Below are 230,686 nucleotides of genomic sequence, written 5' to 3' on the forward strand. Positions count from 1 at the left end.
GTTACCTTTAACCAAGCGTTCAGCAAAGTACCTAAAGTTATATTAACGGCCGGTAACGAACAAACAACTGACCTCAAATTCTTTAGAAGTGCCCAAACAGGCAAGTTCTTAATTAACCTTAAAAATGCTCCACAAGCCGGCCAAACCTACACCTTCGACTACTTCGTCATCGAATAATCCACCCCCCACACCTCAAACCCTATAGCCACGCACCCCCTCAACCACCCAACCAACCCCTATAACCACGCGCCCCTTAAACCACACAGCCGAACACCCCGGAACCCAACCCACCCAACCCCTCGAAAAATATAAATAAATCACACACCTATTCAATTTATTTATATAAAGAAGCTGAATAAGTTACACATCAAAATCAATAACAGATGAGAAATACCATAAGTATTGTTAAATAAACTAAACAGGTGTTAAATTTATTTATGGCTAAAAATGAAACAACAAGTGCAATTGTAGACGGGGTAATGAAGGCGGTTGTAGTAACTGGATCTATTTCTATGGTGTTACTTGCGCCTAACATCTTAAAATTGATTGACCCGGCTACTCGTAAATTTCTTGATAGTCTTGACGATCGTGCACGAGAAAGAGAAATGAATAGATGTTTGCGGTATGCTCTCAGGGAAAAACTCATTACAGAGAACTACCAACACGGCATAACCATAAGCAAAAAAGGTAAAAAGAGACTGGTCCAGAGAGATTACGACACCCTAGTAATTGATAAACCAAAGACATGGGACGGTAAATGGAGATTAGTATTGTTTGACATTCCAGCTATTCACAATAAAAATCGTGCTCAATTCACCAAAAAACTGCGATTACTCGGGTTCCAACCACTGCAACAGAGCATTTGGATTATTCCTTATGCTTGTAAGACAGAAGTGCATTTTGTTGCAGATAGCCTCAATATTTCTAAGTATATTACATATATTAAGACCTCTCACATAGACCACGAAGAATCGCTGAAAGACAGATTTTCCATATAGTAATTCATAAATAAGATAAACACCTGTTGATTTTATTTAGGAGAACTTTTGTTCTGGGGTTGGGTATGTGAAGTGGGATTAGGTAGGTAATTAGAAGATGAAAAACCAAACCATCGGTCACACCATGCCACAGGATATAAAATATTAGCTGTGGAAAAGTCAGAAATTAGTAATTATATAATAGTAATAATTACTACAATAAAATGTAGTAAAAAGGTATACAGTATATAAAGCAACTGTGCTCTATATACAATAATTATCAGTAATTCATACTGTCTAATAACAGATAAAATAGCTACTTGATTGTCTAATTACGCGCATTTTAATTATTTTTATATGTTATAAAAAAAACTACGAATTTATAGTACTATTTTATACATTTACATGTATTTTGGGTGAACAAAAAATTAGGTGTAATGTGGGTTGTATTAGTTTCACGGATGCGGTAACCTGTACTCAGAGTTTGTCAAAAGAACAAAGCACTGTTTACAAAACAAAAGCTAAAAACAAAGTCCAAAAGAACTTAAAATAAAAGCTAAAACGTAAACAAATAGACAAGCCGACAAAAGCATTTGCCGCACAAATGCTAAAACAAATTTAAAAAACAAATCCGCAGTGAATAGACTAATCCGCACTAGTCGAATCTTTAACTGCACCCGTCGCCTCTTTGTATTGAGTGGTAAGGCCGCACCATACCACAAAACAAAAAAGAAGGCATTACACGTGGTGCTTGTTTTGCTATTTGTAGCTACCTCTGTTATTTCTAGTATTATATATCTATATACGCCTAGCAGCCGGGTACAGGCGGCTACAAACAGCACAATAAACTTTCAGGCTCGGATACTCACAAACACTGGTGCATTAGTGCCTGATGGGTACTACAACGTTGAGTTTAAACTGTACACTGCCAGCAGTGGTGGTTCTACTGTGTGGACAGAAACTTACTACGACAGCAATGGGCCAACTGCTGGTAACGATAACCGTATACAGGTTAAAAACGGTTACGTAACAGCCAACCTTGGCACGCTAAGTACATTTGCCAACACCATTGATTGGAGCCAAGAGCTATGGCTTAGCATGAATATTGGTGGTGTTGCCCATACGGCTACGCCAACGTGGGATGGCGAAATGGCACCGCGCATGAAGGTTACTGCTGTGCCGTATGCGTTCCGTGCAGCAGAAGCCACCCAGCTAAAAACAGTCAATGGTGCAAATGTGAGCACATTAAGTATTTTGGCACCGACTGGCGGAAACCAGGTGTTCCAGATCCAAGACCAAGGTGCTGGTGGAACGTATAACTTGTGTATTCAAAACAGCAGTGCCTGTGGTTTTGCGCTACTTGCAGGTGCAAACACGTTTACGGCGGCGAATACCTTTAGCGCAGCGGGTACCGCGCTAAGTGTCACCAATAATGCTACGATTGGTGGCACACTTGGTGTTACCGGCTTAACTACTGCTACAGGCGGGCTCACAGTTGGTACTGGCACTAACTTTATCAACCAAGGTAGCACTTTGTTCACCGCACAGACAATTAGTGACGTAGCTGGGGGTGGCAACATTGGAACGGCTGCTGTAACGGTAGATGCATACACTGTGTTTAACGTAGCGCAGACTACAGCTAGCCAAACCCTCACATTGCCCACACCTACTAACACGACCGCAGGACGCATGGCATTTGTTAATAACACTGGTACTGCTAGCTTTACTATGTACGGTAGTGTCATTGCGTCTGGTAAAAGCAATGCTTTTATCTGGAACGGTAGTGCTTGGGTTACAACAGTTAGCCTAAGTGGTAGTGTTGTGAATACAATTGGCACGTTAGATAGCCAAGCAAAGAGTGCAGATGGCGCATCTATAGCAGCTAATGCGATTTACTTACAAACGGCAGATGGCACCAACCCCGGTATCGTTAGCACGGTTGCTCAAATCTTTGCAGGCGCCAAGACCTTTAGCTCACTTATCACTGGGCAGGCCGGCTTGACTACATCTGGCGCAGCCATATCCTTAAACGACAACAGTAACTTTAATACGACCATTAACACTGGTACCAGCACTGGTACCGTTGCGATTGGTAGCGCAAATGCCGGAACTATTAATGTTCAAAGCGGTAGTACCATTGGTCTTACTGCAACGACCAGCGTTGACGTAACTGGTACTACAAACATCAATGCATCTGCCAATAATGCTACAAACATCAACACAGGCACTAGTACAGGTGCGGTAACAATTGGTAACGCTAGCGCTGGTGCTATTACCTTACAGAGCGGTGCAGCCATTAACTCTACCGCTGGTGCCGCTAGCACTATTAGTACCACTGCTGGTGCGCTCACTATTACTTCTGCAGCTGCTGCTACCTGGAGTACAACAGCTGGCAACTTAACCTTGCAAGCTGGCAGTGGCACAGTATCCTTAGGTACCTCAACCGCCCTTACTGCTAGTGGGGCACTTGGCATAACAAGTGGTGGTGCTAATGCCTTAACCCTAGACACAGGTGGAGCAGCAACCTTAAGCGTTGGTGCTACAAATGCCAACGCCCTTAGCATCTCTCGTGCTGGCATAACCACTACTGTCAATGGTGTACTTACCGTAGCAGAAAACGCTAACTTTAACGGCAACACTACCATAGGTAATGCTACCACCGACCGACTCACCGTCACCAGCCAACTACTCGGCCAAGACGCACTCGTCTTCCAAGGTGCCACAGACGATGGCTTCACTACAACCTTTAGGGTTACTGATCCTACGGCAAATAACATCATCACATTCCCTAATTCTAGTGGAACAGTACAACTAGCACCTACTGCCGGTTCATATATTAAGCAAGTACCAACAAGCACAGCAGAAAACACCATTACCCCAACCGCTAATAGCGTAGTTGGATTAACTGTTAACGGCACGAGCGGCACAGCTGCAACAGCCTTGGCTGTTTCTCAACCAGGTGCAGCTGAAGGCGTAACTATTGCTTCTGCTAACAATACCGCTACTAATGGTTTAAGCTTTAGCGGTACCTTTACCAACCTTATTAATAGCACCAACTTTACAGTCAGCAATTCCGGAGCTATTACAGCTGTTGGTGTAAACAGTGGCACTGGCTTATTGCAAGGTACTGGCGGTTTAACAGTAACTGGTGCTACCAGCATTAATGCGAGTGGTGCCAATACGACTAACATTGGCACAGGAACTAACACGGGCGTAATTAACATAGGTAATGCATCTGCTGGTGCATTAGCTTTGCAAAGTGGTGCAGGGGTAACAGTAACTGGTGGGGCCGCAAGTAGCTTTACGACAACGAGCGGTAACCTAACATTTGATTCAGCAGCTGTACTAAATCTAGGAAATACGAGCGCAACTAGCATTACGCTTGGCCGAACTGGTGTTACCACTACTAACGCAGGTGCACTTACCGTATCACAGCTATTAACTGGTAGCCTTGGTGCAACAATTTCTGGCGCCGCCATATCCTTAAACGACAACAGTAACTTTAATACGACCATTAACACTGGTACCAGCACTGGTACCGTTGCGATTGGTAGCGCAAATGCCGGCAATATATCACTACAAAGTGGCGGCACAATTAGCCTAATAGGCACAACCAACATTAATACTACTGGTACTGCCAATACCGCCATTGGTAACGCAACTGGCACATTTGCACTTACGAGTAACGGTGGTTTAAGTGTGTCTACTGGTGGTGCATTAACTGGCGTAAGTGGCATTACCACAACTGGTGCGTACACTCAGAGTGGTACAAGCGCTAATACATTAACAGGCGCAACAACCTTAAGTAATACATTAACGGTACAAACAACGACTGCTACTCAAGATCAGATTATTGTCCAGGCAGCTGCAGTGGGTGCTGCCCGATTTGCCGGTACAATTACAAATGCCGATCTTACAGCGGCAAGAACATACACTTTACCAAACGCTTCAGGCACATTTACTCTTAACCCAACAAGTGGATCTTACCTGCAAACCATACCGACCACTACAGCGGCAAACACGGTAGCACCAACAACCGCTAGCGTCGTTGGCTTGACGGTAAATGGTACAACTAATGCAACGGGTGCAACTGCGCTTATTGTTAACCAGAGCAATACAACCGCAACAGGCGCTGCATTCAACCTAACGAATGCAAGTGGAGTTCAAACGGATGGCGTGCTAATAAATCGCAGTACTGCTGGTGGCACAACGACTAATCTATTGAACCTAACCAACACAGCTGGTACAGCTACAAACGGGCTTACATTTAGCGGTACCTTTACCAACCTTATTAATAGCACCAACTTTACAGTCAGCAATGCCGGAGCTATTACAGCTGTTGGTGTAAACAGTGGCACTGGCTTATTGCAAGGTACTGGCGGTTTAACAGTTACTGGTGCCACAAGTATTAATGCTTCTGGCGCCACCGCCACTAGTATTGGCACCGGCACCAACACTGGCCTCGTAACCATTGGTAATGCCAGCAATGCTGCAAATACCGTAACACTTGTTGCTGGGTCTACCAACGGTATTAACCTAAATGCACCTAAAGTAGAGTCTAATGCCACTACTCTTGGCCTATTCACTACACCTACAACAGTCAATAGCTTTACAGCTGCTACCGCACTAAACATAGGTGCTGCCACTGGCATAGCTACCTTTGGTAACGGCGGAGCATACACATTGCGCTCAACTACTGGTCAATTAACAGTCCAGAGCGGTTCTGGTACATTAAGCTTTGGTTCTACCACCGCCCTTACTGCTAGTGGGGCACTTGGCATAACAAGTGGTGGTGCTAATGCCTTAACCCTAGACACAGGTGGAGCAGCAACCTTAAGCGTTGGTGCTACAAATGCCAATGCCCTTAGCATCTCTCGTGCTGGCATAACCACTACTGTCAATGGTGTACTTACCGTAGTAGAGAACGCTAACTTTAACGGCAATACAACAATAGGTGATGCCACTACCGACCGGCTAACTGTCACCAGCCAACTACTAGGTCAAGATGCACTCGTCTTCCAAGGTGCCACAGACGATGGCTTCACTACAACTCTAAGAGTAACGAACCCGACTGCCAACAACATACTAACCCTACCTAACGAAACAGGTACTATTTGTACAACTGGTAGTGTTTGCACAGGTTACGCACCAAGTGCTACGAATGGATATGTCCAGTTAGCACCAGCTTCAGCTCAGGCAGACGCTACTAATAACAGCTCTATCTTTATTAATAAGACAAGTGGTACAGGGAATATATTACAGCTACAAAGAGCTGGCAGCGATGCATTAGTAGTTGCCAATAATGGCTATGTTGGCTTAGGTGGTTCAGCTTCAAACAGACTAAGTGTTACAGATACTCAAGCAGCAAACAGTGGGTATGTCGCGGCCCAGAACATCAGCCAAACCTTTACTCCAACGACCGCTAATTATTCTACTTGGGCAATGGGAATGAATGTAACAACTAGCTTGGGTGCTAGTACTGCTGTTGATAGTTCGAATGTAAATGCCAATATTAGGGGTATTTATGCAGAGGCAGCAAACTTCTCTGGCCAATCTATATACGCTTCTTACGGCGTTACGGGTGCGAGCGGTATTGGCAGTGGCGCTGGTGGGGCTATTACAAATGCCTATGGTGCACAAGGCTATGTATACCAAAATGGGGCAGGCACTATAACAAATGCATTTCCAGTATTTTCTGAAGTTCGTAGCACTGGCGCTGGGCAAATTATTAATGCAACAGGTTTTTATGGAGATTTGTCTGTCACAGCTGGCACTGTGGGTGAGTATACTCTACTTAAAGCAGCCGACTATTCCAGTATTGTTGGCGCTAATCAGTTCGGCGTCATTACCTACGGTAAGTCTAGGTTTGGTGACAACACATTGCCAACAGAGGTTCTAGAAGTTGCCGGAAACATCAGTGTTACTGCTGCAAATTCATATAAAATTGGTGGCGTCATAGCTGTCGAAGCTTCTGGCGGCTACCTAAGGCTTAATCAAAATAATCAGTTCGCACAAGGTATTTACACTGGAACTTCTGGTGTAAGAGTAGGTGGAACGACCGGTATTTTGGTAGGTTCAATTGGTGCAGACGGCCAGATTGGACTTATACCAAACGGTGTAGACACAACCAGAAGAATTACATTAGATGGTGGAACTGGTGCTATTACTGCAATTGGCATCAATAGCGGCACTGGCTTAATACAAGGTACTGGTGGAGTAACGGTTACCGGCACTACTAACATTAATGCCACTGGTACTGCAGCTGCGACCATTGGGAATGGTACAGGCACATTGGCTCTGCTCGGTGGTAATAGCTCTAGCTGGATTGTTGGTACAGGTGGTAACACCACAACACTAAACTTCACAGCTCCGTCGGGCGCTAATACTATTACTTTCCCCGCAGCGAGTGGAATAGTACAGGTTAGCCCCTCAGGATCTGGCAATTCATTAGTGCAGGTCCCTACGAGCAACACAGCTGGAGTTAACGGAGCCAATGTTATTTCACCAACAGCAGACTGGATAAATGGCTTAACAATTAACGGAACAACTGCAGCTACCAACAAGGCAGACGCCTTGGTAGTTAATCAGTCTGGCACGGGAGTTAACGCAGCAACAATTCGCTTGCAAGCTGCTGGTGCACTCGCAGGTGCAGAAATTAAGCTAGAAAATGCAAGTGGCACTACCACTGCTGGTTTATTGGTTAATCGTAATACTGCCGGTGGTACAACAACTGCTGGTGTTAACATTACCAATGGTGCAGGCACAATGACAACTGGTCTGAACATCCAAAACTCAGGCACAATGACAAATGGTATTCAGCTCGCCGGTGCAGGGACTTTAACATCTGCTATAAACCTAAATAGCAATGCTACTAACGGTATAATCTTCAACGGCACAATTACTACAGATATCACAACAGCAACAGGTAGAAACCTTAATATTATTACTGCCACAACTGGTCAACTTAACTTAGACACAGGTACTACTGGTGCAATAAACATTGGTACAAATGCCAATGCAAAGACGGTTACTATTGGTAATACAACCGGTGCCAGCATTGTAAATATTCAAGGTGGTACCGGCACAGCAGCAGGTGACATCAATATAGGCGATACAACCGTAGCAGGTAAGATAATAGACATTGGTTCTGTCACCAATGCAGCTACTAGTACAATTCGTATAGCTACTGCAGCTGCAGTACAAACGGTTACAGTTGGCTCAACCAATTCTACAAGTACAACAACTATTCAGGCAGGTGCAAACGGTGCAAATACTACCTTAGCACTGCAGGCTGCAAGTGGCGGAGTAATTACTATGGGTAGCCAGACCGCAGCTAATACTATTAATGTTGGAACGGTAGGCTCAGCCGCCTTTAGCTCAACAGTCAATGTTGGCACAAGTACTGGTGCAGCTCAGACTGTAAATATAGGTTCAACAAACGGAGCAAGTAGCCTGAATCTCAATGCAGGTACAGGCAGAATTAATCTTAATGCATCTACTTTGCAATTTGTTGCAGGCGCTAACCGAACAATTAATGTAGCTAGCGCAGCAACACCTAACACACTTACTGTTGCTGCCGGTAGCGCAACTGGCGCCAACACTAACGGCGCGGCACTTTACTTACAAGGTGGTAGTGCTACTAGTGGTAATGCAAGCGGTGGCAATGTGTTTGTTCAGGGTGGTACGGGCATAGGTACAGGAGCTAAAGGCTTGGTGGTTCTAGATACTGCAACTTATCTAACTGCCGCAACACAGAGTTCGGCTGTAGATGTAAACATAACTCAGGCTAATATCGATAGCTATGGAGCTATAGTTCTTAACGCAACAGCGGCAGATGTTAACTTTACACTCTCTGCTCCAACACTTGGTGCAAGCGCAGCAGGCCGATTGGTGTATGTAACAGCTGCCAATGGGTCTAACGACTTTACCTTGCGTGCCAATGTAGGTGGAGGTGTGGGTGTAGAGCAAAACATCGCCATGCGCCAAAACACCACAGCTACCATGATATGGAACGGTAGCCAATGGACGGCAGCGGGCGCATCTAGCTCAACCACGTTACAGGCAGCTTATGACAATACGTTAAGTAGTGCGGGTGGTGCTGAAATTATTCTAAGTAACAGTGCAACCGCTAATGGATTAACCGTGCGCAACAATGCCAATAACCCAATTATTGGTGGCATCTTTGAAGCACAAACGTCCATTGGTAGTAATTTATTTAGTGTCAACAACAACGCAACAGAATATGCTACCAATGGTGGAGCAGAAACAATTGGCGCAACAGCCAGCACCTTCCCAGCGAACACATGGGATGCCACAACGGGTGGGATAGTAGATCGCTACACAACGGTAGGTGATAATATTGCAACTGGTGCAGCATCGGTTCGCGTACAGGCTTCTGGTTCTAACCACGGTGCCAGAAACCGAATTAGCGCACCACTTACTTCTGGGTTGACCTACTCTGTATCGTTTGCCGTGCGTGGTGCCACTAACTTTAACACGCTTGATATTCGCTACTCACCAGATGGTAGCACAAGTGGTACAACACAATGTTCAACAGCAGAAGTTGTTACAAGCGGCATATGGACACGTATTAACTGTACGTTTGTAGCATCTGGTGCAATAAATGCTAACAATTCAATACTTATACGACAAACTGACGCTACTGCCCGCACATTCTACATAGATAATCTTAGCGTTAATATCAATGCCAGTGCTACGTATGCAGCAGATGGTAGTGTAGATAATGCTGGCACATTTGCCACAAACTGGACTGCCTATGGGGTAGGCTCTACTGCTAACCGAGACACTTCTGTTATTTATGATTCAAGCGCCAGTGCACGTGGCGATACAATAAACGCCGCTGATCGTGGTATTCGTAACAATTTAGCAATTGTTCCGTCTGTAAACACGCAGTATTTGGTGAGTTTCTATGCACGCTCCGGAACGGGTAATATTAATGATTTAACAGTAAGGTATTCTCGTGACGGTGGTACAAACTTTGTTAGTTGTGTTGACTATTCTACGCAAGCTATTGACACAACTGGGTGGACAAAAATTACGTGTTTGTTTACAACGGACGGTACGGCAGCAAGTAACGCAGACCTTATTATTACGCAGGCGAGCGCACCTGGTGGAACACGCTCAATATATGTAGATGCGTTGTCTATGACACTTAACACCAACAATGCTAACAACGTACAAATTGGTGGCGCAAACAAAGGTGGCCCAACGACACTCTTTACGTTAGACCGTTCTGACAGCCCACCAATTGCCGCAAACAACGATGCCTACCTAGGGAGCATGTACTATGACACAACTACTGGGCGTATTCAGTGTTACGAAGCAGATGGTTGGGGTGCATGCGGTAGTGCACCAGACAATATCGTGAACCTTAACCCTGAATATTCTGGGGCTGTCTTAAACGGATCTGGTGTTGGTACCATGACAGCCGATTTGTGCGCAGACCAAGCTGGCGTCTTGCAAGTTAACCAAGCACTCTGTGATGGCACCGGTAACCCAGCAGTAAAAGCAACCAACTTTTATAAATGGACAAGTCCGCAGGCAACTCAACAAACCTATAGTATTTATGTTTCGTACCAGTTACCGACGACCTTTAAAGGCTTCGCCAGTGACGATACTGTCCAGCTGACTGCTCGTGTAGACAACACTACTAATGCCGCTGTTACCTATGAGATGTTCCGCAGTGAAGGTGGTACGTTGTATCGTTGTGGCACCGGTGAAACAGCCGTTACGACATCTGCCAACACGTGGCAGACAGTCGGTATTAATGGTAACGAGGCAACTGGTTGTGGCTTTACAAGTTCGTCTGGCGGGGCCTATGTAATCTTTAAGGTCAACGTAAAGGCCAACAGTAATGCCAATGCCTATGTATCAACATTAAGCTTTACGACAACGGGTAAATAATGATGAATATGCATAACACTCACATCACAAACCAAGCGCATCAAATTACATTTGATAGCTTTGGTTTATTGCTGGCTGATTTATGGCTTACCGTTTGCGGTGCGCGCTTGTTGTACCATCACGTACAGCTCGCTTACGCGTCTCGCGGATACACCAAAACTCAGCTTATCTGTGAGCGTTTTCAGGCGAGTGGTATCTGTAAATATCAATTCATTACCACCCACAATACAACAATTTTTTGAACACAAATATTATTCTTTTTAGTCACAGTTTCGGCGGTTTATCGCCGCCGAAAAACGCGTTAGGGTAACGAGAAATCGTGCGCGTTATATGAACTAATAACTGGTCTCGCGACAAGTTATTACGCCAAAGGGGTTTTAATTGTTCTTTTGCCCCATTCTTAAACATACCCTAAAAACAAAAAGTCTTGGGGATTAGCTCTCCTCAAAAAATTGGTCGCTGTTGTGCGGACTTCAAGCAGCCAAAAACAAACCCAGGACACAAAAATAAAAACTACAAATAGTGGTTAGGCTATAGTGGCTAGTGATTAGCCACAAGAACACTAAACACAGCAAACAGTAAGCAAAAATAGCTTACCAAAACTAACACCAACACAGGCGATGCCAAATAGATCGTCTACATCAAAACAAAAAAGCCTGGGCCAACCCCCAGGCTTTTTAGATATAACATTTCTATGTAAGAACTCTTTAGAATGCTAAAAAATAAAACTACTTGTGCGACACATTCCATTTGCAGTAATAATCGGTATTAAGAGTATCTGTTAGAGTCGTGTAAAAATGCTGATATTATTGTTTCAAAACACTAGCATTTTTGCTATACTTTATATACGTACTTTAAGGAGTAACAAAAAAGGAAAAATGGATGGTATAAAACCACCAATCAAAAAACGCACCTATTATCCTGCTAGTAATCAAAAAGAGCAGTTTATTAAGCCTGCATCAACCCAGCCACAAAGTAAAACTAAACGTTCTGTAAATATTAAACACTTTTTTAATAAGCGACCTAAGTCATCAAGACCTATATACAAAGCACCCGATAAGGTCAGCTTTAGTGTTAAGATTCCAAGATTTTTACAAAAGCTCATCAATGTTTATATGGGTTTACCATTTTTGTTGAGGATATTTGCTTTAATGATGGCTATAACAATGTTTGTGATTATAGTGCTAGACGTTTTCTATAACAAAAACCAAGTTGATGCGTACTCTTTAAACAAAACCGATGTGTTGCTTAAAGAAAGTTCACCCATTTATGGCACTAGTATCGTGAAGGATGCTACGGGTAAATACTACAAATATAACGAAGGATATAAACCTGGCGCTGAAGTGAGTGGACTTTCTGCTAGCCCCAAATTTAGTGCAGACTTTGCTGTAGATCCAAAAGAAGGTGTATCCGTAACTGATGTAAATAGTAACTTAACAGTAACCTTAAAGCCAAAATACGGTCTAAAAGAACCCCAGCAGTCGGAAAATCGTTTAATATATCCGCTTAATAATAATGCTAAAAAAGTATTTACGTTGGGCGCGGCGTCTATAAAAGAAGATATTTTATTAGAAAAATACATCAGAGACGATATGGTATTTGACTACACTTTGGAAATGCCCGATTACTTAGAAGCAAAACTAGAAACAGATGGTTCTATTAGTATATACGGACCTGCTAATTCTGCATTGATTGGTGATGTAAGCGCGAGTACAGAAAGTGATAGTCAGCTACTAGATAAAGCTCGCCAAAAATCATCTAAAAATCGTCTTATTTTTAAACTGCCTGCCCCGTATATATTAGAAGTCGGTAAGACGATGAGTAAAGCTACGGCTGAATTTGAGCTTAAAGACAATATTATTTCACTGAAAGCTAGCAATTTAAAAGCAGCAAATTACCCAATTACGATAGACCCTAGTATTTACGTTGAAACAGCAGCCAAACTCATGAAGGGCAATAATGAAACGAACGTAGATTTTGATGTTGATAATGAACTTATACAAAAAAGCCAGACTACTGGTGCTAGGATTGATTCGTGGCAATCAAATCTAGATATAAGCCAAGAAGTTTGGGGTCATAGTACGGCTGCAGCTGGCGGATATATTTATAGAGCGGGTGGTAAAACAGAAGATGGTAGTATTGTAACGCCACCCGTTGCTGCTAGCTCGGTAGATAGTTTACAGAGCTCCAACTCTACTTCTTTCACAATGTCTATGCCGGGTACGAGACCGGCTGGTGATTTATACGTAGCATTGATGTGTCATGATGGCACGGGTGCAGTTACTCCGCCTGCTGGTGGGGGCTGGACAGAGTTTGCCGACATAGGAGAATTTGCTGGTTACTATAAAGTAGGCACAAACGAAGGTGGAGGTGATGAAGCCGCTAGCTATACGTGGACCGGACCGAGCGAAAAGTGGGGTGGAGCTATTCTTAGGGTTACTAATTTTAACACGAGTAATCCTGTGTCGCCAACACCTACTACAGCTTCATCTGGCTCTAACACGACACCGAGCTTCCCAGCTATTACACCAAGCAATGATGACACGTTAATTATTAGAGCTATGGGTGCAGACAACGATGAAATAGATGATGCTGGCTGGGCTCCAAGTGGACACACCTCGATTGCGTATGGTGGTCCAACAGGAACCCAGGACTGTGCTTATGGTGTTGCATCTATGAACAATCCTCCAGCTGCTGGTGTGTCCACGGGCACAATTAGTATGGCTAGTGGTTACGTAACTGATACGTGGGGCTCAACTACTATTGCCATTAACCCTGCGCCGTCAAGTGGAAGTACACCTACTGTGGTAAATACCGTAGAATGGGCTAAATTTGACTCAAATAGTTTGGCAATAACAAGTCCTAACCCAGGTACTGGTGCTTGTAGTGGTTGGTGTAACGATCCTGTGTATAATTTGCCAGAAGGCCGAGTGAACCATAGTATGGTCAGTTACAATGGTTATTTGTATGTGATTGGAGGACAAGACCCATCGGGCAGTAGGGAATCTACGGTCTACATTGCTAAGCTTGGTGCAAATGGTGAACCACAGCTTTGGCATCCTACCGACGACAATAAAAATAATTGGGTGTATTGGTATCAAGACTCTGGCCTAAGTGGCGGTGTAGCCAAAAGTTACCTATCTGCAGTTGTTTACAACAATAGTATGTATATAGTTGGTGGCCAAACTAATGCGAGCCCGGGAGGCGTAAATACTGTTGAAAAAGCTGATATTTTGCCAAATGGTAAACTATCTAGCTGGACTACTACTGGCATGCAATCACTACCAGCTGGAGCCGGACGCCATATGGGTGACGTGGTAGTTTACAATGACACGCTTTATTCTATTGGTGGGTTCGAAGGCGCAAGTAACTCAAGCGCAAACCTAAGAGATACTGTATATTATTCTAAATTAAACCAAGACGGAACAATGAATGCCTGGCAAACGACTTCCAATATTACTACCGCAAGAGCAAATTTTGGAGGTAAATTTAGTTATATTTGGGGAGCCTACATTTACATGGGTGGTGGTTGTAGCGCTGTGAATGCGAGTGGCAACTGTACTACGTTTTCATCAGATATGCAGATCGCTAGCATAAATGCTGATGGCAGCCTGGGTACGTGGCGTTCAATTGGTAATTTAGATAATACGAGAGTAGGCTACACTTTTATAGGCTGGCAGGGTGGTTTATACAGATTAGGTGGATGCATATCAGTAAGCCCTACGTCTGGCCATTGTTTGGACGCTCTATCGGCCGTTGATTACGGCGTCATAAACCCAGCCGGTGAGGTTTCTACAGTCAGCATTACAGATGAAGTCGGCGAAGGCTTGTGTGTCGGTGGTACGCCAGAAAATTGTGATTTACCACCATTAGGTGACGCTGCCGGCGAAGGTGGCGGCATGTTATCTTCTACTGTTATACTAAATGGATATTTGTATGTTATTGGTGGTTGCACAAACTATGCATGCAGTACGTCTTCTGGAAATACATCTTACGTTGCAATTGGTCCGGACGGAGCATTACAAGCACCTGCCGTTTGTTCTGGTACGTCAGTAGGAGCATGGTGCGTTGACTCTACAAATAAAGTGAATGGTACAAGTGGCGTATCTGCAGCTGGGATCACCGTTTTCAATAATAGGATTTATTTAATTGGTGGAATAGACGAGACGGCTGACGGTTTAAGGGCTGTTACACATAACGCAGTGAATGACGATGGTAGCTTAGATGGCGCCTGGGAAACAAACTCATTTGGTGGCATTGGAGTTGCGGGCGAACTATCATACACATATGCTTACGCGAGAGCAAACCCTTCTGCTGCCAGCACTAGCCCAGGCAACCTGTATATTATTGGAGGATGCTCTGCGTTCAGCAATAGCGCGGGTTGTTCAAATTCATATAATACCCAAGTGTATAAATGTAATATATCTACTGTTGGAAATATATCTGGTTGTGATACATCTGGACAGCTGCAAATAGATGCCGAACTAGCTAGTGAAGCCAACCAAGGTTTAGGTTTACATTCTGGCACTGTTTACGCCAATTATATTTATTTAATTGGTGGGTACAGTGATAACGTGGGCGATAGAAACACAGTATTTTATGCAAAGTTTGATGATAATAATAATATCGTAGATGCCGAAAGCGGGACGGCTAACCCGGCAAGCAATGACGATGATTGGATAGAGTCTGAGAATAATCTTTCTATTGGCCGGCGTCGTGGTTTTGCTTTTGGGTACAATGGTCATATTTACGGAGTTGGTGGATATAATGCCGGTGGGGCAGGCATTATTCCCTTTATTGAATGGGCCAGAGAAGACGTATCTGATGGAAGCATTGACAATTTTGTGACTTCGTCTGTAACGATTAACCAGAGGTGGGGGCTGTCTATGGCAGTTTCTAATTCGTATGCTTATGTAGTTGGCGGTTGTGATGTAGGTGCCAGCCCGGGTGGATGTAGTAGCTTTGAACCTTCAGTTCAAACATTTCAGTTATATAACAATGATAGCGGTACACCTGCGAGCTATACTGCTGCGAGTAATCAGTTTGGAACTGACAGGTATGCAGCAAGCTCAATCATACATAACGGCTATATTTACATGGCAGGTGGATGTACCGACACGGTTGGTAACTGTAGTACAACGAGTAATAATGTTCAGTATGCTGCTCTTGATTCACAAGGAGATATCGGAGTTTGGAATTCCACGACGGGTGGTTTGCCAGCTGGGCGAGGATGGGGCAAACTGCGCGAGGCTGGTGGAACTTTATACTGGATGGGCGGACAGGATAATACTGGTGATGAAAAAAGCGAAGTATATTATGCGACTCCGAATGGTGTCACTGGCAATATAGCAAGTTGGGCAACAGCTACTAATGGTTTACCAGCTGATAGAACGCAGTTTGGGGCTACTAGCTGGAACGATAGGCTATATGTAGTGGGCGGTAATGATGATAGTGCTAACGTATCTAATACCGTATATATATCGCCCGATCTCAGTTCTGGTGGTAATATCACCTCTAGTTGGGCTACTGAAACTACCAATACTCCGGACGTACCTAGGTCTGGTAATGCAGTTGTTGCCTATGCAAATAACCTGTACACTTTTGGCGGTTTTGACGGAAGCAACTATTTGCTCGATTCTCAGTTTGCTAAAATTAACTCTGATGGCAGCTTAAGCGCATGGACCTTTACAACACCACTACCTAATGTTGTTAGGCAAGGTGAAGGTTTTGCTGCGAATGGCTACATGTATGTGGTTGGTGGACGGTCAGCCAATGATGTTTGTGATAGCAATACCTACGTTGCACCTATTAGTGCCAATACCACAATTGCCACCGGCAATAACCCAACCGGTGTAGGCGAATGGAATGAAACAAATGTTAGGTACGAAGGTGATCGGTTCGGCAACGCCGTTGCGTATAACCAAGGAAGATTATACTTACTTGGTGGTGGCTGTATAGCTCAAAATCAAACAGTCTATGACACACCTGGTAGTGGCACGTATGTAGTTCCAGCTGGTGTTACTTCTATTAACGTTAAAATGTGGGGTGCCGGTGGCGGTGGCGGTGCAGGTGGATCATCTGGCGCTGGCGGTCCTGGTGGTGGCGGAGGTTATGTGTCATCTACACTGACGGTCACACCGTCTGAATCATTAAACATCTACATAGGTTCTGGTGGGGCAGGTGGAACATATCCTGGGTCAAATTCTGGCGGTGGTGGCGGCGGCGGCGGTCACACTGAGATAAATAGAAGTGGCACTAATTTACTTATTGCAGCCGGTGGCGGTGGCGGTGGCGGTGGCGACAACTCGTCTGCTACTCCGGGAGGCGCCGGTGGTGGTGGCGGTGGAACAACTGGTGTCATAGGAGGCAGCTCTAGTAATGCAAATGGTGGAAACCCCGGTACGGGTGCAGCTGGTGGCACTGGTGGTACAGGCGGTTCTAATAATGGATCGTCTGGCGGTGCTGAAACAGCTGGCGACGGAGGCAATGGCGGTAGTGGTACTGGTGGAGAAAATAATGGTGGACAAGCTGATGATGGTGACGGCGGTAGTGGTGATACGGGCGGCTATGGCGGTGGCGGTGGCGGTGGTGGTGGTCGTTATGGTGGCGGTGGTGGTAGTAGTTCACAAGCAGGTGATGCCGGCGGTGGTGGCGGTGGTGGTGGCTCTAACTACTTGACTGGCACAAGCCAAACAAATAGTCAGGCCAGTGGACAAGCTCCTGGTAATAGTGTTGATTCAGACAGAGGAAGTGCAGGCACGGGCGGTGGTGGAGGTAGCACAACCAACCCTGGGTCAGAAGGAGCTGTTGGGCGTATAGTAATAACCTATGGTGCACCAACAATGAATCTTACGGGTGCTAACAGGGCGGTTCGAACTGCTTTGCTATCCCAGCCTCAACTAGCCAAATACTCACGTATGATTGACACCGATACAGACGTTTTTCCAAACTCATGGCTATTAAATGGTTTAGATAATTCTATTGGCGCGAGATGGCAAGTTCGTTACAGATCTATGAATGACACCGATGGGATTCCAACAGACTGCGGCACCGCAGACATGAGTACTTGGGGGAGAGTGACCAATTTTGGTGATACTAATTTAGGCCAAGTAAACACCTACACCCCATTAGATGGAAGTGGCACAAACATTAACTGTGCAAGGTATTTCTACTTTTTTGTAGAAATCGATGCTGAACAGACCTTTGGCTACCCAGAAGACGTTAATAGGGGTCCGACAATTGCTGACTTAAGCTTATTCTTCACTTCTGATCCAAGCAAGAGGCTACGACACGGCAAAACATTTACAGGAGGGGAGCAACAGCCTCTAGACACTCCTTGTAGGCAAAGTGGTGGCCAGATTAACTGTTCGTTACCATAAAATTACTGCTTATTATCAGAGACAAAACGATAGATTACATTAGATATATTTTTAAATTGATTATTCGTCGTTTCATTGTCTTCGCCCATTAGCATTACACACACTAAATAATTACCGTTGTCATAATATACAATGCCACAATCACTCTGGACTTGCGTATTGAATACCCCAATCTTATGGGCAACCGTTACTGAATCATCGGGTATGCCAGCTTGCAAGCGGTTATTGAATGTAGAATTACTTAAATAATTTAATATTTCTTGCGAATCTGCTTTGTTGTTATAGCAGGCAAAGTACAAACACTTAAAAAACGATGAATACGAACGAGTTCCTAGGTCAATGCTAGTATCTTTATTGAGCGTGAACTCTATATCTAACGAGCCTAGCGCCAAATCGGTTGTTTCGAGTTTTCCGTCGGTGGCGTCTAAGATTGCGCGCAGGGCGGTGTTATCGGACTCTTCTAGGAGTATCCTGGCTGCGTCACGCAGACTAAGCTGGTAACCTTCGCCTTTGCTATAGAGTGTGCCATAACCGTCATTGAGCCATTCTTTTTTAAGTGTAACAGTGCTGTCTAGATCTACCTTACCTAGCTCGCTGGCTTTATAAAGTTCCATGGCAACCGGTAACTTCATTAAAGAAGCAGCTCGGTAGCGTTCGTCGCCATTCACGCGGATAGAGGTGCCCGTAGGCAGATACTCAAAATACAAACTGCCTTTAAGATTGTTATCTGTAAAATACTGGTTTAGTTGTTTTCTCAGTGGGCTAAAATTAATGCGCGTATCATTTGGGTTATCTACGAACAAACGTTTCGCAAGCAAGGGGTAATCGGTATTTGATGCGGTGCTTTTTGTATCACCTACAAAGAATTTACCTACCACAACACCTACAATAACAAGGCAAATCCCAACAATAACCAGTACCACCGTATGTTTTTTATTCATCGCTACCATGTATTATCACACAAATATAGTTTGTTTAGAACAGACATCATTGTCGCTTGACGTCTGGTTACACTATGAAACCAGAGGTGGTATAATGATTTTAGATGCAAAAAGAGGTAAAAAAGCCAAAAGTTCGCTTAACACGTAAAGACGATGGTAGTATTGGTTTGCCTACCAGTTCACAGCAAGGCTCACCAGAACAACTGACACACATTTGGGGTGCGCAAAAAAAAGCACAAGCTACACGACGCGCGTCTGTAAAGCAAGAACTTTCCCAGTGGCGTAAAGCGCGCGTAGCAAAAAAACAACAACAAAAAAACCAAGCCACCAAATCGCGCACGAAAGATCACAAAAAAATCACTAATGACGCACAGCGTTCTGTTAGCGTGCGGTTGCCACACATCGCGATACCCAATAAACTCAAAAATCAGCCCAAGAAACGACTTATTTCTGTTGCTGGTATTGCCTTGGTCGTGATGGTCACGGGGGTAGTCATTGCCAATGTAAAAAAATCAGACGCAAATAATAGCGGGGAAGTGCAAGGTGCAGTCACCTCTAGCATTCAAACCAATGTCACCCCTGAATTCCCTATGCTTACCCCATTTGGCAAGGGTGTTGATGATTTAGGAGGTTTTGCCAAAATAAGCCCCAACGGAAGCCCACCAGTGTATGCTTTTGCAGATTCTATTGGTTCTGTAAAAATAAAAGTGAGCCAACAACAACTTCCGGATGCTTTGCGGACCGACCAAGCTGCCAAACTTAAAGAGTTAGCAAACAGTTTTAACGCCAACGATACCATAGAAATAGACGATAATACTGCGTACATTGGCGCTTCAGTGAATGGTGCACAGTCTGTTGTCTATATAAAAGGCGAAAACCTCGTGCTTATAGCGTCAGAAAGTACCATACCGAACGCCGATTGGGTCACATACATTGGCAACCTTAAGTTCTAATGGGTGATTATTACTGGTACTAATGTGGTAAAGAAGCCATTTCGTGGCTACGTCGTACAATGTTAAGAACACACACCATATACTAGCATAATATGGCTAGTATAAAACAGCTAGTATAGTAAAGCTTGTGGATATGTATATAAGGTTGTGTAGCAAAGTTCTTGTGTTAAATATCCATTAGGGGTACACTAGAGGTAACGTTAGCAAAACAAAAATGGCTGCGAAACCAAAAAAGCTGCGCTGACGAAACAAAAAAATCAAAATAAAAAGTACCCAACAATGCATAGAGTATATTTAGCGTGGACGCACGCTATACATCGTATAACAGAGTCAAAGGCCCTCCGCCGTAGTGCTCTGTTTTTTGTTATGCTAGTATCTGTTGCTGTATATATATCTATATACGCGGGTAATGCGGGCGCGGCTGCTAATAACACGATTAATTTCCAGGCAAGAGTTCTCAAAAACACTGGTGCGCTCGTGCCAGATGGTTTTTACACTATTCAGTTTAACGTTTACTCTTTAGCGAGTGGTGGCTCAACGCAGTGGACCGAAACACAAGTGGTGACGAGTAAAAACGGTTATATTACGGCGAGTTTGGGCAGCGTAACGCCGTTTGGGCCAGGCATTGATTGGAGCCAAGAACAGTGGCTAAGCATGAACATTAATGGCGACGGTGAAATGGCGCCCCGTATGAAGATTACTGCCGTACCGCTGGCGTTTCGGGCGGTCCAGGCAGATACGCTGACTACGTCTAGTGGAACGATAGCAGCAGATCAACTGACCCAGCTTACACCAGGCCTGGTACAATCCGTTAACTCTACTAACAGTGCACTCCGTATAAACCAAAATGGTAGCGGTGGCTTGCTGCAGCTTCAGGGTAACGGGGTAGATGTGTTCACGCTTAATAAAAGTGGTGGTCTAGCAATCGCTCAAGGTTTAACAGTGGGCAACAGTGGTCTGACGACGGCTGGTACAATACGCTGGAGCGGTACCGACTTTGAAGGATACGATGGCAGCGATTGGCGCTCATTTACTAGTGGCGGTAGTGGGGGTGGTAGCTCAGGAACACCTAACCTTAAGACGGTAGTCAAGACGACAAACGAAACGGTGAATAATTCTGCTACATTGCAAAACGATGACGAGCTGAAGTTTAGCATTGGTGCAGATGAAACGTGGACGTATCGTTTTGTGCTACAGGCTAACTCAGGTACGACACCAGATTTTCGGTTCGCCGTAACAGCCCCATCTGGAGCAACCTGTCGGGTTGCTTACATTGACCCAGAAGGTGCGACGTCAAATGGCCAGTATGGTTGTGGTGTATCAACTACCACTGTGTCGGGTAATGGGAGAGTCGATGTGTATGAAATAACTGGCGCGGTTACTAATGGTGCGAATGCGGGTGATGTAACGCTGCAATGGGCACAATTTACGGCTAATGCAAGTAATACCATTGTGTATGCTGGTAGCTACGTGGTAGCCACCGCTACAACAGATGTAGTCAGCCTAGATTTCACCCAAAACGGTAATAGCTTTTCACAAACAGCCGTGCTTGGTACCACTGATAATTTTGGGCTTAATGTCATAACCAATGGGCTAACAAGACTGTCTGTCAGTAACGCTGGGGCGGTATCGGTTGCAAAGGGACTTACAGTGGGCGAGGGTCTAATAGTTGGTAATGGCCTCACGGTGACGACTGGCGGGGTAAATATTACCGGCAGTTCAATATTTAGTGGTAGCTTGCAAGTATCTAGTGGAGGAGCATCAATAGACGGCGGTGTTAGTCTTACGGGCGGTGGTTTAGATGTAAATAGTAATGGGATTACCAACGCCGGTGACATTATAGGTGTGGGTAATAGCCTAACCGCAAGTGGTGGTCTCACCATTTCAACAGGTGCTGGTAATAGTTTACAGCTAGACTCAGGCAATGACATTTTAATCTTAAACGACGCTACTGTGCGCAGAACCGCAAGCGGTACAACTGCCATAGAGCTGAATGATACGGCAGATACACTACTAAGCATCACCAATAGTGATGGTACGGCCGTAGCAGGGCTTAGTGTAGAAGGGGCAATATCTGCCCAAAGCTTTAATGGTGATGGATCGGCGCTTACCAACTTAAGCGCTAGTAACATCAACAGCGGTACGCTTAGTGATACGTTGTTGTCTAGTAATGTGGCGCTACTCAATACTGCCCAAAGCTTTAGTGGCATACAGACGTTTGGTAATGGGCTTGTGGTAGGCAATACGGCAACTGCAGCAGCTGGTACAATCCGTTGGACTGGTACTGATTTTGAAGGTTATGACGGTAGCAGTTGGGTATCATTAACGGGCGGTGGTGGCGGCGGGCCAGCACCGCTGACTGTCGCTGCCATACAGGCATATGATAATACAGGTGGTACAGATCTTAACTCAGCTACACCTACAGCCGTGCCATGGGACGCTGAAACCAAGAAAGATACTGGCTTTACTCATAGTAATTCTACAAATAACACAAGAGTGTATCTTGATGAGCCCGGCTGGTATAAAATTAACTATAATATTAGTGGCCTCAACCAATCAGGCAATAGAAATACCGTATTCTGTCAGGTAAGGTTTAACGGCACAACCTATAACTCGCCGAGTGGCTCGTATTCCTATGCTAGAAATAACACTGATGCCGGAGGTACGAACAGCTCGTCTGTATATGCCCAGACTACAGCAGCGAATGAGTACTATGAGGTATTATGTTCGCAATCTGGTTCGTCTGGCCCGCAATATGCTGTAGCCGGCAGTTCATGGACGATAGCTGAAAAAACTGCCGCACCTGCAGGTAGCCCTGGCAGCGGCTTTTTACAGGGTGGTAATAGTTTTGGTGCAGCAGCCATACTTGGTACGTCAGATGTCAATGATTTAGAAATTGTTACTGGTGGTCTTACGCGTATAACAGTTTCAGCGAGCGGTGATACCACCATTGCAGGTCTCGCGACAATTAGCGGGAATTTAGTAGCCAACGCAAATACACTCTTGAACGGTGATGTAACTATAGGTGACGCTGCGACTGATGTTTTAACAATTAACTCAGACACCTTGCAGCTACCAAACGGCCTAGATATTGCTAATGGAACGCTTGTCTTTGACGCCGCAGGCAATAAAATTGGTATAAATGCTTCTGCTTCTAATACGCTAAGTGTCAATACTGCTGCCACAGCAGATTCCGCTGCAGAAGTCTTAATTTACACCAATGGTGTCAACCAAAAAGGTTTAGTACTACAATCTGTTTCTGGCCAGTTAGCCAACGTTTTTGAAGTCCAAACAGACGGCGGCGTGCCAGTAGTGGCCGCCAGTTCAGATGGTTTACTATCACTTGGTAGTGATATTTCTGGATCGTCTAATCAAGGTAGATTACTGTTACACGATGGCATTAATGCCAATGGCTTTACCAGCGTGCTGGGCGTTACGTCACTTACCGCATCAAGGAATATTGACCTACCAGATGCCAGCGGAACGGTCTGTATTAGCGGCAGCGACGCCTGTGGCTTTATATTAATTGCCCCGGGGAGTGCCCAACAAGACAACTCAACCAATAATAGCCTATACATAAATAAAACAGGTGCATCAGGCGACATCCTCAACTTACAAAAGAATGGAACGTCGGTGCTAAGAATGGTGAATAGCGGTGCTTTACAGCTATCACTTACCAGTAGCACGGCTTTCACTGTTAAAAATGGCAGTGGTGTAGACTACTTTAATGTCGATACCAACGGTGGGCTCATACGCATAGGTGGTGCAAGTGCAGATGCTAACGGTGTGCTACTAGTGCTTGATACTAAGAATACATCTGGCGATCCAACAGGTACGGATGGTGGTATGTATTATAACAGCGCTTCAGGTAAGTTTAGATGTTATGAAGGTGGCGAATGGATTGATTGTATTGGTACGCGTCAAGTCAGGAGCTTTATAGATACGACATCTGATTCTGCAGTAGACTCTAACACAACATCATACTGGGATACCAGCGGTGAGAATAATAATTCGGTTCCTAACTTTTCACCAAGCACCACGGCTAAGTCTATAACTGGTAGCATATCTATGGAAGTGTCTTCGGCCACCACTGCTGACCGTTCTATTGTTGCACGGGTAGAAAGAAGTATTGGATCGCCGGCGGCCTGTGGCAGTGGTACCCCTGTTGGAACCATCCTAAGTACTTTTACTACCAATAATGGTGAACAGGCTTCAAATACAATGATATTCCTAGATAGCCCAAATACAACCAGTGCCGTGTACTACACATTGTGTTCTGATACAGCCACCAGCAATGCAAGCAGCATGACCATAAATAGAATTCGTATCACCCTAGAAGAAGCTAACAACAGCAACTAAATACTTGCGCCACTACTAGCCGAGAACCCTAGAGGTGTGGTACGCTTATGGTAGAATAAGGTGACGTATAGAAAATGAAAACAATTGCTGTTGTAAACCAAAAAGGCGGGGTCGGTAAAACTACCACGGCTATTAATGTAGCAGTATATATAGCGCGTAGCGGAAAAAACGTCTTATTAGTAGACCTTGATCCACAGGGTAATGCCACCAGTGGCTTAGGTATAGATAAATACGAGTCAGACAAAAGCATATATGACGTACTGGTGAATGATACGAGCCCCGATATTGTGCGACATACTACTATTGAGAAAAACCTACATATTATTACGTCTAACCATAACCTTTCTGGGGCAGAAGTAGACCTTGTTTCAATAGCCAGACGAGAGTACCGTCTTAGCACAGCTTTGTCTGCTATCGAAAGCGAATATGACATATGTATTATCGATTGCCCACCATCACTAGGGCTTTTGAGTATAAATGGTTTGGTCGCTGCAGACTATGTATTGATACCAGTGCAAACTGAATACTACGCCATGGAAGGCATTGGCCAACTGGTGCAAACCATTCAGCGTATTCAACAAACGCTTAATCCTACGCTTAGTATTGTAGGAGTCGTCATGACGATGTACGATACCAGAACATCATTAAGTTCGCAGGTAAGGGCAGAAATAGAGCGAGTCTTTGGTGATTTAGTCTGTAAAACAGTTATTCCGCGTAATGTTCGTTTGGCAGAGGCACCCAGCCATGGTAAATCAATTGCTACGTATGATAAATGGTCAAAAGGAGCGCGGAGCTATAAATCGCTCGCAAAGGAGGTGATGCAACGTGTCTAAAAAAGGGTTAGGAAGAGGCTTTGATAGTTTAGTACCAGAAGGTACGAATATAGACGGTGTGACGATTCCAAAAAATGAAAAAATACATAAGCTTGCCATAGATATTGTTCAGCCAAAAAGCAATCAACCTCGGCAGCTGTTTGATGAACAACAATTGCAACAACTGGCTTTGAGTATTGAAGCACAAGGGATACTACAACCAATTATTGTTGCAGAAATTGAACATAATTTGTATTCAATTATTGCAGGTGAACGCAGATGGCGCGCCGCCCAACTTGCTGGGCTACGTCATGTCCCAGCTATCATAAAAGACGTTGACCCGCTGCAACACTTAGAGCTTTCACTGCTAGAAAATGTACAACGTGCAGATTTAAACGCCATAGAAACCGCCAAAACAATTCAACGGCTTCATGTTGAATACCAGCAAAGCTACGAAGACATCGCCCTACGGCTAGGTAAAGGCTACACAACCGTCGTTAATGCTGTACGGTTATTGCAATTACCAGAACCAATGCAACAAGCACTAATGAAGGGCGACATATCAGAAGGTCACGGCAGGGCCTTATTGTCTTTAGCAAAACATCCACATGCTCAAATGGTGTTATTTAAAGCGATTCAAACCAAAAAATTGTCTGTCCGCCAGACAGAAGCCTTAGCAGCGAATGCAAAGCTAGATGCCGAGCGTACCAAAACAAAAGACGATGCAAAAAAATCAGTAACAAGTACGCAACTATCTAAACAGCTCACCAAACACCTTGGCCTGGCGGTACGAGTGCCAAAGTCAAACAGTAAAGGGAAAATTACTATTAGCTATACTTCTCAAAAAGAGTTTGATCGTATAATACGGCATTTGCAAAAGTAGAAGAAAAAGTCTGGAACTCACTTAAGGGGAAGTAGCGCACCCATAATCTCCCTATTATGTTATCTATTGGTACCAAACCAAGCCCGCTATGGGAATCAAGTGAGCCACCGGGGCCTCGGTTATCACCAAGTACGAATAATTCACCTTGGCCAACGTCTTCGACGACTTTTTGGCCATCGCTATCTATTGGCTCTAGGGTGTTTTCGTGGTCGGTGCCTTTATCTGGGTTGAACCCACCAGGATTATCTATGTTATATATAGTGACGTTGCCGTTTTCTATCACAACTCTATCGCCTGGCAAGCCAATAACGCGCTTAATAAGTTGTGTGCCATCGTTGGTAGGTTTTTTAAATACAATTACTTCGTTTCTGGCAGGGGTATATTCTTTGTTTTGTAATTTTGCCATCGTTTTAGGGAGCTTTAATATAAAGACACGGTTCCCATTTTGAAGGGTAGGTTCCATGCTAGAGCCATCAACCACATAGCTCTGAAAGACAAATAATATCATTAACACCGCAAACAGGGGAGCAAGTATAAATAACAGTATGGTGTACAGCATATTTTGGCGCTCTTCACGCCTGCGTTGCTTAAGTTGAGCAGCTTGATCAGGTTGCTGGATATTTTGCGGCACTGGGTTATTGTTCACCATATGAGGCGCACTGTTAAACTGAGCAGGTTGCTCTTTTGTGATAGGATGCTCACTAGGCGGCTGTGGTAATGGCGGCGTAGATGGCTTAATATCAAAACTCTTCGGGTTATGTGGCTCGTTTGGTTGCATCGTCTACATTATTGTAAACCAAAAGCGTTACAATGTGCCAAAAAAAAGATTATTTGGTATAATGTATTGACGTACATATTATGGATAGATATAAGAAAATCAAGCCAAAAAATCAGTACTCAACAGATGGTTTTTTGGTTACCGGACCAAGAAAAGGCTTTCAGCCAAAGCGAACACCTGTAAATGCAACACCAAAGTCACCCCGCTTAAATCAGCTAGATAATTTTTCGGGACGTGATGGGTTTAGGGGGCAACGCACCCCCCAAATGCAAGAATCAGGTGATTTTGAGCATATAGAATTACCAGGTGATGATACACGTGCTACTTCTAGAAAAAGCTTTACATTAGATAGCTCTCAGTCATTGCACACACCACGCTACAAGCGATTATTTACAAAGAATAAATCAGGTAAGAAAAAACATAAAAGTAAGCGGCGGGCATATGCAAAAATGGCACTATTTTTTGTCATTGCAGGGGTAAGTATATTTGGTTTTATTTTTGGCAAAGCCTGGTGGGACGCTCATAAAGCCCTCGGTGGTGGTGGGTCGGCGCTCGCCATGTCTAAAGATATTGACCCAAACAGCTTAAACGGCGAAGGGGATGGCCGAATAAACGTGCTCTTGATGGGTAAGGGCGGGGATAAACACGAAGGTGGCCAGCTAACCGATACTATTATGATTGCCAGCATAGATCCTATAAATGATGGCGTGGTGATGCTGAGTATTCCACGCGATTTATGGGTAAAACCAGACGATTTGTGGCCCATGAAGATTAACGCCGTTTATAACAGTGCAAAAGAACAGGCACTCTATACGAACCCCAAAGATAAATCTGCTGCAGAAAAAACAGGTATTAACGCAACCAAAAAGGTTGTGCAAGATTATATGGGTGTCAATATTAATTACTACGCCATGGTAGACTTTACGGTATTTGAAGAATCGGTTAACACGCTTGGGGGCATTACGGTTAACTTGCCAGCTGCCTATAGCGACCCAACCATGAAGATAGGTAAGCAGTATCTTAACTTGCCAGCTGGCCCCAATGAGCTAGACGGTGGCCACGCCCTTGGGCTGGCGCGTTCACGATACGGTTCGTTTAAGGGGCAAGAAAGCAGAAACGACTTTGGCCGAGGCGAAAATCAACAACTTGTTTTAATTGCCATTAAAGACAAAGCCCTCAGCACCGGCACATTTGCCAACCCACTTAAAGTGTCGCAACTCGTTAGCGCGTTTGGTAACAGAGTCCAAACAAACTTTTCTACTGATGATTTAATGCGCTTGTATGAACTATCTAAAAAAATACCAAACGAAAACATTACCAATGTAGACCTCGCCATGAAAGACGAAGCAGTTGTTACAACGGGGTCTATTGGTGGCCAATCGGTTGTGTACCCAATTGCAGGTGTTGATGATTATTCAGAAGTAAAGAAATTTGTCCGCTTAAAACTTAAAGACGGTTTTATTATTAAAGAAAATCCTACTATTATTGTGCTGAATGCATCTGGTAAAGCGGGTGCTGCCACTAAGCGTGCCGATGAGCTAAAAAGCTACGGCTACAACGTAATACAGGTAGCAGATGCACCAGTCAGTAATGTACCTGTAACGCAACTGATAGACACCACAAAAGGTGCTAAAAAGTACACAAAACGTTACCTAGAACTTCGTTTTAATACACAAGCCGTTGGCAAGGCAGACGGTGTAGATATAAGCCCTTACATCGCTGATTACATTGTTATAATTGGCCAAAACGGGTAAGCTAAGTAGCGTCTATGGCCAAAAACTACTTACAATTCTTACGCCCAAAATCAGGTGTTTCTTCGTGGCTATATTTTGTATTAAACGCGGCGCTACCAATTTTAGTACTAGTTTTTGTCCGTTTAGACCTTGCAAGCATTGCATTTACATTAGTGCTGCTTTCTAAATGGCGCATATTTGCCATGCGTCCACGCTATTGGCTGCCAAACTTGCGTGCTAATTCGGTAGATATTTTTGTTGGACTATCTATTGTCGTTTTTATGTCTGGTACCAAAATTTTATTGGTTCAGCTACTATGGACGATATTCTTCTTGGTGTGGCTGTTGTGGCTTAAGCCAAAGTCTAGCCAAATATTTGTTATGATTCAGGCGCTGCTTGCTCAGATTATGGCACTGATTGCTTTTTATCAAGCATCACCAGACCACGCCATTGCCACAGGAGTGATAGCAGTATGGCTGATAAGCTATTTGTCGGCACGTCACTTTTTTGGAGCTTTTGAAGAACCATATACAATTCAGCTTAGCGCTATTTGGGGTTGGTTCGCTGCTACCCTTACGTGGGTGCTAGAACACTGGGTCATCATATATGTCACCGTTCCACAAGTTGCGCTCATTATTACGCTTGTCGGCTATATTTTAGCGTTGCTGTACTACTTGCACAGTAACGAAAAATTAAAAAATTCAGTAAAACATCAGCTTATTGGGTTTATAACTATATTATTGATAATTATCATTGCTTTTTCTGATTGGCAAGCAAAAACAATATAAATTGTAACAATTATAGAGAGGTATACCCGTCATGGCACCAGCACCGGTAAAACAAAGCGAACCAACCCCCAAGCGTCCTAAATCAACTACGTCAATACCAACCAGGGTAGCAGTTATTGTCGTTGCACTCGCCTTTATTAGCGGTATTGCTGGTGGCTTTTTAGGGAGTCGTTTAAACACCAGCCGAATTACATCCCTAGACAGTACAGCAACGCAACAAAAAATTGCCTCCAGTCAGAGTGAACTTATTAGCAATATCGCCAAAGATGTGAGCCCGAGTGTTGTTTCTATAAATGTAGAAAGTACGGTGGGCAATTCGTATTTTTACGGCGAACAAACCCAAAGTAGTGCCGGGACAGGTTTTATTATTTCTAGCGATGGTGTTATTGTGACCAATAAACACGTCATACCAGAAAACACGAGCAAAGTAGCCATTACGACCAGCGAAGGTACAGAGTACGATAATGTAGACGTGATAGCTCGTGACCCACGCTCTAATGTAGACTTGGCGTTTCTTAAAGTAAATGGCGCCAAAGATCTCAAGCCAGTTAAACTCGGCGATTCTAGCCAAATGGTTGTTGGCGATAGTGTTATCGCTATTGGCTATGCACTTGGTCAGTTCCAAAACACTGTAACCAGTGGCATCATTTCTGGGCTAGGTAGGCCAGTAACAGCCAGCGACGGCAGCGCAACAAGTGCCGAATCACTCACTAATTTGTTTCAAACCGATGCAGCAATAAACCCAGGCAACTCTGGTGGCCCACTGCTTAACATGAGTGGCGAAGTCATTGGCATAAACACAGCAGTAGCTGGCGATGCAGAAAACATTGGCTTTGCTATTCCTATAAACGACGTAAAGCCGCAAATAACCAGCATACTAGAAAAGGGTAAGCTCGAAGTACCATACTTGGGTGTGCGGTATGTCATGTTAACAGAAGCGCTGCAGCAACGTTTTGAATTAGCACGCAGTAGTGGTGCATGGCTGAAAGCTGGTAACGAAGCTCAAGCGGTGGTAAATGGAAGTCCAGCAGATAAAGCTGGCCTAAAAGAAGGTGACATTATATTCAAGGTAAATGGCGAAGAAGTAACTATAGAAAAACCACTTGCTTCTGTATTAAGCAAATATAATGTTGGCGATGAAATAGAACTTACCTACAACCGTGATGGTAAAGAGCAAACTGCCAAAGCAACCATAGAAGTCGCCCCATCCACAAATTAGTATTTTGTATTTAATATGTAGTAGTTTGTGGAGAACTTTAGCTCATTACAGACTTCTTAAAAACCTGGATGAACCCAGCATTATCTATAGCTGTAAGGCCGGCTTTTTGGTAGTGGTCGCAAATTTCTTCTTGTTGTTCAATAAGAGATTCAACAAAAATCAAGCCGTCTTTGGTAAGGCTTTTTTTGGCTTGGTCTGCAAGTCGAAAAATCAGCGCCAAGCCGTTTTTGTCCGCAAAAATAGCCCGTTGTGGTTCGCTAAGTACCTCGGCTGAAACGGAATAGTCTTTTGGTACATACGGCAAGTTTGCAAAAATATAGTCAAAACAACCCGGTACGGTATGTAGCAGGTTTGATTGAATACACTGTATGGTAACCGCATGGTTTTTTGCATTTGTAGCAGCTACGCGTAAAGCCGCCTTGGATACATCTGTTACATAGACAGACAAAGCAGGGAACTCTTTTTTTGCACTAATTGCTAAAATGCCGCTGCCTGTACCGATATCTATGAGTTTGTGGCCTTTTGTTGGCGGATAGTGTTTTAGAAGATTAATAAAATCTTCAGATTCTGGGCGTGGTATCAGCACGTTGGGAGTCACTAAAAAATTACGTCCATAGAACTCTTTTGTGCCCATAATATATGCTATCGGCTCGTGATTACAACGTCGTTTCAGGGCTGTAGCAAGGGTAGCTATATCGGCTGACGAAAGGGCAGTTTCGGGATGTGCAAGAATAGCGGCTTTGTCTTGTTTTGTTACATAACTCATTAGCACTAGGGCATCGAGCCGCGCAGTTGTTATAGCGCATTTCAGTAACGCTTTTGTTGCGTTGGCAATCCACTCACCTTGTGTCATATCGCCCATTCTAGCACACCACTTGACACCATATAATAAAAGTACTATAGTTTTCATATCAAATGAGTGAAAATACACAATCTTTGCCACTAGCAGAAAGACGTGCAGCAAAAGAAAAAAAACGACAACATGAAGAAATAACAAGAATGTTCATTGTTTTTTCCATTGGCGTAGCTGCTATATACGGCCTTATAACAAGTGGCTATATAGACAATCCACTTACTGAATTACACCAAGACACCTCAATCACCGTCGAAGACACCAGTGCTAATAAATAGTATATAGCACACACAAAAATTGACAAAATAGCTAAAAAATGCTACAATGTATATTGAATAAGGTATAGATTATGGCAGAGATACTACAGGGAAATATTCCTAAAAACGAAGCTGATGCCAACCCCGAATCCGCGCGTCGCGCGAAATTAAATCGTATTTTTGGAGTAATTGCAATATTTGGTTTTTTAGGAAATGCTGGTGTGGCTTATTTAGGTTACCAACAGCTCAATAATACAGAAAAGAGCAATGCAGAAAGCACTTCAATAGGGAGGCTGAAGCAAAACTTACCAAGATTGACAGAGTGTGATGGCACTACGCTTCACACTAGAGAAGAGCTTGATAGTGAAGATATAGCTAGTATGTGCGAAACACTTATTAAGGTAATGAGTACTTTGGGCATAGATGAAGATATTTATTACGATGATATACCCGAAGGCCATAATCGCTCTGCTTTTGTAGAAACAAGTAAAGGTGAGTTTATTGTATTAGAAGCAAGCCCGTATAATATTCCGGCAAACAAAACGCAGGATGTGTTACTGCACGAGGCTATCCACGCGGCATATGATGAGCTCGTTAATGAAGTGCTTGAAAATGAAGAAAATAATATCGAAGGTCGAGCTGACTTTGTGTTAAATAACCTAGTATCAGCATTTAGAAGCCTACAGAAAATCAACAATGACATATCCAGCAATGGCATCGAGAAGAACACAGATCAAAGAGAGGTGTGTACTACTGTATGGAGTACATTCACCGAAGGTTGTTTTGCTCGTGATTTTAGCGGAGATGATACAACCTATGGCCATCCGTTTGACGATATCACCGAGTTGACAGCATCAGGAACTAACCTGCTTGCTGGGCTTGATAAAGATGCCTCAAAGTGGTGGTTCAGAACAAGTCTAAAGAACGCAGACAAGGCAGAAAAAACCACAATCCGTCAAGCGATTATTGCTGTACTTGATTTTATCTTTTACGTAACAGAAGGTCAGCCAGAAAAGATAGTCAAGGACTACGATTCACTAATGACTAAGTATTCTTAAATTGGGAGTAGCACGCAATAACGTAATTAGTTCAACACCTTTGCAACACTCGCTGGTGTTCTACACTCTAAGCTCAAGTGTAGCCTTTCTTCGTTGTAGTAGGCAAGGTAGTTTGCTACCTTGCCATATAGTTCTTTAGAGAATGGATTTGTGGAACCAATACATTCTTCTTGTATTGTCCGGTTGAACCGCTCTATGTGAGCATTGTCATTCGGTCGTCGCACTCTACTGTGACGTACTGTCGTACCTTGCGCTTTAAGTAGCTCTTCAAAGTTCTTACTAAATTCGGGTCCATTGTCAGCCTGGACGGTTTTGAAACGGAACTGAGCATAGGCCTGGCCTCGCTGGATGACTGCAGCGGCTACACGCTGGCTGAGCACAGTACTGTATTCGGCATACGCCCAACGAGAGTAAACATCAACCAGTGTATACAAATAGCTCCGCTTTTTTGTTCGGTGATCATACAGGTGTACCGTGTCGGTTTGAATGAAGTCACCTGGACACTGTACATCTGGGCGCGGTAGTGGCGGACGCCACCGACGTTGCCACTTTTGTCGTACCACCAACCCGAGTCGGTACAATACCCGACGAACCGTACTGAGTGACACTTCGGTACCTTCTTGTTTGCAGTAGGCGTGAACAATTGTTGCGCAACGGTTGTACTTAGTGCGGTAATACCGAATGCGTTCAACAACCATATTGGGTACTGCCCGACCAAAGAAATGAGGTCGGCTACTGTTGGTAGGTATACGCCACGTACAAGCTGCGAGACGAAAGCTGCTGGGCACTTGGGAATCTGAGTTTCTTTTTGGTCGGTTGACATTGGTGAGCTGAACATTCTGGTTTAGTAGCTCCCATTTGCGTAGCCAACGCCATAAGGTTGTGCGGTGGACTCCACATCTTCTTGCAGCAATTGTCAAAGGCATACTTTGCTCAATGACGAGCCTAACGGCTTCTGCTCTCGCTTTAGGTAGTAATGGGTTGCTAGAATAGCTCATGTGGCTGTTCTCCTGTTTAGATTAGTACACTTACAGTGTAGAACAGCCACATGTTATGTGTTGCAAAGCTGTTGAGTCATTACGCAAAGCTTGACTAATTAGCACTAGCATGATACTATAGGTTTATAAAGTAACAATAAATAGATAAATAATGACATCACCAGAATCCATCTCACCAGAATTTGCCGCCAGATTGGCAGAAAAAGAACAAGCAAGAAAACGTACAGAATTAAAAAGAGCATTGGCGCTATTTGCGTTTGCGCTAGCAGCTGTCTTCTTTGCATCGCAAGAGGGACTTATTGATAACCCGTTTGCCACACACCCAGATTCTTCTGTATCTATAGAAGATGGTCCAGATACTTCACGCCACACCATACCTACTGGAACAGAACGTTAGTACACTGTAAAAATTTGACAAAACACTAGCATTATGCTACTATGTTCTATAACGACTGACAAACAAAAACTACTAAAAAATAAAAAAGGAATAAATTAATGAGCCACGAACAAGTACCAGTACGTGATCCAAAAGGAGAACACGAAGTAGATAGTAGCTGGGATTTAGACAAAGCAAGTAAATTAGCACCACTGCTATTACAAGATAAAGGATTTCGTAATAAAATGAATGATTTATCTAGAGATCCTGAGAATTTATCTTTAAAGCTAGAAACAGATGAGGCCGCGGAAGGCTTAATAAGATTTACAGAAATGCTGTATGATGAAATACCTGAGTTGTTTGAAAATATACCTGATGAGCAGAAAGATGACGTCGCACGAGAACTATACGGCCTTGCCAGAAAAGAGGCTGAAAAGACACAAGATGCAGAACGATACGAAGTGTGTGCTGCAGAAATACGTGAATGGCATAAAAAGAAGATGCCTATGGGCGTTGCTATGAGTTTGGGATATGGCGAATTTCTTAGTAGAAGGGAAATCGATTTTGCGCCAGATATTGCACTTCAAATGAAAAATATTCTTAACCACTACGAGATGTCAGATTCTGATAAGTCATTAGCAATGATTGCTTTGTTTGAAACTCTTCGTGACGAAGCAAATGTCGCATCACACGACGCAGGCTCTGCCTATGAAGAATTATTTGATAAATTCTTACCTACTACTGAAAAATAAGAAGAGTAAATAAGTTTGAAGAATTGTATAAGTCATTAGTCTTAGGTGAGATAACAGTAATATACTCTGAAAATTTGACAAAACACTAGCATTATGCTACTATTGATGCTAACGACTGACAAACAAAAACTAATAAAAAATAAAAAAGGAATAAAAAAATGAGCGAACAAATGCCCATGCAAAGTGAAGTAAATACACAATTAGATAAAAAACCTGATACTGTCGTAGATCCTCAAAAAGCTGAAATTATGGCATATGCAGAAAATCCTATCAGGTCATCTGCGATATTAAAAAGAGAGATAGTTGATACGCTTGAAGAAGCAGCTAAACTTAATCCAGCTAAGACTTTTAATTCTGTAAATAGCCTAGCTGATTACTTTGTAGAATTGGGTTCTCAGTCCGAAGACAATCCTTTTATAAATTGGAATACTGAATATGCCGATGCTGTGGCGAACAGAATAATCAAAGCTCAATATGGAGATAAGACTGAACTTACGGTTATTGATGTAATTAATTACTTTGAATCTGATGCAGAATACTTAGACATAGATGCTAATATGGAGGGTGAGCGTGCTTCCGATTCATTTGATGCGTTACAAAAACGAATGGGTGAAATAGCTGCTAGCAGAAAAGGAAAGTATACCAGGACTTCATTATAATAGTTTAGGGTACTAAGTTCTAACGCAATACATCATTATAACGGATGGGTGACCATCCGTTGTTAATTTATTCTTATAATTCAAATCCTAACCTCTAAAATCTAGTTATTTTCTTGGAGGGCGTGGCGTTCGGCGTTTGCGAGTTCATCTATAGGGTCTTGAATATCACCAGCCACAGTAAATGGTATTTCACAAAATATTAATTTCTAAGTAGTTATTAAGCAAACTGGTCATAGTGTTTGTGGTTGCGTCGCCTTAAGACAGTAGGATACTATTACCCTTATTAAATATGAGGTTAAGAGTGAAGGCCAATAAAAAAAATGAGTTAGTGCGAAATAAACAAAAAGCATGGTATATGGCTCATGCCGAAAAACCTTATCAGGAACGGATTATTGCAGCTGAACAAATAGAGAGCATGGCCATTGATTTACAAGAATTTCACCAAGAAGATATAGTAGTTTCAAAAAAGACAATGCAAAAAATGATGGGTGTAGGCAGGCTCGCTTTATTAAGATACTGGCTAAGAGGTGAGCCGTCGTACTATATTTCGCAGTGCGGAAAAACAGCAATCATAAGTACCATAGATTTTATCTATTACGGGCAAGCTAAAGAGCTGTCAGCTTCTGAAATAGAATATCAGGCAGAAGGTCTTGTAGGTCAGCTAGAAGTGTGGTCAACAACAAATGCTAAAACAGCTTGGCGAATGCACAAAATAACATCCAATATCTAGTATCCATAATCTAATATCTATAATCCAATACTAATAATCTATGCGCTGTCTTGTAAGGCGTGGCGTTCGGCGTTGGCGAGTTCGTCAATAAGGTCTTGAATATCACCAGCCAGCGCGGCAGGGATATTGCTGCGGCTGTAGCCTATGCGGTGGTCCGTAATACGGTCTTGCGGAAAGTTATAGGTGCGGATTTTTTCGCTGCGGTCGCCGCTGCCAATAAGTTTTTTGCGGGCATCGCTGAGCTGTTTTTGCTCATCGTCTATCTTCATTTGCATTAACCGTGCCCGTAGCACGCCCATTGCTTTATCTTTGTTTTTGATTTGGGACTTTTCGTCTTGGCAGGTAACAACAAGGCCAGTAGGTACGTGGGTAATACGCACAGCACTATCTGTTGTGTTTACACTTTGGCCGCCATGGCCGCTAGCTCTATATACATCTACCCGTAAGTCACTGGGGTTAAGCTCTATGTCTGTTTCTTCTGCTTCTGGTAACACAGCCACAGTTGCTGTGCTGGTGTGTATGCGGCCTTGGCTTTCTGTAACTGGTACGCGTTGCACGCGGTGTACGCCGGCTTCATACTTATATGTTTTGTAGGCATCGCTCCCACGAATGGCAAAAATAATTTCTTTAAAACCGCCAGATTCTGATGGGCTTTCGCTAATGAGCTCGATTTTAAAACTGTGGAGTTCGCCGTAGCGAACATACATACGATACAGATCTGCACTAAACAGTGAAGATTCATCGCCACCGGCACCTGCCCGAATTTCTATAATACAGTCGCGTTCGTCGTTTGGATCTTTTGGGGTGAGGGCAGCGTCTAGCGCTTCACTTAGGGTAGCAAGTTTGGTGGTGAGTTCGGTTACTTCTATTTCTGCAAGTTCGGCAAGGTCGCCACCACTGCTTAGCAGTTCTTTTGCTTCTGTAAGCTGTTCTTGGGCTGCGATGTAATCATCATATAAGGCGATGGTAGATTCTAAATAATTTTGGCGTTTGGCAAGTTTTGGGTATTCTGGGCTACTAAAAATAGCAGTGTCATTAAGGCGACCTTTTAGTTCGGCAAGTTCTGCACGGAGGGTATGAATTTTTTGTTCCATATTTATATAGTTTACAGCTAATCTGTAGGTATTATCAAAAACATATTAGTATTTTTCATTTTTGTGTGGTCAAAAACGAACCAAAAACCCACAGGGCGCCCAGCTCCCAATACTCATCTGCTAGTAACTTCTACATAGCACAAAAAGGACTCCTTGCAGTCGGTCTGGCACTTGTTATTTTAGGAAGTGCCAGACCACTCTTTTTGTATTGGCCATGCTAGAAGTTACATCAGCTGAATCAATAGTGAGCCGAGATGCCCAGACCCAGCAGTCCGCTAGCAGACTCAATGTTGCAAAGAAGGTATCCATAATGATGAGCTCATAACGGATTACGTTTTGCCGTAAGCTGTGTACGGACGGCTTCTATGCAGCTGTTTTTACAGGTTTTTCTGGTTCTGCTTTGGCTTCGTCTTTGCTTGGTTTTTTGGCGCGAGTTTTGCTGGCAGATTTAATGCGGTCTTGTTGCGCTTTTTTGGCAGCTTCTTGGCGGGCCTTAAAGCGATCTACACGACCTTCCATGTCTAGCATCTTTTCTGTACCAGTGTAAAATGGGTGGCTACTGCTACTAATGTGAACTTTTACTAGTGGGTACTCTGTGCCGTCTTCCCACTTGGCGGTTTCTTCTGAACGCACAGTGCTGCGAGTTAATATACGCGTGCCGTCGTTTAAATCTTCAAAAATTACCAGACGGTAATCTTTGGCATGAATATCTTTTTTCATAATATTGTACGTACCTCTGACCAATTAGTTGGCTGTTGGTTAGCAGCAGGTCAATCGCTGCAGGCAACAGGTGAATATATCTAGCATATAGTAACAGATAGGACGACTTCTTTCAATAGAAGAATAATGCATTACAACGACCAATGGTTTAGTACTCGCGGTACTACTGTTGAATTAGCGTGCTGCATCTGTTATACTAGGTGTACACATTAATTTAACGAAGCAATCTGCATATATATCCTCCCCACTCGGGGCGAATGTAGATGAAGGGAGAAGGATATCATGGCGACAAAACCTGATATTAAGGCCTTGCTAGAAGCGGGCGCACATTTTGGTCACAAGACCAGTCGGTGGCATCCAAAGATGGCACCATATATTCATAGTAAAAGAGGCGGTATACATATTATTGACCTCACAAAAACAGTCGAACAGCTAGAAAAAGCGATTGCTTTTGCAGAAAAGCAAACTGCTGCAGGCCACCAAATATTGTTTGTTGGTACAAAACGCCAAGCCAAAGACATTGTAAAGACAGCAGCCGTATACGCTGGCCAGCCATACGTTGTTGAACGATGGTTGGGCGGTATGCTTACCAATTCAACAACAACCAACGCACGCATCAAAAAGCTCAAAGACCTAGAAGGCAAAATGGAAAGTGGCGAGCTTGCCAGCAGGTATAACAAGCTAGAAGTTCAACGGTTCCAAGAGCAAATAGATGCCATGAACCATAACTATGGTGGCATAAAAGACATGAACGGTCGCCCGGGGGCTGTTTTTGTAACAGATATCCTAGAAGATCAAAACGCCGTGAATGAAGCTATTAAACTAAACATTCCGGTCATTGCAATTGTAGATACCAACACAGACCCAAGCAAAATAGAGTATCCTATTCCTGCTAATGATGATGCAGTAGGTACGTTGCAGTTGATTGTGAATTACATTGCAGATGCAGCACAAGAAGGTCGTGGTAAAAAAGTAGCAAAGGCAGCTGAATAAAAGGGGGTAAGTATGGCAATTGATATAGATACAATTAAGCGACTACGCGAACTAACAGGTGTTGGTATTACCGATGCCAAAAAAGCTCTGGTAGAAGCAGAGGGCGATTTTGATAAAGCCTTGGCTGCTATGCGTAAAAAAGGCATGACCAAAGCAGAAAAACGTGGTGAACGCGAAGCCCGCGCCGGGGTTATAGGAAGTTACCTACACGATGGCCGAATAGGCGTACTTGTAGAAGTAAACTGCGAAACAGACTTTGTGGCACGGAACGAAAACTTTACGACTATTGTAAAAGACGTGGCAATGCACATTGCAGCTAGCTCACCAGAATTTGTAAGCCCAGATAACATACCAGAACAAGCCAAAGCAGAAAAACGAGCCGAATTTACAGAAAAGGTAAAAGCAGAAGGCAAGCCAGATAAAATGGTGCCACAAATTGTAGACGGTATGCTGAATAAATATTTTGCAGAACGCTGCCTATTAGAACAACCGTTTATTAAAAACCCAGACATTACAGTAGACCAGTACGTTAAAGAGGGCATCGCAAAACTAGGTGAAAACATAGTAGTGCGTCGGTTTAGCCGTATGGCACTTGGCGAAGTTGTTTAAAAAAAGCTCGCTTAACAAATAATACCACTGCTGCACCAACGCTGTTTGGTATATACTAAGAATATAGTAATGGGGGAATCATGAGTCCAAACCAATTAGTAGAAGATGCAAAGACCAAACTAGCTACGGCCGTAAACCATTTTAATGACGAAATCAAAAAATTACGGACTGGTCGGGCGCACCCGAGCATGCTCGATGGCATTACGGTACTAGCATATGGTACTCCCATGCCGTTAAACCAAGTCAGCAACGTAACTGCACCAGAAGCGCAACAGCTACAAATCACTCCGTTTGACCCCAGTAACATCCAGGCGATTTCTGATGCGATACGCAATGATCAGTCACTAGGGCTTAACCCAGCAGATGATGGTCGGGTTGTGCGAATTTCTATTCCACCACTCACCACAGAACGTCGGCAGCAAATTGTAAAACAGCTTAACGAAAAGACAGAAGAAACGCATATTGCATGTAGAAATATTCGCCACGAAGCATTAGACTCTGCCAAGCAAGCTAAAGCAGATAAAGATATTAGTGAAGACGATTACACCAGAATAGAAAAGCAAGTAGAAGATTTAATGACCAAAACTAAACAAGACATAGAAACAGCCACCAAAGCCAAAGAACAAGAGATAATGACGGTATAATCACGCAATCTAATGGCTAAAACAAAACTATCAAGATGTGAGGATGAAATAACATATGGTTCATAACAATACACAACCACAGCATGTGGGTATAGTCCTTGACGGCAACCGCCGTTGGGCCAAGCAGCATGGTGTGTCTGCCCAAGAAGGCCACAAGCAAGGGTTCGAAACGTTTCGGCGAATTGCCGATGCTGGTCTTGCACGGGGCATACCTTACTTAAGTGTTTTTGCTTTTTCTACAGAAAACTGGAACCGCGCCAAAGACGAAGTATCTTTTTTAATGCGCTTTATACAGATTGTTATGAATAAATACATAAGCGAACTTACCAAAAAAGATATACGCTTTATTTGGCTAGGTAGCGAAGAAGGGCTGGACGCCAAAATTATTAAGCAATTACGCCGCGCCGAAGAATCATCTAAAAATAATACTACAGCAACATTTTGTTTGTGTTTTAACTATGGTGGCCAACAAGAAATAGCCGATGCAGCTGCCAAGCTCGCAGCAACGGGAACGCCAATTACGCAAGAGAGCATAGAAACTGCACTGTATGGCGGAAGTGCTGTGCCCCCTGTAGATTTACTTATACGGCCATCAGGCGAAATGCGCATTAGTAATTTTATGTTATGGCGGGCAGCTTATAGCGAGCTGTTTTTTACCGACAAGCTCTGGCCAGATTTTACACCAGAAGATTTAGACGAAGCCTTAGCTGCGTATGCTTCACGCCATAGGAGGTTTGGCGCGTAATGTGGTTAATTGTTTTAGGCTTATTTTTGTTTGTGCTACTTATAGTGCTGCACGAATACGGCCACTTTTTGGTAGCAAAACGTAACGGGGTAGATGTAGAAGAATTTGGTATAGGCTTTCCACCAAAACTATTTGGCAAAAAGTTGGGCAAGGGCATTTTTGAAGGCTATTACACAATTAACTTGTTACCACTTGGTGGTTTTGTGCGGCTAAAAGGCGAAGAAGACGCTGCTACAGAAAAAGGTTCGTTTGGCTCGGTGGGTTTATCGGCTAAATTGCGTATTATGTTGGCAGGTGTAGCGGTCAATTTACTTGCAGCGCTGGTGTTCTTTACTATTGTTGCGTGGGTGGGGATGCCACAAGTAATCCCTAATCAATTTAGTGTGCCATCAGATAGCACGGTGCTCCGTAACGATATATTTGCTGGCTATGTAGACGCAGACTCACCTGCAGCGCAAGCAGGTTTGCAGGTAGGCGACACCATCGTATCTCTTAACAACCAACCAATTACCAACGAAGCATCGGTACGCGAAGTAGCATCTGCAAATGCAGGGAACACGGTGCCTATTGTTTATGAACGTGATGGTCAAACTACCATGGCGACTACAACGCTGCTTAGTGAACAACAAGTAGCAGACAGTAAAAATACCGATACACCAAAGGGGTATTTGGGGGTTGTCCCAAGGAAATATACCCTTATACAATCTACGTGGTCGGCACCCATTGTAGCGGTTGGTGTATCTGCACAGCTGACTCATCTTACACTTAAAGCACTTGGCGAAGCACTTTATAATTTAGTTTCTGCATTTTTTAGTGCAATAACTGGTAACACCAAAGAAGCACGGCAAGAAGCCTCTAAAGCGGGCGAAAACGTGTCTGGACCAGTAGGTATATTTGCCATCTTGCAGCAAGGAACAGATTTAGGCTACCAATTTATACTATTTGTTGTTGCTGTTATTAGCCTTACTTTGGCTATTATGAACTTTTTGCCAATCCCAGCCTTAGACGGTGGTCGGGCATTTGTAATGCTCCTTTTTAAGGCGATGAAAAAACCACTTACTCCAGACTTAGAAGCACGTATACATGGCACCGGGTTTGCTGCGTTAATGATATTATTTGTTGTAATAACGGTGGTTGATATACGCCGCTTTTATTAGCGATTCATGCCTATGGACACGCTTATAAAAAACAAAAAACGAATCGTTGTACCATGGGATGCTCGGTATGCGTATAGCGTCACTATTTTGGCGTATGTTGTTTCGCAGCTTTTTACAACGCTGCCACTACTCGTAGCACTGTTTTTTACGAATTGGTCCACAATAGAAGATAGTTTATTAGATCAACCCTGGATGAGCCTGAGTCTAACAGGGGTAGGGGCGGTTGGTATTTTTGTTGTTTTGTATTACTTTTTGCATAAAAAAAAGTATGGTTTTTCGCAACTAAAGCTACAAAAGGGGTTGCCACTTAAATCGTTATTGCTTGTTGCAGGAACGTATATTGTGTACATCTTGCTTAGTGTTGCCGTGGCAGCTATTGTGCAGGCGCTGTTTCCATCTTTTAATGCAGATCAAGAACAGCTGGTTGGTTATAAAAATGCCGTTGGCTGGCAATTAATCTTAGCGTTTGTTGGCTTGGTGGTGGTGCCACCAATTGCAGAAGAGATGTTATTTAGAGGCTTTTTATACCAAGGGCTGCGTGACCACTGGAATAAACATGCCACGTTATGGTGGGGTTTTGGCGTAGCTATTGCCGTGGCACTACTAGCAGGTGCTGTCGCCGGCATTATTGTAGCGCTGCTCATAGTTGTATCTATAGTTATTGGTAAAAAGCATCCAGCACGTGCTGCGGCCATTGTTACCAGTGTGCTTTTTGGCTTGGTACATATGCAGTGGAACATTAGTATAGATACGTTTATATTTTCTTTTGCGCTAATATACGTGTTTGAGAAAACACAAAATTTGTGGGCGGCGATTGTGCTGCATGCGCTTAAGAATGGAATTGCGTTTGTAGGATTATTTATTTTATCTTAAGCAAATATTTTCATTTTTGTGTGGTCAAAAACGAACCAAAAACCCACTGGGCGCTCAGCTCCCAATACACATCTGCTTGTAACTTCTACATAGCACAAAAAGGACTCCTTACAGTCGGTCCGATTCTTGTTAATAAAGACGAATCAGACTATTCTTTTTGTCTTGGCCATGCTAGAAGTTACATCATCTGAATCAATAGGGCGCTGAGATGCCCAGACCCAAGCGCACATTACGACAGGTTCGTAATTAAAAACATAACGCTACAGATAGCGTAGGTACGCTATCTGTAGCGTAGTGCTAGCTTTTTTAAAAATATTACTTAAACTTCTTTTTCCTTGGATATGTCAAAAATACGACACGCAAATCAACTGTGCAGAACAAGGCTATATCCACATTGCATGCACAGAAGATTGAATTGACATCACATTAGTTATGGATTATTGAAGTTAACATAGTAGAATAGTATTAATGAGTAAAAAAATTCTTGAGGGTGTTGGAGTTTCTCCTGTATTTAAGGGTTCGAACTATGCACTGTACTTGCATGATTCTATTGAGCTTATAAAACAGCTACCAGAAAATAGTATAGATATGATTTTTGCGGATCCTCCATACAATTTATCTAATGGTGGCTTTACTGTACATGCAGGCAAAAGAGTCAGCGTTCATAAAGGCGACTGGGACAAAAGTAATGGTGTAGAAGACGATTATATTTTCCACCATAACTGGATAAAAGAGTGTTATAGAATTTTAAAGCCTGAAGGAACTATATGGATAAGTGGCACCTACCACTCCATATACCAGTGTGGCTATGCGTTACAACAAGTTGGTTATAAAATTTTAAACGATATAAGTTGGTTCAAGCCTAATGCATCACCCAACTTAAGTGGTAGATACTTTACTGCGAGCCATGAAACATTGATTTGGGCAAGGAAAGATCATAAATCAAAACATGTTTTTAATTACCAAGATATGAAAAATGGTGAGTGGCACGTGGTTGATTTAATAAAAAAAGAAGGCAAACAGATGAGAAGTGTTTGGGCTATTGGGACGCCCAAACAGGATGAAAAAAAATATGGTAAGCATCCTACGCAAAAACCATTAGCACTATTGGAAAGAATTATATTAGCCTCAACACACCCATCTCATGTAATACTTGATCCATTTACTGGAAGCTCAACTACAGGTGTGGCTGCTCTTAAGTTTGGAAGAAAATTTATTGGTATTGATCTTGAAAAAGAATATTTAAATGTGTCAAAAAGTCGTTTAGAGGACGTAACTATTTAAAGGAGAAATAATGATAGAAGGTGGTATCGGCGGTGCAAATACTAAAACTGGAATCATATTTGAAGGACGCGTAGATCTACTCACTAAATTCAAGACACTTGATAGATATTCTGTTAAAGAAAACATTATTTTGTACGATAAAAAAGAGGTTGCGCGTTACTACAAGAAACGATCACTTTATAAATTACTCGAAGAAAATAATATTAACTATAAAGATTATATCTCTAAGCGGCTAGAACCTGATAACGCCATTTATGTCATCAAAGACAATACACTAAATGTCATAGAAATGAAGTTTCAAAGAGTTGCGGGATCTGTAGACGAGAAGCTACAAACCTGCGATTTTAAGAAAAAACAGTATAAAAAATTATTCTCAGCACTGAATTATGAGGTTGAATACATCTATATATTAAGTGATTGGTTTAGAAAAGAAGAGTACAAGGATACTCGCGACTATATTATTTCTGTTGGTTGTAAGTTATATTTTGAATATTTACCTCTAAATGAAATTGGCTTACCTGTGCCAGATGAAAGTCAATAATTAATATAAAGCTGCAACAGGAAATTATAACAAGTGAATTTAAAAGATATTATAATACCGTCACAATTTAGCAAATCAGATATTATTGAAGCATATATTTTTGGAAGTACCGCTAAAAATATTGATGGTCACGATAGAGATATTGCTTTATTTATCAGAAGTAATCACCCATCTTTTATACAAATGGGTAATGAATATAATTTGTATAATAATAATCTTGAGTATCATGTACTGCCTTATAATGACCAAGGCAAATCAATCTTTTATGCGATGTTGGAAATGAAAGATTATAAATATGGCACAGGTAAAGGTGTAGCTATCTCGGTAGATATAGATGAGAATACTGATGCAATGTAGAGGGTACTTATCTTAAAAGTTGTATAATTAGTATATATGTCACAAGAAGTATTAAGGCAATCTGATGACGATTTGCCGATTAATGTAGATGAGCTTCTCATAGAAATACAACTAGCTGCGAAAGAGCTCGGCAATGGGCGTAAGCATATGGATGAACGCCGTAAAATAGCTTATAGGTATATTATTAAAGAAAATATAATTGCACTGGGGCTAGACCCCCAGAACTACTACGGCGATTACCGCGCATTGCTACAGGCTCGCCCTTCAAGTCAAATTGTTGACGAAAACTAATTTTAGTAACAAATATTTATCTGATTCATTATTAAGCTTTTATTGAACTCTGCTGATGCCCAGTGGGTTTTTGGTTCGTTTTTGACCACACAAAAATGAAAACCAGAATAAATAGAGGTTCTTAAAATCAATGATGTTTATTTAGTATCCTTCATTGAACGATTGGCTGGGTCTGGGCATCTCGGCTCACTATTGATTCAGCTGATGTAACTTCTAGCATGGCCAAGACAAAAAGAGTAGTCTGACACTTCCCAAAGTAACAAGTGTCAGACCGACTGTAAGGAGTCCTTTTTGTGCTATGTAGAAGTTACTAGCAGATGAGTATTGTGAGCTGAGCGCCCAGTGGGTTTTTGGTTCGTTTTTGACCACACAAAAATGAAAAGTAATATAAGTAATATAGGTACTAAAAAGTACCAGAAATAAGTTGTAGTGTATCTACAAATTATTAATTTATGAAAAGACTATAAAAAGAGTATTTATTTTCCGTATGTTTTAGGAGTACTATTAGCCATATGGACTATAAAACTATGCAACAACAGGCACTACAGATAAGTAACTTGTACGATATGTTAAATAAAAAACATGCACAAAAAATATGGAACGAACAAGATGTTATGGCAGGTTTTGTGGGTGACGTAGGAGATTTATCTAAATTAATATTGGCAAAGAATAATTTGCGTAGTAAAGACAACGTAGACGAAGCTTTAGCGCACGAACTGAGTGATTGTTTATGGTCTTTGCTTGTGCTGGCAGACAAGCTTGGTATAGATTTAGACCAGGCATTCATAAAAACAATGGATAGCCTAGAACAAAAGCTTACTCAAAAACTGTAGAGCAAGTAGTAGCAAAAATATTCGTTCATTATATGGAAGACTACAATTACGAAAGTGGCTCATTTATTCCTGCTATACCTGTTATTTATATAATGGTGCGCATACGGCAATACAGGGAAATGCTAGCAAAACATATGGCACTCGCAAGCGAAGAAGCAGAATGGCGCTACACTGCCACCATGAATTAACACATAAGAGTTAGATTTTATAGCTAGGAAGAATTAGTAGAATCATTTGGTTTGGCAATGCAAAAGCCTCGTATATACTTATGCTTATGGACGATACCATGCAAGAATTTGTTAGTTGGCTAAAAACTGATCTTACTCATTTTGCAGCACTGGTAGAAGAAGGTTCGGTAGCTACAGACGACCCCAAGCAAGACGGCTATAGCGATATGATTTGCAGATAGTTGTATATAAAGATATTACAAGCGAAATGTTGGCGGTACGAAACTGGCTACAGCAACATCCGCTTGGCGATAATTACTTGTTGAGTCCACGTGTATATGAAGAATTTATCGTAGGTGATACATTAAATGATTTATCACTAAAATTTAGATCTAGAACCATTGCTGGCAGGGACGTGGTCGCAGAAAAGCTGCCACCGAGTAGGGAAGCTGCCATAAAAATTGGGTACGATGGTTTACAATATTTGGTTAAACGATTAGAGCGCCGCTGGCTAAACTTAGCCCACTGGTCAAATGATTACTCACGCCATAAAAACTATGAAATATATAAAAACTTCTTTGTGTATTTTGCGGCTCTACACTATGGCAAAACGGGGCACTATCCTAATAGTAGAGCAGACGTAGCAGAAGTCATGCCAGATCAACAATTAGCCCATAATGTATTATTAGTAACCAACGATATCGCCAATGCCAGCAAAGACCAACAAAACCTCGCATTAGAATCTGCCATACAAATCATCCAAAAAATGTAGTCGTAAAAAAATTAACACAAAACATTTTTACATAAATATTTGTATTGTCTAATAGTATGCATAAACGAATATAGACAAAAAAACAATAGTATGATATACTAAATTTACTTAATACTAATAAAAAAATGACAGAAACATTAACTGCACCAGAAATACTTATAGACTCCCGAAAAGATGCGATCCCTGACTATGAAGAAATTGAGCAAGGCATCAAAAGACGTGTCCTTGACTATTTGCACAATCATAGAGAGGAAATATCTATCCAAACAGTAGAATATGGCGAAGATTATGACGTATTATTGCCTCTTATAGAACAAGATGCGCCATGGAGTGTTGAACAAATACTTGAGAAATACTCAAAAAGACTGGCAAAAACTAAATCACATACATGGTGGGCAAAGACTCTTAATATAATAAGAGACAAGCTTCCAGATCCTAGCGCAACCGATGCTCTGCAGATGACCGCTGTTCACCATTTAACTCTAGAAGAAGACAATCAAGTACAGGGCGACTTCGAGATATACGATATAGGAAACGAAGAAATAGACGAAGATACACTAAAGACTGTATATGCTACGTTACAACTTATAGATCAATTTGCAGGTGGCTTAATTTCTAAAGATCCTAGGTTCAAAAGGGTAATACTGGTAACTGGCCTAGACATAGGGTCGGGTCTAGGAAGAAGACACGACGAGAATTCTCAAATTCTGGGCTATTTTAACAGAACAGATGAAGTTGTTATCAATATTAGCGGCATTAAAGTAAAAGCCCTAAATGCCGCAGTGTCGTATAATGAAACACTTTCAGCTGTACTCGTGCATGAAGTACTAGGACACGCCTTAGAAAAACTGATATTCAATAATAATGAATCATTTAATGAGCACTTTGACTACTCTGAAGAACGTATTACGGGCGAGATATATACCTCAATACACCAAGACATAAGCCCTATAGAAGAAACGCTTACTGAAACTACACAACCGGTACGTGAATATGGTTGGATGAATCCCGCTGAAGACTTAGCTACTACCGTAGATGGATTAGTAACAAGAGTGATGGGCTGGGACTTAGAAAAAATTAAAAATTTTAAAAGTAATCCTGATAGATATAGAGAAGAGATAATCATGCGTATGATGGATATGGCTGCCGCTAAGGCAAGAGAAATGGGAGCCTCTGGGGTTGTGGGGAGCCGCATTACATTCATACTAGATGAGCATGGCAATACAAAAGTAAGACCTGCGCAACAACCACACGTTACAACCGTAACGGGCGAAGAATATATCAAAAAGACAATAGACGATGCATATAAAGAAATAATCGAAACTATTCCACGTACTATACGCGTATACTTAGCGCCTGAAATGGTTATGTAAAAACAAAAGAGTTTATTTAGATCTCTACATTTTTATATTATACACACCCATAACAACAGCCTATTGGTACAGTACTTCTGGTATAATTGCTAGACATGAGAGTAACAGAACTATTTACCAAGACAAGCAAAACAGTACCAGCGGACGAGACAGCGAGAAACGCACAACTTCTTATACAAGCCGGTTTTATTCATAAAGAAATGGCAGGAGCCTACGCCTATTTGCCACTTGGCTTGCGTGTGATAGAAAACATCAAAACCATTGTGCGTGAAGAAATGAACGCCACAGGGAGCCAAGAATTATTAATGACGGTTCTGCAACCCAAAGAAATTTGGGAAAAAACCAATCGCTGGGACGATGCAGTGGTAGATAACTGGTTTAAAACAACGTTACTTAACGGCACAGAGCTGGGGGTAGGCTTAACCCACGAAGAACCAATCGTAGATGCGGCCAAGGGTTCAATTTCTTCTTATAAAGATTTGCCTAAAAGTGTCTACCAAATAGGTACAAAGTTCCGTAATGAAAAACGAGCGAAATCGGGCCTATTAAGAGGCCGAGAATTTATTATGAAAGACGCCTATACATTTGCCAAAGATCAAACCCAGCATGAAGAAATCTATGAAAAAATTGCGGCTGCTTACCACAAAGTATATGAACGCTTAGGTCTAGGCGATAGCACATACCGCGTAAAGGCAGATGGTGGGATTTTTACAAAAAGATATAGCGACGAATTTCAGACGGCAAGCCCTTTGGGCGAAGATACGATATTTACAGTGCCAGACACTGATATATTTTTTAATGCAGAAATAGCGCCGTCTCAGGCACCACAAGGTGCGCAACCGACCGATACATTACCAATGGAGCATCTAAAAACTCCAGGTGTAACAGGCGTGCAGCAACTATCAGAAGTCTTAGGCGTACCCGTAGAGAGAACAGTCAAAACAATGCTCTATATTGTAGACGGGGTACTTACTGCCGTGGCAGTACGGGGAGATTACGATGTAAACGAAATCAAGCTAAGGACAGCGCTTGGTGCTACGAAGGTGGCTTTAGCAGATGAGGCAACGATTAAAGAAACCACTGGTGCAGCCGTAGGCTACGCCGGATTAATTGGTTTGCCAAACGATGTTCAGATTATCGTGGATGATTCGCTAAAAACACTCGTTAACTTTGAGCTTGGTGCAAATAAAACAGACTATCACTGCATTAACGTAAACTGGGGCAGAGATTTGCCACTGCCAGAAAAGCTGTACGACGTTAAAATGGCCAAAACTGGTGATATTCATCCAGAAACTGGCAAAGTATACACGACCTTTAAAGGTGTAGAAGTGGGCAATATATTCCCCTTAGAAACAAAATTTACAGATGCACTAGATTTATACTATTCAGACGAAAACGGTGAACGAAAACAGATTATTATGGGAAGTTATGGCATAGGGGTTAGCCGATTAATGGGGGTTATAGCAGAGCATTTTGCCGATGACAAAGGGTTAGTTTGGCCAGAAAACATCGCACCGTTTTTAGTGTATCTTGTACAAATAGGTACAGACGAAGCTGTAGCGCAAGCAGCTAAAAACTTATACACAGAACTGGCTGCCAAGGGTATAGAAGTCCTGTGGGACGATAGGGATGCTCGCCCAGGTGAAAAATTTGCCGATGCCGATTTATATGGCATACCGTACCGCATTGTGGTAAGTAATAAGACACTACAGAGCAACCAATACGAAGTAAAAAAACGTTCTGAAAAAGATTCAGAAATGATATCAAAAGAAAAACTTGTCAATATGTTTACAACCTAGTACCATATGCTATACTACTACGGCTGCAGACAGGTGTGAAAAAGGAGCAACGCAGCTCATTTAACGGAAAAATAAGAGGGTAGAATGAATAAAGCATTCAAATTAACGCAGTCAGGAATAGACGAACTACAGGCAGAACTAGATGATTTAATTGCCCAACGCCCAGAAATTACTGAACGCATAAAAACAGCGAGAGAAATGGGTGATTTAAGTGAAAATGCAGAATACGCCAGTGCCCGCAGTGAACAAGATCGTTGCGAGCTACGTATTAAAGAAATTGAACACATTATTAAAAATGCCGAAATTATTAAGCAGCCAAAATCTGCTAACAAAGTACACCTTGGCAGCAAAGTTGTCCTAAAAAGCGACGGTGGCAAAACGCAGCAGTATCAAATTGTGGGTACGGTAGAAGCTAACCCGCTAGAAGGTAAAATTAGTGATGAATCACCAATTGGGCTTGCCTTAATGAACAAGACTGTCGGTGATAGCGTAGAAATTGTAACTCCTGCCCAGACAACCCTTTATAAAGTAACTGACATTTCCTAAACACATAATGCAGAGAAAAACCTCCTTAAAACTGCTATTCATAGGGGTAGGGCTGGCAGTTTTAGGTGCATTCTTAGCGCTTGTTGCGTCGCTCACGCTTGTGGGCTTTATAACTACTGCTATAGGCGTAGCACTCATATCATTAGTCGCATTTCGTATAGTGTAGGTTAAGCTATTTTTCAATAGATGCACCTAAAAGGCAAAATGCTCATTTTGCTGTATACTAATTTACAATGGCTACACTAAAAGAACTGCGCGACGAACGCCTGCGCAAACTAGACGATTTACATACACTTGGCGTTAATCCATATCCAGCGTCTTCGTATCGTACCCACATTGCTACCGATGTGACCAATAGATACGAAGAAACAAAAGGTCAAACGGTAACCCTTGCAGGGCGAATTACAAGTATTAGAAAGTTTGGAAAGATTGCATTTATCGTCATCAAAGACAACTCTGGCGAGGCCCAGCTTTTCTTAAAAGCTGGTAGCGTGCAACCGCTTGACGCAGCCAATAGTTATTTGGGGCTCGATAATATTAGTCTGCTAGATAGTGGTGATTTTATAGAGGCTGCTGGTACTGTTATTAAGACACAAACAGGCGAGCCTTCAGTAGAGGTTGCAAAATTACGCTTGCTTACCAAGAGTTTACGGCCCATGCCAACCAAGCAAGACGGCTTTACCAATAAAGAAGAGCGCCTGCGCCGACGTTATATAGACATTAATGTGAATGACGCTGTAAAGGCGCGGTTTATTCGTCGTAGTACATTTTGGCAGGCAACCAGAGATTATTTGAATGAACACGGCTTTATAGAAATTAATACGCCAGTACTAGAACATACGACAGGTGGCGCTGATGCTACGCCTTTTGTGACACACATGAATGCGCTTGACCAAGATTTTTACTTGCGTATCAGCCATGAACTACCACTAAAGCGGCTCATTGGTGCTGGGTACGAAAAGGTATATGATATTGGCCCACGGTTTCGGAACGAAAATTACAGCGATGAGCATTTGCCAGAACATATCGCGATGGAATGGTATTGGGCGTACGCCGATTGGCGTGATGGTATGCAATTTATGACAGACATGTATCGGTATGTCGCTAAGCAAACATTTGGCCGACTGCAGTTTACCATAGGTTCTATGCAAGTAGACTTGGCACAAGAGTGGGAAGAGTGGGATTATGCTACGGTTATTCAAGAACACTATGACTTAAACGTGTTTGATTGCACCCTAGACCAAGTGAAGGCAGCGCTTTCAGCTCACAAACTAGAAGTAGAAAAGACCGAAAATATCGCCCGAGGCATAGATAAGCTATGGAAGAATATTCGCAAAGACGTAGTTGGGCCGGTGTGGCTCGTAAATACGCCAACGTTTATTAGTCCGCTTAGTAAGAGCAATCCAAATAACCCTAACACCGTACAGCGCTTTCAGCCTATTATCGCTGGTAGTGAACTTGGTAATGGGTTTAGTGAGCTCAATGACCCACAAGACCAGTTGCAGCGGTTTTTAGAACAGCAAAAAATGCGTGATGCAGGTGACGAAGAAGCGATGATGCTTGATATCGATTACATTGAAATGCTCGAATATGGCATGCCACCAGCATGTGGCTGGGGATGGGCAGAGCGTGTTTTTTGGGTTCTAGAAGGTGTAAGTGCGCGTGAAGGTGTGCCGTTTCCACATTTGCGCCACGAAATAGACGACGTTACAAAAACCATCTATCCTGACATTAATCTTACATAAAAAAGGAGCCGACCGTACGTGAAGCACAAGCAATGCATCGTCATAGGCGCTGGTGTGGCAGGGCTTAGCAGTGCGGCTTTGCTTGCCAGTAAAGGCTACGATGTTATGGTTATCGAGCAAAGTAGCACCTACGGTGGTAAAGTGGGCGAACGTATGGTAGGGCACGCCTATTTTGACAGTGGTCCAAGTGTTTGCACCGACACACGTGTCATAGATTTGGTATACACAAAGTGTGGTAAAAACCCTAGAGATTATTGGCAGTACCAAAAATTGTTAGAAAACACAGCTTATTTTTGGCCTTCAGACGACACGCGCTATACGATGCCCATAGGCACGGCACGTATAGAAAGGTCAATTGTGCACACTTTTCATGAGCGGCCCAAAAAAGTACGGGCCTATTCAAAGCGTACCCAAGCGTTATATGCACTAACGGCACGCTATTATATAGACAGAAGGATTGCGCTGAAAACATTATTTCATCCAAAGGCATTTGTTGGTGCTATGAAATTACTGCCACTGCTTTTCAGTACGGTTAATACTCGCAATAGCCGTTATTTTTCTAACCCCAAGACAGTACAACTCTTTAACCGCTACGCTACGTACAGTGGTAGTAACCCATATAAAGCCCCAGCTGTATTGCAATTTGCCGCCATACCAGAACTAACCCAGGGTGTTTATTTTCCTGATGGAGGTATGCGGTCTATTGCGACAGGGCTATACAAACTCTGCGAAGATGTGGGGGTGAAGTTTTTGTTTAATAAAAAAATTACGTCTTTGCAGCAGAGCAATAATTTCGTAACGTCTGTTCGTGTTAATAAGCAACAATTTTTATGTGACACCTTACTATATAGTGGTGATGTTGTGCGCCTGTATGAACTACTTGGTGATACAACGCATAAACACAAGATTGCCCAAACTGAGCGTTCTACCTCTGCGATTGTTTTTTACTGGGAAGTACGCGGTACTTTTAAGCAATTTGGTTTACACAACGTTATTTTTAGCGATGATTACCAAAAAGAATATGCCCAATTGCAACGTGGCGAAATACCACAAGATCCAACGATATACTTGAATATCACCAGCAAAGTCGACCGCTCACATGCTGCAAAAGGTACCGAAAACTGGTTTGTCATGGTTAATGTACCCGCAGGTACAAAAGACGTTGCCATACTCGCTCTTAAGGATGTCGTTAAAGCCAAACTAGAAACGATGTTGGGCGGTTACATCACGATTTTACATGAACATACCATGAGCCCTACAGATATTGCTACGAGCACGGGTGCATGGCAAGGGGCGATTTACGGCCAAGCGAGTAATTCATTACAATCCTTGCTATTTAGGCCTAAAAATCATGCCAAAACACCGTACAATATATATAGGGTAGGTGGTACTGTGCATCCAGGTGGTGGAATACCTTTGGCGGTACGATCCGCCCTCATAACAACGGATATGCTATGAAGCAATTTAGTATACATATGTGGAAACATCATCAAGAGCTTGTCGTACTGGCAATTACCAGCTTTTTTTTGCTGGCCGGTGTTGTGCAGTACGCGATAGGCCTCACATACGTCTTGCGCCTGACGCCTGTTGTGATAGGTATTATTGCAGCACTCGTCATGCTGTATTGGCATGCACCACCACGGCGAAAAGCTAGCCTTATTATGGTAGCTTTTTTAGTAGGCTTTATCGCAGAAATAGTGGGGGTAAACACTGGACTTTTATTCGGTGATTATACGTACGGGAGCGTGATGGGGTTAAAAATCGCGGGAGTCCCCATACTCATAGGTATTACTTGGGCCTTAGTGACCATTGCTGCGTGGCAAATAGTAAGTATGAGCCCGTATAGCAGGGGAGCAAAGATATTTTTAGCAGCCTGTTTAGTAGTAATATTTGATTTAATCTTAGAACAGTATGCAACCGCGTTTGGTCTGTGGCAATGGGGTGGTGGCATCATACCACTTAAGAATTATATTTCTTGGTTTATCGTCGCAGCTGCAATTACGACAAGTTATAGCCTTGTAGCCAAACAATCGAAGCCAAATATATATGGAGCCTGCGTGCTGCCGGTGCTGGCACTTTATTTTTGGTTGATGTTACTTGTACGGTAGTAAAAAATATTACAGCGTATCATCAGCTAGGCGCGCTACAGTACGTGTAGGTTATTGACAATAATACTTAACTTAGTTAAACTAAGTATTAAGTTCTGACCTACAATGTAACATAATTTGCAAAAGGGGGGTACGAATGAAAAGAACAATGAAAAAACGAATGAATGACAAGTACGATAGGCTCAGCGAAGATTTGCGTGAGTTGCAACGGCTTATGACCAAGCAGAGTGTGTATGCTAACGCAAAAGTACGCTCGTATAATCAAAGACGTCCAAAGCACGTGAAGCGATACTTCGAATTTCAAGACATGTATAGCTAAGGATAACGTATAGGTTTTAGACAAGTTGAGTCACCAAGTTAAACAGTTGGTGACTCTTTTTTGTAGGTTTGGCTGTACAATAGGTAACATGAAGCTACATAGATTTTATATTCACGAAATGCACAATAGATTTGGCCCAATAGCACTTGGCCACGAGGTATGGATACATGACACAACATTACTACATCAGTGGCTTACTGTACTGCGCTTTCGGGTTGGTGATCAGCTTGTACTGTTTAACGATACAGAAGAGCGTTTATATACAATTGCCACAATACAAGGTACCGATTCTGTTAAACTAGAGCTTCTTACAGATATAGAACGTTGTGTAGCGACCCGTGAAGTATACTTAGTGTGGTCACTACTTAAAAAAGATAAAAATGATTGGGTATTGCAAAAAGCCACAGAGCTCGGTGTGCATAAATTTATACCAATGATTGCCCAAAGAAGTGAAAAAACAGAGCTTAATATAGAACGAGCCAAACGAATTATCATCGAAGCAGCCGAACAATGTGGCAGAGCAGACATTCCAGAGTTGAGAGAACCAATTAGCCTACACGAAGCATTAGAAGAGTATAAAGACTTGCCGCTATGTATTGCTGAACAGCACGATGATCAAAACAACATACCGACAGATACAAAAAAAGTAGGCATCTTGATAGGGCCCGAGGGTGGCTGGTCAGATGAAGAAAAGATCTATTTTAAAGAATTAGCCTTACCCCATGTGTCGTTATCTCGTTTTACTTTGCGGGCAGAAACAGCTGCAATCACTGCCGTAAGCAGACTACTGAGCTAGTTGCCAAAAAATATACTTGATTTTGTAATACGTTAGGCGTATACCATATATATCTTATGTTTAATGAGTATAAATAAGGTACACATACGCAAATGTCATTTATTGATCATTTTCGTCACCCCATAAATAGTGATGAAATCCGGTTTATAACAGAAGAGCAGCAGCGCTTAGAGCAAGCCCACGTTGCTTTATTTACTGAAGCGCAACACCTAAGAGATATATGTGACTACATGCTTGCAGGCCGTTGTAATGCTCTGGTTCCTACTTATGATAGATTCGCAGAATATAACAATAATGCACCCGATTTCAGTGAAGAAAAATATCGCATCACGTGTTTTCGGCCAAACGATTCTTTGCGTCTCGTACAAAGCAAGGGGGGCAGGTATGTAGACTGTGTGATATCTGATTGCCAGGTAAGCATTACTCATGAAGAACGAGCCGCAAATGGTGAGCACAAAATTTCTTCGCAATTTACAGCGTGCAAACCTGCACCACATAGCCACAGTACTTTAGAACTAGCAGCGCTTTCTGAAGAGCTGCTCGCGCTACAAGAGAATTTGCTTATAGCCGCTGGATACAGAGAGCTGACAATGAACCCGAATGCTCGTGAACGATTAGCAAAGACGGCTGTCGAACACGTAGTGTCTAGCACGTTTTAGCCTGCTGTCTGTTACAATTGGTTGAATGGCATATTACAGAAACACGCGTTACACACTTGGGCAAACGAAACCATATACAATTAGTCGTAGTAAAATAGAACTCTTTACACAGTGCCAGCGTTGTTTTTGGCTCGAGGCGAGGCTTGGTATTAAAAGACCCAGCAGTCCACCGTTCCAAATAAATAAAGCAATAGACGAACTCTTCAAAAAAGAATTTGATTTTTACCGCCAAAAACAACAACCGCACCCTATTATGGTACAAAATAAGCTTGCAGCTGTACCATTTAAACATAAAGACGTGGTGCTATGGCAAGATACGTTTAAAGGAATCCGTACACTGCACACGGGTACTAACCTAGAAGTGTTTGGTGGCATAGATGACGTTTGGATAGACGCAAATGAGCAGCTTATTGTGGTAGATTATAAGGCCACCGCAAAAGCCAAAGAAGTGACGCTAGACGCCGATTGGCAAAAAAGCTATAAACGCCAGCTAGAGGTATACCAATGGTTATTACGCCAAAATGGTTTTACCGTGAGTGATACGGGGTATTTTGTATACGCGAATGCTCGCTTTGATGGGGATATTTTTAACGATACACTAACCTTTACAACCAAATTAATTGCTCACACAGGTACCGATAATTGGATTGAGCCAACACTTGTACACATTAAAGAGGTACTCGAAGGCGACATGCCACCAGTTGGTGATTCTATAATGGGCGGTGAATGCGAATTTTGTGCATATGCTCGCAAGCGTACAGAACTTACGCTAGATCATTTGCAAAAATCTAAACGGTAAGCTTGCCTAAAAGGGGTATAATAAAAGTATGGTAGATATTCAGTTTATTCGCGAAAATCCTGACTTAGTAAAAGAAAAATCCAAGCAAAAGGGCTACGATATAGATATTGATGAACTACTGCGCCTTGATAGCGAACGACTTGCTTTGCTTGCACAAGTAGAAGAATTGCGCCAAAAACGCAACGAAAACGCAGCAGCTATAAAGAAGCAAGGTAAACCAGACCAAGCAGCAATAGACACTGGCAAACAAATAAAAGTAGAACTTGCCCACCGCGAAGCTTTACTCACAGAAACTACCGAAGCCTGGGGTATCGCACACAAGCAAGTTCCTAACATGCCTTTAGAAACTGTACCAATTGGCAACAGTGAAGACCAAAACGTGGTAGTCAAAGAAGTTGGCACCAAGCCAAATTTTGATTTTACACCCCAAAATCATGCCCACATCGCCGAAAGCAAAGGCTGGTTAGATAAAGAACGGGCTACCAAAATTGCCGGCGCGCGCTTTGTGTATATGAAGGGTGATTTAGTGCTTTTAGAATTTGCATTGTGGCAGTATGGTCTGAGTGTTCTAACAAATAGTACACTCCTTAAGCAAATTGCTACAGATAATGCCTTATCTGTCAGTACAAAACCATTTATTCCAGTTATACCACCAGCAGTGGCTAAGCAATCTGTGTTTGAAGCTACAGGGAGGTTAAACAAGCAGGAGCAAACCTACAAAATTGAAGACGAAGATTTATGGCTTAATGCCAGTGCCGAACATACGCTATCACCAATGTATTTACACGAAATACTATCAGAAAACGAGCTACCCATTAGGTTGGTTGGCTATACGACGGCCTTCCGTCGCGAAGCAGGCACTTACGGGAAAGATACAGAAGGTATTTTTAGATTACACCAGTTTAATAAATTAGAAATGGAAAGCTTTAGCGCACCCGAAGATTCACTTAGCGAGCATCATTTCATGGTTGCTATTCAAGAATATTTGATGCAAAGCCTAGGTTTGCCGTACCGTGTCCTAGAAAAATGTACTGCTGATATTGGCCGTCCCAATGCTAAGGGGGTTGATATTGACGTATGGCTCCCAAGCCAACAGGCATACCGAGAAACTCATACTGCAGACTACTTAACAGATTACCAAGCCAGGGCAATGAACACACGAGTGCGTCGTGCAGACGGCCATATCGAGCTTGTTCACACCAATGACGCGACAGCATTTTCACAGCGGCCACTAATAGGCATCATAGAAAACTTCCAAACTAAGCAGGGTGATGTTCGTATTCCAGATGTACTAAAGCCATTTATGAGCGGAAAGGAGCTTATATGATCAAAAAAATAGAAGTAACCAGTATCCACACGGAGACCGAACCAGAGGTAACCAAGTACGTAAAGAAAAAGATTGCCAAACTAGATAGCTATATGCCCAAACACGCCCGTAAAAGTGCCCGTGCAGAAGTCCGCTTAAAAGAAGAAAAAATTAAAACTAAAAAGCAATCGAGCTGCGAAGTCGTGCTGTATGTTCCAGGCGAAATTATCACCGCTAAAGAGACCACCGTCAATATGTACGCTGCCGTAGATATTGTAGAAGAAAAGCTCAAAAGCCAATTACGCAAGTATAAAGAGCAGACAATTATCACGAAAAAACGCGGTGATGCCAAAATTAGAAAAATGTTTGGCAAAATAGTCGGGAAAAGTCGTTAAAAATACGGTACAATAGACCTAGTATTTTCTGTTTTTAATTCGGGTGGTAAGAAAGGTCGTTTAGTTTTTTATGAGTAATTTTATTAAGAAAGTCCTTGGCGATAATCAAAACGGCGCGCTCCGACGCATGCGGCGCAAAGTAAAAGAGATTAACAAGCTAGAGGATACATACAAGGCAATGCCAAAGAAAACATTGGCAGAGCAAACACAGGTTTTGCAAAAGCGGGCAGAAAAAGAATCGCTTGATAAAATTTTGCCAGACGCCTTTGCCGTTGTCAGGGAAGCCGCTCGTCGTATTCTAAAACAGCGCCACTTTGACGTGCAGCTTATTGGTGGCATAACGCTCCATGACGGTAACGTCGCAGAAATGAAGACTGGTGAAGGTAAGACATTAGTAGCGACTGCGCCAGTATATTTAAACGCACTCACTAAAAAAGGTGTGCATGTAGTAACGGTAAACGATTACTTAGCACGACGCGACGCCGGTTGGATGGGTGAGATTTATCATTTCTTAGGCTTGTCTACGGCTGTTATTATCCCTGATGAATCGTATATTTATGATCCAGAATACACCAACGAAGATCATACCGACCCACGCTTTCAACACCTGCGTCCATGCACTCGCCAAGAAGCCTACCAAGCCGATATCACCTATGGCACAAACAACGAATTTGGTTTTGATTATTTACGCGACAACATGGTAAAAGAAACCAACCAGTTACGCCAACGGGAACTTAATTTTGCCATCGTAGACGAAGTAGACTCAATTTTAATTGATGAAGCGCGAACGCCACTTATTATTAGCGCACCAAGCACGACAAGTGGGCAATCGTACACGCAATTCGCCCGCGTTGTTGCCCAGCTAAAGCCAGAGCACTACGTTGTAGATGAAAAAGAAAAACAGGTAGTACTCACCGATAAAGGTATAGAAAAAGTAGAGAAACTACTGGGCATAAAAAACCTATACATCGGTGATAACATACGTACGTTGTATCACCTCGAACAAGCGTTGCGTGCCCAAACGCTATTCTTGCGCGACAAAGATTACGTTGTCACTAAAGACGGCGAAGTTGTGATTGTAGATGATTTTACCGGCCGTTTACTGAAAGGTCGCCGCTATAACGAAGGCCTCCACCAAGCTATCGAAGCAAAAGAAAGTGTTACTGTTCAAGAAGAATCTATGACGCTTGCCACGATATCGTTCCAAAATTACTTCCGTTTATACAACAAATTGTCTGGTATGACTGGTACGGCAGCTACCGAAGCAGAAGAATTTCATCAGATATACAAGCTAGAAGTTATTAGCATCCCAACCAATAAAAAGAACATCAGAAAAGATTTACCAGATCGTATATATAAGACAAAAGAGGCCAAAACACGGGCAATTATTAAAGAAGTTCAACGCTTGCATAAAAAAGGCCAACCAGTACTTATTGGTACCGTTGCCATAGAAAATAACGAAGAAATTAGCGCAGCCCTAAATAAAGCTAAAATCCCACACCAAGTACTTAATGCTAAAAATAATGAAAGCGAAGCTCAAATTGTAGCCAAAGCTGGCCATGTTGGTGCGGTAACGCTCGCAACCAACATTGCAGGTCGTGGTACAGACATCGTCTTAGGTGACGGTGTGCGTGAACTTGGTGGTTTGTTTGTGCTTGGTTCTGAACGCCACGAATCACGCCGCATAGATAACCAGCTGCGTGGCCGTACTGGTCGCCAAGGTGACCCTGGGGCTACACAATTTTATGTCAGCACAGAAGACGATCTTATGCGCGTCTTTGGTGGTGATAAAATCCGCAGTCTTATGGAGCGGCTCAAGGTAGACGAAGACATGCCACTAGAAAACAGGGTTGTCAGTAAAAGCTTAGAAAATGCACAAAAGAAAGTAGAAGGCTTTAACTTTGATATTCGTAAAAACGTGGTTAAGTATGACGATGTCATGAACAGGCATCGTAAAGTTACCTACGAAACGCGCCGTGCATTGTTAGAAAACGCGAACATCGCAGACAGAATAGCCAAATTTATCCACGAAGAATCAGTGAATTTGGCCAGTTTGCCAGGCCAAGACGACGAATACGAAAAACTCATTACTGATGTATTTCCGTTTGACGATGAAACGCTAGATAGATTGTTTGATGCTCCAGCTGATAAGTTCGCCCAAGTGCTCGAGCAAGAGGCCACCGAACTGTATAACGCACGGGTGACAGCATTTACACCAGACGTTATGCGCGTGGTCGAGCGTGATATTTATTTCCAGACGCTAGACAACATGTGGATGCAACATCTAGAAACGATGGAACATTTACGCCAAGGTATTGGCTGGACGAGTGTTGGGCAACGCGATCCGTTGGTAGAATACCGTAAACGCGCACAAGCAATTTTTGAAACAATGCAAAATAGTTTGCGTCGTGAGGTTATCCGTAATGTCATGCATGCCATGCCACTCGGTTATAGTGCAGAACACGCTCAAATGCATGAAACAGAGCTTACCCGCGCCGCCCGCCAATCGGTAGATAACGCCGACAGTATTACAGAGGCAGAAATCATTACACAAGCCGACTTTAAACCCATAAAAGCGCAACCAAAGGGCACCAGCACAAAGAAAAAACGTGCAGCTCGTAAAGTACAACGTAAAAATCGCAAAAAGAGCCGACGTTAATGCAGCATAACGTTCGGCACGTTACGCTTAAAAATGGCGCAGAAGGCTTATATATTGATATGCCGGGCGCAGGTGTGGTGGCTATAGATATTGTGTTTCGGGCAGGTGATTATTTATCACCAGCTGGCAAAACAGATACAGCCCACGTGATGGAACATTTAGTACTTGGCGCGAACAAAAAATATCCGAGTTCCAAAGAATATAGCAGAGAATTTAGTAAATACGGTGCGTATAACAATGCCTATACGGGTGATTACCACATGGGGTACGAAGCCGAATGCGAAGCCAGCGAAGCCGCTCGTATTACCGATTTGCTCTGTGATGCAATAGAAGCACCATTATTTACGCAGACAGATTTTATCGCAGAAATTGGCAATGTCCGCGAAGAACTCAAAATGCGCCGTAATAATGATGACGTAGAACTTAGTTTGATGCTCGAGGATGCAATGGGGTTTGTACCCAAAAGTTTTAAGCAGCGTGAATCTGAACTATCTGCAATTACCTTGGCAGATGTGCATGCTCACTATAAAAAAACCCACACGTCTAGTAATATGCGCTTTGTCATTGCTGGTCCCATGGATCACCTACAAAAACCTATAACTGAGCGGCTAGCATCAATAGCCTTGCCAAAAGGCACCGGCTATATAGAGCTTCCTGACGAACAGCCAAAACAGCTAAAAAGCCCACTCCTTGTACGTAATGCTAATTTAGATAATCTTTGCTACAGATGGGAAGCAGTGCTGCCTATGTTTAGTAGCCTTGTACAGCGTGATAGCCTTAGTGCTTTGCAGGAACTATTATTTAACGGCATTCATTCACGCGTGTTTGGCGACCTACGCGAAAAGGGCCTAGTCTATGGTATTTTTGGGAGTAATTACGAAACAAAACATAACGTTGTAAATGTAATTAGCGGGCAAGTGCAAACAGCTAACATCGCAGACGTTTTTGAAATTTTGCACAAAGAAATCGCTACAATTGCCAACAATGGTCTGCCAGAAAAAGAAGTACAAGACCTTAGAAAACGTGCCTACGGCGAGGTCCAGCGCTACAACCAAACTGCCAGCCAACTAAGTGGCTGGTATAGGCAGCCGTTTATCACCCGTAACGAAATTATCTATTTTGATGCGTTTGCAGAGCGCTTAGAGCATGTTACAAGCAGCAGTATTCAAGCCATTGCCCAGGCCATTTTAGAGGCACCTATTGATGGGCTTGGCATTATGCATAATGATACAGAAGTGCCTGATGCACGCCAGTTATTTGCCAAACTAAAACAAGGGTAAAAACTAAACATGAACGGCACAGAACTACAAACCGTACTAACAGACCTCCAAACGCAAGTTTCTGCCGACATGCAACGATTAGACATAGCGTCCGCCGAAGCTTTAATATCAACCATCACTACTGCCCAGCAATCGCCAGATTTTTGGCAAGATGCACAAGCAGCGCAAGCCAGTATGCAGCAACTCAGCAAACTGAACCAAAAAGTACAGCCGTGGCAGGCACTTGCTGGCACAATAGCAGACACGTTAGAGCTGTTAGCATTGCAAGATGATGCGTTGCTACCAGAAATTACCAAAACAGTAGAGATCCTTCAAGTAGAATACGCAGCATGTAAAAAACTTGCACAGTACAATGGCCCATACGATGACCACGATGCTATAATCACATTGTACTCAGGGGCGGGTGGCACCGATGCGCAAGATTGGGCGCAAATGCTGCTGCGTATGTACACCCGTTGGGCAGAACAAAATAAGTATACGGTTAGCTTGCTCCAAGAATCGCCCGGCGAAGAAGCTGGAATAAAAAGTGCAACCTTACAAATACGTGGAGCATTGGCGTACGGAAAGCTAAAAGGCGAACATGGTGTACATCGTTTGGTGCGCTTAAGCCCCTTTAATGCCGATAATTTGCGCCAAACGAGTTTTGCCAAGGTAGACGTACTGCCAAAAATAGATGCTCCAGAAGAAGTTGCTATAGACGAAAAAGACTTAAAAGTAGATGTCTATAGGGCAGGAGGCCATGGTGGGCAAAGTGTTAATACAACAGATAGTGCTGTTCGTATCACGCACCTACCAACAGGCATAACGGTGGCTATTCAAAATGAACGATCACAGTTGCAAAATAAAGAAACAGCCCTGACGATTGTGCGTTCGCGTTTGGCGCAACTACAGCTCGAACAACACACCCAAGACATCGCCAAACTAAAAGGTCCAAACGAACAAGCCGCCTGGGGCAACCAAATACGTAATTATGTGCTACATCCTTACAGTATGGTAAAAGACACCCGTACCAAATACGAAACGTCAGATGTCCAAGGTGTTTTAGACGGCTCTATAAACAGTCTTATAGAAGCGTACGCAGAGTATGCCATCAGTAGTTAAACATAAATTAACTATATGTAGAGAACTATCTGTTACGATTTTACTAAGTATGCTGTTTCTTATGCGTTAATTAACTCGGCTGACTCAGGTGTGTCAACTTTAGTTAAATCAATAACCGGTTCTTCGGGTGCAGTATCCGGACGTAGGGGTACTTGTGGTGGTACAATAGGCTCTTCACTACTTGCTCCACTGAAAGTGAGGCCTTCTACGAGCTCAGCGAGGGCCGTGATTGCCATTCCGTGTATAATTCTTAACCTATTAATTTCACTCGTTTTTTCTCCTATACGCCCAATCTCACTAGTAGGGTTTTTCGGTGCAGAACTTACAAGACTACCGTATTCTCGGGCGCTTTGTTCAGCTCTGCGGAGGGCTTCTTCATATTCGGCTCGAGAATCTTCATTTAAATTACCCAACTGTACTTCGCTTAAGTAGAATTTCCCCATACCAATAATCGGATCTCCGCCATCTCGGGCAGGGTGGGGGTGTGTATTAAAGCGCTCGCTCATATTTATTTTTTGTCCTATTTTTTTGTTAATTTTTGTCAGTATAAACTTAATGTATCATACTTATGCTAAATTGTCAAAATTACACTATACTACATTGTACAACATAGAAGTGGCTATGCAACCAAAACATACACCACCTGTAGTGTTTTTTAAAGAGAAATATTTCATATAAATGAGTGGCTTTATGTTGTATACTTACTAAATTACCATGACTAAATACGCTATCACTGTAAAAAAGCTTAAAAAAGCCTATAAAGATAATGAGGTCTTAAAAGGTGTCGATTTACAGGTAGAGCACGGCACGATGCTGGCGCTACTTGGGCCAAATGGTGCAGGTAAAACGACCACAGTAAAAATCCTAAGTACTTTACTTAATTCTGATGAAGGACAGGTTACTGTAGGTGGTTTTGATGTTAAGCGCCAGCCAGACAAAGTACGTGGTGTAATAGGTTTAACCGGTCAATCTGCAGCAGTAGACGAATTATTAACAGGTAAAGAGAATCTTGTAATGATGGGTCGTTTATACCGGCTCACTAAGCAGAGTGCAATTGCGCGTGCAGATGAACTACTACAAGATTTTGACTTGGTAGAGGCAGCTAACCGGCCAGCCAAAACATATTCTGGTGGTATGCGTCGGCGCTTAGATTTAGCCGTTAGCCTTATTGCAACGCCACCGATAATATTTTTGGATGAACCTACAACGGGGCTTGATCCACGATCACGCATTGCTATGTGGAATATCATTACAGAACTTAAAAAGCAGGGTACAACTATACTGCTGACAACACAATATTTAGAAGAAGCCGACCAACTAGCAGACCAGATTGCGGTCATAGATGGTGGTAAGGTTATTGCTAAAGGTACGTCAGCGGAGCTAAAAAAGGCAATTGGTAATGACCGATTAGTGCTTACATTTACACAAAGTAACTATGTAAAAGCCAAAAAGCAGTTTGTTAGCGAAAAGACTATGCAACATAATGATGAAGACCATGCGTTATCATTTGCGTTAAAAAACACGACCAAAGATACTTCTGTTATATTACAGACTTTGCAAAAAGCAGATATTACAGTTGCAGCTATGGATATTCATAAACCAACGCTTGACGACGTCTTTTTGAGCCTCACTGGTAAAAAACAAGCAAAATCTACAGATAAGGAGCAGAAGTAATGGCACGTACACAGCTCCAGTTTGAGCAAAAACCCGCCTGGGTAATGTCATTTGTCGATTCATTGGTAATGATTAAGCGTAGTAGCACGCACATAGTGCGTAATACCGATCAGCTACTGGGCACGTTCTTTCAGCCAATTATGTTCTTGGTGTTATTTTCTGCAGTTTTTGGCGGAGCAATATCGCTCGCTTTACCAGAAGGCGTAAGTTACCTAAGCTTTTTAATGGCAGGTATTATTGTGCAAACAGTTGCTTTTGGTTCTACCACTACAGCAGTAGCAATCACGAACGATTTACAAAAAGGTATTGTAGATAGATTCCGTTCACTGCCTATGGCAAACAGCGCGGTGTTAAATGGCCACGTGGTGTCAGATGTATTTCGTAACGGTATATCTACAGCAGTTATGTTAGTTGCTGGCCTGGCACTCGGCTTTAGAAGCAGCGCATCGCTGCTCGATTGGTTACTTATTGCAGGCATACTACTGCTGTTTACGCTAAGCTTTTCTTGGCTAATGGCAATTGTTGGTGTGCTTGCAAAAAGCGTAGAAGGCGTACAATGGTTAAGCTTTGTCATTATATTTCCGCTTACATTCGCTAGTAGCGCGTTTGTACCAACAGAAGGCATGAACCAATATTTAAAGGTATTTGCAGAAAACCAACCTATATCGCAAGTAATAGAGGCGGTGCGTGCACTGATGCTTGGCACGCCAATGGGCGACCATTTGTTCTGGGCAGTATTTTGGTGTGTACTTATGTTGGTGATAGCAGTTCCAATTGCTATCAATCTATTCAAAAAGAAAACCAACAATTAAAGACATATGGTTGAGTTAGAGAAAATTGATATTGATGAGGGCGCGCGGTTGGGCACAATGTGGTTGAATGCGCCGCGCTTTTATTTAAGCAGCACTAGCAAAAAGGCAAGGCTCTGGCACTAGAGAACTTACGTGAGCAGGTACATAAAGAATTACCATCAAACACCAGCCTCTAACATGTATGGCGTAAATTTGGTATAATTACCATAAGAATGATTTTACTGGATAGGGTAACAAAAAGTTATGGACGTAAAAGCGCAGCCTTAAAAGGTATTAATTTGCATGTAGAAAACAAAGAGTTCGTCGTTATTGTTGGCCAGAGTGGGGCGGGCAAATCTACTTTGCTTAAGTTACTAACGCGTGAAGAAAAACCATCGTCTGGCAAGATTATTGTTGGCGGCATAGATTACGATAAATTAAAAGATAAAAACGTGCCGTATTTACGCCGTAAAATTGGTGTGGTGTTTCAGGATTTTAAACTCATACAAAAGAAAACAGTGTTTGAAAACGTTGCGTACGCACTAGAAATTGTTGGTATGGGTAACAAAGAAATCAAACACACCGTGCCCCGCGTGCTCAATATTGTTGGCTTAAGCAACAAGGCAGATAGCTACCCAAGCGAACTTTCTGGTGGTGAACGCCAACGTGTTGCCATTGCCCGTGCCATTGCCCGCCAACCGCGCATTCTTATAGCCGATGAGCCTACTGGTAACCTAGATCCCAAACACGCGTGGGACGTCATAGAAGTGCTCGAACGCATTAATAAATATGGTACAACAGTACTACTTACCACCCACAACCAAGATATTGTCCAAAAGCTCAACCGCCGTATTGTAACGATTCAAGATGGTAAAGTAGTGAGCGATAAAGCTGGTAACGCAAGGGGTAGGCAAACTATATGATGCGGCATCTTATAACTTTGCGGCGTATTTTTGCGGCGGGAATTAAGAATTTTTTTAGAAATTCATGGCTCTCTATTGCAGCGACGGCCGTTATGGTAGTAGCGCTGGCAATTGTGCTGATGGCAGTCGTATTAAATGTTGTAACACGTAGCGCAATAGCAGAGCTCTCTACCAACTTAAAAGTGTCTGTCTATTTACAAGATAATACCGATGAAGCGTTACGTAAAGAACTGCAAAACGAATTTTTTACCAATAGTAATGTAGATAAAGTGACCTTTATTAGCAAAGAAGAAGCCCAAAAGCAGTTTGCGGCTAGCTTTCAAGAAGATAAAAAATTACTAGAAGGCTTGGCCTTAATTGGTGGTAACACATTGCCGGCATCGTTTGAAGTTGGTGTGACCGATTTATCTAAGCTAGAAGACGTCGGCAATACCGCTAAGCAAGAAAAATACGCCAGTATTGTAGAAAGTGTTAGCCTTGGTAAAACAGATGTTAAAAAAACCATAGACAGGGCAGCTAATGCCCAGAACTTTATCACATCTGCCAGTATAATTGCTGCGAGCATTTTTGCCGTCGTGAGCATGCTTATTATATTTAACACAATTCGTATGGCTATTTTTACCCGTTCAGAAGAGATCCGCACCCAAAAATTATTAGGTGCGACACCTGGTTACATTCGTGGCCCATTTTTGGTTGAATCTAGTATGTATGGTGTTATAGCAGGTATTGTGGCATCTAGTATTGTACTGGCAGCGATATATTCGTTAGGTAACAAAGTATCTGGCCAAGCCGAATTTATAGAGAGCTATGACTTTTTAACAAAGCCAAGCACCATCTTTGCCATGTACGCCGCCAGTATGTTACTGGGCATTTTAGTCGGTATATTTTCTAGTACGCTGGCGATGGGGCGTTATTTAAAACTCAAGCACTGGTAACTTTTCTATTTTGTTCGCTTACAGGTGTTAAGATTGTACGCACTGGTATTGACGCTTATGCTATGAAAGTGGTATAATCATAAGCGTAACAATGCTGCACATTACAAACAAACACCATAAAAAAATCATTTTAATCGCAGCAGCAATCGTATTTGCTGTTTCGCCTGTTTTGGTATACGTAAATCATGGTGCCAAGGCAGAAACGAGCGAAGAACTCCGTAACCGTGCCAAAGCACTAGAAGAGCAGATTAAGCAAAACAATGCCGCCGCCGAGCAGCTTGCTAACGAAGCCGATGGCTTAAAGCGCAAAATTGGTGAACTAGACGCGCAAATTACTGGTGTCAATGCTCAAATCCAACTAACGAATGTCAAACTCCAAGAACTAGAAATTAAGTTAAATGATGCCCAAAAAGAACTAGACAGGCAAAAAGAATTATTGCGCGCTAGCGTCGTGGCACTCTATAAAAAGGGTGGGGCTTCTGGCGTAGAGCTTATTGTTGGTAGTGATAGTTTTACATCGTACTTTAACGAACAAACATATTTAGAGCGGCTAAAAAGTGGCGTCCAAGATTCAACCGAAAAGGTGATTGCCCTAAAACAACAAATACAAGCCCAAAAAGAAGAACAAAAGTCACTGCTAGAACAGCAGAAAGCCCAAAAAGACTCACTAGCGTCTGCCAAGTCTGAACGACAACAAATTTTAAGTGATACCCAAGGCCGTGAAGCTGAATATAGAGAGCGCACTAAAAAGCTCGTGGCAGATCAGCGTAAAATATTTGAAGAACTTCTTTTAAGAAGCCGCGTGGTTACTTCTGTAGGAAGCGGTGGCTACCCGTGGGATAGTGCTACGTGCGCTGTCACAGGACGCACCAATGGCGACTGCTGGGATTACGAATGGATTTACAATGGTGGCAGATTAGACCCATGGGGTTATTATTATCGCAACTGTACCTCATACGTAGCATGGCGTATTGCCAGCACGGGTCGTGATATGTATCGCCAAATGGGTAATGGCGGTCAATGGGTCAATAGCGCACGGGCAAAAGGTATACCAACTGGTAATTCACCACGAGTTGGTGCAGCCGCTGTGTTTAGTATCGGTTATTATGGTCACGTTGCGTATGTAGAAGAAGTGCTTGATGGCGGTTCTAAAATTCGTATTAGCGAATACAACTTTGTACAAGACGGTATATATTCTGAACGTATTATGAGTTCGTCTGTGCCATCTGGGTACGTGTACTTCCAGTAAGCCCTGTACTTTGTGAGCGCGTAACTTTGCTATTTTTAAATTGCTCGCTAACTGCTACAATTACATAACGTATGCAGACAAAAAAGACAGGTAGTAAAAGGCGGTGGGTAGTGCCATTCACACGTGGCGTGTTGCTTGCAGCAGCCTTTGGGCTGGTGTTCTTTTCTGGTATACAGATTGGCAGCGGGGCGTGGTCTTTATCGTTTAGCAGGCAAGCTGTTCAGTCTAACAAAGGGCTACCAAACAGGCTCGACTACAGTAGTGTAGACAAAGTATATAACGATTTACGCCAAAAATTTGATGGCCCACTAGATGAACAAAAACTTATAGATGGATTAAAAAAAGGCTTGGTAGAAGCAGCGGGTGATCCGTACACCGTCTTTTTAAATGAAGAAGAAGCCAATGCTTTTGCTGATGATTTGGCAGGAGTTTTTACCGGTATAGGGGCGAGGCTCGAAAAAGATGGTGAATATGTGATTGTAGAAACTCCTTTGCAAGGCTACCCAGCCGAAGCAGCCGGGCTAAAAGCTAAAGATATAATTATAGAAATTGACGGCCAAGATGCAACTGGAATAAGCACAGCCGAGGCTGTAAAACGAATTCGTGGCGAAGAAGGCACAAGTGTAAAACTTGTGGTTGTACGCAACGGTAACGAACGCTTAGAATTTACCATTGTACGCGAAAAAATCGATGTACCAAGCCTAGAAACCAGCTACACAGATGATGGAACTATTGGAATTATATCTATTAGTCAGTTCTCACAAGACACCTTGGGGCTTATGGACAAAGCTGTGGCAGAATTTACCCAAAAAGGGGTAAAGGGCATTATTGTAGATGTGCGTAATAACCCAGGTGGATTCTTAAACAGTTCTGTAGACATTGCAGGTAAGTGGCTCACCCCCGGGCAAACGATTGTAGAAGAACGCCGCGATAACAAAACGGTAGAAAAGTTTAGCGCCAAAACAAAGGGTGCGCTAAATGGTATTCCAACCGTCGTATTAGTAAACGAAGGTAGTGCCAGTGCCAGCGAAATTCTTGCAGGGGCGCTTAAAGACAACGGTGCTGCCAAATTAGTTGGTGTCACGACATTCGGTAAGGGTAGCGTGCAAGAAACTGTCCGTTACGATAAAGGCGGCTTGCTAAAAGTAACTGTGGCACGGTGGTTTACGCCAAATGGTCAAAACATCAGCGAAAGCGGTATTGAACCAGACGTTAAAGTAGAAATTACCGAACAAGACGTAACAGATAAGAAAGATCCTCAAAAAGACAAAGCGATTGCAGAGCTGAAAGCTCAGTTTTAACTTAACGCGTGAGTGGTATAATATAAGGTATAGATAAATAATAAGGAAACATACGCATATGGATTTACAACACGGCGACGCTACTGGTAAAAAAATATTACTCGTAGAAGACGATGAAGGTTTAGCAAGTGTCTATCAAACTCGGTTAGAAGCAGAAAACTTTACGGTACGGCGCGTACCAAATGGCGAAGACGCGCTAGCTGCTGCTATAGAATTTAAGCCTGATTTAATTTTATTAGACGCCATGATGCCAAAAGTAAGTGGTTTTGATGTACTAGACATTTTGCGTAACACCCCAGAAACAACCAATATTCGTATTATTATGCTTACGGCATTAAGCCAAGAGGCAGACCAACAACGTGCAGAAGAACTTGGTGTAGACGAATACTTGGTAAAAAGCCAAGTTGTCATTGCAGATGTCGTAGAGCGTATCAAACACCACCTCGGCCTGTAAAAATTAATACTAATAGCAAGTTCTTAGGGTAGCAATACTTATGGTTGCTCTATTTGTGCTCAATGTACCTTGTGTGATGGTATAGAACAGCCATATATTGACAAATTGTAAAAAATATACTACTATACATACATATTATTTAAATATAAAAATGCTACAACAAATTGATAAAGCTCCAGAAACTATACAAGACTACCCAGACACTATTGGTATTCTTCAATTACCATACAAGTTAAAAATACCAAGAAATTTCGGTGAAAGAGCAGCGCTACTGTCGAATTATACGCTAGTAGATTGGAAAACTGTGATTGATGAAGTACACGCAGTTGTTGCCCCGGGGAGTCCAACGGAACAAACATCCTACCAAATGTATGTGCAAAACCCAGATGGCAATAATAGACAACCACTAATGGCACCAGTAGATAGAACGCCATTCGTAGAACGCAGTATATCTAAAATCGCTGAATTATCTACGGTCGTAACAGCAGATACGGTAGAAGCATTTTTAAGGCGTCTAGCCAATGTTGTGGGTTTAATGATCGTAGAAGCTCACCCTTATCGTGATGGAAACGGGCGTACTGCCCGTACAGTGGCTCAACTGGTGCGTGGAGATATAAACAGTCAAGATTATGATGATGATTTACAGCTAGTTGCCAAGAGTAGACCAACAGAGGGATATAGGATTAATTCATTTAGAAAGCGACATGATGCAATGCCTCCTGACAGTATAATTGATGCATTAATTAGTTCTGACATACCGCTGAGCGACACCATAGCATATACAAAAAGAGTCCACGATGTTATCTGGACTCCCTATGGCGAGTAAGCCATAATTATTTAACGATGACTTCGGTACGAGGAACAGTTTTACCAGTGTAGGTACGTACTTTTCTGGTCATAAAGTGTACAACACCATCTTTAGCGGCATGAATCGTAAAATTACGTGCTATAAATGTGCCTTCGCCAGCAATTTTTGTTTGACCAACTTGGCGCACAAGTACTTCACCAGTCCGTACAGTTTGGCCACCAAAGCGTTTTACACCAAGCCGTTGGCCGGGACTATCGTGGTTGTTCTTGCTTGTTCCACCAGCTTTAACGTGTGACATAGGGCTCCTTACGTTTTAGGTTAGTTCTTTTGTAATACCACGAGCTCTCGACCTACAAATTGATTATCTCTAATATATATCAAGTCTTTAGCTTTAGCGTGCGTAAATTCTATACGATTGTACCCCATTTTATCTAATTGGTCAAGGATGGGCAGGTGAGCAAAGCCTTTTTTAGTACGCCATGCCGGAACAGCAAGACACAAGCGTGTGTTAGTGGAAATTTGACTATGGATATTAATGAGCACTTTTTTGTGAAGCGTATTTACACTTTGGACTAAATCTACAAGATCAGATTGCCGTAGCAAGCCTGTAAGCGGGCGGCCAAGGTACGTTTCTGCCACAATAAAATCTAGTGGTGCTTGCCATGTGTAAGAGCTAGCATCACCTACCTGCAAACGTATATTCTTAGGTATATGCGTGTTGCGCTCTGTAAGCCAACGAAGGTTTTGCTGGGAATAATCAATCATTCGTGGCTCTAGGTCGGTCCCGTAAACGTCGTAGCCCATAAGTAAAGCCTCTTGTAATATTACTCCAGTACCACAAAAGGGATCTAACACTGTGTGTCCAGCTGGTTGCCGAGCCGTCGTCTTGCCCGTAGCCAAGTTGATAATTGTTTGCGCCAGCTTGGGGGGCAGCATACCAACCCGAGCATCGCGCATTGGACGCGCCTGATCACGAGCAGTATATGCTTCGATATCCTGTTCGTACACAGATGTTGCGTAGTGCAATGCACCAGCTTGCTTAAACATGACAAATTCAATACCATGAGGCGCCGTTAAATTATTATGTATTACTTGTGCGCTCCCAAGTATTGGTGATTTATTAGGCACAATACGTACCGAATAACCTTCTTTTTTAAGTTCTTTTTTTAAGGTAAGCCCAAGCTGGCCTAGCGTATGGCGAGAAAACGTTTTTGAATAATCACTGATGCCTATTTTAAGCTTTACTCCTTGTTCGTATGGGTGCTCGCTTGCAATATATTTATAAAAAGCGCTCACCACTGCATGAGCAGAGGGCGTATCAATAGTTTGGTGTACTTTTGCAAATTTAATAACAGAACCAAAACGTGCAAAGGGAATGGTATGGTCGTAGGCAATATTCGCTACACCACCCCCAATTGGAGTAATAGCCTGCGTACCAAGCAAACTTTCTAGTTCTGCCAAACCAAATTCTGGTTGTCTACCTAACACAGCAATATATTGCATACTCGGTCTCATTATAACGTACTGTACCGTATTAGTATGTACACTATCTCCAGCTTATATAGGGGTTACATTATGTTCATCTGATATAATAAACAGCGTCTATGCTTTCTAAGCGCGTAAAAATAATTATCAATGCCGTTACAATCATTGCTCTTATTGTGCTAATTTACTTTTCTTGGCCACAAATTACCGAAGGCCTCAAAGAAATAGGTGGGGCAAAGTGGTCTATTATTGCGCTAATGATACCGCTGCAAGTATTTAACTTTTTTGCAGTTGGCATGATTTATTACAGCTATTTTACAAGTCATCGCCATAGCCGTGTCACAAAAAAGAATATGTTTAAGGTAGCGCTAGAGCTTAACTTTGTAAACCATGTGTTCCCAAGTGGTGGGGTGGCTGGGTTTACGTATTTGGGGTACAGAATGAAGCACTACGGTGTGGCGGTATCACGCACAACACTTGCACAGTCATTACGCTTTGCCTTAACCTTTATAAGCTTTCTGATACTACTTTTTTTTGGGTTATTTATGCTGAGCTTTGGTGATCGCAGTAGTGGTGTAACGTTATATATTGGTTTATCAATTGCATTTTTGACTTTATTTGGCACGATGCTCGCCGTGTTTATCATTAGTGATGAAGGCCGTATAAAAGCCTTTACAGCTTTTTTGCCACGGTTAGTAAATGCGGTCCTAAAGCCATTCAAAAAAAAGCGTGGCAATGCCATAGACCTAGAAAAAATCGAAAAGCTGTTTGGCGATCTGCACACCGATTACGAAGAACTTATGAAGGACAGAAAAAAGCTAAAAAAGCCCTTTATGTGGGCCTTGCTTGTAAATATTTCTGAGGTGCTCACCATATATTTAGCATATTTGGCCTTAGGGCAAGTGGTGAATCCTGGCGCGGTGATACTGGCGTATTCGGTTGCTTCTTTTGCTGGTTTGGTATCTATACTACCCGGTGGTATAGGTGTATACGAGGCGCTTATGACCACTACATTAGCCGCATCTGGCGTACCAAAGGCGTTAGCGCTTTCTGCAACACTAATTTATCGAATTTTCACAATGATTATTTTTGTACCAACTGGCTTTATTTTGTACCAACTGGCATTAAGAAAAGGCGAAACGGAACATATATCTCGCGATGCAACCGTTAGTACTGACACCAACTGATTTTATCGCGACAACCAACCAGATTCTAGAAACGAGTTATGGCTTTTTTTATGTCGAAGGTGAGCTCAGCCAATTTAGAATAAGCAAAGGCAAGTGGGTGTATTTTGATGTCATAGACGAACACGCTAAAGTGTCATTTTTTGGATCTGTCTATATGCTGCCAGGGCCATTGACAGATGGCATGATTGTCCGGGTGGGAGGTACGGCCAAACTACACCCGCAATACGGTTTTAGTGTAACGGCACAAAGTATTCAACCAACAGGGCAAGGATCTATCACCCAAGCAGTGGCACTTTTGGCCGCCAAGCTACAAAAAGAAGGCTTATTTGCTACTGAACGGAAACGGCTTTTACCTACGATACCTACTACCGTGGCGCTTGTAGCTAGTGTAGAATCGGCTGCGTATGCAGATTTTATTAAAGTAACAACTGCTCGTTGGCCATTTGCTAACATAGAAGTATACGATACGCTTGTGCAGGGAGAAAATGCTCCAGATAGTTTGGTGCGCGCCGTGCACGCTGCCAACACAGCGCCGATACTGGCGGACGTGTTGGTGATGACGCGCGGTGGTGGTAGCGCGGATGATTTAGCGGCATTCAATGATGAGCGTGTGGTGCGAGCGCTATCTGCCAGCAGAATACCTACCATGGTTGCAATAGGCCATGAAGTTGATGAATCACTGGCAGAACTCGTCGCAGATAAGCGCGCGAGCACACCAAGTAATGCTGCAGAACTATTATTTCCTGATAAAGCGCATGAACTTGCTACGGTGCAGGCTGTTCGGCGCAGCCTTGCGTCTTCTGCATCTTCTTTCACCGCAGTGGAACATAGCGCCTTACGCATGCAACAGCAGCGCTTGCAACGTGCCAGTGAAACGTTATTGCATGCGCACCAAACAATGCTTGCCCAACAACGTCAGTTACTGAGTTCGTATAACCCGAGTAATGTTTTGGCTAGAGGGTATGCAATTGTACAGAGTGGTGCCGCAGTGGTACAATCTGCGCGTCTGGCAGTCTCTAAACAACAAGTACACATAACGTTTCATGATGGAACTGTTGCCGCAAGCGTACAAAAACTAATTGATAATAAGGAGTAATGTTATGCCAAAAAAAGAATTTAATTACCCAGCTGCACGCCAAGAACTTAATGAACTTTTAGAATGGTTTGAATCTGGCGCAGCCGACTTAGACAAAGCACTGGCTAACTACAAGCGAGCAGAAGAGCTGATATCCCAGATAGAATCATACTTAGGTGACATAGAAAAAAAGCTTCACATTAACGTACATAAAGCAGAATAATGTTTCTTATTGTTATTGCGGCAGTAATCTTACTATATGGGTTTGTCGTTGTTATAGGCGCACCGTACGTGCCTACACTGACACAACAGCAAGCCGATGCGCTTGATTTACTTGCGCTTAAGAAAGGCCAAACAGTATTGGATCTAGGGAGTGGAGATGGTAGATTTTTACGGGCGGCAGCTTTAAGTGGGTATAAAGCAGTTGGTATCGAGGCCAACCCGCTACTCGTTCTTATTGCCTATGCAGTGTGTTGGCGGCAGCGCCGTAACGTAACAATTATATGGGGTAATATGTGGCAAAAACAGTGGCCAGCTACTGACGGTATCTATGTTTTTTTACATAGCAGATTTATGCAAAAGCTGGATAATAAAGTTATTCAACAATATCATGGTAAAAATATCAAACTTGTGAGCTACGCCTTTAAAATACCGAGTAAAAAAATAGTTAAAAAACACAGTGGCATGTATTTATACTTCTATTAGGTAGGTACAGAGCGAAACTAAAAAACGTTTGAAAAACAAATTGATATATCTATAGCTAGTCCGATATCTACCATCTATTGCTAAAATCTGGTAGCATAAGAGGGATGCCACCGAACAATCAAATGCCAACTGCACCAAACATTTTTGTGCCACCTGCTCCTGGGCAGGTACCAAACCCAATGTCACCGCAGTTGCCACCAGATCCTAAAACACCAGTTTGGCTTATTGTTGCTATGATAATTGCTACGTTGTTAGCTATTGTTTTTTTGGTGCTTACAGTGCTGTTTTATATGCAAATGTCAGATTACAAGAACAATAGTGATCAAAAATCTGCTGCTGCAGTAGAACAAGCAAAAGCAACGCAAGCAGAAGAACTGAAGTTACAATTTGCTGAACAAGAAAAAGAACCGCTTAAAAGTTACACTGCACCTGGATCTGCCGCAAGCACTAAAATTGTGTACCCAAAAACATGGAGCTTATATGCCGTAGAAGGGCAAAATGGCAATAGTGTAGACGCTTTCTTTAATCCGAATATCGTACCAGATACAACTAACAAGGGAAATGTTTATGCATTGCGTATGCAAGTGCTCGATAAGCCGTATGCTACGGTGGTAAAAGAATATGATGCACCAGCCAAAAAGGGTGAAGTACGTATTTCGCCCTATAAACCAGAACAAGTTAGCGCTGCCGAACAGGGTGTTCGTATAGACGGTGTTGTGCGCGATAAAGTAAGTGGCACCATGGTTATACTGCCCGTACGTGATAAAACTATCAAAATTTGGACAGAGACAGAAAATTACGTTAACGACTTTAATAATTTTGTGTTAAAAAACCTCGAATATAGTCCGTAATTTCTGCTATACTTAGTACATAGTAACGGTGAAATCCATCTGGTGGAGACGGTTTAAGTAACCGAACGTAAGAGGGTATGCAGATACAAACCAATACAACACACACCGCAACGCTTTTATATGAGCTTCAGCAATTGCTCATACAAATAAAAACATGCAATGAACTTGCCGATGACACGTCACAGGCAACAGTGGGTCGTCTATCGCAACACGGCTTACAATTGCTGCACTATGCATTATTTGCTATAGAATCTCAGCAGACAAAACTCAATTTTACATCTTTGAGCGCAGGGGCTGCGATGCATGATGTTGTTGAAGAATTATTACCACTCGCTGCCTCTTATGGGGCGACTATTCACTTTGATGCATCGCCTAACCTTGACCCTATTTATGCCAATGAAATGTCACTTAAAGGGAGTGTGTATGCACTACTGAGCGCTATGATAACAAGTAGTACCAATGGTGTTGCACCACAAATTACCGTTGCGGTACAACAAACGAAACCTTCTGTGCAGCGCGTAGGGGTGTATTCTGGCACAACACCAATTAGCCTTGCAATGCTCCGCCAAACGAAGCAGCGTATCAGTCGCATGGATACAACTGGCTTGTCGCACAGAAGTGGGCTAGGCTTTATGATTTCGCAGCTGCTTGCAGAACGACTAGAAACTGCATACGCATCTTTTGAACACAATCAACTGCCCGGTATTGGTTTTTATGTGCCAGAATCTGCTCAGCTGCAATTGCTATAATCTATGAAAATATTATGCATAGAACCAGATGTAGTACTGGCGAAAGCCTTTAAAATCGTCTTTACGCGGAACCACCACGATACCATAATGCTGTGTTTGGATCCGCAGGCTGCCATAGAACAAATCGACACACAAAAACCAGATGCAATTGTTATGGAGCTACAACTTGCACCACTGAGTGGCCTAGCATTCTTGCACGAACTACGTAGTTATGAAGATTTTAGTGATATTCCTGTGGTAGTGTATAGCAGTGTGCCACAGGAATCGTTTCAGGCAGATGCAGCGACGTGGCGGTCATTAGGCGTAAAAAAGTACTTTTATAAATCGACAGATTCGCTACAAAAAGTGGCGCGTTTTATACATGGGGTTTTAGATGAAGCCTGAAACTACACAAGCTATTGTGCTTACCAGAACAAACTATGGCGAAGCCGACAAAATTGTTACCAGTTTAACGAGCCATGGTAAAAAGATAAGTATTATTGCTAAGGGTGTACGTAAACCAAAGTCAAAACTTGTAGCTGGCACAGAACTTTTCTGTGTTGCTGATATATGTTTTGTACAAGGGAGGGGTAGCATGGCAACACTAACGAGTGCTCGCTTGCATTCACAACACACCAGGTTTTTACATGATCTAAATAAAGTAAACCTTGCCTATGATGTTATAAAGGTGGTGAATAAACATACAGAAGACAGTGATGGGGAATATTATTTTGAAATTTTAAAACAACTTTTTGCTGCTTTAGATAATACATCGAACGATATTGACCTAGTGCGAATATGGGCGTGGATGCAAATGCTACACGCAAGCGGTCATCAACTTCGCCTTGACGTACAAGCTAACGGCGAACAGTACAAAGAAGAATCTGCTTACGATTTTGACGCAGACAGTGGTGGTTTTGTCATATCACCTAATGGTAATTTTGCTCCAACACACATAAAATTACTACGCATTGCCCAAACACAGCCACTGAGTGTATTGCAACGAGTTAACATGGCACCAACCTATGCCTATGAGCTAACGCCGGTTATAAAGCAGTTTGTAGAAAACACCTATTAATAGATATACTACCTGTATGAGTTATAAGTTTAAAAGAATTAGTGAAACCAAACCTAACCAAATGCCAGACGGTTTACCACGTACCATAAATAGGGTTTTAGGCAAATTCGGCATTTTTCTGGTAGATGATGAAAAACCGCAAATTTTAAATATTATGGCAGCATCAGAGATTGGATGGGCTGTAGTAAGCTTTGGCAATCCCAAAACAGGTGAGATAACACATCAAATAGAAGTACCTCACGGATCACGAATGTCGCGTGATATTGAAGGTTCGCATGATGAATAAAAATGAAGTACAGCTAGAAGATATTGTAAGTTTGGCCAAGCGCCGTGGCTTTGTGTTCCAGGCGAGTGAGATCTATGGCGGGCTAGCTGGGTTCTATGATTATGGCCCTTTAGGAACAGAGCTCGCTAATAAAATAAAACAAGAGTGGTGGAAAGCAGTCGTTACCAATAACGATAATATATTTGGCGTAGATGGTGCGATAATTCAAAACCCTAAGCTATGGGAAGCTAGTGGGCATGTTGCAGGCTTTACCGACCCATTGGTAGATTGCAAAAATTGTAACGCCCGGTTTAGGGCAGATCATTTAGCAGATACCGATTCTACTGATTTGCAAGAACTAACCTTGTTACTCAAAGATAAAAAATGCCCAAACTGTGGCAAAGCCACCCTAACCGAACCACGCACCTATAATATGATGATGAAAACCTACATAGGCCCAGTAGAAGATAGTTCGGCCGTGGCTTATTTACGGCCAGAAACCGCTGGCTCAATATTTACAAATTTTCAGAATGTGCGCGAAACAATGCGTGCCAAAATTCCATTTGGTATCGCACAAATAGGAAAAGCGTTTCGTAACGAAATTAGCCCACGTGATTTTATTTTTAGGGTGCGCGAGCTAGAACAAATGGAAATGCAGTTTTTTATTAATCCTCATGATCAAAAAGATAGCTATGAACAGTGGCGCAAGTTTGCTTGGGACTTTACAACAAACAAAATGGGAATTTCTGATAATAATGTAGCTTGGCACGAACACGGTGAAGACGAAAGAGCACATTATGCCGCGGCAGCACATGACATTTACTTTAATTTTCCGTTTGGTTTTAAAGAACTATGGGGCACGCATAATCGTACAGATTATGATTTAAGCAACCATGCACGGGTGAGTGGTAAAGATTTAAGCTACTTTGACGATGTAACTAAAGAACGTTACACACCATATGTTATTGAATCATCGGTAGGTGTGGGAAGAATGTTCTTAGCAGTTTTGGTTAATGCATACCAAGAAGATGAACAAAATGGTGAAAAACGCATATTCTTAAAGCTCGCAGAGCACCTAGCACCTTACAGGTTTGCAGTAAGCCCACTATTGAAAAACAAGCCAGAACTTGTTGCTAAAGCTCGCGAGGTCTACGTGGCATTAAAAAAGAAGCACGGTAACGTAATGTGGGACGATAACGGTAATATTGGTAAGCGCTACCGCCGCCAAGACGAAATCGGCACACCACATTGCATAGTGATAGATTTTGAAACATTAGAAAACGATACCGTTACAATACGCGACCGCGACACCACACAGCAAAACAGAGTTTCTATTAAAGAGCTTATAGAGTAATCTTACTTATCTGATTGCAACTTTTACCGCTAAAAGTTGCTTAAAAAGCGCTGGGCGAACCTACAAAACATGTATATTTAGGAGTATTTCTTTCTTAAATTAACTAGCTTTCATCTTTGGCATCCAGAATATAATGTACTTTTTAGCTGGTAGAAAAAGTAAAAAATAACTGTTATTGCCAATAAAGTGTTATTAAGTAAACTATTAATTAACTAAAAATACACGTAGCTTTGCATGTGTGTATAAATTTCGGCTGTGCTAGGAGGTCTTTTATTACCCGTGGTACTATAGTAAAAATGAATGTATTGCATAAAGACATTACGAAACGTATATACAAAGACGCTAAAGACGTATGGCTTATGCAGGTAGCAACTTCTACAGATAATCAACCATGGATTGCAAACGTATTTTTTGTTTTAGATACCAAAATGAATTTTTATTGGCTAAGTGTACCGTACCGTAGACACAGCAGAGAGCTATCGCATAACAACAAAGCAGCGATTGCCGTTGCCATAAAAACCACGAAGCCTGTGATTGGCCTACAGGCAGAAGGTACGGTAGAAATTGTAAATGACATAGTGCTTATAGAAAAAATATTGCCAGAATATTCAAAAAAGTATAAGCAGGGCAAAGAATTTATAGCACTAGCAAAAAAAGGTAAAAATAAACATATGGTCTATAAATTCACACCAGAACTCTTGCAATTATTTGATGAAGCAAATTATACGTCAGAACAAAACCCTATAACGCTTTTTTTTGAAGAGTAATACGCATTACTTTACAAATGTATAAGTACTGTCCTAGAGTATAAAAATGAATGCAATAAATAGAAATAATGAAAACATGCCATTTAGGGGCGAAGAACTATATGCTGTGGCTCATGAGGTTCATGGAGATTTGTATGAAGATATATTAGATAATATAGACCGTATGTTATGTACAGACACATCTCCTATTATGGTACGAACTTTCCACTTTCAAGACACAGGATCATACATGGGTCTTACGAATGAAAGATTTCTAGATACAGAGCAAGATGCGACGCTCGTGCACGTAACACAAGCATTAACAATACATAAAGATACGCACAAACCACCAAGTAGCTATGCAGAAGAATATCACCTTAGAGTAGCAACACTAGTTGCTACTGCAACACACCCTATTGTGACTGACTACTATATAGAAAAACTTGCTAATGGTAGATATTTTGGTTCTATGCAGCGACATTGTTTAGGTACACTGCAACTAGCAATTGATTTAGAAAATCCGCAACAGTATAACAAAGCAGAAGATATGACAGTTTATGACCTATTTGAACTTGACGAGGTGCTGGCTGCACATCTAAAAAGTGTACAGCAAGAATCTGAATATGCGCAGTTTGTAAAAAGTATAGAATAACGTATGTACAAAGAACTAGAAGCTGCATTACTTGCTCAAAAGAACCCCCAAGACGCTGCTTTTTTGCAGCGCTTTTTTAAAACTGGGGCAGGTGAATACGGTGAAGGCGATAAGTTTTTGGGTGTACGGGTACCAAACGTACGTGCAGTTACAAAACAATACTACAAAGACCTAAGCATAAAAGATGTGGCTGAACTTTTAAAAAGTCCGTGGCATGAGGTCCGCTTAAGTGCGCTGGTAGCAATGACGCTACAGTTCCCAAAGGCAGAACTATGTTATAAAACAGCATTGTATAAGCTGTACATTAAAAACATTGGCATAGGTATAAATAATTGGGATCTCGTAGACATAAGTTGCCCGCATATTGTTGGCGCGTATGTATTTAATACAGATACAGCAGCTTTACACGCATTAGCACGTGGTGGCTTATGGCAAAAGCGGGTAGCTGTTATTAGTACGTTTTATTTTTTGCGCAAAGGTATTGTAGAAGAGTCGCTCTATATATGTGAGCTACTGGTGGATGAAAAGCATGATTTGTTGCAAAAAGCCGTTGGTTGGTGCTTGCGTGAAATAGGCAAGATAGATGAGCCTGTCTTGCTGACATTTCTTGAACAACATGCCGCCACGATGCCGCGCACAATGCTAAGGTACTCATTAGAAAAACTACCACAAGTACGTCGGTTGTATTACATGTCCTTAAAAAAATAATTAACCCTAGTTTTTTTACCCATAGGGTATACTTATACGTAGTAGGTATATATGGTACAAAGTAATACAAATACAACAACTAATTGGCGGTTAATAGTCGGCGCAATAGTTTCTGTTATGGCGGTTGGTTTTGTGTATTTTCAACGCGCTACTATAAAAAGATCAATAGAAGCACTGCAATCTGCAGACTGGGTTTATGTTGCCGTTGCTATTGCTGTATATTCAATAACTATTTTTGCAGCAGCAGCAGTAATATATAACTTACGACTCATTTATACGTTGCGCTACAAATATATCTTGCTCGTTCAAATAAGTACGTTATTTTTGGGTCGTATAACACCGGCAAGTGTTGGTGGCTTAGCAGCCATGGGCCGGTTGTTGTTTACACAAGGGCACACAGTTGTGCAGTCTGGTACAGTAGTTGGAGCCGGTGGTATCGCCACGTTTATAGGTAATGTCATACTTACGCTTGGGGCTTTATTGTTATCTTTAAATAACGTCAAACTTAACACAGTCAGTATCCCTAGCTTCATCATATATGTATTGGTTGCAATAGTTGTTGTGTCTGTTATTTTACTACTTATACCCGTTGTCCGTACCCGAATCGTGCACACGGTAAAAGATGTTGTAAATACCTTAAAAAGTTATAGCCACAGAAAGACATCTATTGTTGCAGCCATTTCTTTTGGGTCACTTGTTACACTGTGTTTTGCACTAACGCTGATGTTAGCAGCGAAATCATTAGGGGTAGAGTTAAGCCTTTTTGCAGCGATTATTACGGTTAGCCTTGGTAGTTTAGGAGTCGCCGTTACGCCCTTACCGGGGGGCGTTGTCGGAGCAGAAGCTGCACTCGCTGCTACAATGGTGCAATTTGGCGTAGCAAGCGATACAGCGCTGGCTATTGCATTTGTGTATAGATTTGTTATCTTTTGGCTACCGCTTATACCCGGCTACATCGCCAGTCAATACGCACTTAAAAAACATCTGTTATAGCTTTTTGGTATGCGTTCGTTTTAGGATGCATTCATTGGTATAATGACGAGAGTATTTATGAGAAAACGAAGAGTATTACCAATAGAGTCTGTTCATATAGATAAGCTTGTTCATGGTGGACAGGGTATGGGCATATTGGCAGACGGTCGCAAATGTTTTGTATGGGGTGCCTTGCCAAACGAAGACGTACGAGTGCAACTTACCAAACGCAAAAAAGATTGGGCAGAAGGTGTTGTCGAAGAAATTATTACAGCCAGCAACGATAGAATACCGCCTAAAGAACCAGATATCTACTTGGCAACCAGTCCGTGGCAGATTTTACATTATAAAAAAGAGGCAATTGCCAAACAAGCTATTTTAGAAGAAACATTTGTGCGTGAAGGTGTTGATGTTAGTTGGCAGCCGTTTTACCAACAAGCCAACCCGTACCATTATCGTAATAAAATGGAATATAACTTTTGGTACGATAACGATTCACAGCAGGTAAGTCTGGCACTGCATAAGCGTGGTAGCCACCAAAAAATTGCCGTTACTGGTAGCGCGCTTGCGTCGGAAACTATTAACAAGGCGGGTGCAGAACTCATTGCCTATATTAATGCACACGCCATACAGGCTCGGCCGCTAAAAAGCGTAATTATTCGTAGCACAGCAACGGGCATATGTGGTGTCACGATATTTGTAAATGACAAAAATGTAGCAAAAATGTTTGATAATTATAAACCTGCTAACACTATTGTAGAAATTGTGTATTCAAATCCAAATAGCCCTGCAAGTATTTCTACAGAAGTAGTTACACCTGCCGAACAACAATTATCTGACACACTATTGGGTAATACTTTTTCCTATTCGGCCCGCTCTTTCTTTCAGGTAAATGTGCCAGTATATGAAAAATTGCTACAGATAGTTAAGGGTTTTGTGCAAAAAAATTCTTTGCTCCATATTTTAGATTTATATAGTGGAGTAGGGAGCCTAGGACTGAGCGTTTTGGGTAAGTCACAGCAACTCACAATGGTAGAAATTGATGACCTGTCTTGCGAGCTTGCACAGCAAAACAGCCGCATAGTTAAAAACAGTGCGGTTGTTTTGGCAACTGCCGAAAATTCTTTGCACTATATAACAGGCCAAGAACTTGTGATTGTAGACCCGCCAAGAGCAGGCCTACATAAAGATGTAGTAGCGCGACTGATCGAAACCAAACCAGCCACTATTTTGTATGTGAGCTGCAACCCCAGCACACAAGCACGGGATGTGAAGGCACTTATTGAGGTTGGCTACACCATACACTATGCCCAAGGCTTTAACTTCTTCCCTAGAACACCACATATTGAATCATTTGTGGTACTAAATAGATAATAATTGTTCGCTCTAGAGTCAGTGTTGTCTATACTATACCGAATATGCTATAATTAGTATGACCTGAAAGGGGTGAAATGATGATGACTTTCATAGTTATCACACTGTCTTTACTCGCACTCTACGCAGTGGCGCAGGCGTTCACTACGTCCTACAGTGAGCGTCGCCAGCAGGCGGCGGTTCACTACGCCGACCTGTACCAAGTAGTAAAAAAGTAAAAACACATCGTGGAGCGGGCAGTACAACACGTGTATTGCCCCTCCACCCGAACACATCTTTTGGTTTGGCGACAACCGCGGCTCTTAATACTAGTAGCCAGGTTCTCGCCGCTTGTGACCGCACACAGATAGGCAACTAAAATTCTTTACCAAGAATATGCCCGGTGCGGTTTTTTTCATAGCATTTTATTTGCATCAAACCAATAGTGCTACCACGGCTAAGTTGTTTAGATGTATACTATACGGTAATGAGCACACACAAAAAAATGTACTGGGGCGCAAGCACCGCGAGCCATCAAGTAGAAGGTGGAACACATAATCAGTGGAGCGTGTGGGAGTTAGAAAACGCAAATGAACTAGCCAAAACGGCCAAACACAGACTCGGCTGGCTAGCCAACTGGCAGGATATCAAAGCTCAAGCTTCGGACCCAAGCAATTACATTTCAGACAAGGGCGTAGACCACTATACGCGCTACCAAGAAGACTTTGATCTATTACAATCACTCAATTTAAACGCATTTAGATTTGGCATTGAATGGGCACGCATCGAACCCGAACAAGGTGTGTGGGACAAAGCTGCTCTTGCGCATTACAAACAATACATCGCCAGTTTGAACCAACGTGGAATAGAGCCTTTTATTAACCTGTGGCACTGGACTATGCCCGTGTGGTTTACAGAAATGGGGGGCTTTGAAAAACGAAGTAACATTACATACTTTGAAGCTTTTGTACAAAAAGTGTCTGAAGAATTGCTACATGACGTTCGGTACGTTATAACAATCAATGAGCCGAACGTCTACATGGGGCTTAGCTATAGCGATGGCGAATGGCCACCACAAAAAAAGAGTAAGCTACTTGCGATGTATGTGTATTACAATTTAGCAGTTGCTCACAAAAAAGCATATAAAATAATCAAGCAAAAACACCCACATATGCAGATTGGCGTCGCCCAACAGCTGGCGAACATACAAGCGTTTAGACCTGGCCATTGGTTTGATGAAACCGTCGTAAAACTAATGCGGTACTTTTGGAACTGGTGGTGGCTTAATAGAACAAACAAGCAACAAGATTTTATAGGGTTTAATTACTATTTTACCGATTATTACAAGGGCTTTCGTAAGCAAAACCCTACAAAACCAATCAATGATTTAGGCTGGTACATGGAGCCAAAGGGCGTACTGCCACTTTTGCAGCGCATTGCGTATCATTACCCCAAAAAGCCTATTTTTATTACAGAAAACGGTGTGGCAGATGCTCATGATACATATAGACAGTGGTGGTTACAAGAAACAATGGTAGCGATAGAAACGGCAAAAAGCCAAGGTATTCCAGTGGCAGGCTATTTACATTGGAGTTTACTAGATAACTTTGAATGGAAGTACGGGTGGTGGCCAAAATTTGGCCTTGTGGCAGTAGACAGAAAAACAATGAAACGAACCGTCCGGCCAAGCAGTAAATGGTGGGCGCACTATATTGACAAAACATAGCTAATAAAGTATAATAATTATAGAGAGGTAGGGCTGTTATGGCTCACATACTATTGGCTGCAGTGATATTTTATAATTTTGCTACAGCTACGTTAGCTTAGGGGATACAAGATGCTGCCGGCAGCTTACACAGCGAAGCGTGCTATTGACAAACTAATGTACGGGGAGTATACCTAGGGCATAAGCGAAAGGTAACAAAAATGTCTATCGAAACAATACCACCAATTGGACCTAATTGTGTTGATACACAAGACCAGACTGTGGTACACGAGCCTATAGCACCGCAACGATACGAAGAGTTGGATGAAGTTGCGCTGTATTTTCTTTGGGAAAATGAAGAAAAGAGGAAAAAGCTAGAGAGACAGAGAAAAGAGCTGGCTAGGTGGTTTAAGCTAGAAGAAACCGCGAGCTGGGAAGAAATAAATTACCACGTAGAACTCGCCAACGCAGAACGTTTAGAAACTGTAAGATTAGGTAGGTTAGCTCTTTATCGTAAAGAACGTTATGTGGTACCCGGCCAAGAAGAACTTGATGATCGTCTGAGTAAAATCCTATCAGACAGATTCTGGACAGATCAGAACCCAACCAGACGGCTCCATCTAGATCAACACGCATCAATAAATCACGGACAGAATTACTAATAATACACTTTAGACTAAGCGCTTACACTATATTTTTTGCATATACAAAGTTTCATAATTGTACATAACGGTATATCTAGTAGAATAAAGTAGTATGTTGAATTCTATGAGTGCGAAAATTGTGGTGATTGGTGGTGGAACGGGTAGCTTTACGGTGCTGAGCGGTCTGAAAAAGAAGTTTTCTGATATAACCGCTATTGTAAATATGGCAGACGACGGAGGCTCTACTGGGCAATTACGTGATGAGCTAGGCGTCTTACCGCCTGGTGATGTGCGCCAATGTTTGGTGGCGTTATCTGAATCACCTAAATTGCGAGAGTTATTTACATATAGATTTGAAGAAGGCGCACTAAAGGGCCATGCTTTTGGCAATATTTTCTTAACAGCACTAGAAAAAATGACAGGTAGTTTTGCAGACGCAATTGATGTGGCTGATGAGGTGTTGCAAGTGAACGGTAGGGTAGTGCCAGTAACGTTAGATAATGTTCGTCTTATTATGCGGCAACGTAAAGGCCACGATATTATTGGCGAATATAAAATAGGCAATATGCCGTTTACGCTTGGTGAACAGCGGCCAATTTTAGAACTGTCACCACCGGCACGATTAAACCCAGAAGCCAAGCGTGCCATACAGGCCGCCGATATGATTGTAATTGCTCCGGGCAATTTATATGGAAGTGTGGCGCCTGCATTGTTAGTGAAGGGCATGACACGCGCCTTACAAGAAACAAAGGCTACAATTGTATACGTCTGTAACCTCGTAACGAAACCTGGCCAAACAGATGGCTTTTTCGTGCATGATTTTGCGGATGAAATAGAGCGCTTTATTGGGGCGCGAGTGCTAGACTTTGTTTTATATAACACACAGGAGCCAGAAACGTCGCTACGCGCAAAGTACATAAAAGATAATGAGTATAACGTTGCTTACGATGAGCAGATACTCGCACAAAGCCATTTTACGGCACTTGGTTCTGCCTTTTTGAGCGGTGAAGCTGTGCAGCACAGTAAGGCGGATACAATTGCTACCAGTAGATCATATATTCGGCACAACACCAATGCGATTACACAGCACCTCATTGCAATACTAGAGCGTCAAAAAAGTAACTTTGACAACAAATATGCGCAGGAGTAAACTATATAGAGAACAATGTAACAAAAAGAGACAAAAAATGCGTATATCACAAGAATTTGGTCCAACAGCAGCTCGTGAAGATCAAATACACGAAGGATTCCGTGTTGTTAAAGGGCTAGGGGAGACAGGCGTACTTAAACTAGACCCAGACTTTGGCTACGAAGGAGTCTTTGTCTGCGGTACTGAATAAAAGCCAACCATTCATAAAAAAGACACTTTGGTTTAAGAAGAGTGTCTTTTTTATTATTACGTGCGCTATATGTAGTGTTGTGCGAACAAGCTACGAACGTATTGTGGATAACTATAAGCACTTTATACATAAATACATAAAAAGTACTTGCAGTGGGTAGTAGTGGGTAGTAGACTGTACTTAGTGGGTAAAAGTGGGTAACACCACAGCACAAAATAAAAAAACCACTAAGTAGATTAAAAAATGACCACCGTAGACTACTTCGAAAGGAAGCTTGACGATAAGCGTCGGTTAACAATACCGGCCGAGCTTCGGAGCGAGTTCAAAAGCGGTGTTGTCGTAACAAAAGGATTTGGTACGTATCTGCATATGTACTCAGAAGAAGTTTGGAATTCACAAGTAGAACCCGAACTTACAGGCTATATTCTCGACGAGAAAGTGGCCGACTTAAATGTACAATTTCGCAGTGGCAAAACCAGCGCAGAGCTAGATCAAAAACAGGGTAGGGTTACCCTTGAACAGCATCTGTTAGACTTTGCCGGCATTACCAAAGACGTTGTTGCAGTACGGGCAGGGGCCTATTGGCGCCTCTCTGCTAAATAATCTACGAACATTAACAATTTAACACACCAAACCACACCGACTCGAGATTAGCGATTCGGTAGTCAACACGTAGCATTATTAGGAACTACGTTAAAAATCCTCGCACCTTACTTAAGCAAAACACCTCCCAAAACTCCACCTCACACATAAGTCTCTACAAAGTCTATAGCGATACATCTATAAAAGCCGACATACATTTCAAATTCACATTTGGATAGTCAGTCAAAATGATATATCACCAAAAACTATACACTTTATACAAAAACAAAAACTACAAAAAAACAAAACGTTGGCTACTGAATCGGTGACCTTGCAAAAATAAAAACAAAAAATATGCATGAACCAGTATTACTACAAGAAGTTATAGCTGCAATGAACCCCACGAGCGGGGAAAGGTACTTAGATGCCACCGCTGGGTATGGTGGGCATGCGCGGGAAATCTTAGCGCATACCAATAACTTTTCTGAAAGTGTTCTGGTTGATCGCGATAAAGCTGCGGTAGACCACTTAATGGCCGAATTTGCTACTACTAGAGTAAAAATAGTGCGGAACGATTTTTACTCTGCTGCGGAAGATTTAGTAGCAGCAGGCCAGCAATTTGATCTAATATTGGCAGATTTAGGCGTATCGTCACTGCACCTTGACAAGGCGAGTCGTGGGTTTAGCTTTGCTGCTATAGGACCACTAGATATGCGAATGGATCAACGTCAAACCCTGACGGCTGAAACAGTCGTAAACGAGTGGAGTGCGGAAAGCCTAGAGCAGATATTGCGTAATTATGGCGAAGAGCCAAAAGCACGCAGAATAGCTAAAGCAATTGTGGCTCATCGCCCCATTGCAACTACGTCAGAACTTGCCAATATTGTGGCCCGTACAACCGGCCGGTGGACAGGTAAACATCCTGCCACTCGCACCTTTCAGGCAATTAGAATTGCGGTCAACGACGAGCTACGGTTATTAGAGAGAGTGATGCCACTATGGGTTGCTATCTTGCGCCCAGGTGGGCGGTTGGGTATCATAAGTTTTCACTCACTCGAGGACCGTCTTGTAAAACGCTTTTTTCTCGAACATGGAGGAGATCGCTTCGATGCTTCGCTTTCTATTGTCACCAAACAACCGGTTGTAGCCGGATCACAAGAAATTGCTATTAATCCGCGTTCACGAAGTGCAAAACTCCGTGTCGCCGCAAAAATATAAACAAAATAGAAAGGACCAGCGATGAAAATTAAAGTCACTGGTCGGTCGGTAGCCCAAAAAGTACACGTTCACGTACTATAGGCACTTTATCGACGCATAGGTTGTGCAACTCTTGGTCAAACAAGAGTTGCACAATCACCAAAAAACAAACATATGACATACGGAAAATCAATTACACTATCACGAGCTGCACCATATCAACGCAATCGCAATGTCGTTAGCTTAAAGTCCAACCGAACAGGGTTTGGGCCAGTTGCTAACAGCGTAATTATTGTGCTGATATTATGTTTGCTTGGCTTGGTATACCTGACGCAAGTTACCAAAACGAACGCACTAGGCTATAAGGTGAGCGAACTTTCTAGCCAACAAGAACAATTGTCTGAAGAACACGCTAGTCTTGAGCTAGACTCTGTTCGTCTACAAAATCTTGAACGTATCAAAAACAGCCAAGTAGCACAAAATCTGCAACAAGCACAGCCAACTGCATACGTGACACAATAACCAAAAAGTGGTAATATAACTATAAGCAGTTTATCTGTTATTTACGATGCAAACGAACAAAAAACAGCATAAAACAACTAACTTAGACCGTAGTACGGTTTTTAAGTTTGGCTTATATGCGGTAGGCGCTATTTTATTAGTGCAACTTTTTTTGGTACAAATAATTCGTCACGATTACTACCGTGCAGAAGCACTTGCAGAGCATGTAAAAAAGTTTGAAATACCTGCCAAGCGCGGTGTGATTAGCTTATCAGACGGTTACAGCGCTACTCCAGTGGTGCTTAATGAAAAAAAGTTCTTAGTGTACGCCGATCCTAAGTTTATCCAGAACACTGAAGCAGCTGCTAAGCAACTTCAAGAAGTTGTTGGTGGCAACGCAGACGATATAAAGAACTTACTTACGAGTACGAGTAGGTATGTGGTTGTTGCCAAAAAAATAGACGAAGCACAATCAAAAAGAGTAGAAGATTTAAAAATCAAAGGTGTTGGTCTTAAAGAAATTTCTGTACGGTCGTATCCTCAGGGAACTGTGGCGGCACACGTTCTTGGGTTTGTTAATGATGACGGCGTTGGCCAATATGGTTTTGAAGAGTATTTTAACAAAGAGCTGACAGGCAAAAGTGGCCAGCAGAAAATTATTACAGATGTGAATGGGGTACCACTTGCCATAAATAACGAATCCGTCCAAACGCAGCCAGACCCGGGGAGTGATGTGACTTTAAGCTTAGATATACGCTTGCAGCGTATTGTCGAAGAGCAATTGAAAGCTGGTGTTGATAGAACTCAGGCTAAAAGAGGGAGCGCTGTACTAATAGACCCTAACAACGGCGAAATTAAGGCTATGGCAAACTATCCTACGTTTGATCCGTCGCAATTTGCAAGCCAAGCAGATTTAAGTGTGTTTACCAATACAGCAGTGAGCAGGGCCTGGGAGCCAGGTTCGGTGATGAAACCGCTTATGCTTGCGACTGCTTTGCAAGAAGGAGCCGTCACACGCAATACTTCATACTTTGATCCAGGTTATAAGAAAATTGCAGATACAACAGTAACCAACGCCCACAGTTATGGAGCCCGGACGATGACTATCGATGACATCATAACAAAGTCACTCAATACTGGTGCGGTGCACTTAATGCAGTCGCTTGGGGGTGGTGACATCACCGAAGCGAGCCGGCAGACATGGTATGAATATTTAACGAATCATTTTATGTTTAATAAAACGACAGGCATTGAACTTGCTAATGAACAACCTGGCGGTGTTATTCCCCCTCAAGATAATGGGGCGGGTATTAATGTCACCTATGCTAATATGGCCTTTGGTCAAGGCTTAACAATCACACCAATACAACTGGCGGCAGCCTATGCTGCGCTCGTTAACGGTGGAACATATTATCAGCCAACGGTCATAGAAGAATATAAAAAAGATGGCACATCCGTGAAGCAAGAACCAAAAGTTGTAAGAAGTGATGTAGTGAGCAGCGAAGTGAGTGCGCAAGTAAAAGATATTTTACGTGAATCATTAGAAGAGAATTACAAGCCAGCCATCCGGGCAGGCTATACGCTTGGTGCAAAGAGTGGTACAGCCGAGCTGTCTGATGGCCAAGGAAACTACCGTGAAGATGCCTACGATGGAGCATACGTTGGGTACTTAGAAGGCAAAAAACTAGAATATGTTATGGTGGTGCGGCTAGATGAGCCAAAGACCAGTGGCTTTGCCAGTAGGCAAGCGACCATTGTTTGGGGAGATATTTCTAACGAAATCATTAATTCTATCGCTATAGAACCAAAGATTCAATAATTATGGTATACTAATAACTACAAAGAAGAAGATACAAAGATGTCAACATTAAATATAGCAATAGAAACCGCTACCTTAACAGAAATCATGTATTTAGGCTTGCTTGGCTTTATTGTAAGTATGGCCCTTACACCGATATACACAACAGTTGCCTATAAGTACAAGTGGTGGAAGAAACCACGCGACACAGCACTAACCGGAGAAAAGGCGACCGAATTTCAAAAGCTGCACGCCGCCAAACATCGCCGTAATATTCCGACAATGGCTGGTATTGTTACGCTTGTAGGTGTTGCGCTTGTTACCCTCGTATTTAATTTATCCCGCGAACAGACTTGGTTGCCGCTTGCTTTAATGGCCGCAGCCGGTGTGGTGGGACTGATAGATGATTACATTAATATCAGAGGGCAAGGCAAGGGGGTCGCCGGGCTGCGCGCAAAATTAAAGTTTAGTATGATAGGTACGGTTGCGTTTGTTGGTGGCTGGTGGTTCTTTGCCAAAAATGATATTACGTCATTTTATATGCCTGGGTTAGGTGATGTAACAATCGGCTGGCTGATGATTCCGCTATTTATGCTCGTTGTTATCGCGACTGCGAATGCTGTGAATATTTCTGATGGTCTCGATGGATTGGCGGGTGGCTTATTGGCATCATCTTTTGGTGCCTACGCTGTGATAGCATTTTTACAAGAACGTTACGGTGTCGCTGCTTTTTGCATGACGATGGTCGGATCGCTGCTTGCTTATATATGGTTTAATATCTACCCAGCACGCTTTTTTATGGGTGATGTAGGGAGTTTTAGTCTCGGTACAGCACTGGGTGTTGTTGCCATGATAACGAACACGTTTGTGTTATTACCAATCATTGGGTTTGTATTTGTAGCCGAGGCTGGTTCGGTAATTATTCAGACGATATCTAAAAAAACTCGTAATGGTAAGAAAATATTTAGGATTAGTCCTGTACACCATCATTTTGAAGCAATTGGTTGGCCAGAAGCGAAAGTGACAATGCGTTTTTGGGTAATCGGGCAAGTAGCCGCTGTTGTTGGCCTAGTACTTGCTATAGTAGGAGGTTTTGTATGAACCCGCGCCTTGCGCGGCATACACCAAATCAGTTACCAGTAGCCCGTAAACATCGACCTGATTATGGGCTATTTATTACTGCCAGTATACTACTAGCTGTTGGCCTAATAGTAATGTATGCAATAAGTCCAGCACTCGCCGCGCAAGGCGGTGACGTTAGTGATACATATTTTGTCGTTCGACAGCTTATTGCTGTAGTAATTGGTATAGGTGCTTTTTTTATTTTTTCAAAAATTTCTGTAGAAAATTGGTCAAAATGGCATAAAGCCTTAATTATTAGTGCAATTGTTTTGAGCTTAGGAACAATAGTGACAGGGGGGTTGGCTAACCGATGGATACAACTTGGGGCTTTTTCGTTCCAAACAGTTGAATATGTAAAGCTCGTGGTTATTATTGTCTTTGCTGGCTATTTATCGCAAGTCATAGATAAAGGTAAATTGACTGATATTCATGCGTGGCGTGTGCCTATGATTATCGCGAGTGTACTAGCGCTCATCGTCGTGATTATACAGAGGGATCTTGGTTCTGCTGCTGTGCTCTTTACGATCACTCTCGCAATGCTATATATGGCTGGGTTCCCACTTGCGAAGTTAACTATCGCAATTACTATCATTGCAATACTCGGCGTATTAGCAGTCGTTTCTACACCATATAGGCGTGACCGTGTACTCACTTTTTTACAACCAACGGCTGATTGTTCTGATGCTGGTTATCATTCATGCCAGGCTTTGATTGCGGTTGGGTCTGGTGGCGTTATGGGCGTTGGTCTTGGCCGTAGCATTCAAGCATATGGCTATTTGCCAGAAGCAGAAAACGATTCCATTTTTGCAATTTATGCAGAAAAGTTTGGGTTTATTGGATCGGTCGCTTTACTTGGTTTATATGGCAGTTTGTTACTACGTATTTTAACCATAATGCAGCGAGCCCCTAATCGTACGATGCAATTAATGAGCGCTGGTGTGTTTACGTGGTTTGCGGTGCAGGGCACAATTAATATAGCTGCAATGCTTGGCTTAATACCTTTAAAAGGCATCACATTGCCTTTTATAAGTTACGGTGGGACAAGCTTGATTTTTTCTATGGCAGCGTTAGGCATAGTGTTTCACATATCTAAGTACACACTCATGAGAAAGGCTACTCTAGCTTTACCAAAGCAGGAAGGGGATGCGCGTGAAGATAGTCATCACTGGCGGCGGGACAGCCGGCCACGTTACACCGTTACTCGCCGTAGCCTCTGAAGTTAAGTCCCTAGAACCGAGTGTGCATATTCGCTATATTGGGAAGTATAGCGATACTACGACGCAAAGTATCGTTACAAACCAGGCGATAGAAAAAAACTACGCTATCGCAGCCGGTAAGTTACGACGTTTTCATGGTAAAAAATGGTATTGGTATTTTACGCAACCTGGGTTGGTTGCCAGAAATATAAAAGATAGTTTATTGTTTAGCGTAGGCTTTGTACAATCAATTAGTATCCTTATATTTTGGCGTCCTAACGTGGTTTTTGTAAAAGGTGGATACGTTGGCTTACCTGTTGGGCTGGCTGCTGCTTGCTTGCGTATCGCCATTGTAACGCACGATTCAGATGTCCTACCTGGCCTTACTAACCGAATCTTATCAAAATTTGCACGCACGTTAGCTGTTGGGGCTCCGGTAGATCAATATCCGCAGTATGCGAATAAAACGGTTATTTACACAGGTGTGCCTGTACGCAATGATTTCATACAACCACCGTTAAAATCTGCTGCGCGTAAGCAGCTTGGTATTCCTAAACAAAGCCATGTGGTTGCCATTGTAGGCGGATCTTTGGGTGCTGTTCGGGTTAATGATGCTATCTTGGTAAATTTGGATAAACTGTTTGTAGATACCTTTAAAAGTCTAGACTCTCCATTAAAACTTTTGTGGTTTACAGGGGCGCATGGCTACAAAAAAATATTACATGCAGTAGAAAAGACTTCCCACAAAGACAATATTATAGTAGAACCGTACACAAACGACTTAGCTACAGTATTTTCGGCAGCTGATGTTGTGATAACGCGGGCTGGTGCAACCACACTCGCTGAACTTTCTATAATGAAAAAACCAAGTGTTATCATACCAAATCCGCTCTTAACTGGTGGGCATCAGACGATGAACGCACGTGTATATCAACAGCACAATGCAGCAATAGTAGTAACTGAAAAACAGCTCGCAGATTCTCCCTTGATACTAAGTGGTGTAGTAAAAGATGTATTAATGAACCAAGAGAAACAATTGATGTTATCTGATAATATGTCAACATTCGCCAGAGTAGATGCCGCTAAAGATATTGCACACTTACTGCTTGCAGCTGGTAATAGGAATAGTGGGGTATAAAGCCTGTGTTATTTAGAAAAAAGAAAAAACCCACTGTAGATACGAGACAAAGAAACACCGGCTCAGGGCAAAAAGTAAATTCATACTATACGGCTTCTAAGAAGCAAATTACGACATTTCAACGCCACACATCTACAGAACCTGCAAAGAAGAGCGTAGGTAAAATTATTAAAACATACAGCACCGTCGTACTTGGCAGCACATTATTAATTATTGCGCTTTTTGCTATGGTGACACTCAGTAGCACTGCTTCAATACGTATAGAAAACGGTGGTGAGTATCGTACACCAGAACAGTACCAAGCGATTATAAACGAAGCACTGCAAAAGCAAGTAAATAACAAATTTAAACTTACACTAGACTCTAATGGGGTAGCTGAAGACATTAAACGACAATTACCAGAAGCATACAATGTAGCTGTCTATGCACCACTGTTTGGCCGTAATCCGGAGGTTATCATAACAACTGCAGCACCATTTGCTGTTTTGCAGCAAGACAATGCACCGAGTCTCGTGATGTCTGAACGTGGACGATTAGTACTAGAAACTACCCAGTCAGTCGTAGATAGTACTCATCTGGCCACTATTACCAATGAATCAGGAACACGTTATAATACAAACGATCAGTTATTTAAGCCAGATGAGATGGCATCCCTACGAGCACTACAGTTTCAATACACCAAGGGTGATATAAATCTACAGGGAAGTGTAGCATACGTGCTGCCAATAGCACCAAGAGAAATTCATACGAAAGAAGGCACCTATATTGCTAAGTTTAGCTTAAACGACGACGCAAATATCACGCAGCAGTTTGGTGCACTGAGGGCAGTGCAAGCGCAGTTACAGGCTCAAGATAAAACACCACAAGAATACATAGACGTACGACTCGCTTCAAAAGTCTTTATACGCTAAAGACAAGGGCACATATGTAATGTTCGTATTTTGTTTATTTTATAAACAAACAGAGCAGGAGGGGGGAAGGGCTACCCCAACGCAGTATGCAGCAGGATAGATAAAGTAGTATCATAATGTGTTATTTAGTAAAAAACTATATAAACATACAAAACTGTGGAAAAGTCAAAATTAATTGTATAATCGTGTTCGTATTTTGTTTGTGATTTTACAAACTAAAATTTATAGCAGTATAAGCATTCTTGGAAATTGTACACGGTATATAGACGAACACCACACACCTATATAGAAGAGCGTAAACGACGTATAAGCATACAGGTACATTAAGAGAAAAACGCTTACTCCCCCCTGTATGAAGACGTATTGGATTATAACTATTACACATATAAGCACGTCGTAAAAGGTATATTGTGCGACATTATGCATAGCAGTCTGGGGGACTACTCTGCTACTGCTTTTTGTGCATTACAATGTATATGTTTATACGTTCCGCGATTCTTTCAATGCCCATATGTATATATATTCGTTGTGTGACCTTCGCGCTATTGTTTGGCTATAATTCTTTTTCATACACGAGTTACTATTTATATATAATTATTGTTGCTTTATTAACAAAGTTCGCAAAATGTTCATAATTTATATATTGCCACATAATTCACAGTGGGCGAACCTATTATCGCAAATGGAGCGTATTATCTTTTGTAAGAGTTTGGTTGGTTTCGTCTAACGATTGTGTCTGTGGCTTAGGGTTTGTTGCAGATGCAGCGTCGCGCGCTTGTGCTTCGGCGGCTCTTTTTCTTCGTAATCGCCTTTTTTGGCTTTCACTCAACTTTTGTGGCTCTGGTTGCTGGGCACGTGTAGCGGTTACACCTATGACATGCTTACTCATGGGGCGCGTAGACGTTGATGCGCTGCTGTTACGTTGCTGGAGAGGGTTTGATTGCGCCGGTGACGACGATTTAGGTGTATTCGCTAGTGTAACTGCTCGTATTTGTTGTTCAACGGTGTGAAGATCGCCCGCATAGGTCTTTCTGGAATGTTCGATGATTTTATCTGAATTATCTTCTAGCACTGGCGGGATATTAAGTGTTGTGGCGCTAAAGGGACTCGCTTTTTCTCCGTTTATACTCATGCTGGCGACAAAATGCCTATTATGGAATTGTGATAGATCAGTGGCTTCGAATTGTGGTTCGAAATATTTAACCAAAAAAGGGCTATCATCAGGGCTAACCCGAAAACTTACCATGCTGCCTACGTTGCCAAACACTGCATCACGGACAGGTTCTGCCATTTGTGAAATATACTGATTAGCAACCGTTAAATTTAGCCCATATTTTCTGGCTTCACTTAAAATGACCGCAAAGCTATCGGTGGCAAAGTTCTGAAATTCATCTACGTACAGGTAAAATGGGCGCCGATTAGCAAGATCTGGTATATCTGCACGGCTCATCGCGGCTAATTGTATTTTAGTTACAAATAGCGACCCTAAAATGGCAGCGTTATCTTCACCAACAAGTCCCCGGGATAGATTGACGATTAATATTTTACTTTCATCCATTGCTTGGCGGATATTGAAGGTACTTTTTGGTTGCCCAACAATATTTCGTACGAGTGGGTTTGCCGTAAATGCACCAACCTTATTCAGTACCGGCGCGACTGCTTCTGAGGCAAACTTTTCGTTCCAGCTTGCAAACTCACTAAGCCAAAAGTTTTTAACGACAGGGTCGTCTACATGAGCTATGACATCGTTTCTAAACGGCTTATCAACAAGCATCCGGGTAATATCTAGTAATGTTGCGTTCGGATAGTCTAAGAGCGCTAAAATTGTGTAACGCAAGATATATTCGAGTCGCGGCCCCCACGATTCGAACATGCGTTTTAACACACCGACGAGTTCACTGCTCACCTGCCCCTTAGAAGTAGAATCAGACAATTCTAGCGGGTTAAAGCCAATGGGATACTTGCTATCAGCAGGATTAAAATAGATCACGTCTTTAATACGGTTTTTGGGTATGTATTTGATGACATTGCTTGCATAGTCTCCGTGTGGATCAATCACGGCAAACCCTTGGTTGTAATAGATATCAGATAGGGTAAGAAGTTCGAGCAGCCCAGATTTACCGGTGCCAGTTTGACCGATGATATACATGTGGCGACCACGATCACTACGTAAGGCCCCAAACATTTCATGTGTTCCCCGAAAATTAGTAATACCAAACAGGCTGAGACTCTCTTCTGGTACAGAGCCGTAGGTAGGCAAAGTACTTGGTGGCTCAGCTGTTTTAGTGGTAGCCCAGACAATATTTGGTGTTTCTACCGATGTATGTGGTAAATGGTATAAACTCGCTACCTCTTCTATATTGAGAATATAGCCTTTATCGGTAAATGCTCGGTTAGCATATTCATTGACCTTCATGCGGTCAAAACTGGGGTATTTACTCTGAAAACCATTAAGATTTGTGGTATTAAACTGTTTAAAAGTGCCTACCATGGCTTGCATACGTTGACGGGCGGTAGCTTCGTCATTACCTGTATAGATAATGCGAACCTTTACTTGGTAGCCTAGCTTGCGGCTCTTTTCTTCTATTGCGGTCATGCGTGTTTTATCGCGCTCTGTGGGCTCGTAGCTTGTAGTTGACGCACCTGGCTCTGGTGGCTTTACAATCGCACCGAGCGCTTGCCCCAGATATGACAGACCGCTGCCACTACTAGACCATCCACCAGCCTTAATACGCCGAACCATTTTGGCACTTTTTTTATGCCATTCATCACTCACGGGGCGGACAATTACCTGCACCCACATTTCTTCGTTCGGTTGGTTAAGCTTTGCAAGGGTCGCAGTGATTGCTGCCAATGGGTCTACTTCAAAACTAGGAAAGGTTTTTATAGGTAACGTTTCGTTATCGGTTAATACTAGTTCGGTAGAATGTATTACACTTTGGTTCAGTGGACGTTCTGTGTAATCATACTCAGTTTCTGATATTTGTGCAGTGGGGTATTGAGCATAGACTTGCCCTTCTACAAAGGCTTGTAAATGCTTTGGCACCCAAATATAAAACCGGATGCGTTGGCCAATTGCAGCAATTTCAAAGCTTATTTTATCTTGCGACTGATGGGTATCACCGAAATATGACTTCTTAGGTTTCAATATTCCGTGTAACGCAGCAAACATCTGCTCCGCAGAGAGCTCTTTCTTGTCGTTGGTGCGTGGTATTTCAACTAATAATAGTGAGGCTTTGTCTGCCATATAACCTTAAGTATTTTTTAAGAACAGCTTATATTATACCCTTTAAAGGCGCTAAATAGAATGATGAAGTCACTTGTTAGGGATGCATTTTTTAGATAACGTTTTTACAATGAAGCTTCGTCGAGTGCATAAGTGGCTTTCGCAACGCGTTTAAATTGCGGTTTGCCTTGGAGATTAAGCAAAATCGTCGTTTCTTTAACGTAGCGGTTTTTAAGCACCCGTTTAACGATTTCGTCACGATGTAGCGGCTCGCCAGCTTTGCGAAGAACCTCTGTAATAATGTCAGCAACTGTGCCTTTTTTGTAGCCCCATTCGTTTAGTGCATATATGCCCCGCCCAATCAGCACAAAGCGCTTATCTTTAATGAGCTCATTGTGGATTGCCTGGGTGGTAACATCTTTTCGCTTAAAATCAGACTCTTTAATAGCATCGGCTATCTCACTAAAATGCATATGGCTTCCCTTTTCGCTTAAAATAACATATATTTTATCGCGAATATTCTTTGGGTTAACAGTTGGCCATTTCGTAAGACCCCATACACCATTTAACGACGCCAAGTACTTAGATATACTGGCGAGTGCTTGTGTGTGCGCGGTGTCACTACTGTGCACTGAAGCAGCAATTTGCTCTATGGGTTCTGGCTGCCTATTTTTCTTGATTGCATCAACAATTTTTCCTACAGCTTCACGGATATGTTTTTCATCGTGTACCGAGCGTTCACCAACAGCATTATAAAAGTGATCGCTTTCATCTATAACACTAAGTTCGGGCGCGAGTTCAGCAAAGAAAGCTATGCGAGCTTGACTAATTTTAGATGGCTGCAAAGTCAGAAGATCTGATAGTTGCGTAACACGCATTACGTGGCCGTTTGTCTGTAAAATGTCAATGATTGCTGTAGTGACTTCAGCTAAACCAGGTATTTCGTCCTTTTCTGCAGCAGTTTTAAGGCGTGTGATAACTGATTTTTCTAATTGTCGAACGCGTTCTCTGGTGATACCGAGTAGTTCGCCGACTTGTTCGAGCGTTTCTTTACGATCGTAGAGGCCAAATCGCCTAGATATAATTTCTCGTTCACGTTCTCTGTCAATCGTACCAAGGACCTGCTGTAAAATGGTCTCTAGTTCCACACCCTGCGCTGTTTTGGCGGCAGTCGTCATACCGATTAATCTCCTTACATTCATCTAATACACAATGGAGCGTATTAGGTTTTATATATTTATAGTACAATAAATCTTATGCAGTGTCAAATATTTGATTTACTAACATTATTGTAGCACAAAATAGACTATTTAGCATACATTGTATTTTATAAGTCATTAGTAAACATATTGGAAAAAACCCCAACAAAACGGTATTGCTTATTTAGATTTTTTGCGTTTTTTAGGGGGCTTGGCTTTAGCGATTAACTCTTTAGCTTGTTCGAGCGTAATGTCTTTGGGGACGATACTTTTAGGAATACGCGCATTCTTTGAGCCGTCCGTAACGTAGGCACCAAATGGGCCGTTAAGTACATTTAAGCCTTCTGCTGCGAAGGTTTTGATGTCTTTTTTAGCGTTTTGCTCGAGCTTTTCTTCGTATAGGCGCTGGGCAGTGGCTTCGTCTACTTCAAAAGGCCCCATTGGTTTTATAGATACAAAAATACGATCAACTTGAATATATGGTCCAAAACGGCCAATATTAGCGGTTATTTCTTTGCCGTCTTTCGTTGTACCGACAAGTCGTGGCAACGTAAACATGGTGAGCGCTTCTTCTAATGTAACGGTGTCGATGCGGGCGTTCTCTGGCATTGGTGCAAAGGCTGGTTTTTTATCATCTTGCGTTTCGCCACGTTGTAGCATTGGTCCAAATTTCCCATACCGCGCATAGATGGGTTCGCCTGTTTTCGGGTCTTTGCCTAGTAGTTTTGCTTGAGCAGCTTCTTGTCTACTGGCGCCTTCTGCTTCTATGACTAGTGGATGAAATTGTTTATAAAAGTCACTAATTGCTTTTTGCCACTTTTTTTCACCTTGTGCAATGATGTCTAGTTCGGTTTCAGCCTGCGCAGTAAAGCCGCTATTCACAATAGAACCAAACTGCTTTACCAAGAAATCTGTTGTCACCCCTGCGAGGTGTGTTGGAATAAGCTTATTTTTATCTGCCCCAGCGAGTTCGGACTCTTGTGTGTGTTGAACTTCGCCAGCTCGTAAGCTATAGACTTCTGAAGTACGCTGTTTGCCTTCTATGTCGGCTCTTTCTACATAGCCTCTTGATTGTATAGTGCTAATTGTTGGCGCATAGGTGCTTGGTCGTCCAATGCCGAGTTCTTCTAGCGTGCGTACCAAACTCGCCTCTGAATAGCGTGCAGGTGGTCGGCTATACGACTGTTTGGCAGTAATTTCTGTATAGTGTAGCTGATCTCCTTGTTTGACGTTGGGCATTACTTGATCCTCTTTGTTACCACCGTATACTTTGTAAAACCCGTCAAATACAATGATTTCACCCTTTGCGCTGAATACTTCTGTCGAGGAGCTAATGGCAATGTCAATATCGGTGCGTTCTATCTTGGCTGGTGCCATTTGGCTCGCTAATGTTCGCTTCCAGATAAGTTGATACAGCTTTGTTTGATTAGTATCTTCGCCAGCTTGTAGGACTTCTACCCTTGTTGGTCTAATTGCTTCGTGTGCTTCTTGGGCAGAACTATTCTTTGTTTTATAGGTGCGGGTTTTGGCATAAGCTTCACCGTACGTTTTGGTAATGTACTGACTAGTCGCAGCGAGTGACAGCCCTGATAGATTAGTGCTGTCTGTACGCATATAGGTGATGTGCCCGTTTTCATACAATCTCTGCGCGAGTGTCATCGTTTGTTTTACACTGAAGCCTAATTTACGAGCTGCTTCTTGCTGCAAGGTACTGGTGGTGAATGGTGCCGATGGGTTACGCTCGCCTGGTTTTTTGGTTACTGCACTGACTGTAAAGGTGCTTTGAGCACAGGTTTGTAGTAATTTTTTCACTGCTTTATCTGACGTAAGGCGGTTTTTGAGTTCGGCAACGAGCACCATAGAATCTTTGTTAAATTCACCGGTTATTTTGTAGGTAATTTCTGGCGTATAATTTTCTATTTCTCGTTCTCTTTCTACAATGAGTCTCACAGCGACAGATTGCACCCTTCCGGCGCTTAATCCGGGCCTAATTTTTTTCCATAAAATAGGCGATAATTCATACCCAACAAGGCGGTCGAGCACGCGGCGTGCTTGCTGAGCATCTACGAGATGTATATCTATATCTCTTGGGTGTTTGAGAGCATTCTTAATGGCGCTTTCAGTAATTTCATGAAATACAATTCGCTTGGTTTTTGTATGGTCTAGCTTTAATTCTTCGCTTATGTGCCACGCAATGGCTTCACCTTCGCGGTCTTCATCACTTGCCAGCCAAATATGATCGGCAGATTTTGATAACTTTTTTAGTTCTGCTACAGTTTTCTTTTTTTCTGGTGGTACTTCATAATGTGGGGCAAAGTTTTGCTTGATATCAATATTAAGCCCTTTAGCTGGTAAATCTCTAATATGTCCAATACTACTTTTTACGTCATAATCTTTGCCGAGGTACTTGGCAATTGTTTTAGCTTTAGCTGGTGATTCTACGATAACGAGATGCTTCATATATATAATACTGTGATTTTAGTATACGCTTCCCTTAGGCTACTGGTAACCCGCTAAAAATGCAAGTAGCCCCGCCCAATCCTAACGTACTGTTAGAATGGGCGGGGCTAAAATAAATGCTACGTGGACCCCGCTAAGGCAATGTAGAATGCACCACTGCCCCATATAAATAGCAAGATAGTGAAGAATGCAAGGGTCGCAGCATCATCGTCCCAACCATCGCCTTCACGGTTTACCTCCCAGGCCAATTTACCAGTTGCAAAGGATGCAACGTAGAGGATGATTCCAACAAAGAGCAAAAGTAACATAGCCACTCCCACGATGAGCCAAATTGGGATATGTTAACTATACCACTTTTATGCCAAAAACCAAGAATTAGCCCCACCCGGCTTTATTTTGCCGGTGATTTCTAACATAGTAAGGGTTTGGTGAAATGTTTGCACAGGTAGCTTAGAAGTATCTAGCAATATTTCGGCTTCGTGGACTCCACGAGCAATCAGATCAAGTAAGGTTTTTTCGGATTCGTTCGCCGCCATAGGCATCGTGCGTTCTGAAGCGGATATCCCAAGCATATTGAGAATATCATCTGCGCCCGTGATAATTGCTGCACCGCTGCGGATGAGGTTATGACAGCCAGCTGCTAAGGGGTTAGTTATATGCCCGGGCATCGCACAGATATCAATTCCGCTATCTATAGCAAACTGGGCTGTATGGAGGCTGCCGCTCTTAATGGCCGCTTCAGGTATAAATACAAGGTTACTAAGCCCTGCGATAATACGATTTCTTTGTATAAAATTCCCTTTATACGAAGCGTTGGTTTTTGGTGTATATTCACTTATCAGCGCCCCACCACTGGCGACAATATCTTTTGCTAAAGTACGATGACTCGCAGGATAAACATTCTCAAGTCCAGACGGTAATACCGCAATTGTACGTCCACCTACCTCGAGAGCAGCTTTGTGGGCAATGCTATCTGTGCCTAATGCTAAGCCACTTACAATGCATATATTTTTTGATGCAACTTCACGCACGATTTGAGTCGTATTGCTCACACCGTAGGGCGAAGGTTTTCTACTCCCTACTACTGCGAGCATCGGCATTGTAAGAATTTCTGGCCAATTGTGACTCTCTATATACAGTTGTTTTGGTGGTGTGTGCAACCGACTAAGTTGCGAAGGATAGGACTGGTTTTTTTCTGATAGTATAAGCATAAGCAAATAATTAATAAAATAGTATTGACATAACAGCAAGGAAGTGCTAATATAAGTTACTGTAAGCGTTATTTTTATGACGCATTACGCACCTTATACCCCCAAATTCTAACACTATTGTTAGTAGATGTTAGAAAGTTTTAGAACGTGCCGAGTAATTGTTGTTACCCTCCACGGTTATTTAGCGCTGTTGGTTTTACCAACTTATCATACGTTCTAAAACTTACTAACGCCTTTAACCTAATGAAGCTCAACCCCTCGGATTTGTGTGAGGTGGGAAAATGTAGCGTGTGGGACACACTCCCCGGGTTGAAGGCTGAAAAGAGCCTACAGCGGTGCCCACCCCCTCTGTAGGCTCTTTTTTGTTATACTTATGTTTATATTATGCACTCTATTAGAAAACTTATCTTGCCAGAGCTTAGTGAAGTAATATTATATATCATGAGTGCGTTCACACTACTGTTAGTAGCCAATATGCAGCTATTATGGCAGCAAAATAGCGATGGGGTGAGCATATCTGCTGTCTGGCAATCACAGCCATATAGCTACCTCATTGCTGATCAAATTACATCTTTTGAGGCAAATATTGATCCACGTATTATTGATTTTATGATATGGGCAACTTTTGGTGCACTCACCATATTGATATTCTTTGCTGCGCAGCATGTCACTAAAGAATATACAGAAAGAATTGCCTTGGCGCAGTCTATACACAATAAAACATTTCGTAAAACAGAGTTTACTGCACTATTCAAAAAAATTGGTATACAGCTCTGTGGGTTAGTACTCTTTGTCATGGTACTTAGGACTTTTTTTGGATATATTTTCCCATCGGTCTCAAATGATTTTGTGACTGCTTTACTCAATGTAACAAACGCGATGAGCTTTATAATAATTAGTAAAGCCGTAGCAATAACGGCAATCGGTTTATACGCCATAGCACTTAGTCTACGAGTGCTACTTTTACGCACCCGAGTGTTTGGTTAAAGCAATATAATAGAACGAGTGTCGTGTGGTAAAGTTCCACCGTAAATGTACTCGTTTGCGACGAGCGACGCTTCGTTTACCAGCGACGCTACGTGTGGTTTTTCTTGTGCAGAAAATGTACCAAGCACAAAGCTACTTGTATCGTCTTTTGGTGTATGTTCGTTTTTAATGCCAATGCGAATACGTCCAAATTCTGGTCCGAGCTGTTGAATGACCGATTGTACTCCATTGTGGCCAGCTGACTGCCCACCTACGCGCATGCGGATTTGACCGAACGTTATAGACAGCTCATCGTGTATGACTACAATATCTTGCAGCGGGATTTTATAAAAGTGAGCAATGCGTTGTACGGCTTGACCTGATTCGTTCATGTACGTGGTAGGTTTTGCGAGAATTACCTTAGTGTCACCAATAGTATGTTCGGAAATGTCAGCCTTAAAATCTTTGTTTGTGGTAAAGCTTGGAAAATCTAATGACGCAGCGAGCGAATCAAGTACCAAAAACCCAATATTGTGCCGCGTACGTTCATATTTTTTACCTGGGTTCCCGAGCCCAACAATGAGAATGCGACGTGTCTGAGCTACGCCTATAGTGTAGGGCACTTTTAATGATTGGTGGAGTGGCTGTCTTTGAAATAAGCCCATTGTTAGTGTTTCTTCCCTTCTGTTTTATGTCGATCGATACTTTTTTCTAGATAGTACATTTTTATCGCAGTTCCTTCAAAGCCAAAGCTTAAACGGAGTTGTTTTTCTAGGTAGCGTTTATAGCTCCAGTGCAGGAGTTTGGTATGGGCACCAAAGACCTTAAATGTAGGTGTTTGGGCATCTGTTTGGACAATATAGTTGAGCTTCGGGTGCCGATTCTTTAGCCCTGCTGGAGGATGCGCATCAGCACAAAAACGAAGCCATCTATTAAGCTCTGGGGTAGCTATCTTTTTCTGGCGAGCAGCGGTGATATCTAGTGCTAAATCAAATAGTTTCGTAACGTTTTTACCTGTTGTCGCGCTGGTAAATATTAGGGGAGCCCACGGTATAAAGTCAAAATCACGTTTTATTTGCGGAGCGAGTGCATCACGTGTGTAAGCATCTTTTTCTTCTACACTATCCCATTTGCTTACCACTAAAATTAGCCCCTTCCCTGCGTCGTTTATCATGCCAGCGATTTTTTGATCGAGCGCAACACTTAGTTCGTTTACGTCTACGAGCAGTAAGCAAATATCAGCTTGTTCAATCGCAGCAAGCGAGCGCAACACACTAAACTGTTCGACTCCTCGTTCAATCCGCCCACTGCGGCGAATACCAGCTGTGTCTAGAAGTTCGATCTCTTTACCTTGGTACCGTATCACCGTACGATTGATGTCTCTTGTGGTACCAGCCCTATCTGCAACGACCGCTTGTTGTTTTTTTGCCAGAGTATTAAAAAGGTAGCTCTTGCCCACATTTGGTCGCCCTAAAATTGCTAATCGAATGCGATCATCAGCTTCTTTAATAGTTGCCCTTGGTAATATTTCGGCCAGGTATTCCATGAGCTCTTCTATGCCAGCTCGTTGGGTTGTGCTCGTACCAAATATGGTTTTAATACCGAGTCGTTGCCAACGTGTTAGGTCGTCGTGTGGTGCTTTGTCAATTTTATTAACAACCAGAATAACTTCTTTTTTGCTTTTAAGAGCCATAGTGGCAACGCGGCGGTCGTCTTGAGTGATTTGTACGTCTGCAGAAACGGTTACAAGTATAACATCTGCACTATCGGCTGCTTGGTTAATTTGTTCTTGTATGGTGAGCTCAAAGTCGTCTTCTGCTGGTTTGATACCTGCAGTGTCTACGAGCCAAAAATCATGTCCATCAAAACTAGCTTTCACTGAAATACTATCACGTGTAGTGCCAGCTTCTTTTGCAACAATAGCCTCGCGGTAGCCAACCATAACATTAAACAGACTGCTTTTGCCCACGTTGGCACGCCCTACAAGGGCAACAATTGGTGTTTTGTTTGTACTCATTGCCATCAGTATAACAGATATAGACTCATTGACAAATAGACGTATTGCATGCATAACTACATATGATGAACAGCGTAGATATTTTGAGTTATACGCTACGCATACATATGTAGCGTTTGTTGCGCGACGTGTTATATAGTAACGAGTTTATATTTACCAATTGCTAAATTTTTGAGTTGGTATTCACCAAACTGAGTCCGGTGCAGACGTATCACAGTGTAGCCTAACGCAGAAAACGTACGACGAATCTGACGATTCCTACCCTCTTGTATACTTACCCACCAGCACGTGGCATCACGAGGAGTGTACTGCTTGAGCTCTAGTCTACTCATGCCATCTTCTAAAAGTACACCTTCCCCACTGATAAGCTGTGCGTGTTCTTGAAGTAGTTGCTTATCTAGGGTAACCATATAGACTTTAGTCTTATTGCTGCTGGGGTGCATCAGGCTTTGTGAGAGCGTACCATTGTTTGTCAAAAGTAATAACCCAGTCGAATCTTTATCAAGCCGACCAATCGGGTTAAGATTCTGGTAAGTTGCAGGCAGTAGGTCATAAATAGTTTTACATCCTTGACCATCTCGACTGCATACGTAGCCAATAGGTTTATGTAGCATTATCGTTGTGAAGGTGTGTGGTACGACGATGTGTTTGCCACGTAGAGCGACAATGTCACCTTTTTCTACTTGCACACCAATATCAGCAATAGTGTCGTTTACTGTAACTTCACCTTGGCTAATCGCAGCATCTGCTTTGCGCCGGCTGAGCCCAGTGGCGAGCGCTACATACTTATTAATACGCATATCTATATACTACCAGTGTATGGCAAGGTATCACTAGCGATAAGGTTCATGTGTAGCCCAGGTGTTTGTCGTTGTTTTACAGTGCAATATTGTTTGGGTCGTTGGGATTTTGAGGTGTGGTCTCTGGAGCTTGAGCTGTAACACTAGGATTAGGTGGTGCTGCTTGCAGCGGGGCAGCTGGTATATTTTGGGCGGCTGCTTCTTCTGCAGCTTCTTCATTAGCGTACATGCCTTCTATTTGTGTAACATCAGCTGTTTCTAATGGGGGTGCGTTTTCCTCGATGGCAGGTGCTGTTGTAATTGGATTATCTTGGGTATCGTTTGCTACCGGCGGACTTTCTATGACACTACCGCTGCCCGGGTTAATAACCGGAGAATCAGCAGCCTCTTTAGCCATTTCTTCTTCGTATAAGGCATGAATATCTGGCATTGACAGCGTTTGGCCATTAACTGGCTGAATAACTTTTTTTCTGGCAGATGCTGGTTCTGGACTACTCGTGTTAATTGGTACAACAGGAGGCACGTTTGTTTGGGTGGTTGCGGGCTGTGCGCTTACAATAGTTGGCTCTTCGGCAGCATTTTGAGCATGGATAATATCTTGCTGAGTGGGTGTATGCACAGGTTCTTGGTGTGATGCTGCTGGTGTCGCATTATCTGACGCGAACTCTTCGATTTGCTGGGCGACTTCGTTAAGTTCTGCTTGCATAGCTTCTGGATCGGCGGCTGCGACAGTTGGTGCTGGCGACGTTGGTTCAGGATTTGCGCCACTTATAGGGTTAACGGGCGCTGAAGCTGTGACCACTGGTGGATTACCCATACCAGTAGCTGGATCAGTTGTAGTGGTAACTACCGGATCTGGCGTATTTGTAGAGCTTGCACTGGCTTGCTGCGGCACTGTCGGCACTTCAGAAGTAGTTTGCTGCGGCAATGGTGCTGTAGTGCTAGGCTCACTCACAACGGGTGCAGGAGCTGGCATGGGCTCGGCTACTGGCGCGGTGACGTTCTGTGCGTCTTGGCTCGTCGCATCTGAATATGGGTCGGAGACATTAATCGTCGGGCTCGGCGCATCTGTTGGAGCAGCAGAGGGTATTGCATCTGCTGCAGGTTCGACTGGCAGTGCTACCGTAGTAGGCTCACTCACAACGGGTGCAGGAGCTGGCATGGGCTCGGCTACTGGCGCTTCATTTGTTGGTAGGCTGGCAGTAGTTTCAGTTGGAGTCGTCTCTTCTGTAGGGGGCGATAATTCGCCAGTTTCGTCACCAAGTAAGTCATGAACAACGCGAGCTACATCTTCTAGCGTGACTTGCGATTTTACAAGATATTTATCGGCACCAAGTTCATCTGCGCGTGATTTATCTTCTGCCTGACTAAGGGCAGTCATCATTATAATTTTAACGTCTTTTGTTTCTGGCGTTTGCCGTAAGATATCTAGCATATCAAAGCCACTTATCTTTGGCATCATAACATCACTAATAATAAGGTCTGGCTTTTCAGTTACGGCAGTTTGTAATGCCTCTTCGCCATCGCTTGCAGACACGATATCATAGCCTTCAGCCATGAGCCGTTCGCCGTATATTTCTCTTAGGTTGTTATCGTCTTCTACCAGTAGGATTTTTGCCATGATATGTAAGTTGCCCTTTATTGATTATGCTTATCTGATTATTGTAGCATGGAGCTGATTTCTTTTACTAGGGTGCGACTACAAGGTAGGTTGCGTCACTTGTGGTTGCCCAGCAGTACCACTTGCGGCAGCGGTTTCTTGGATCTGGAGCGCTTGGGCTTTTTCTGTCGTTAGTCGCGGCAAATTGATATAAAAGATGCTTCCCTGGCCAAGTGTGCTTTCTACCCATACTCGCCCGTTATACATTTCTACAATTTTGCGGCAAATAAACAAACCGAGACCAGTACCACCTATGGTGCGTGTCGCCGTATTGTCTACGCGGTAAAACTTTTCAAACAAGTGTGGTACATCTTCTTTGGGAATACCAGCGCCAGTGTCTTGGATTCTAATTTGAACAACATGGTCATCACCAGTAATGCCCACGCTTACTTTTCCGCTATCTGTATATTTTGTGGCATTATCAAACAAGTTGGTAATCACTTCTCTCATGCGGTCTGGGTCTATGTGAGCATAATAAAGGGGCCTTACAACTTTTTTCCCGCCAGCTTCACCGCGGTTACCGCTAGTGGCTTGGCCGACAGCGCCTATAAGGTATTCCATACCAAGACCCTTTTTTTCTGCACTAAAGCGCAAATCTTGTGTTAATTGCTCTAAATATTCACCCATTTCTGTCACTACAGGGTGATTTTGCAAACGGCCGTCTTCTGCTTTGGCACTTGTTAATAAATCTTGGAATAACTTACCCAAGTGCTGGGTGCTGGTGTGAGCTTTTTCTAAATAATCACGTGCCTTTGAGTCTATTTTAGAGACGCGCTCATTCATAGCAAGCGCTAAGTAACCTTCTATCGCAGCTACTGGTGTGCGCATTTCGTGGCTGGCGGTACTTATAAATTCTGCCCGTTGTGCTTCTGCGCTTCGTTGTTCGGTGACGTCTCTAAATACGCCAACTGCGCCCGTGATCTGGTTTTGTTGATTGATAAGTGGGGTGACTGTAATATCAAGCGCGATGAGCTTGCCACCGCTTGATAATATATTAGCTTGATTGTCTTTGATGGTAGCAATTTCTGTAAAAATACGGTAAAACGGATCCATTTCTTGCGTGTATGGTTCGTTCTTTTTATCTATGAGCTTTAATACAGATGTGTACTGAATATTAAGTGCATCTTTTTGTGCCCACCCTGTAATTTTTTCTGCTGCTGGGTTGAAAAGCTGAATTGTTTTATTAGCATCAATTAAAATAACGCCGTCGTCTATGGCATTTAAAATGATGTCAGATTTGGCCTTTTCGTCAAATAAATTTTTGGCGAGCGTAGGCGCTTGGTTTGACTGTGGCGTTTGCTTTTTATTAAAACCGAGCATTATTGCAGCACAATCCCACCATTGCTAGTAAAACGCATACGTTTATTATTGCAGTTACACCCTGTAAAAACAATAACGGTTTCTATTACATCAGGAGATGTATTTGTGCATGAAATATACTACACTAGTAGGTAGTACTAAATGAAAGGAGTGATATGAGAGGACCGATAGACTATTTAGTGGTTGGTTTTGAAGGTAATAAATTTGACGGGAGTGTACTTGAGGCTTTATCCGACGCTATAGATAAAAACATAATCCGGGTCATCGCGCTTGGGTTTGTCCAAAAAGATACAGACGGAACGCTAACGCAGCTGAATGTTACTGATTCAGGCGACGAAGTAATAGCCTCTTTTTCACAAAAATATGTCACAGACGGTTCTGCCATTACTCAAGATGACATAGACGAAGTTGGTGATATTTTAGAGCCAGATACAGCCGCTGGCTTACTGGTGCTAGAACACGTATGGGCATTACCACTTAAAAAAGCACTTATTGATGCCAATGGGTATCTCATCGCCGAAGGCCGGATCCACCCAGAAGCACAAACTGAACTAGAAGGAGGAAATTAATATGCCAGGATTATTACGAGGAGTAGCTAGGACGGCTGTAGTTGCTGGAACGGCAACGGCAGTTTCTAATAACGTTAGCCGACGCCAAGCGAGGCGATGGTCTCAGAACGACGATCAGGTGCAACAACCACAACAAGCTGCCCCTATGGCAACAAGTAACGAGGACCAAATTCAAGAGCTACAACAACTAGCTGCCTTAAAAGATCAAGGTATTCTTACGCAAGAAGAATTTGACGCCAAAAAGAGGCAGATTTTGGGTATTTAATTACAGCTTACGGGGTTAGACAGAGTATTGGTAATGTGGTAAAGTACTACTGAGTTTTACATATAGACGCAGCAGTATATACGAAATGGCCCCGTCGTCTAGTGGTCCAGGATATCTGGTTCTCATCCAGAAGATCGCGGGTTCGAACCCCGCCGGGGTCACCATGAAAATAGCTCACCTACGCGTGGGCTTTTTTCATGGAATAACTAGAATAGAGTTGTTTTAGGTCTCAATATTTGCATACAATATTGATGCATTGTAAAATTTATAGGCTAGGTTACTAGAGGACATCTACAATTGGAGGTGGAGGCAGTGTCGGAACCTGAACCACAACAAGCTATTCAAGCCCCGCAATCGCTCATGGATTTAGAAAATCTGGGGCGTCGGCTGGGTAAGATTTTACGTAAACTTGCGACCACGCAAGAACGTAAGCAGGCTGCATTAGCCAAGGTGAACGAACGCTACGATGCAGATATTAGCTCGCTTAGTGGCGATGCGGACAGGCTGGTGGACGTAATCATCGAATACGCTCACGCTCACAAACCAGAATTGACTGACACCCAGACAGTTCACTTGGGCTCTATGGACATCGAATGGCGCACGGATGGCAAGGGTTCGCTTTGTCTCTTGGTGCCAGAAGAAGAGGTGGTAAAGAGGCTCAAGCGATTCAAGTCTGGGAGGGATCACATCGTAGTAAAAGAGTCTGTCGCCCGAGCTTCGCTCAAGGCAGATAAGCTCACTAGAGCCAAGCTGGCTGGGCTAGTGGACGTCGTCTACAAGAACGTGGTCCGGGTCTCTGTCTTGCCCACTCCTGCCCAACGAAAGAGTGGTGCCAAATGGCTCTTTGTTGAGCGAAAGCAGTAAACTAGCGAACGGCCCGGGGGAGATCCCCGGGCCGTATTCGCAATTATCAGCCGCATTCTACTTACTAGTCTTACATACTATTTGCATGTCATCGTCTTACACTACTGATAATTATTAGCTTCATATGACGTACGTTAAGCGAATGTAATGCTGCACACGCAACGCTTCTACACCTGGAGTGACACTATCGCTTAAGACTATCGGTAATTGTTTGTACCGTATCGGTATTCTCGGTAAATTGTTGAATAGATTCGTCTATACTGGTACTGCCGAGTGCAATATCCATGAGCTCTTGTGGCTCTGGAATCGCTTGCTGAGATACGTTTTGTACACTCCCAAGTAAGTCTCTTATAAAGTCCATAGCGTTACCTCCAATGCTTAATATTTTTTTAGGTGGTGTACCCTCGCAGAAGACACACCACATGTACATAAAGGGTCAATAGTTCTAGCGGATTACCTTATGTGCATACTGCATATATGCGGCTATGTCGCAGATTAGTATTACGTTACTAGCTGATAATTAGCTGAGAAACAACCAAAATATTTGTTAAAGATGCCGCCTGCTATTTACTGAGGCAATAGTACACCGCCAATGACGTGTACGACGCCATTGTCTGCATTAACATCAGCCTTTTCTACCTTAACTTGGTTGCCTGTTGCGTCAACAAGGTAGACCATACCATCGGCGATTTTAACAGTAAGTGTACCACCTTGTACGGTAGTGATAACTTGGCCATCTGTTAGGTCACCAGCGAGTACGGTGCCTGGTACGACATGATAGGTCAAGATACTTTTAAGCTGATCTTGGTTCTCTGGCTTGAGCAGCGTGTCTAGCGTACCGGCTGGCAATGCAGCGAAAGCATCATTGGTTGGGGCAAATACAGTGAACGGTCCTGCTCCCTGCAATGTTTCTACAAGATTTGCAGCTTTTACAGCAGTCACTAGGGTGCTGAGGCTTTCTGTTTCTGATGCTACCACCACTATGTCACGGTTGGCCTGTTGTTCTGCAGGTTGCATGTTACTTTGGCTCGTCTCATTTGTAGCTGTAGTATCTTCTCTATTCGCGAACCACACAATACAACCAACGGCAACTGCGATGGCTAATACAACGGCTACGATACCTGCTGTTTTGTTACTTTCCATAATACGTTCCTCCTAATTAGTTAATTACACTAACTATTATGACTGGAGGGGTGTATAGAATGTGTATAGTTACAATGTAACTATTACGGTAGTTCCTTTACCGACGGTGCTTGTTATGCTGACATCGCCATGATAGATAGAAACAAATTTATCTATTATTGCCATGCCTAAGCCGGTCCCGTCTGTATTAGTCGCATTTTTTGCTCTATAAAAACGTTGTGTAATATTGGGTAAATCTTGCTTTGGTATACCAACACCATAGTCTCTTACTTTTAGGGTCCACCCTGTTTTTGAATGTGTTAGTTGTACGTCAATTGGCTTGCCTTTTTTGTCACTAAATTTAATGGCATTTTCTAGCACATTTTTTACTATGTACACAAAATGCTGAGGATCTATTTTTGTCTTGAGCGTTGTTGGTTTTTTAAGATTCACTGCAATATGCTAGGCGACTGCTTGATGATGCAACTCTTCTACAATATCACCTAATAGTTCGGCGATATCGATCTCTTGTGTACCTGGGTAATCACGGTGTTCTAGTAGCAGTAAGTCAGTTGTTATGCTTGTCAGATGTGTTGCCTGCCTGCCAAGAGATTGAATGAACGTATTGAGCTCTTTGCCTGCAGGAGGCCGATTTTTTGCCTGCTGAAGCATTGTGCTCATAGCAGCTAACGGATTGCGTAACTCGTGAGCAGCATCTTGCATAAAACGTCGTTGCGAAAGATACGCTTCTTTTACGGGGCTGAGCAAGCGGCGCGATAGCCACCATCCAGCCAGCCCACTCATGACAATCACTGCCACGAGCACAAAAGGTAAACTCGCGGTAATTTGGTTTCTGTCTTCTCTTTGTATGATTCCAGCAATGGTTTCAAAATGGGCATGATTTGGTGCTTGGCTGGCTATGTAGGCGCTTAGTTCTGAATTGTCTTGTGCAAGCTGGCCAATTTTTGCAGCAGAAATATTTTGCTGCAAACGCTGTTCTGCGTAGGCATACATAGCAATAGATGCAACCAAAGCACAAATAATCGCTACGCCAACCGTAGCAAATGTAAGATTTTTTCTGGCTGTTGCAAGTACTTTATCCATAGTTATTAATCATTTAGTAAATAGCCGACGCCAGGTATAGTTTGGATTATCGTTAGCGTAGGATCATTAATTTTATTGCGCAAGTTAGATATATGAATGCGTATTGGGGGGTTGGTTATTGCAGCGTCATCGCCCCAAGCAGACTCAATAATATCTTGCGTACTCACGGTTGTATGACTATTTTGCATTAACTTTCGCATAATACGAAATTCAACAAGCGTGAGCTTTACCTCCTTGTCTTGTATAAAGAATTTATGTCTTTTTGGCTCTATTTTAAAGTGAGCCGTTTTTATAGGAGCAAGATCGTGTTGGATACCTTTGGTACGTAGTTGCGCGTTTATTCGGGCAACTAGCTCCCGTAAGTCAAATGGCTTCACTAAATAATCATCCATACCAGCTTCTAAACCTATAATTTTATCGTCTACTGTGTCGCGGGCTGTTATGGCTATTATCGGGCCATCAAAGCCTTGTTCTTTGAGCATTCTTGTAAATGATAAACCTGTTATGCCTGGTAACGAAATGTCAAGAACCGCTATATCAGAGGCCGCTGGATAGTTCTTTTCTTGGGCTAGTTCGGCACTTGGGGCACTCCGGACAATATATCCGTTATCAGTCAAATAGTCAGACACAGCTGTTCGCATATCTGTATTATCTTCTACGACGAGAATATTCACTTTATTCATCATATTTATAGTTTAGCATCAATGATGTTAAGCAGTCGTTAAGCTGTTACTGCTTTCGTGCTAAACTATTTGCGAATTAAAAATTGGCCGCTTTCAGCGTACGGTATGTGGTCTTTCAATATTTGTGCAAATTTTTTAGGTGCTGATATTTCGTTGAATAGTATATCTTTACCAAGTGTTGGTATAAAGATGGTTACTAAACCAAAGTTAAATAATCTGCCAAAAAAGCCTTGTTGAACAGACACAGATTGCATATTAGCATAGGGGTAAGAAATTTCTGTTTTGTGAATGATACCCCGTCTGACAACTAATTCGTTTTCTTTAATATAATAGCCTTCATTTGCCCACTGAGCGACTAAGGTGACGACAGCAGTTATCGCAAGACTTAAGAACATAACAGATAAAATAGCACGCTAGTGTATAGCTTTCACCAGCTTGGCTACGTACTTCTACAAGCGCCGTAGAAAGTAACAAATAAATGATTTCTAAGGATATTTCTATAGCAATAATTTTTATTACTAAACCAGCTGGGCTTCTCCTCACTATATCCATGGCACCCTTTCTGTTACGTGACTATTACTAACTATAAAGAATTGCTTGTTAAGGACCTGTAAAGCTGCTACTCAACCTAAGCAAAAAGCTATACCGTATATGAATGCTTGCGCTTGTAATCGCTACTTTTTGAGCACATACTATATAATGGTATGTATAAAAATGCTAGTAATATAGAATATAAAAAAACAGGCTCTCCAAGACCGATTATGCGTATAGCGACAGGTTTGAACTTTAGCTATGGTATTGTCGAGGCGACCGTAGGGCTTATGAGCGGTAGTAGCGCAGCATTTGCAAATGGCTGGCATAATTTTCTAGATTCAATTTCACATGGTGCTCATACATCAACACACAAAAAAGAGTTAAGCGACGAATATGTTCACAAAAAAGTAATGCGAAGGCGTCGATTGGCAGCAACGGCTATTGCAGCTGGGGCTATTATGACTGGCGCGAATGCTGCCCACTCTATTGCAAACCCTGAAGAAGCCCCACTAAATGTGAAGGCATTATCAGCTGAACTAGGTGCCGTGGCAATTAACGCTGGGCTTATATATTCTATAAAAAGAAGAAGAGATGATACCCTTGCATATAAAGACGCCGAGCGGCACTTTTTTGTAGATGGCAGTATGGCAACGGTGACATCTTTTGCGATTGCTGTTACGCCGTACTTTCACTATGCCGATGGGATTGGCGGTATGATTGCCACGTCTGCATCTGGTTGGTTAGCCTATAAAACATATCTAGATGATGGCGAACATGCACACGTTAGTGAACCCAGTGATGTATAGTTTAGGTATATGCTAGCAAAAAACCGTCAAAATACATTATTTTGCTTTTCACCACCTGTCATGATAGCCACGTTTATAATAGAAATTTCACTGGCTCTGTATGTAATGCTTCGGTTCCATCGCAATGAAATTACACGGCTTATTGTAGCAACATTACTCATGCTCGGGCTTTTTCAATTAGCAGAATATTTTGTATGTGGAGGTGCCAGTTTGAGCGCGGGCCAATGGTCACGGGTTGGCTATGTAGCGATTACCGCGTTACCAGCACTAGGGTTACATATGATGTTTGCACTTAATAAATCATCTGCCAACAAAATGGTGATGACTGCCTATGCGAGTATGGCCGGTTTTATGGCATATTTTCTATTATCGCCCACGGCTTTTGCTGGGCATCAATGTACTGGTAACTATGTAATATTTCAGTTGGGTGCACTGCCATCCTTATTCTATGGGTTGTATTACTATGGTTGGCTATTAGCTGCGCTGCTGGTAGGTGCACGCTTTCTTTATACCATGCCACCAAGCGCTAAAACTGAACGCAAGACAACCAAGGCTCTTATGGTGGGGTATGCAGTTTTCTTAGTTCCTACAGCAATGGTGTACGCAATTAACCCGCAAGCGCGGGCTGGTATCCCATCTATAATGTGCGGATTCGCTGTTTTATTTGCACTTATATTGGCGCTCTATATATTGCCAGAAATAGGCAATAAAAAACCATTATCTCTAGCTGCGCACGATACACCTAAAGAGAACTAGGCAATCACCCGTTACAACTGCTTAAGTAAGGCTACTTTTTTGCCATATACTTGGACGATTGGATGTTGCGGTATTTTAGCTACAAGAACTTGGTGAACGCTGTCGTACCACCATTTTTGGTCTTCTTTACCAGCGTGAAAGCGCGCCCAAAAGGTATCACCTTCCCTCGCGTGATCATGTAAAGAAGTGCTTAAGTTGTCTAGCTTGTCGCTTGCACTGACAAGCAGCGCACGCTCATCGTTTGTCGCCCATAATGTGTCTAGGTAACTTTGGTTACTTTGCCGCCAATTGGTAATTGTCTTATCCTTTGTAACGAGCTTTACAATAGAGACAATGTCATTTCCAAAGTCTTCACGCATGTGCTGTTCGCTGTAGCGAGTTGGGTCTACATCTTCTAGAACATCGTGTAGCAGCGCTGCGGCAAGCGTGGACTCGTCATTTGTATATGGCAGCAAATTACCATACACACTGTAAGGGTGAATAATATACGGTTGGTTTGTACCTTTTCTTGTTTGCCCTGCATGCGCAGCTTTAGAAATAACAAGTGCCTTGTTGGAAGGTGACATTCCTTGGGTTTTATTTCTAATATCTTGCATGGTGTCCTCCTTGGCCAAAAAATAAGAAATCGGCCCGAATTATTACTAATATAATCCGTAGCCGCAATAGACGCAGGTTGTAACTGCCGCTGTCCTACATGTATATTTTACCACTATTATTAAGATTGTAAAAACTATAAAAACGGTATATTATTCTAAAAATGCGTGATATGTATCACCCACCAGTTGGCCACCATGAGTTTGAAGAAAGTATAGAAAAACTATTGGCAGAAGAGGCCTATGACACAGCTAATAACTACGGCTATTTCACAAGCTGTTACTCTAGCGAAGCAGATCAGATTGTGACAGACATAGTTACTAATAGACTGGATATCGTAACACCAAATGAATTTGTGTCGGTTCGCTTGCGAGTTTTGCAAGAAGTGACGGTGTAACAGCATGGCCAAACAGAGCAAGCGAATATTTCGCTACAAGCAAACACTAGCTCGCCGACTGTGGGTCTGCTACTTGAATATGCACGGCATACGGCGGAGGACCCAGAACCATATGGCACATTGCCAGAGAGTCAAATACCTTGGGAACCATACCTGTTTATTGGCATAGCCCAAGAAAACGAAGACATGTCTACTAGTGTGCTTAATGCCAAAAATGGCCAAGCATTATCACTAGATGAACAGCTGGCATGTTTACGTACATTACGGGCGCTACGTTCTAACCTATCAGCGGAAGCAATGTTGAATGACATTTACAGAGATACAGGAGATGAGTCATATATTGCGGAGCCGCAATACGAATCTAACATAGACGGATTAATACCTTTTGAACCAAGTGATTATATTGACGGTTATGGTTGCTCGGTTTGCGGCAAAGATTTTACCTATTGTGAGCATCATACAGGTTGGCAAAATTGAAATACCCAAGAGGGCGCCTGCTGGCATGGTAGCTGCAGGGCCCTCTTGGGGGTGTGTCTATACCTACCTTCTCAGGCGTATTGCACGCGGACATCATGTGCACCGCAGACATGCTTTGCAACACTGACCAACACAGTTTCGTAGGCTCTTATGCTTCTGAAGTGTGGGCGCTTGTGAAGAAAAACCTCTCTATCGCTGGCATAGACGCGCGCGTCTATTTCATGAGATCTTTCTGTCAAGGCATTGCCGTATGATCGGGTGTGATGCTGCGGTTCAAGAGTTAGGACATAGGAGCCCTCTTCTCCTTTACTCACCGTGATTTGCACTGCTGTTCCCCTTTGTATTGGTGTATAAGACGGTAGTACTATACAGTAAAATAACTTAGATTACCAGACTATAAAGAATATTAGGGTTGAAACACACCAGCGTACACCTGCCATGCGAGTGCCGATTTAACCAGTAGGCTTAAAACAATGTATACTTTTTCGCCGTACAAATAATCGCTCCATTTGCCAATTTTTTTATACTGTAAGTACATGTTAATGGCAAAGCAGTTAAAGAATATAAATATACTCACGTAGATACCATATACAAACCCAGGTACGCCATTAACGCTATAGTTGTTGGCAGCAAAGACGTAGATACCAAAGGCAATCCACGGCACAATCCCTAAAATACATCCAATTACAAAACTGAGCCAAGCTGGTTTCTTTTTGCCGGCATTTACGACTTCCATCACCAAGCCCATGAGGTTCATGCCGGCTACAAGCGCAAATATCATTACTAAACTCGCTAGATCTTGCATACCACTGAGGAGTGCAATTGCAATCATCATAGTACTTGCGCTAATGCTATATTCTATCCAGCGTGCTTTGTTTATACCCTTTTCAAGGTCTGCTATGTATGTTTTTTTATACCACGTTACGATACTAAGGTGTGCCAGTGCGCTCATAAACATAAAGCTGGCTACTAACCAAGCGAAATTTATTGCAAATAGTGTTGTTGTTGCTGGCTCGAGTACCTCTGTTATAGGGTTAAAGCTTAGATAGTTTACGGTCACATCATAGCTTGCGTCTATGCCAACTGCTTTTACAAGCCATACCATTAAAATGCCCTGCAATAGGTGTAATACAAATGCAACTTTATTGAGTTTTATAAGATTCTTAATAGAAATAGAACTTTTTTTGATCGGTTAAATAGTTTCATACTATATATAGTACAGCATAGGAGTGAACAAACGGTATACGTTTGGTGCTATAAAATATATGATCTACGAATATACGTTTGTAAACCTTGCAAACCAAAAATGCTATATATTTCTGGTTCGATTTCTTCTAATAGCTTCCAAAATGACTCTATACGGTGCGTGGTCCATTCTCTAGGTGATTGTAAAATCTTATCACCATGTACAATTATGCCACTGCCATCAGCTTCTACTATTGTTACTAAAAAACTTTGAGTATTTTCGTAGCATGTGTCTGCCCCGATACGTTTAGCTGTAACGATAAAATCACGTGGCTGCAGCCCACTTGCTACTGTTATACATCGCTTTGCATCGTCTATATGCACAGGCATGTCATCGGGGTCTACGGCAATGGCTCCCTTTCTGATGGTAATGTTATCTTCCGTGTCTAAGTGCCAAATATGGCTTGTTTCAAACATTACTATATTATACAATAAAATAGACCAAAATTATTACAATATTGTAATATATATTAATTATCTTGGAACTGTTTATTCAGCCATTACTTTAAACCATGAATGCACCGTACGCTCACTATAACTATCCACCGCAGTTCCCTGTTGTCATGGGTACAGAAGAAGAAACTGCTTTAATGGTTAACGTTACTGGTGAATGGGAGCAGCCGTACTATTTTGCCGCTCACTTAGATATGTTTATTCCTACATCTTTATGTTTTGTAGCAAACCACTATAGCGGTGTGTATTTGCAAAATGGGGGCCTCGTCTATGCAGGAGGCTCTTGTGATGAAGAGTCTTCAGGAGAGCGCCATATAGATAACATAGAAAGAGCGACACCTGAATGCGTAAACCCACAACAGACGGCTATGTATATTCAGGCGAATGAACATTTAATGGAAGATATGGCAGAGCTCTACGGCCAGCACACCGCCGAGAAATTCGGGAAAGAAGCTATTATTAGAATACAACGTAGAGTAGTAGATTCACAGGGTAATAGAAAGGGTTGCCACGATAATTTTGCCTACCCATACGGGGACAATTACGATCGTGGTTACGATTACAGACTACCTTTAGCTGGGTATTTAGCTACCCGCTCATTTTTAACGGGTGCCGGCTACGTAAACCAAGATCATGAATTTAGATTTAGCCAAAAAATTGATGGCTTGAAAGCGGTCACAGGCTATTCCTATGCAGGATATATGTACAGAACAGTTGGCGCCCAAGGCATTTCTGAAACAGCCCAAAACAGATTAGAAATACGTTGTAGCGACATTAACATATCAACATGGGCAACCATGATGCGCTTAGGTGGTGTTGCATTGCTTATGGCCGCTTTAGAAACTCCGCTTAAACAAGATATTTTAGGTCATTTATCATATCAGAGTGATGATGTAGCCTATGCTGAGCAAAATAACGCAATCCCAATGGGTAAAGATGGAATGATGTGCCCAGACGAGCAAACCTACGAAGTCTTAGACTTTCAAGAGCGACTGGCAGATATGTTTTTAGACGACTTGCAACTGTATACCGATTTGCCCCTTGACTACTACTATATTGCCCAAGAATTAAAAGTATTTTGCCAAGATTTTCGTCAGGTCCTCGCCAATAGGCAACCACTAAGTATTTTAGCTGATCGTGCTGATTGGGCAGCAAAGTTTACAAAAATATTAGCGAAAGATGCAGAAGCTGGCAGTGCAAGAGGATATTATGAGCACGCTCGTGACGATATGTTATTTGACTACATAGGTATCACAGCACAGCCCGATGGCAGCGTGGTCCGCAAAAAAGGCTACGGATTCAAGATGCGTGATAATGGTGCATTTAAAAAAAGTTTGCACCCTAAGGATATAGCGAATGCCTACTATAATGCTCCATTACAAACGCGAGCTAATATAAGAAGTACATTTATCAAAGATTACGCAGTAGAAGAATGTACGTGGGATTCTGTATCTGTACTTCTAAAAAGCGGTGTCGGTAGGCGTATAGATTTATCAGACCCTACCAGAGCAACTGTACATAAACAAGCATCAAAAGAACTCGCCGAAAAAGCTCAACCACGCGACGAGTAAGCAGCACATAGAATTGTATCTAGTAAACACACGATAAACCTAGTATTTTTTAATAAAATATTGTATTATAGTCTAGTTTGCGTCAAAGCGATGCACGCTCCTCTCGTGAAAGGAACCTAAGTGAAGGTTAACGTACAAAACGTAGCTTTAGGGCTGTATGAACAAGGGCTCATCCCACAGCCAGCTGTGGGGGATTTACGCCGTGAATTCTGGACGAAGATTGGCATAGGTAAACCGTTGCAGCTAGTAGTAACCGACGGTGTAGTACTGCTAGAACCTGACTCAGAGCACGATGGCATCATGATTCACCACGTAAGTGGAGACCCGACCTACGTGCTTATCGTTGAGCGCAATGATGAGACTTACGCATGGCGGGTAGTATACGCGGGGTTCTTCTATGAAGACAGGCTGCGTAAGAAGAGCCTTGTTTCTGAGCTGCGGCTCTTCAATGCCGTAGTTGTTTCACACAAGAAGCTCGAAGCAGCACTAGAAGAGCTGCAGTAGTACTTTAGCGAGAGGATGCCCTGGGCGCGTTACAGCGCCCGGGGCTTTCTCATATTTATACTTCTGCGAGCCCTATCACATAATTATTTCCATAGTGTTTGGCACACTTTGGGCAGGTGGTATAAAACATATACAGTGTTTTTATTGTTTTATTTTTTTGGTTTGCAAAGCTATGCATTTGTTTGTACCATTTTTTAGCATTGTTGTACGGCCCCGTGAAGACTTTAGAAATATACGTACCATTCAATACCACAGTAGCTTGACCTTCGACTTGCTTGGTGACTCTATAAAGGTGTTCTGCCCGCCAAGGTGAAATATCATGGCTAAGCACCATAGCTTGCTCTGGTTTTGGTTTGGCATCAGCAGCAGTAGCTATGTTGTCTAACAACTTCATTATTTTTGACATATTTAGAGGCATATATAAAAAACTTTTGGTTTGCATTTTAATAAATTTCTCATTATCAAAGATATGTTCTTTATCTTGCCACGATGGTATATCAGGTATAGCGCAACAACCTGTTTCGTTTTGTGATGTGTAGGTGTTTGGTAAACTCATACTCCAGTACCCCCTTATAAGGTATAGTATACTCTCGTGGCGCAACTACACTTGGTGTAGGCAATATAGCTGTACTACTCGCAGTAGAGTATGTTTTATATAGAAAATAGGCTATTATTTATCGTATGGAAGAAGAATACCCAATTCTCACACGTAAACTCGTTATTGTAGAAGATAACCCTGCCCTTGCAGAAATATATAAAACAAGGCTAGAGCTTATAGGCTACCAGTGTTATACAGCGGCAGATGGTGAGGCTGCATTAGTGCTCATTGAACGTGAATTACCAGATTTAGTACTGTTAGATATGATGATTCCTAAACTTTCTGGTGGTGAGGTACTTGAGCGTATGCGGGCATCTGAGTGGGGTAAAAATATTCGTGTATATGTGATATCTAACCTGAACGAGCGTGAAGCTCCTGCTAATTTACGTAGTTTGGGTATAGAAGGTTACGCCGTCAAAGCCAATCTTACAGATGACGATATAGATAAACTGGTAGATAGCATATTAATGCCACCAGAACAAAAAGCAGAAGAATCTAGCAACGTTTTAGAATAATTACTTGTTGATATAATACCTTTTTTTGCAATATTGTTAATATTACAAAAGTACGTATACTGGTGATATAACTTAAGGAGGATTATAGTTATGTGGTTTGCTCAAGAAACAATAACACCAGTAATGCTGTCGCCTGAAACTACGGTGACTACAACTGATAGCACGAGCTTTTGGGGTGCAATAGCTGCACTTTGGATACTATACGTCGTTGTCATTGTGGTAGCTATCGTTGCACAATGGAAGATTTTTACTAAAGCCGGCGAAGCTGGGTGGAAGTCAATCATCCCTTTTTATAATATGTATACATTATTTACCATTGCTGGCCGCAACGGATGGTGGTTTTTGGCGTTCTTGGTGCCGATTGTGAATATTTTTGTAGCTTTAATGCTGGCTATCGATTTAGCAAAACACTTTGGAAAAAGTACTGCTTTTGGTGTCATCGCGTTATGGCTATTTTCACTAGTTGGCTATTTGATGCTAGGATTTGGCGACGCCAAATACGTTGGTCCAAAGCACGACTAAAATCTGGTTTGTTCTATAAAAAAACCGTTCAGTTCTGGGCGGTTTTTTTAGATTTTGCGTGCCTACCGAATATTTTTAAAAGATATGGCTTTTCGATATATAGTGATGCTCTTGCGTAATCGTTGGTAATTTTTATTAAATGGGTGTGTTGATGATGCGCCACTGAACGATGCTTGCTATTGGCTGATCGTGCGTATATGTTATAACCCATAGTTTCATATGCTGCAAGCAACGCCATGATGTCATTTTGTATGGCTGGTGACAGCTCACTCAAATTAGCTTTATGTTCGAGTGGCAGTACCATTAAGTGTTCCAATACGACTGATTGTTCCCAAATATCATATGGGTAATTATTCACGACAACAACGGCGTACTCTGTTTGTTCAATAATTGTAAAATCTTCAGGTGCACAAAGAGCGCACGCCCTTATATGTTTGTTGTAACGTAGGTAATTTTTATAATTTTTTTTAAATCTATACACTAATACAATACTAACACTCGAGGTGGGCTTATGCTAGATAGATTGTGATCGCCACGCGCGTGCAGTACTACCAACCACCACCGCCACCACCGCCACCACCGCCACCCGAACTGCCTCCACCTGAAAACCCACTACTGCTACTATTGCTAGGTGGGCTAAAGCTCGATACGCTGCTACTACCAAAACTGGCAAGTGAACCTGCAAAAACAGCCGCATTAAAGGTGCTGTAATTACCAACGTACCAGTCTGGCTGTGTTTCTGGTGTGTATAAATGAGCAAATTGCGTGGCCCAACTTTTTTCAATGCCATACAGCATAGCGAGTGGGAGCAAGCGTTCATATAATTTAACGAGCTGATCAGCACTGCGTGTATTCACTTTTATAGCAGAATCGGCAGACTGTAGAACCTTTAAACGCTCTGCTTCGGCTACTTGCATATACATTTTAGTCCCATCTAGGTAGCTTTTTAGTTCGATGCCTTTTGCAGTACGTGCTGGCATATACGCACCGAGCACAAGCGTAGTTATTGCTGCAACAAAGAGCAGTGGATTAAGGGTTACAATACTTATAAATGTGAAGATACCGCCAACTATATAAACCTTTTTCTGGACAGCTCTTGTATCAGCCATGTACCCACTAGCAATCGCAGCCTGATACGTTTCTTTACCTAGCTGTTCAACTTGCTTGTAAATAGTTTTTTTGTCTTTTAAGGCGATTCTGCTACCTACTTGCAACGAATTACCAAACAATAGCTGCAGCACAGATACATCGTCAGGGTGTGTACCGTCTACAGGTTTGTTTATCTCTAATTCGTATTCTTTTTTCTTAACTTCGTATATTTTAAGGTAGTGGCGTACCGCAAGATCGATAATGCTCGCAGATACTGCTTTGGGCCGCATTTTTGTGTTGATGATGGTATCGTTTAGCAACATTGATGTGTTTTTGGGCGGTATATACTGCGGCACTATGGTAGTTTGTTTTGTTACATCACGGCCTTTTGAGCGCCAAGTCCGCACCGCCCAAAGCAATACTAAGATAGGAAATATTACATAGCCAATTGGCACAACTACAAACCAAAAGAGCTTGAGCCACAGCGGTATAGGCGGTGCGACGTAACCGCTAAAAGTATTTGGTGCAAAGCCTACAACAATACTTAGGTTTTCTTGAGCCGCTAGAGGTTGCGTAGACGTGGCTGTTATTACCCCGTCTATAGAGGCACTTATTGTACAGTCTGACGCTGTTGATCCAGCTACTCCACTGTAGCACTGTAACCTATTATCAAAGGCTGCCTTAATGGAATCTTCTAAATATACCGTTGCTTGTACTCGCTCAATAGTTTGCTGCCAATCTGTCCCATTGATATCCCAGAAAAATTCATCACCACCAGAAAAATTCTTAGTAACATCGCGCAGCATGTAATTAATGATGAATATTTGTTCGCCTTGCAGATATCTATTGGCATCACCAATGCGAAGCACCGTATTACCATTACTCTGGTAGGTTGTATACGACCAATTAGTCCCATCTGGCTTGTTAACACTCTCTATAGATAAACTTACCGAATGACCATCATATGTGTTTGGGATAGCCCGCTCTATACCATGGTTTTGATCATAATTAGGAAATTGTGCGGTAATGGTTTCTTCTACACTTAGAATAGACCTGTTGTTATCGTCTTTGCCAAGCGTGTATGTTGCGTCAAAGGACGCAATTGTAAAGTTTTGTGTATTGGCATGTGCAGTTGATGGCGCTACAAAAATAATGAGAACAAGAAACACAATAAGTTGAGGTACTATTTTGTGTAGCTTCATGCCTTTATTGTAGCAAACTGCCTAAATATGTAGTGGGCAGTATTGCTTTGCTATACTTAGGACAGATTAATACTAGAAAGGGCTTACTTATGCGCGGCAAGCTATTTGATAATACAGAAAATACTACAAATGAAAACAAAACGTTTGTAGCTCAAAACGACTTCACGTTGCTCGTTAATTTAGACGGCACTATTTATGCAAAACAAGGCAGCATGATTGCCTATAAGGGCACCGTTGATTTTGATTATAAAGGTGCAGGAATTGGTCGTTTTGTAAAAAGTGTTGCTACAGGAGAAGGCATGTCTCTTATGAAAGTTGCTGGGCAAGGAGATGTATTTTTAGCAGACAGAGCTGCTCAGATACATGTATTAGACTTAGAAAACGAAGCACTAACAATAACTTCTCGAAATGTGCTTGCATTTACAGAAGGTATAGACTGGGATATTAACGTACTCAAGGCAGGTGTTATGGGTTTTGCAGCTGGTGGTTTTTTTAACACGACTCTAAAAGGTACTGGCTCCATTTCAATTACAAGCTTTGGTTTGCCAGTGGTTATAGCGGTAGACGGCAATGAGGTCTACGCGGACGTCAATAGTATTATTGCGTGGACAAGTGACTTGCAAGTATCTATAAAGAGCAGCTTTAAGGCGAAGTCACTTATTGGCCGCGGAAGTGGTGAAAGCTTTCAGATGGCATTTCGGGGCAAAGGGCATATTGTCGTTCAACCTGGTGAATACTTAACGGCTCGTGCTTAGGCTACTGACTAATTTTACTTATTATTAGGAATATTAAAACTATTAATCCCAGGCTTCTTCTGAAATAATTTACTCCACTCACAAGTTCTAAAAATGCCCAGCTAGCAAGAGCAACAGTACCTATGGTACTTAAAACTGTATCTGCCGTAGAACTAGTACTTATGCTAGTCGCCACAACTGCGCCGAACCATACAAGTATTGGAATATTCGGAAACTGAGCAATGACTATGTGCCCATTTTTATCAGTAAATAGCTTACGTAATGCGCTCACCTATTATTCTTCTACGTTAACGCCACGCCAAAATGCTACGTAATTTGTAAAGTCTTTTTTTACTTTTTCAATAGAGCCGTCCATTGGTTTTGGGTAGTACCAAGCAGCGCTTTTGTTGGTTTTATCACCCACGAGTATGTCATAGTAGCTAGCCTGGCCTTTCCAGAAACAGCTCGTGTGCTCATCGTTTGCTGTAAAGAATTCTTTATGGAGAGCGCTCGGCGGAAAGTATAGGTTACCTTCAATAAATATAAGATCCTCTTTAGGAGCTTCTGCGAGCACTTGGTTGTTCCAGACTGCTTTCATGTGTATTAGTATCTCACATACTTTCGCCTGTTGCTAGTTCACTCACCTGTCTACTGTGCTATAGTTATAGTATTAAAAAAGGAGTAACCAAATGGCCATAGACGAAAAAACAGGCTTACCAAACGATTCAAAAATTATTTCCGTACCAGGGTATCTTAAACTCGGTAAAATTATCACGTGGCTCCTGTATATATGGATTATCTTTGGCGTTGTGATGCTTGCGCTAAGAACTTTCTTACTCGCCACTTCTGCAAACCCTACAACATTTGTAGATTTCGTATATAGAACGTCGGCTGATTTTTTACAGCCATTCCGTGGTATTTTTCCTTCTAAGCCAGTAGGTGAAACAGGCTATTTAGACGTATCTGCAATATTTGCAATAATTATCTATCTCATATTTGCATGGTTAGTGTCTGCCGGAATAAAGTATATACAAGCAAAAATTGATGACATAAAAGAGCAAGAAGCCGAACGTATTGAACGCTTACAAGCAAAGCAAATGCTAGAACAGCGCAGTCAGATAGTAAAACAGACGACATATGTTAATAAAACACCAGCGTCAAGACAGGCTGCGCAGAGCCAACCAAAAAAAAGAATGTAACTATGTAGTTGTTAGAAAAAACAGTTACTTATAAATATTCTGGGTTTACGCTAATTGTATGTTGCTGATTATTAGAAATATCGCTTGAATACACAAGACCACGCAGGCAGGTGCCACTTTGGTGGCTTTTGCCGTTCGCCGCTATCAATGCTCTATGACAGCCTTGTACGACACAGAATTTACCAAGGGCATCAGGCGTCTCGTCGTCGCTATTGTGTAATTCACGATGACTCCATGGACCATTTTGTAGTAAACAATCCCCTTTTTTCTCACTCATTCACCAATGATACCTGATTAATATACGCAGTACTATACTTTTAGAATGAACCCGTAGCGTGCATCTAGTAAATAATTGTGTTAATGCAGCACGTAGACACTTAGTAGTGCCTTCTAGCATCGCCGCAGGTGCCCTTCAGTTTTTACCCATTCTTTGACTATTATGTAATAACGTGCCGTGCTGCTATTTTTTTGGTTGTGTTATTTTTTTGAATGTATCTACGATATTGATACTAAAATCTGTAATACTAAACGCATGTGGTTCTAGCCTTACGGTATAGACGTCGGTCATTTTGCCCACAAATTTTCCTCTTTTTAAATGATGCCACCCTATAGCAAAGTGGTGTTTATTACTTTTTTGTTTGATTAATCTCATGCCATAGTATTTATTGCCATATTTCATAATTTGGCCATACCAACCTTTGATAGGACGATATCCACCGCCTATTTCATTTGAAACAAAGCAATATAGACCGCTACTTAGCTTGGGCTTATTCTTTAATTCGTGCGATTTTCTGTATGAAAATAACAAATAATAGCGGTTTTTAATATATAACATTTGTGGCACTTCCATTTCATCAAAGCCTTCGTTTACGATTACCGGTTCTTCTGTTTGCCAACGTAATAAATCATCGCTGGTTGCTCTCCCTATGCAGCCATTAAAACTCGTATTGCCGTTGTTTACACGAGCAGTAAAGAACATATGAAATTTTTCAGTTACATCATCGTAAAAAATAAATGGGTCGCGCCATGCAGGTGGATTATCTATTTCGTTAAAATCGGTCTGGGGTGAATATCGGGAATCACCGGGTTCTAGCACAGGCCCTGGGACTTTTTGCCAATGGTATAGATCATCACTAATGGCAAGACCTATTGCTTGTTGCCACTGGTCACGTTTGTTTCTGCCCGTGTAAAACATGTACCATTTGTCTTTATGTTTAAACACAGACCCCGTCCATAGTGCTAAATCGTCCCAGTCACCTTCATTGCCTGGCTCCAGAACCGTATCTAGTTGTTCCCAATTTTTTAAGTCTTTAGATTTAGCATGACCTATAGAGGGGGTTGCATATCGAGTATCACCAATATCTGACTCTAAATAAAACGCATGGTACGTGCCATCTGAATCTATGGCGAACCACGTGTCCCACATGTATTTACCGTATGGACTGTATTGTTTCTTCATAACGTTGATTGATTATAGTTCATACTAAACAGAATATCCATACCAAATTACACATGCTATAAACCTATTGTGTACCTACGTTTGCCAGCATGGGTCGTGTATTTATACGGTTTTAAATGCACTCACATGGATACGAGCCAATTAAACGCAGCCAAAAAAGTGGTACCATACATATGTGGGAACGCAAAAACTAAAACGCGAACTCGGTTTACCTATTCTTACGCTGTATGGGCTCGGAAATATATTAGGTGCGGGAATATATGTGCTCGTTGGCAAAGTTGCTGGCCAAGCTGGTACAAGCACTACCCTCGCCTTTTTGATTGCTATGAGTATCGCAGCAATAACAGCATTTTCTTACATGGAGCTTTCGGGCAGATATCCAGTAAGTGCGAGTGCTTCTGTATACACGTTTAAGGCATTTGCCAGCAAACGCCTCTCTATGATTATTGGGGTAGCAATGGTACTAAGTGGTGTTGCCTCGGCGGCGGCACTTTCTAAAGGCTTTGCTGGGTACGTAAATGAACTTATCGCTATACCAGCGGTTGTCGTTAGCATACTACTCCTAGTGGCGATTGGTTTACTGGCTGTGCGCGGTATCGGCGAATCTGCTAAAGCAGCCGCACTATTTACTATTATTGAAGTCGTTGGTCTTTTAATCATTATATACATTGGCAAAGGTGCTATTGCTAATTATGATTACCATACAATATTGACTATTGATCCTTCCGTCGGTTGGGCCGGAGTAATGAGCGGCGCATTTTTGGCATTTTATGCTTTTATTGGCTTTGAAGATATGGTGAATGTGTCTGAAGAAGCCAAGTCACCACGCCGTACGATGCCTCTTGCAGTCTTATTATCTCTGTTGGGTGCCACGGTACTATATATACTTGTCGTGATTGTCGCCACCACCTTGGTAAGTCCTAGTGAATTGGCTGCTACCAATGCCCCTCTCACTTTAGTGTTTCAAGCAGGTGGCTATTCTGCGTCAGAGATCATAACAATTATTGGTATGGCTGCAACGGTGAATGGAGTGGTAGTACAGATAGTAATGGGCAGTCGCATGCTATATGGTATGGCAAAGCAAAAATGGATAAATCGGCGTTTTGCGAGTGTTCATAGCACATATCAAACGCCAGCTTTTGCTACCTTTGTGGTTGTCGGGCTCATGATAATCGGCGTAATAGCCTTGCCTCTTGTCTCGCTCGCATCAGTAACAAGTATGCTCGTTTTAGCTATTTTTGCGACAGTTAATGCTGCCTTGATTGTGATTAAAAAACAACATCCTAAAAACCCTGGATACATTAGTGTGCCAATACTGCTGCCTTGGTTGGGAGTGATAAGCTGCGCGGGTATACTCGTCTATCAACTTAGTACAATATTTTAATAATTCATTCATAGCATATATAGTGATAGGATATGAACGCAACCATTTTTGAAGAATTTTTGCAAAAAGTAGATCTTAATAAATATAGAATTAAGTACCAACCAATTAAGCTTGTAGAAATGGATATGCCACGCAATATACAAGCTTTAGACGCCTTGTATGAAGTGTACTGGACTCAACGGCGCGTGCTTGGTTTTGAAGATTTTTACGAATACTATAAAAACAGCTGCACTAAAGAAATAGAAGGCTTTAGGCAAAAAACAACAATGTGTTCGGAATGTTTTTACAGAGGTTTACCAGCCAGAATTTACCGTACGTGGGCAAGCATCATTACCCAGATACACGCTGGCTATGTAGCTGAACAAGTATTTGGGAGCGGTAGCGTGAGTATGTCAACTGAGCTAGATCACAAAGGTATAGATTTTTCAGCACAGGTAAATGGCACATACTTATATTATCAAGTTAAAAAAGCTACCCACAGCCGAGAAGTGCGAGTTTCTAAAAAAGTTGATAGCCAAAATATAGATATTATACTCATTGAATACGAAGTTCCTGGAGCCGCAGTCTTTGCAGCACCTTATAAACGTGATGGTACGTATAAGGCTGCTTATTCGCGTTTTATACAAAATAAGTCAATCAAACGCTTGCCTAATGGTTTTGTTGTTTTTACTCCCTATATGTTTGAGCAAAAAAAAGCTGAGCTACTTGCTGGTGGCGGTGCCAGCTATAAAGCCTTCCGCTAATACGGCATATTCAGGATTAAGCTCGTAGCCTATGAAGTCAAAACCTAGCTGCTTAGCGACATAGCATTCAGAACCAGACCCAACAAATGGCACCAGCACTAAGCCGCCGTCTTTTGGCATTGCAGATAACAATAATCGTTTAGTAAGTTCTATTGGTTTTTGTGTTGGATGTTTTAGGTAATCATGTTCACGATGTTGTGTAAAAACTTGAGGCGTAAACACTGTGCTGTTGCATGTTCTGCATATGAACCATCGTTCGCTCATGCCTGCTCCACCTGCAAGTGCTGGTATTTTAATAACATCACGTGGTAATGCTCCAGATTCATGTGCATTATAGGTGGTAGGCTCTCCCCCGCCTTTGCTGAACCGGCCTTTTGTGTTTTTTCTTACTTTACCGGCAGCACCTTTTAAGAAACCTTCGGTATACGGTTCACGTACAGCATCTCTGTTAAATAACGGTTTATTTTTATAGGCGACAATGATAGATTCGTGACTGCGTTGCCAAAAATGTAGTGAGGCGACATTTTTATTTGTGTAGTGCCATACCAACCACCGCTTAGGTAGTGTGAGCTCTACAGAAATATGTGCGAGTATTTCGCTGAATCCATATATAAACATCGTACCGTGTGGCTTCAGTACGCGCTCTGCTTGGAAAAGCCACTCTTTGCACCACGCTATATAATCAGCTAATTCGCGGTTGTCGCTATTATTGCCAAAGTCTTTGCCTATGTTGTATGGCGGATCTATGAGGACGACGTCACACGAAGCATCTGGTAGTTTAGTCATTTCTTGCACGGCATCCCCAACGATAATTTTATTTTTTTCTATGTTACTAGGCGTATGTGCTACTGCGGTTTTTTTATTAAGTTGCTTGAGTTTTTTGTGGGGTGCTTTGATCACAGATGCGACCGTGCCTTGAATGCTTAGGCTTTGACTTGGCAATACATAGATTGGTTCGTACTTATTGTTAGAGGGCTGCAACCGGACACGACCCGGCTCCTGGTAGAATCGCTTTAGCGTTACGTAATCGTTATCTATCAAAGCAACGACTCTTTCTCCATTTTTTGGTGTTATGTTTTGTCGCACAATCACAACGTCATTATCATGAATATTATCGTCAACCATACTGCTACCTTTGACACGGAGCGCAAATAGGTTTTTGCTGTCTTTTGCTTTTATACTAGACGCGGGTATGGTGAATAATTCTTGTTGGCTTACAGCACGAATCGGCTTACCAGCAGAAATCTCACCTAGTAACGGAACATGAATATATTGCGTTTCTGTTTCTGGAAAAATACTGCGGGTAGAATATGGACCTTTAGATATCTTTCCTTGTTGCTGGAGTTTGTTTAGATGGTAATGAATAACAGATGGTGAAGCTATGCGAAATTTAGCTCCAATTTCTTTGTATGATGGGCTGTAGCCTTCTTGTTTATGATAGGCTTTAATAAACGCTAAGATATCATCTGTTTTTGTACTCATTACAGACATTATATATAGAAAAAAATTAGAAAACAACACGTGCGTACGGTCTAATATACGATAACAAAGCAGGCTGTATAAGCAATAGGCTATAATATCATCATGATACAGGCAGTAATATTCGATATGGACGGTTTGCTTATAGACAGTGAGCCTATGTGGAAAGAATCTGAAGTAAAAATATTTACTCAATATGGGGTACCATTAACGTACGCGATGACCAAGCAAACGATGGGTTTGAGAACAGAAGATGTAGTAAATTATTGGTATCATCGGTACCCTTGGGCTGCTACGCCGAAAAACGTTGTAGTAAGACAAATTGATCAACTTGTTTTAGATATTATTCAGGAGAAAGCGAAGCCAATGATGGGTGTAATTGACGTACTAAATAGTTGCAAACAAGCCGGTTTACAGATGGCTGTTGCTTCTTCTTCATCTTTAGAAATAATTCATACTGTATTAGAAAAATTAAAAATTCTTACTTATATAGATGTGATACACTCAGCGCAAAATGAAGAACACGGTAAGCCTCACCCAGCAGTATTTATGACAGCTGCCGATCAGATGGGTGTTCCAATACACTCTTGTGTCGTGTTTGAAGACTCTATCACAGGTGTAATTGCAGCAAAAGCTGCCGGTATGGTATGTATAGCTGTGCCTCAGCATAGCGATAAAGAGGATGGTAGATATGCAATTGCAGATATTGTTATACCATCTCTAAAACAGTTTCGTTTAGATATGATAATGGCTAATTAGGTACGCTCGTTAGATACATTACTTAAAAAAGTGTATATATAAACATGAGTATTTTGTGCCATACTTATGATAGTGAAAAAATACATATCTTTAGTAGCAGCAATAATTGTGCAAATTGCACTTGGTGGAATATATGCATACAGCATTTACGTACCAGAGTTAAAAAGTGATTGGGGTTTTACGGCTGCCCAAACCCAAATAGTGTTTGGGCTTACCGTATTTATGTTTACCGTATTTATGATTTACGGTGGCAAGCAGTTAGTTAAAAAAGGCCCAAAAAAGTTAATAATTACCAGTGCTATACTATTTGCAACTGGTAATCTGTTGGCTGCCTATAGTGCTGGTAATTACACATTGTTTTTTGTTGGCTACGTGTTATTTATTGCACCAGCTATTGCTTTTGGCTACGTGAGTGCTGTTTCTACAGGCTTGCTGTGGTTTCCAAAACACAAAGGCTTAGTTACCGGTCTTGCGGTAGCAGGCTATGGTCTGGGTGGTATCATTTTAAGTACAGTTGCCCAAGTGCTTATAAGCAGTGATATGACAATACAACAGATATTTGTTTTTGTTGGTTTAGTGTGGGGTGGTGCGATATTGGTTAGCGGTATAGTTACGAGTACACCACCAGGTTTAATAAAAAAATCATACACTGTAAAGACGGCAACACGAATCAAACGCAATAAAAAAGAATTTGCAGCCCTGACAATATATTTATTTACTGGCACGATGCCAGGGCTGATGATGATTGGTGCGCTAAAACCATTTGCGCTTGATAGCGGCATTGCTACAGTGACCGCTGCAGCTGGGGTTGCTGTACTATCATTTGGTAATGGTTTTGGAAGAGTATTATGGGGAGCCATAGCCGACGTTATAAAGCCACGACTTGCGGTTATTATTAATATGATCCTTATAATTTCTAGTATGCTTCTACTGTTTGCTGTTGCCTCTAACCCTTGGTTATATATCCCAGCTAGCTTGTTGTTAGGCTTTAGTTTTGGTGGTCCACTTGTTCTCGCTCCAGACCAAACTGGGCGAGTATTCGGTGCAAGTAACTTAAGCCAAATATACCCTTGGGCTCTTATCTTTCATGGTATGGCAGCCGCCGTAGGGGCATCTGTAGCTGGAGTAATGTATCAATATAGCGGGAGTTATACTATGGTTATTGGTGTAGCCGCCATTAGTGCAACAATAGGGCTTATATGCTATTACAACTTGGTTAAGTATTCACGCAAATTAGTCTAGATATCACACATACTAGTTGTCATGAGCAATCTAAAGTGTCTACGTGAAAGATATTAATTGACTTATTACGTTTGTTTGGTAGTATAAAAAGGTATCACCATGATCAGGCAGGCCTAAGGTTTCGACCGACCGCTACTCCTGGTCTTTTTTGTATATTGCAACATGTTGCGTAACTGATTAATCCTTACAATAAACGTTGTGTACTTTCGCAGTAACTTAGAGTATTTATCGTTTGGAACCATAACATGGAGAAGTTTTTCTTTTTGCTCTAAGTATTCTATTAAGCAGTAAAAATCACCATCACCAGATACAATGATGGCTTTGTCGTATAGATTGTATACTTTCGCCGCAGCGTACAACACGAGTTCGGCGTCTACATTCCCCTTTACCGTCACTACTTCGTCTACAGTATATTCTGTCGTTGGCTTTAATATAAGCTCATAGCCCATTTCATGCAAATTTTCATACAATAATTCATTGCCCTCTACCTGACCAATAAATAAATACGCACGTTTGACGTTATATTTATTCTTTAAATACAAACGAAATTTTCTAAAATCTAAATCCCACCCAGCACTTTTCACACCGAGATTAAGGTTTTGACTGTCTATAAATGCGTAATTATGGTCCGTACTTGCCATTACTCCTTATAGTACGCTCCTGTTTTGATATTTGCACGCATCATGCGCAAATGTTTTATAGAAAATCAGGCATCAAATATATCTTCACCTAAATGTTTTTGAAGGCGTATTTTTATAGATCCTTCGTGCCTCCCTAAAGCTTTGCTTAGTTGCGGTATTGATAGTCCATCGCTAAACTGCGTCACTAGTTTTTTATCGTCAGCCTCTGACCATGGCTTGTAGGCGTTAGGGTGTGTAATACGCATCTTTGCTAATTTGTCTGCCCAGCTACCTTGTTGTTTCTTGGTAAGTATCTCGGTTTTAAGCGGCTTCGTCTTACCCCATTCGTTTATGTGATGCTGGTATTCTTGAATTGCCTGTTTGCTTTTTAAACGGAGTTCTTCATCGAGTTGTTTTGCAACGGGGCTTACTTTAAGCGCCATGCCATTAATTCCCAGCAATGACAACGTATCAATACTTTTTACGCGCGATAAAGCAACGTAGCCCATACCTTCTACAAATGCTTTGCTAAGATCTATAGTTGCGGCATCTAACGTCATGCCTTGGCTTTTGTGGACAGTTATCGCCCATGCCAAACGTAGGGGAATTTGTGTCGCCGTAGCTCTTATTTTATCTCCATCTATAAGCTCCCAGGATTCTGGTTTAATAACGATTTTTTTACCACTATTAAGCGCAACTATTGGGTAGTTTGTGGTATCTTCAAAACCAACAACGACGCCTAAACTTCCATTGACATATTTCTTGTCTGGGCTATTTTTAATACACATAACTTGAGCATTAATTTTTAATGTTAAAGTAGGCATGGCAAGGCAAGACTTAAGTAGTTGCTCTTTGTACTTTTTGCTGCCAGTTAAGAGCATTTCATATGTAGCTGCTTTGGTGTTAAGGGTCGCGAGGTGCTGTTGATTAATACTGTCGGTATCTACATTTGTTGTAAGTAGTTTTGTTACAGCTAAGGTTGCATCTAGCGTGGTATTTTGTTTATCTAGTAACTTTGTAAGTTGGCTACGGTTGAGTACCCCTGCCCGTATACCATTTAAAATATCAGTGTAAACTTGGTCATCTTTTTGACGATACTGTTCTACAAGATAACACACGCTAAATATACCATCGTGCCATAATGAAGATTGTGTTATAAACCCCCCGTGTGGCTCATCTGCACGATTAACGGGTGGTAGTTGATAAAAATCACCACATAAAATAACTTGTAAACCGCCGAATGGTGCGTCATTTTGGCGGACGTGTTTACAAACAGTATCGATCATTTCTAGACGATAGTCGTGCAGCATGCTGATTTCATCAATTATTAATATGTCCGTATTTTTAATTATTTTTTTACGACTATCTGGCATTTTTTTTAACATGTCTGGATGCACTTGATGCTTGATACCTATGCCAGCCCATGAATGAATTGTATTACCATTCAGATGAGTCGCGGCAAGCCCTGTCGTGGCTGTGACAGAAACTAATTTACCTGAGGCACGGGCATGCCTAATAAAGACATTCAGTGTATGTGTTTTGCCTGTACCTGCAGCACCGGTAAGAAGTACCGACGCACCAGAATCCATAATCGCGAGTGCTTCTTGTTGTGTCAAAAGGAGCCTGCCTTTTCACCTACCCAATATATTGTCGTGTTGGGCATGTATAACATTCTGTTGTGTATTGTATTCACATACTCTATTCTAGCTGCAAACTAAGGCGACTACTAATTAATCTGGGTGTATAAGAGCTATACGTTTCGTTCGTAGCCTCGTAGTACGCTATACTTATACACAGACAATCAAGACCAAACCAAAGCGGAGACATATGCAATCGGTCATCAACATATTGGTTGAACATCAACTACTACTTTTATTTGTCGTCATAACACTAGGCTATGCAATCGGACGAATTAATATTTTTGGCATCAAGCTCGGAGCTGCTGCAGTATTATTTGTCGGGCTTTTTTTGAGCGCACTAGATGATCGGCTTAGTTTACCTGCTATTATTACGACACTTGGTTTAGTATTATTCGTCTATTCAGTAGGCGTATCAAGCGGGGCTAGTTTCTTTGGTTCATTTAAAAAGTTCGGATTAAAGGACCTAGCTTTAGTATCTGCTTTCTTGCTCCTTGCTGCTGGTTTAATCGCTACCCTTACTAGTTATAGTGGTATAAACGGTGCAATAGGTACCGGTATTTTTACCGGATCACTCACGAACACTCCCGCCCTAGCGGCATCAATTAACTTATTAGAATCTGGCCAATTCAGCGAAAGTGGTATTGTACCAACAACTCCTACTATAGGCTATTCTATTGCATACCCTTTAGGTGTAATTTTCCCGATTGTAGCAATCTTTTTTTGGCAAAAACGGTTTAGAATAGATTACAAAAAAGACATACATAAAGCAAAAGGTTTAGTGAGTGTCGGCGCAGATATAAAAAACAAAGCCATTTGCATTACAAACGCTAGATACATTGGTCAATCAATCCGTCAGCTTAAAGATGATAATAATTGGCCTGTATTTTTTGTGCGCATAAAACGGTCTGGCAAAATACATATCATTAGTGATTTATCTACAAAGATTAAACGTGGCGATATACTGAGCGTCATTGGCACTGGAAAAGATATTGATGTAGTTGCTAAAGCTTTAGGTTCGTACACGGATGATGTTTTACAATTTGAAACATCAAATTACATCTATCGCAGAGTGTTTGTATCAGAAAAAAATATTATTGGTAAGACAATCGCAGATTTACATTTGCCAAAGCGGTATGGTGCAATTGTTACACGCATACGTCGTGGCGATGCAGACTTAGTTGCAGACAGTAATCACGTGCTCGAATACGGTGATAGAATACGGTTTGTTTCGCCTAAAGAAAACGAGCATAAAGTAGCAAAGGTCTTTGGGGATTCCTACCGGTCTATTAGTGATATCCACCCGATGTCCATTGGTCTTGGCATATGCTTAGGTTTATTGGTAGGTATGATACCTATACATTTACCCGGTGGTATAGAGTTCGAACTAGGTGAAGCCGGTGGTCCTTTAGTAGTAGGGTTGATTTTGAGTTACTTACGCCGAACAGGACCTTTTGTCTGGACAATATCGTACAGTGCTAGCCATACAATTCGTGAGCTTGGCCTGTCTTTGATGCTTGCAGGTATTGGGGTGCGCTCTGGACAAACGTTTATAAACGGTATTCAAGATGGTAATGGTTTGCAGATTTTTCTTATTGGAGGCATCATCTCATTTATTGTTCCTATGATTTTTATACCGCTCGCCTATAAAAAATTTAAATTACCTTTTGCTGTAGTTAGTGGGATGGTATCTGCTATACATACACAGCCAGCTGTCACGGGCTACGCTTCGCAGCAAGCAAAAAATGATCTGCCAACCTATGGCTACGTTCGATTATTTCCGCTCGCCACTATCATGAAAATTATTGTCGCTCAAATTATGTTACTTGCACTTGTGTAAGTCTACGTACAGCACAAATTACATCACCTTTTTAGCATATGCAAAACAGACTTGACGGACGATGCTTGCATACGCACTTCTGTGCTTGGTCGCGTATCGGGACCAAATGGGTATACTTCTTGTGTGCCCGTAGGTTCCAAGCCTATTTGCTGCCACCATGTCTCTGAATCAGGCAACTCATCTTTTAGGGTATATGTTGTGAGTGGTTGTTTCTTGCTAGCGTGTTCTAGGTGTGGCTGCAGCAACAGGCGTCCTATTCCCCTGCCTTGTTCTTCTGGCACGACGGCAACACCACGTATCCATAAATAGTTCTTTTTTTGTAAAGGATCTCGATGTTTTAACTGACGGATAGGCCAGCTACCAGATGCATTATCTGCAGAATATGCATAGCCGACAGGCGTGCCATCCTTGACTGCCATTGTAAGCCGAGTATTCCAATATTGTTGGTGAGCACGTAATGTGCTACCAACTTGCGAATTAGGGTCTCCCATAGAATCGTAATAGGTCGGACGACGTCTATCGCTCCACCCTGTCATGTAGGCAATTTCTTCATCTGTACGCATTTCATGATTTATAGCTTCGCGCATTGCTATGTAAGCAATGCTGCTTACTATATGCCAGGTTGATTGTGTTACGTATTCTACTCGGGTTTGAATAATTTCAGGTTTGGGGTATTTTGATTTGTTTGCCATAGTTACATAAGTTTACAATTGTGCACGTGTTTTTACAACGCATTGGGTAGAGTATGAGCCGTAACGATTCGCGGTAATGTTGCACCATCAAAGATAGCAGCCTGATTATCGTTTAGTACTATCATGTCTTGTGGCTGATACGTTTGCTTGGCAAGTTGGTTGGATTTTATAAAACTAGGATTATCGGCATGCGGCAAAATAAAATACGGCACTAAACCGAGACCTTCATAGATTACTTCTTCTGCAAATAAGGGCTCGTCGTCTAGTTCTACACTTTTAAGTGAAATGCCCGCCAATATTGCCCCGGCGCTTTCTCCAATATATACAATTCCCTTGTGTAGTAGTGATTCAACAACACTGTCAAAATTGGCTTTTTTGCTAGCGTAGCGCAGACTAAACGTATTGCCACCAGCAACGTGTACTGCGTCGCAAGTGAGCAATTGCGCTTTAAGCTGCTGTGATGGAGTAGCTAGTAAATCAATTACGCTCGTTTTTAGCCCAAGCTCATTGTAGTACTGTTCGAGTTTGCTAATACGCACAGCCTTAGCACGCGGTATGTAATAATCTTTGGCATTCGGGATAATCGCAACTGATATTTCACCTGCTGGCTTACCGATTAATTCTATCAAATCATCAGGAGTTGGTAGGCGATATGAACTTAAATAGAGTTTTGCCATACCGTTATTGTACCAACTGTTGTTTGGTTAATCCTATTGATTTTACTAGTCAGTAAAATGTGCAATGAATGATTGCAAGACATTATATGTTTTGTCTATCGCACTGATTTCGACATATTCATTAGGCTGGTGCATGACAGTGTCTGTTCCTGGTCCATAAATGAGCATTGGGATGTTGTTGGCAGTAAAAAATAGTTGGTCAGACGCACCCTGAAAGACTCGAATGTCTTTTACAGCAAATTGTTTTTTTGCTATAGCGAGCAATTGACTGTCTTCTGAGCAGAGTCCATACCCGTTTGGCTTATACGGGTAGCTATAAGTCGCACCATAAGTTGTAGCAAGTGCATCAATTGCGGCTGCGAACTGTGCACTCAGCTTTGGTGTTGTTCTGATATCTAAGCTTACGAGCACCGATTGCGGCACGGCATTTAAAGCTTTGCTACCAACCGATTCTATGTTCGTGACGTTTATGGTTGGCTCACCAAGAATTGCATGGGTGTAGGTGGTCTTCCAGCTTTGAGCGATTCGTGGCAGTTGCTGGATAAAATGGGCTGCTTTATGACTTGCTCGCTGCTGATATGGAAGTTCCATAGAACCATGCCCACCTTGCCCATCAAAAGTAAGTGTTACAAATATGTTACCTTTGTGCCCTATCGCGACATATGTGCTGTTGGTTGGCTCTAAAATAAAACCTTCTACCCCGCCAGGGTATGCATTTGTAAAGTTTGGCAATACGTCGAGCACTTTTTTGGTACCCCTACCGTCGGTTTCTTCTTGCTCTACAAACATGAACCACATATCGCAGGGTGGTTGCTGGTTGGCAAAATCGTTAGCAAGTTGCAGCATAATACCTACGCCACTTTTCATATCACTGGCGCCCAGGCCGTACAATTTGCCATTTTTTTCTACAGCTGTTAGTGGTTGGGTTTGCCACGACGAACCAGCGGGCACAGTGTCTATATGACCATTAAAAATAAGCGCTTTCGTTTGGTCTTTACCCACAATATGTAGAACAACAGACTGCTCTATAGTCTGCACACTTCCCAGTGTAGCGACGGTTTCTTGAATATACGAGCTAATAGCTTGTTCGTTGCCAGAATCAGACGAAATACTAATCAGTTTTTTGGTGTAATTAAGGGCTTGTGCTGTCTTCATAGGTATATTTTACGGGTTTTTTATCATTATGGTATCGGCGCATGGTTGTTTGAGTTTATCAAAATCACAATTTTTACAACCAGCACACTCGGCTAGTGCAGCTTGAGGAACTTCATGTAATGGAGCCTCACTATACCCTATTCTTATAAATGTGTTTAGGCTCGCTGTATTACAAAACGCCAATGCTGTTTTGCCTTCGTGTAAGGCACTTTCTGTAGCCAGCCATGCCAAAGTAGTACCTATATGTTCATCGTGGTAGCTGCCGTGCCTGTATTCTGGTAAAACAGTAACACCCCCAATTTCTCTGACTGTATCGTCGTTGTATTGTAAAAATGAGCCACAAACACCAGCGACCACCCACTCACCCATATGCTTCACTCGTGCAATATAGACATTAATGCCGTCACGTAATTTTTCTTCAGTCAGTTCCAGCATAGGATTCTGCTGGGTAATTGCTACTAACGCTGCTAAGCGAGTTTCGGCATCACCTGGTTGATAGGTATACGGTTCGTAAAGAACTGTAGGTTCTTCAACTTGTTGTAGCCCGCTCATTGTAAGTGATTCTAGTGTTGTTGTCATAATTGTATGGTTGATTCCTTAATCATTAAAAATCCCCTCTTTGTTTGAGGGGTGGTATTCTTTAAATATTTTGATAATTTCAATAAATATAGATTAGCACCCAATGGTGCGACGACGGATTGCAACTGAACTATATAGTGTACTCATCAGTTACAACTATAGCACACTTGCCGCTAAATAGCAACATTTTTTACATATAAAAAGCGCATAGCGTATGCCTATTATTACCAATTTTTATGGGTTAGTTGTGAGCTTTTACATGTTGTTTAACAGTTAAGAAATTGACTATAATATACGAAGATTGTATGATAGTTTTATCTTGTAGCGCCCGCTACGAGTTCTTTGACAAGCAGGCCCCTAAGGAGGCATATCATGACTACGATCATAGTCACCTGTAAGTTTGAAGATTGTCGAGAAGAATGCACAATCTCGGCACAAGAGGTTGTTCTTGTGATCCACAAGGACCCAGAAGAGAGTTTCTATAGTTTCATGTGTACGGCTTGCAAGCGGTACAATAAGAAGCAAGCCGATGAATACACCATCTCGTTGATTGAAGGGTACGTGACCGTAACTACCGTTGTGGAGCCGTCACCGGTACGCTACTTTTGCAAAGACCCTATCAGCGAGCACGATATACAGTGCTTCGTCTTTGATCTTGCAGATAACGCACTTACCGGTGCGCATATCCAAGAAGAGCTCGAAGAGTGATCGGCAGCCCATGCAGGTATAACCCGCAAGGGCAACCAGTGTACGGTAGTACCCTGAGTGCACAATCGCCCCTACACGGCTGTGCCTGCTTATCATACCCACCATGGCCGCTCCCTTAAAAGAGCGGCCATTTACCTAGCTACCTAAATATTCTTGTATGTTTAGGTAAATAGCATCCATTATTGTTTGTGGTACTGCGCGTTGGTATGGGTCATCCCAGGGAGTTTTGTAGTGTTTACCAAAGTCGTTGTCTGTAAACGTATAACCTTGCAGATAAACTGTATTTTTATAGCGTGGCCGAACATGAAAGTGCACGTGTGGTGACTGTGTGTTTGCGGTGTCTTTATATGCATCGTTCATTAAACAAGCCCAATTAAATAGGTCTGCACCATAGGCCGAACTGATAGCGTTTTCTAGTGCTATTATAACTTGATGCAAATCATCCCACTGAGCTTTAGATAATGCTGCCAAACTACGTGTATGTTTTTTAGCCGTCACGAAACTACGCCCCAAAAACTGTTGATCTGGCGCGAGACTTACCATCCACAAATCTGTTTCTAGTAGTACATACTTAGTGTTTGGTAATAATGTACAGATTTCGCACGACTGAGTCATGTAATTATTGTAGTAGATTGTACCCATAAGAAGAACCCCTCGCCGTATTAGGTACGAGGGGTGGTGTTCGTGCTGTGGTGGGGCCCGCGGGCTTGGTAAGCCACATGGGCCCCACTCACACACTTGCTACGAGCGGATCAGGTTCAACCCACTACGTAGATTCTTTTGCTCTTCAAAGAGCTGCTTTGGCGGATTGCCAAAGCTCATGAAGTGCGCAGTGAGCTTTGGTAGCTCTTCTTTCCATGCCTCTGCGTCACATTCACTGAGCGGCAGAACGTCTGGCGAGGCCACGCCTTCTGCAGCAAACAGTTGGTCATTCGGAAACGGCAGGTTCCCGATTGCTGTTTGCCGCGCATTTACTGTTCCTTCGAGCCTGTCAAAGATCCAGCGCAAAACCCGTGAGTTTTCGCCAAATCCCGGCCAGATGAACCTCCCGTTTGCATCTTTGCGGAACCAGTTCACCGCAAAGATACGGGGTAGTTGCTTGCCCGGCTGGTCAAACTTCAACCAATGGGCGTAGTAGTCAGAAATGTTATAGCCAAAGAACGGCAACATTGCTGACGGATCAAAGGCGAGCTCCCCCACCTTGTCGGTGATGGCAGCAGCGGTCGTTTCGCTGGCAACCGAAGCTGCCATAAATACGCCCTGTTGCCAGCTTTGAGCTTCGCGCACTAACGGCACAACACTCGCACGCCTGCCACCGAACAAGATTGCCGATATCGGAACACCAACCGGATCATTCCACTCGTCTATTAGTGCAGACGGGCAGTTTTCGATTGGCGCGGTGAACCGTGCATTGGCGTGAGCTGCCAACTTACCACTTGCAGGATCGTACGCTTCGCCCTGCCAGTCAATCAGATTTGCTGGCGCTTCGTCTGACAGGCCTTCCCACCATACATCGCCATCACTGGTGATGCCAACGTTAGTGAAAATGACATTGCCCTTGCGGAGCGTTTCGATTGCCACCGGGTTGGTGCTTTCGCCCGTACCGGGTGCAACCCCAAAAAAGCCCGCTTCTGGGTTGATCGCCCTCAGCGTTCCATCTTCTCCAAACCGCAGCCAGGCGATGTCATCGCCTATGGTTTCGACCTTCCAGTCTGGAATAGTCGGTACCATCATGGCAAAGTTGGTCTTGCCACAGGCACTTGGAAAGGCCGCAGCCATGTAGCGCTGCTTGCCTTCTGGGTTGGTCACCTTGATGATGGCCATATGCTCTGCCATCCAGCCTTCATCCCGTGCAATTACGCTTGCTATGCGCAGCGCAAAGCACTTTTTGCCCAACAGGGCGTTTCCACCGTAGCCACTCCCGTAAGATACGATTTCTCGCGTTTCTGGGAACTGTACAATGAACTTGTCTTCGACGTTTGGCTGGCATGGCCAGCTGGTGTCTTGTTGACCTTCAGCCAGCGGTGCACCCACTGAATGGAGTGCTTTCACGAACTGGCCATCACTGCCCAACTCATTAAGCACGGCACTGCCCATACGCGTCATGATGCGCATGTTCATAACCACATAGGGGCTATCGGTGATTTGCACACCAATGTAGCTCATTGGCGACCCGATTGGCCCCATACTAAAGGGGATGACATACATCGTCCTCCCCTGCATGCAGCCCGTCATGCGACGGTTGAGTTCTGCCCGCATTTCGCTAGGTTCTACCCAGTTATTGGTAGGACCTGCATCTTGCATGCGTTCAGAACAGATGAACGTGCGCTGAACCACCCGTGCAACATCGCTAGGGTGGGTCCTGCAGTAGTAGCTGTTTGGCCACTTCTGCTCATCCAGCTTGGTAAACACGCCTTTCGCGACCAGTTCGGCCGCAAGTTGGTCGTATTCTTCCTGCGAACCATCGCACCAGTGTATTGACTGTGGTGTGGTTAGCCTTGCAACTTCCATTACCCAAGCGTTAAGCTTGGCATGGAATCCACCTTCCATTACTACCTCCTCAGGTAGGTACTCCAGGTTTATTGGTAAACCCAGTTATTATAATTATAAAATAAATTACAGAGTTATACCAGAGGTAGTATTTACCTGTCTTTAAAATAAAAAAACTCCCAAACAAATGAGAGTATAAAAAATATTTTACATACGAATTATGGTGGGCGTGGAGGTGCATAGACTATGCACACTCACACGCCCACCGCTCTGCCCGTCACAAATCCGGGTTGACTGACCCAGCCGGAACGACGCTTTCGTGCGTCATGTCGTTCCACTTTTTGTATTCCTGGTTACTGCGCCAAAAGTGCCATCCACTGTAGCCAAAGCTGATCAAGCCGAGTGCCACGAACAGCGACAGCAATGCATCCGGTATGTACCCCCAAAAAACTGGGTTGACGGCCTTCTGACCCGCTAGGGCTTCTGTCTGGTACATTGTGGCCCAGGCGGTTGCCCGTAGCACGAGCATCACCATGTAGGTGCCGACGAAGGCGATGCCAGCCAGCAGGCTGGCGACCTTCTTGCGGGTTCGGGCTGGGTACTTGTCGCTCAGAGCGACAAGTACGGCTAGTGTTCCAGGTAGGAACACGCTCGCGGCCATAACAGCCGTATTGTAGCTGGACAGTTCCATTTATTTCCACCTCCGTATGTAAACGAACAAAGCGGTATTATAATAGCATAAAATGAAATATATGCAATATATACGTATATCTACCCAGTAAATAGATAAATATGAAAAAGCCCGCAAAAAGTACGCCGGCTGGAAATAGCTGCTTTTCTAGCGTTTATTTCCGGGCTTTTTCTGCGGGCAGTTGCCCCCTACTCCATTGTAATCGTCACGTCGTGACCCAACATACCGAACTTGCCTAGTTGTGCTAAGTCTTGCCTGAGCGTTCGGACTTGGTGATCGTTGCGCAGCGTCACGTGGACCGATTCTCTGTCACACGGTACGACGGACGCAAAGTGACCACTTTCTGTGAGTGTTGCATCAAGAAGACGCATGTGGGCAGGGTCTACGCTAAGTACCCAATCCCTTTTGCTTACTCCTTTAGAGACCATGATATGTACCATGATTACTCTTTCTACTAGAGATGATATAGGACGTAGTCTAGTATACCATATTTACAAGAAAAAGCACACTTTAGCCCCACTACTGTTATATGTGAACGGTACTGCTTATGGTATATTTATGGTAAAGGAGAACACATGCAAGAAAATACAAACCCTACAAAAGACACACCATCACCAGATGGTGCTACGGTTGCACCATTAGGGACTACTCACCCACTGGTGCAAGACAGTCAACCCGTGCAAGGTGCGAACACACCTACAAACCCCATGGTAACACCAGCCCAAGTAGTTCCGAGTGCTGGTATTTACCCAGAAGCAACGAAAGGCTTTGTTGGTGCTTTACAAACAAGCTCAGCTGAAGACCCACTACAATCACTCTCAGAAGATTCAAATAGTGGGCAGTCACTACTGTTCGTGAGTGCTTTTGCGGTTTCGTTCGCATTGGTTCTTAGTATTGTTGCTAGTGTCAGTGGTGTTCTAGAAATTATTTTTAACCATGTGGGCAAAACAGCCACAAGCAGCACCAGTTCGTATCTTGGACTAGATACCTATGAGTTAAAACTACTTTTGTGGCTCGTTTCTAGTTTAGTAATATCAACTGTGGTATATGTACTCATGGTGTTGTATCTACAAAAAAATAACGAAGTACGCCTGACTGATTTTTCACTTAAAGTAAAAGGTTTTGTGTATGGGGCCTTTTTGTCAATTCTTGCAGTGGCGACAGTAACGTCTGTAGCCAATATCGCCTATTCAGCACTTGTACCACTGGTGCCTAAAGGGAGCTACGAAACATCTACCGGTGCATGGTGGCCTGGGATTGTGCAGGCTGTATTAACGAGCTTGCTTCTTGCCGGAATAGCTTTTTATTATGTAAAAAAAGCTAAAAGGTTGTAAAAACACCATGAAAAAATTTGACACCGTGTACGTATTAGCGCTAACACTATTTGTGGCTGGCGTCGTTATTGTTGCAATGCTTATTCCGTTTAAGCAGATGCGACAAGCGGCACTAGATAGTACAATGTCATCTGCCCTAACAGAAGTAGCGCAAGAAATTAAAGCTTTTGTCCAGAAAAATAATAAACTACCAGAAGATGTAAATGCGCTTGAGTTTAAGGGTGAAATGTCGGTTGTAAATAACAACCCAGCTATACTTGGGCAAATTACCTATCAAAAAGACAGTAGTAACTCTAAAGAGATGCAATTTAGCTTGTGTGCAAACTTTAAAACCGAAAATAAATCATCAGAATCTAGCCCCTTACCGACTGCCCTTATGGGCCAGAGCCTAAGCCCGCAAAGCTATAGTTCAGTGGACTATAAAAACCACCCTGCAGGGTACCATTGTTTTGAAAAAGAAACGATCTCAAGCGCAAACAGCTACGATTCGTATTTTGAAAGTTTATACAATAATCAATCACCACAAGACACCACACAACCTATGATTGATCCATATAATTTTAATTAACGAGAAATACATCAAGTACTACTATCACAAAGTATAGTAAAAATATTAAAAGTATTATATAATATTTTTAATGAGTACAGAGTCTATAGGCAATCTTGATCTTCCAGTTGGACATCCAAATCATCAAGAATCAGAGCAATCTGTAGCAGAGATTCTACTGGTAGATAGCAATGAAGTCACACCAGAGGAGGCAATGTTTTGGCGTGATGCTGGGTTGATATTTTTAAAAAACTTGAGCAAAGAATCGTTTCGTCTACGCTTTGGTAGCCCCAAACCAGAAGAAGATACAGGTCTTATACCAGTTGTTGATTACTTTGTATTCAGCCAACAACATCACCATAAGATGTTGTTATTGATGCACGAAGCTAAGCTAATAGGTGCATGTAGTATATTTGATTATCCATTGCGAGATTCAATGGGCTCTTCTACTGTTATTAATACTGATGATGTTGTAGAGCTGGCGGTCACCATAAGTGATGAACAGCAAGGTAAAAAATTAGGAACAGTGCTATTAGAACAGGCGGTACAAGTTGCTGGTGCAGACGGCAAGACCCACGTTTATACAAGTTTTAACTCAGATAACGATAGGAGCCGTCGTTTAGTTGAACGTATTTTAGGCTCTGCTAATATTGTTGCAGGTAAAGATAATTTACAAGATAAATTCTGGAGAATACCAGGAGTACCAGCTGATGACTATATGATCCAGAAAACGCTATGCGTCTCTATTGTGGTGATGAATCTACAGAGCTTGATGATACTAAGCGAGGGAATAGGATTGATCGTATTGGTAAGTTTGGTCGCGATATTCTATCGAAGATTCCGATACCACACGATACCGAAAGCCTTGATCCATCAAAGTAAACATTTCTTAAAGTATTGACAAAAAAATAAAAAAGTGATATACTATAATCAAGAGGTAGTATATGACGAGTGCTTTTGTACACAAAAGGCGTTTTGGCATGACAATACTTGCAGGGGTAACCTTAGCAAGTATTTTTTTTGGGAGCACATTTTTGTCGCACACCCAAGCAGACAGCCAAACACTGTATCAGCCAAAGACTGCTGTCATGCAGCAATTTTTAACGAAAACGAATCAGCTACGCGCAACTGCCGGTAAGCAACCCTTACAACCAAATAGTTCGCTTGAAGCTTCTGCTCGTGCCAAATTAGCAGATATGCAAACGAACCATTATTGGGGGCATCGCAGCCCAAGCAATATATCGTTTTCGGCATACATCTGGCAAGAAGATGAAAATGCTCAGTTGGTTGGCGAAAACTTGGCTCGTTGTTACGACACCTACGACGAAGCCTTCAAGGCATTAGTGAACAGCCCTACTCACTACAGCGTGTTGGTTGGTGATTTTACAGATATTGGCGTAGCCAGCCAGTGGACAGATTATGGGTGTGAATCTATTGTTATGCATGTTGCCAAGTAGTTCCCTGAATATTGCTAAATTTTGGGTGGCAAAGAACTTACGTAAAAAATAGTATTTCGTAGCGCTTGATTGGTATACTTAGTATAGACACGTAAATGAGGTACAAACGTATATGCAAGATAAGAGTGGCAATCCGGCACTAAGAGAAAGTGTCCTTGATAGAGTTGCTTCGTTAGAATCAACTGATAGCGCGAGTATTGGTGGGACTACTATTAAAATATTTACACTGCTTAGCCTGAGCGTTATAGGCGGATTTTTTGGGTGGCAAGCAATGGCGAACGCAAGTGGGGCTACAGGATTTTTGATAATAGGGGCATCACTATTTGCACTTATTATGGCATTGACAACTGTTTTTAAACCACAGTTTGCAGCAGTAACTGGTAGTTTGTATGCGCTGTCGCAAGGGTATGTCTTGGGAGCGATTTCGCAAACCTATAATGCAGCACTTGATGGTATTGTTATTCAGGCTATAGGGCTAACAGGCGCGATATTATTTGTAAGTTTATGGGCATTTAGTTTAGGGTTAATTAAAGTAACGCATAAGTTTAGGATAGGTGTGATTATTGCGACTGCAAGCATAGCGCTCTACTACGTTTTTGCATTTATTATTGGACTATTTGGTGGTACGGCTCCATTAATTTTTGATTCAGGCACGTGGGGTATTGTATTTAGTGCTGTTATTATTTTTGTCGCGACACTTAACCTTATTTTAGATTATGACTTTATCCAGACAATTGTAAAACGTGGTGCTCCTAAAAAAATGGAATGGTACGCTGCATTTGCGCTCATCGTAACATTGCTTTGGTTGTACATTGAGGTATTACGTTTACTGTCTAAAACGAGACAGTAAGCATGAACCAATTAGATACGGAGCGCTCACGGCAACATGATAGCCGTAAAACTGTATATGAATTTTTGTTAGTGATTGGGCAATTTACTAGTTTATTTATCATCGTGTATCCATTTAGCTCTATATTTTTGTGGCAAGCAACAATTTTTCAGCTGGTGGGCGTCATGTTTGTAGCAATGGCAAGTATGCTAGCATTGTGGACTTTGAGATCTTTTAAGCAAAAAGTGAACATTTTGCCGTCGCCACGAAAACATAGTTATTTAGTGACGAGTGGTCCGTATAAGTATATAAGACATCCGATGTACGCTGTACTTATACTTGGGAGTTTCGGTATAATTATCGCCTACCCTACTCTTGTGCGGCTTATTGGATTATGTTTGCTGATGAGCATACTTCATCTCAAAATGAAGTATGAAGAAACGATGCTTTCTAAAAAGTTTACTGGCTACGATACGTACCAGCACGCGACCAATAAGCTAATACCACGCGCGTGGCACAAACCTAAGACGTACAAATCTAGTAAGAAAATAGTAAAAAAAGGTACATAGAATGTCTACTATTACACCACTTGCCGAACAATTGCGACCTCAAAAAATTAAGGATATCATTGGACAAACCAAAATTGTCGGTAAGGGTGAAATTATTGATCATATTATAAAAACCAAGCAGCCTGTTAGCTTGATATTGTGGGGGCCACCAGGCAGTGGCAAAACAACCATAGCACGAATAATAGCGAACGAGGTGCAGGCCGAATGTATTGAACTTAGTGCCGTTACCTCAGGTATTGCAGATGTTAAAAAGGTTATTTCACACGCCGAAGCGAATAGACGGCTCGGTTTGCAAACAGTACTATTTGTAGATGAAATTCATCGTTTTAACAAAGCTCAACAAGATGCATTTTTACCACATGTAGAAAAAGGCACAATCACACTAATTGGTGCAACGACAGAAAACCCTAGCTTTGAGGTTATAGCACCGTTGTTGTCACGCATGCGTGTTGTTGTGCTAGAACCGTTAGCAGATGCTGATATAATACGAATCGCAAAAAAAGCTCTTAAAATACTTGGTTACGCTCATGCAGTGCCAAAACAAGCCTATCAGACACTTGCGCATATTGCTGGTGGTGATGCTCGGGTTGCGCTTGGAACACTAGAGCTAGCTCTAAGCCTATCCCCTACTATTTCTATGGAAACAATAAAGCAAGCTGCCCAGACCACTATGCCTAGTTACGACAAAGCTGGCGAGCAACACTTTGCTATGGTGAGTGCATTTATTAAGAGCATGCGAGGATCTGACGTAAACGCAACGTTGTACTACCTAGCTCGCATGCTACAGGCTGGTGAAGACCCAAAATTTATTGCTCGCAGAATGATTATATTTGCAAGCGAAGACGTAGGTGTGGCAGCTAGTCCAGCACTTAATTTAGCTGTGAGTACATTTTTAGCAGTCGAGCGAATTGGTATGCCGGAATGCGAATATAGCTTGTATCACTGCGCAACCGTATTGGCTGGTTCAAAAAAATCTCGCGCGATACCAAATGCTATGGGAAAAGCTAAACAAGCTGCAGTAGCTACCCCCCACCTACACGTTCCGTTGCACCTGCGTAATGCGAGTACTTCGCTTATGAAAGAATTGGGATACGGAAAGTCATATCAATGGGAAGCTGATTACAAGCACCCCGATGGGTTCTTGCCACCAGAAGTTAAGGATTTACAGGTATTTTAATAAGCAGCCTGTTTAGGGGCTGCTTATTAACACATTTCACTATAGAGTTATTCTACAGCTATTTCATCACCGTGGACAATCAGTGCGTATATGACAAACACACAAAGTGCGATAATCACAATTGACCAGAGTGGGTAGATTGGTATAAATGCAAAGTTAACCAGTGCACTTACGCTTGCAAGGATAACGCCCGTAACACGTCCCCATGTTTTGCCAGATAAGATAGCACCACCTGCTAGTACCAAAAAGATACCCCACAGCAGATGTACCCAGCCCCATGTTGTGTAGTCAAACAACCAGAGATTTTCTGGTCCTAAAACATACACCTCGTTTTTAAACAGCGCTACAATGCCGGCGACAGCCTGAAATGTACCAAGCACCATGCTTAATACACCAGCAAAGGCTACCCAACCAACCCAGCCACTGACTTCTTGTTTTGTACTTACTTTAGCCATAAAACCTCCTTGTTTTATAGTTGAATATTACACCAAAACGTAACTACAAACAAATATTATGATTAAGATGTAGTGCAAGATACAGGTGTATTTAAATGGTATACTGTTTTTATATGGTAGTTTTAAACTTCTTCTTAGCAGGATATATTGTGCTTTTAATAGCAGTTGTGGTAAATGTATTATCCACAAAAGCTGGCTTGGGTTCGTGGTATGAATTTTTAAAAAACCCAAAATCATCTAAGATAACTTCAATCATTTGGCTGGTCTGGGCGTATCCGTTGGTACTTGGTGTCATAGCCTATTTTGCCGTCAGTGTTGCGTTTTAATTATTTAGCCGCTTCTTCAATAGCCTGTATAACCAATGGTGCACTCTGTTTTGTTATCATATGAGCACCTCTATGTGGCATAAGTATTATGTTCTCATTATGAAAACTCGCTAGTTTATCGTAATTTTTTTGTTGTAGTAATAAGTCCATTTTACCGTAGACGAGCACCACCTTACTATGCAAACCGAGCAATTCTGCCGTACTGTTTTGTTTCATGATGGTGTTGGTAAGGCTGAGTTTAAATGGCTCCCATGTGTCTTTTGTGAGTATAAAACTGTTACGAAACGGGGCAATTTTGACAAAGCGCTGGGCAGTTTTTAGCGTGAGTTTTTTGTTGTAGACGATTTGGTCATACATATAAAATAGACTATTACCGAGACTCAATTTTGGATTGGCATATTTACTCGTTGCAAAAACAATATCTTCTGGATTATACAGCGGTGCGCCAACCAGAACCAGACTATGTACGAGCTGAGGATTATTTTCAGCAATATCAATCGCAATTAGGGCACCCATTGAGTGACCTACAATGACGGCCGGTTTATTCATACCAAGACGACGAATTGTTTTCGTAACAGCACGGGCGTGATCTTGCATTGTATACGATATATGACTAGGCTTTGGCGAACTACCAAACCCTAGTAGATCTATTGTTATTGCTCTGTAGTGAGGCGGTAGTTTAGGTAGAACGTGCTTCCACGTAGAGCTGTCACTAGCTACTCCGTGTAAAAAAATAACAGGCAGACCTTGTTTGGTGTCTTGCGTTATCTTAAGGGAATAAGGAACGTGGAATAGCTTGTGAAATAGTGTCATCATCATATTCTAGTATACGGTATTTTTGTCAGAGGTGAAGAAAGTATGCTACGCTAATGGTAAGATGAAACAACTCATACGCATGTTGTCTGTTGCTGGTTTAACTGGCGTGCTCGTGGCCGGTATATATTTTGTATTTAGTGCCGTCGTAGAACAGCTGCAGGATTTTATATGGTTTACTCTTATAGATACCGAAGAAAATAAATTACTCGTGTTCCCCTTAGCTATCACGGCGGGTGTACTCTTCGGCTTTTTGCTTAAAATATTAGGCGAAGATACTAAACATGAAGCTAATCACAGCATTGCAAGTTATGCATCTAGTGCAAGTCAGATTAACAGCAGCTGGGTATTACGAGTACTGGGAATAGGTGTTGCGAGTTTGGTGGCTGGTGCATCACTTGGGCCAGAAGCCATCTTACTGCCGGCTTCATACGGGGTCGCCTTTTTACTCGCTAAAAAATTCAAGCTTCCGAACCCTGCTCAATTAGGTATGTTAGGCATAATTGTCCTGTTAGCTGTATTTTTTAATGGCTATGCTGCTGCAATTATCCTGCTAGCGTTTATAGGTTATAAAAACACAAAAAATATCAAAAAAAGCCTTTTTTTGGTAGTGCTTGGTGTATTTGCAATATTCATAAGCTTAGCTACCTTGCGGTTATTAAACGAAAGAGAGGGCTATGTATACATAGGCCCGATTGGTGATGTTACGCTCACACCTACACTATTTGCTGCAGCTGTCATCATAGCAGCCGTCGCTACCTCACTACCGCTCCTGTTGGATGTATTAACAGCCTTATTTAGGCGAATGTTTGATAGGGTGAGGTCACATTGGTTCATTGCCGGAGCACTTGCTGGCTTGGGTATTGGTGTAGCCTATTACTTACTTGGTCCAATAGGTTATTTTAGTGGTCGGTCTGGGTTAGGAGAACTCTTAACTATCAATAGTGAGCTTACTTCCTTGCAACTTGCTGGCCTAACATTTGGAAAACTCATTGTGACTGCATGGTCGTTAGCGACGATATATAGAGGAGGTTTTGTATTTCCGCAGCTACTAGTTGGTATGAGCATGGCTCTGCTACTGAGTGGTGGCATACCCGATAGCAGTTGGCTATTTACGTTGTTGTATGCGTCATTTTTTGGCATATTTACTGGTGCACTAGGCTCAATGCTTGTCGCTGCTGCCTTTGTTCTTACACTATTTGGAACGACTGCCCTACCACTTTTAGTAGCTGCTGCCGCTGGGTCATTACTCATAAAAACGATATTCAAAAAACAGTTTGCTTCAAAAGCAACCGTGTAATTACTCTATAATAATTGGACACTCTTGGTAGTAGCTACGATCATCAATGATTTTAAGTTCAAACTGTGCCACGTTTACCCGTCTTATACTAGGTACCTCTAAAACGCCACACGTATACCGTTTTTTATAAATGCGGTATGGTGACGATGGTTGTTTATTTGTTAGCAGGCCACAACGCACCAACGTCCAGTTGAGATTACTGTTTTTTACTATAGTATCTTCTTTTTTCTTGTAGTGGTAGATGTTACGTAAAGGAAGAAATACTTTAAAACTTAGTTGCATGAGGGGGCTTGCATCATGCAGATGCTCTGTAGCCCATGCACCTGACTGTCCAATGTATCGTTGAACACCATGCTTTTGCATAGCGTTAATAATATTATTGGTGGCAAGCTCACTTATCGGGTAATTTTTTTTGTCGAACATTTTTGGTGCTATGATATTAATCACGACATCATGTCCGCGTATCGCACGATCCACATCGTGATACACCTTGGCGTCTCCAGTGATAATATGTAAACGTTTATGACTTGGTAATTTGTCTTTTGCTAATAATGTATAGCTAAAGACTGATACCGAATGATTAAGAGATAGGGCTTGGCGAACCACCTCCCTTCCTGTTCGACCAGTTCCACCGAATACAATAATGTTACTCATCTTGAGGTTCCTTTACTACACTTCTTTGACTAATTTTTTTTGCTACGTAGATACCAGCGACTCCACTCGCGTTAATTGTCCAGTGCAAGAGCCACGGAGCAACGATACTGCCAGCTAGTATACGTAGATAGCCAAACAATAACCCAGCAACAGATGTGATGGTTACAGTTGCTACAACCCCGCCGTACATACGATGTTTTTTAGTTTGTACTGCACGAGCGGTAGCATCATTTTGTTCGAGTGTTTTAATAGTAGGAAAAATATGCCATAAACCAAAAATTGCAGATGAATATAGTAGTGCAATTAGGGTCGGATAGTGAATTAATAATAAGCCAAGTAATACACCACGGAATAAAACTTCTTCTATGAGCGCGGTGCTAAAAGGTATGCGAATACCTGCCTCAAATGCGATTAATCGGCCGCTTGCACTACTTAGGTTGTCTCCTAAAAAGTATTTTCTTAGTGGTGGGATAATTGCGATAATAAGGGTCATAATAGCTATCACTAATGATGCTGCCGCTGCTATGAGAATACCTGAAGTAATCGTATATACCGATATGCCCATATCTCTTGGAGTTAGCCCGAATCCAAACCCGAGTGTAATTGCCGTTATTGCGATACCAAGGTTAAGAATCATATGAAATTTGCGCGGCACCAGCTTTGCTAATACCGTGCCATAAAGTAAAATGAGCACGATAAGAGATAGCTCTTGAGCAATATGTATTGGTACCATTGTTTCTATTATCTGCTATTGTGCCACAAAGGCGCAACTACATATTGCCGCGTTTTTTATCGTTACGGACTAGTAGTGCATTAATAGCGTTTAAATCGTTGACTGTGTAATGAAACCCATATACTTCGTTGATAAAATCTAGTAAATCTGCACGGTAGTCATGCCCGACTGATGTGAATATGCCGGGTTTTGGTTTTAGCGCATTTTTCATATCTATCATTCTAAGGACAAACGTCGTAGGCGTTCGGTAGCGAGTATTTTGGGGCAATGTTTTAGGTCGATTTGTGTAGCTACTAAGCCATCGTGGACGACGTACTAATAACGAGAGGCTAAAGTGGGCAACGGGGTCATTGTGGTGGGTACACATAACGTAGCGGAGCTGTTTTCTGTCTGAAGCTGGTAGTTGTCTATAATCTGCTATATTATCAAACTTTGCTACTAACTCATGATCCACATTCAATGTACTGCCATTATTTACTATGTCTTGCCATCTACTGAGTTCTGGCGTGCCAATCCAAAGTGCCCTGTCTATTCCCGTAGCAATGAGCCCGTCTGTTCCGCTGTACAAGAAGGCATCTTGGCTTACCCAGGCACCCAAGCTTTCGCCAAACATAAGGATTTGTGGTCGCTTATCTTTTGGCATGTTACGCAAACGCTTGCTAAGCGCATTGACAAGTATTCTAAACTGAATATGTCCATCATCTACCCTGTCTAGCGACAACGGAGACGGTCGTTTGGAGTACTGCATCGTTATCATGGCGCAGTCACCTTTGGCTAAGTATTCCACGGTATCGCTCATAACATAGTTAACATAGCCTGTACCTGTTGGGGCTATGAGTACAACGTATTTACGATCGAGTGCTTTGGTGCGATCAATTTCTGCTAGTGCTAATGCTGTGCGAGCTTCGTCGCTTGGTGCGCTATCGTACCCAACATAAATTCTTATCGGCTCTAGAGCATTTTTAATATGCAAATCTTCATTGAGCTGTTGCTTAGATATACGTGTACCGATATGACGCCTTCCTTGTAAAGACAAGGTTTGCCAAGATACATGACTAGACGTACTTCCACTCACATAGATTTCATCGGGATTACGAGAAAATATTTTTTCTACAGTATTTTGTGATGATTCAATTTTGCGATATAGTTTTGATATGCCATACCACCCAATGCCAGCAAGTGTAGCCACACTAGCGACATGCCCAATCGGTAACCAACCCTTAGCGAGAGGCTTGGCGTGAGAATCAACATACTTTTGAACGTGGTGAGCAATATATTTTTCTGATCTCGAAACAACCGTGAGTCCTGCAATTATTGCGATACCTGCCGTCAATGCCTTTGCTGGTGATGAAACAACAGGGTTTTGTTTGATAGATACAATTTGCCGATATTTCACGAAATCAAACAACAAAGCGAGTAAAACACCAAGCGGAAAAATAAATAGCGTACTAGCAAGTTGTTTTTTACCGCCGCCGTTTTCTATATCATCACCTAATATTGCACCCAGGCCACGCAGTGTAACGCCTGCCGCTCCTGCAACAGTCATCCAGTAACTAAGGGTTCTGGCGATACTCCGTGGCATTTGTTCTGAATCTGTCTGGTGTAATAGTCTTTGAGCAATCAAGCCAATGCCAACAGCGACGCCACTTGCCAATATTCCCGCTTGAAAGCTGTCTTTACGCGAATCCTCATCTATAAATTGATTCGTAGCTGCCTCTATACCGTCTTGCATCAGGATAGCTATGCTAAAGGCGAGTGCCATTGTTAGTCCAGTAGCCAGTCCTTGATCAACCGCGTCGCGTTCGATCATGGATTGCTGCAGTGTACCAGGCATAACTGCAGCTGCAGCTAACAACCCAACGTCTGAAGAAATGCTTCTACTTTGTCTACTCATGGTGGCAATGTCCTATTAAATACCAAGTACAATAAGTGGTCTTATGTATATTTATACCATAAATAGTAAATGTATCAAACAAACAAAGTAATGACTCTCAGCATACATACCAGTAATTCAGCACAGCCTACAAAAAGCTGTTATCATAAAACTATGAAATTTCCATGGAAGAATAAAGAAGAACCACCCAAACCGAGACCAATGACAGATGCAGAATATTTAAAACTTGGTAAAGCCGTAGAGCAAGTCTACGTATCTGGGTATGCCTCTAAAAAACAACTCTTTAAAATGAGCTTATATAAGGGTATAGGGTATGGGTTAGGCATATTTATTGGTGGTACAATTATCGTAGCCCTGCTGGCGTATACCATCAGTCAGTTTGAAACCGTACCATTTTTAAAAGACGTATTAGAACCTTTCCAACAAACCATTCAACAAGTTAACGGTGGTCCTATAGCACCGCAGTAGTCTTTAATCACCTGCGCGCTTGGATGCTACGAATGAACTAAAAATTATGGCTATTCCAGCAAGTCCTGCAAAGGTTTCTGGTACATGAATGAACATTGTAATTGCTAATATGAGCACTGTGTAGTGTGCACCATGTTCAAGGTATCTATAGGTTGCAAGCGACCCTTTGCGTACCATATAAACGGTCATGGATCTCACCCATACAGCTCCGATACCGAGCCCAGCAGCTATTAGAAGGACTTGATTTGTGATAGCAAAAGCACCAATCACACTGTCTAGGCTAAAGCTCGCGTCGAGCACTTCTAGGTATAAAAAAGTCAAAAATGCAGCAAAACCATAACGTACGGTAGTAGTTGCTCGTTTGCCGTTGTGCCCAGACTGTATTTTTGTAAAGAATTCAGCCAGACCATGGACCACTATATACGTTACAACGCCAACAGCACCTGATGCAATTGTTGTTTCTGGGTGGTCATTTCTGGGCAAAGCGGCAAAAAAAGCAATAACGCCGGCTGTCATAAGACTAGGCATGTACCAATGGCTTACACGGTGCAGACGAGATTCTATTGGTGTAAGCCATAGTGTTTTTTTTGTTTTGTCAAAAAAGAAACTTAGGGCAAGCATTAGCAAAAAAGCACCACCAAATGCCGCTATTGACGGATATGCCACTTCTAATTGGGCAGAATACGCAACAGGATCATTAAGAGCGGTGTCTAAGACGGTTTGCCAACTTGTGTTCGCTGCTATCGCTACGAGAGCAATCGGAAACACAACTCGCATACCAAATATTGCAATAAAAATACCTATTGTTAAAAACATTGTTTGCCAAAATTTAGACATCGTTGTAAGTACTTTGGCGTTAATAATGGCATTTTCGAAACTAAACGTAATTTCAATTATTAAGAGAGCAAACAAGACAGGAATAACCTGCGCTCCGTTATACGCAATGGATATTGCTGAAATTAAGATAGTGAGTACAACAGAAATACCAAATATTCTCACTGGCGAATGACGATGCAGTAGACGGCTCATGTTTCTGTAGGCTGTGGGGCGATATCGTTGCCACTTGCTACGTTGTCAATGATTTCAACGAGTTGCCGAGGCGTGAATTCAGCTTTTATCAAATAACCATCTGCCATTTTTTCTATTTCTTCACGAGATTCATCTTCTTGATCAAGGTTTGTTGTAATGAGTATTTTAGCTTTAAGGTTAGGAGCCTTCGCACGTAATTCACGCAGTACCTCAAAGCCGGTAATACCAGGAATCATGAGATCTAGCAATATAATGTCGTAATCGTCCTTGAGTGCAGAACGTAGACCATCTTCGCCACTTAATAAGGTTGTCACATCATAACCAGCTCGCCTAAGTGCCCGTGCATATAGTTCACTAATAAAATGTTCGTCTTCTACGCACAGTATTTTAATTCCGTTTGCTGGTTTCGTTTCCATGTTACCCCCTATAGAGCGAATGGTTTTTAATCCATCCATGCGCTCCTCGTATTATTTCTTTGTTATCTTGGTCATCAATTTGGTCAGCTACTGATGCATAGGTTGGTAGTAAAAAGCCAAATGTGCTGCCTTGGCCTTCTTTACTTTGGACCCATATTGTACCGCCGTGAGCGTCTACAATGGCCTTACAAAGATATAAGCCGAGCCCAGTACCACCGACGCTGTTCTTGCTCTGGTGAGCTCGGTAAAACTTGTCAAATACGTGGCCGATTAAACTAGATGGTATACCCACACCTCGGTCGGTAACCGTTGTCTCTATCATGTCATCTTTAAGGTATGATTTTATTACGATATCTTCTTTAGTGTGCGTGTATTTAATCGCATTATCTAGCAAGTTATTTAATACTTCATAAATACTTACTTTATCTACTGCAATCGTTGGCAAATCTGGGTCTATATCTATAATGAGATTCTTATCATGTACTTGAGCTCTCAGCTGCATGTCTTTGCAAGCTTGTTGCAAGACGTCGGCCCATGGTTCTTCTTTAAGCCGCAATAATAGGGCATTTTCCTCTACCCTTGCTACGTTAAGGATATTAGAAACAAAAGATGATAATCGCTGAGCACTTGCTGCCATGTTATGCATGAATGCAGTTTGTTCTGAACTTAGTGTGGGGCTGAGTTCGTCTTCAAAAACTTCTATGTAACCTCTCATAATTGTGAGTGGTGTGCGTAGTTCGTGAACTGCTAAACTTACAAAACTAAGATCATGATCATCACGCTCATATTGCATAGTTCTATCAAAAAATGTCAGAGCCAGCTCAATACCCGTGACATCATCTTTACGGTAGTGTGCTGCCAAGTCAAATTGTTTGCGTTTATTTTCAGGGAGGTTAAGCCGCACTCGCTCCCAAACTTCATTTTCTACCACGGCCCCTTCACGGCAACTTTGTAACCATGCTTCTAGAGTTGTTTCACTCACAAATGATAAGTTGCAGGCATCGTAAAAGTATTGCCCAATCACCTCATTAGCTGGCAGCTCTAAATATTTAAGTGCTGCTTCATTAGCGAAAGTAATTTGTTGATCAGTATTGACGACAATCAGCGGTAAAGAAAGTACATTTACCAACGTTCTGTAATAAACAAGCTCTTGGTCATGCATCTGGCCTTGTTGTTGCAAGGCTTGGCTAACATCCATCGCTCTTTCTGCAAGTTTTAGTAAAAACTCGCGAGACGGCGCACCAATGTCATGCTCACTTGGTCTATCTACTTCGTCGTCTTCTTTTAGAGCAACCAAAATTGCTCTTGTTAAGAAATCGGTAGTTTTTATGACTTCATTAGCGACAACTCTTCCCAAAATTATGCCGACAATCACCGATGTGCCGAGTGCAATATAGACGCTCATGAGCGTATCAACTTTCAAGATTTGAGAAACGCCATAGTAGACACCAATAGCCATGACACTCGTACCAATGGCTGCAAACATAATTTTACGCCATATGCTTTCGCGCAATGGGTATAGATGTGCGATCATTGGACGTCGTATCGAACGTCGTCAGCAGATGCAACGAGCGTTAGCCATGTTTGTCCAGCATTCAATTTTAATGGGAGTCCAAATGAATCTTTTAGTGCGAGAGATGATTTGCGATCCGGCTTTTCCCATGTTCCAACACTCACAATGCCGTCCTGGAAGACGAATACTTTACCAGAACCTGTGGTGGTGTAATTGGTATGATACCCGTCAGGATCGTTGCCTTTATTGGCGACTAGTGCGATAACTACCTTTGGATTAATTTGCTTGCCCGTCGGTTCGTCTTTATGGGGGGCTCCTGCTTGTGAGCGTAAATAACTGTTAGACGCACTGTCGTAGCTAAATTGTGCGTTATATTTAGGACCAGATAATATAAGATTAACCGTATTGGCTGTTGGGGTTTGTGGTACATCAATTTTGCGAGCAAAACCTGTAAATTTACTAGATGTATATCCTTTTGATTGATTAAGGCTGTCTAATCGTGCAAAATCACTATACACATTGTGTGGAGCAGATTTGCTAGATAGTCTAGTGTAGGCATTGGCGTTATAAAACTGATCTAAATCTTTAATGCCAAGGCTTTTTATATCCTGAAGCGCTTCTGGGCTACCACCAACGTGACCGTATGAACCATCTAGTCCAGCAATGTAGTCAACATAGTACGGACGCGCACTTCTAATCGGTCCGATTTTGTCTGGCTGAGATTCTTGATACACTGCCATGAACCTGGTTACACCACCTTCTGCAATCGCTTCGATAACCATGTCAGCTTGGTATAAGCCACTTTGCGGACGCGCTTCTGGGCTATTTTCTATCATAATGCCAGTAATTGGTCTGGCTGCAATTGCAGCTGATGCTACTTCCCTACCAGTGAGGGGGGATGTGGGTGGCTGGTTTGGAGCAGGCTCTTCTTGGGTGATGCTATTCTGGGTTGTCGGTTGAGTAGTGTCTTTTGTAAAGAAAATATAGTATATTCCAAACCCAACAATTATTGCACAGACAACACCAAGGATAATTAATTGCTTTTTAGTTAATTTCTTAAAAATATTTTTGCTCTTTTTAGGTGATTTTGGCATATTCGTAGGTTCTTTTGAGTCGTCAATAATAATTTCGTCTTCAATAATTTCATCTTCTAGCCGGGTTGGCTTTTGCGCAATACTCTGCAAGGTTGGCTCGCTTAGTGGCACTGAATCGTCTTTTTTTGGTGTTTTGATGTCATCCATATGTAATAGGTACCCTTGACATTACTTCTTAAGGTTATTGTACCACTTTTTAGACAATACTATCAAAATATTTTTCAGCTTTAGATAGTCGCTGCATGACTTCATCTTTTCCAAGGAGTGCCAGTGAAGGTGCTAAATCGGGACTGTACTCCGCCCAAGTGGTCGCTAAACGAATTAAACTAAATAATATGACAGGTTTTTGGTGAGTACTTTCTAGTAGTGAATTTAGGCAATCTTGTATTGATTCGATAGAAAAATCCGCTTGTTGCTGAAGGGCTGATTGGGTTTTGGCTAACAGGCTTGATAATACAGCTGGCGATAGTTTTGATAGTTGTTTATGCGCTAAAACGAGTTCTGGTTTTGGCACTGGTTGCTCAAAAAAGCTTGCAGCGACAGCTTGTATATCGGCAAGTGTTTTTAGCCTTCCTTGTGCAAGTGCGACTACTTCACGTTTATAAGTACCTGAATACGACGACGCTGACGATGGTAAAAATGGTTGTACACGGTTATACAGATCATCTGTATCTATTCGGCGAATCCATTGACCATTCAGCCACAATAACCGCTTTTCATCGAACCTCGCTGGTGATTTTTGAACTTTATCTAGACTAAATTTCTTTATGAGTTCTTCTTTGCTAAAAATTTCTTGTTCCGTGCCGTCATTCCAGCCGAGCGTTGCTAAAAAATTGAGCATAGCTTCTGGCAGATAGCCCTCATTTTGATAATCTAAAATATCTTTTGCACCATCACGTTTAGATAGTTTTTTGTTCCCGTTCATCGCCATAACATATGGCAACGTTGCAAACGTAGGAATGGGTACAGACAGGGCTTCATACAAATTAAGGAATTTTGGTACACTTGCAATAAATTCTTGACTCCGAATAACAAGGTTTACGTCCATGAGCGAATCATCAACAATATGGCAAAAATTATACGTCGGATAGCCATCACTTTTCATTAAAATAAAATCGTCAACAGCATCCTCGCCTGCAGAAAGTTCACCTAGCACTTCATCATGCCACGCGTAGGCTTTAGGGCTAGATGTAAACCTGAGCGGTTGTGTACCATCCCATTTTGGTGGGTTTTTTGGGCGATGGTTCCTATACAAAAAAGGTTGCTTGTTTCGCTTGGCTTCTTCTCTGAATGCGGCTACTTGAGCTGGTGTGTAGGGGTCCGCGTACGCCCTGCCACTTGCTACCAGTCTTTGAGCCCAGTCTGCATAAAGCAGTAGCCGTTCAGATTGTCTATATGGTTGATGTGGCCCTGGTTTGTCTGGCCCCTCGTCCCATTCTATGCCGAGCCATTGCAAGCTCTTTATAATATGCTGTTCTGCCCCAGCTACTTCACGCTGTTTGTCGGTATCTTCTATGCGCAAGATGAAGGTACCGCCTTTTTGCCGGGCAAGTAACCACGCAAAAAGTGCTGTTCTGACGCCACCAACATGGATAAAGCCGGTTGGACTCGGTGCAAATCGTGTCGTAATGTTATGCATACTCGCCTAGTAGTATGTCAAATACACGAGTTATTCTCAACTTATAACGCGAAAAACAACTTACTACATGCTGGATGCGAGTTCAAGCAGCTGCTCAGATGACAGACTTCCATCTTCGCCGTTAACGCTATACCATATTCCTTTATCTACCCATGTAGCATTAGAACCATTATATATATAAATCGTTAAGCCATTGTCTTTATACGCTTGGTACCTAAATTGTGAATCTAGTAAGTAATTTGTCAGTAGTGCTTCACTAGACCAGTTAGATGGTTTTTGCGTCACAATAAAGCGTCGCGCGTCACTATTAGAGTTATAAGTGAGTGAAATTACATCTTTATCTGCTTGCACCGGGCCATTAAATGAGTACCCTGCAGGTATGTTGCTTGGAAGTGCTCCATTAAAGCCTGCTTTGCTTGCCGCGACACGCATACTTACCATAGGTACATTCTGATACGCAAAAAAGCCAGCTAATAGGGTCAAGGCAAACACAGCTGCGCTCGCCGATACTACCTTGGGTGATATTTTTAAAGATCGCACCAGGCGTTTTCTACGCGAATCTTTTTTTACTGGTTTTAACAAGTGACTATTAGCTTTTTTAATGTGATCTTCAAAAACAAATTTTTTAGGATTTGTAGGCGTTTCTTTAGTCGTAGTAGTGGGTTGTGTATTAACAGGATTAGTCGGATGGGTAGTAGCACCAGCACTAGAATGAGTGTTTTTAGGTGCCTGGTGATGAACGGGGGGTTGTTTTACAGGGAGTTCTGTCGTTAGGTGTGGTTTTGGGTTTGGTGGCGTGCCAAACTTAGATATTAACGTACTTTTACTCGCCCGTAAGGCACGGCTCAGACGCACGTCGGGGACTCTCTTAACAAGCATACCTCTGCCAGTAGCGCTGTGCTCTACGCTACTGTGGACATTTGCATTCGTGCTGTGTATATGTGGCACAGGCTTTGGTGTAGAGGGTTTTTGTACTGCTTTGCGATGTAGAGTCTGAGATTTTTGAACATGTTTAACTGGTGTGGGTTGCGCGCTACTAAGCGGCCTGTTTGTAGCATGATGGGGCGTTTTACGCACGCCATCCATAATAACACCACGTTGTAATGGTTGCGTTACTTGTGTGCGTGTCGGCGTTTTACGTTCAGCGTTAGATGTATCTGTCTTTGCTGGGTGCGATGATACTACTTTACCTGTGTGTGCGTCGTATATTTTGCCGTTTATTTCTATCGTTGTTTTCACCTATGCCACCAAAATTTATTTTTTAAATTTCTGCCTTATCTACTATCGTACAAGCATTTAGTATATAAACGCAAGTGTTTTTGTTAGTTCTTACCCGCTAACATGCCGTAGCGATTTTAACGTGTACGCGTTACAATAATTTGTGGTACTACTATGGAATTTTTAGACCCCGAAGAAAAAAGAGAAAAAACCCTACGTTTATTTATGGGCTATGGCTTTATAGCCGCGGTTATTATTTTTAGTACGTTTATGATTTCTTTTATTTTGCAAGGCTTTGATTTATTTAACAATAATAGAGATGTCAGAAACGGATTATTATTTATAGATAGTAAACCGGTTAGTGCGAACATTTACATAAATGATGTATTAGAAAAACGCACAGACGCCCGCTTTGTCTTGCCAGAAAATACCTATTCAGTGCGGCTTACAGAAGAAGGCTATCGCGATTGGTATAAAGATGTAGATGTCATAGGTGGCAGTGTTACCTACCAAATTTACCCAAGGTTATTCCCCGTAGATATTCGTAAACAAACCACCGCTACGTATGCACAAATACCAAAAATATGGACAGAATCACCGAGCAGAAAATGGATAGTTGCGAATGCCAATAGCACGAACCCCACGCTTAATGTTACTGACACTACAAAAGCGACAGAGGCGCCAAGCCAAATCGTCATACCAGAAACTGTTCTTAGCGCGCAAGATATGGCGACAAGTTCACTGAAAGTGGTTGAATGGTCTACAGATAACCGTCATTTTTTGGTGCAAAAGACGGCCTCCGACGGTTTCATTTCATATGTCATAATAGATCGCGAAAAACCTGAAGAGTCATTTGACGTGACGGCAAAGCTATCTATTGCACAAGGGATCGATGTACGCTTACGTGATAAAAAGTATGACCAATATTATCTACTAGATGCGAACACAAAGCTGCTACGGCGGGCATCGCTATCTAATGGGATAGAACCCGTAATCGTGGCGGACGGTGTTGTGTCGTATGCACCGTACGAAAACAACACACTCTTGTATGCCACAACAAGTGGTGCGCCAGAAGGCAAGTACGCAGTCAGAATTCTCGACGGAGCAACAAACTATTTATTACAACCTATTGCCGCAAGCCAAACAATTTTATTAGACATAGCTCGCTACGAAGGCGATTGGTTTTTTGTGGTTGGCTCTAATGCTCAAGAAAATACACACATTTATATTAACCCACTGCAGAATGCAGATAATATAGACACGACTGGCGCTCTTCGTTTTCAATTAAAACTACCCTTACCTGCAGCACGCTATGTTGGCTTTTCTGATAATGCTCGTTTTATAGGTGTGCAAAATGACACAGCTTTTACGGTATATGATGCTGAGCTACAAACAATTTATCGCTTTGATAGCCCAGTTGCTTTACCACCAGAAGGCGCGCAATGGTTAGACGGCCATCGGTTCCATGTGGTGAGTGGTGGTAGCGAGCATGTATTTGAATTTGATGGTGCTAATTTTCAAACATTAACAGAAGCAGTGAACGGTCAAAAAGCGTTTTACGATAATGACTTTGTTCGCCTTTTTACCCTCGCTCCACAAGCTAATAATTCGTTAAATTTCCAAGTAGGTTTCTTAACGCTTACTAACTAAATTATCTTATAACCAACCAAACAAACGCTCGAACAAACTTGGTGCGTTTCCGGGTACGATATCGGGCGTATTTGCTACTTGGTTAGCCGTGCTAGCAGCTACGTTGCCATTAGGGTTCGGCGATATTTGCTCGGCGCGCACAACCAGCCTATTAATACTTGTACCAGGTGGGTCACACGTAATCAGGCTTAAAGAAGCCGTTTTATCTGTTGGCCCAAGCACACCAACATCACTCGGTTTAACGATGACTTTCTCGTATACCTTATACACATAGCGCTTGCCGCCATATTGCATCGTTATGGTGTCGCCTTCTTGCAGTTTGTTTAGTAGTACAAATGCAAACTTGTACTTACCTCTGTTGAGTAGATTATTCGATGAGTGCCCGACTATCACTACATTACCATTCTGCCCTGGCACAGGAGTGCTCGGATAGTGCACAACGCCGTTTTCCAGGGCCGCTTGAACAGCTTTTTCTTCATTGGTAGTCATGTCATAGACAACTGGTACATCAACATTGATTTTAGGAATAATAACTTTTGATTCTGGCCCGACTTGCTCATTTGGATTTATGATTATTGGCGATGCGCTCGCCGTGCGGCTTGGTGTAATAAAGGGCGCAATAAATCGCTCATTAAAAAAGCTGAGCATGACGACGGCTACTACAATCATACCCATGCTCAAACCAAACAAAAGCGACTGTAAATGGTGTTTAGGGCTTAGCTTGCCGCGGGCAGTCACCTTATCTAGTAACTCTGTCTTGGCAGTTTCCATTGATTTTTTATTTAACGAAGAACGTGGTTTTAACGAACGCCTCCGAGACATGCGCGGGCTAGATAACGGGGCTAGTTGCTTGCTGGCTGGTAATACCGATGATGTTGCTTGACTTGCTTTTTTACTTTTGTCGTAGGCACTATAAAACTCATTCCATACTTGGTGTTTTTCTGTATCTGGTAACGATTGATAATACGAGTGCCATTCTGTTTGAATTGTAGCCAAGTCTTGGCCAGAGTCCATGAGCTTTTTAATATATTTTTGATGTTTCGAATGTGCCCCTGTTGCAATAATCTCCTGCTCTTCTTGCAATGCCGATGGCTCTTTGGCGTATATAGAGCTAACTTTATTCCGTATCAAATCCAGCGCCGCTTTTGTTTGTGGCTTTTCTTCTGGCAAATCATCACTGGGTGATGACTGTGGTGTCGGTAATGGTAGTGATTGATCAAATTTAGGCATGCGAGTACCTTTTTAGGCTTTAGCTATCTTTATAATTATAGTACAATAGCTGTGCTTTAGCGACACGTACTAGGTGCTAATGCAAGGGTTGTACATCATCGGTTATATTTGGCGCCGCAGTGGCGGAATTGGTAGACGCGCTAGACTCAAAATCTTGTGAGCTTATGCTCGTGCCGGTTCAAGTCCGGCCTGCGGTACCATATCTAACTGATAAGTTTATTATAACATTTTATAAGTAAAAAAGCTACTATTTATAGTGGGGTGTTATTGGGTTATGCTCGTCGTGATTGCTTTAAATAATTGCGAAGGCTGTTGCATTGCCCACACTGCTGCTGTAATTGCAATTATTTGGCTGCTTGGCGGTGATTCGATTGGTTTGGTAATACTCACCTGCCCCCTGCAGGCAACATACACAGCGTGATTGTAACTGAGCAGTACAGACGCTGAATAGTCATTACTGAACGCTTCTAGCCACGTTACAAGCGCTTTAAGGGGCATCGTTGCGGTCAAAGGTTCTGCTACGCCAATGTTCATGGCTATTTTTTGTAACTGTGTAAATTGCGGAACAATCAGCGTACTTTTTCTATGTAAGAGTAAATGTGGAGTATCTATAAATGAGTCAAGATTTTCACCTTCTACTACGAGCATGGTGCTTATGTGAGTGCAAAAATCAATGAGCGCCATGGTGGTTTCGCTATTTTTACTCATATCGCCAGCTAAATAGATAATGTCAGCCCACTCTGCATACTGCAAGAGTGTGGTTACAGCCTCTTTTGCAAAGCTTCCGCTGGGTGTGCTGGGTGCAAACATAATATCTGGCGTCGCGGTACGCGGAAAATACCGTTTCGCTGCATCTGGGAGCACAACCCTCACCTCGCCTGCACCTTTATTTATGGCGATCCTATACGCTTCATTGGGCGCAGCAATACTGTGGCTATTTCCACCTATAATAAGCAGTTTACCTGCGAGCGCTTTTGTTTCTGGCTTGTTCCATATAAGTTCTGGATATAGCGGACTAAGCGTGGTTTGGGTGACGTAAGGCATGGCGTTACGCTACCACGTATCCTTTGTTTGTGTGATCTAGTTCATACACAACGTTTTTCCGTTCAACAACTATTTTCCAGCCATGTTTTTTTGCGTGGGCGTACAGTGCGGCTTCTGGATTAAAAGCAATTGGTTGAGCAACTAACTCTAGCATAGCAATATCGCTGACACTATCGCCAACTGCAATGCTACCTGTAAAACTGGCACCGTAGGTACTAACAAGCTCGCGAAGTGCGGTATCTTTACTATGCACAGGTGATTCAACATGGCCAGTGTATTTGCCCTCTATGGTAATGAGCTTTGCACCAACAGCCGCATCAAAACCGTGATAGGCGGCAAGTTTTTGTACAATTTCATCTTGTGAACCTGATATAGCAAATAGCAAGTAGCCCGCTTTTTTTAGTTGTTGAAGTAGGCTGCGTGTATACACAAATAGTTGATCCTTATATATGTCAAACACTTTTTCTACTGCTCTATGATATTGTTCTGGTGGTATAGTTTGTAGCGCTACCATGTATTCCCCAAGCAACAAAGTTTCATATTCTTTAAACGAATCAGGGTTACCTCTGTTCTTCCATTTCATTCGTGCATTTCTGATTTTTTGATGCGAGGTTTCGTCCATGTAACCTTGTTTGCCAAGCTCGTGAACAATCGCATGAAATAACTGCCAACGTATAAGCGTGCCATCTATATCAAAAACCGCAAACTTTGCTTGTTTCATAGGGCGAACCCTTCAGTGCAAGTAGTTATTCGTAGATGTATCATGGAGTAATCTCTATACTTACTGGGCAATGGTCGCTTCCCATGACGCTGGCGTGTATCTGTGCGCTTTTAAGCCGTTTTTTTAGCCTTGGGCTGACCATGATGTAATCTATCCGCCAACCGACGTTACGGGCGCGAGCGTTGGCCCAGTGAGTCCACCATGTGTAATAACCGTTGCCTTCTGGCGTAAATAGGCGGAAGCTATCTATGTAACCGGCATCAATGAATTTTTGAAAGCCTTCCCTCTCTTCGTTAGTAAAGCCGTGCTTACCAATATTGCCTTTGGGGTTAGCTAGGTCATTTTCGGTATGCGCAACATTTAAATCGCCACAAAAAATGACCGGTTTGGTTTGCTCTAAGTGGCTAATATATTCAAAAAAGACTGGGTCCCAAAGACGATACCGTAGCTCTAGCCTACTTAAATCGCCTTTTGTGTTTGGTGTGTAAACGGTTACAAAATAAAAATCATCAAGTTCGATGGTAGTGATACGCCCTTCCTTTAAGACATCACCGTAGGCGTCTTCAAAGCTACCAAAGCCATCGCTAATGGCGCTTGGTGCGCCGTAAATAACACTTTTTGGAGTAATTTTGGTAAAAATTGCCGTGCCACTGTAACCTTTTTTTTCGGCACTGTTCCAGTATTCACTATATTCAGGCAAATCAATTTCTGCTTGCCCTTGCATGGCTTTTGTTTCTTGCAAGCCTAAAATATCGGGCTTTTCTTGGGCGATAAACGCTTGAAAGGCACCTTTATTAACAACCGCCCTAATTCCATTAACATTCCAACTGTAAATCTTCATGTAATAATTATAGCCTTAAAATAGAGTTTCTTATTCAAGAGCATGTGTTTGATAAATACTTTTCTTCTAGATACCGTGTAATTGCTGTTTCACCAATTACTTTGCACGTTAATGTAACAAGAGTCGGGTCCTTGTAAGCATCGCTGTCTATGGTGCATGTAGCGATAATTGACCCGTTATTTCTGACTTGTTGAATAACGTTATGTAATGCGGCAGTAATCTCGTTAGTAAAAATTGAACCTGCCACATTAGGCTCTGGCCTCGCTTCCGGAAAAAACATTGCCGTACTCATTTCTATACATAGTATACTCCTTGTTGGCTCGTGGCTCGATTTTTACTATTAAAAAAACACCATATTAAGGTGTATGTATTCATGTTTGAATGTTGTGTTGCCGGAGGGCTCGGGCGAGTTAATTAATGATCTCATGCACCGATTGCGAACAAAATCACAATCAAAATGGTCCAAAGCATAGGACGACTCCTTTCTGTGACTGGTACTGTGCTTCCCAGATCACGCACTGCTTACTCTTAGCAAGCAATAAGCACTGATGCGATCTGGGAAATGTTCAACAGTATTTTTAGATTTAACTAACCGAGTAGCCAATGACCTTCGTTCATTTGTTGAAGCGTCTATCTTGTACCTGGTTTAGTTTCTCTTTTTGGTTCCTGAATCGCTAACTGAGCACCTTAGTGTACTGCAAGGTCGGTGCGCACTATATGAGCCAGGAATATCACTAGAAAAGAGCCTGATATTTTTGTTTAATCGCTACTTTAATTAAATAGCGTGAGAACCATTATAGTACAAAATACTATAAATGTCAATAGTTATACTCATTTAGCAGGCATCGTTAGGGTGTATGTGCACCGGCGGCAGCTTTTGAAAGAAGTTCGTTTATGTCTAGCTTATGCTCATGATGGATAATGCCCACTGTACTGAACATTTTAATAGATAAATCAAAAGAATCTATCCATCGTTGGCGTAATTCGGGCTGCGGTGTGACAAAATGAACTTCGGCGACTCCTGCTTGAATCATCAGTTTAGTGCAGTCAGAACACGGGTGATGAGTAACGTAAGCAATGCAGCCATTCAGTGCTGCGCTGCGCGCGGCAGCATTAGGTAGTGGCGTTTTGTTCAGCATGTATAGTCAGTGCGTATTTGTCTGTACGTGACATAGTGGCAATAGTTTCGTCTGGCCAGTGGCGTGGAAAACCGTTATAACCCTGTGCTAGTACATCCCCTCGCTGGGCATCTACCATAATACAGCCTACTTTCGTAGAGGGATCTTTGCTTTTGAGTGCAACTGCCGCGCTTAGGATTAAATACCATTCATGTTTTGTCACACGTACTGTATTCTTATGTTTATACAGCTATTGTAGCGCTTTTCGGCTATTTATTGGTACTTTTTAAGATCTCGTTTTGCGTCGCGGTGAGTATCACGCTCTTTTATTTTGGCACGCTTGTCGTAAGCTTTTTTGCCCTTAGCGGTGGCAATGCGCACCTTAATGTAGCGGCCTTTGGTGAGGAGTGCCAATGGCACAATGGCATTCCCCTGATCTTTTGCGGCAATAATATCGGCTAATTCACGTCTTTTTAACAGTAGTTTGCGGGCTCTGGTTTGTTGATCTTCGGTTAAATGTGCGGCATTAGTGTTCATGGGCATAATCTGTAAATTATTGAGCCATGCTTCGCCATTTTTAATGGTTACAAAAGCTCCCCGCAAACTCCCCCTGCTAAAGCGGAGGCTTTTAGTTTCTGGGCCATTAAGCACAATACCAGCAAGGTATTCGGTTTTAATATCATAATCAAACCGCGCTTTCTTATTTGTAATTGTACTTCGTGTGGGCTTTTTTTGCTTCATACCGTATGTATTGTAGCAATCATTCCGCTTATTGTAAAAATAATATAATTGTGCTATAATAAGTCACCATGAAAAACACTCAACCCAGCGTAGCGAATAGCTGCTACTCACAAGATTATTATCCAGCAACCGGTATATATGCACCACCAACAGAAATTAGTGACGAACATACCAGCGCGAAACTAGATGAAATTCCCATGGGAACATTACTAAATGTGCCACACCCTACTGTGGTGGATCTATCTGATGGTTCACAAATTCGCCTTTATAATGTTACGCCAAGGGGTGACTATGACGAATCACGCACAATTGTGTATGTGCCGGAATTTGCAGCCGGCATGGTGCCACATCGTGACGCAGCAGCGCTCGCTATAGCAGAAGTTTTGGGGTGCCGTGTTATTGTAGCCCCACATAACGAACTGAGTACAACGCGGCAAGAGCGGGCACAGCTCCGTGCTGGAAACGTAGGTTTCATTGCAGCCCGCCTGGCAGAAGCTCTAGCTAAGGTGTTGCCAGTAGGCCAAGACACAACAATTTATGGGTATAGCTTTGGTGCACAAATTGCACCTGACTTGTCAGGAGAAGTAAGCCGTCATGGGGTGCTAGATCACAAAAAGCTCGCACTACTAGAGCCACCAAACACGGTTGAACGCAGCATGTACCAATTACTAAAAGATTTTTCGAAGGCCGGTACTGAACAGTGGTTGCAGGCGACGCGAGATTCGCGCTGGCAAGCCCTGATTGAACTCGTAGACAGTACGTACGTGCACGAAGATGCGGGACGGTTTATTAGACAAGCACGTAGCTTAGCCAGCTTAGCGATGATTGGCGCAATGAAACGCGGCACATTTGCTGCAGATTTATTGGCTGCGCACCAGGCGCTGCCGCCAGATGCACGGACTACCCTTGGCTACGTAGAAAATAGCGCGATGGTAGCACCATTTGGGCTTGAAGACGCGCTAGACGCTGTACAAGCCAGCAGTAATAATCCTGATGCTATTCGCCTTGTAAGATTTACATCTGGATCAGAGGCAAAAGGCGTTGGTCATGCTGGTGGGAACAACCCATTGGTCGCGATATCTTTACTTGAAAAAACTACTGAGTAGATAATGCTTTGGCTTTTTCTTCACGGACAGCTTCCCAAAGACTTGGGTCGTCTTGGGTTTGCTTGCGCCAATACCACCACTCCCCACCCCATAAATCGATATCTCTAAAACCAGTCGCTACACCATATTGTATGCGTTCACGTAACCGATCGGCATTCATTGATTTGTCTTGTTCTTCTATACTTACTGTTTTAACGTCGGTGGGTGTCCAGGGTTCGGCTTGGAGTTCGTGGAGCATTGAATCTTTGCCTGTTAAGATTTCTTGTAGCCCCGCTCGCCAGCTGTAATACCACGATGGAAACGGATATTCAAAATAGCGTTTGGTTACGGTTTGTTCCCAGACGCGTTTATACACAGATACTCCTACTTGATCTGGCTGTGGTTGGCCAGTCGCAACACCAAAGTAGTTATTGGCATAGCTTAATATTATTGGCGTATTAGGGTCTAGATTTTTCACAAAATTAAATTCGTCTATGAGGCGTTCTCGTTCGGCACCGTAATGACCGCATTCACCAAATACACCCAAGAAAAACTCATTTTCTAGTTGATAACTTGTAAGGGCTGGGTTGTCGCCGTATCTTTCTATGACAGCTTGCATAAACTGCTTTAGTTGTGGGTACCATACATCTTTATCTTCTGCTTTTACCCACTGTGGTGCGTGGCACTCTGGCCAACGTGGCTGTCGTAAACCAATCGCCAGCGACACTTCACCGCCGACTTCATTGACTTTTTCAAATTGCCAATCTAGTTCACTAAAATCATACTGGCCTGGTGACTTTTCTATATCTTTCCAGTAGCTAACTAACCGAAAGCGTTTAAAACCAAGGTCATCGCGCAGGGCGAGCATTGTTTCTTGTGGGTCAAGCTCAAAAAAGCGAGCGTAGTTAGGGATAAAAGTAACACCAAATGTTATTGGCTCGCTACTGTGCTTTTTTTGGTACCAATAACCTATCGCGTAGGCTTGTGCTACAAAAGCTATACAAAAAATGATAATAATCAGTAACGATTTCTTCCATACAGAAAGTGACCTAAATGCAGCGAACGCGCGTTTAAAGGCACTTTTTTTACTTGCTTGCTTGGGATGTTTTTTCGTATTCATAGTGGTAATACCTATTATTATACATGGTACAATAAGAGCTAACGATAATGAGTGCAAAACCACCAACTATATCTGTTGTTGTACCAGTGTATAATGACGAACCGTATGTCAAAGCGTGCTTAGGTGCGTTGCAAGCTCAAACTGTTACACCTCATGAAATACTATTTGTAGATAATAATTGCACAGATGGTTCTATGGCAATCGCTCGGCGCTATAAAAACGTAAAAATACTGCACGAGCCTAAACAGGGCTTAACTTATGCGCGTAATACTGGGCTTAATATGGCAACTGGTGATATTTTGCTGCGTATAGACGCTGACACAGTATTACCACCAACATATATAGAACGTCTACAGCAACTCGCGGTTGCGCACCCTGATGTGGCTGGATTTAGTGGCTATGGCGTATCGCGTTATGAATTTATTCCAAAAATATCACTCTTATGGGCGTGGAGCTACTTTGCATTTACAAAAGCGTACCTCGCATACCCTGTGCTATGGGGGGCGAATATGGCGATCCGTAAACAATACTGGCACAAGGCGAAAAAATACCTCATAAATAACGATATGGCTGTGCACGAAGACCAAGATGTGAGCCTTGCTATAGCCAGTGTTGGCGGGCGGGTCTTAGTAACGAGGCAATTAACTGTATCGGTGCAGATGAAAGCGATGTTTGAATATGCTAGGTATCGTAAGTATGGACTGATGCTACAACTTTTAAAGCGTTTAGACAAAGAGCACCCACGCTACCAGCTTGCTACACGAGTGCCGCCTTTAGCGTGGCCAAAACGGGCTCTATATTGGGTGGCGACGGTGTGGGCGGTTTATGCGTTTTATCTTGTAACGTTTGCATACGAGCTTATGCGTAAACTACGCCGCTAAAGTTCGTTCGTTTTTGGGCGGTCACCATTAGGGTTGGTAATGTCACACTGCCCGCCCCAAACGCCACGATTGTTTTGGCGAGCATCTACTTGGGCGAGACGGAATTCTTCAGCTTTTGTAAATGGAAAACTAAGGTACGCAAAGCCAAATCCCTCGCGAATAATTTGCTCATTTACTAGTGTTCCCTCTTGCGTGTACACATAGCGAAGTAGGCGGTCATAGCGATCACGGTTTTGGTTAATAGGGTCAGATTCTAGCCGTACCGTTTTAGCACTAAGCAGTGACTTTAAGTTATTACTGGCAGCAACACCATAGCATTCTACGGGGCTGTTAGGTTTGATTGTCTCTGGTGTGTCCACACCAATAAGTCTGACTTTCTCTTCACGACCGTCCATTTTGACTGAAATTGTATCACCATCAAATACGTGACTCACCAAATAAAAACCTGGCTTGGGTGGCAGCTCTACACTTTTTTGTTGAGGTAATACGCGGACTATCCCAGATATGAGTACTATTGCAGCAAGTCCCCCTACAATCGCTACGCTACTAAGCAGCAGCTTTGCTCTTGATTTTGGGGGTGTTTGAATAGGCGCTTTAGAAGAATGCATTGATTATATCTTACGGTAGGGACAAATGAGCTACAATAGGTACAGTTACGCAAAGGCGTGCGTATATCTTTGCAAAGGAATTAAAATATATGGATAACATTCTAAAGCATTTTCTGCACTTGAGTGCCGTGCAGCAGCAACAGCTTGCAGCGTTAGGTGCGTTATATCATAATTGGAACGCAAAAATTAATGTTATTTCTAGAAAAGATATAGACCTGCTTTACCCAAATCATATTCTGCATAGTTTGGCTATCGCAAAATATATAGAATTTAGTGCCCAAGATCGTGTGCTTGACGCAGGCACGGGTGGTGGCATGCCAGGTATCCCCTTGGCGATACTGTTTCCCAACACCCAATTTGTACTTGTAGATAGCACGCGAAAAAAATTACAAGTAGTAGATGCTATTGCTGCGGAGCTAGGACTTTCCAATGTACAGACAGAACATATACGTTTAGAAGAAATACATGATCAATATGATTACGTTGTTTCGAGAGCAGTTACGCGGCTTGATGTCATGTGGGGATGGGTGCACCAGCGCATCAGGCAATCGTCTCAAAATAAGGTACCCAACGGCCTGTTGTATTTAAAAGGTGGCGACATTTCAGGTGAGTTACCGAACAATTGTCGTGTTCAAAAAATACCACTCCAATCGTTGATAAATGAACCACAGTTTGTCGAAAAAGCGCTCGTACATATCTGTAAAAAGTAATTAGTACAACAATATAGCTTACAAAAAAAGTCGAGGCTCCGCGAGGCTCTCGACTTATTTTGACCCTTTTTGTTCTGTTAGTTAGTGTAGCGTAGCGCTTATGCTGAGGTCAAGTATTTGTAGTATATTTAGCAACAAAAGACTAAAAAAAGAGCAGCCGTGGGCGTACCATGCTGTTCACTAGAATCTAAGTAGCAAAGGAGGGAGCTACATAGGCGTGTACGTGTGCAATGAACGCGTGACTGCTCTTTGGTAAGGTTTCATAGTTAAATCATGACATTTGCATCTTCACTGCTCGTAAAACATGACTACGGCGTGCAAGCAAATACATCATAGATTAGTCTAAAACCCTCCGTCTGGTAGTAATCTCCCAAAAAGAATTACTACTCTACTATAGTAGCTGCTTTGGCACTTACGTGTCAAGAGTGCTAATGTGTCTTATTCTTGCTCTAAATCGCTATCAGCGCTCAGCGAAATTTCTAGTTGCCTAGTAGTGCCAGTGCTTCCAAGTGCGAGCTGAATTTCGCGCGGTATATGGTGTTCTTGATGCCAATTGGCAATTGCTTCGTACGACATAATACTCCTTAATACTTTTATAATTACTAATTTTTTTACTATAACATATGGTACTTGCGCCAAGGCTAGTAATCTATACCAGGATTTGCCAAATATTTATCATCAAAATGATGTTTTAGCTTTGTCATATTTGTTGAGATATCGGTAAAATGCATGAGTTCATTAGGAAAATCTCTACCGGTAACACAGATACTTGTTTTTGGGTGGTGTTCTTCTAAAAGTTCGCGCAGATGCTGCACAGTAAGTAAACCATCATGGACAGCATTGTTTATTTCATCACATATAACAAGGTCGTAATCGCCACTGGTTGCTGCTTGAAGAGCTGCTGTATATGTTTTTAGCGCTATAGCTTTATGTTCGTTTTCCGTGACATTTTTAGCACTTAGTTCACCTGCATTGTAAAAACCAGCCCCACCTTTCATAAATAATAAATTGTCTCCGTATATAGGTGTAATGTTTTCTATGAACGTATGTTCATTAACGTGCCAGTGCTTAATAAATTGGATGTAGGCAACCTTCCAATTCGCACCAAGAGCACGCGCCATTAAGCCAATGCTCGCACTTGTTTTACCCTTGCCTTCGCCAGTGTATACCACGACGACACTATCTTTGCTTTTAAAATCTTCAAAACTCATGGTAGTTATAGCATACCATTTTTGGTACTAAGGCTTCGTTGTTTGATCAGAGTTATAAATACCCCGTTGTTTTGCTATAGCTATGAGTACTAACCTATAGATATTTGTAAGACTATGCTGTTTATCTGCTGTACCCTGTTCGTGAGCGGTTATGACTGCACGTTGTAAAATACGAGTAATTGGGTATAAAGCGATAATGTGTTCGCCGAGCTCTTGAGTAATAAGCTCATTAAAGCGCTTTTGGTCAAACATACCGGTTGTTTCGTCTATAAAGAGTTCATAATCTATTAAAAGTTGCTCGGCTGCCATAATTTGATCGTGACGTTGCTTTGTGTCTTCTATAACGTGTTCTTTAGGGATGGCACGAGTTATTTCTAATAAACGTAGTAAAAACGCACCTATTTTTGGTGCACTTTCTACTGTGTAATACGTATCTAAAAAGCGAGTAATGTCTTGCGACGTCGGCCCGTCTAGTGAGGTGCTTATGAGTTCAGCAGAGTAATGTGCTGGTGGTGCTGGCTCAATCGTTTCAGTGCTATCCCGAGGCATGGGTATGTGGGCTCTATGGCGATTATTATCGTATTCTAAGAGCAGTTCTGCGGGTGGTACAAATGTTCCATAGATTGACTTAGCCATGCCTTGTCCTCGCATATCTCTACGTACACTATAACTATATACTTTTTACAACAAAATCGCTACAGGTAGCCACCCCTATTAGGTATTGCTTTTTTTTGATATTCTTTTTATTGTAAGGGTATATATAAATGTAAGGAGGGTTCTCTTATGATTAAGCAACGACATGTTGCTGCGCTGTTGGTGGAGTTTTTTGGCACACTGACACTCGCACTCGTTGTACTGAGTGTAAGCCTGTATAGGTTTCCATTCTTTACTGCACTTGCTGCAGGTGTGACGGTGGCTGTATTCGTCAGCGCATTTGCAAAAATTTCAGGTGGGCATGTAAATCCAGCGGTTACCGTTGGTATGTTTGCAATTCGTCAAATCACTGCGCTAAGAGCAGTTGGCTATATTGCTGCTCAAATGCTCGCAGGTTTTGCTGCATGGCAACTGTATGAGTATTTAACTGAAAGAGCACTAACAAATGCTACGACAGCTACCGTAGAATGGAACGTAGCAGCAGCCGAAGCACTTGGTGCCTTTATCTTTGGCTTGGCACTTACCGGTGCTGTAGCTCAAAAACTTAAAGGGTATCAATTAGCCTTCACTGCTGGAGCAGGCCTCTTTATTGGTTTAACCGTATCTGGTTTAGCATCAAATTCGTTACTAAACCCTGCTGTTGCAGTTGCAGTACGAAGTTTTGATCCAGTTACCTATGTAGGTGCACCAGTTGTGGGCTATCTAGTTGCTGCTGCGTTGGTAGCGTACGTTGTTGTACCAATGTTTGGCAAAAAAGAAGTCGAAAAGACGACTGCTGTGGCTGCCGCAAAGCCAAGTGTCGCAAAAACAGCTACTAAAAAAGCTCCTGCAAAAAAGCCTGCAGCTAAGAAAAAAGCTCCTGCAAAAAAGAAGAAATAATCACAAATAAGCTTTAACGTATATTAATAACGTGGCCATCAATACAGTGCCACGTTATTTTTATTTGTTTGCTATAAGCCAATCTTCAAATTCGGTAATGCCTTTGGCATCTTCACTAAACACACTAATATCTGGAAAATCTAAATTTACGATACATCGCCATACACTTGCAATGATTTTCCGCAACCTGGTAAGTTCTTGTTCATCTGTGATGTCAAGCGACAAGCTATCGAGCGAGCCTTGTTGGTTTGGTTCTACAAACACTAGTTCACCTTTAGTAGCGCGAATACCCTGTTCGCCCCACGTTCGTGATCCATCCACAAGCAGTTTATAAAAGTATAATTGTTGTTTATAGCGATGTAATTTTTGTTTAGCGTAGTTCGTTTGACCTTGCGCATTCCAGGTCGTGCTACTTGTGCCGGTTTTATAATCTGTAACAGTTGCCGAATGTTTGGTGACGGTAAGCACGTCTATCTTGCCTGTTAATAAAGCGTCGCCAATTCGTACACCCTGCCTACGAAAATCTTGTTCTGGTAATTGTTTGGGGGTAAACTCATGTGAGCGTTGAGCGTATAACGCATTCAGCGCATTGATGGCTTGGGTGTGATATTTATCGTACTCGTTTGGTGCTAAACCCTTTCTTTGTAAACTAGATGCCATAAACGATTCGCTTTTCGCTAACGCAGGTAATGAGCCATGTTTTACTACATAGCTATGCATATATTCGAGTGTACTATGCATGGCGCTACCAAAACTAGCGCTCGGGCTCATTGCAGATGGAAATTGAAGGAAATTGTGTAAAAAGAACTTATGAGGCCCACCGTTTGGCACATCCAAAAAATTATTTAAATGAGTAGCACTTAATGTATAACGGTTAATACGGTCTTGTAATAGATCTTTTAAAGTAGCTTGAGGCACAGATAGATGTTTATCGTGCCAGTGACGTTCTGCGCGAAATAATATGTCATGTGGGGTAGAAGGCATAGCCATAGGTTCTACAGGTGATTGTATGATTGCTTGGACTGTCTTTTCTTCTAGTGGGGCATACGGGATCATTTCTTTGCCGGTATCACTTGTCATAAAACTACTCATAAATAAATGACGCTTAGCACGTGTCATAGCGACATAAAACAATCGCAAATTATCATCTGGGTTAGGACTATGAGCAATACTTAGTAGGTTGGGGCTTAAACTAATACCTCCACCCCTCCCCTTACTGTTCCATATAGATTGGGTAGCAGACAGAATATATACGGTATCAAATTCAAGTCCTTTGCTTTTGTGGGCAGATAATAAGTTAACCGGATCCTTACCTGTAGCGTGCATCATTTTCACTGGTATAGAAACGTGTGCTTTTTTGGCTAAATCGCAAAAATGTATATAATCTTGCAAGCTATGAGTGATATCAGGTTTGTACGATCTCAGGCTCGAGCGTACGGCGCTAAGTGCAGCAAGTAGTTCTAAGTACGCCTGCGGCTTGTTTTGTAAGTTTGTATCACTGAAATAGTACGACTTAAAGGGCGATGCAATTGTTGGAGATGATGCTGTTTCCACTGCTTCTGATTCAGCGCTGTCAGCCACGAACGCATCTGTGCTACCTATGAGCACATCTAAAATTTCCTCTAAACTACTATTAATAGACAATTTGGCAGCTTCTAGCAAAAATCTTGCAATATTTTTTTGTTTTACTGTGCCTGTGAGCATGATTTGTAACCATAATTTGTTTGCTTCGTACTCCGTCTTTATTTGCCTGCTTGCAAGGCTTATCTGCCATATCTCGGTCGCTGGTAATTGCCAATAATCGGCACTTAGGAGTTCTGGCATCAGCTCGTTCGCTACCTGTGGTTTGTCTATACTTAGGTAGTAGACTACTTTCGCAAGAACGAGTAATTCTTTAAGTTGAGGATTATTTAGGGCATTTTCGCGGCGTTCGTATGCTACTGGTACATCGGTATCAAATAAGTATGGCAAGAGCGCCTCGAGTTGTTTGTGTTCACGTGCAATGACGGCAATATCGCTTGCCACCGTACCTTGTTTAATCTGCGCTGCAATATGTTTCGCGACGTATTCGTATTCGTGGGCTTGAATGTCAAATAGCCAACGCTCGCTGCGAGGCGCAGTAGCAAAGGTAGCATTAGGTAGTAGTGTTTTATCTATGCCCTTCACGTAATTTTCTAATCTATCTTCGCCCTGGGTAATTACAGCTCGTGCTGCCTGCAAGATATTGTGGCTACTTCTGTAGTTTTCAGTGAGTGTTATTTGCATTGCGCTGGGATATGTTTCTGTAAAATTAAGGATATTAGATAGTTCTGCACCTTGAAATGCAAATACGGCTTGATCATCGTCCCCTACTACCATAACGTTTGGCAAGCCTTCGTGTACCGGTGCATCTGCAAGGGCGCGCAGCAAACGCATTTGCACAACATTCGTGTCTTGGAACTCATCAACTAGCAAATACTGATATTGTTCTTGCAGTTCATAGGCTAAATCTCCACGGGTTTCGATGCTATTGACTGCTTGCATAATCATGTCATCAAAATCAAATAAGCGGCGTTTATGTAGTTCGTGTTGGTAGTTGCTATAGACTTCAGCAAATGCTGCTAATTTTTCTAATACTACACGCTGTTTGCATATGGGTTTTTTAGATACGTCTTTTGCAAACCAATCTTTTTTCCAAACAGTCAGTGGTTTGGTTGAATCTTCTTCAATGGCGGTTCCATAGGCCGCCGCAAGTGATTCGTTAAATACGACGTGAAGCGGCTTTATACCCGTGATAATCTTTGATGAATTGTTGTATGCAAGCCCTACTTCTAGCAGCTCTGCAACCTGAGGAAACTGTTTTTTTGTAAAAACATTTGTTCCAAAAGTATCAATAATAGCTGGTTCTATGTAACGAACAAACGCATCGCCATCGCTAATAACGCCTGCAAGTTCATCTGGTGTTAATGCTTTTTTGCATTCTTGTATGCGTCTTTTTATAGAGCCTATTAATGCATAGTCTCCTTCGTGTTTTGCGGTGAGTGGGTGCCGTGCGGGTAACGCATCTAAAACGCTGGTAATAACTTCGTGTATGCTCAGATCGTCGGCGGGAGTAAACTGAACATTGTTAAAAAAGTAATCTGGATGAGTATTAATTATTTCTGAGCCAAAGCTGTGGAATGTGTGTACAGCAACATGGGCACCAGCTTCACCCATCAGTTCTATAAGCCGTTTTTGCATGGCTATTTGGCCAGCTTCTGTAAACGTTAGGCATAATATGTTGGCCGGTGACAAGCTAGGGTTATTTTGTAGAATATGGAGCACCCGACTTGCAAGCAGCTGAGTTTTACCTGTGCCGGGTCCAGCTATAACCATAACGGGGCCTTCAGTTGTGTCTACGGCTTGTTGTTGGGCGGCATTTAATGTAGGAGTTTTTGGGTTACTCATATAGCTATATTTTATACAGTTTTACAATTTATGACAGATAAGTTAGCATAATGCCCTATAATCATAAGCATGGACATAACACTAAACAGTATTATCAAAGAGTTAATTTACCTAGCGGTAGCTTTCATTATTGCCCTGATTGTTCGGCGTGTCATACATATTTTTATAGAACAATATTTTGCACGCTTGTATAAATCTGCCCAACACAGGGGTAGAAGTATAAATAAGAAACGGCTTAATACCCTTGCCCGAGCCTTTAAGAGTTTAGCGGCGGTAAGCGTTTGGATAATATTTATATTTGTACTGCTAGGACACTTTAATGTTAATACTGCCGCATTACTCACTGGTGCTGGTGCTGTTGGTATCTTTTTTAGCATAGCCGGCAAAGATATAATTATGGATTTGTACGTTGGTTTTATGGCACTTGTAGAAGATCAATACCGTGTCGGGGATGTTATTACCATAGATCAAGATCACAGCGGTACGGTTCAGGAAATAACCTTGCGCACCATTAAACTACGTGATATTGATGGCAATATTCATATTGTGCCCCATAGTTTGGCGCGCTCTATTATTAATAAAACCTATGATTATTCTGTTGTGAATGTCGAACTGGGTGTTGCTTATGATGCTGATATGGATGCCATTAAAGATATTGTTAATAAGACAGGTGAACAAATAGCCAGCGAAGAAGATTGGAAGCAAATATTCATAGAGCCAGTGCAGTATCAAACGATGCTTCGTTTTGATGAATCACAACAGACATTTCGGGCACAAGGTAAAGTTAAACCTGGTAAACAGTGGGCTGCAGCCAGCGAATTTAGAATGAGAATTAAAGATGCGTTTGATGACAATGGCATAGAAATACCCTTCCCACAACGAGTTGTACGCACCGTAACAGAATCGGCACCCAAAAAGATAGTAAAAAGCAAATCTAAAAAGTAATAATGAACGAGCTAGTTGGCCAGTTTGAATTTCCGCTTGCTTATAATTTATTGGCAACATTTTTGTTCGCTTTAACTGGCGTTATACTGGCAACAAAGCGGCAGTACGATATTATTGGTGTGATTATTCTTGCGACTGTCGCCGGGGCTGGTGGTGGCTTAATACGCGATGGTATTTTTTTGCAGCAAGGTCCCCCACTGTTTTTGCAAGATAACCGTTTTTTGGTTGCCATTTTACTGGCAGTAGTTGTTGGTACGGTGTTTTATCATTTGGTGAAAAAGTGGGATGGAGTGTTTTTTGTAGCAGACGCACTTGGGCTTGGTATCTATGGTGTTATAGGAGCGCAGATGAGCATTAATGCTGGGCTTGGGTTTATATCGGCGGTACTTGTAGGGCTAATATCTGCAACAGGCGGTGGTTTACTGCGTGATATTCTTACCAAAAAAGAACCCGTTATCTTCTTCCCGGGTCAGTACTATGCAGCGGCTGCTTTGGCAGGTGTCACACTATTTTTGTTCTTAGCCACAGTATTAAAAATCAATGCCCAAATTGCTGCATGGGTGGCTATAGGGCTTGTGTTCTTTTTTAGATTAGCAGCCATGAAGTTTGATTTAAGCACCAAGCCACTCGCAGCCTTTGCAGATGTCAATAGAACTAAGTTTCTTACATTCTATGACTTTGTAAAACCAAAGCGTAAATCAAAATAATCAGTAAAATAGTACAGCTACACGGCCTATGTTACGTCGCATTAAATTTGTGTAGTACGTGTCGTTTGCTAGTGATTGTGAGCGGTGCCAACTGCTTCTTGTACGTTGTTGTAGCCATTGTTTTTTAAAGTACAGGCAAGTTCTTTGTTAATATCACCTACGCATTGTGGTCCTTGGTAAATAAGCCCGGTGATAAGCTGAACCAAACTCGCTCCAAGCGTAATTTTTTTGTAGGCATCTTTGCCGCTAAATACTCCACCAAGACCAATAATTGTTTTTTGGCCGTTGGTAAGCGTGTACATATCGCTGATAAGTCTATTAGATAATTCCTCTACAACCTTGCCACTTAGACCCCCCACATCTGGTATATTTTCATCATAAATACTGCGTAAGGTTCTATTTTTAGTCAGATTACCACATATAAATCCTTGCACATTGTGTGTAAAAGCTAATTTAGCGATGGCTTGTCTTTCTTTGAACGTAATATCCGGTGATAGCTTAATGTAAACAGGTTTTTTCGTCTTGATTGTATCTAACCTAGACAATAGTAGGTCGAGTCGTTTTTTATCATGGAATGGTTGGCCACCAAATGTGTTGGGGCAACTAACATTAATCGTAAAATAGTCGCCGATGTGCGAGAGTTTTTTGAATGAATATGCATAATCTTCTATTGACGCAGCATCGTCGCAGTTAGGTGAATTTGTGCGGGCTATATTTGTACCTACCGGTATTGTGCTGTTCGTCTTAGCGATCCTCGGTGCTATCGTATCTACACCTTGGTTTTTAAGACCATAATATACTGCAATGCTACTGGATTTAGGTAAGCGCCAGAGCCGTGTACCTTCGTTACCAGCATAGGGATGTTGCGTGATTGACCCTACTTCGTTAAACCCAAAACCAATTGGTTCCATAAGACTAATTGCTTTCGCATCTTTATCCCACCCTGCCGCTAGTCCAATAGGATTTTCATAATAAATACCATCAACTGTTTGTGTGAGCGAAGAGTCGCGGTAGCTCCAGGACTTTTTAACAAGCCACCGTAGCGGTGCTATTTTACCGCTCGTGCTAGCAGCTAGCAATGTGGTGTCATGCACTTTTTCTGGGTTAATGGTAAAAAGTAACGGTTTAACAGTTTTTTGGTACAAGAATTTTGTTATATTGCTAATGACTCTCACACTTGTATTGTGCACGTTTATACAAAATGCCGCAACTAAGCAACACAACTAGTGGTTGCATATCTTTAAGATTGAGTAGTTCTTACTGACACTATGCCTAAAGCATTCTTTGATCTTCTTAGTAGTTTCTCTCTTTCTGCTAAAGTCATTCCACCCCAAACCCCAGGTGGGTTATCATTCTCGATCGCGTCTAATAAACATAAATCCCTAACCACGCACCCATCGCAGAATTCTTTAATAAAAGCTTTTTGCTCTCTTAGGTGACTATCAAATGGCCGATCATCAAATGTGCCGTCACAGGCTGCTTTAATGTGCCATGATAATATATTCGCCATAAAGTCAATTATACAATAATAATATATATATTACAAAATTAACTTCATTTATGCGACGTTGCGCAAGCCTTTGAAAAAAGGTATACTACTACAGCTAAATCTATTAGCTATTAATAGGGTGTGGCCAAGTGGTAAGGCACCAGGTTTTGGTCCTGGCATTCGGGGGTTCGAATCCCTCCACCCTAGCCAAATATTGCACCAAAGGAGACCCAGGTGTCCAAAGATTTGATTATTAGAGACGATGTTATTTCATATCGAGAAATGTGTGATATTGAGAATGTACAGACTTTACAGCGAGGTATGAATTTCAGATTAAATCCTAAATATTCAGTAGTCCTGATGTCGCAACGATCAAATGCTCAGTATACTGACAGGATTCATGATGATGGTATTACTGTAGAGTATGAAGGCCACGATGTTTCAAGAAAGACATATACTCATAATCCAAAGTTTGAAGATCAAATTGCCACACTTCCTTCTGGAAAACCAACGCAAAACGGCTTGTTTATTAAAGCTGTTAATAATTTCAAAAAAGGTGGTGCAAAACCTGAGTTAGTTAAGATATACGAGAAAATATTACCTGGTGTTTGGTCGTTAAAAGGTGTCTTTGAGCTGATCGATTATATGCAAGTTTTTGATAACGGGCGTAACGTCTATAGATTTATTCTAAAATTATCGAAAAACCAAAGTATAAATAATGATTTAGGCAATCAAGATATCGAGCATACCCGAGTTATTCCTAGTAGAGTAAAGCAAGAAGTATGGAAACGCGATAACGGACAGTGTGTTCTGTGTGGTTCATCAGAAAATCTCCACTTTGACCATGAGTTACCTTTCTCAAAAGGGGGCACCAGTTTGACTTCGAAGAATATCAGGCTTTTATGTATGAAACACAACTTAGAAAAATCAGCGAAAATAGAATAATTAAACTAATTATCATGAAAGATAATCAACTCAATAAAACAGAAGAACAAAGGATAACAATTGCTTTCGGGATCATAGCAACGACGATAGCTTTATTGGCATTTATTGATTCGGGATTTTGGAGTTTTTTTAAAGGCTTGTTTTCAATATCTGGAATTAGCGCATTTATTTATATATTGCTTACAGGCACTATACTTAAATATAAAGATGAAAAATCATTCGGCTTTATGGAGGTACCAAGCAGGATAAGAGAAATGTTCTACGATTTATCAATAGATATTTATGGGAGTAATCTTATATTGGTATTGACCTATATTGCGTACTACTTTATATCTGGTAGAAATTCTTCAAGTCCAGATAATATAGGGATTAAGTACTATTTTGTAGGTGCAGGGATTGCCCTATTGCTACTCGTTTTGTTCATATTTGTAGAAAAACGTCAAAACAGAAGAGAATAATTTACTAGACCACAGAGCTCAGCCATAAAAAATATTCGGACTATATGTTCGGCTTTTTTCTTGTAATACTTTGGTATAAATTTATACTATTTTAACGCGCGATGTGCTTCTGTATAAGAAGTAGGCAGATTAGCAGTGATAGTTTTGTCTATTTGCGGTGATATTGCGCATTCTTTCATTTAGTTATATTATTTGTTTATGAATAAGCACAAGAATAAACATATAGGGTTTCACCATGTAGGGCTTATGGTAAGTGAATTTTTTATAACAGGTTTAATAGTATCATTTTTAACCAGTTTTACATTCTTGCTTATGGGCTTAATCGCGTTAAGTACTACTGTTGCGCTCACCTTTGCAGTAAAAACGGCAATACGTATATGGCGCCAATTACCAACTATACTTGGTTATGGTGATTTAACAGTCGCCAAAACCAAAAAAACAACCCAGCATATTATAATTACTCCAGCACCAAAACGAGCCTCTAGCCGTTTGATGGTGTAAACACTTGGGTATTTATTAGCAGACAGTTCTTACCAACGCATAAATACTTAATTAAATATTAGCTATTAAATAAACATGCCAATTATGATTTATAGTTAAATAGTCAGTTTTTTTCTTAACTTTTTTGATGATTTTTTAAAGTCAGACAAACGCAGACTATTTACCAGACCTGATCTACGGGGATTAACGACTTTTTTGCGTGGATTATTCACACCAAAGAGTGGTTTTAATCCGCTTGAATGTTTGTGCGCCCAAGGGCTTAATCGCCCAGGAGTTATATGGATTTCTTCAACGTCATACGCTTCTAATGACCAAACGCCACAATTACCTATAAAATCTTTTTTACCTATAGGCTGAGTGTTCATGGCTGGTCCGACTCCGACTATAGTACCTTGTGGTACATAAAGACCATCTATGCTTGCGTCTTCTAGCATTAATGCCGTTGGCTCATCATGTGATTTCCTAAAGATAATTGGGACCTCGTCATAGAAGTAAACGCTCGTCCTACTTTGGCCCAGGTCTTCTGTATCATTAATTTGGTCTAGACAGTCTATAAAGCCAATTTCTGCCGCTGAGCAATAGCGATAATTAGTTTTTGCAGTTTCAGTCTGCAGAGTAGCTTCTGGCAGGTGTATTCCAAGTGAGGGTAAAAGTACCTTACCAACCAGACGTCTCACGCGGTTTGTAACTGGTGCTCCTTCTGCGATATCTTGGTATAAACTGCTTACTAAATGATGCGCCGGAAGAGGGAGTGCATTCGTATCTCGTCGTTCGTGACTATGTGGATAAGCATAGTCTAAAATTGCTTTCCCGAAATTGCGGTGAGATTCCCCTATTTTTTGCCATTCACCAATATTATTGGCAGCTATTTGTCTTTGCTTGCCTGAAAGTTTACGAAACCTTTCATATATCCTGTCTTCATTCATAACTAAATAACTGTACAAACCACCATATTAAAAGTATATAATATAACAAAACAGTAATAATAACAAACTTACTACCTTAAAAGCACCCTCATTCCAGCCTAGTAAAAAAATTATAAAAATACATAAATTTAACACGGTCGTCGTAAATATATGTATTTTGATTAAAGTAGGTGTTAAGGGTGGATGAAATGGTGTTATTTCTAAGTACCTTGCAAAAAAGTATAGAACTATTGGGAATACATATGTGAAGAATTATTAACCTATTGTGGGCGGAGTGGTAGTTTGAGGCTCTGGCTGGTCAGGCGTAAGTGCGTCTATGACAAGTTTATCTATTTGATCCATAGACATATTGGCTTTGACCTGGTAACCAACTATGCCGAGTTGCCGTAGATTTGATGGTGCCTCTGTTTCGTTAAGGTTAGATACTACAAGTACCTTGATATTTTTACCCCAGCTACTGTTACGCATGGTTTCTAGTACTTGCCCACCACTTATATCTGGAATCATTAGGTCTAGCAGTACTAAATCTGGTATTTCTTTTTGAATAAAATAAAGTGCCGTAATACCGTTATATGCTATATAGCATTGAAAGCCGAGCAGCTCTAACCGAGTGCGATATATTTCTGCTAGATCCATGTTATCTTCTACAATGATGATTTTTTTAGGTGATGTGGTATCCATGATAGTGCTTATTATAAACGACAGGTTACTGACTTACCACCGCAACTACTAGCGCTTGTGCTTGGCTAGCGCCACAATTAATGGTATAAATAGCCTGACACAAATTGTGTTGTACTCCTACCTATGTTAGGCGGTGGTTCTGGTGCCAAGAAGTACCAGCACGCTGTATGATGTTTTTCACGACAACAGTTGTACTTCAGCGATGCGTATGCGCATCACCGACCAAGTGATGCAACGAGCGCTTGCAGGCCACAAAAATTATAAGAAGAACGTGGCCAAGGCTTTCCGGGAACGAGTCAAGAAAGATTACGGCTCGGACCCAGGGTGGGTCGAATTCAGTGATCTGGACTTTGTCGTCATCCGAGAGCTAGACGCTGAAGTCTAGCACAGAGTACGGGTTATAGGGCGGCCGAGCAATCGGCCCCCTACCCTCTATATATATTTTTTGGCAAAACTATCATACATATAAACAAAAACTATTAAGTGATATGATTATACAAATGAATACACTACTTTCTCCATACGGAAGAATCAACAGGGCTACGTATTGGAAGACTATCATCGTACTTTATGTGGGCTATTTATTGGCAGTGTTTTTAGCTGCGATGGTGCTTGAATCTAATGTTAATGATGCAGCTGTCTTCATGGCTGTGATAGGTTTAATATTTTTAGCGTTCGCCTATTTTTATGTTAGTTTGGTACTGTTCTTAAAACGTGGCCGTGATGCCGGCAATGCAGTGTTGTGGGCGGCGATAGGCCTGATAGTGCCATTTGGTTTTATTATCGTTGGTATTTTACCGTCTAAAAAAACACTGTAGTATCGTTGATTCAAAGGGTTACATGCTCATGCTTTATGTGGTATAATTTTACCTAGATATTCTTTGTGGAGGGGAATCATAAAAACTACAAATATTAATCGTAAAAAAATACGAAAATTGTATACATCTATCAAGAGGTCTATACAGCACTTTAGCATGTTATTTTTACGGTATTTTAGTGTAGCGATTATTAAATCGTATGTACTTATAGCCAAGTGTATAAGCTATATACGACTCCATTACACAAAACCTCTTCGCGCCAAGTTGCTTGTTCGTTACCCTGCTTTGCAAAAGTGGGATACATGGAAGTTCAGACCACACACCAGAAATGCTACGGGTATACTGAGCGCTTTTTTAATAGTGACACTCCTTATGCAGTCACCGCTGCGGGCTGCTCCAGATATTTTGCACGATTGGGATCTTACCAACGCTGCAGACTATAGTTACGACGATGGGATAGAAGTTGTATCTGGCGCAGCTCGCTTAAAAGCCCAAAATTATACTAGTGACGCACAAACAAATGCTTTGTATCATTTTGATGAGTCTGGGGGTGCATTTATAGGAGACAGCTCTAGTAATGCCAACAATGCAACACTCAGTAATGGTAACTTTGCATCGGGCAATCTAAATAACGCAGTTAGTTTAAACGGTACAGACACTAGTATCTCTGTGCCGAATAGTCCGAGTTTACAGCTTGGGCAACAGCAAAGTATCGAAAGCTGGGTAAAGTTCAATAATAATTTTACTGTAAGTAGTAGCGATAGGCGCAATGCTGTCATAGACAAAGGTGACTACCAAGTGTATTTTGATAATGAAACTGGTAAATTAACGTATGAGCTAGCAAATGCAAATGCTACAGACTGGACACAAGCAGGTGGTGGCTGGAATGTCGGTGGCAAACGGTTGGTATCTAGTACGGTGGCCATTGGTAACACGGTCTATGCTGGTATCGGTAATAGTGTTTCCGATGCTGAAGTATGGCGGTGGGACGGAGCTGCATGGACGATGATTGGTGGCGATGGCATCAATAATGGTTGGGTTGACCAGACCTTTGAAGAAGTAACCTCGCTTGCTACAGATGGAACAAATATTTACGCTGGGCTTGGTAACACAGCTGGCGATGGCGAAGTTTGGGTGTGGAACGGTAGCTCTTGGACGAAAATCGGTGGCGACGGTATCAATAGTGGTTGGGGAGCATCTACTTTTGAGAACGTCCCTTCCCTACGCTTTGTAAACAGCCAGTTATATGCAGGGCTTGGTGCGAGTGCTAACGACGCAGAAGTATGGCGCTGGAACGGTAGCTCTTGGACGAAAATCGGTGGCGACGGCATCAATAGTGGCTGGGCTGGTGGTTACGAAAGTGTTTATGCGTTAACAGACGATGGAACGAACATATATGCTGGGCTTGGTAATTCTACAGGCGACGCAGAAGTATGGCGTTGGAACGGTAGCTCTTGGACGAAAATCGGTGGCGATGGGGTAAGTAGCAGCTGGAATACAAGTTACGAATCAGTGCGCTCGCTTAGCTACATGGGTGGTCAGCTTTATGCAGGCATAGGTGACGGCACGACAGACGCAGAAGTCTGGAAATATAACGGTACAACCTGGAGCCAAATCGGTGGCGACGGTGTAAGTGGCAGCTGGAATACAAATTACGAATCAGTATATAGCTTGGCGAATGATGGGTCAGTATTATATGCCGGTCTAGGCAGTGGAAATGGCGATGGTGAGCTATGGGAGTATAACGGTACAACCTGGAGCCAAATCGGTGGCGATGGTGTAAACAGTAGTTGGTCCACTAACGAAGGTGACAGCGTATTTGCCCTTACGTCTAGTATGGGTAAGGTTTATGCTGGTTTATATGACGCCAGAGGTGGTGGTTATTTATATTCGTACAATGGTAGTAGCTGGACAGTTCTAGGTGGCCAACACCTCAATAATAGTTGGGGATATTATGGTCAAGGTTCAGTAGAAGTCATGCAAGTAGCTGGTGATTATTTATACGCTGGGCTTGGTATTGCAGCAGGTTCTGCACAAGTATGGCGTACAAATGGTAATGGCTGGGAGCTTGTTGGTGGCCAAGGTGTTAATGGCAGCTGGGACCCAAATACGTATGAATGGGTATCTTCTATGAGTAGCCATAATGGTAAGTTATATGTTGGTCTGGGTGCGTCTACAGGGGACGGTGAGGTTTGGGAGCTTACTGGCACGAGTTGGACGAAAATCGGTGGCGATGGCGATAATGGCGGTTGGGCTAATAATTACGAAGAAGTAAATTCGTTAGCTAGTTTTGGTGGTTACTTATATGCCGGGCTTGGTAATGGTGGCAATGATGCCGAAGTATGGCAATGGGATGGATCATCATGGACACATATTGGCGGTGATAGTAAAAACAATGGTTGGACGACAAATTATGAACGCGTAAGTGCCATGGGTGTATTAAACGGGCAACTCTACGTTGGTTTAGGTGCGAGTGCTGGTGATTCAGAAGTATGGCGCTGGAACGGGTCGGTTTGGACAAAAATCGGTGGCGACGGTGTTTTTGGCAGCTGGGACCCAACTACCACTAATATGCATGAGCAGGTTGAATCTATGATGCCATTTAATAATAAACTTTACGTGGGGCTAGGAAACAGTGCAGATGATGCAGAAGTCTGGGAATATGACGGCACAGCCTGGATACAAATTGGCGGTGACGATATTAATAATAGCTGGGTTTCTGGCACTTATGAACGTGTCCGTACCATAGCAAGCTATAATGGTGAACTAATAGCTGGACTTGGTAGTAGCACGGGCGATGGCGAAGTTTGGAAATACGATGGTACAAATTGGAGCAAAATTGGTGGGAATAGCACTAATGGCTCATGGGCAAATACGGTAGAAGAAGTTCGTTCCTTTAGTGCGTATAAAGGCAAGCTATATGCTGGGACGGGTTCTAGCGCAAATGTAGATGCCAATGTCTGGACATGGGGCGATAACGGCTATGTACAATCTAACACAAATACTTTTGATACTAATTGGCATCATATTGCTGCAACCTACGATGGATCTACCATGAAAATATATATTGATGGCGCCCTAGACGGATCTTTGACAAAATCCTTTAGTGTTGCCACAAGCAATCGTGATGTACTCGTTGGCACAGGATATGGCGGGCGTGAATATGGTAAACCACTTGCCCGATTTGATGGGTTGTTAGATGAAATGCGCTTAAGCTCAGAGGTGCGACCAAGCTTTACGACCACACCGTATAAAAATACACCCCAAGCAATTAGCCCAACGACAAGCGTGCGGACAAGTGGTGTGTGGCATTGGGATACCATTGACGATACATCAACTACAAACGGGGGCAATGTGTTTTATAGGATTTCTGTGGATGCAGGTACCTCGTGGTTATATTGGAACGGCAGCACCTGGGCGGTGTCTGGTTCGCTGGCGCAAGCGAATGATAAAGCAACGATAACCACTCATTTTGATAGCTTACCTATTACTTTTGATGGTATGCGATGGCAAGCAGTATTATCTGGTGACGGTACGCAACAAATATCGTTAGATGGTGTGAGCGCACAAGCCACGTCGGATACAAGTAAACCAACTAATAGCGCCAACCCAATTAACGGATATACTGCCAATGGCGGTAGTGCCCTTCCACAAAATAATTGGACAAATGGTGCTTCACCATACTTTACTTGGGATGCTGGGTCAGACGGTCAAGGCGGTGTTAGGGGATACTGCGCATACGTAGGGCAAGATAGCATGGCCGACCCAACAACTACGAAAGGTCTACTGGGCAACAGCCCTACTGCTACTGGTGGCAACTGCCAATTTTTGGTGTCCGGCACGAATTTAGATTTGGCAACTCCTGGATATATGCAAACTCCAATGACTAGCTCTAACAGCCCATATTATCTTACGTTGCGTGCGATAGATATGGCTGGCAACGTTGCGGCGACATCTATGCAGTTTAGCTTTAGGTTCGATAATACACCCCCTACTAACCCAACGTTTATAACTGCCCCGTCTGGTTTTGTTAACACGAAACAAGTTACCATGACATGGCCAACAACTGGGCCCGGTGCTGCACAAGATGACAACTCGGGTTTGGTTGGCTTGCAATATAAAATAGGCATAAATGGCACATGGTATGGTGACTTTCACACTGGCACTCAAGAAATAAACGATATATTAGCCAATGACGGCTCATATATGACGCAAGATCCAATAGATTTTAATAATTTAACAGAAGGCATTAACACAGTATATTTTAGAACATGGGATGCCGCTGGTAACGTTACGACCAACTACACTACAGCTACGTTAAAAATCAACACAAGTGGCGCGCCAAGCGAACCAAATAATCTAACAGCCACGCCTAGCTATAGCACGACGAATTCATTTGGTTTTAACTGGGATACACCTACAACATTCATTGGCGATAGTAACAACCTAACGTATTGCTACACTGTTAATACCACACCATCGGCGGGTTCATGTGCCTATACAGCAGCAGGCTCTACAGTCTTAAGTTTAGGACCGTACGCTACCCAACCGGGCCAAAACACTTTATATGTAGTAGCAAAAGATGAATCAAATAATATTAATTATGCCAACTATGCTTCGGTTACTTTCACGGCGAATACACCATCGCCTGGCATTCCCCGCAATACAGATATCGTGGATGTTTCTATTAAAGCAACAAGTAACTGGAGACTTGCCCTGACGTGGGAAGAACCAACGAACGCGGGCGCTGGTATCGCTAATTACAAGGTGTACCGATCGAATGACAATGTTACATTTTCACAAGTTGGCAGTAGCTCTAGCACAACATATATAGACGCAGGCTTATCCAAACAGCGTTATTACTATAGGGTAACTGCGTGTGATAGTACTAATAATTGCGGTGCTACAGGAACGGTTGTGTATGAAACTCCAACTGGTAAGTTTACGAGCCCAGCAGGCATCACGAGCCAACCGGTCATAAATAATGTGACGACTAAAAAAGCGACTGTGAAGTGGGCGACAGATAGAGCGAGTGATTCTAAGATAGCAATCGGAACGAAAAGTGGCGAATACAGTTCTAGCGAAGTTGGTAATTCTGCTCAAGTAACAGATCATACACTGCGACTTGATAATTTAGCACCTGGCACAACGTATTACTACGTAGCTAAGTGGACTGATGAGGATGGTAATACTGGCAAAACTACAGAAAAAAGCTTTACTACATTGCCTGCCCCATCAATCAAAGAAGTTACAGCGAGCAATGTCAGCCTATCTGGCGCAACGATTGATTTTACAACGAGGGGCGCCACAAAGGCGACGGTATATTATGGCACAAGTGAATCGTTTGGTGGCATTATTAACGTTAATACTTCTACCAGTGAGTCACGCTATCAAGTGCAATTGCAAGATCTAACAGATGGTGCAAAGTATTACTATATGGTGAGCACCTACGATTCAGAAGGCGCAGAATATAAAGGCAATATTGCATCCTTTGCTACCCCACCACGACCACGTATTACTAACTTGCGGTTCCAGCCTGTTACCGGCGAGCCTACGAGTACTCAAAAAGTATCTTGGCAAACGAATGTCCCCAGTACTTCACAAGTAACGTATGGTGTCATTGGTGGTCCTGTCGCAGAACAACAAGACTCTAATATGACGCTTAATCATGAAGTTACTATTAAGAACTTGCGTGATAATAGTGACTATAGCCTTGTTGCCCAAAGCCGCGATGCCGATGGCAATCTGGCGGTATCTGACAAGCAGTTATTTAAGACAGCGCTAGACACACGGCCACCAAATATTTCTGATATTGTAGTAGAATCATCAATTCGTGGGAGCGGATCTGAAGCACGCGGACAAATAGTTGTTTCATGGCGAACAGACGAACCAGCTACCAGCCAAGTTGCCTACAGTGAAGGTTCCGGTGCGGTCACATTCAATAGCAAAACAGCAGAAGATACCAAATTAACAACAGAACATTTAGTAATAGTATCCGATTTGCCTACATCGAGAGTGTTTAGTTTGCAGCCTCTTTCTGCTGATGGCGCAAACAACCAAGGCACGGGTAGCACCGAAACCGCTATCATTGGCCGTGCATCAGACAATGTTCTTACAATTGTATTTAATTCATTACGTTCAATATTTGGATTATAAATATTTATGCAAACACCATTGTTTACCACCAAAGACGTAGAACTCACCTTTACAAGTGGTGATCAGGTTGTGCATGCCGTTAAAAAAGCGAACATTATCATTCCAGAAAAAGAATTTACCATTATATACGGAGCATCTGGCAGCGGCAAATCTAGCTTGCTTAACATTATTAGTGGGCTGCAAAAACCTACGAAAGGCCTCATTAGGTTTAGCAATGAAGATATTTATGCAAATACGAATAATGAGCTTGCAAATTTTAGAGCGCGTCAACTTGGCATTGTATACCAAACGAACTACTGGGTAAAAAGCCTCAATGTTTTAGAAAACGTATCTATGCCACTCTATTTTCTTGGATACACTAAAGATGGTGCTCATAAAATAGCCAAAGAAGCACTTGCAAAAGTGAATATGCACGAATACGCAAGAAAGTACCCTACGATGCTTTCTGGTGGTGAACAGCAGCGGATAGCTATGGTGCGTGCTATCGTCAGTGATCCACCTGTCATTATTGCCGATGAGCCAACCGGAAACCTGGACAGTAAAAATGGTGATATGATTATGAATTTATTAAAAGATTTGCGCGATAATCAGGGCAAAACAATCGTACTCGTAACGCATAACCTAGAATATCTTTCACTGGCTACGCATTTGTTAGAAATCCAAGATGGCGAAGTCAGTGAAATTACTCATGATGCAATCCCGCGTAAAGTAAAGCTTATCTTAAAAGACGTCCAAAACAGAATCGCTTCATTAGCCGGAGAAACGTCGTGAAAAAATCTGAGCGTAAGTCTTTAGCTAACAAGTCTACTGTTCATCCGTCCATTTTATTATCTATAGCCATGAGCAATTTACTTAGTAAAAAGTTACGTACAGGTCTTACGGTTTTTGGCATCGCAATTGGCATAGGTGCAATATTCTTCTTATTATCTTTCGGTATCGGTTTGCAGCGCCTGGTGACCAATCAGGTTATCGGCAATCAGTCTATTAAAACCATAGATGTTAGTAGTCCTAATGCAGGGCTTGTTAAGATAGATGACGTAAACACAAACCGCATTAAAGAGATTCCAAACGTAGACACCGTTGGACAAGCCTACTATTTCCCGGGTAGTTTTAAAATAAGCGGTAGTGAGTCTGATGGCATCGTGTATGGCGTAGACCAACCGTACCAGAGTTTAACATATTTAAATCTCATAGAGGGTTCACTCCTAGGTGATGAGACTGAAAAGAGCGGTCTTATTATAAACAAAGCAGCACTAGAAGCAATTGGGTTAGCTGGAAAGCCAGCAGACGTCATAGGAAAACCTATAGAGGTTACCATTCCCCTTTCAAATGCTACCGAAAAGGCAGGAACACTCAATAAAGAACTGCCTATTGTAGGGGTTATTGACTCTGGTAGTGGTGCAGAACTGTTTGTATCGAATACTATTTTTCGTGAAGCTGGTGTTAAAAACATAACGCAACTTAAGGTGGGTGCTCGTAACGTAGAAGACGTTAAAACAATCCGAGCACAAATAGAGAGTCTAGGGCTCGAAACTTCATCACCTGTAGATACTTTGAATGAAATAAACCAAGTCTTTAAGTTTTTAAACTTTATCTTAATAGGCTTTGGAAGCATTGGCATGGTTGTTGCCGTCCTTGGTATGTTTAATACACTAACCATATCTTTGTTAGAGCGGACCAGAGAAATTGGGCTCATGGTGGCGCTTGGGGCACGATCAGTAGATATGCGTCGCTTGTTTGTGCTTGAAGCAATGCTCTTATCGTTTATTGGTTCTGTGGTAGGAATACTAGGCGCATATTTAATTGGTAGAATTGTAAATACAATCATGAATGTATTTGCACTACGTCGTGGTGTTCGTGAAAGTTTTGATTTATTTGCTTCCCCCCCTTTGATGATTTTGGCTATGGTTATCTTTATGACTTTTGTAGGGCTAATTGTTGTGTACTTACCAGCCCGTAGAGCAGAAAAAATCAACCCTATAGATGCACTTCGCCGCGAATAACCAATATTTTTCTAAAGAATGTAACAAATAACACGATTAACGAGCCATAGCAGACATGTTCATCTTATAAAAATTGACATATTATATTTTGTATGGTCATAATATCTATTAAAGCTAATAGGAGTTAGAAATGAAAAATACAAGTGGTAACCCTGAGTCGGTTTGTGCCGTAGAAACGGAATGTCCCATAAGTGATACTATTGCAAAAATGGCAATTAACGCAGCAGAAATTCACGATTCTAGTGATCGTTTAGCAACGTTTAAAGAGCTAGGTAAGGCTGCAAAAGCTGCCGAAAAAATCTGCCGGGCGTGCCGTATGGTTAGTTATATGCGCGGCTATATTGCACCTGTCAATGAAAGCGCAGCTATTAATAATGAAACTATAGAATATCCGGATGTAGTTTTACATGAAGACCCAGCTACTTTGGCTAATGAGACCGGTGCTACAGCACCTGATATTGAAGATGCACCATCCTGGGCTAATCCCAAACCTGAAGCAGGTCATCAATTCTTTTTACCTAACGATAGAAAAGAAGTGCAGCTAATTATGCAATATTTTATTCAAAAAAAAGGTGAACATGTACGTCCAAGACAAATAGTAGAACACATAAGTAATGCATTAGGGCTAAGTGAATCAGCCGCTCGTCAACGTTGGAATAAATACGTTCTTCCGTCACTAGTATCAGCAGGCTTGATTACATCAGAAGGTTATACTAGCTCAAAAAAATTTACGTGGGTAGGTGACGTGTCAAGTGGTGTTCAGCAAGCAGAACCAGATCCTACTGCGCTAAACCAAACTATTCCTACACCTGAAATTATCGCACAACGAGATCCAAACCTTAGCCAGCACGACTATGCCGAAGAACCCGATCAAGAATCATTAGAGCAAGATCTTACAGAACTGACAGATTGGGGATTGGCAGTCAGCAAATTGCCGGATGATGAACAAAGCAGTAGGCAATGGGTTCCGTCATTCTATATAGACGGTCGTAGACTATTGCTAGAATGGGATGCATGCTATACGTTACTTGGCTTAGCAAATCAACCAGATGGTATTGACGCTGTTAGCCTGTTTGAAGATTTACAGCACCTTGATCATAGACTAACACTAAAAAAAGTAAGAAGTAGTATAGGGCGATGCGAAGCCGTGTTTGCGCTTTCGGGTAACACAAAAGCAATTGTTAAAACAATTAACCCAGACACGAATGCTACACATTATGCACTCGCTGGTAGGTCATATACAGAAAATGCAGACCAAGAGGCTATACAAGATTTTTTAGCCCACGGGCGCCCCGTACAGTAAACGGTGTGCACAATAAAGAACGACTGGTACGTAATAAAGACGTTAGCAAGAATCTTCGAGATACTACAGGTAGCTCATTTGACGAAGCTATCGAACCTAGCATTTCCAGAAAGCCACACACAGCCCCGCTATATCCTAGTGTGGCACCTAGAGATATGGCAAAACTAGAAGCACTCGGTCTCGATAAACCAACAAATGGCTGGGAAAGCCATGCCGTATGCGCACAAACAGATCCAGAAGTATTCTTTCCTAAAAAAGGAGGTTCAACTAGAAAATCTAAAAATATTTGCCTAAGCTGTCCGGTACAAAAGGATTGCTTAGCAAACGCGCTTATACACAATTATGAACATGGTATCTTAGGTGGCAAAAGTGCTGGTGAGCGTCGCGCACTTAATCGTAAGGCTAAGGATATAATAGCTAAAAAAACAGACGGTCCTATATAAACTTACACACATGTATAAGCAGCGTACATTACTAAGAGAAGAGTTGTATTTTAGAATATATGACGTGTAGGCTTCGGCCTGCTTTATTGTCACCTATCCGGCACTATAAACTTTGTATATTAATGTGTAGGACTCTGATATTATGTAATTGCTATGTTAAATAATCTTATAAATGATACTTCAAAATCAAAATTAAACTGGCTACGGGCTGCAGTACTGGGTGCAAACGACGGTATTGTATCTATTGCCGGTTTGGTCGTGGGTGTTGCTGGGGCGACTTCTGATACAAATGTCATTGCAACTGCCGGAATAGCTGGGTTAGTAGCTGGGGCGCTTTCTATGGCTGCTGGTGAGTATATTTCAGTCAGCACACAACGTGACGCAGAAAAAGCCTATATTGCTAATGAAAAGAAAGAATTAAAAGAGCACCCTACTGAACAATTGCAAGAATTAACAAATGTTTATAAAAGCAAAGGCCTATCAACAGTAACGGCAAAAAAAGTAGCCAAAGAACTTACTGCCAAAGATGCTTTGCAAGCTCATCTAGAAGTAGAATTTGGTCTTGATGAAGATGATCTGACGAATCCTTGGCATGCTGCGTATGCGTCTGCGATATCATTTACTTTTGGTGGGTTAATCCCAGTAATTGCCATTCTAGCGACTCCGCAATCGGTCCGAATTGGTATTACTTTTATTTCTGTACTTATTGCATTAGCTTTAACAGGCTATTTAAGCGCGAAGATTGGTAATGCCCCAGTGCGGCGCGCTACAATTCGTGTCGTGATGGGTGGTTTAGCGGCTATGATTATTACGTATGGTATAGGTGTGCTATTTGGAGTATCGGTGGCATAGTATGAAATCTATTCGGCCTATTTCTGCCAAAGAGCTCTTTAGTGTACAAATGGCATTGATTATGGCAATTGTTCTACAAACGATATCTTGGGTGCTTAGCCCCAGTTTGCACTTTGGTCCGCAATACGTAGTGTTTGCAATAGAAATAGCACTCGTTACCATAATAGGTATCACTGCAAAGCGGCGCCATTTAGAAAATAATATATTTCACCATACGCTCTCTATTATATTAATTGGCATCATAACGGCCGCGAATATCAGTTCTTTAGTGCTCGTTTTAAATGAACTTATTCGTTCTGATCGCGTAATTGCTGGTTACGAACTACTTGCTTCTGCAATTGCCATATTTCTTACAAATATCATTGTATTTAGCTTATGGTACTGGGAAATAGATAGTCCTGGTCTTAGTGGTAAATCATGGACAAAAAACGATAAAGACTTTCAGTTTACGCAACAAGACTTGCCGCACGAATTTCCCGGTTGGCAACCAGTATTTCTAGACTACCTTTATCTTTCTGTCACGAATGCGGTGAATTTTGCTTCTGCTGATACCAAACCCCTTACTCTGCAAGCGAAAGGACTTATGGGTGTACAGTCGCTTGTTTCTGTATTTACGTTGGCATTGCTTATTGCGCGATCTATCAATATACTAGGGTAACAAAGGAGCTTATATGCAATTTTTTGGAGCGTTTACATTACTCGTTTTACCACTATTCTTAGTACTATGTATTAGAATGATTCAGCAAAGTACATTCAAGGATACTTTTATTGGTAAACTACTGATTGTGTTCTTTTATATAAATATTTTCTTGGCAATTGCCGTTGCATTATATCTTATTAGCTTAGTGTAAATAGTTTGGTATAATTGAATATATACGTTTTTTAGGTGACATACAAAATCGTAAAAATTAATTAACTACTTATTTTTTGTATGCCTACTAAAAAAACATTTATCTATTACGAAGTATTAGTCGCGCTACTTATCACGACGCTCATCGTGAGTAACATAGCAAGTGTAAAGCTTGTACAGCTTGGAAACCTAGTTTTTGATGCTGGTACAATATTATTCCCGCTTGCATATATCATTGGTGATATAATTACAGAAATTTATGGCTTTAGGCGTATGCGTCGGTTACTCTACATAGGCCTTGCGATGCTCGCGCTTACAACTGTAGTATTTGCTATTGTTCAGGTATTACCAAGTCCAGCAGACTGGCAAAACCAAGCTGCGTATACGGTGATATTAGGTGTTGTATGGCGAATCGTTTTTGCCAGTATGGTAGCGTTCTTTGTTGGCGAGCTACTGAATAGCTACATTTTGGCAAAACTAAAAATAAAAACAAAGGGCAAAAAATTATGGAATCGTTTAGTAAGTTCGTCTGCCATTGGTAGCTTGATAGATACCATTATTTTTAGTGTACTGGCATTTGGGGGTACCATTAGTGGGCAAACAATGGTGCAACTTATAGCAACTGTTTATGCGATAAAAATAGTAACAGAAATTGCCCTGTCACCCCTTACTATGAAGATTATTACCTACCTAAAGAAAAAAGAACGTTTAGACACCTTTGAAGAACCCAAACTCGGGTTATATAACTAGTTACTACTAGAATTACACACCCGCAAAGTTCGGCACAGCATTGCCGTAGTAGCGGTGTAAGAATGCTTTTTTTAGCTCAAAAAATGTATTATCTTCTATACTACGGCGGATTTCGTCTACAGTACGCACCACGAAGCGTTCGTTATGAATGCTAGCCAGTGTGGCGCCTAATATTTCGTCGCTTTTAAATAAATGGTTTATATATGCTCTGCTGTAGCCATTGCAACTATAACAATCACAATCATTTTCTATTGGATCAAAGTCTTTGGCAAACTTGCTGTTGGTTATGTTTATGCGGCCATCTTTGGTATAGATGGACCCATTGCGGGCTTGGCGGGTTGGTGCAACACAGTCAAATGTATCTACGCCATACTCGATACCCAAAAACAGGTCTACGGGTTGTGCACCCATTCCTAGTAAGTGACGTGGCTTGTCTTCTGGCAATGTTTGGTTGGTCCACTTAACAACTGTGGGGATTTCGCCTGGCTCAAAGACTCCGCCAATTCCATACCCATCAAAATCTCTGCTTACCATAAAGTTTGCGCTTTGCTTACGTAAATCTTCGTGCCGAGCACCTTGCACAATACCGTATAGTGCTTGTAAAAATTCACCATTTTTAGCGTGTTCAGCATTTAGTTCTTTGTGACGGATCAGGCACCGCTCTGCCCAGGCGTGTGTGCGGTTAAGCGAATCTATTATGTAGGTACGGTCTGCCAATGGCGCTGGGCATTCATCAAATGCCATATGAATATCTGCACCAATTTGATGCTGTAGCTCCATAGAGCTTTCTGCCGTCATCATCAGTTTTTGACCGTCTATATGGCTTCTAAAATGTACACCCTTTTCTGTTACCTTTGCTAACTGATCAGCTGACTTTTTAGCTGCCTCTGCTTCGCCTTTTTGGCTGTGGGCAACTTTATCTATACCTTTTTTATAGGCAACACCCAGGCTAAATACCTGAAACCCCCCACTATCGGTAAATGTTGGTCCGTCATAGTTCATAAATGCACCTAGGCCACCTGCCCGTTGTACCACATCTGCACCTGGCCGCAGCATAAGATGGTAGGTGTTGGCAAGAATAGACTGCCCGCCGAGATCTTTAACTTGTTCTGGGGTGAGTGCTTTTACGGTAGCTTTTGTGCCACCTACAATAAAGGCAGGCGTTTGTATAGTGCCGTGGGGTGTTGCAATAACACCCGTTCGCGCTAACGTGCCTTTGAGCCGTGATGTAATTGTAAACGTTAAAGCTGTCTTCATAATCAACCACTATTGTAACAGATAAGCAGAAGTCTCATTCACTAATTGACAAATATGGTATAATATATCGTTAGAAGTGGCACAACCCGGTGCCCTTAGATCTTTAGGGAGGTAAAATGGTTTCTGTCAGTCCACTGACAAATGCCGTCAGCGACAACATCGACAAGACAATCCAAGACTTGGAGGCTGGAACTTCGCCTGCTCTCGCAATTCAAGGATTGCTAATGCGAGATGTGCAAGCAATGTTCCACGGAGGGCCAGAACAAGGCCTTCATTTCGTGGATGCGGCCAATGCATGGTTCGGCGACCCGAAAAGCTCGGTCGCAACGACGTACGAAGATATGCACGCCGCATACTTCGACGGCTGGATGCTCATTGCCGAAGCAGTTGGTCGCCGTTTCATCGACGAGCACAAGGCAGAGGCGGTGACGTTTTCACAGACTGCACTTGCCGAAAACGTCGTCATGCAAGTAATCAACAAGGTGCTGGAGCTGGAAGATGCCGTAATTTACGGCGCTGAAGTAATCTCAGCATACTTCATTGCGGTCACCGAGCCTGCCTAGGGTCAAGGGTGGGGCGCGTTAGGACTTTACCGTCCTGACCGCCCCACCCCAACCACCATTTGTCTGGTGGTTTTTTTAATACTAAAAATCTACAACAATACAGTCTTCGCATCCGTAGCATATACCATTTATACTATAAGTAGCTATGTGAGTACTTTGGCAAAAACTGCTAATTTAATTTACAAGCTGCATGACAAGATGTTTGCACACTCACTGATAGCCAATTGGCTGTTAAGCGTCCCTACAAACACCATATTCATTTGTTGCAATGGTTAGCGCTAGCGAGCTACGAACGGTACGCAAGCGTAATGATCATCAACATTTAGATAGTAACCCTATAACAGCTACCATGTTTTGATACGCACCTTGGTTGCTAAAATGCGAAACTTTCGTTCTATACATACAGATATATTTCACTCTACTATCGCATTTTTAACAAACCAATCTATCACCTCAAAATTACGGTATTGTTATAAGGTTACTATCGCCTCCAATCCCGTTCGGCTTTACAAAACTTTAAAGTCTGGAGACAAAGAATATGGCTAAAACTATATTAAACCAAAAAGTCGATGTAACGGCTTTGTACTTTACGAACAAAAATGGGCAACTCAAGAGCTTTCCTAAGCGTATTGAGTACGACGGTGGACATCACCAGTTTGTAGAATCTGGCTTGCAAATGCTCGTGCAAACAACAAGTGGTGTAATCCGAATTTTTGAAATGACTGATGGTCATAACAACTTTCACCTCCGCCAAAACCCACAAAAAGACTGGACGCTCGTAGCTACCTACTAGCTGCAAGCTCTTGTATAAAATCGTCGCATATTTATGCGGCGTTTTTTATTTTGATGACAAACAATCTATAGTATATGCATGGAACCAAAGCTAATCGCCTTTGATTTAAACAAAACGCTCATTAGAGAAAATTCTTGGCTAAATTTAAATATAGCAATGGGCGTTTCGACAGCAGAAGATGACATTCTCGTGCGATGGTCCCAACAGCGCATAATCACCGATGCTATGGGTCAGCAAATACTATGTGAAATTTATAAGCAACGTGGTGATATATCATACCAAGCAATTTGGAAGATACTGTCAAATTACACATACGTGCCACACGCAAAAAAAGTGGTTGCTTTACTACAAAGTAGAGGATATAGCGTTGCTTTAGTTTCTGGCGCCATGGATATTTTGGTTAAAGCGGTAGCCGAAGAATTAGACATCAAACATTGGCGCGCGGCAAATACATTTATATTTAATGAATTTGATATGTTACAAAGAATTGACTCTGTAAAAAATGATGCACATTATAAAGCAGAAATGCTTTTAGAATTATGTAATGAACTACAATGCACACCAAAAGAATGCCTTGTGGTTGGTGATGGCGCAAATGATATAGAACTATTTAAACTAACTGGTAATGGTGTCACCTTTACTGGGTCAAATATTAAGCACGAGGCAAGGTATATAATCACTGGTTTAGATGAAATTCTAGACATAGTGGTATAAGTAAGATGCTATAATAGCCGTAGCATAAAATGGGTGGAGCTAAGGATATTAAATGGCAGTTTCACCAGAAGACCTTTTTTCATCAACAAAAATAATTGTAAGATCGTTGCAAACACGTAATCCTTTAAAGAGTTCTATGCGTGGTGGGCTGTTATATCTAGCCTATGTTTTAGTGGCAGACATGTCGGAGTCGTTAATGCAAGACGATGATGAACGTGGAGTAGAGCGACTAGGACGTATTGATACATTAGCTATAGGGTGGGAACATATAGCACAACGACTAGACTATAAAGGTAGAGAATTTCACGATGCAACGTCTGCTGACGCCGCAGAAATGCATTATACGCTGGCACAGGGTTATGCACTTGGTGTACACGATACCGGCGAAAGAAACGAAACTAAAATTACACATTTAGCATTTATGCTTGGTGAGTATGTTATGCATGTAACAAAACCAACTATATAATGAGCATACTATCACCGTAGCTGAGAAACTTGTAGTTAGATTCTACGGCGTGTTCATAAGCTTGCTTTAGATTTGGCCAGCCAGCAAAGGCAGCAGCCAGCATAAGCACAGTACTTTTAGGGGCATGAAAGTTTGTGAGTAATGCATCTACTATCTTAAATTTGTATCCCGGGTACATAAAAATATCAGCTTCACCGGTAACATCGCCGGGCTTTTGCTGCATAATTTGGCTATGACAGTATTCAAGGGTGCGAGTAATGGTAGTACCAAGCGCAACAACACGATGATTATTACGTTTGGCCGTCTGGATGGTTGCAATTGTCTCTTTGGGCAATTCAAAATATTCTTTATGCATCACATGGTCTTCGACGTTATCTGTACGGATAGGCATAAACGTGCCTAACCCAACATGAAGCGTTGCGTATACCACATGAATGCCCTTGCTTTGTAAATTTGCTAAGGTATCATCTGTCATATTGAGGCTCGCTGTAGGTGCCGCGACAGAACCTTGTTCTTTTGCCCATACAGTTTGGTAACGTTCGGTATCTGATTCTTTTACATCCCTGTGGATATATGGTGGCAGTGGCACAGAACCATACTGCTCTGCCACGTCAAGTAAGTCCATACTACTTTGCACAATCGCCAAACCATCACCCAGAATTTTATTAACTGTTATCGTGGCTTTGCCCACAGTAAGTACATCGCCTACAGCTAGTTTTCTACGGTACATTATTTTATGGGTGTGCCAGTCATCATTAATACCATGCTTTTCTAATATTATTAATTCGCGCTTTGCGCCATTTTGCTTAGTGACGTTCAAGCGGGCTTTTATGACTTTTGTGTCATTTAATACAAGTACATCACCGTTTTGCAAATAGTCTACAATATCGCTATATTTTTTATCTTCTATCGCGCCACTTTTTTTGTGCAGCACTAATAAGTTCGATGTGCCTCTGATTTTTACTGGTTGCAATGCTATTTTATCTTCTGGTAAGTCGTAGTTGTAATCAGAAATTTTCATACTAGGTAATAGTAACAGATTAGCGCTATAAATAAAGCCCCGCAGTAAACGGAGCTATATTTCGTTATGTGCTTAATACTATTTACGTCGCTTGGTAGTTTTCTTTTTTGCAGATTTTTGCGGTAAAGAACTAATATTACCGAGCACAAATAAGGTAGCCGCTACAGCAGCAGCTGCAAGTAGTCCAGCCCCGGCAAGTAAGACGATTTTAGCTACAAAACCCCATCCGTAGGCATTCAATAGTGTGCCGCGGAGTGTTTCGCCCATGAATATAGTCAATCGTTGCTCTGCTAACTTTTCACCCTCTGGTGTAGATTTTTGTTCTGGCGTTAACGCCTGATACTGACCAGATACTTCTGAGTATGTCTGCCCGTTAGCTATTTTTGCGATGTGCCCTTGTATGTAGCTCGCAAAGGCCTTGGCTTCATCGCCCGTATCTACAGTAGCTTCAGCATAACTGACTAGATCGTCTCTCCCCTGCGCAGTAAGCGCTTCGCTAGAAGGGAAAGTTATTTTTTGATCTGCTAGATTTTCTTTCACAAAATTAGACGCATAGACACCTCCCCACAGGAGTAATCCGCCTGCAATGGCGAGTACAAGTGCCGCTGTAAAAAATATTTTTTTCATATAGTTTATATTTTCTTACTTATTGATTGCTATTAATGGCAAGTATACATAAGCGTTGCTCCGTTGTAAATACAGCTTACTTTCCTAGAATATAAGGCTTATCAGCCACGCAATGCTTAGAACGAACATAGATACAAAACTTGCTATTAACAAAGATATAAGCGGTATAAACACTGGTACTTTTTTTATCAGGGCGACTACAAATGCAAAGATTGCAAAAATAAACCCAAAAATTGGAATAATACTAAACACTAACGATAAAAAGCTTATACTCCAGGCGAAGGCAGATATTTGCTTTGTTTTTTGGGAAGATTCACGGTACTGTTCTTTATAATGAAAGCCGTCTGGCTGGTGGATGATTTCAGCTTCAGGTGGATTTTTTGTCATAGTACTACCTATTATACCCTACGTAGTGGGTATTGAGCCAAAGGCAATGCGGTCTAGGACAATTCCTTCCATACCCGTCATATTGCCCGGAATAAGCGTAAACTCGCCATACCTGTCGTTGATTGTATCCGAAGCATCAGCCAAGTTGTAGGTATCTAGACGTGTACCAGCAAACAGGGTTTGTTGGCGTGGTGTGCTGGCGGTAAGTTTATAGACAGATACACCAATTTGTGTGACGTTCGTCGGGATGGTGGCTTCGTTGAGTAAGCGCTGGGCTTGCATATAAATGTCTTGGCTGGCGTACAGGGTACTTTTAGAGTGGCGCCCCTTAGCCCAGTGTGCATAATTGGCAAAGCGTAGCCAAAGGTGTACACCATGGGCACTGTAATTATTTTTACGCATACGCCGGCCGGTTTTTTCGCATAATTTTGCCACAATTTTAGAAAGTTCTTCCCTGCTGGTGGTCTTTTTACTTAAGGCGTACTGGTGGCCAAAGGTTTTTGTACCCCACGTTACGTTGTCTACCTCCCAGCCACGTAAACGAGCATACCAATCATACCCAACACGGCTTTTAAAGACTCGTTTTGCTAAAAAATCGGGGGCAGCTTGGGCAAATTCGGTTGGCGTAAAAATGCCTGCTGCTTGTAAGCGAGCAGCATACCGAACATTAATGCCAGTAATGTCGGTAAGAGCCATGTGCTGATATACGGTTGCTACGTTGCGGGCGGTAATAGTGTCTAGACCATCTGGCTTGTTAAGCCCGGCCGCTGTTTTTGCCCAAAACCTGTTGGTACCAATACCAACATTTACCGTTACATAGCTCCCAAGACTATCTCTTATATCTTGTTTAATGCGTTGGCCAATGGCTTGTATGGTGGTGCCGGTACGCAGTTGCGGGCTACCCTGAAGATCGAGTACAAATTCGTCAATACTTTTGGGGGTGACACTACTGGTGTAGCGCAGCAGCACATTTTTAAAACGGTTGTGCGCATCGCGGTACTTACTGGGGTCTGGCATGCGTACGCAGACATCAGGCGCCAGTAAGCGTGCTTCTTGTACGTTTACTCCAATTTTTATTCCCTTGGCCTTGGCTTCGTAGCTGCTCGCAATAACCATGCCACGTGGCGTGTCATAGGCAGCAATAGCCACCGGCTTATGGCGTAACAGCGGGTTTGCCTGTTGTTCTATAATTGCAAAGCAACTATTAAGATCAATGTGCATTGTGGTTGGTGGGTTGTGATTATAATTATTCTGCATATTGCCACGGTTGTTATACTAGATATATGAAGTCGTACGAACAAGGCTGCTTAAAAGACTATCCCGTAGAAGATGGCGAGTTTGCCAAACAGTGCGTGCACGTGGGCTGTAATTACGAAGAATTTCGTAAGACAGACCAACAAGATGGCGGTGAAATACACGTCTGCATAATTGGCCGGCTTGGCCACTGTGCTCACCCTGCAGATATCGCCAGCTAGTCGGCGTTGCCATCGCTTACCTCTTCTAGCGTCCAGTGCAAATTATCGGTATTAAAATTAAGCCGAAACCACAGGCTTTGTTCACTGTCTACAAGTTCAAATATATGGTGGCAGATCTTGCCATCGTATACCTTGTGGTGGTAGCCAATTTCGCCTACCGTGTAATCTTTATTTTGCCAACTGATGGCGTACGGTTGAGCACGCTGATTACGAGCATTGTAAAACGATACCACGCTTATTTCTTGGTTAATTTTAGATTTCATACATATCCTTTAGAGTTATCAGTTTTAAGACACACATATACGTAGTGCCAAGGAGCCTTCAGCTATTTACTAAACGCTCACGACGAAATATTATTAACGTATGTGCGGACGGTATACATTGTATGGCGATGACCACTTGGTAGAGCGGTTTAATTTGGCTACACAGCCGTCTTTTGTAAGTAAAGATAGTTACAATATTGCGCCCCGGCAGCGTTTGCCAATTATATATACAGACGATTCACAACAGCGCACGGCCCAATTAATGCAATGGGGGTATATTCCACCTTGGTCAAAAGATGTAAAAAAAGAAAGACGACCCATTAATACACGCGCAGAAACTGTATTTACAAGCCCTATGTGGCGGAGTGCTGTCGCACATCACCGTTGCTTGGTGCCTGCAAGGGGCTTTTATGAATGGAAGTCAGAAGTCACAGGTAAACAGCCCTACTATATTACGCCAAAAACACACGATATATTTGCCTTTGCGGGGATTTATAGTATTTGGTACGATGCCGAACACCACCCGCTATATACGTTTTCTATCCTTACAACGCACCCCAATGCCCAAATGGCCAAAGTGCACGATAGAATGCCAGTTATACTACTGCCAGAGCAAGAATCTGCTTGGCTAAACCCTACGTACCGCGACCAAGAGCAACTGGCGGGCTTGCTTGAACCGTACAAGGATAATGGCTTAGAGATATATGCAGTTAGCTCAGAAGTGAATACGCCTCGTAATAACCGTAAAGAGTTACTAGAGCCTCTTCTTGCCTCTTGAGCGTTTGGTATATATCACGCGTGTAAAATAAATCGTTTATGCGGAGGAATCTGCTTTTTTAAGCAAAAGCCCACATATAACTACTTTTATTATAGTACTTCATAGCTACGCTATTCAAATTTCTTATATGTACGCGCGGCAACCAGCCCCAGCACGAACAAAACACTAACCTACACAGATGCACAACCCTGTAAAAAGTGGTGTTTTTTATTGGGTTTTGACGTAGATAGTTGATGGGTGGGTACCGGTAAACGTAATGGTGCCATTGTTAAGAGTAGCGCTTTGGGCATCTAGGTGCGGCGTATTATTAATGGCGCTTTGGGTACCAGCGCTTAAAACTTGTTGGGCGATTTCTGGCGGGACGCTGTAGCGGCCAATTTGAGCTTCTTGCACACTAAGCTGCAGTTGATTATTCGTAACAGAACCCGAAGCTTTAATGTAAATAGGTGCATTATTAACTAGCTTTTTACCCCACCCTACTGCTGTATCAATATCGCTTTGGCTATAGCCGACTCCGCCTATGTAGCTGATAAATTGGGTAATGTAGTCTAGCTGCAGATTACCGGCAATTTCTACGGTGCCATCTGTAAGCTTAACCTGGGCATTTTTAATAGGCATCCATAGCCAGCCTGATTCATTAATTGCTGCTGTTAGTTCTTCTTGGCTGACCACTTGGTTATTTACGACCACAGGGTCTGCAAAAACGGTCTTTTTGGCTGGATTATCTGGGCTTACTGGCGCGTTAGCATAATTTTGCAAATTAGTTTGAGTTTTGGTTAAAAACGCTTGGTAGTCTTGTGGTGTATAGGTAACACCTAGATCTTTAGCTTTTGTGGCACCCATAAGCGTAGATACACCCGGCACAAGCCCAAAATAACCAGCAATAAGTACCGGCACACCAATGACAATAATGAGCCCAATTGCTAAACCAATAAAAACATTCCTGCCTGTGTGGCTCTTTTTAGTCTTTGTTTCTGGTTTTGGTTCTTCTTGGCTATTACTTGTTGTAGATTGACCAGATTCTTCTTGCATAACACGTTCTCCTTTACTTTTTATTATACGCCCGTTGTATAGACCAAATACAGCTAAAATGAACCTAAAACTAGACATAAGTTTTATAATATGATATAGTATATATTATGGAAACTGAAAGAAATTATTTTCGAGTAAATTTACTGCCCGAAGATGTCACTTCTTTAAATAGTCTCATAAAAATGGTCTGCACAGCAAAAAAACATCCTTACAAATACAGGCATATAAAAATTGATGTCCCGGGTAATTTTGGAATGGTTGATACAAGTCAGATTACAATGTACGGTAGCGGTTATAGTAGTAGAGATATTACATTATTAGATGCAGGGAAAGATGATGACTCGGCAGACAGTGGCTTGATGAGCTGTATGCTAGAATCTCATAGAAAAAGCGGTCATGACGCTATTATCGATTACGACTGGAAAAATAAAGAGGCAAAATTAATTCCTGAGTCCGAGCCTTGGCATTACGGCATGGGTGAATGTCTTGTCGAGAGATATTTTGATAGGCGCTATCATGATGCTGTTAAATATATGAATGACTCTACGGCGAATCAGATTGAAGATCTTGTTGGTGAACAAGACGAGAAATTATCTCCTTTTGATATAATTACAAGACTAATCCAGCACGATAACGCAGCTGTTACTGTAGAACAGTTTTTTAGCGCAGATTATACTGGTGAGCGTTTGAGCCATCACGAACCAAAAACGCATAATCAGGCTCAACTTCGTTTAATTGAATATCTTAAAGGCACAAAAGCCCTAAGCACAAACTTTAAATTGGGTATATTTACTTTATTAGCTGTGGCTGACAATGAAGACGCAGTTGATCTTGCGTATGTTTTATCTGCTAATTATGATAGCCAGCACGATGAAGTGCATGACTTGACTTTCGAGGCTAGTATTCAAGCGCCTCTAGCAATAACCAGAATCCCAAGAATTAGCCCTTTCTGGGAATTTGGTGATGCAATTGCAAAAATTGGCTATTAAATTCATTACATAAGTATGGCTTTTATACGGCGAACACCGGCAGAACTTGCTTGTTCTTTGGTGATTTTAAACACTTTACCATCATCTGCTAATTTGCCGGTATGCGTCACGTGTGGGCCACCGCAAATTTCGCGTGAGTAATTATCGCCATCTGGGTCACCAACAGTATAGACCTTTACCGTTTTGCCGTATTTATCACCAAATGCACCCATCACACCATTCGCAAGTGCTTCTTTGGTTGATTCTTCGCGCCATGACATTGGCCAATCTTTTTTGATTTGTTCGTTCACGATTGCTTCTATTTGTGTAATTTGTTCTGGAGTTACTTTTTGATCGTGGCTAAAGTCAAAACGTAAACGTTCGGCAGTGATATTGCTACCACGTTGCACTACGTGGTCACCCAACACAATACGCAAAGCCTTATACATGAGGTGTGTGGCTGTGTGGTATTTTGTTGTAATTTCTGAGTGGTCAGCCAAACCACCTTTAAAGACACCTTTCGCAGCAGTTTGGCTACGAGCTTTTTGTTCTGCCATAAATCTATCAAATTCTTCTGTGGCATCAAGCGCAACCGCGACATCTTGCTTAAAAGCTTCTTCTTTGGTGAGTTCTACCGGAAAGCCATATGTGTCGTATAGCTTGAATATAATCGCACCTGTTAATAAGCCACCGCTCGTTAGTTTGCCGAATTCTCTTACCCCACTGCGGAGCGTTTGGCGGAATACCTTTTCTTCACGTGCTAACACTGCAATTATTTGTTCGCGATTTTGGGCGACTTCTGGGTAATCGTCGTGGTATAAATCGGCAATGGTTGGTACAACTTGCTCTAAAAAGTTTTGCTCTATGCCAAGTTCGAAGGCGTAGCGGATGGCTCTACGCAAAAAACGGCGTATCACGTAGCCTTGAGTTTTATTGCTTGGCACTACCCCGTCTACTGCTAAAAAGGTTGCCGCACGTAAGTGATCAGCAATCACGCGCATGGCGGTACTGTGTTGTTCGTACTTTTTGCCACTTAGCTGTTCTAGCTTTTGTATAATTGGCCACAGCAAACTTATTTTAAACATATCTCCGCTGCCTTCAGAAGCAGCAGCCACTCGCTCTAAACCACCACCAAAATCTACGTTAGCTTTTGGTAGTTCGCTAAAACTGCCATCGTCATTTTTGATGTACTGCATAAATACAGAGTTACCAATTTCCATAAACCTACCACAATCGCAATTAGGATGGCAGTGCTCACCATACGACGTGTCATGTTGTATGTGGCTAAATTCATAAAATACTTCGCTGTCTGGGCCCCCCGGCTCACCGGCAGGCATGTTTGCAGGTACACCAGCCCGGCTCCACCAGTTCTTTTTTGCATCATAGTAAAAGATTCTTTCATTTTGTTTTATGCCGCGCTTGTAACCGTCTTCTTCAGAACCAATATCTGCAATATTTGCCGTAATATCTTTACTTTTAAATAGTTCTACCCACAGCTCGGCCGATTCTGAATCTTTTGGAACACCTGCTGCGCTGTCGCCTATAAACGCTGTAACGTACAGTTTATTTGGGTCTAGGCCAACAATATCTACTAAAAATGCAAAATACCAGGTGAGTTGGTCTTGCTTAAAGTAATCACCAAAGCTCCAGTTGCCGAGCATTTCAAAAAATGTAGTGTGGCGGTTATCGCCGACTTCTTCTATGTCTTCTGATCTAAAACATGGTTGGCTATCGACGACTCTGGTACCACTAGGATGTTGCTCGCCAAGTAAGTATGGTAGTAATGGCTGCATCCCACTCCCTGTAAACAGAGTGGTTGGGTCATTTTGTGGTACTAAACTTGCCCGTGGAATTATGGTGTGTCCATTTTGCTTGGCATACTCTAAGTAGGCTTTTCTAATGTGTTGTGCTGTCATATTACCTATTATTTTACAGAGGTTCTAAGGCATATACAAGCCGTTGTTAAAAGCCATATTTGCAGACGTAGAGTTAGTATTTAACTGTAACTATTCTATTAAAGCGATAAAATATAACGTTCGCAGGTTTAGTTTAATAATATGAAAAACCCCGCTGGTAGGGATTGGTCCTTATGAAAGGACACGTTCCTGCTAGCGGGGTGTTGCACTCTGGAACCACAGAGGCATGGGCTTATTTAGTGTCTTAAGCTTGACGTAAGTGAGTGTGGGGAGGGATGAATTTGACCTTTTAGGTCGTGAGCTTTAGGCATTAGCTCATTCATCCCTCCCTTTTGTGAGCGGGCGCCTAACCCCGGTCTCAGTACGCACCTTTTTATGGGTGCTTGTAGGGTGAAGTCGTTGTTACTTAATTGACGCCAGCCGCGTCACTTCACCCTTGCTGGTCTACCCCTCGCTATTACGAGGGGTTACTTTAGGAGAACCGTTTGTACACTACACGTTCGTAGTGGGCGTCCAGCAGCGCCTTAGTATCCCCTGCTGGTTGTACTACTTATTTTACCTTTAAGGCTGCTGCCTCTTGGGTATTTATAATAATAGCACAAAATTAGTATAAAGTCAACAAATATGTACGGGGTATGCTGCTAGGTAACGTGGGGTTGGTTTTGCTTTGGGAGGTAGAATGTTACTACATACCACAGTAGCGCACCAATAAGCAGGTACGCAAATGTAGACGCTACAGCTGGGTCGCTATGTTTGGTATCTACTGCAGCGGCGTAATCTACAGCAGTAAATGGTTTTTCTGCTGGTATTTGATCTGTAGGTAAGCCTGTAGCTTTACTCGCAACCTGATGTTCGTATGGCAATTTAACAGAAACATTAATGGGTAGCGAGTAAATGCTTGTATCCACGCCAAATGTCATATGTTCTGTGGTGGTGGCAAGGCTAAAATAACCCTGTTGCTGGCTAATAACGGGGCGTGGTTTGATAGGCCCGTCATGTGTGGGTTGTGTGAATGCCCCTCCCGATGCGTGTACAGAGCTGCTGATAGTAATGAGCATAAAAATTAACAGACCAATAAATACACTAATAATTCCAATCTTGGTGATTTGTACGTTCTTATTGGTATATAACGATGTCATGATACGTTAGCCACTATGTGAATTTTCGTTTAATTACTTGATAGTTGTTATTATGCGCTCTTTAGCTTATTCGTCAATATTTACTGATACAGATGAAATAGCTTGGTAATTGGCGTACAATAAAGATAATGTTCGAAAAACTAACAGTCACCCTACCAATACATGCTGTATTACAAACATATAAACGTGCGTATATACGGCGTGATGTAATTGCTGGAGCAACAGTAGCAGCAGTGGCCGTGCCACAAGCCATGGCGTATGCACAGTTAGCTGGTGTTAATTTAACAGCTGGTTTATACGCAGCCATGGTAGCAATGGTGGTGTATGCAATTATGAGTTCATCGCGCTACGTAATTATGGGTCCAGATGCGGCCATGGCAGCACTCGCTGGGGCAGCCGTTATACCACTTTCTGGTGGCGATGCTAACAGAGCTGTCGCGCTGGTTGCAATATTGTCGTTCTTTATTGGCTTAGTAAGCATTATTAGTGTGATTGCACGCATTGGTTTTGTGGCTGAGTTTTTGTCACGGCCAATACTATTAGGTTACATGGCAGGTCTGGCACTTGTAGTTATTGCCACGCAGTTACCAAAAGTATTTGGCATACCAGCACCGGTAAATACCAACTTTTTAGGTTCGATTGTGTATTTGTTTACGAATATCTCACAAACGCACATCCTGACACTTGCACTCGGCGGGGTTACCTTGGCGATAGCTCTATTACTTATGAAAGGCTTTAAGCGCCTACCTGTCAGCTTGCTGATACTGATTATTGGTACTTTTTGTTCATGGGCATTTGATTTTGCGAGCAATGGCGTTGCTATCGTTGGTAGTATTCCTATTGGCTTACCTGTACCCGACCTGCCGTCTATTGAGTTATATGATTTGCAAAACCTAATTATACCAGCAATGGCGATGATGTTGATTGCCTACGCCAATACTATTGCAACCGCGCGGTCGTTTGCATCTAGGAAAAAAGAAACAGTGAGTTCTGACCAAGAACTACTCGGGCTTGGGCTTTCTAATGCAGCGTCTGGCATTTACGGTGGTATACCAGTGTCTGCAAGTGGTGTACGCACAGCAGTAAACTATACAAGCCGTGCTAAAACGCAAGTTTCGCAACTGTTTGGTGCGCTATTTATTGGTGTGGTACTTGCGGTGTTATCACCAATGTTACAGTATTTGCCTATAACAATGCTGGCGGTCATTATAATTTTGGCGGTATTGCCTTTGTTTAACGTAAAAGAGTTACGTTCTATTTGGCATGCATGGCGTAGTGAAGCAGTAGTCGCTGTAGTAACAATGCTTGGAGTTGCCACGTTAGGTATTTACCAAGGCTTACTATTGGCAGTGATGCTTGCAATACTTAATACATTGCGCAAAAGTGCCTTCCCTAACGATGCAATTCTTGGTGTTGCAGATGACGGATCGGTCCGCGATATGCACCGCCCACCCAAGACACATGAAGTGCCAGGGCTTAAAATGTATCGTTTTGATGCACCTCTATATTTTGGCAATGCCACGTATTTTCGGCACCGGGTACTGCAAATTGTAGATGAATCTAAAGAGCCTATTCACTGGTTTTTATGGGATGCAGAAACAATAACTGCTATAGATTCTACGTCTGGGCAAATGCTTCTAGGGCTCATAGACGAGCTAAAATCACGTAAAGTAACCTTTGCGGTTGCGAGGATGAAAGGGTCTATAAGAACAATTGTGCATCGTTCGCACCGCCTAAGTAGCACGCTACAGCATTCACCACACTATACATCTATTGGCAACGCTATAGAGGCATACCGGCAAGAATACAATGTGCCACGTGCGTACGATGTAAAATCAGAAGATAAATCAACCTGATATTACCGTATGAGTCTAAAGAGTTGCTATACTGTAGCTAAATGCAAACAGAAATAGCCTCATTGTTAACGCTTATTGCCGTCTTAATTATTGATATTGGCGTCAGAGTTTTTGCCCTTGGTGTGATTCCTAATAACAGAAAGCCATCAGAAGCAACGGCATGGTTACTGGCGGTCTTTTTCTTCCCGCTTCTTGGCATACTTATATTTCTTGTTTTTGGCCATAGTAAATTGTCTAAAAAAAGACGCGCCAAGCAGCTTTCTATTAATAACCTCATTTATAAAAATACACTAAATAAAGTAGCAATTGCAGAAGAAAACTCACCACCAAACTGGTTTATGTCTATAGCGACGCTTAATTCAAACCTAGGAGCTATGCCACTTGTCGGTGGCAATGACGTTGGTTTAATACAAAATTACAAACAGTCTCTTAAAGACATGGTCACAGCAATAGATGCTGCGAAAAAATATGTACATGTAGAGTTTTATATTATGTCGGTAGATAACACTACGAAAGATTTTTTTGATAGTTTACGGCGTGCTCAAGAACGCGGCGTAGTAGTACGGGTTATGTTTGACCACATAGGCTCATTGCAGTACCCAGGCTACAAAGACATGCTGTCGTTTTTTGACCAACATGACATTAATTACCAGCTGATGTTGCCCATTAAACCACTGCAAGGTAAGGTGCAGCGGCCAGACTTACGCAATCACCGTAAAATTCTTGTAGTTGATGGTGTGGTGGGCTTTATGGGCTCGCAGAATATTATTGATAGCAGTTACAACAAAAAGAAGAATATTAAACGTGGGCTTCATTGGTTAGAACTGATGGTACGTGTGGTTGGCCCTGTGGTGTATGAACTTGACGCTATTTTTGCAGGAGATTGGTATGCCGAAACAGATGAACTGCTTAAAACGCACATTGTTTCTATAGGTAACCCGGTTGTAGATAAAGGTAATATAGACTGCCAAGTAGTGCCAAGTGGCCCTGGTTTTGAAGGCGAAAATAACTTAAAACTATTTACATCACTTATTTATGCAGCCCAACAAAAAATTATTATTGCCAGCCCGTACTTTGTACCAGATGAATCAATGCTCACTGCTATTACAACAGCTGTGCAGCGTGGCATACATGTAGAACTGTATGTATCTGAAATTGGCGATCAACTAATGGTGTATCATGCGCAACGTTCTTACTACGAAGCGTTATTAAAAGCTGGTGTACACATATATATGTATAAATCGCCTACCGTATTGCACGCCAAGCATTTTACGGTAGATGATGCGGTAAGTGTGCTTGGCTCTAGTAATATGGATATGCGTTCATTTAATTTAAATATGGAAATATCGCTGCTTATTTATAGTAAAGAATTTGTGCAAGCCATGCGACGCGTAGAAACATCATATAAGATTAAAAGTCGTCAACTGCACCTTGATGCATGGCTGCATCGGCCACTCCGGGATAAGTTTGTAGATAATGTTGCCCGTCTTACGTCATCGTTACAGTAAGTATTACGTATACTTACACACGCTCTATAGCTTGAGAATATGCTTAGAACTACGTATAGTACCAGAGTACTATGATAGCAGTATCAGACCAAGAATTTGAAGCATACGTCACTCAGTCTATAGACAGGCTTCCCTCCCCATACAAAGAAAACATTAAAAATATTGCTTTTTTTGTGACAGACGAACCAACAATGCAGCAACGCAAGCGCTTAGGGTTGCGTCCGTGCCAATCTTTATACGGCCTTTACGAAGGCGTTCCATTACCAGCCAGGAATGGTAATGATAGTAATTTACTGCCAGATACAATTACTATTTTTAAAATCCCACACGAACAGCACGCCAACAGCGAGCAAGAATTACGCCTGCAAATAGCCAACACAGTGTGGCACGAGGTAGCACATTATTTTGGGCTAGATCACGCGCGGATACATGAACTAGAAAATAAACTATGAACAATAAGCCAATCTTTTTGCACCATTATGGCGATATACGCGAAACTATATTTCAAACGATTGAAACGCTATTTAGGCAGTATAACCATGTACACGTTGCACCAAATTCTGGGTACAGTTTTGTATTAGCACATACACACCACGATACAACAGCCTTAGAACTATGTTCTATTGGCTTAGTAAGGCTACCGACTGGCGTGTTAATTGAAACTGCTTTTCCAAACCAACCAAAAGTGCATAATCGCGTGTGGATGATAGACGCTAATTTTGGTCAGATAACCTATATAGAAATTACCAATCCAGACTTACGACACAGCAAAGAGCTATTGTTTGGTGATCCAGATAATAATGCCTTAGAACTCCATGCTATGCCAAGCGATTTACGTTTGTTACAAACTATTCTTACAACTGCCCTCAGTGCCATAAAAAGTACAAAATACATAGGGGTATCACAACCTATGAATATGCAGTATATGCCACTACTCACCCAATAATTGCAAGTACTGTACTGTACGGTAAGCAGACGCTACAGGTGGTGTATATGCGCTACCTGTAGCGTCGGTTTACGTATTGTGAATACTATAATTAGATACTCAGCATTACTTAAGTTTTATAGAGTGTACTAGTAGGTGCCAAGCAAAAGCGAAAGGAGCTACTATATGGCACTATCAAGCAAAATGAAAGGCAGTTTACTAGCTGCGGGGGCGATTTCTGCTGTAGCAGTGGGCGCAGGGTCTGTTGCATCAGCCCAAGGTGGCCCAGATGGAACGCTCGTAGATAAAATTGCAACCAAATTTAACCTTAATAAAGATGAGGTTCAGGCAGTGGTTGATGAAAATCGTGCAGAGCACAAGGCAGAACGTGCTGCAGAGGTATCGCAGAATCTGCAGACGGCAGTAGAACAAGGTAAAATAACTGCTGAGCAAAAGACACTCTTAGAAAGTAAAATGAAGGAGAACCAGACAGCCCGCGAAGCCGAAATGACGGCATTGCAAGAATGGGCACAATCGAACAATATTGATATGCGCTATGTAATGGGTGGCGGTCGTCACGGTGCTAACCTTGAAAGTGCTGTAAAGAGTGGCACTATAACAAGTGAACAGAAAACGCTTATTGAGCAGAAACGCGAAGAGCTGGAAAAAGCTCGTGATACAAAGCGAGATGCTATGCAACAGTGGGCGAAAGACAATAACATCGACACACAATATATGCGAATGGGTGGCTCTGGTGGACACAAGGGTGGGCCTAGAGAGTAACGTATATACTACATAGCCGTAACCACTATATACACCGCTCTATCTTAGGGGCGGTGTATGTTAATAAATCGTAAAATCAGCTAATATTCAGTTAATTGATTACAATAGTATATATGCGAATACTGATAGTTGAAGATGAACATAAAATTGCCAATGCCATAAAACGCGGACTCGAACAGCATAGCTATGCTGTAGATGTTGCATATAATGGCGATGATGGAGCTTCTATGGCTATGAGTGAACCATACGATTTATTTATTTTAGACAGAATGCTGCCTGGCGATATAGACGGGCTTGGTATCGTAAAGCAAATAAGAACCGAAAATATTCAAACACCAATATTAATGCTCACGGCTAAATCTAGAGTTTTAGATAAAGCAGAAGGGTTAAATGCCGGTGCAGATGATTATTTGGCCAAGCCTTTTGCATTTGTTGAACTTATCGCACGAGTACGCGCCCTACTCCGTCGCCCTCAACAAACCATTGATACAACATTAATATACGATAATTTGACACTAGATTTGCAGGCGATGCAAGCCGCGAGAGCACAAAAACCTATAGATTTAACAAGTAAAGAATATGCCCTGCTTGAATATTTTATGAGAAATCCAGATAGAATTGTGACGAAAGATCAAATCATACAACATGTATGGAATTATGATGCAGACATCTTGCCGAATACCGTGGAGGTGTATGTCGGCTATTTGCGCAGTAAAATAGATAAACCTTTTAGTAGCAGCGCAACCCTACTACATACGAAACGTGGTTTTGGCTATTATTTTGGGGTACAACAGTAGTATGCCTTTTGCACTCCATAAAGGATCAATACGCTTAGCTGGATTGTACCTTGCTATTATTATGTCTATTAGCATATTCTTTAGTGTTACAATTTATAGCTTGTCTATTAATGAGCTCGGTAGAGGGCTGCGTGGACCAAGAAGTGTGATTGTACGCCCTGTCGGACCGGGATTTTCTGAAGAAATAAAAAACGACATTTTACGTGAACGCAGTGTACTCTATACAGAAGCAAAAGAGCGGGTTTTGGCGCGGCTTATTGTAATAAATATATTTATTCTCATAGGTGGCGGTGCCCTAAGTTACTATTTAGCAGTCCGAACGTTAAAACCTATAGAAGAAGCCCACGAAGCTCAAAACCGCTTTACAGCAGATGCCAGCCATGAACTCAGAACACCGATTACCGCTATGCTAACAGAAAACGAAGTTACACTAATGGACCCCAAGCTTAGTCTGCAGGATGCCAAACGTCAGCTCGCAAGCAATATAGAAGAACTGCAACGATTAAGCGCCTTGTCTGACGGGCTAATGCGCATTGCTGGGCTCGAAAACAGAACACTCCAAAAAATGGATGTTTCACTGCAAGATATAATAGATAATGCTATTCATAGTATACAAACGGTAGCATCAGCTAAGTTTATAGATATCGATAAACATCCAAAAAAGAGTAATGTTACAGTTCATGGCGACTCTTTCAGTTTACAAGAAGTGTTTACTATTTTGTTGGATAATGCGGTTAAGTACAGCAATAAAAACACAAAGATTTCTGTGAATATACAAAAACATCAGAACGAAGTTACTGTAGATGTAGTAGACAGAGGTATGGGAATACCTGCAAAAGACGTTCCTTATATATTTGATCGTTTTTACCGCGCAGATTCGTCACGTACGCACCAGTCGGTGCAAGGGCATGGGCTTGGCTTGTCAATTGCAAAAGACATTATTACAAAACACGGTGGGACGATTTCTGTTAAGAGTACTCCAAAAAAAGGAAGCGTATTTAGCGTACGGCTCCCTTTGGTTAAAGACTAAACAGCCGTAACCTACTGAAGTTTATGAGCAAATCGTAAGATTGTTTCATTACAAATCATCATAACAGAGGTTGATTGTACGATAATTTTTGCTACAATATAAGTAAATGATACTAATAAAACTGCGCTGTAAATCATCGCCTATAGAAGGGTGTGTTCGGATATAATGGTGGGTCTGTTAACATTTGCGTCAGAAGATGGTGTGCCAATTGCTGCCGAAACGATTTTTACCATAGGCAACTTTGGTATCACTAATTCGATGATACTTGGCATGCTTGTTGCGGTAGGTCTAATTATCACGTTTGTACTTACAGCCATATACACAACCGTGCGACCACAATCTAAATTTGCCTTTTCTATGGAAAGCGCATTAGAATTTGTTACCAGTAATTTAAAGAGCACTCTCGGTAGTGAAGCAAAAGCACGCGCTTTTTTGCCACTGTTTGCTGCATTATTCTTTTTTATTCTGCTAAATAATTTAATAGGCTTGTTCCCAGCCATGGGCGGTACTGTATACGTCGTCAACGATGAAGGCATTAAAGCAGCACTGTTGCGACCATTCACCACAGACTTAAACGGCACTCTTGCTCTTGCCATTATATCTATAGGGACTGTACAGTATTTTGCTATCAAACAGCGTGGAGGCTGGGGGCACTTAAAACACTACTTTAGTATTATGCAGCCGTGGTGGAATCCCATGAACTTTTTTATTGGCATTATAGAAATACTTGGTGAGCTTATACGATTATTAACACTTGCTCTTAGGTTGTTTGGAGTAATATATGCTGGTGAAGTGTTGCTGCATGTCATTACTAACTTAAGTGGTAATTTTGCGCCCATTGCGGTGTTCCCTGTTGTGCTTATGGAAATATTCTTTTCTGTTATACAGGCCTACTTATTCTTAATGCTTGCCTCTACCTACCTTGCTATCGGCACATCTACAGATGGCCATGACGACATTCAACCAGAATCACAAAGCACTGCTCACCAAAAAAGTATGGCTGCTACCAATGCGTAGTGTGAGATAATAACTAGTAATATAACGAGGAGAAAAATAATGGCAGAAATAGACCCAGCATTTATAAAAGGATTAACCATTGCACTCGGTGCTATTGGACCAGCTATTGGTCTAGGGCTCGTTGGGTCGGCAGCGGTACGATCTGTTGGACGCAACCCAGAAGCGCAAAGCAAAATTTTAACCATGGCGCTTATTATGGCTGGTCTTGTAGACGCAATCATGGTATTCGTACTACTTATCGTATTTAGCACAAATTAGCAGTAGGTATATACGTGATACTATTACAATTCGCATCTGAATCGAGTGCTCCACCGCCAGAAAGTGTAACAGCTACATTTGGTATAAGCTGGCAAGCGTTACTGTTCCAAGCAATAACCTTTTTGCTTGTTGTGTGGGTATTAAAGAAATTTGTTGTCGGCAAGATATATTCAGTCATTGATGCCCGCGAGAAAGCGATCAATGATGGTTTGGCACAAGCAGCCAAGGCAAAGGAAGAACTCGCCAACGCAGAATCAGAAATAGATGCAATTCTTAATGAGGCTCGTACCCAAGCAGATGTTGTCGTCCATAACGCTAAGAAAGAATCTGCCGAAATTATTAAAGCTGCAGAAGACAAAGCAAGTGCACGCGCAGACGCAATTATGCATGACGCTGAAGAAAAACTTAAACTCGATGTTGCGAAAGCGCGCCAAGCACTAGAATCAGAAACGGCTCGTCTTATTAGCGAAGTATCAGGATCTATTCTGCGTGACAAAATCACTGCAGAAAAAGATCAAAAACTAATCATGAAAGAGTTGGAGAAACGCCGTGAAAAGTAGAACAAAAGTTGCTCATTTTGCGGCCGAAGCGCTCCTTAACAATACGATACCTCGTGACAGATTAGTTGCAATGCTCGCTTCTTGGCTAAAAGATACTAAAAATACCAGACAATCGAGCTATTTAGTACAAGATATCGCACGTCAGCTTGCTCATTCAGGTTATGTTTTTATTACAATTACAACTGCCCACCCCATCACACTTCAGACGAAGAGTAGCATCGTAGACTACATCCATTCGTATTATGGAGCGAATGTTACCTTAGAAACAAAAGAAGTCATCAACCCTGCGATTATTGGAGGAGTACAAATAGATACTCCCAATGGATCACTTGATGCATCCGTTAAACGTAAATTGATACAGATTATTAAAGGAGTACAAAGATGAGTTCACTCAATATAAAAGAGCTGAGCCAAGAACTGCAATCGGCGATTGCTACATTAGATAGTGATGCGGCTGAGTTTGAGCAGTCTGGTGTAGTTACACGCATAAGTGATGGTATTATTTGGGTTTTTGGTCTGAGTAATTGTGGCTTTAGCGATGTCATAGAAATCGCAACAGATAATGGAAGTGTTCGGGCGTTTGCGCTAAACCTAAATGAAGACGAAATCGGTGCCGTACTTTTAGATACAGATGTTGATGTAAAAGCTGGTGCACGCGTTACGCTTACGGGCACAACACTTGAAGTGCCTGTTGGTCCTGAGCTTATAGGACGAGTGGTAGACCCGCTGGGAAGGCCCCTTGATGGCCTAGGACCTATAAAAACAAACCGCACAGGGAGAGTCGAACGAACAGCACCTGGCGTAATGGACCGTAAAGGTGTCCATGAACCACTTGCCACAGGTATCGTGGCCATTGACACGATGGTACCAATTGGTCGTGGTCAGCGCGAGCTCATTATTGGTGACCGACAAACCGGCAAAACAGCCATAGCAATTGACACAATGATAAACCAAGCCCGCCAGAAAACTGGGGTTATTAACGTATACGTGGCAGTAGGTCAAAAACGTGCGAAAGTTGCGGCTTTGGTAGAAAAGCTAAAACAAGAGGGCGTCATGGATCAAACCATTGTTGTCGCCACAAGTTCGTCTGACCCAGCTAGCCTGTTGTATTTGGCTCCGTACGCCGGCACAGCTATTGCAGAATATTTTAGGGACAATAAACAGCATGCCCTGATTATTTATGATGATTTATCAAAGCATGCGGTTGCGTATCGTCAGATGTCCTTGTTATTACGCCGTCCACCAGGCCGAGAAGCCTACCCGGGTGATGTCTTTTATTTGCACTCGAGATTACTTGAACGAGCTGCCAAATTATCTGATGATCTTGGTTCGGGTAGCTTGACGGCATTACCTATCATTGAAACGCAAGCCGGTGATGTGTCTGCTTATATTCCAACTAATGTCATATCAATTACCGATGGCCAAATCTACCTAGAAACTAACCTATTTCACCAAGGTATTCGCCCTGCTATTTCGGTTGGACTAAGCGTGAGCCGCGTAGGTGGTGCTGCCCAAACAAAAGCAACCAAAAGCGTTGCTGGTACCTTGCGACTTGAACTGGCTCAGTTTAGAGAATTGGCATCGTTTGCACAATTTGCCAGCGATTTAGACGAAGACACCAAAAAGCGCATCGCACGAGGTCGCTTACTTACTGAAGTTCTTAAGCAAAAACAATATAACCCATATAGTGTTGCCGAACAGGTTATTGCTATTACAGCAGCCACTGGCGGATCTTTTGACCATTTATTAGCTCACGAAGTTGAATCTGCTCTACACCAACTAATTGTGACTGTTAAAAAAGATCACAAAAAACTTATCGAGAATCTTAATAAAGGCACTAAACCAGAAGAATCTGATGTTAAAAAGATTAACGATGCCGCTAAATCGGTAAGCCGCGGGTTTAAAAAGGAAAAAGCGTCGTAAACTATGGCTTCCCAGCAAGCAGTAAAACAACGAATCCAATCTGTATCTAACACGAGGCAGATTACCAAAGCTATGCAACTCGTTGCTGCAAGCAAGCTCAGAAAATCCCAAGAAGCAGTCATTGGGCCAAAAGCGTATATAGAAAACGCCAAAGCATTGTTAGCCACACTCGCTGGGCATCCGGGTGCGCTTGTGAACCCTTTGTTCAAAACGCCAAATTCAAAAGGCGCCTTAACAATAATTGTAACAAGTGACCGCGGCCTTGCAGGAGCCTATAACGCAAATGTCTTAAAAGCAGCTGCCAAGCATCTTAAAGATCACCCAGGTATGGATAGAGTTATTACTGTCGGTAAGTATGCCTCGCGCTTTATATCTAAATTAAAAGATATTAATTCACTCGGTGCATATGAACTGGATAGTCATAACCTAAATAGCGAGGTGGTAACACCAGTCCTTGCTCAATCTATAGATGAATTTGTGGCTGGTAACGTTGCTTCTGTGGATGTTGTCTATACAAAGTACATATCAACGGTAAAACACGAAGTCATCATCGAACGTGTCTTACCAATAAAAAATATTACGAACCAGGTAAAAGATAGATTATTTGAACCGAATGCTGAATATGTCTTTGAAGTCGCCATCACCAGAGCGCTCGAAGCTCAAATGCTCCAATATTTACTCGAAGCACGAGCCAGTGAGCAAGCATCACGCATGCTCGCCATGAAAAATGCAACAGATAATGCAGGTGATCTTATTGATGATTTGCGGCTAGAGTATAAC

At 42.2% G+C, this 230,686-nt stretch carries 236 protein-coding genes and 3 tRNA genes (1 of these 239 cut by a window edge); 154 read left to right on the top strand and 85 right to left on the bottom strand.

Going from position 1 to position 230,686, the window contains the following annotated elements; all coding sequences use genetic code 11:
* The 5 genes from H6795_00005 to H6795_00025 all read left to right on the top strand — a co-directional run.
* A partial coding sequence (locus H6795_00005) for a hypothetical protein (GenBank protein ID MCB9816904.1) occupies positions 1-177 on the top strand: 177 nt, incomplete at its 5' end.
* 260 nt (positions 178-437) lie between these two features.
* Positions 438-998: a hypothetical protein gene (locus tag H6795_00010; GenBank protein ID MCB9816905.1), complete on the top strand. Its 561-nt coding sequence runs from the start codon at positions 438-440 to the stop codon at positions 996-998.
* A 672-nt stretch (positions 999-1,670) separates the two neighbouring features.
* Entirely contained in the window at positions 1,671-10,901 is a 9,231-nt protein-coding gene (locus H6795_00015; protein MCB9816906.1) for a hypothetical protein, read from the top strand.
* Positions 10,902-10,909: 8 nt separating this feature from the next.
* Complete coding sequence (locus H6795_00020) at positions 10,910-11,143, top strand: hypothetical protein (GenBank protein ID MCB9816907.1); 234 nt, start codon at positions 10,910-10,912, stop codon at positions 11,141-11,143.
* A 636-nt stretch (positions 11,144-11,779) separates the two neighbouring features.
* Positions 11,780-18,280, top strand: a complete 6,501-nt coding sequence (locus tag H6795_00025) for a hypothetical protein (protein MCB9816908.1) — start codon at positions 11,780-11,782, stop codon at positions 18,278-18,280.
* A gap of 2 nt (positions 18,281-18,282) precedes the next feature.
* On the opposite strand, the gene H6795_00030 is transcribed toward H6795_00025, so the two are convergent.
* Positions 18,283-19,221 carry a serine hydrolase gene (locus H6795_00030; GenBank protein MCB9816909.1) on the bottom strand — a complete coding sequence of 313 codons (939 nt, stop codon included), beginning with the start codon at positions 19,219-19,221 and terminating at the stop codon, positions 18,283-18,285.
* A gap of 104 nt (positions 19,222-19,325) precedes the next feature.
* On the opposite strand from H6795_00030, the gene H6795_00035 reads away from it, so the two are divergent.
* The 4 genes from H6795_00035 (at position 19,326) to H6795_00050 (ending at position 26,228) form a co-directional block, all read left to right on the top strand.
* The gene (locus H6795_00035; GenBank protein MCB9816910.1) at positions 19,326-20,174 is read left to right on the top strand and encodes a hypothetical protein; all 849 of its coding nucleotides are present in this window, start codon (positions 19,326-19,328) and stop codon (positions 20,172-20,174) included.
* A gap of 366 nt (positions 20,175-20,540) precedes the next feature.
* A complete protein-coding gene (locus tag H6795_00040) occupies positions 20,541-24,533 on the top strand; it encodes a hypothetical protein (protein MCB9816911.1) in 3,993 nt (1,330 codons plus the stop codon).
* A gap of 74 nt (positions 24,534-24,607) precedes the next feature.
* The gene (locus H6795_00045) at positions 24,608-25,366 is read left to right on the top strand and encodes a ParA family protein (GenBank protein MCB9816912.1); all 759 of its coding nucleotides are present in this window, start codon (positions 24,608-24,610) and stop codon (positions 25,364-25,366) included.
* Positions 25,359-26,228, top strand: a complete 870-nt coding sequence (locus tag H6795_00050) for a ParB/RepB/Spo0J family partition protein (GenBank protein MCB9816913.1) — start codon at positions 25,359-25,361, stop codon at positions 26,226-26,228. The genes H6795_00045 and H6795_00050 overlap by 8 nt, the downstream gene beginning before the upstream one ends.
* On the opposite strand, the gene lepB is transcribed toward H6795_00050, so the two are convergent.
* A complete protein-coding gene (gene lepB, locus H6795_00055; GenBank protein MCB9816914.1) occupies positions 26,173-27,006 on the bottom strand; it encodes a signal peptidase I in 834 nt (277 codons plus the stop codon). The genes H6795_00050 and lepB overlap by 56 nt on opposite strands.
* An 80-nt stretch (positions 27,007-27,086) precedes the next feature.
* Here lepB and H6795_00060 point away from each other — a divergent pair, with 80 nt between their 5' ends.
* From H6795_00060 to H6795_00070, 3 genes are read left to right on the top strand one after another with little or no spacing between them, the layout of a single operon-like run.
* Positions 27,087-28,760, top strand: coding sequence for an LCP family protein (locus H6795_00060; GenBank protein ID MCB9816915.1), 1,674 nt, complete (start codon positions 27,087-27,089; stop codon positions 28,758-28,760).
* 14 nt (positions 28,761-28,774) lie between these two features.
* Positions 28,775-29,527, top strand: a complete 753-nt coding sequence (locus H6795_00065) for a hypothetical protein (protein ID MCB9816916.1) — start codon at positions 28,775-28,777, stop codon at positions 29,525-29,527.
* A gap of 31 nt (positions 29,528-29,558) precedes the next feature.
* Positions 29,559-30,746: a trypsin-like peptidase domain-containing protein gene (locus H6795_00070; GenBank protein MCB9816917.1), complete on the top strand. Its 1,188-nt coding sequence runs from the start codon at positions 29,559-29,561 to the stop codon at positions 30,744-30,746.
* 37 nt (positions 30,747-30,783) lie between these two features.
* Here the strand turns inward: H6795_00070 and prmC are convergent, their stop codons facing one another.
* On the bottom strand, positions 30,784-31,656 hold the full coding sequence (gene prmC, locus H6795_00075) for a peptide chain release factor N(5)-glutamine methyltransferase (protein ID MCB9816918.1): 873 nt from the start codon (positions 31,654-31,656) through the stop codon (positions 30,784-30,786).
* Positions 31,657-31,661: 5 nt separating this feature from the next.
* Here prmC and H6795_00080 point away from each other — a divergent pair, with 5 nt between their 5' ends.
* Positions 31,662-31,877: a hypothetical protein gene (locus H6795_00080; protein ID MCB9816919.1), complete on the top strand. Its 216-nt coding sequence runs from the start codon at positions 31,662-31,664 to the stop codon at positions 31,875-31,877.
* Between the two features lie 71 nt (positions 31,878-31,948).
* Positions 31,949-32,914, top strand: a complete 966-nt coding sequence (locus H6795_00085; GenBank protein MCB9816920.1) for a hypothetical protein — start codon at positions 31,949-31,951, stop codon at positions 32,912-32,914.
* A 26-nt stretch (positions 32,915-32,940) separates the two neighbouring features.
* Here the strand turns inward: H6795_00085 and H6795_00090 are convergent, their stop codons facing one another.
* Complete coding sequence (locus H6795_00090) at positions 32,941-33,912, bottom strand: DDE-type integrase/transposase/recombinase (protein ID MCB9816921.1); 972 nt, start codon at positions 33,910-33,912, stop codon at positions 32,941-32,943.
* A gap of 151 nt (positions 33,913-34,063) precedes the next feature.
* On the opposite strand from H6795_00090, the gene H6795_00095 reads away from it, so the two are divergent.
* The 4 genes from H6795_00095 (at position 34,064) to H6795_00110 (ending at position 36,429) form a co-directional block, all read left to right on the top strand.
* Positions 34,064-34,309: a hypothetical protein gene (locus H6795_00095; GenBank protein ID MCB9816922.1), complete on the top strand. Its 246-nt coding sequence runs from the start codon at positions 34,064-34,066 to the stop codon at positions 34,307-34,309.
* A 98-nt stretch (positions 34,310-34,407) separates the two neighbouring features.
* Positions 34,408-35,040, top strand: a complete 633-nt coding sequence (locus H6795_00100; protein MCB9816923.1) for a hypothetical protein — start codon at positions 34,408-34,410, stop codon at positions 35,038-35,040.
* A 158-nt stretch (positions 35,041-35,198) separates the two neighbouring features.
* Positions 35,199-35,699 (top strand): hypothetical protein, encoded by a 501-nt coding sequence (locus tag H6795_00105; protein ID MCB9816924.1) that lies wholly within the window; start codon positions 35,199-35,201, stop codon positions 35,697-35,699.
* A 301-nt stretch (positions 35,700-36,000) separates the two neighbouring features.
* Entirely contained in the window at positions 36,001-36,429 is a 429-nt protein-coding gene (locus H6795_00110; protein MCB9816925.1) for a hypothetical protein, read from the top strand.
* A gap of 38 nt (positions 36,430-36,467) precedes the next feature.
* Here H6795_00110 and prfA read toward each other — a convergent pair whose 3' ends face one another.
* On the bottom strand, positions 36,468-37,523 hold the full coding sequence (prfA, locus tag H6795_00115; GenBank protein ID MCB9816926.1) for a peptide chain release factor 1: 1,056 nt from the start codon (positions 37,521-37,523) through the stop codon (positions 36,468-36,470).
* Positions 37,524-37,886: 363 nt separating this feature from the next.
* The gene (locus H6795_00120) at positions 37,887-38,243 is read right to left on the bottom strand and encodes a type B 50S ribosomal protein L31 (GenBank protein ID MCB9816927.1); all 357 of its coding nucleotides are present in this window, start codon (positions 38,241-38,243) and stop codon (positions 37,887-37,889) included.
* Positions 38,244-38,525: 282 nt separating this feature from the next.
* On the opposite strand from H6795_00120, the gene rpsB reads away from it, so the two are divergent.
* The 28 genes from rpsB (at position 38,526) to prfB (ending at position 64,394) form a co-directional block, all read left to right on the top strand.
* The gene (gene rpsB / locus H6795_00125; GenBank protein MCB9816928.1) at positions 38,526-39,236 is read left to right on the top strand and encodes a 30S ribosomal protein S2; all 711 of its coding nucleotides are present in this window, start codon (positions 38,526-38,528) and stop codon (positions 39,234-39,236) included.
* A gap of 12 nt (positions 39,237-39,248) precedes the next feature.
* Entirely contained in the window at positions 39,249-39,845 is a 597-nt protein-coding gene (locus tag H6795_00130) for an elongation factor Ts (protein ID MCB9816929.1), read from the top strand.
* Between the two features lie 80 nt (positions 39,846-39,925).
* Positions 39,926-40,489 (top strand): ribosome recycling factor, encoded by a 564-nt coding sequence (frr, locus tag H6795_00135; GenBank protein MCB9816930.1) that lies wholly within the window; start codon positions 39,926-39,928, stop codon positions 40,487-40,489.
* A gap of 55 nt (positions 40,490-40,544) precedes the next feature.
* Positions 40,545-41,234, top strand: a complete 690-nt coding sequence (gene uppS, locus H6795_00140) for a di-trans,poly-cis-decaprenylcistransferase (protein MCB9816931.1) — start codon at positions 40,545-40,547, stop codon at positions 41,232-41,234.
* A complete protein-coding gene (locus H6795_00145) occupies positions 41,234-42,391 on the top strand; it encodes a site-2 protease family protein (GenBank protein ID MCB9816932.1) in 1,158 nt (385 codons plus the stop codon). The genes uppS and H6795_00145 overlap by 1 nt, the downstream gene beginning before the upstream one ends.
* Positions 42,392-42,403: 12 nt before the next feature.
* Positions 42,404-43,264, top strand: coding sequence for a CPBP family intramembrane metalloprotease (locus tag H6795_00150; protein ID MCB9816933.1), 861 nt, complete (start codon positions 42,404-42,406; stop codon positions 43,262-43,264).
* A gap of 468 nt (positions 43,265-43,732) precedes the next feature.
* Entirely contained in the window at positions 43,733-44,548 is an 816-nt protein-coding gene (locus H6795_00155; protein ID MCB9816934.1) for a site-specific DNA-methyltransferase, read from the top strand.
* A 10-nt stretch (positions 44,549-44,558) separates the two neighbouring features.
* Complete coding sequence (locus H6795_00160) at positions 44,559-45,089, top strand: hypothetical protein (protein MCB9816935.1); 531 nt, start codon at positions 44,559-44,561, stop codon at positions 45,087-45,089.
* Between the two features lie 33 nt (positions 45,090-45,122).
* The gene (locus tag H6795_00165) at positions 45,123-45,446 is read left to right on the top strand and encodes a hypothetical protein (protein MCB9816936.1); all 324 of its coding nucleotides are present in this window, start codon (positions 45,123-45,125) and stop codon (positions 45,444-45,446) included.
* A gap of 36 nt (positions 45,447-45,482) precedes the next feature.
* On the top strand, positions 45,483-45,737 hold the full coding sequence (locus H6795_00170) for a hypothetical protein (GenBank protein ID MCB9816937.1): 255 nt from the start codon (positions 45,483-45,485) through the stop codon (positions 45,735-45,737).
* 512 nt (positions 45,738-46,249) lie between these two features.
* Positions 46,250-46,570 (top strand): nucleotide pyrophosphohydrolase, encoded by a 321-nt coding sequence (locus tag H6795_00175; protein MCB9816938.1) that lies wholly within the window; start codon positions 46,250-46,252, stop codon positions 46,568-46,570.
* A 32-nt stretch (positions 46,571-46,602) separates the two neighbouring features.
* The gene (locus tag H6795_00180) at positions 46,603-46,758 is read left to right on the top strand and encodes a hypothetical protein (GenBank protein MCB9816939.1); all 156 of its coding nucleotides are present in this window, start codon (positions 46,603-46,605) and stop codon (positions 46,756-46,758) included.
* 211 nt (positions 46,759-46,969) lie between these two features.
* On the top strand, positions 46,970-47,509 hold the full coding sequence (locus H6795_00185; protein MCB9816940.1) for a hypothetical protein: 540 nt from the start codon (positions 46,970-46,972) through the stop codon (positions 47,507-47,509).
* Between the two features lie 125 nt (positions 47,510-47,634).
* Positions 47,635-48,882 carry a hypothetical protein gene (locus H6795_00190; GenBank protein ID MCB9816941.1) on the top strand — a complete coding sequence of 416 codons (1,248 nt, stop codon included), beginning with the start codon at positions 47,635-47,637 and terminating at the stop codon, positions 48,880-48,882.
* A gap of 95 nt (positions 48,883-48,977) precedes the next feature.
* A complete protein-coding gene (locus H6795_00195) occupies positions 48,978-50,681 on the top strand; it encodes a proline--tRNA ligase (GenBank protein MCB9816942.1) in 1,704 nt (567 codons plus the stop codon).
* A gap of 84 nt (positions 50,682-50,765) precedes the next feature.
* Positions 50,766-51,227, top strand: coding sequence for a transcription elongation factor GreA (gene greA / locus H6795_00200; GenBank protein MCB9816943.1), 462 nt, complete (start codon positions 50,766-50,768; stop codon positions 51,225-51,227).
* Positions 51,228-51,460: 233 nt separating this feature from the next.
* Complete coding sequence (locus tag H6795_00205; GenBank protein MCB9816944.1) at positions 51,461-52,972, top strand: lysine--tRNA ligase; 1,512 nt, start codon at positions 51,461-51,463, stop codon at positions 52,970-52,972.
* Positions 52,973-52,990: 18 nt separating this feature from the next.
* Entirely contained in the window at positions 52,991-54,430 is a 1,440-nt protein-coding gene (gene crtI, locus H6795_00210; GenBank protein ID MCB9816945.1) for a phytoene desaturase, read from the top strand.
* Positions 54,427-55,080 (top strand): carotenoid biosynthesis protein, encoded by a 654-nt coding sequence (locus H6795_00215; protein MCB9816946.1) that lies wholly within the window; start codon positions 54,427-54,429, stop codon positions 55,078-55,080. The genes crtI and H6795_00215 overlap by 4 nt, the downstream gene beginning before the upstream one ends.
* Positions 55,081-55,216: 136 nt before the next feature.
* Positions 55,217-55,399: a hypothetical protein gene (locus tag H6795_00220; GenBank protein ID MCB9816947.1), complete on the top strand. Its 183-nt coding sequence runs from the start codon at positions 55,217-55,219 to the stop codon at positions 55,397-55,399.
* An 88-nt stretch (positions 55,400-55,487) separates the two neighbouring features.
* Positions 55,488-56,195 carry a 16S rRNA (uracil(1498)-N(3))-methyltransferase gene (locus tag H6795_00225; GenBank protein MCB9816948.1) on the top strand — a complete coding sequence of 236 codons (708 nt, stop codon included), beginning with the start codon at positions 55,488-55,490 and terminating at the stop codon, positions 56,193-56,195.
* Positions 56,196-56,287: 92 nt separating this feature from the next.
* Positions 56,288-56,854: a hypothetical protein gene (locus H6795_00230; GenBank protein ID MCB9816949.1), complete on the top strand. Its 567-nt coding sequence runs from the start codon at positions 56,288-56,290 to the stop codon at positions 56,852-56,854.
* Between the two features lie 25 nt (positions 56,855-56,879).
* Complete coding sequence (locus H6795_00235; GenBank protein ID MCB9816950.1) at positions 56,880-57,653, top strand: PD-(D/E)XK nuclease family protein; 774 nt, start codon at positions 56,880-56,882, stop codon at positions 57,651-57,653.
* Positions 57,654-57,681: 28 nt separating this feature from the next.
* Entirely contained in the window at positions 57,682-58,980 is a 1,299-nt protein-coding gene (gene serS, locus H6795_00240; protein MCB9816951.1) for a serine--tRNA ligase, read from the top strand.
* Entirely contained in the window at positions 58,977-59,354 is a 378-nt protein-coding gene (gene raiA, locus H6795_00245) for a ribosome-associated translation inhibitor RaiA (GenBank protein MCB9816952.1), read from the top strand. The genes serS and raiA overlap by 4 nt, the downstream gene beginning before the upstream one ends.
* A gap of 70 nt (positions 59,355-59,424) precedes the next feature.
* Positions 59,425-62,013, top strand: a complete 2,589-nt coding sequence (gene secA / locus H6795_00250; GenBank protein MCB9816953.1) for a preprotein translocase subunit SecA — start codon at positions 59,425-59,427, stop codon at positions 62,011-62,013.
* Positions 62,013-63,293, top strand: coding sequence for an insulinase family protein (locus H6795_00255; protein ID MCB9816954.1), 1,281 nt, complete (start codon positions 62,013-62,015; stop codon positions 63,291-63,293). Before secA ends, H6795_00255 begins: the two co-directional genes overlap by 1 nt.
* 9 nt (positions 63,294-63,302) lie before the next feature.
* Positions 63,303-64,394: a peptide chain release factor 2 gene (prfB, locus tag H6795_00260; GenBank protein MCB9816955.1), complete on the top strand. Its 1,092-nt coding sequence runs from the start codon at positions 63,303-63,305 to the stop codon at positions 64,392-64,394.
* Between the two features lie 59 nt (positions 64,395-64,453).
* Here prfB and H6795_00265 read toward each other — a convergent pair whose 3' ends face one another.
* A complete protein-coding gene (locus H6795_00265) occupies positions 64,454-64,900 on the bottom strand; it encodes a hypothetical protein (protein ID MCB9816956.1) in 447 nt (148 codons plus the stop codon).
* A 208-nt stretch (positions 64,901-65,108) separates the two neighbouring features.
* On the opposite strand from H6795_00265, the gene H6795_00270 reads away from it, so the two are divergent.
* The 8 genes from H6795_00270 (at position 65,109) to H6795_00305 (ending at position 72,547) form a co-directional block, all read left to right on the top strand.
* Complete coding sequence (locus H6795_00270; protein ID MCB9816957.1) at positions 65,109-66,068, top strand: ATP-binding cassette domain-containing protein; 960 nt, start codon at positions 65,109-65,111, stop codon at positions 66,066-66,068.
* Positions 66,068-66,880, top strand: coding sequence for an ABC transporter permease (locus tag H6795_00275; protein ID MCB9816958.1), 813 nt, complete (start codon positions 66,068-66,070; stop codon positions 66,878-66,880). The genes H6795_00270 and H6795_00275 overlap by 1 nt, the downstream gene beginning before the upstream one ends.
* 206 nt (positions 66,881-67,086) lie before the next feature.
* On the top strand, positions 67,087-67,782 hold the full coding sequence (ftsE, locus tag H6795_00280; protein ID MCB9816959.1) for a cell division ATP-binding protein FtsE: 696 nt from the start codon (positions 67,087-67,089) through the stop codon (positions 67,780-67,782).
* Entirely contained in the window at positions 67,779-68,717 is a 939-nt protein-coding gene (locus tag H6795_00285) for an ABC transporter permease (protein MCB9816960.1), read from the top strand. The genes ftsE and H6795_00285 overlap by 4 nt, the downstream gene beginning before the upstream one ends.
* 91 nt (positions 68,718-68,808) lie before the next feature.
* The gene (locus H6795_00290; GenBank protein MCB9816961.1) at positions 68,809-69,966 is read left to right on the top strand and encodes a CHAP domain-containing protein; all 1,158 of its coding nucleotides are present in this window, start codon (positions 68,809-68,811) and stop codon (positions 69,964-69,966) included.
* Positions 69,967-70,037: 71 nt separating this feature from the next.
* Positions 70,038-71,267: a S41 family peptidase gene (locus H6795_00295; GenBank protein ID MCB9816962.1), complete on the top strand. Its 1,230-nt coding sequence runs from the start codon at positions 70,038-70,040 to the stop codon at positions 71,265-71,267.
* 58 nt (positions 71,268-71,325) lie between these two features.
* Positions 71,326-71,721, top strand: coding sequence for a response regulator (locus H6795_00300; GenBank protein MCB9816963.1), 396 nt, complete (start codon positions 71,326-71,328; stop codon positions 71,719-71,721).
* A gap of 151 nt (positions 71,722-71,872) precedes the next feature.
* A complete protein-coding gene (locus H6795_00305) occupies positions 71,873-72,547 on the top strand; it encodes a Fic family protein (GenBank protein MCB9816964.1) in 675 nt (224 codons plus the stop codon).
* A gap of 7 nt (positions 72,548-72,554) precedes the next feature.
* On the opposite strand, the gene H6795_00310 is transcribed toward H6795_00305, so the two are convergent.
* Both H6795_00310 and H6795_00315 read right to left on the bottom strand, forming a co-directional pair.
* Positions 72,555-72,827 carry a 50S ribosomal protein L27 gene (locus H6795_00310; protein ID MCB9816965.1) on the bottom strand — a complete coding sequence of 91 codons (273 nt, stop codon included), beginning with the start codon at positions 72,825-72,827 and terminating at the stop codon, positions 72,555-72,557.
* A 20-nt stretch (positions 72,828-72,847) separates the two neighbouring features.
* A complete protein-coding gene (locus H6795_00315) occupies positions 72,848-74,032 on the bottom strand; it encodes a methyltransferase domain-containing protein (GenBank protein MCB9816966.1) in 1,185 nt (394 codons plus the stop codon).
* Positions 74,033-74,133: 101 nt separating this feature from the next.
* Here H6795_00315 and H6795_00320 point away from each other — a divergent pair, with 101 nt between their 5' ends.
* The 28 genes from H6795_00320 (at position 74,134) to H6795_00455 (ending at position 97,822) form a co-directional block, all read left to right on the top strand.
* Positions 74,134-75,201: a flippase-like domain-containing protein gene (locus tag H6795_00320; GenBank protein ID MCB9816967.1), complete on the top strand. Its 1,068-nt coding sequence runs from the start codon at positions 74,134-74,136 to the stop codon at positions 75,199-75,201.
* A complete protein-coding gene (xseA, locus tag H6795_00325; protein ID MCB9816968.1) occupies positions 75,173-76,297 on the top strand; it encodes an exodeoxyribonuclease VII large subunit in 1,125 nt (374 codons plus the stop codon). Before H6795_00320 ends, xseA begins: the two co-directional genes overlap by 29 nt.
* A 4-nt stretch (positions 76,298-76,301) precedes the next feature.
* Entirely contained in the window at positions 76,302-76,499 is a 198-nt protein-coding gene (gene xseB / locus H6795_00330) for an exodeoxyribonuclease VII small subunit (protein MCB9816969.1), read from the top strand.
* Positions 76,499-76,981 (top strand): hypothetical protein, encoded by a 483-nt coding sequence (locus tag H6795_00335; GenBank protein MCB9816970.1) that lies wholly within the window; start codon positions 76,499-76,501, stop codon positions 76,979-76,981. The genes xseB and H6795_00335 overlap by 1 nt, the downstream gene beginning before the upstream one ends.
* A 104-nt stretch (positions 76,982-77,085) precedes the next feature.
* A complete protein-coding gene (locus H6795_00340) occupies positions 77,086-77,832 on the top strand; it encodes a hypothetical protein (protein ID MCB9816971.1) in 747 nt (248 codons plus the stop codon).
* A gap of 77 nt (positions 77,833-77,909) precedes the next feature.
* Entirely contained in the window at positions 77,910-78,581 is a 672-nt protein-coding gene (locus H6795_00345) for a hypothetical protein (protein MCB9816972.1), read from the top strand.
* 3 nt (positions 78,582-78,584) lie between these two features.
* Positions 78,585-78,965, top strand: coding sequence for a response regulator (locus H6795_00350; protein ID MCB9816973.1), 381 nt, complete (start codon positions 78,585-78,587; stop codon positions 78,963-78,965).
* On the top strand, positions 78,955-79,638 hold the full coding sequence (gene recO, locus H6795_00355; protein MCB9816974.1) for a DNA repair protein RecO: 684 nt from the start codon (positions 78,955-78,957) through the stop codon (positions 79,636-79,638). The genes H6795_00350 and recO overlap by 11 nt, the downstream gene beginning before the upstream one ends.
* 16 nt (positions 79,639-79,654) lie before the next feature.
* Entirely contained in the window at positions 79,655-79,924 is a 270-nt protein-coding gene (locus H6795_00360) for a hypothetical protein (protein ID MCB9816975.1), read from the top strand.
* Positions 79,917-81,257 (top strand): glycine--tRNA ligase, encoded by a 1,341-nt coding sequence (locus tag H6795_00365; GenBank protein ID MCB9816976.1) that lies wholly within the window; start codon positions 79,917-79,919, stop codon positions 81,255-81,257. The genes H6795_00360 and H6795_00365 overlap by 8 nt, the downstream gene beginning before the upstream one ends.
* A gap of 296 nt (positions 81,258-81,553) precedes the next feature.
* Positions 81,554-82,024, top strand: a complete 471-nt coding sequence (locus tag H6795_00370; GenBank protein MCB9816977.1) for a pyridoxamine 5'-phosphate oxidase family protein — start codon at positions 81,554-81,556, stop codon at positions 82,022-82,024.
* 46 nt (positions 82,025-82,070) lie between these two features.
* The gene (locus H6795_00375) at positions 82,071-82,655 is read left to right on the top strand and encodes a hypothetical protein (protein MCB9816978.1); all 585 of its coding nucleotides are present in this window, start codon (positions 82,071-82,073) and stop codon (positions 82,653-82,655) included.
* A gap of 3 nt (positions 82,656-82,658) precedes the next feature.
* Positions 82,659-83,363 (top strand): DNA alkylation repair protein, encoded by a 705-nt coding sequence (locus tag H6795_00380; GenBank protein ID MCB9816979.1) that lies wholly within the window; start codon positions 82,659-82,661, stop codon positions 83,361-83,363.
* A gap of 51 nt (positions 83,364-83,414) precedes the next feature.
* Positions 83,415-84,356: a flippase-like domain-containing protein gene (locus H6795_00385; GenBank protein MCB9816980.1), complete on the top strand. Its 942-nt coding sequence runs from the start codon at positions 83,415-83,417 to the stop codon at positions 84,354-84,356.
* Between the two features lie 57 nt (positions 84,357-84,413).
* Positions 84,414-85,709 (top strand): 23S rRNA (uracil(1939)-C(5))-methyltransferase RlmD, encoded by a 1,296-nt coding sequence (gene rlmD / locus H6795_00390; protein MCB9816981.1) that lies wholly within the window; start codon positions 84,414-84,416, stop codon positions 85,707-85,709.
* A gap of 77 nt (positions 85,710-85,786) precedes the next feature.
* The gene (locus H6795_00395; GenBank protein ID MCB9816982.1) at positions 85,787-85,927 is read left to right on the top strand and encodes a hypothetical protein; all 141 of its coding nucleotides are present in this window, start codon (positions 85,787-85,789) and stop codon (positions 85,925-85,927) included.
* Between the two features lie 248 nt (positions 85,928-86,175).
* Positions 86,176-87,414, top strand: a complete 1,239-nt coding sequence (locus H6795_00400) for a glycoside hydrolase family 1 protein (protein MCB9816983.1) — start codon at positions 86,176-86,178, stop codon at positions 87,412-87,414.
* A 200-nt stretch (positions 87,415-87,614) separates the two neighbouring features.
* The gene (locus H6795_00405) at positions 87,615-88,055 is read left to right on the top strand and encodes a hypothetical protein (GenBank protein MCB9816984.1); all 441 of its coding nucleotides are present in this window, start codon (positions 87,615-87,617) and stop codon (positions 88,053-88,055) included.
* A gap of 106 nt (positions 88,056-88,161) precedes the next feature.
* A complete protein-coding gene (locus tag H6795_00410; protein MCB9816985.1) occupies positions 88,162-89,187 on the top strand; it encodes a YvcK family protein in 1,026 nt (341 codons plus the stop codon).
* 37 nt (positions 89,188-89,224) lie between these two features.
* Positions 89,225-89,377: a hypothetical protein gene (locus tag H6795_00415; GenBank protein ID MCB9816986.1), complete on the top strand. Its 153-nt coding sequence runs from the start codon at positions 89,225-89,227 to the stop codon at positions 89,375-89,377.
* Positions 89,378-89,620: 243 nt separating this feature from the next.
* On the top strand, positions 89,621-89,980 hold the full coding sequence (locus tag H6795_00420) for a hypothetical protein (GenBank protein MCB9816987.1): 360 nt from the start codon (positions 89,621-89,623) through the stop codon (positions 89,978-89,980).
* Between the two features lie 333 nt (positions 89,981-90,313).
* Positions 90,314-91,177 carry a 16S rRNA (cytosine(1402)-N(4))-methyltransferase RsmH gene (rsmH, locus tag H6795_00425; protein MCB9816988.1) on the top strand — a complete coding sequence of 288 codons (864 nt, stop codon included), beginning with the start codon at positions 90,314-90,316 and terminating at the stop codon, positions 91,175-91,177.
* Between the two features lie 153 nt (positions 91,178-91,330).
* Positions 91,331-91,678, top strand: coding sequence for a hypothetical protein (locus tag H6795_00430; GenBank protein ID MCB9816989.1), 348 nt, complete (start codon positions 91,331-91,333; stop codon positions 91,676-91,678).
* Between the two features lie 46 nt (positions 91,679-91,724).
* Positions 91,725-93,476: a penicillin-binding protein 2 gene (locus H6795_00435; GenBank protein MCB9816990.1), complete on the top strand. Its 1,752-nt coding sequence runs from the start codon at positions 91,725-91,727 to the stop codon at positions 93,474-93,476.
* A 39-nt stretch (positions 93,477-93,515) separates the two neighbouring features.
* A complete protein-coding gene (mraY, locus tag H6795_00440; GenBank protein ID MCB9816991.1) occupies positions 93,516-94,556 on the top strand; it encodes a phospho-N-acetylmuramoyl-pentapeptide-transferase in 1,041 nt (346 codons plus the stop codon).
* Positions 94,553-95,794 (top strand): cell division protein FtsW, encoded by a 1,242-nt coding sequence (locus H6795_00445; protein MCB9816992.1) that lies wholly within the window; start codon positions 94,553-94,555, stop codon positions 95,792-95,794. The genes mraY and H6795_00445 overlap by 4 nt, the downstream gene beginning before the upstream one ends.
* Positions 95,727-96,911, top strand: coding sequence for a UDP-N-acetylglucosamine--N-acetylmuramyl-(pentapeptide) pyrophosphoryl-undecaprenol N-acetylglucosamine transferase (locus H6795_00450; protein MCB9816993.1), 1,185 nt, complete (start codon positions 95,727-95,729; stop codon positions 96,909-96,911). Before H6795_00445 ends, H6795_00450 begins: the two co-directional genes overlap by 68 nt.
* A gap of 5 nt (positions 96,912-96,916) precedes the next feature.
* Entirely contained in the window at positions 96,917-97,822 is a 906-nt protein-coding gene (locus H6795_00455) for a hypothetical protein (GenBank protein MCB9816994.1), read from the top strand.
* A gap of 673 nt (positions 97,823-98,495) precedes the next feature.
* Here the strand turns inward: H6795_00455 and H6795_00460 are convergent.
* The 5 genes from H6795_00460 to dprA form a co-directional block, all read right to left on the bottom strand.
* A complete protein-coding gene (locus H6795_00460; GenBank protein MCB9816995.1) occupies positions 98,496-101,069 on the bottom strand; it encodes a type IV secretion system DNA-binding domain-containing protein in 2,574 nt (857 codons plus the stop codon).
* Between the two features lie 104 nt (positions 101,070-101,173).
* Positions 101,174-102,226 carry a hypothetical protein gene (locus H6795_00465; GenBank protein ID MCB9816996.1) on the bottom strand — a complete coding sequence of 351 codons (1,053 nt, stop codon included), beginning with the start codon at positions 102,224-102,226 and terminating at the stop codon, positions 101,174-101,176.
* Positions 102,227-102,427: 201 nt separating this feature from the next.
* Positions 102,428-104,707 carry a type I DNA topoisomerase gene (gene topA, locus H6795_00470; GenBank protein ID MCB9816997.1) on the bottom strand — a complete coding sequence of 760 codons (2,280 nt, stop codon included), beginning with the start codon at positions 104,705-104,707 and terminating at the stop codon, positions 102,428-102,430.
* Between the two features lie 119 nt (positions 104,708-104,826).
* Positions 104,827-105,015, bottom strand: coding sequence for a hypothetical protein (locus H6795_00475; protein MCB9816998.1), 189 nt, complete (start codon positions 105,013-105,015; stop codon positions 104,827-104,829).
* Between the two features lie 48 nt (positions 105,016-105,063).
* Positions 105,064-105,918 (bottom strand): DNA-protecting protein DprA, encoded by an 855-nt coding sequence (gene dprA, locus H6795_00480; GenBank protein MCB9816999.1) that lies wholly within the window; start codon positions 105,916-105,918, stop codon positions 105,064-105,066.
* A 384-nt stretch (positions 105,919-106,302) separates the two neighbouring features.
* On the opposite strand from dprA, the gene H6795_00485 reads away from it, so the two are divergent.
* Positions 106,303-106,905, top strand: coding sequence for a hypothetical protein (locus tag H6795_00485; protein MCB9817000.1), 603 nt, complete (start codon positions 106,303-106,305; stop codon positions 106,903-106,905).
* Here the strand turns inward: H6795_00485 and H6795_00490 are convergent.
* From H6795_00490 to H6795_00510, 5 genes are all read right to left on the bottom strand, one after another.
* On the bottom strand, positions 106,902-107,549 hold the full coding sequence (locus H6795_00490) for an aminoacyl-tRNA hydrolase (protein ID MCB9817001.1): 648 nt from the start codon (positions 107,547-107,549) through the stop codon (positions 106,902-106,904). The genes H6795_00485 and H6795_00490 overlap by 4 nt on opposite strands.
* Positions 107,550-107,551: 2 nt before the next feature.
* Positions 107,552-108,901: a ribosome biogenesis GTPase Der gene (der, locus tag H6795_00495; GenBank protein ID MCB9817002.1), complete on the bottom strand. Its 1,350-nt coding sequence runs from the start codon at positions 108,899-108,901 to the stop codon at positions 107,552-107,554.
* A 131-nt stretch (positions 108,902-109,032) separates the two neighbouring features.
* Positions 109,033-109,701: an rRNA pseudouridine synthase gene (locus H6795_00500; GenBank protein ID MCB9817003.1), complete on the bottom strand. Its 669-nt coding sequence runs from the start codon at positions 109,699-109,701 to the stop codon at positions 109,033-109,035.
* Between the two features lie 76 nt (positions 109,702-109,777).
* Entirely contained in the window at positions 109,778-111,322 is a 1,545-nt protein-coding gene (locus H6795_00505; GenBank protein MCB9817004.1) for a response regulator, read from the bottom strand.
* Between the two features lie 78 nt (positions 111,323-111,400).
* Positions 111,401-112,681, bottom strand: coding sequence for a PAS domain-containing protein (locus H6795_00510; GenBank protein ID MCB9817005.1), 1,281 nt, complete (start codon positions 112,679-112,681; stop codon positions 111,401-111,403).
* A gap of 155 nt (positions 112,682-112,836) precedes the next feature.
* On the opposite strand from H6795_00510, the gene H6795_00515 reads away from it, so the two are divergent.
* From H6795_00515 to H6795_00530, 4 genes are all read left to right on the top strand, one after another.
* Positions 112,837-113,250, top strand: a complete 414-nt coding sequence (locus H6795_00515; GenBank protein ID MCB9817006.1) for a hypothetical protein — start codon at positions 112,837-112,839, stop codon at positions 113,248-113,250.
* Between the two features lies 1 nt (position 113,251).
* Entirely contained in the window at positions 113,252-113,515 is a 264-nt protein-coding gene (locus H6795_00520; protein MCB9817007.1) for an SHOCT domain-containing protein, read from the top strand.
* Positions 113,516-113,602: 87 nt separating this feature from the next.
* A tRNA-Glu gene (locus H6795_00525) sits at positions 113,603-113,679 on the top strand.
* 148 nt (positions 113,680-113,827) lie between these two features.
* A complete protein-coding gene (locus H6795_00530; protein MCB9817008.1) occupies positions 113,828-114,379 on the top strand; it encodes a host-nuclease inhibitor Gam family protein in 552 nt (183 codons plus the stop codon).
* Between the two features lie 184 nt (positions 114,380-114,563).
* On the opposite strand, the gene H6795_00535 is transcribed toward H6795_00530, so the two are convergent.
* The 6 genes from H6795_00535 to H6795_00560 all read right to left on the bottom strand — a co-directional run bounded on the left by H6795_00535 (position 114,564) and on the right by H6795_00560 (position 117,683).
* Complete coding sequence (locus tag H6795_00535; protein ID MCB9817009.1) at positions 114,564-114,740, bottom strand: hypothetical protein; 177 nt, start codon at positions 114,738-114,740, stop codon at positions 114,564-114,566.
* 206 nt (positions 114,741-114,946) lie between these two features.
* Complete coding sequence (locus H6795_00540) at positions 114,947-115,522, bottom strand: fasciclin domain-containing protein (GenBank protein ID MCB9817010.1); 576 nt, start codon at positions 115,520-115,522, stop codon at positions 114,947-114,949.
* A gap of 69 nt (positions 115,523-115,591) precedes the next feature.
* The gene (locus tag H6795_00545; protein ID MCB9817011.1) at positions 115,592-115,954 is read right to left on the bottom strand and encodes a sensor histidine kinase; all 363 of its coding nucleotides are present in this window, start codon (positions 115,952-115,954) and stop codon (positions 115,592-115,594) included.
* 9 nt (positions 115,955-115,963) lie between these two features.
* A complete protein-coding gene (locus H6795_00550) occupies positions 115,964-116,605 on the bottom strand; it encodes a hypothetical protein (protein MCB9817012.1) in 642 nt (213 codons plus the stop codon).
* Between the two features lie 5 nt (positions 116,606-116,610).
* Positions 116,611-117,291, bottom strand: a complete 681-nt coding sequence (locus H6795_00555) for a response regulator transcription factor (protein ID MCB9817013.1) — start codon at positions 117,289-117,291, stop codon at positions 116,611-116,613.
* Between the two features lie 62 nt (positions 117,292-117,353).
* Complete coding sequence (locus H6795_00560) at positions 117,354-117,683, bottom strand: PH domain-containing protein (protein MCB9817014.1); 330 nt, start codon at positions 117,681-117,683, stop codon at positions 117,354-117,356.
* A 309-nt stretch (positions 117,684-117,992) separates the two neighbouring features.
* Here H6795_00560 and H6795_00565 point away from each other — a divergent pair, with 309 nt between their 5' ends.
* Positions 117,993-118,628, top strand: coding sequence for a hypothetical protein (locus H6795_00565; protein ID MCB9817015.1), 636 nt, complete (start codon positions 117,993-117,995; stop codon positions 118,626-118,628).
* A gap of 9 nt (positions 118,629-118,637) precedes the next feature.
* Positions 118,638-119,384 carry a hypothetical protein gene (locus H6795_00570; protein MCB9817016.1) on the top strand — a complete coding sequence of 249 codons (747 nt, stop codon included), beginning with the start codon at positions 118,638-118,640 and terminating at the stop codon, positions 119,382-119,384.
* An 11-nt stretch (positions 119,385-119,395) separates the two neighbouring features.
* On the opposite strand, the gene H6795_00575 is transcribed toward H6795_00570, so the two are convergent.
* Positions 119,396-119,980, bottom strand: a complete 585-nt coding sequence (locus H6795_00575; GenBank protein MCB9817017.1) for a bifunctional (p)ppGpp synthetase/guanosine-3',5'-bis(diphosphate) 3'-pyrophosphohydrolase — start codon at positions 119,978-119,980, stop codon at positions 119,396-119,398.
* A 161-nt stretch (positions 119,981-120,141) separates the two neighbouring features.
* On the opposite strand from H6795_00575, the gene H6795_00580 reads away from it, so the two are divergent.
* On the top strand, positions 120,142-120,375 hold the full coding sequence (locus tag H6795_00580; GenBank protein ID MCB9817018.1) for a hypothetical protein: 234 nt from the start codon (positions 120,142-120,144) through the stop codon (positions 120,373-120,375).
* A gap of 60 nt (positions 120,376-120,435) precedes the next feature.
* Entirely contained in the window at positions 120,436-120,852 is a 417-nt protein-coding gene (locus tag H6795_00585) for a hypothetical protein (protein MCB9817019.1), read from the top strand.
* Positions 120,853-121,258: 406 nt separating this feature from the next.
* Here the strand turns inward: H6795_00585 and heR are convergent, their stop codons facing one another.
* Entirely contained in the window at positions 121,259-122,026 is a 768-nt protein-coding gene (gene heR / locus H6795_00590; GenBank protein ID MCB9817020.1) for a heliorhodopsin HeR, read from the bottom strand.
* Positions 122,027-122,106: 80 nt separating this feature from the next.
* Entirely contained in the window at positions 122,107-122,514 is a 408-nt protein-coding gene (locus H6795_00595) for a hypothetical protein (GenBank protein MCB9817021.1), read from the bottom strand.
* 95 nt (positions 122,515-122,609) lie between these two features.
* On the opposite strand from H6795_00595, the gene H6795_00600 reads away from it, so the two are divergent.
* Positions 122,610-124,121 carry a proteasome accessory factor PafA2 family protein gene (locus tag H6795_00600; protein ID MCB9817022.1) on the top strand — a complete coding sequence of 504 codons (1,512 nt, stop codon included), beginning with the start codon at positions 122,610-122,612 and terminating at the stop codon, positions 124,119-124,121.
* A 120-nt stretch (positions 124,122-124,241) separates the two neighbouring features.
* Positions 124,242-124,625: a hypothetical protein gene (locus H6795_00605; protein MCB9817023.1), complete on the top strand. Its 384-nt coding sequence runs from the start codon at positions 124,242-124,244 to the stop codon at positions 124,623-124,625.
* A gap of 55 nt (positions 124,626-124,680) precedes the next feature.
* On the opposite strand, the gene H6795_00610 is transcribed toward H6795_00605, so the two are convergent.
* Complete coding sequence (locus H6795_00610; protein MCB9817024.1) at positions 124,681-125,181, bottom strand: hypothetical protein; 501 nt, start codon at positions 125,179-125,181, stop codon at positions 124,681-124,683.
* Between the two features lie 125 nt (positions 125,182-125,306).
* Between H6795_00610 and H6795_00615 the strand changes: the two genes are divergently transcribed.
* Entirely contained in the window at positions 125,307-125,738 is a 432-nt protein-coding gene (locus H6795_00615) for a response regulator (protein ID MCB9817025.1), read from the top strand.
* Between the two features lie 180 nt (positions 125,739-125,918).
* Positions 125,919-126,260, top strand: a complete 342-nt coding sequence (locus H6795_00620; protein ID MCB9817026.1) for a hypothetical protein — start codon at positions 125,919-125,921, stop codon at positions 126,258-126,260.
* Between the two features lie 28 nt (positions 126,261-126,288).
* Here H6795_00620 and H6795_00625 read toward each other — a convergent pair whose 3' ends face one another.
* Positions 126,289-126,741, bottom strand: coding sequence for a hypothetical protein (locus H6795_00625; protein ID MCB9817027.1), 453 nt, complete (start codon positions 126,739-126,741; stop codon positions 126,289-126,291).
* 67 nt (positions 126,742-126,808) lie between these two features.
* Positions 126,809-128,551: a DUF2207 domain-containing protein gene (locus H6795_00630; GenBank protein MCB9817028.1), complete on the bottom strand. Its 1,743-nt coding sequence runs from the start codon at positions 128,549-128,551 to the stop codon at positions 126,809-126,811.
* Positions 128,552-128,640: 89 nt separating this feature from the next.
* Between H6795_00630 and H6795_00635 the strand changes: the two genes are divergently transcribed.
* Positions 128,641-129,306: an AIM24 family protein gene (locus H6795_00635; GenBank protein MCB9817029.1), complete on the top strand. Its 666-nt coding sequence runs from the start codon at positions 128,641-128,643 to the stop codon at positions 129,304-129,306.
* 1 nt (position 129,307) lies between these two features.
* Here H6795_00635 and H6795_00640 read toward each other — a convergent pair whose 3' ends face one another.
* The gene (locus H6795_00640; GenBank protein ID MCB9817030.1) at positions 129,308-129,577 is read right to left on the bottom strand and encodes a hypothetical protein; all 270 of its coding nucleotides are present in this window, start codon (positions 129,575-129,577) and stop codon (positions 129,308-129,310) included.
* Between the two features lie 3 nt (positions 129,578-129,580).
* Positions 129,581-129,883, bottom strand: a complete 303-nt coding sequence (locus tag H6795_00645; GenBank protein MCB9817031.1) for a DUF427 domain-containing protein — start codon at positions 129,881-129,883, stop codon at positions 129,581-129,583.
* 91 nt (positions 129,884-129,974) lie between these two features.
* Here H6795_00645 and H6795_00650 point away from each other — a divergent pair, with 91 nt between their 5' ends.
* Positions 129,975-130,484, top strand: coding sequence for a YggT family protein (locus H6795_00650; protein ID MCB9817032.1), 510 nt, complete (start codon positions 129,975-129,977; stop codon positions 130,482-130,484).
* A 28-nt stretch (positions 130,485-130,512) separates the two neighbouring features.
* Here H6795_00650 and H6795_00655 read toward each other — a convergent pair whose 3' ends face one another.
* Positions 130,513-130,761 carry a hypothetical protein gene (locus H6795_00655; GenBank protein MCB9817033.1) on the bottom strand — a complete coding sequence of 83 codons (249 nt, stop codon included), beginning with the start codon at positions 130,759-130,761 and terminating at the stop codon, positions 130,513-130,515.
* 183 nt (positions 130,762-130,944) lie between these two features.
* Positions 130,945-131,943 carry a family 43 glycosylhydrolase gene (locus tag H6795_00660; protein MCB9817034.1) on the bottom strand — a complete coding sequence of 333 codons (999 nt, stop codon included), beginning with the start codon at positions 131,941-131,943 and terminating at the stop codon, positions 130,945-130,947.
* A 175-nt stretch (positions 131,944-132,118) separates the two neighbouring features.
* Between H6795_00660 and H6795_00665 the strand changes: the two genes are divergently transcribed.
* Complete coding sequence (locus tag H6795_00665) at positions 132,119-133,327, top strand: amino acid permease (protein ID MCB9817035.1); 1,209 nt, start codon at positions 132,119-132,121, stop codon at positions 133,325-133,327.
* A 32-nt stretch (positions 133,328-133,359) separates the two neighbouring features.
* On the top strand, positions 133,360-134,070 hold the full coding sequence (locus H6795_00670) for a TaqI family restriction endonuclease (GenBank protein ID MCB9817036.1): 711 nt from the start codon (positions 133,360-133,362) through the stop codon (positions 134,068-134,070).
* On the opposite strand, the gene lexA is transcribed toward H6795_00670, so the two are convergent.
* Positions 134,029-135,552 carry a repressor LexA gene (gene lexA, locus H6795_00675; GenBank protein ID MCB9817037.1) on the bottom strand — a complete coding sequence of 508 codons (1,524 nt, stop codon included), beginning with the start codon at positions 135,550-135,552 and terminating at the stop codon, positions 134,029-134,031. The genes H6795_00670 and lexA overlap by 42 nt on opposite strands.
* A gap of 102 nt (positions 135,553-135,654) precedes the next feature.
* Here lexA and hxpB point away from each other — a divergent pair, with 102 nt between their 5' ends.
* A complete protein-coding gene (hxpB, locus tag H6795_00680) occupies positions 135,655-136,308 on the top strand; it encodes a hexitol phosphatase HxpB (protein ID MCB9817038.1) in 654 nt (217 codons plus the stop codon).
* Positions 136,309-136,374: 66 nt separating this feature from the next.
* Complete coding sequence (locus H6795_00685) at positions 136,375-137,550, top strand: MFS transporter (protein MCB9817039.1); 1,176 nt, start codon at positions 136,375-136,377, stop codon at positions 137,548-137,550.
* A gap of 113 nt (positions 137,551-137,663) precedes the next feature.
* Here the strand turns inward: H6795_00685 and H6795_00690 are convergent, their stop codons facing one another.
* Together H6795_00690 and H6795_00695 are read right to left on the bottom strand one after the other, a co-directional pair.
* On the bottom strand, positions 137,664-138,191 hold the full coding sequence (locus tag H6795_00690) for an NYN domain-containing protein (protein MCB9817040.1): 528 nt from the start codon (positions 138,189-138,191) through the stop codon (positions 137,664-137,666).
* Positions 138,192-138,256: 65 nt separating this feature from the next.
* Positions 138,257-139,786 (bottom strand): AAA family ATPase, encoded by a 1,530-nt coding sequence (locus H6795_00695; GenBank protein MCB9817041.1) that lies wholly within the window; start codon positions 139,784-139,786, stop codon positions 138,257-138,259.
* A gap of 211 nt (positions 139,787-139,997) precedes the next feature.
* Here H6795_00695 and H6795_00700 point away from each other — a divergent pair, with 211 nt between their 5' ends.
* Positions 139,998-141,647 (top strand): transporter, encoded by a 1,650-nt coding sequence (locus tag H6795_00700; GenBank protein MCB9817042.1) that lies wholly within the window; start codon positions 139,998-140,000, stop codon positions 141,645-141,647.
* Positions 141,648-141,670: 23 nt separating this feature from the next.
* On the opposite strand, the gene H6795_00705 is transcribed toward H6795_00700, so the two are convergent.
* The 4 genes from H6795_00705 to H6795_00720 are packed head-to-tail and all read right to left on the bottom strand — an operon-like array spanning position 141,671 to position 144,750.
* On the bottom strand, positions 141,671-142,339 hold the full coding sequence (locus tag H6795_00705) for a GNAT family N-acetyltransferase (GenBank protein MCB9817043.1): 669 nt from the start codon (positions 142,337-142,339) through the stop codon (positions 141,671-141,673).
* 32 nt (positions 142,340-142,371) lie between these two features.
* Positions 142,372-143,016 carry a Type 1 glutamine amidotransferase-like domain-containing protein gene (locus H6795_00710; GenBank protein ID MCB9817044.1) on the bottom strand — a complete coding sequence of 215 codons (645 nt, stop codon included), beginning with the start codon at positions 143,014-143,016 and terminating at the stop codon, positions 142,372-142,374.
* 45 nt (positions 143,017-143,061) lie between these two features.
* Entirely contained in the window at positions 143,062-144,171 is a 1,110-nt protein-coding gene (locus H6795_00715; protein ID MCB9817045.1) for a M20/M25/M40 family metallo-hydrolase, read from the bottom strand.
* Between the two features lie 9 nt (positions 144,172-144,180).
* Positions 144,181-144,750 (bottom strand): GNAT family N-acetyltransferase, encoded by a 570-nt coding sequence (locus tag H6795_00720; GenBank protein ID MCB9817046.1) that lies wholly within the window; start codon positions 144,748-144,750, stop codon positions 144,181-144,183.
* A gap of 450 nt (positions 144,751-145,200) precedes the next feature.
* Between H6795_00720 and H6795_00725 the strand changes: the two genes are divergently transcribed.
* Positions 145,201-145,458 (top strand): hypothetical protein, encoded by a 258-nt coding sequence (locus tag H6795_00725; protein MCB9817047.1) that lies wholly within the window; start codon positions 145,201-145,203, stop codon positions 145,456-145,458.
* Positions 145,459-145,593: 135 nt separating this feature from the next.
* Here the strand turns inward: H6795_00725 and H6795_00730 are convergent, their stop codons facing one another.
* The 4 genes from H6795_00730 to H6795_00745 all read right to left on the bottom strand — a co-directional run bounded on the left by H6795_00730 (position 145,594) and on the right by H6795_00745 (position 149,079).
* A complete protein-coding gene (locus H6795_00730; GenBank protein MCB9817048.1) occupies positions 145,594-146,100 on the bottom strand; it encodes an HIT family protein in 507 nt (168 codons plus the stop codon).
* A gap of 99 nt (positions 146,101-146,199) precedes the next feature.
* The gene (locus H6795_00735; GenBank protein MCB9817049.1) at positions 146,200-148,008 is read right to left on the bottom strand and encodes a phosphoenolpyruvate carboxykinase (GTP); all 1,809 of its coding nucleotides are present in this window, start codon (positions 148,006-148,008) and stop codon (positions 146,200-146,202) included.
* 217 nt (positions 148,009-148,225) lie between these two features.
* Positions 148,226-148,639, bottom strand: coding sequence for a hypothetical protein (locus tag H6795_00740; GenBank protein ID MCB9817050.1), 414 nt, complete (start codon positions 148,637-148,639; stop codon positions 148,226-148,228).
* Positions 148,640-148,827: 188 nt separating this feature from the next.
* A complete protein-coding gene (locus H6795_00745; GenBank protein ID MCB9817051.1) occupies positions 148,828-149,079 on the bottom strand; it encodes a hypothetical protein in 252 nt (83 codons plus the stop codon).
* A 135-nt stretch (positions 149,080-149,214) separates the two neighbouring features.
* Between H6795_00745 and H6795_00750 the strand changes: the two genes are divergently transcribed.
* The 7 genes from H6795_00750 to H6795_00780 all read left to right on the top strand — a co-directional run bounded on the left by H6795_00750 (position 149,215) and on the right by H6795_00780 (position 154,552).
* Entirely contained in the window at positions 149,215-149,973 is a 759-nt protein-coding gene (locus H6795_00750) for a hypothetical protein (GenBank protein MCB9817052.1), read from the top strand.
* A 7-nt stretch (positions 149,974-149,980) separates the two neighbouring features.
* On the top strand, positions 149,981-150,541 hold the full coding sequence (locus tag H6795_00755; GenBank protein MCB9817053.1) for a hypothetical protein: 561 nt from the start codon (positions 149,981-149,983) through the stop codon (positions 150,539-150,541).
* Positions 150,542-150,611: 70 nt separating this feature from the next.
* Entirely contained in the window at positions 150,612-151,421 is an 810-nt protein-coding gene (locus H6795_00760) for a GNAT family N-acetyltransferase (GenBank protein ID MCB9817054.1), read from the top strand.
* Between the two features lie 43 nt (positions 151,422-151,464).
* Positions 151,465-151,977 carry a hypothetical protein gene (locus tag H6795_00765; protein MCB9817055.1) on the top strand — a complete coding sequence of 171 codons (513 nt, stop codon included), beginning with the start codon at positions 151,465-151,467 and terminating at the stop codon, positions 151,975-151,977.
* 112 nt (positions 151,978-152,089) lie between these two features.
* Positions 152,090-152,827, top strand: coding sequence for a Bax inhibitor-1/YccA family protein (locus tag H6795_00770; protein MCB9817056.1), 738 nt, complete (start codon positions 152,090-152,092; stop codon positions 152,825-152,827).
* 2 nt (positions 152,828-152,829) lie between these two features.
* The gene (locus H6795_00775; GenBank protein ID MCB9817057.1) at positions 152,830-153,375 is read left to right on the top strand and encodes an isoprenylcysteine carboxylmethyltransferase family protein; all 546 of its coding nucleotides are present in this window, start codon (positions 152,830-152,832) and stop codon (positions 153,373-153,375) included.
* 1 nt (position 153,376) lies between these two features.
* The gene (locus H6795_00780; GenBank protein MCB9817058.1) at positions 153,377-154,552 is read left to right on the top strand and encodes a replication-associated recombination protein A; all 1,176 of its coding nucleotides are present in this window, start codon (positions 153,377-153,379) and stop codon (positions 154,550-154,552) included.
* Between the two features lie 47 nt (positions 154,553-154,599).
* Here the strand turns inward: H6795_00780 and H6795_00785 are convergent, their stop codons facing one another.
* From H6795_00785 to H6795_00795, 3 genes are all read right to left on the bottom strand, one after another.
* On the bottom strand, positions 154,600-155,007 hold the full coding sequence (locus H6795_00785; GenBank protein ID MCB9817059.1) for a hypothetical protein: 408 nt from the start codon (positions 155,005-155,007) through the stop codon (positions 154,600-154,602).
* Between the two features lie 109 nt (positions 155,008-155,116).
* On the bottom strand, positions 155,117-155,302 hold the full coding sequence (locus tag H6795_00790) for a hypothetical protein (protein MCB9817060.1): 186 nt from the start codon (positions 155,300-155,302) through the stop codon (positions 155,117-155,119).
* A 31-nt stretch (positions 155,303-155,333) separates the two neighbouring features.
* Positions 155,334-156,146, bottom strand: a complete 813-nt coding sequence (locus H6795_00795) for an alpha/beta fold hydrolase (protein ID MCB9817061.1) — start codon at positions 156,144-156,146, stop codon at positions 155,334-155,336.
* Between the two features lie 64 nt (positions 156,147-156,210).
* Between H6795_00795 and H6795_00800 the strand changes: the two genes are divergently transcribed.
* A complete protein-coding gene (locus H6795_00800) occupies positions 156,211-157,446 on the top strand; it encodes a hypothetical protein (GenBank protein MCB9817062.1) in 1,236 nt (411 codons plus the stop codon).
* Here H6795_00800 and H6795_00805 read toward each other — a convergent pair whose 3' ends face one another.
* Genes H6795_00805 through H6795_00815 form a run of 3 tightly spaced genes read right to left on the bottom strand, consistent with a single transcriptional unit; the run spans position 157,447 to position 160,727 of the window.
* Positions 157,447-158,100 (bottom strand): SDR family oxidoreductase, encoded by a 654-nt coding sequence (locus H6795_00805; GenBank protein ID MCB9817063.1) that lies wholly within the window; start codon positions 158,098-158,100, stop codon positions 157,447-157,449.
* Positions 158,093-158,833, bottom strand: coding sequence for a CPBP family intramembrane metalloprotease (locus tag H6795_00810; GenBank protein ID MCB9817064.1), 741 nt, complete (start codon positions 158,831-158,833; stop codon positions 158,093-158,095). Before H6795_00810 ends, H6795_00805 begins: the two co-directional genes overlap by 8 nt.
* Positions 158,834-158,870: 37 nt before the next feature.
* Complete coding sequence (locus tag H6795_00815; GenBank protein MCB9817065.1) at positions 158,871-160,727, bottom strand: alpha/beta-hydrolase family protein; 1,857 nt, start codon at positions 160,725-160,727, stop codon at positions 158,871-158,873.
* A 153-nt stretch (positions 160,728-160,880) separates the two neighbouring features.
* Here H6795_00815 and H6795_00820 point away from each other — a divergent pair, with 153 nt between their 5' ends.
* Positions 160,881-161,195: a hypothetical protein gene (locus H6795_00820; GenBank protein ID MCB9817066.1), complete on the top strand. Its 315-nt coding sequence runs from the start codon at positions 160,881-160,883 to the stop codon at positions 161,193-161,195.
* Positions 161,196-161,198: 3 nt separating this feature from the next.
* On the opposite strand, the gene H6795_00825 is transcribed toward H6795_00820, so the two are convergent.
* The 6 genes from H6795_00825 to H6795_00850 form a co-directional block, all read right to left on the bottom strand.
* Positions 161,199-162,224 carry a DUF475 domain-containing protein gene (locus tag H6795_00825; GenBank protein ID MCB9817067.1) on the bottom strand — a complete coding sequence of 342 codons (1,026 nt, stop codon included), beginning with the start codon at positions 162,222-162,224 and terminating at the stop codon, positions 161,199-161,201.
* Positions 162,221-162,640 carry a response regulator gene (locus tag H6795_00830; protein MCB9817068.1) on the bottom strand — a complete coding sequence of 140 codons (420 nt, stop codon included), beginning with the start codon at positions 162,638-162,640 and terminating at the stop codon, positions 162,221-162,223. The genes H6795_00825 and H6795_00830 overlap by 4 nt, the downstream gene beginning before the upstream one ends.
* 1 nt (position 162,641) lies before the next feature.
* Positions 162,642-164,174, bottom strand: coding sequence for a PAS domain-containing sensor histidine kinase (locus H6795_00835; protein MCB9817069.1), 1,533 nt, complete (start codon positions 164,172-164,174; stop codon positions 162,642-162,644).
* A complete protein-coding gene (locus H6795_00840) occupies positions 164,171-165,394 on the bottom strand; it encodes a DUF3048 domain-containing protein (GenBank protein ID MCB9817070.1) in 1,224 nt (407 codons plus the stop codon). The genes H6795_00835 and H6795_00840 overlap by 4 nt, the downstream gene beginning before the upstream one ends.
* 49 nt (positions 165,395-165,443) lie before the next feature.
* Positions 165,444-166,886 (bottom strand): glutamate--tRNA ligase, encoded by a 1,443-nt coding sequence (locus H6795_00845; GenBank protein MCB9817071.1) that lies wholly within the window; start codon positions 166,884-166,886, stop codon positions 165,444-165,446.
* Between the two features lie 63 nt (positions 166,887-166,949).
* Positions 166,950-168,125 carry a hypothetical protein gene (locus H6795_00850; protein MCB9817072.1) on the bottom strand — a complete coding sequence of 392 codons (1,176 nt, stop codon included), beginning with the start codon at positions 168,123-168,125 and terminating at the stop codon, positions 166,950-166,952.
* Between the two features lie 153 nt (positions 168,126-168,278).
* Here H6795_00850 and H6795_00855 point away from each other — a divergent pair, with 153 nt between their 5' ends.
* Entirely contained in the window at positions 168,279-169,754 is a 1,476-nt protein-coding gene (locus tag H6795_00855; protein MCB9817073.1) for a PEGA domain-containing protein, read from the top strand.
* 6 nt (positions 169,755-169,760) lie between these two features.
* Here the strand turns inward: H6795_00855 and H6795_00860 are convergent, their stop codons facing one another.
* Positions 169,761-170,984, bottom strand: coding sequence for a class D sortase (locus H6795_00860; protein MCB9817074.1), 1,224 nt, complete (start codon positions 170,982-170,984; stop codon positions 169,761-169,763).
* A 113-nt stretch (positions 170,985-171,097) separates the two neighbouring features.
* Between H6795_00860 and H6795_00865 the strand changes: the two genes are divergently transcribed.
* A tRNA-Leu gene (locus tag H6795_00865) sits at positions 171,098-171,184 on the top strand.
* A 64-nt stretch (positions 171,185-171,248) separates the two neighbouring features.
* Here the strand turns inward: H6795_00865 and H6795_00870 are convergent.
* The 7 genes from H6795_00870 to smpB form a co-directional block, all read right to left on the bottom strand.
* Positions 171,249-172,028, bottom strand: a complete 780-nt coding sequence (locus H6795_00870; GenBank protein MCB9817075.1) for a hypothetical protein — start codon at positions 172,026-172,028, stop codon at positions 171,249-171,251.
* A 4-nt stretch (positions 172,029-172,032) separates the two neighbouring features.
* On the bottom strand, positions 172,033-172,749 hold the full coding sequence (locus H6795_00875; GenBank protein MCB9817076.1) for an HAD family phosphatase: 717 nt from the start codon (positions 172,747-172,749) through the stop codon (positions 172,033-172,035).
* 40 nt (positions 172,750-172,789) lie between these two features.
* Positions 172,790-173,590: an exodeoxyribonuclease III gene (gene xth, locus H6795_00880; GenBank protein ID MCB9817077.1), complete on the bottom strand. Its 801-nt coding sequence runs from the start codon at positions 173,588-173,590 to the stop codon at positions 172,790-172,792.
* 34 nt (positions 173,591-173,624) lie between these two features.
* On the bottom strand, positions 173,625-173,882 hold the full coding sequence (locus H6795_00885) for a hypothetical protein (GenBank protein ID MCB9817078.1): 258 nt from the start codon (positions 173,880-173,882) through the stop codon (positions 173,625-173,627).
* 556 nt (positions 173,883-174,438) lie between these two features.
* The gene (locus H6795_00890; GenBank protein ID MCB9817079.1) at positions 174,439-174,729 is read right to left on the bottom strand and encodes a hypothetical protein; all 291 of its coding nucleotides are present in this window, start codon (positions 174,727-174,729) and stop codon (positions 174,439-174,441) included.
* Positions 174,704-174,931 carry a hypothetical protein gene (locus H6795_00895; GenBank protein MCB9817080.1) on the bottom strand — a complete coding sequence of 76 codons (228 nt, stop codon included), beginning with the start codon at positions 174,929-174,931 and terminating at the stop codon, positions 174,704-174,706. The genes H6795_00890 and H6795_00895 overlap by 26 nt, the downstream gene beginning before the upstream one ends.
* 50 nt (positions 174,932-174,981) lie before the next feature.
* The gene (gene smpB / locus H6795_00900) at positions 174,982-175,449 is read right to left on the bottom strand and encodes an SsrA-binding protein SmpB (GenBank protein MCB9817081.1); all 468 of its coding nucleotides are present in this window, start codon (positions 175,447-175,449) and stop codon (positions 174,982-174,984) included.
* A 68-nt stretch (positions 175,450-175,517) separates the two neighbouring features.
* On the opposite strand from smpB, the gene H6795_00905 reads away from it, so the two are divergent.
* Positions 175,518-176,555, top strand: coding sequence for a hypothetical protein (locus H6795_00905; protein ID MCB9817082.1), 1,038 nt, complete (start codon positions 175,518-175,520; stop codon positions 176,553-176,555).
* Here the strand turns inward: H6795_00905 and H6795_00910 are convergent.
* The gene (locus H6795_00910; protein MCB9817083.1) at positions 176,545-177,654 is read right to left on the bottom strand and encodes a hypothetical protein; all 1,110 of its coding nucleotides are present in this window, start codon (positions 177,652-177,654) and stop codon (positions 176,545-176,547) included. The two genes, H6795_00905 and H6795_00910, sit on opposite strands and share 11 nt — an antisense overlap.
* Positions 177,655-177,701: 47 nt before the next feature.
* Between H6795_00910 and H6795_00915 the strand changes: the two genes are divergently transcribed.
* Positions 177,702-178,535, top strand: coding sequence for a glycosyltransferase family 2 protein (locus tag H6795_00915; GenBank protein ID MCB9817084.1), 834 nt, complete (start codon positions 177,702-177,704; stop codon positions 178,533-178,535).
* On the opposite strand, the gene H6795_00920 is transcribed toward H6795_00915, so the two are convergent.
* A complete protein-coding gene (locus H6795_00920; GenBank protein ID MCB9817085.1) occupies positions 178,532-179,143 on the bottom strand; it encodes a thermonuclease family protein in 612 nt (203 codons plus the stop codon). The genes H6795_00915 and H6795_00920 overlap by 4 nt on opposite strands.
* Before the next feature lie 89 nt (positions 179,144-179,232).
* Here H6795_00920 and rsmG point away from each other — a divergent pair, with 89 nt between their 5' ends.
* A complete protein-coding gene (gene rsmG / locus H6795_00925; GenBank protein MCB9817086.1) occupies positions 179,233-179,853 on the top strand; it encodes a 16S rRNA (guanine(527)-N(7))-methyltransferase RsmG in 621 nt (206 codons plus the stop codon).
* 438 nt (positions 179,854-180,291) lie between these two features.
* Here the strand turns inward: rsmG and H6795_00930 are convergent, their stop codons facing one another.
* The 3 genes from H6795_00930 to H6795_00940 all read right to left on the bottom strand — a co-directional run bounded on the left by H6795_00930 (position 180,292) and on the right by H6795_00940 (position 181,715).
* Positions 180,292-180,429, bottom strand: coding sequence for a hypothetical protein (locus tag H6795_00930; protein MCB9817087.1), 138 nt, complete (start codon positions 180,427-180,429; stop codon positions 180,292-180,294).
* A 65-nt stretch (positions 180,430-180,494) separates the two neighbouring features.
* Complete coding sequence (locus H6795_00935) at positions 180,495-181,064, bottom strand: cob(I)yrinic acid a,c-diamide adenosyltransferase (GenBank protein MCB9817088.1); 570 nt, start codon at positions 181,062-181,064, stop codon at positions 180,495-180,497.
* Between the two features lie 27 nt (positions 181,065-181,091).
* Entirely contained in the window at positions 181,092-181,715 is a 624-nt protein-coding gene (locus H6795_00940; GenBank protein ID MCB9817089.1) for a hypothetical protein, read from the bottom strand.
* A gap of 132 nt (positions 181,716-181,847) precedes the next feature.
* Between H6795_00940 and H6795_00945 the strand changes: the two genes are divergently transcribed.
* Positions 181,848-182,597 (top strand): aquaporin, encoded by a 750-nt coding sequence (locus H6795_00945; GenBank protein ID MCB9817090.1) that lies wholly within the window; start codon positions 181,848-181,850, stop codon positions 182,595-182,597.
* 60 nt (positions 182,598-182,657) lie between these two features.
* Here H6795_00945 and H6795_00950 read toward each other — a convergent pair whose 3' ends face one another.
* A complete protein-coding gene (locus H6795_00950) occupies positions 182,658-186,023 on the bottom strand; it encodes an ATP-dependent helicase (protein MCB9817091.1) in 3,366 nt (1,121 codons plus the stop codon).
* A 69-nt stretch (positions 186,024-186,092) separates the two neighbouring features.
* Between H6795_00950 and H6795_00955 the strand changes: the two genes are divergently transcribed.
* On the top strand, positions 186,093-186,968 hold the full coding sequence (locus tag H6795_00955; GenBank protein ID MCB9817092.1) for a mechanosensitive ion channel family protein: 876 nt from the start codon (positions 186,093-186,095) through the stop codon (positions 186,966-186,968).
* Between the two features lie 2 nt (positions 186,969-186,970).
* Positions 186,971-187,675 (top strand): TRIC cation channel family protein, encoded by a 705-nt coding sequence (locus tag H6795_00960; protein MCB9817093.1) that lies wholly within the window; start codon positions 186,971-186,973, stop codon positions 187,673-187,675.
* A 68-nt stretch (positions 187,676-187,743) separates the two neighbouring features.
* Here the strand turns inward: H6795_00960 and H6795_00965 are convergent, their stop codons facing one another.
* A complete protein-coding gene (locus tag H6795_00965; protein ID MCB9817094.1) occupies positions 187,744-188,865 on the bottom strand; it encodes a quinone-dependent dihydroorotate dehydrogenase in 1,122 nt (373 codons plus the stop codon).
* A 50-nt stretch (positions 188,866-188,915) separates the two neighbouring features.
* Entirely contained in the window at positions 188,916-189,185 is a 270-nt protein-coding gene (locus tag H6795_00970; protein MCB9817095.1) for a WhiB family transcriptional regulator, read from the bottom strand.
* A gap of 114 nt (positions 189,186-189,299) precedes the next feature.
* Between H6795_00970 and H6795_00975 the strand changes: the two genes are divergently transcribed.
* The 4 genes from H6795_00975 (at position 189,300) to H6795_00990 (ending at position 191,068) form a co-directional block, all read left to right on the top strand.
* Positions 189,300-189,374 (top strand) — tRNA-Gln (locus tag H6795_00975).
* A gap of 42 nt (positions 189,375-189,416) precedes the next feature.
* Positions 189,417-190,109, top strand: coding sequence for an HNH endonuclease (locus tag H6795_00980; protein MCB9817096.1), 693 nt, complete (start codon positions 189,417-189,419; stop codon positions 190,107-190,109).
* A 14-nt stretch (positions 190,110-190,123) separates the two neighbouring features.
* Positions 190,124-190,567 (top strand): hypothetical protein, encoded by a 444-nt coding sequence (locus tag H6795_00985; protein MCB9817097.1) that lies wholly within the window; start codon positions 190,124-190,126, stop codon positions 190,565-190,567.
* 198 nt (positions 190,568-190,765) lie between these two features.
* On the top strand, positions 190,766-191,068 hold the full coding sequence (locus H6795_00990; GenBank protein MCB9817098.1) for a hypothetical protein: 303 nt from the start codon (positions 190,766-190,768) through the stop codon (positions 191,066-191,068).
* A gap of 95 nt (positions 191,069-191,163) precedes the next feature.
* On the opposite strand, the gene H6795_00995 is transcribed toward H6795_00990, so the two are convergent.
* Together H6795_00995 and H6795_01000 are read right to left on the bottom strand one after the other, a co-directional pair.
* Positions 191,164-191,994 carry a hypothetical protein gene (locus tag H6795_00995; GenBank protein ID MCB9817099.1) on the bottom strand — a complete coding sequence of 277 codons (831 nt, stop codon included), beginning with the start codon at positions 191,992-191,994 and terminating at the stop codon, positions 191,164-191,166.
* A gap of 255 nt (positions 191,995-192,249) precedes the next feature.
* Positions 192,250-192,675, bottom strand: coding sequence for a response regulator (locus H6795_01000; protein ID MCB9817100.1), 426 nt, complete (start codon positions 192,673-192,675; stop codon positions 192,250-192,252).
* A gap of 500 nt (positions 192,676-193,175) precedes the next feature.
* Between H6795_01000 and H6795_01005 the strand changes: the two genes are divergently transcribed.
* The 10 genes from H6795_01005 (at position 193,176) to H6795_01050 (ending at position 205,850) form a co-directional block, all read left to right on the top strand.
* The gene (locus tag H6795_01005; GenBank protein ID MCB9817101.1) at positions 193,176-193,493 is read left to right on the top strand and encodes a DUF805 domain-containing protein; all 318 of its coding nucleotides are present in this window, start codon (positions 193,176-193,178) and stop codon (positions 193,491-193,493) included.
* A 372-nt stretch (positions 193,494-193,865) separates the two neighbouring features.
* Positions 193,866-199,649, top strand: a complete 5,784-nt coding sequence (locus tag H6795_01010) for a hypothetical protein (GenBank protein ID MCB9817102.1) — start codon at positions 193,866-193,868, stop codon at positions 199,647-199,649.
* A gap of 6 nt (positions 199,650-199,655) precedes the next feature.
* Complete coding sequence (locus H6795_01015) at positions 199,656-200,420, top strand: ABC transporter ATP-binding protein (GenBank protein ID MCB9817103.1); 765 nt, start codon at positions 199,656-199,658, stop codon at positions 200,418-200,420.
* On the top strand, positions 200,417-201,652 hold the full coding sequence (locus H6795_01020; protein MCB9817104.1) for an ABC transporter permease: 1,236 nt from the start codon (positions 200,417-200,419) through the stop codon (positions 201,650-201,652). The genes H6795_01015 and H6795_01020 overlap by 4 nt, the downstream gene beginning before the upstream one ends.
* 130 nt (positions 201,653-201,782) lie before the next feature.
* The gene (locus H6795_01025; GenBank protein ID MCB9817105.1) at positions 201,783-202,955 is read left to right on the top strand and encodes a hypothetical protein; all 1,173 of its coding nucleotides are present in this window, start codon (positions 201,783-201,785) and stop codon (positions 202,953-202,955) included.
* 155 nt (positions 202,956-203,110) lie between these two features.
* Positions 203,111-203,398 carry a WhiB family transcriptional regulator gene (locus H6795_01030; GenBank protein MCB9817106.1) on the top strand — a complete coding sequence of 96 codons (288 nt, stop codon included), beginning with the start codon at positions 203,111-203,113 and terminating at the stop codon, positions 203,396-203,398.
* Positions 203,399-203,551: 153 nt separating this feature from the next.
* A complete protein-coding gene (locus tag H6795_01035; protein ID MCB9817107.1) occupies positions 203,552-204,250 on the top strand; it encodes a VIT family protein in 699 nt (232 codons plus the stop codon).
* 1 nt (position 204,251) lies between these two features.
* Positions 204,252-204,908 (top strand): hypothetical protein, encoded by a 657-nt coding sequence (locus tag H6795_01040; protein MCB9817108.1) that lies wholly within the window; start codon positions 204,252-204,254, stop codon positions 204,906-204,908.
* A 13-nt stretch (positions 204,909-204,921) separates the two neighbouring features.
* Positions 204,922-205,101 (top strand): hypothetical protein, encoded by a 180-nt coding sequence (locus H6795_01045; GenBank protein MCB9817109.1) that lies wholly within the window; start codon positions 204,922-204,924, stop codon positions 205,099-205,101.
* 80 nt (positions 205,102-205,181) lie between these two features.
* The gene (locus H6795_01050) at positions 205,182-205,850 is read left to right on the top strand and encodes a queuosine precursor transporter (protein ID MCB9817110.1); all 669 of its coding nucleotides are present in this window, start codon (positions 205,182-205,184) and stop codon (positions 205,848-205,850) included.
* Between the two features lie 12 nt (positions 205,851-205,862).
* On the opposite strand, the gene tgt is transcribed toward H6795_01050, so the two are convergent.
* Complete coding sequence (gene tgt / locus H6795_01055; GenBank protein ID MCB9817111.1) at positions 205,863-207,107, bottom strand: tRNA guanosine(34) transglycosylase Tgt; 1,245 nt, start codon at positions 207,105-207,107, stop codon at positions 205,863-205,865.
* A 116-nt stretch (positions 207,108-207,223) separates the two neighbouring features.
* On the opposite strand from tgt, the gene H6795_01060 reads away from it, so the two are divergent.
* From H6795_01060 to H6795_01075, 4 genes are all read left to right on the top strand, one after another.
* Positions 207,224-207,670, top strand: coding sequence for a hypothetical protein (locus H6795_01060; protein MCB9817112.1), 447 nt, complete (start codon positions 207,224-207,226; stop codon positions 207,668-207,670).
* A 538-nt stretch (positions 207,671-208,208) separates the two neighbouring features.
* On the top strand, positions 208,209-208,463 hold the full coding sequence (locus tag H6795_01065; GenBank protein ID MCB9817113.1) for a hypothetical protein: 255 nt from the start codon (positions 208,209-208,211) through the stop codon (positions 208,461-208,463).
* Positions 208,464-208,541: 78 nt separating this feature from the next.
* Positions 208,542-209,177 carry an HAD-IB family phosphatase gene (locus H6795_01070; GenBank protein MCB9817114.1) on the top strand — a complete coding sequence of 212 codons (636 nt, stop codon included), beginning with the start codon at positions 208,542-208,544 and terminating at the stop codon, positions 209,175-209,177.
* A gap of 52 nt (positions 209,178-209,229) precedes the next feature.
* Positions 209,230-209,643 carry a hypothetical protein gene (locus H6795_01075; protein MCB9817115.1) on the top strand — a complete coding sequence of 138 codons (414 nt, stop codon included), beginning with the start codon at positions 209,230-209,232 and terminating at the stop codon, positions 209,641-209,643.
* On the opposite strand, the gene queA is transcribed toward H6795_01075, so the two are convergent.
* The 4 genes from queA to H6795_01095 form a co-directional block, all read right to left on the bottom strand.
* Positions 209,636-210,664, bottom strand: a complete 1,029-nt coding sequence (gene queA / locus H6795_01080) for a tRNA preQ1(34) S-adenosylmethionine ribosyltransferase-isomerase QueA (GenBank protein ID MCB9817116.1) — start codon at positions 210,662-210,664, stop codon at positions 209,636-209,638. The two genes, H6795_01075 and queA, sit on opposite strands and share 8 nt — an antisense overlap.
* 78 nt (positions 210,665-210,742) lie before the next feature.
* Positions 210,743-211,291, bottom strand: a complete 549-nt coding sequence (locus H6795_01085) for a hypothetical protein (protein MCB9817117.1) — start codon at positions 211,289-211,291, stop codon at positions 210,743-210,745.
* A gap of 84 nt (positions 211,292-211,375) precedes the next feature.
* Complete coding sequence (locus H6795_01090; GenBank protein MCB9817118.1) at positions 211,376-211,678, bottom strand: hypothetical protein; 303 nt, start codon at positions 211,676-211,678, stop codon at positions 211,376-211,378.
* 18 nt (positions 211,679-211,696) lie between these two features.
* A complete protein-coding gene (locus H6795_01095) occupies positions 211,697-212,935 on the bottom strand; it encodes a hypothetical protein (protein MCB9817119.1) in 1,239 nt (412 codons plus the stop codon).
* 26 nt (positions 212,936-212,961) lie between these two features.
* On the opposite strand from H6795_01095, the gene H6795_01100 reads away from it, so the two are divergent.
* The gene (locus H6795_01100; protein MCB9817120.1) at positions 212,962-213,153 is read left to right on the top strand and encodes a hypothetical protein; all 192 of its coding nucleotides are present in this window, start codon (positions 212,962-212,964) and stop codon (positions 213,151-213,153) included.
* Here the strand turns inward: H6795_01100 and H6795_01105 are convergent.
* Positions 213,150-213,416, bottom strand: a complete 267-nt coding sequence (locus H6795_01105; GenBank protein ID MCB9817121.1) for a hypothetical protein — start codon at positions 213,414-213,416, stop codon at positions 213,150-213,152. The genes H6795_01100 and H6795_01105 overlap by 4 nt on opposite strands.
* A 100-nt stretch (positions 213,417-213,516) precedes the next feature.
* Between H6795_01105 and H6795_01110 the strand changes: the two genes are divergently transcribed.
* On the top strand, positions 213,517-214,194 hold the full coding sequence (locus H6795_01110; protein MCB9817122.1) for an SOS response-associated peptidase: 678 nt from the start codon (positions 213,517-213,519) through the stop codon (positions 214,192-214,194).
* A 207-nt stretch (positions 214,195-214,401) separates the two neighbouring features.
* On the opposite strand, the gene H6795_01115 is transcribed toward H6795_01110, so the two are convergent.
* Positions 214,402-215,226, bottom strand: a complete 825-nt coding sequence (locus H6795_01115) for a hypothetical protein (GenBank protein ID MCB9817123.1) — start codon at positions 215,224-215,226, stop codon at positions 214,402-214,404.
* 254 nt (positions 215,227-215,480) lie between these two features.
* Here H6795_01115 and H6795_01120 point away from each other — a divergent pair, with 254 nt between their 5' ends.
* Complete coding sequence (locus H6795_01120) at positions 215,481-216,215, top strand: hypothetical protein (GenBank protein MCB9817124.1); 735 nt, start codon at positions 215,481-215,483, stop codon at positions 216,213-216,215.
* 5 nt (positions 216,216-216,220) lie between these two features.
* On the opposite strand, the gene H6795_01125 is transcribed toward H6795_01120, so the two are convergent.
* Both H6795_01125 and H6795_01130 read right to left on the bottom strand, forming a co-directional pair.
* The gene (locus H6795_01125) at positions 216,221-218,110 is read right to left on the bottom strand and encodes an alanine--tRNA ligase (protein ID MCB9817125.1); all 1,890 of its coding nucleotides are present in this window, start codon (positions 218,108-218,110) and stop codon (positions 216,221-216,223) included.
* A gap of 641 nt (positions 218,111-218,751) precedes the next feature.
* Positions 218,752-219,249, bottom strand: coding sequence for a hypothetical protein (locus H6795_01130; protein MCB9817126.1), 498 nt, complete (start codon positions 219,247-219,249; stop codon positions 218,752-218,754).
* A gap of 128 nt (positions 219,250-219,377) precedes the next feature.
* Here H6795_01130 and H6795_01135 point away from each other — a divergent pair, with 128 nt between their 5' ends.
* From H6795_01135 to atpG, 13 genes are all read left to right on the top strand, one after another.
* A complete protein-coding gene (locus H6795_01135; protein MCB9817127.1) occupies positions 219,378-221,105 on the top strand; it encodes a SulP family inorganic anion transporter in 1,728 nt (575 codons plus the stop codon).
* Between the two features lie 41 nt (positions 221,106-221,146).
* Complete coding sequence (gene cls / locus H6795_01140) at positions 221,147-222,613, top strand: cardiolipin synthase (GenBank protein ID MCB9817128.1); 1,467 nt, start codon at positions 221,147-221,149, stop codon at positions 222,611-222,613.
* A 71-nt stretch (positions 222,614-222,684) separates the two neighbouring features.
* A complete protein-coding gene (locus H6795_01145; protein ID MCB9817129.1) occupies positions 222,685-223,065 on the top strand; it encodes a metallopeptidase family protein in 381 nt (126 codons plus the stop codon).
* The gene (locus H6795_01150; protein MCB9817130.1) at positions 223,062-223,559 is read left to right on the top strand and encodes a hypothetical protein; all 498 of its coding nucleotides are present in this window, start codon (positions 223,062-223,064) and stop codon (positions 223,557-223,559) included. Before H6795_01145 ends, H6795_01150 begins: the two co-directional genes overlap by 4 nt.
* A 165-nt stretch (positions 223,560-223,724) precedes the next feature.
* Entirely contained in the window at positions 223,725-224,321 is a 597-nt protein-coding gene (locus tag H6795_01155) for a hypothetical protein (GenBank protein MCB9817131.1), read from the top strand.
* Between the two features lie 113 nt (positions 224,322-224,434).
* Positions 224,435-225,118 (top strand): response regulator transcription factor, encoded by a 684-nt coding sequence (locus H6795_01160; protein MCB9817132.1) that lies wholly within the window; start codon positions 224,435-224,437, stop codon positions 225,116-225,118.
* A gap of 1 nt (position 225,119) precedes the next feature.
* Positions 225,120-226,148 (top strand): HAMP domain-containing histidine kinase, encoded by a 1,029-nt coding sequence (locus H6795_01165; GenBank protein MCB9817133.1) that lies wholly within the window; start codon positions 225,120-225,122, stop codon positions 226,146-226,148.
* A gap of 165 nt (positions 226,149-226,313) precedes the next feature.
* Positions 226,314-227,165: a F0F1 ATP synthase subunit A gene (atpB, locus tag H6795_01170; protein MCB9817134.1), complete on the top strand. Its 852-nt coding sequence runs from the start codon at positions 226,314-226,316 to the stop codon at positions 227,163-227,165.
* Positions 227,166-227,204: 39 nt separating this feature from the next.
* A complete protein-coding gene (locus H6795_01175) occupies positions 227,205-227,423 on the top strand; it encodes an ATP synthase F0 subunit C (protein ID MCB9817135.1) in 219 nt (72 codons plus the stop codon).
* A 14-nt stretch (positions 227,424-227,437) separates the two neighbouring features.
* Positions 227,438-227,983, top strand: coding sequence for a F0F1 ATP synthase subunit B (atpF, locus tag H6795_01180; GenBank protein MCB9817136.1), 546 nt, complete (start codon positions 227,438-227,440; stop codon positions 227,981-227,983).
* Positions 227,973-228,368, top strand: a complete 396-nt coding sequence (locus H6795_01185) for a F0F1 ATP synthase subunit delta (protein ID MCB9817137.1) — start codon at positions 227,973-227,975, stop codon at positions 228,366-228,368. Before atpF ends, H6795_01185 begins: the two co-directional genes overlap by 11 nt.
* Positions 228,365-229,906: a F0F1 ATP synthase subunit alpha gene (locus tag H6795_01190; GenBank protein ID MCB9817138.1), complete on the top strand. Its 1,542-nt coding sequence runs from the start codon at positions 228,365-228,367 to the stop codon at positions 229,904-229,906. The genes H6795_01185 and H6795_01190 overlap by 4 nt, the downstream gene beginning before the upstream one ends.
* Positions 229,907-229,909: 3 nt before the next feature.
* Positions 229,910-230,686 carry the 5' portion of an ATP synthase F1 subunit gamma gene (atpG, locus tag H6795_01195; protein ID MCB9817139.1) on the top strand. Its footprint extends 69 nt past the window's final position, so the window shows 777 of its 846 coding nt (coding positions 1-777); its start codon is at positions 229,910-229,912; its stop codon lies off the right edge, out of view.

Source organism: Candidatus Nomurabacteria bacterium, from assembly GCA_020631975.1.
Taxonomy (GTDB): Bacteria; Patescibacteriota; Saccharimonadia; order Saccharimonadales; family CAIOMD01; genus JACKGO01.

What these genes read in the sequence shown, in the direction of transcription:
- H6795_00010 (MCB9816905.1), top strand. Translation starts at nt 438, where the DNA reads ATGGCTAAAAATGAAACAACAAGTGCAATTGTAGACGGGGTAATGAAG.
- H6795_00020 (MCB9816907.1), top strand. Translation starts at nt 10,910, where the DNA reads ATGCATAACACTCACATCACAAACCAAGCGCATCAAATTACATTTGAT.
- H6795_00025 (MCB9816908.1), top strand. Translation starts at nt 11,780, where the DNA reads ATGGATGGTATAAAACCACCAATCAAAAAACGCACCTATTATCCTGCT.
- H6795_00030 (MCB9816909.1), bottom strand. Translation starts at nt 19,221, where the DNA reads ATGAATAAAAAACATACGGTGGTACTGGTTATTGTTGGGATTTGCCTT.
- H6795_00035 (MCB9816910.1), top strand. Translation starts at nt 19,326, where the DNA reads ATGCAAAAAGAGGTAAAAAAGCCAAAAGTTCGCTTAACACGTAAAGAC.
- H6795_00040 (MCB9816911.1), top strand. Translation starts at nt 20,541, where the DNA reads ATGCTAGTATCTGTTGCTGTATATATATCTATATACGCGGGTAATGCG.
- H6795_00045 (MCB9816912.1), top strand. Translation starts at nt 24,608, where the DNA reads ATGAAAACAATTGCTGTTGTAAACCAAAAAGGCGGGGTCGGTAAAACT.
- lepB (MCB9816914.1), bottom strand. Translation starts at nt 27,006, where the DNA reads ATGCAACCAAACGAGCCACATAACCCGAAGAGTTTTGATATTAAGCCA.
- H6795_00060 (MCB9816915.1), top strand. Translation starts at nt 27,087, where the DNA reads ATGGATAGATATAAGAAAATCAAGCCAAAAAATCAGTACTCAACAGAT.
- H6795_00065 (MCB9816916.1), top strand. Translation starts at nt 28,775, where the DNA reads ATGGCCAAAAACTACTTACAATTCTTACGCCCAAAATCAGGTGTTTCT.
- H6795_00070 (MCB9816917.1), top strand. Translation starts at nt 29,559, where the DNA reads ATGGCACCAGCACCGGTAAAACAAAGCGAACCAACCCCCAAGCGTCCT.
- prmC (MCB9816918.1), bottom strand. Translation starts at nt 31,656, where the DNA reads ATGAAAACTATAGTACTTTTATTATATGGTGTCAAGTGGTGTGCTAGA.
- H6795_00080 (MCB9816919.1), top strand. Translation starts at nt 31,662, where the DNA reads ATGAGTGAAAATACACAATCTTTGCCACTAGCAGAAAGACGTGCAGCA.
- H6795_00085 (MCB9816920.1), top strand. Translation starts at nt 31,949, where the DNA reads ATGGCAGAGATACTACAGGGAAATATTCCTAAAAACGAAGCTGATGCC.
- H6795_00090 (MCB9816921.1), bottom strand. Translation starts at nt 33,912, where the DNA reads ATGAGCTATTCTAGCAACCCATTACTACCTAAAGCGAGAGCAGAAGCC.
- H6795_00095 (MCB9816922.1), top strand. Translation starts at nt 34,064, where the DNA reads ATGACATCACCAGAATCCATCTCACCAGAATTTGCCGCCAGATTGGCA.
- H6795_00100 (MCB9816923.1), top strand. Translation starts at nt 34,408, where the DNA reads ATGAGCCACGAACAAGTACCAGTACGTGATCCAAAAGGAGAACACGAA.
- H6795_00105 (MCB9816924.1), top strand. Translation starts at nt 35,199, where the DNA reads ATGAGCGAACAAATGCCCATGCAAAGTGAAGTAAATACACAATTAGAT.
- prfA (MCB9816926.1), bottom strand. Translation starts at nt 37,523, where the DNA reads ATGGAACAAAAAATTCATACCCTCCGTGCAGAACTTGCCGAACTAAAA.
- H6795_00120 (MCB9816927.1), bottom strand. Translation starts at nt 38,243, where the DNA reads ATGAAAAAAGATATTCATGCCAAAGATTACCGTCTGGTAATTTTTGAA.
- rpsB (MCB9816928.1), top strand. Translation starts at nt 38,526, where the DNA reads ATGGCGACAAAACCTGATATTAAGGCCTTGCTAGAAGCGGGCGCACAT.
- H6795_00130 (MCB9816929.1), top strand. Translation starts at nt 39,249, where the DNA reads ATGGCAATTGATATAGATACAATTAAGCGACTACGCGAACTAACAGGT.
- frr (MCB9816930.1), top strand. Translation starts at nt 39,926, where the DNA reads ATGAGTCCAAACCAATTAGTAGAAGATGCAAAGACCAAACTAGCTACG.
- uppS (MCB9816931.1), top strand. Translation starts at nt 40,545, where the DNA reads ATGGTTCATAACAATACACAACCACAGCATGTGGGTATAGTCCTTGAC.
- H6795_00145 (MCB9816932.1), top strand. Translation starts at nt 41,234, where the DNA reads ATGTGGTTAATTGTTTTAGGCTTATTTTTGTTTGTGCTACTTATAGTG.
- H6795_00150 (MCB9816933.1), top strand. Translation starts at nt 42,404, where the DNA reads ATGGACACGCTTATAAAAAACAAAAAACGAATCGTTGTACCATGGGAT.
- H6795_00155 (MCB9816934.1), top strand. Translation starts at nt 43,733, where the DNA reads ATGAGTAAAAAAATTCTTGAGGGTGTTGGAGTTTCTCCTGTATTTAAG.
- H6795_00160 (MCB9816935.1), top strand. Translation starts at nt 44,559, where the DNA reads ATGATAGAAGGTGGTATCGGCGGTGCAAATACTAAAACTGGAATCATA.
- H6795_00170 (MCB9816937.1), top strand. Translation starts at nt 45,483, where the DNA reads ATGTCACAAGAAGTATTAAGGCAATCTGATGACGATTTGCCGATTAAT.
- H6795_00175 (MCB9816938.1), top strand. Translation starts at nt 46,250, where the DNA reads ATGGACTATAAAACTATGCAACAACAGGCACTACAGATAAGTAACTTG.
- H6795_00180 (MCB9816939.1), top strand. Translation starts at nt 46,603, where the DNA reads ATGGAAGACTACAATTACGAAAGTGGCTCATTTATTCCTGCTATACCT.
- H6795_00190 (MCB9816941.1), top strand. Translation starts at nt 47,635, where the DNA reads ATGACAGAAACATTAACTGCACCAGAAATACTTATAGACTCCCGAAAA.
- H6795_00195 (MCB9816942.1), top strand. Translation starts at nt 48,978, where the DNA reads ATGAGAGTAACAGAACTATTTACCAAGACAAGCAAAACAGTACCAGCG.
- greA (MCB9816943.1), top strand. Translation starts at nt 50,766, where the DNA reads ATGAATAAAGCATTCAAATTAACGCAGTCAGGAATAGACGAACTACAG.
- H6795_00205 (MCB9816944.1), top strand. Translation starts at nt 51,461, where the DNA reads ATGGCTACACTAAAAGAACTGCGCGACGAACGCCTGCGCAAACTAGAC.
- H6795_00215 (MCB9816946.1), top strand. Translation starts at nt 54,427, where the DNA reads ATGAAGCAATTTAGTATACATATGTGGAAACATCATCAAGAGCTTGTC.
- H6795_00220 (MCB9816947.1), top strand. Translation starts at nt 55,217, where the DNA reads ATGAAAAGAACAATGAAAAAACGAATGAATGACAAGTACGATAGGCTC.
- H6795_00225 (MCB9816948.1), top strand. Translation starts at nt 55,488, where the DNA reads ATGAAGCTACATAGATTTTATATTCACGAAATGCACAATAGATTTGGC.
- H6795_00230 (MCB9816949.1), top strand. Translation starts at nt 56,288, where the DNA reads ATGTCATTTATTGATCATTTTCGTCACCCCATAAATAGTGATGAAATC.
- H6795_00235 (MCB9816950.1), top strand. Translation starts at nt 56,880, where the DNA reads ATGGCATATTACAGAAACACGCGTTACACACTTGGGCAAACGAAACCA.
- serS (MCB9816951.1), top strand. Translation starts at nt 57,682, where the DNA reads ATGGTAGATATTCAGTTTATTCGCGAAAATCCTGACTTAGTAAAAGAA.
- raiA (MCB9816952.1), top strand. Translation starts at nt 58,977, where the DNA reads ATGATCAAAAAAATAGAAGTAACCAGTATCCACACGGAGACCGAACCA.
- secA (MCB9816953.1), top strand. Translation starts at nt 59,425, where the DNA reads ATGAGTAATTTTATTAAGAAAGTCCTTGGCGATAATCAAAACGGCGCG.
- H6795_00255 (MCB9816954.1), top strand. Translation starts at nt 62,013, where the DNA reads ATGCAGCATAACGTTCGGCACGTTACGCTTAAAAATGGCGCAGAAGGC.
- prfB (MCB9816955.1), top strand. Translation starts at nt 63,303, where the DNA reads ATGAACGGCACAGAACTACAAACCGTACTAACAGACCTCCAAACGCAA.
- H6795_00265 (MCB9816956.1), bottom strand. Translation starts at nt 64,900, where the DNA reads ATGAGCGAGCGCTTTAATACACACCCCCACCCTGCCCGAGATGGCGGA.
- H6795_00270 (MCB9816957.1), top strand. Translation starts at nt 65,109, where the DNA reads ATGACTAAATACGCTATCACTGTAAAAAAGCTTAAAAAAGCCTATAAA.
- H6795_00275 (MCB9816958.1), top strand. Translation starts at nt 66,068, where the DNA reads ATGGCACGTACACAGCTCCAGTTTGAGCAAAAACCCGCCTGGGTAATG.
- H6795_00285 (MCB9816960.1), top strand. Translation starts at nt 67,779, where the DNA reads ATGATGCGGCATCTTATAACTTTGCGGCGTATTTTTGCGGCGGGAATT.
- H6795_00290 (MCB9816961.1), top strand. Translation starts at nt 68,809, where the DNA reads ATGCTGCACATTACAAACAAACACCATAAAAAAATCATTTTAATCGCA.
- H6795_00295 (MCB9816962.1), top strand. Translation starts at nt 70,038, where the DNA reads ATGCAGACAAAAAAGACAGGTAGTAAAAGGCGGTGGGTAGTGCCATTC.
- H6795_00300 (MCB9816963.1), top strand. Translation starts at nt 71,326, where the DNA reads ATGGATTTACAACACGGCGACGCTACTGGTAAAAAAATATTACTCGTA.
- H6795_00305 (MCB9816964.1), top strand. Translation starts at nt 71,873, where the DNA reads ATGCTACAACAAATTGATAAAGCTCCAGAAACTATACAAGACTACCCA.
- H6795_00310 (MCB9816965.1), bottom strand. Translation starts at nt 72,827, where the DNA reads ATGTCACACGTTAAAGCTGGTGGAACAAGCAAGAACAACCACGATAGT.
- H6795_00315 (MCB9816966.1), bottom strand. Translation starts at nt 74,032, where the DNA reads ATGCAATATATTGCTGTGTTAGGTAGACAACCAGAATTTGGTTTGGCA.
- H6795_00320 (MCB9816967.1), top strand. Translation starts at nt 74,134, where the DNA reads ATGCTTTCTAAGCGCGTAAAAATAATTATCAATGCCGTTACAATCATT.
- xseA (MCB9816968.1), top strand. Translation starts at nt 75,173, where the DNA reads ATGCAACCGTTAGTACTGACACCAACTGATTTTATCGCGACAACCAAC.
- xseB (MCB9816969.1), top strand. Translation starts at nt 76,302, where the DNA reads ATGCCAAAAAAAGAATTTAATTACCCAGCTGCACGCCAAGAACTTAAT.
- H6795_00335 (MCB9816970.1), top strand. Translation starts at nt 76,499, where the DNA reads ATGTTTCTTATTGTTATTGCGGCAGTAATCTTACTATATGGGTTTGTC.
- H6795_00340 (MCB9816971.1), top strand. Translation starts at nt 77,086, where the DNA reads ATGCCACCGAACAATCAAATGCCAACTGCACCAAACATTTTTGTGCCA.
- H6795_00345 (MCB9816972.1), top strand. Translation starts at nt 77,910, where the DNA reads ATGCAGATACAAACCAATACAACACACACCGCAACGCTTTTATATGAG.
- H6795_00350 (MCB9816973.1), top strand. Translation starts at nt 78,585, where the DNA reads ATGAAAATATTATGCATAGAACCAGATGTAGTACTGGCGAAAGCCTTT.
- recO (MCB9816974.1), top strand. Translation starts at nt 78,955, where the DNA reads ATGAAGCCTGAAACTACACAAGCTATTGTGCTTACCAGAACAAACTAT.
- H6795_00360 (MCB9816975.1), top strand. Translation starts at nt 79,655, where the DNA reads ATGAGTTATAAGTTTAAAAGAATTAGTGAAACCAAACCTAACCAAATG.
- H6795_00365 (MCB9816976.1), top strand. Translation starts at nt 79,917, where the DNA reads ATGAATAAAAATGAAGTACAGCTAGAAGATATTGTAAGTTTGGCCAAG.
- H6795_00370 (MCB9816977.1), top strand. Translation starts at nt 81,554, where the DNA reads ATGAATGTATTGCATAAAGACATTACGAAACGTATATACAAAGACGCT.
- H6795_00375 (MCB9816978.1), top strand. Translation starts at nt 82,071, where the DNA reads ATGAATGCAATAAATAGAAATAATGAAAACATGCCATTTAGGGGCGAA.
- H6795_00380 (MCB9816979.1), top strand. Translation starts at nt 82,659, where the DNA reads ATGTACAAAGAACTAGAAGCTGCATTACTTGCTCAAAAGAACCCCCAA.
- H6795_00385 (MCB9816980.1), top strand. Translation starts at nt 83,415, where the DNA reads ATGGTACAAAGTAATACAAATACAACAACTAATTGGCGGTTAATAGTC.
- rlmD (MCB9816981.1), top strand. Translation starts at nt 84,414, where the DNA reads ATGAGAAAACGAAGAGTATTACCAATAGAGTCTGTTCATATAGATAAG.
- H6795_00395 (MCB9816982.1), top strand. Translation starts at nt 85,787, where the DNA reads ATGATGATGACTTTCATAGTTATCACACTGTCTTTACTCGCACTCTAC.
- H6795_00400 (MCB9816983.1), top strand. Translation starts at nt 86,176, where the DNA reads ATGAGCACACACAAAAAAATGTACTGGGGCGCAAGCACCGCGAGCCAT.
- H6795_00405 (MCB9816984.1), top strand. Translation starts at nt 87,615, where the DNA reads ATGTCTATCGAAACAATACCACCAATTGGACCTAATTGTGTTGATACA.
- H6795_00410 (MCB9816985.1), top strand. Translation starts at nt 88,162, where the DNA reads ATGAGTGCGAAAATTGTGGTGATTGGTGGTGGAACGGGTAGCTTTACG.
- H6795_00415 (MCB9816986.1), top strand. Translation starts at nt 89,225, where the DNA reads ATGCGTATATCACAAGAATTTGGTCCAACAGCAGCTCGTGAAGATCAA.
- H6795_00420 (MCB9816987.1), top strand. Translation starts at nt 89,621, where the DNA reads ATGACCACCGTAGACTACTTCGAAAGGAAGCTTGACGATAAGCGTCGG.
- rsmH (MCB9816988.1), top strand. Translation starts at nt 90,314, where the DNA reads ATGCATGAACCAGTATTACTACAAGAAGTTATAGCTGCAATGAACCCC.
- H6795_00430 (MCB9816989.1), top strand. Translation starts at nt 91,331, where the DNA reads ATGACATACGGAAAATCAATTACACTATCACGAGCTGCACCATATCAA.
- H6795_00435 (MCB9816990.1), top strand. Translation starts at nt 91,725, where the DNA reads ATGCAAACGAACAAAAAACAGCATAAAACAACTAACTTAGACCGTAGT.
- mraY (MCB9816991.1), top strand. Translation starts at nt 93,516, where the DNA reads ATGTCAACATTAAATATAGCAATAGAAACCGCTACCTTAACAGAAATC.
- H6795_00445 (MCB9816992.1), top strand. Translation starts at nt 94,553, where the DNA reads ATGAACCCGCGCCTTGCGCGGCATACACCAAATCAGTTACCAGTAGCC.
- H6795_00460 (MCB9816995.1), bottom strand. Translation starts at nt 101,069, where the DNA reads ATGGCAGACAAAGCCTCACTATTATTAGTTGAAATACCACGCACCAAC.
- H6795_00465 (MCB9816996.1), bottom strand. Translation starts at nt 102,226, where the DNA reads ATGACGACTGCCGCCAAAACAGCGCAGGGTGTGGAACTAGAGACCATT.
- topA (MCB9816997.1), bottom strand. Translation starts at nt 104,707, where the DNA reads ATGAAGCATCTCGTTATCGTAGAATCACCAGCTAAAGCTAAAACAATT.
- H6795_00475 (MCB9816998.1), bottom strand. Translation starts at nt 105,015, where the DNA reads ATGTTACTTTTGCTCTTTGTTGGAATCATCCTCTACGTTGCATCCTTT.
- dprA (MCB9816999.1), bottom strand. Translation starts at nt 105,918, where the DNA reads ATGCTTATACTATCAGAAAAAAACCAGTCCTATCCTTCGCAACTTAGT.
- H6795_00485 (MCB9817000.1), top strand. Translation starts at nt 106,303, where the DNA reads ATGCACTCTATTAGAAAACTTATCTTGCCAGAGCTTAGTGAAGTAATA.
- H6795_00490 (MCB9817001.1), bottom strand. Translation starts at nt 107,549, where the DNA reads ATGGGCTTATTTCAAAGACAGCCACTCCACCAATCATTAAAAGTGCCC.
- der (MCB9817002.1), bottom strand. Translation starts at nt 108,901, where the DNA reads ATGAGTACAAACAAAACACCAATTGTTGCCCTTGTAGGGCGTGCCAAC.
- H6795_00500 (MCB9817003.1), bottom strand. Translation starts at nt 109,701, where the DNA reads ATGCGTATTAATAAGTATGTAGCGCTCGCCACTGGGCTCAGCCGGCGC.
- H6795_00505 (MCB9817004.1), bottom strand. Translation starts at nt 111,322, where the DNA reads ATGGCAAAAATCCTACTGGTAGAAGACGATAACAACCTAAGAGAAATA.
- H6795_00510 (MCB9817005.1), bottom strand. Translation starts at nt 112,681, where the DNA reads ATGCTCGGTTTTAATAAAAAGCAAACGCCACAGTCAAACCAAGCGCCT.
- H6795_00515 (MCB9817006.1), top strand. Translation starts at nt 112,837, where the DNA reads ATGAGAGGACCGATAGACTATTTAGTGGTTGGTTTTGAAGGTAATAAA.
- H6795_00520 (MCB9817007.1), top strand. Translation starts at nt 113,252, where the DNA reads ATGCCAGGATTATTACGAGGAGTAGCTAGGACGGCTGTAGTTGCTGGA.
- H6795_00535 (MCB9817009.1), bottom strand. Translation starts at nt 114,740, where the DNA reads ATGGACTTTATAAGAGACTTACTTGGGAGTGTACAAAACGTATCTCAG.
- H6795_00540 (MCB9817010.1), bottom strand. Translation starts at nt 115,522, where the DNA reads ATGGAAAGTAACAAAACAGCAGGTATCGTAGCCGTTGTATTAGCCATC.
- H6795_00550 (MCB9817012.1), bottom strand. Translation starts at nt 116,605, where the DNA reads ATGGATAAAGTACTTGCAACAGCCAGAAAAAATCTTACATTTGCTACG.
- H6795_00555 (MCB9817013.1), bottom strand. Translation starts at nt 117,291, where the DNA reads ATGATGAATAAAGTGAATATTCTCGTCGTAGAAGATAATACAGATATG.
- H6795_00560 (MCB9817014.1), bottom strand. Translation starts at nt 117,683, where the DNA reads ATGTTCTTAAGTCTTGCGATAACTGCTGTCGTCACCTTAGTCGCTCAG.
- H6795_00565 (MCB9817015.1), top strand. Translation starts at nt 117,993, where the DNA reads ATGTATAAAAATGCTAGTAATATAGAATATAAAAAAACAGGCTCTCCA.
- H6795_00570 (MCB9817016.1), top strand. Translation starts at nt 118,638, where the DNA reads ATGCTAGCAAAAAACCGTCAAAATACATTATTTTGCTTTTCACCACCT.
- H6795_00575 (MCB9817017.1), bottom strand. Translation starts at nt 119,980, where the DNA reads ATGCAAGATATTAGAAATAAAACCCAAGGAATGTCACCTTCCAACAAG.
- H6795_00580 (MCB9817018.1), top strand. Translation starts at nt 120,142, where the DNA reads ATGCGTGATATGTATCACCCACCAGTTGGCCACCATGAGTTTGAAGAA.
- H6795_00595 (MCB9817021.1), bottom strand. Translation starts at nt 122,514, where the DNA reads ATGTTTGAAACAAGCCATATTTGGCACTTAGACACGGAAGATAACATT.
- H6795_00600 (MCB9817022.1), top strand. Translation starts at nt 122,610, where the DNA reads ATGAATGCACCGTACGCTCACTATAACTATCCACCGCAGTTCCCTGTT.
- H6795_00610 (MCB9817024.1), bottom strand. Translation starts at nt 125,181, where the DNA reads ATGAGTTTACCAAACACCTACACATCACAAAACGAAACAGGTTGTTGC.
- H6795_00615 (MCB9817025.1), top strand. Translation starts at nt 125,307, where the DNA reads ATGGAAGAAGAATACCCAATTCTCACACGTAAACTCGTTATTGTAGAA.
- H6795_00630 (MCB9817028.1), bottom strand. Translation starts at nt 128,551, where the DNA reads ATGAAGCTACACAAAATAGTACCTCAACTTATTGTGTTTCTTGTTCTC.
- H6795_00635 (MCB9817029.1), top strand. Translation starts at nt 128,641, where the DNA reads ATGCGCGGCAAGCTATTTGATAATACAGAAAATACTACAAATGAAAAC.
- H6795_00645 (MCB9817031.1), bottom strand. Translation starts at nt 129,883, where the DNA reads ATGAAAGCAGTCTGGAACAACCAAGTGCTCGCAGAAGCTCCTAAAGAG.
- H6795_00650 (MCB9817032.1), top strand. Translation starts at nt 129,975, where the DNA reads ATGGCCATAGACGAAAAAACAGGCTTACCAAACGATTCAAAAATTATT.
- H6795_00655 (MCB9817033.1), bottom strand. Translation starts at nt 130,761, where the DNA reads ATGAGTGAGAAAAAAGGGGATTGTTTACTACAAAATGGTCCATGGAGT.
- H6795_00660 (MCB9817034.1), bottom strand. Translation starts at nt 131,943, where the DNA reads ATGAAGAAACAATACAGTCCATACGGTAAATACATGTGGGACACGTGG.
- H6795_00670 (MCB9817036.1), top strand. Translation starts at nt 133,360, where the DNA reads ATGAACGCAACCATTTTTGAAGAATTTTTGCAAAAAGTAGATCTTAAT.
- lexA (MCB9817037.1), bottom strand. Translation starts at nt 135,552, where the DNA reads ATGAGTACAAAAACAGATGATATCTTAGCGTTTATTAAAGCCTATCAT.
- hxpB (MCB9817038.1), top strand. Translation starts at nt 135,655, where the DNA reads ATGATACAGGCAGTAATATTCGATATGGACGGTTTGCTTATAGACAGT.
- H6795_00685 (MCB9817039.1), top strand. Translation starts at nt 136,375, where the DNA reads ATGATAGTGAAAAAATACATATCTTTAGTAGCAGCAATAATTGTGCAA.
- H6795_00690 (MCB9817040.1), bottom strand. Translation starts at nt 138,191, where the DNA reads ATGGCAAGTACGGACCATAATTACGCATTTATAGACAGTCAAAACCTT.
- H6795_00700 (MCB9817042.1), top strand. Translation starts at nt 139,998, where the DNA reads ATGCAATCGGTCATCAACATATTGGTTGAACATCAACTACTACTTTTA.
- H6795_00705 (MCB9817043.1), bottom strand. Translation starts at nt 142,339, where the DNA reads ATGGCAAACAAATCAAAATACCCCAAACCTGAAATTATTCAAACCCGA.
- H6795_00710 (MCB9817044.1), bottom strand. Translation starts at nt 143,016, where the DNA reads ATGGCAAAACTCTATTTAAGTTCATATCGCCTACCAACTCCTGATGAT.
- H6795_00715 (MCB9817045.1), bottom strand. Translation starts at nt 144,171, where the DNA reads ATGAAGACAGCACAAGCCCTTAATTACACCAAAAAACTGATTAGTATT.
- H6795_00720 (MCB9817046.1), bottom strand. Translation starts at nt 144,750, where the DNA reads ATGACAACAACACTAGAATCACTTACAATGAGCGGGCTACAACAAGTT.
- H6795_00730 (MCB9817048.1), bottom strand. Translation starts at nt 146,100, where the DNA reads ATGGGTACAATCTACTACAATAATTACATGACTCAGTCGTGCGAAATC.
- H6795_00735 (MCB9817049.1), bottom strand. Translation starts at nt 148,008, where the DNA reads ATGGAAGGTGGATTCCATGCCAAGCTTAACGCTTGGGTAATGGAAGTT.
- H6795_00740 (MCB9817050.1), bottom strand. Translation starts at nt 148,639, where the DNA reads ATGGAACTGTCCAGCTACAATACGGCTGTTATGGCCGCGAGCGTGTTC.
- H6795_00745 (MCB9817051.1), bottom strand. Translation starts at nt 149,079, where the DNA reads ATGGTACATATCATGGTCTCTAAAGGAGTAAGCAAAAGGGATTGGGTA.
- H6795_00750 (MCB9817052.1), top strand. Translation starts at nt 149,215, where the DNA reads ATGCAAGAAAATACAAACCCTACAAAAGACACACCATCACCAGATGGT.
- H6795_00755 (MCB9817053.1), top strand. Translation starts at nt 149,981, where the DNA reads ATGAAAAAATTTGACACCGTGTACGTATTAGCGCTAACACTATTTGTG.
- H6795_00760 (MCB9817054.1), top strand. Translation starts at nt 150,612, where the DNA reads ATGAGTACAGAGTCTATAGGCAATCTTGATCTTCCAGTTGGACATCCA.
- H6795_00765 (MCB9817055.1), top strand. Translation starts at nt 151,465, where the DNA reads ATGACGAGTGCTTTTGTACACAAAAGGCGTTTTGGCATGACAATACTT.
- H6795_00770 (MCB9817056.1), top strand. Translation starts at nt 152,090, where the DNA reads ATGCAAGATAAGAGTGGCAATCCGGCACTAAGAGAAAGTGTCCTTGAT.
- H6795_00775 (MCB9817057.1), top strand. Translation starts at nt 152,830, where the DNA reads ATGAACCAATTAGATACGGAGCGCTCACGGCAACATGATAGCCGTAAA.
- H6795_00780 (MCB9817058.1), top strand. Translation starts at nt 153,377, where the DNA reads ATGTCTACTATTACACCACTTGCCGAACAATTGCGACCTCAAAAAATT.
- H6795_00785 (MCB9817059.1), bottom strand. Translation starts at nt 155,007, where the DNA reads ATGGCTAAAGTAAGTACAAAACAAGAAGTCAGTGGCTGGGTTGGTTGG.
- H6795_00790 (MCB9817060.1), bottom strand. Translation starts at nt 155,302, where the DNA reads ATGACACCAAGTACCAACGGATACGCCCAGACCAGCCAAATGATTGAA.
- H6795_00795 (MCB9817061.1), bottom strand. Translation starts at nt 156,146, where the DNA reads ATGACACTATTTCACAAGCTATTCCACGTTCCTTATTCCCTTAAGATA.
- H6795_00800 (MCB9817062.1), top strand. Translation starts at nt 156,211, where the DNA reads ATGAAACAACTCATACGCATGTTGTCTGTTGCTGGTTTAACTGGCGTG.
- H6795_00805 (MCB9817063.1), bottom strand. Translation starts at nt 158,100, where the DNA reads ATGAGTAACATTATTGTATTCGGTGGAACTGGTCGAACAGGAAGGGAG.
- H6795_00810 (MCB9817064.1), bottom strand. Translation starts at nt 158,833, where the DNA reads ATGGTACCAATACATATTGCTCAAGAGCTATCTCTTATCGTGCTCATT.
- H6795_00815 (MCB9817065.1), bottom strand. Translation starts at nt 160,727, where the DNA reads ATGAGTAGACAAAGTAGAAGCATTTCTTCAGACGTTGGGTTGTTAGCT.
- H6795_00820 (MCB9817066.1), top strand. Translation starts at nt 160,881, where the DNA reads ATGAAATTTCCATGGAAGAATAAAGAAGAACCACCCAAACCGAGACCA.
- H6795_00825 (MCB9817067.1), bottom strand. Translation starts at nt 162,224, where the DNA reads ATGAGCCGTCTACTGCATCGTCATTCGCCAGTGAGAATATTTGGTATT.
- H6795_00830 (MCB9817068.1), bottom strand. Translation starts at nt 162,640, where the DNA reads ATGGAAACGAAACCAGCAAACGGAATTAAAATACTGTGCGTAGAAGAC.
- H6795_00835 (MCB9817069.1), bottom strand. Translation starts at nt 164,174, where the DNA reads ATGATCGCACATCTATACCCATTGCGCGAAAGCATATGGCGTAAAATT.
- H6795_00840 (MCB9817070.1), bottom strand. Translation starts at nt 165,394, where the DNA reads ATGGATGACATCAAAACACCAAAAAAAGACGATTCAGTGCCACTAAGC.
- H6795_00845 (MCB9817071.1), bottom strand. Translation starts at nt 166,886, where the DNA reads ATGCATAACATTACGACACGATTTGCACCGAGTCCAACCGGCTTTATC.
- H6795_00855 (MCB9817073.1), top strand. Translation starts at nt 168,279, where the DNA reads ATGGAATTTTTAGACCCCGAAGAAAAAAGAGAAAAAACCCTACGTTTA.
- H6795_00860 (MCB9817074.1), bottom strand. Translation starts at nt 170,984, where the DNA reads ATGCCTAAATTTGATCAATCACTACCATTACCGACACCACAGTCATCA.
- H6795_00870 (MCB9817075.1), bottom strand. Translation starts at nt 172,028, where the DNA reads ATGCCTTACGTCACCCAAACCACGCTTAGTCCGCTATATCCAGAACTT.
- H6795_00875 (MCB9817076.1), bottom strand. Translation starts at nt 172,749, where the DNA reads ATGAAACAAGCAAAGTTTGCGGTTTTTGATATAGATGGCACGCTTATA.
- xth (MCB9817077.1), bottom strand. Translation starts at nt 173,590, where the DNA reads ATGAAGATTTACAGTTGGAATGTTAATGGAATTAGGGCGGTTGTTAAT.
- H6795_00885 (MCB9817078.1), bottom strand. Translation starts at nt 173,882, where the DNA reads ATGAGTACGGCAATGTTTTTTCCGGAAGCGAGGCCAGAGCCTAATGTG.
- H6795_00890 (MCB9817079.1), bottom strand. Translation starts at nt 174,729, where the DNA reads ATGCTGAACAAAACGCCACTACCTAATGCTGCCGCGCGCAGCGCAGCA.
- smpB (MCB9817081.1), bottom strand. Translation starts at nt 175,449, where the DNA reads ATGAAGCAAAAAAAGCCCACACGAAGTACAATTACAAATAAGAAAGCG.
- H6795_00905 (MCB9817082.1), top strand. Translation starts at nt 175,518, where the DNA reads ATGAAAAACACTCAACCCAGCGTAGCGAATAGCTGCTACTCACAAGAT.
- H6795_00910 (MCB9817083.1), bottom strand. Translation starts at nt 177,654, where the DNA reads ATGAATACGAAAAAACATCCCAAGCAAGCAAGTAAAAAAAGTGCCTTT.
- H6795_00915 (MCB9817084.1), top strand. Translation starts at nt 177,702, where the DNA reads ATGAGTGCAAAACCACCAACTATATCTGTTGTTGTACCAGTGTATAAT.
- H6795_00920 (MCB9817085.1), bottom strand. Translation starts at nt 179,143, where the DNA reads ATGCATTCTTCTAAAGCGCCTATTCAAACACCCCCAAAATCAAGAGCA.
- rsmG (MCB9817086.1), top strand. Translation starts at nt 179,233, where the DNA reads ATGGATAACATTCTAAAGCATTTTCTGCACTTGAGTGCCGTGCAGCAG.
- H6795_00930 (MCB9817087.1), bottom strand. Translation starts at nt 180,429, where the DNA reads ATGTCGTACGAAGCAATTGCCAATTGGCATCAAGAACACCATATACCG.
- H6795_00935 (MCB9817088.1), bottom strand. Translation starts at nt 181,064, where the DNA reads ATGAGTTTTGAAGATTTTAAAAGCAAAGATAGTGTCGTCGTGGTATAC.
- H6795_00940 (MCB9817089.1), bottom strand. Translation starts at nt 181,715, where the DNA reads ATGCGAGGACAAGGCATGGCTAAGTCAATCTATGGAACATTTGTACCA.
- H6795_00945 (MCB9817090.1), top strand. Translation starts at nt 181,848, where the DNA reads ATGATTAAGCAACGACATGTTGCTGCGCTGTTGGTGGAGTTTTTTGGC.
- H6795_00950 (MCB9817091.1), bottom strand. Translation starts at nt 186,023, where the DNA reads ATGAGTAACCCAAAAACTCCTACATTAAATGCCGCCCAACAACAAGCC.
- H6795_00955 (MCB9817092.1), top strand. Translation starts at nt 186,093, where the DNA reads ATGGACATAACACTAAACAGTATTATCAAAGAGTTAATTTACCTAGCG.
- H6795_00960 (MCB9817093.1), top strand. Translation starts at nt 186,971, where the DNA reads ATGAACGAGCTAGTTGGCCAGTTTGAATTTCCGCTTGCTTATAATTTA.
- H6795_00970 (MCB9817095.1), bottom strand. Translation starts at nt 189,185, where the DNA reads ATGGCGAATATATTATCATGGCACATTAAAGCAGCCTGTGACGGCACA.
- H6795_00985 (MCB9817097.1), top strand. Translation starts at nt 190,124, where the DNA reads ATGAAAGATAATCAACTCAATAAAACAGAAGAACAAAGGATAACAATT.
- H6795_00990 (MCB9817098.1), top strand. Translation starts at nt 190,766, where the DNA reads ATGAATAAGCACAAGAATAAACATATAGGGTTTCACCATGTAGGGCTT.
- H6795_00995 (MCB9817099.1), bottom strand. Translation starts at nt 191,994, where the DNA reads ATGAATGAAGACAGGATATATGAAAGGTTTCGTAAACTTTCAGGCAAG.
- H6795_01000 (MCB9817100.1), bottom strand. Translation starts at nt 192,675, where the DNA reads ATGGATACCACATCACCTAAAAAAATCATCATTGTAGAAGATAACATG.
- H6795_01005 (MCB9817101.1), top strand. Translation starts at nt 193,176, where the DNA reads ATGAATACACTACTTTCTCCATACGGAAGAATCAACAGGGCTACGTAT.
- H6795_01010 (MCB9817102.1), top strand. Translation starts at nt 193,866, where the DNA reads ATGCAGTCACCGCTGCGGGCTGCTCCAGATATTTTGCACGATTGGGAT.
- H6795_01015 (MCB9817103.1), top strand. Translation starts at nt 199,656, where the DNA reads ATGCAAACACCATTGTTTACCACCAAAGACGTAGAACTCACCTTTACA.
- H6795_01025 (MCB9817105.1), top strand. Translation starts at nt 201,783, where the DNA reads ATGAAAAATACAAGTGGTAACCCTGAGTCGGTTTGTGCCGTAGAAACG.
- H6795_01030 (MCB9817106.1), top strand. Translation starts at nt 203,111, where the DNA reads ATGGCAAAACTAGAAGCACTCGGTCTCGATAAACCAACAAATGGCTGG.
- H6795_01035 (MCB9817107.1), top strand. Translation starts at nt 203,552, where the DNA reads ATGTTAAATAATCTTATAAATGATACTTCAAAATCAAAATTAAACTGG.
- H6795_01040 (MCB9817108.1), top strand. Translation starts at nt 204,252, where the DNA reads ATGAAATCTATTCGGCCTATTTCTGCCAAAGAGCTCTTTAGTGTACAA.
- H6795_01045 (MCB9817109.1), top strand. Translation starts at nt 204,922, where the DNA reads ATGCAATTTTTTGGAGCGTTTACATTACTCGTTTTACCACTATTCTTA.
- H6795_01050 (MCB9817110.1), top strand. Translation starts at nt 205,182, where the DNA reads ATGCCTACTAAAAAAACATTTATCTATTACGAAGTATTAGTCGCGCTA.
- tgt (MCB9817111.1), bottom strand. Translation starts at nt 207,107, where the DNA reads ATGAAGACAGCTTTAACGTTTACAATTACATCACGGCTCAAAGGCACG.
- H6795_01060 (MCB9817112.1), top strand. Translation starts at nt 207,224, where the DNA reads ATGGTTTCTGTCAGTCCACTGACAAATGCCGTCAGCGACAACATCGAC.
- H6795_01065 (MCB9817113.1), top strand. Translation starts at nt 208,209, where the DNA reads ATGGCTAAAACTATATTAAACCAAAAAGTCGATGTAACGGCTTTGTAC.
- H6795_01070 (MCB9817114.1), top strand. Translation starts at nt 208,542, where the DNA reads ATGGAACCAAAGCTAATCGCCTTTGATTTAAACAAAACGCTCATTAGA.
- H6795_01075 (MCB9817115.1), top strand. Translation starts at nt 209,230, where the DNA reads ATGGCAGTTTCACCAGAAGACCTTTTTTCATCAACAAAAATAATTGTA.
- queA (MCB9817116.1), bottom strand. Translation starts at nt 210,664, where the DNA reads ATGAAAATTTCTGATTACAACTACGACTTACCAGAAGATAAAATAGCA.
- H6795_01085 (MCB9817117.1), bottom strand. Translation starts at nt 211,291, where the DNA reads ATGAAAAAAATATTTTTTACAGCGGCACTTGTACTCGCCATTGCAGGC.
- H6795_01090 (MCB9817118.1), bottom strand. Translation starts at nt 211,678, where the DNA reads ATGACAAAAAATCCACCTGAAGCTGAAATCATCCACCAGCCAGACGGC.
- H6795_01095 (MCB9817119.1), bottom strand. Translation starts at nt 212,935, where the DNA reads ATGCAGAATAATTATAATCACAACCCACCAACCACAATGCACATTGAT.
- H6795_01100 (MCB9817120.1), top strand. Translation starts at nt 212,962, where the DNA reads ATGAAGTCGTACGAACAAGGCTGCTTAAAAGACTATCCCGTAGAAGAT.
- H6795_01105 (MCB9817121.1), bottom strand. Translation starts at nt 213,416, where the DNA reads ATGAAATCTAAAATTAACCAAGAAATAAGCGTGGTATCGTTTTACAAT.
- H6795_01110 (MCB9817122.1), top strand. Translation starts at nt 213,517, where the DNA reads ATGTGCGGACGGTATACATTGTATGGCGATGACCACTTGGTAGAGCGG.
- H6795_01115 (MCB9817123.1), bottom strand. Translation starts at nt 215,226, where the DNA reads ATGCAAGAAGAATCTGGTCAATCTACAACAAGTAATAGCCAAGAAGAA.
- H6795_01120 (MCB9817124.1), top strand. Translation starts at nt 215,481, where the DNA reads ATGGTTGATACAAGTCAGATTACAATGTACGGTAGCGGTTATAGTAGT.
- H6795_01125 (MCB9817125.1), bottom strand. Translation starts at nt 218,110, where the DNA reads ATGACAGCACAACACATTAGAAAAGCCTACTTAGAGTATGCCAAGCAA.
- H6795_01130 (MCB9817126.1), bottom strand. Translation starts at nt 219,249, where the DNA reads ATGACATCGTTATATACCAATAAGAACGTACAAATCACCAAGATTGGA.
- H6795_01135 (MCB9817127.1), top strand. Translation starts at nt 219,378, where the DNA reads ATGTTCGAAAAACTAACAGTCACCCTACCAATACATGCTGTATTACAA.
- cls (MCB9817128.1), top strand. Translation starts at nt 221,147, where the DNA reads ATGCAAACAGAAATAGCCTCATTGTTAACGCTTATTGCCGTCTTAATT.
- H6795_01145 (MCB9817129.1), top strand. Translation starts at nt 222,685, where the DNA reads ATGATAGCAGTATCAGACCAAGAATTTGAAGCATACGTCACTCAGTCT.
- H6795_01150 (MCB9817130.1), top strand. Translation starts at nt 223,062, where the DNA reads ATGAACAATAAGCCAATCTTTTTGCACCATTATGGCGATATACGCGAA.
- H6795_01155 (MCB9817131.1), top strand. Translation starts at nt 223,725, where the DNA reads ATGGCACTATCAAGCAAAATGAAAGGCAGTTTACTAGCTGCGGGGGCG.
- H6795_01160 (MCB9817132.1), top strand. Translation starts at nt 224,435, where the DNA reads ATGCGAATACTGATAGTTGAAGATGAACATAAAATTGCCAATGCCATA.
- H6795_01165 (MCB9817133.1), top strand. Translation starts at nt 225,120, where the DNA reads ATGCCTTTTGCACTCCATAAAGGATCAATACGCTTAGCTGGATTGTAC.
- atpB (MCB9817134.1), top strand. Translation starts at nt 226,314, where the DNA reads ATGGTGGGTCTGTTAACATTTGCGTCAGAAGATGGTGTGCCAATTGCT.
- H6795_01175 (MCB9817135.1), top strand. Translation starts at nt 227,205, where the DNA reads ATGGCAGAAATAGACCCAGCATTTATAAAAGGATTAACCATTGCACTC.
- H6795_01190 (MCB9817138.1), top strand. Translation starts at nt 228,365, where the DNA reads ATGAGTTCACTCAATATAAAAGAGCTGAGCCAAGAACTGCAATCGGCG.